The organism is Natronomonas marina (assembly GCF_024298905.1).
GTDB lineage: Archaea > Halobacteriota > Halobacteria > Halobacteriales > Haloarculaceae > Natronomonas > Natronomonas marina.
The window spans coordinates 2,301,923-2,522,909 of record NZ_CP101154.1 but is presented as its reverse complement, the minus strand read 5'-3'; the positions used below and the strand labels follow the sequence as shown (position 1 = coordinate 2,522,909).

The following is a 220,987-nucleotide window of genomic DNA, read 5'->3' as shown; positions in this document are numbered from 1 at the left end:
GCCGACGCGGTCCGCCTGCTGTCGAAGGAACTCATCGTCCCGGAGGGCGTCGACCGCCCCGCCTGGGACATCGCGCCGCTCCTGCTCGCGTGGTCGGCGCTGCTGGGCTTCGCCGTCATCCCGATGGGCAACGGCATCCACCTCGCCGACCCCGAAATCGGTCTGGTCTACGTCTTCGCCGTCGCCTCCATCGCCTCGCTGGCGCTGGTGATGGCCGGCTACGGCTCGAACAACAAGTTCTCGATGCTCGGCGGCCTGCGAGCGGTCGCCCAGAACCTCGCCTACGAGATTCCGCTGGTGCTCATCGCGGCGTCCGTCGTGCTGTTCTCCGGGTCGCTGCAGATGAGCGAAATCGTGGCCGCCCAGAGCGAGGCGCTCGTCAGCGTCGCCGGCCTCACGATTCCGTCGTGGTACGCCTTCGTCAACCCCTTCGCGTTCGCGCTGTTCATGATCGCGAACCTGATGGAGGTCGGCCGCAATCCCTTCGACATCCCCGAGGCGCCGACCGAGATCGTCGCGGGCTACCAGACCGAGTACTCCAGCGTCTACTTCGTGTTGATCTACCTCGGCGAGTTCATCCACATCTTCCTCGGCGGCGCCATCATCGCCACGCTGTTCCTCGGCGGCCCCGCCGGGCCGGTCCTGCCCGGAATCCTCTGGTTCATCATCAAGATCTGGGGGGTCTTCCTGTTCACCCAGTGGGCCCGCTCGGCGCTGCCGCGGCTCCGTATCGACCAGCTCATCCAGATCGGCTGGAAGGGGATGCTGGTGCTGTCGCTCGCGAACCTGATCCTCACGGCCGTCATCGTGGGGGTGATCGCCTGACCATGATTGGAATGCTCAAATCGATGGCAACGACGATGAAACACGCTCTGGACGGCGAGAAGTTCACCGTCCAGTACCCCGAGGAGACGCCCGACGTCTCCCCGCGGTTCCGCGGCGTCCACAAGTTCTCACAGGAACGGTGCATCTGGTGTCGGCAGTGCGAGAACGTCTGCCCGAACGACACCATCCAGATCGTCACCGACGAACAGCGCAACGGCGAGCAGTACAACCTCCACATCGGGCAGTGCATCTACTGCCGGCTCTGCGAGGAGGTCTGCCCCGTCGACGCCATCCTCCTGACCCAGAACTTCGAGTTCACCGGCGACACCAAGGACGATCTGGCCTACAACATGGAGGAACTGAAGAACGTCCCCTGGTACAAGGACATCGACCCGCTCGCCTCGCGCGAACCCGACCGCGGCGCCTGGATCGGCGAGGGCGAGGGCGAAGTGGACTACCAATAGACACCCACTTTTTACACGACCCCCTTCGGGGGTCGGCAAAAACGTGGGGAAAATATGCGCGCGCTCCTCCAGCCGCGCTCTCACTTCGTTCGAGCGCGTTAGTCGTCGCGCGCTACGGCGGCTCGGCGACCTCCGTCGCCTCGCCGCCGCGAACCGCCTCGGTCGCTTCGCTCCCTCGGCGGATGCTCCGGTGGTTCGTCGTTCCTGTCGCAGTGTCCCACCTCCGACACCAAAATTTACTCCGTGTGCCGCACATCCACCGTTCGCCATGGAGAAGGTAGCAATCGACGACCTGGAGAACGACCCGCGCGTCGCGGACGTACAGAAACACGCCACGGGCCCGCTTGGGCTGTCGGACATGGCGCTGAACTACTACGAACTCGAACCCGGCGACTCCTTCTCCGGCGGGATTCACACCCACATGGATCAGGAGGAGGTCTTCTACGTGATGGAGGGGACGGCGACCTTCGAGACGCCGGAGGACACCCACGAGGTCGGCCCCGACGAGGTCGTCCGGTTCGCCCCCGGCGAGTACCAGGAGGGCAGAAACGACGGCGACGACCGCGTCCGTGCGCTGGCGATGGGCGCCCCGCAGGGGATGGGCGAGACGCGCACGAAGTTGCCCTGCCGGGCGTGCGGTGCGGACTACCACGTCACCGACGTCGACGGCGAAGACGTGACGCTGACCTGTCCCGACTGCGGCAACGTCGTCGAGGTGTAGCCGGTCCGGACGCCACGAACCGCGGCGGTTTTCACGGAGGCGACCCCACTCGGGGCCATGACCAGCGCCGACGACGCCGAGGGCCTGCCGGACATCCCGGTCGTCTGCACCGAGTGTGACACGCGCACGAAGGTCCCGCGCTCCTCCCGGTCGTCCGGTGTGATTTGAACGATGTCGCAGACATCGTTCGTCATGTCGAAACAGCCTACGGCGTTCTTTCGAGCAAACCGCTAGACCCTCTTCGTCCGCTTGCGGGTTCTTCCCGCTGTATCAGTCGTTTCAGCTTGGTGGTTGCCGAGTGGAAGAGTATTCAACCACCCGCGAACGCCGTTCATTATCGGTATCTCCGACCAGTCGGTATCGATCAGGATGCGATTCGTTTTTCGAGCCACCCGCCAGCCTTACCGCAGATGAGTCCTCCAACCGCTTGGAACGTAAGAATCGCTACCATCAGGACACCGAAGACGAGGAACACCCAGGGAGCCGAGTCCGTAATGAGTCCACCCGCCATCTGAATCGCGCTATCGTACATCAAATACAGGATTGGGAACGTCCCAACGAGTGCTGCGCCGACGCCGACCCGTTGGGGGTTTCTCTCGCCTCTTGCGGCGAGGAACCCGGCGACAGCGCTCCCGATAAGGCTGATCGATACGTAGACCGAGCTCCCCGAGCCATATACCGCGTTATAAGAATAGATTGCTACCCATCCGAGTACTCCACCGGCGGCTATGTAAATGAGCTCTTGCCGATTTACCATCGTATAGTTAAGCGGATGTTTTGTTGGCATTTTCGTCACATTACTTCCTAACTGAGTTTGGTTTTTGGGTATTCCGTGCAGTACCACTGGAGATTGGAGTAGTAGCAGAAGTCGGCTTGTACAGACACATCGGTGACGCTATCGAAGTAGAATGTCAGATCAACTCTCTGAAATATACCGGGGGCCCCCGGAACTGCGCCTTGCCAGCTAGTGGTGTGTTTATATACATCTCCATCGAACGAATAGTTCCCCACTAAGACTCCTAATAGCGAAACGGAAACCTCAAAATCACCATCGTTCGGACATACTTCAACACCAATACGGGCTATTTGACCACCAAGGCACCTCGAATTCACTTTCGAGACACGCGTAGATGAGGAAACCGGACCGTCAGAACTGACCATGTTGTCGTCCGGCCATTCGACCTCTTCAGGTGGGATATAGACCACATTGGACTCTTCGACAGACGGAACGTCCTTTTGTTTCATCTGTTTCTCGTTTCCACCTGTGGTGCCCGAATTAGAATCCGCGACTGTATTGCCGGTCAGAAATGCAGTTCCTAACCCAAGGTTGCCGAGTGCTTTTATACTTTTTCGACGGGTCACTTGACTAACGATGGACACAGACCCAGACTTGTCATTTCTGTCGGTCTCCTTCGGAATATCTTCATCTGCCATATCTGTATAATCTTATTTTATATACTTAAATTTAATTCCTAATTAATAGATGCGGAGTAACATAAACTATCATCGTTCTTTCCGAGAGGTTTCATTGATTTCAGAGCAACTGCGCCACACCCAAGACTTACCGATGTTTCTGTAAGAAGGCAGACCCGCAGTGCGAGCTCCGTCTGTGGCTTGGGGGAGCTCTGGTCTTGCCGTCAACTGGGTTCGGACCGTCTTCATACTGACTGCCGACGACGGGTGTACCAATCATAGACCTTGGTTTTACAGCGGTAGCGAAGCGAAAGCCCACCCGTTCACGGGTAGGGATGAAGCCGACAACTGGGAATCTATCCACGAGGGTGCGCAGCCCCGGAGTTTTATAGTTGAGTAGGGCGTAAAAAGGCCGTACCGAGGCGGTCGAGCCGCCCGAATAAACGGATAATATCGGGATTCGGGCCACACTACGTCTGAATCTGAAGGAATCCCCTTCGGGGCCGCTGGCTGTGGATTCCGACACACGGTACCTCTGAATCCCATGCCGGGATAGGAGTAACGGCGGCTTGGCCCCGCCAGCAGTCCCGTCATGCCGACGAGACTGCAAACCTGAAACTCCCAACGTGGGAATCCCACGGCGTTAGTCATTCGGGGAAGTTATTGAGGAAAACCGTCTTTTCGATGTAATGACTGGCCGTGAGAAAGAAGTTGTACGCCACCTGAGCGAGGAAGACCTGGATAGACTGCTCACGGAAACTGACGACGTGAAGCAACACGAACGGCTCGTGTTCATCAAACGGCTATACAAGGGAGCGACGCTCGCTGAAGCCGCTGATGACGTTGGGCGATCAGAGGGGACAGCTGACAACTGGGTCGAACGCTGGAATGAAGGAGGACTGGGCAAACTCACGCCGAACTTCGGGGGCGGCAGGCCCCCGAAGCTCGGCGAGGCCGAACAGCAGCGACTGATCGAGCGACTCCGTGAGGGCCAGCCCTGGAAAAAACAGGAGATTCAGCATCTCCTCAACGAGGAATTCAATATCGAGTATCATCCACACTATCTACCGACGTTTCTGGACAACCTCGGCCTCTCGTACGCTATTCCACGGACGAAACGTCCTGATCGACCAGACGACGCCGAAGGGATTCTCGACGAACGCGTCGAGTACGCGTTCGACGAGGATGCCGACGATCAGCCTCACAACAAACGAGAGAAAGATCAAGACGACGAAGACTGGGACCGTGACGAGGATATTCGAACAGATGGTGGCACAGTCATCGGGTTTTTCGACCTGTCACATCCACAGCCGTGGGACAATTCTCAGCGGATGTACACAGTTGATGACCCACACATCACCCGGCCGCTGGTGAAAATCGACACACCAGCGGCCGGGTTCTATGCACTCAACGGTGAGAGTGTACTGTCGTTTCCGCCGAACCAGGAGAAAGAACAGATCTGTGAGTGCTTCGAGACGATCCGCGAGCAGAATCCGCGTACCCGGATTCTGCTCGTTTTAGATAACTTCTCATCTCACATTTGCAAGTACACTCGCAAGCGTGCCCACGAACTAGGAATTGATCTCGTATTCCTTCCGGTTGGATCGCCGCATCTCAATCCAATCGAGCCAGTCTGGAAAAGTCTCAAGTGGGAGTCATCACCGCTGATTGTCGAAGATGAAGACGAGTACCGAACACTCCTTGACGATCTGTTCGAAGAACTGACCGAGCAACTGAGCTTCGCTGCATCGTGGATTGACAATCACCTCAGTGGATTCCTCAATAAGATCCGCTAATCACTACAGCCGTGGGAGGAGGTCAACCCCTCCTACCGTTACTTGAGGATCACGAGACCGTTTGGCCGGATACGTCGACCGCACCGGTTTTTACAACGGCCGCCACAGGTCGAGGCATGACTGACACCGACGACGACGAGGGCCTGCCGGACATCCCGGTCGTCTGCAGCGAGTGTGACACGCGCACGAAGGTCCCGTTTTCGGATGTCGAGGACGCCGTCGCGCGGCACAACGAGCAACTCCACGACGGCGAGGCGGTCGCGGAGGTCGACCCCGCGGTGATGGACCAAATCGCGGACTTCGTCGCCGAGGACCTGGGACTGCTCGAGTAGCCACACCCAACGATTTACTGGTCGGCGTCGTAGGGGGAGTATGCTGACTCCCACGGCGTGTCGGGCCGAGATAACGGGCCTCCACGAGTTCTTCGTCGAGTGGTTCGCCGGGGCGGCCCCGCGGAGCGATCTCTCCCGCCTCGAGCGGGCGCTCGCCCCCGAGTTCGAGATGGTCACGACGGCCGGCGAGCGGGTCGACCACGAGGCGCTCGTCGACGGGATCGCGGAGTCGCACGGCCGCACCGCCGGCGAGGACTTCGACATCGACGTCCGGGAGATAGAGACGGTCGCGCTGCTGGACGACCACGCCGTGGTGCGGTACGAGGAGCGGCAGTCGACGGCGGCGGGCGAGACGGGCCGGGTCAGTACGGCGTTGTTCCGGGCCGACGAGGCCGCACCCGAGGGAGTCGTCTGGGTCACGCTGCAGGAGACGGGCCTGGAGTCCTGAAGCGGGGCTGGCCCGGCCTGCTGGCGTCGCCGGCGTGGAACGCAAAGGAAATCTTCAAAGGGAACCCGGATGCAGAGGTAAACAATGGCTGTAGTACCGTACCAGTTACTGGCGTTCCTGCTGTTCGCCCTCGTGACCGTCGGGGCGAGCCTGGGCGTCGTCTTGGCCCGTGACGTGTGGCACTCGGCGCTACTCTTGGGCGTGGCGCTGCTGTCCGTCGCGGTCCACTACGTGATGTTGAGCGCCGAGTTTCTGGCCGCGATGCAGGTACTCGTGTACGTCGGCGGGGTACTGATCCTCATCACCTTCGCGGTCATGCTGGTCCGCCGCGAGAGCGGGCCGGAGACGGAGGTGGCGCCGTGACGACCCGTCCGCGCCTCTACGGGGGGAGCAAGCTCACGGGGATCCTCGCTGTGGGACTTTTCGGTTTCCTCGCGGCCGTCTTCCTGACCTCGGGGTTCGGCACTGCCGAGGGGTTCGCCGACGGCTCGGTGACACGCTCTATCGGCTACGCGATGTTCAACCTCGACGCCGGTGACATCGCCAGCGAGGGCTTCCTCGTGGCCTTCATCACCATCGCCGTCGTGCTCGACGCCGCACTTGACGGCGCGGTCATGCTCGCAAAGAAGGACGAGGAGGGGGATGGCTGATGGTTCTCGGAACCGTCCCCGCCGAGTACTATCTCGTCCTCTCGGCGGCGGTGTTCTGTATCGGTGTCTTCGGCATCCTGACCCGGGAGAACGCCCTGATGTTCCTGATGAGCGTCGAGTTGATGCTGAACGCCGCGAACATCAACCTCGTCGCCTTCGCGTTCTACTGGGGGAACATCACCGGCCAGGTGTTCACGCTGTTCACGATGGCGCTGGCCGCGGCGGAGGTCGCCATCGGCATCGGTATCATCCTGGTGCTGTACCGTAACTTCGACGACGTGGACGTGACCGAAGCGACGACACTGAGGTGGTAATCATGGCAGGAATATACGCATACGCGCCGGCTATCGCGCTGCTGCCGTTCGTCTCGTTCCTGGTCGCACTCCTGGCCGGGAAGTGGCTCCCGAAGAAGGGCGCGCTCGCGGGCATCCTGGCGACGGCCGGGTCGCTCGGCCTCTCGGCGGCGATGCTCGCCAACGTCGTCCTCACGGGCGAGGGCTACGACGAGACGCTGTACACCTTCGTCGACGCGACCGAGACGTTCGACCTGACGTTCGGCCTCCTCGTCGACCCGCTGTCGGCCGCAATGTTGGTCATCGTCTCGCTCATCGCCTTCCTCGTGCACGTCTTCTCGCTCGGCTACATGAACGACGAGGGTGAACCGGGGCTGCCGCGCTACTACGCCGGTCTCGGACTGTTCTCGGCGAGCATGCTCGCGTTCGTCTTCTCGGCGAACCTGCTGATGGCCTTCTTCTTCTTCGAGCTGGTGGGCCTCTGTTCGTACCTGCTCATCGGCCACTGGTTCCGGGAGGACGCCCCGCCCTCCGCGGCGAAGAAGGCGTTCCTGGTCACCCGCTTCGGTGACTACTTCTTCCTGATCGGCGTCGTGGGCGTCCTGACGACGTTCGGCACCGCGGGCTTCGCCGGCGAGGACGGCTTCCCTGCGCTCGCGGAGGCGGTTCTGGCCGGCGAGGCGTCGGTCAACACCTTCGGCTTCGCGCCCGAGACGTGGTTCGCGGTGCTCGGCCTGCTCGTCCTCGGCGGCGTGCTCGGCAAATCCGCACAGTTCCCCTTCCATACGTGGCTGCCGGACGCCATGGAGGGTCCGACGCCCGTGTCGGCGCTCATCCACGCCGCGACGATGGTTGCCGCCGGCGTCTTCCTGGTCGCCCGGATGTACGGCTTCTACGCGCTGCTGCCGACGGTGCTGGCCATTATCGCGTTCACGGGCGGCTTCACGGCGCTGTTCGCGGCGTCGATGGGCGTCGTCAAAAACGAGATCAAGCAGGTGCTCGCCTACTCGACCATCAGCCAGTACGGCTACATGATGCTCGCGCTGGGCGCGGGCGGCTACGTCGCCGCGTTCTTCCATCTGACGACCCACGCGGTATTCAAGGCGCTACTGTTCCTCGGCGCCGGGTCAGTCATCATCGCCATGCACCACGAGGAGGACATGTGGCTGATGGGCGGGCTGAAAGACGAGATGCGGGTCACCTACCTCACGTTCCTCGCGGGGTCGCTCGCGCTCGCGGGCATCTTCCCGTTCGCCGGCTTCTGGTCGAAGGACGAGGTGCTGTTCGAGACGCTGGTCCACGGTCTCGGCGAGAGTCCGCTGCTGCTCGGCGGCTACCTGATGGGACTCGCGGCCGTGTTCGTGACCGGCTTCTACACCATCCGGATGGTGATGCTGACGTTCCACGGCGAGCCACGGACGGACACTGCCGAGGACCCCCACGGCGTCCGCTGGAACGTCAAGTTCCCGCTGTCGGTGCTGGGAGTGCTTGCGGTCGTCGCCGGCTTCCTCAACCCCGTCCCCATCAAGAAGCTCACCGGCGCGGAGGTGGACTTCCTGCATGCGTATCTCGACAACCCCGCCAGCGAGGAACTGCTGACGAGCGCCCACCACTACGGCGAGTTGACCCACGACTACGCCGGCTACACCACGGGCACAATCGCGGGCGGCGAGGTCGGAACGATGCTCGTCGGCGCGGGGCTGAGCCTCGGGCTGGCGCTTGCCGGTGCCGGCGCCGCGTTCTCGCTGTACCGCGGCGCCGACCCCGAACGGCACACGGAGAAACTCGGCGGTCTTCGGACGGTTCTCATGCACAACTACTACCAGGACGAGTACCAGGTGTGGCTCGCGGAGGGGCTGACGGTCCGCGTAGCGAGCGCGGCCGACACCTTCGATCAGGGCGTCATCGACGGCGCGGTCAATGCCGTTTCCAGCGTCAGCCTCTTCTCGGGCGACCGCCTGCGTCGGCTCCAGACGGGTATCGTCACCAACTACGCGGCGCTCATCACGCTCAGCGTGCTGGCGCTGCTGGCTGTCTTCGCCGTCATCGGGGGGTGGTTCTAGATGCTGATAGAGGCCCTCATCGCGGTCTGTCTGCTCGGTGCCGGCGCCGTCATGGTCGCGCCCGACCGCTACGCGGGGAAACTCGCCTTCGGCATCTCCGCGCTGCCCGTCGTCGGCTCGCTGTACATGTACTTCGGCTTCGACGGCAGCGGCAACGCCCTGCTCGGCGGCGACATCGCCTACGAGACGTTCTTCGAGTGGCTCTCGGTCGGTCCCTACACGGTCAACTACCACATGGGGCTGGACGGCATCTCGCTGCCGCTGGTCGTGCTGTCGACGGTGCTGACGATGCTGGCTATCCTGAGCGCGTGGACGCCCATCGACGAGCGGCAGAGCCAGTTCTACGGCCTGATGCTGTTCATGGAGGCCGCGCTCATCGGCGTGTTCGCGGCGCTCGACTTCCTGCTCTGGTTCGTCTTCTGGGAGGCCGTGCTGGTCCCGATGTACTTCCTCATCGGCGTCTGGGGCGGCCCGCGCCGGAAGTACGCCGCCATCAAGTTCTTCGTCTACACCAACATCGCGTCGCTGGTGATGTTCATCGGCTTCTTCGCCCTGGTGTTCGGTCTCGGGGACGCCGTCTCCTCGACGGGGCTGCCCGAGATCGCCCAGGCGCTGCGGGCCGGCCAGTTGAGCGCGCTCGGCCCCGTCCCGGCCAGCACGCTCGCGCTCGCCGCCTTCGTCGCCATGTTCGTCGGCTTCGCGGTGAAGGTGCCGGCCGTCCCGTTCCATACGTGGCTGCCGGACGCCCACGTCGAGGCGCCGACGCCGGCGTCGGTCATGCTGGCGGGCGTCCTCCTGAAGATGGGGACCTACGCGCTGTTGCGGTTCAACTTCACGATGCTGCCCGAGCAGGCGGCGACGCTCGCGGTGCCCATCGCCGCCCTCGCCGTCGTCTCCATCATCTACGGCGCACTGCTCGCGCTGGCCCAGTCCGATCTGAAGCGCATCGTCGCCTACTCGTCGGTCTCCTCGATGGGCTACGTCATCCTGGGGCTCATCGCCTACACCGTCTACGGCGTGGGCGGGGCGACCTTCCAGATGGTCGCCCACGGCCTCATCTCCGGGCTGCTGTTCATGACCGTCGGCGTCTTCTACAACGCCACCCACACCCGGATGGTCGGCGACATGTCCGGGATGGCCGACCGGATGCCCGTCACCGCGGGCGTCTTCGTCGCCGGCGCCTTCGCCTACATGGGCCTGCCGCTGATGGCCGGCTTCGCCGCCGAGCTGTTCATCTTCATTGGCGCCTTCCAGTCGACGGTTATCCCGGCCGCGCCGCTGTTCACGGCGCTTGCGATGTTCGGCATCGTCATCGTCGCCGGCTACCTGCTGTGGGCCATGCAGCGGTCGCTGTTCGGCCCCTTCCGGCTGGAGACCGACTACGAGATCACGCGGGCGCCCGTCCACGACGTGGTCCCCATCGTCACGCTCGTCCTGCTCATCGTCCTGCTCGGGACCGTCCCGGAACTGTTCTGGGGGATGATACAGGACGCGTCCGCCGCAGTCATCGACGTCGGAGGTGACCTGTAATGAGCAACCACTGGCTACTGCTCTCGCCGGCCGGCGCGTTCCTCCTCGCCGCGCTGGCGCTGTTCGTCATCGACTCGATCGACCCCGACAGCACGAACGGCCCGCTGCTGTCGGCCGTCGCCACCGTCGGCGGCCTGGTCGCGGCCGTCGCCTCCGGGGCGCTCCTGCTGTCGGGAGCCATCGACCTCCCGGCGCAGTTCTTCGAGGGCCAACTCGTCGTCGACGGGATGAGCCTCATCTTCACGTTCATATTCGGTAGCGTGACAGCGCTGGTCTCGCTGGCGTCGCTGGACTACGTCCGCGAGTTACCCTACAAGGCCGAGTACTACCTGCTCGTGCTGCTGGCGGCGACGGGGATGTCGCTGATGGCGTCGGCCAACAGCCTCGCGGTCGTCTTCGTCGCGCTGGAACTCTCCAGTCTCCCCTCCTACGCCCTGGTGGCGTACCTGAAGACCAACCGCGGCTCCGTCGAGGCCGGCCTGAAGTACTTCCTCGTCGGCGCGCTGTCGTCGAGCATCCTCGTGTACGGCATCTCGCTGGTGTACGCCGCCACCGGGAGCCTGCTGCTGGAGGACGTCGCGGCCGGCGCCAGCGAGGCCGCCGCCACCTACCCCGGCGTCCTCGGGGTCGGCATCCTCATGGTGCTGGGCGGCTTCGCGTTCAAGACCGCCTCGGTGCCGTTCCACTTCTGGGCGCCGGACGCCTACGAGGGCGCGCCCGCACCCGTCGCGGCGTTCATCTCCTCGGCCTCGAAGGCCGCCGGCTTCGTCGTCGCCTTCCGGGTGTTCACCGTCGCCTTCCCCATCGGCGACGTCGCCAGCTCCGTCGACTGGGTGCTCGCGTTCACGATACTGGCCGTCGTCACGATGACGGTCGGCAACTTCGCGGCGGCGACCCAGGAGAACGTCAAGCGCATGCTGGCGTACTCCTCGATCGGTCACGCCGGCTACGTCCTCATCGGGCTGGCCGCGCTGACCGGTGCCGGGGGCGTCGGCGCCGAGACGACGGCGCTGGGGGCAAGCATGCTCCATCTCCTCGTCTACGGCTTCATGAACACCGGCGCGTTCCTCTTCATCGCCCTGGGCGAACACTGGGAACTCGGTCGGACATTCGAGGACTACAACGGCCTCGCCAGGGAGGCGCCGGTCGCCTGCGTCGCCATGACGGTGTTCATGTTCTCGCTGGCCGGCCTGCCGGTCGGCGGGGGCTTCCTCTCGAAGTACTTCCTCATCGTCGGCGCGGTCGGCGCCGGCGTCTGGTGGCTCGGCGCGGTGCTGGCGGTCAACAGCGCCCTGAGCCTCTTCTACTACAGCCGGGTCGTCAAGGCGATGTGGATCGAAGAGCCCGAGGAGGGCCGCGAGATAGAGAGCTACCCGACGGCGCTGTACGCCGCCATCGTCGGGGCCGCGGTCGTGACGGTCCTGCTGTTGCCGGGACTTGCGGTGTTCGATGTGGCGGCCTTCGACGCCGCCGGCGCGCTGCTGTAGGCGCCCACGCCGGTCCCGTATGGGGTCCAGCACGTTTTAGACGGTCCCCGCCCACCGACCGCTATGGACCGACTGGTGCTCGGGTCCGGGGCCGTCGGCTCCGCGCTCCTCGAGCGACTGGCCGGGCGGCCCGGGTCGCTCGTCGTCCTGATCGAGGACGACCAGCAGATCGAGTCGCTCCGCGAGGAAGGCGTCGACGCCCGCAGCGTCGACGTGACCGACCCGACCGCGATCAGGACCGTCGCGGGCCCGGTCGAGTCGGTCGTCGTGTTTCCGGGCACCCTCGAGGACGGGCCGGCGCTCGCCGAGAGCGCCCGGAGCGCCTATGCCGACGCGTTCGTTCTGGCGTGTCTCGGCGCCGACACCGACGCGACCGACCGGCGCGTCGTCGCCGAGTTCGCCGACCGCGTCGTCGACGTGACCGGCGAGACCGCCTCGTACCTGCTGGAGCGGGCCGGCGACCCCGGCGTCCGTCCCCGGCGCCTCCAGCGGACCATCCGCGAAATCGACGGGACGCTCGGCGTGTTCGCCCACAACGACCCCGACCCGGACGCCATCGCGTCGGCGGTCTGTCTCCGTCGCATCGCCGAACGGGCCGGCACCGACGCGAAGGTCTGCTACTACGGCGACATCGACCACCAGGAGAACCGCGCGCTGGTGAACCTACTGGAGTACGACCTCCGGAACCTCGACCCCGACGCCGACCTGACGGGGTTCGACGGGTTCGCCCTGGTCGATCACTCCCGCCCCGGTATCAACAGCGGGCTGCCCGAGGGGACGCCAATCGACATCGTGATCGACCACCACCCGCCGCGAGCGCCGGTCGAGGCCCGGTTCGTCGACCTCCGAAGCGACGTGGGCGCGACGTGTACGCTCCTGACCGACTACCTGCGGCAACTGGACATCGAACCGGGGACGGACCTCGCCACGGGGCTGCTGTACGGCCTCCGGACGGACACGAAGGACTTCAGCCGGGAGGTGTCCACGGCGGACTTCGAGGCGGCCGCGATGCTGGTCGAACACGCCGACAGCAGCGCACTCCAGCGGATCGAGTCGCCGAGCGTCGCTGGCGAGACGCTGGACACCGTCGCCGAGGCGGTCCGGAACCGTCGCGTCGAGGGCGACGTGATGACGACCTGCGTCGGCGAGGTGACCGACCGCGACGCCCTCGCGCAGGCGGCCGACCGACTCCTCGAGATGGAGGGCGTCTCGACGACGCTCGTGTTCGGCTACACCGACGAGGTGGTGTTCGTCTCGGCCCGCTCGCGGGCGGGCGGGCTCGATCTGGGCGAGACGCTCCGGGAGGCGTTCGGCCAGATCGGCAGCGCCGGCGGCCACGCGGACATGGCCGGCGCCCAGATACCGGTCGGGATGTTGCTGGAGGGGACTGACGACGCCGACCGCGGGCAGGTCATCGAAGACGTCGTCGTCGAGCGATTCTTCGAAGCCGTCGGCGTCGAGGCCGACCGCGCGTCGGCGGTCGCCTACGGTCGCTTCCTCGGGCCCGACAGTCCCGGCGACGGCCAGTGAGCTTTTTGCGGCGTCGGCCCCTTCGATTCGACGATGGTCGATGACCCCGATACGACGATCTACGAGGACAAACCCCGGGTGAAAGACTACATGACCCGCGACGTCGTGACGGTCTCGCCGGAGGACACCGTCGGTGACGTCGCCGAGCGCATCGCCGACAGCGATGCCCACAGCGGCTTTCCGGTCTGTGACGGCCGCCGCGTCGAGGGGTTCATCAGCGCACGCGATCTGCTGTTGGCCGACGACCAGGACCCCATCTTCACGGTGATGACCAAGGACATCATCGTCGCCCACCCGGACATGAAGATAACCGACGCCGCCCGCGTCATCCTGCGGTCGGGCATCCAGCGGCTCCCGGTCGTCGACGACGCCGGCAACCTGGCGGGCATCATCTCCAACGCCGACGTCATCCGCTCGCAGATAGAGCGTGCGACGCCGGAGAAGGTCGGCAAACTCAAGCGGACCCTCGAGAGCATCCACGGCGCCGACGCCACCGAGGAGCACCGCACGGTCGAGCTGTCGGTGCTGACGCCGACCCAGACGAAGGTCTACACCGACGAACTCGAGGGCCGCAGCTACGAACTCGAAAACGGGCTGGCCGAACCGCTCGTGGTCATCGACAACGCGGGCGAACTGCTGCTGGCCGACGGCCACCACCGCGTGAAGGCCGCCGCACGCCTCGGCATCGAGGAGATGGATGCCTACGTGATCGTTCTCGACGAACGGGTCGAGTTGGGGATGGCCGAGACCGCCCGACAGGCCGATCTGGAGTCGATCGACGACATTCAGGAGGTCGACTACGCCCACCATCCGCTCGTCGAGACGACGAAGCGACTCCAGGACCACGAGTAGCGGTGGATTCGTTCCGCGTTGGCGGCGGTGAGAACCACGCCAACCTTCATAGTTGCACCATCCCAATCGGGCTTTATGTTCGACGAAGAGGACCTCGCGGAGATACGGTCCGAGCGCGAACAGTGGGAGGAGGAGACGCTCGAACGGTTCCTCGAGCGCGGGGAACGCAAAGACGATTTCGTGACCGTCTCGAACCACGAGGTCGACCGGCTGTACACACCGGAGGACGTCGCCGATGTCGACTACGACGAGGACCTCGGCTACCCGGGCGAACCGCCGTACACCCGGGGGCCCTACCCGACGATGTACCGGGGACGTACCTGGACGATGCGGCAGTTCGCCGGCTTCGGCACCGCCGAGGAGACCAACGAGCGGTTCCACTACCTCATCGAGAACGGCCAGACGGGGCTGTCGACGGCCTTCGACATGCCGACGCTGATGGGCATCGATTCGGACCACCGGATGAGCGAGGGCGAGGTCGGCAAGGAGGGCGTCGCGGTCGACACGCTGGCCGACATGGAGATACTGTTCGACGGCATCGACATCGGCGACATCTCCACCTCCTTTACGATCAACCCCTCGGCGCCGGTCATCTACGCGATGTACATCGCCCTGGCGGACCAGCAGGGCGTCCCCCGCGAGGAGGTCCGCGGCACGCTGCAGAACGACATGCTCAAGGAGTTCATCGCCCAGAAGGAGTGGGTCATCCCGCCGGAACCCTCGCTGGACGTCGTCACCGACACCATCGAGTTCGCCGTCGAGGAGACGCCGAAGTTCCACCCCGTCTCCATCTCGGGCTATCACATCCGCGAGGCCGGCTCGACCGCGGCCCAGGAGGCCGCCTTCACGCTCGCCGACGGCTTCGCCTACGTGGAGGACTGCCTGGAGCGCGGTCTCGAAGTCGACGATTTCGGTCCGCTCCTGTCCTTCTTCTTCAACTCCCACAACTCGATGTTCGAGGAGGTGGCGAAGTTCCGCGCCTCCCGGCGCATCTACGCCCGCGTCATGGACGAGTGGTACGACGCCGACGCCGACGAGTCGAAGCGGCTGAAGTTCCACACCCAGACCGCGGGGCAGTCGCTGACCGCCCAGCAGCCGCTGAACAACATCGTCCGGGTGACGGTGCAGGCGATGGCGGCCGTGCTGGGCGGCACGCAGTCGCTGCACACCAACAGCTACGACGAGGCCCTGGCGCTGCCGAGCGAGGAGGCCGTCCGGGTCGCGCTGCGCACCCAGCAGATACTGGCCGAGGAGTCCGGCGTCGCCGACATCGTCGACCCGATGGGCGGGAGCTTCGCCGTCGAGAAGCTGACCGACGAGATGGAGGCCGAGATCATGGCCTACATCGAGGAGATACGGGAGATGGGCGACGGCTCCGTCCGCGACGGCGTGCTCGAAGGGATCGAGCAGGGGTACTTCCACCGCGAGATCCAGGAGGCTTCCTACGAGTACCAGAAGCGCGTCGATGCCGGCGAGGAGGTCGTCGTCGGCGTCAACGAGTACACCATCGACGAGGAGACCGACCCCGACATCCTGAAGGTCGACCCGGAGACCCGCGACCGACAGCTCGGCCGCCTCGAACGGGTCAAGGCCGAGCGCGACGACGACGAGGTCGCGGCGGCGCTGGAGTCGGTCGGTGAAGCCATCGAGAGCGGCGACAACGTGATGCCGCCGATCATCGACGCGGTGAAGGCCTACGCCACGATGGGCGAGATAATGGAGGTCTTCGAGGACCACCACGGCGCCTACCAGGAGAAGGTCGGGCTGGCCTGACTAGGTTCGCGGCTCGCGGCTCTCGAGGTCGCCGGCGACGACGACCGGTACCTCCGCCCGGAGGAGGACCTCCTGTGCGCCCGGCTTCAGCTGTAGCTTCCCGGCCGGCGAGCGGCGGCGCCCGCCGATACAGATGGCGTCGACATCGAGGTCGGCGGCGGTGTCCAGCAACCCGCGGGTGGCGTCGTCGTCCCTGACGCCCGTCGCCGTCGCCTCGATGCCGACCGTCCCGAGGTGGTCGAGCGCCTCGGCGACCGCGGGAACGTCCTCGACGAAACCGTCCCCCTCGTGGACGTGGACGACCGTTACCCGGACCGCGTCGGCCGCCTCGGGCAGCGCCGCGACGGCGTCGAGTTTGTCCCCCAGGTGTTCGTCGTCGGACTGGACGGCGAGCGCGAGGTGGTACATATCCGTCACGTTGGTGACGCGTCGAAAAGAAGCTTCGTCTCCGCCCGAGTCGGTTCCGTCAGGCGTACCGCCGGGAGACGAAAACGACGAGGACGAGCAGGACTCCGAGGAAGGTTCCGATGGTCGAGACGCCGAAGGCCGCGAGGCCGAGCGGCGTGGGCTGGAAGGTCACCAGTCCCAGAAAGGAGACGGCTTCGAGGTCCCGCAGTCCCATGCTGCCGATGACGGCGCCCATCAGCCCCGCGATGGCGACGACGACGGCGTACAGCGTCAGGATGATCCGACTTCCGCCGAAGCCCGAGGCCCGTTCTGTCTCGGTCACGCCCGTCCGTACGACCTCGTCGGCGATGAGCGTTTCCCAATCGACTCGGCGCCGAAACCGCGCGCCTTTTGTCCCGCCGCTTCCAACGCGCCGTATGGCCGAGGCCACCCGGGAGTTCACGGAGAAGGAGTACTTCCTGCTCGTGTTGGTCGGCGTCGCAGTTCTCATGGCGGCAACCGGGCTGATTCTCGTGTTGACCGCGGTTTGATGTAGTTCCTCCCGGCCAGCGTCGGCCGTCGACGGACCGGTTCGCGGCGACGGGGGCGTGGTACGGCCGGGGGCGCCCGTACGAAAGCCGGGTCACAGCACGAACGCGTAGACGAAAATGAACCCGAAGTAGACGACGAGCAGGGCCCCCAGTGCCTTCAGCCGGAAGAGCCGCAGTTCGTCCCGTTCGTCGGCGCGGGCCTCGCGGTAGGCCGCTCGCTCGTCGTCGGTGAGGCGCCCGGAGTGGGTCAGCCCGCGGTGCAGCGCCAACAGCCGTGTATCGACGAATCGGTCCCCGCAGTACGCACAGACCGCCGGCTCCGACGGCGCCTCGGCGGGCGGGGCGTCCCTGTCGCCGGCCGGCCGCGATCCATCGCCGGTCATGAGACGTAGGGAGGAACCGAGTACGGTTGTGAGACGATCCAGAGGCTGGCCATCGTGTAGCAGACCATCGCAGCGGTGATCCCGTACTGGCTGCGGACGGCCTGTAGCTTGCCGGGGAACACCTCGTAGGCGGCGGCGTGGGCGACCCAGATGGCCAGCAGGTGCCCGAGGACGACCGCGCCGAGTTCGACGCCGCCGAACCAGCCGGGCAACACGAGCGCGACGGGGGCCGGCGGGCCGAGCGGCGCCACAATCGCGCCGAGGAGCGCCGGCGACAGCTCGAGGAAGTACCCCAGGAAGTGCGCGAGGTGGTAGCCGGCGGCGATGGCCAGGAGTGGCGGCGCGAACCGGCGAGCGAGCGCGTCCGCCGGGAGGTAGGTCCGGGCGGTCCGCTTGCTGTAGCGGACCGCGAGCGCGTAGACGCCGAGGACGAGGAGGTAGCCGACGACCAGGGCCGCGGGGTACAGGAGCGCCGGCGGGACGCCGGCCTCGACGGCGGCGACGGCGGCCCCGCGCCACAGCGGCGTCGCCACGAGGCCGTCGTAGGTCGTCACCCACAGGACCGCGACGACGAAGGCCACCTCGGCCCGCGAGGTGACGAGTTTCGGCGCGTCGAGACCGACGCCGGGCAGCCGGACGCGGACGCCCCCGTCGTAGTACAGCGGCGCGAGCCGGCCGAAGTACCGGAAGACGCGGGCGATTGGGTCGACCCGCCGAAACCAGGTGTCGGCGCCGAAGGCGACGGCGCCGGCCAGCGTCACGGCGGTGTAGACGGCGACGACGCCGGCCAGGAACCGGGGGCGGTCGGCGACGGGGCTGACCACCTCCAGCCAGACGAGTCCGAGGAGGCCGGCGACGCTGGGCCAGGCGTCCAGTCGCTCGGGGTAGCGCCACCCCAGCGACGGCAGCGCCGACGCCACCGTGCGCCAGGGGTTCAGGGCGGGCCAGGTGTTGCCGACGAGGTAGGTGCTCATCGTGTAGCCGGACCACCAGCCGACCCACACGACCAGCACGGCGGCGTTGCGGGTCGGCGTCGGCGGGCCGAAGAACCCGACCGCCAGCACGAACAGCAGGCCGGCGACGCCGAACAGGCGCAGCCCCGAGCGGACGAGCCCTTCGAGGGGGGGGCTGCTGCCGCGGCGCCAGCCGTGAACCCGGCGGACGAACGATCGGTCGGTGACGAACGACGCGAGCAGGAAGGAGGCGCCGACGACGCCGCCGCCGGTCGTCAGGAAGAGCCAGGTCGGGACGTCGAGCGAGCGGGTCGACGCCCCCGCGAGGCCGGCCCCGTGGGCGGCCGCGGGCGTGGCGACGGCGATCAGGACCCCTAGGGTGGCGAGCGCGAGACGACGGCGGCGGCTCATCACCGATGGTAGGCACCTGTCGTTGGTGAGGGTTGCGGAATCGGCCGTGCCGTTCGACTATCGTGCCACAACTGCGGGCGCCACAGGAGCACGCGCGCATATTTTCCCCACGTTTTTGCCGCGGGCGGCGGCCACAGGCCGCCGCCGAATGGTCGTGGCGGCCATGCCGCCACGCAACCCCCTCGCGCAGCGAGGGGGTCGTGTAAAAAGTGGGTGTTCAGACGATGGCGCCGGCGTACAGCACGACGACGAGGAAGACCCAGACGACGTCGACGAAGTGCCAGTACATCGAGACGGTGCTGACGGAGGTGTGTTTCTCGGCGGAGTACTGGCCGTACAGCGCCCGGACGAAGACGATGGCGAGCAGGACGGCCCCGAGGCTGACGTGGAGGCCGTGGAGGCCCGTCAGCCCGTAGAAGGCCGACCCGTAGGCGCCCTCGGTGATGGTGAAGCCCTCGTGGACGATGAACTCGTAGTACTCGTAGACCTGCCCGAGCAGGAAGACGAACCCGAGAAGCAGCGTCACGCCGAGCAGGCGGACGAACCGGGTTCGGTCGTCCTTCAGCAGCGCGTGGTGGGCGTAGTGCATCGTGAACGAACTCGCGATCAGGATGAGCGTGTTCACGACGACGAGCGAACTGAGGATGTCCCCGGAGACGACGAGTTCGGGCAGCGCCTCCTCGCTCCAGACGCTGGAGCCGCGGACGAAGAAGTAGTACATGAAGCCGGCGCCGAAGGTGGCCACCTCGGTGGCGAGAAACAGCAGCATCGTCAGTTTCAGCGGGAAGCCGTAATCCTCGGCCTCGCCCTCCCAGAAGTTCACGATGAAGGCGTGGTAGAGCCAGCCGTACAGCCCGACGAGGAAGGCGACGGAGCTGAGGATGAACACGCCTGCGCCGACGGCGGGGCTGAGAATGTCGTTCTGTCCGAGCACGAACAGCGCCGCACCGATGTAGAAGCCGCTGCCGCCCAGTGCCGTGATGAACGGCCACCAGGAGGCCTCACCGAACCCCTTCGGCCAGTCCTCGACCGCGGGCAGGTGGTGGTCGTGGCCCCCGTGGCCCTCGTCGTGGTCAACGCTCATACCGGGACCATTCGAGTGAAGCGATAAAAACCCTCTCAAAGCCGACCGACGGCGGCCGGAAGGGGACCGTCACCGGGCGCCTCAGGCGGCCGGCGTCGGGGTCGGCGTCGGGGTGGCTTCGGTGCCGTTGGTCGCGTTGCCGCTGCCCTGGCCGCCGGACTCGGCGGCCTCCTGCTGGTCGGCCAGCCACTGGTCGTACTCCTCGCCGCCCATCACGATGAACTCGCCGTTCATCTGGGAGTGGCCGACGCCGCAGTACTCGGTGCAGTAGAACTGGTGGTTGCCCTCCTCGTTGGCGACCGTCTTGATGGTGTTGTACTCGCCGGGGAAGGCGCTCTGCTTGAGACCGAGGTCGGGCGCCGACAGCATGTGGAGCCAGTCCTCGGAGATGACGTGGATGTAGACCGGTCGGTCGGTCGGGATCCGTATCTCGTTGTTCGTCGTGACCTCGGTACCCTCGTAGATGGCCTCCCAGCCGTAGCGGAACGCGCGAAGCTCGATTTCGACGGCGTCGTCCTCGGACTCGTAGGGGCCGGCGGCGCCCTCGAGGTCCTCGGAGACGGTCGGCTCGACCCGCTCCTCGTCGCCGGGGATGGGGTTGCCGACGACCTCGACGGCCAGCACCTGATAGGAGGCGAAGCCGACGAACAGCAGGACGATGGCGGTCGCGACCGTCCAGGTAATCTCGAGGCGGCGGTTCTCGCGCGTCGGGTCCGGGTCGTCGTTGTTCCGGAACTTGACGACGGCGTAGATGAGGATGGCCTCGACGAGGATGGTGATGGGGATAGCGGCGTACAGAAGCGTCAGGTTCAGGTCGCTGATCAACTCGATGTTCTTCGTCTGGGCGGCGACCGGTGTCGACGCCACGACGAGAAGCGCGACCCCGAGTGCCGCATGGACGAGACGCGTCGCTCTCATTGACGGCAGCTATGGAACACCGAAGTAAATAGTTGCTGACTTCCCCCGAGCGCGTTCGGAAACACGGGGTCTAAGTGCGCGCAGAATAAGGACGACTTATGGACCGCCAGCCCTCGGCGACGGCGCTTCTCGCGGCGGCGACCGTCGGCGTCTACGTGCTGGTCGTGGTGGGGGCGACCGCGGCGCTGGCCGACGCCGCCGCGGCCTGTTCCGGCTGGCCGGCCTGCGGCGGCGACGTCTCCTCGCCGGCCGTCGCGGTCGTACTCGCTCACCGCCTGGCCGCCGCCATCGTCGGCCTGCTGGTCGCCGTCACCGCCGTTTTCGCGTGGTCGGACCTCGGCGGTCGGAGCCGTGCCGCCCTCGGTACCGCGGTCGTACTCTATCCCGTGCAGGCGGGCTTCGGTGCGCTGGTCGCGTCCGGCGGCGGCGTCGCCGGTCTCCACCTCGCCGTGGCGATGGCCATCTTCGCGGCGCTCGTGCTCGCTTTGGCCTGGCACCTCGAAGCCGAGACCGGGACCGACGACGCCCCCGCGAGGACGCCCGACCCGGACCCGGCCCTCGACGAGCCCGTGCCGGAACCGGCGCCGCTGTCGGACCTCGACGGGCTCCGGCGGGTCAGGGCGACCGCGTGGGCGTACTTCCAGTTGATGAAGCCCCGGCTGATGTGGCTGCTCTGTCTGGTCGCGGGGGCCGGCATGGCGCTGGCCGGGACGCCGACGGTGCGGACCGTCCTCGCAACGCTGGGCGGCGGCATCCTCGCCATCGGCGCCTCGGGTACCTTCAACCACGTCCTCGAGCGGGACATCGACCGCCGGATGGAGCGGACCGCCGACCGGCCGGTGGCGACCCACGTCGTCCCCGTCCGGAACGCCTTCGCGTTCGGCGGCCTGTTGACCGTCGCCGCGCTGGGGGCGTTCCTCTCGGTGAACCTGCTGGTCGCCGCGCTCGGCCTGGCCGCCATCGCCTTCTACAGCGTCGTCTACACGCTGATGCTGAAGCCCAACACCGTCCAGAACACCGTCATCGGCGGTGCGGCGGGCGCGCTGCCGGCCCTCATCGGCTACGCGGCCGTCGCGGGGACGCTCGGCGTCACCGGGGTCGTGCTGGCCGGCGTCATCTTCCTGTGGACGCCGGCGCACTTCTACAACCTCGCGCTGGCGTACAAGGACGACTACGAGCGCGGCGGCTTCCCGATGATGCCCGTCGTTCGCGGCGAGACGGAGACCCGAAAGCACATCCTGCTGTACCTCGGGGCGACGCTGCTCGCCGCCAGTGCGCTGTCGGCGCTGTCGGGGCTCGGGTGGCTCTACGCGGCCGTGACGGTCACGCTCGGCGGGGTCTTCCTGTGGGCGGTCGTGAGACTCCACCGCGAACGGACCGAGTCGGCTGCGTTCCGTGCTTTCCACGCATCGAACGCCTACCTCGGCCTGCTCCTGGTCGCGGTCGTCGTCGACGCGCTCGCGGTGTGATGTCCCGCCTCGAGGCCCTCGTGGACGACCGGCAGACGCTCCTCTACACCGCCGTCGTCGCCAACACGCTCGTCCTCCTGCTGTTGCTGTACGCGCTGTTGGCCGGCCGGACGCCGACGTACTACTGGGCGGTCCCGGTCGTCTGGCTCACCGTCGGCGCGTGGGCACTGTTGCGGACGCCGCGGCCGCCCGCCTCCGACCGGACCCGACTCGCCGCCGGGTCCGTCGCGGCCGTCTACTTCGGTGTCCTGGCGGTGGTCGGCGGGCTGGCCGGGCCGGGCGGTGCCCCGGCGACCGGGCTGTCGGTCCAGGTCACCCAACTGCCGCCGGGGTGGAACCCCGCGCTGCTGTACGGCGGGCGGACGGTGCGGGTCGCAGTCGTCCCCTTCACGGCGTTCGGCTACGCCGTGCTGTCGTATCTGGTCTACCTGACGGCCATCGAGGCGAAGGGGGTCCTGGCCGGCGGTCTCCTCGGACTCCTCTCGTGTGTCTCCTGTACGCTGCCGGTCGTCGCGTCCGTGCTGGGCGGCTTCCTGGGCGGCGGCGCGGCGCTGGCGGCGGCGGCCTCTGCACAGACCTACGCCGTCGGCACCGTCGTCTTCGTCGTCACCGTGGTCCTGCTGTCGGTCCGCCCCGGCGTTCCGGGCCGGTAGTGATAACACCCGAGAGGACCGTACCCGGTGTATGGCCGACGTCGAGATAGAGTACTGCGTCCCATGTGGTTTCCTGAACCGCGCGAGCGACCTCGCCGAGGCGCTCTTGTCGACGTTCGGCGAGGACGTCGACCGCGTCTCACTCGTGACGGGCGCCCACGGCGTCTTCGAGGTACGCGTCGACGACGCCGTCGTCTTCGACAAGGAGTCCGACGAGTACGACGTCGACGAGATAACGCGTCGCGTCCGGGCGGAACTGTAGTCAGGGGATTCCGAACATCAGATTCGCCGCGATGAGGAGGATACCAGCGCCGCCGACGAGAAAGAGCCCGGTGGCGACGCCGTGGGCCTGACCCAGGCCGTGCTGTCTGGCCAGCACGTAGCTCCCCGCAAAGAGGAACCCGACGAGGAGGAGTCCGAAGAGCCCCACGATGGCACCGAACAGGCTAGGGGCGAGGCTCTCGGAGGTTCCCATCCCGCCGACGACGCCAACCGATAGCGCGCCGACGAGGAGCGCAATCGCCAGGAAGACGGCGCCGAGGCGCATCGGCGACTCCGACTCGGCCGTCCCCGTGACGCCCGTGTACGGCTCGATCCCCTCCTCGCCGCCGTCCGTCGATTCCGCGATGCCGATTCGGGACAGCGCCAGGAATATCGCGCCGAACACCAGTCCCATCAACACCGTACTGCCGAGCAGATGCGTACTCATGGCTTCTTGGGGTGTGGTCCGTGGGCACGTACAAATACCTTGGTGTGTCCTCTCACCCCGTGGCACCCGTCGGCCCGAAAGGTGATCGTTCGCCGCCGTTCGGCCTCCGATCGTTCTTCGTCGGCGATCGCCGTTCGACGCTTCGATCCCAGCACTTAAAACCACCGGTGGGCGAGAGGGTGTCGCCGCATCTTCGGGACGCAAAAGCTAAGTACATCTCGCCGCCAGCGTGTACCACGTCACCGACTATCATGTTAGATTCCCTCGCATTGGCACACCAGGTCCCGGAGGATTGGCGGGCGCAGGCGGAGGTGTTCAACGAGCTGTTCTTCGTCTTCCTCGTCGTGGGCACGCTCGTCGGCGTCGTGGTCGTCTCGTACACGCTGTACAACGCATACAAGAACCGCGACGACGGCCAGGGCCGAGAGGAGTTCGACGCGCCACAGCTCGGCGAACTGCCGACCGGACAGGAGGGCGGCAAGAGCAGCAAGCTCTTTTTGTCGTTCGGGCTCAGCGCCATCATCGTCATCAGTCTCGTGGTCTACTCCTACGGGCTGTTGCTCTACGTCGAGCAGGGACCGAGCGGCGACGTGGCCGACGAACAGAACATGGAGGTCGACGTGACGGGCATCCAGTTCATCTGGCAGTACGAGTACCCCAACGGCGTGGAGACGACGGGGACGATGCGGGTCCCGAGGGGGGAACTGATACGCCTGGCGGTGACCTCCGGCGACGTCTGGCACAACTTCGGCGTCCCGGATCTCCGCGTCAAGACCGACGCGATTCCGGGGGAGTACTCCCACACCTGGTTCATCGCAAACGAGACGGGCAGCTACACGATAAAGTGCTACGAACTGTGCGGCAGCGGCCATTCCGATATGACCGGTGAGATAGTCGTCATGGAGCAAGAGGAGTTCGACGAGTGGTACGAATCGGCAGGCGCGAACGTGACCGAGGAATCGACGCCGACCCCGACGCCGGGCGGCCACGGCGAGGCCAGCGTCTCGACCGTGGGTGACGGGTCGGCCAGCGCCCACCGTGCGGGGGTGGCGGCCCGATGAGCGGACTCCCGCCGACGTCGTCGGTCAAGCGCTGGCTCGTCACGACCAACCACAAGGACGTCGGCATCCTCTACATCGTCACGTCGCTTTTCTTCCTGCTTTTCGGCGGCGTACTGGCACTTCTGATCCGGCTGCAACTCGTCCAGCCGGGCACACAGATTCTGGCCGACGCGGCGTACTACGAGACGGTCACCGCCCACGGTCTCCTCATGGTGTTTTGGTTCCTCTCGCCCTTCGCGTTCGGCTTTGCGAACTACCTCGTCCCGCTGCAGATCGGGGCCGACGACCTCGCGTTCCCGCGATTGAACGCGCTGTCGTACTGGATGTACCTCCTGTCTGGGCTCCTGTTCGGCGTCTCGTTCTTCCAGAGCGAGACGCTGAGCACGGGCTGGACGATATACGCCCCGCTGAACGTGCCGGCGTACACTCCGACTCCAGGGGCGACCGCGGCGGTGCTCGCACTGGGTATGTTCGTCGTCGCGGTCACCGCCTCGACGATCAACTTCCTGACGACCATCCACCACGCCCGCGCCGAGGGGATGGGCCTGATGGACATGCCGATGTTTACGTGGTCCATCCTCGCGACGGTGTGGATGATGCTCTTCGCCTTCGCCGCGCTGCTCGGCGCCGTGCTCATCCTCGCCTCCGACCGGGTCGTCGGCAGCCTCTACTTCTCGGCGACCGAGGGCGGGGCGCTCCTGTGGGGCCACCTGTTTTGGTTCTTCGGCCACCCCGAGGTCTACATCGTCTTCTTCCCCGCCCTCGGCGTCATGCTGGAACTGTTCCAGTCCTTCTCGGGCAACCGGCTGGTCGGCCGCAAGTGGACCATCATCGCCATCGTCCTCATCGCGGTGCAGTCGTTCCTCGTGTGGATGCACCACATGTTCCTGACGACGATCAACCTCGAGATCAAGACGCTGATGATGGCGAGCACCATCGGCATCTCCCTGCCCTTCGACCTGCTCGTCTTCGCGCTGATCTACACGCTCATCAAGGGGCGGATCAAGTTCAAGACGCCGTTCCTCTTCGCGTTCGGCGCGTTGCTCCTCTTCATCCTGGGAGGCATCACGGGCGTCTTCCTCGGCGCCATCGTGCTCGACTACGAGTTCCGCGGGACCTACTGGGTCGTCGCGCACTTCCACTACGTGATGTTTGGCGGCGCGACGGCGCTCATCGGCGGCGCCTACTACTGGTTCCCGAAGATTACCGGCCGGATGTACGACGAACTCCTCGGGAAGATCCACTTCGTGATCTTCTTCGTCTCGTTCAACATGGTCTACTTCTCGATGTTCATGGCCTGGGAGACGCCACGGCGCGTCTTCCAGTACAGCCAGGACTACGTCGAGATCCACCAGTTCGGGACCATCGGCGGGTTCCTGCTCGGCTTCTCGTTCCTCATCATGTTCTACAACTTCGCAAAGAGCTACGTCTCCGGCGAGGTGGCCGGCGACAACCCCTGGGAGTTCACCCGCACCGCGGAGTGGGCGGTGCCATCGCCGCCGCCGCTGGAGAACTGGGACGGCCGGCCCTCGTACGCGACCGGACGACTGGAGTTCCTCGAACGGGGCCACGCGGCCGACGGCGGCGAACCGGCCGCGGCGGACGGCGGTGAGCCCGGAGGGCAAGCCTCGTCGGACAGGGCGGTGTCCGACGGTGGCCACGCCCACGGCGACGAGGCCGGCGACTACGTGCTGGGCGACAAGCACCACTCACACGCCAGCATCTGGCCGTTCGCGTTGAGCCTGGCGACGTTCGTCGCGCTGCTCGGCGCCTCGGGCGTCCAGCAGTCGATGTCGTTCGTCGGCGGTCCGAACTCGATCACCGGCGTCGACGTCGTCGTCTCGAATCCGTTCTACCCCGCGTTGATGCTCGTCGGCGCCGCCGCGATGCTGTACTCCGGCGTCCAGTGGGGGCTGGAGGACTTCTACGCGCCGCCCGCGGAGGTCGCCAGCCGGTGGCCCTTCGACGGTATCGAGAAGAACAAACTCGGGATGTGGTTCTTCCTGGCGTCGGACGTCATCGTCTTCGGCGCGTTCATCTCGGCGGCGGTGTTCATCCGGGTCAACGCCGGCTGGATGAGCTGGGATCCGCTCCCCGCCGAGATTCCGGGGCTCATCAACACGTACGTCCTGCTGACCTCCTCCTTTACGGTCATCCTGGCGCTGGTCTACTCGAAGCGCCAGGAGCGGACGAAGATGATGGCCAGCCTGGCGGCGACCATCGGCCTCGGGCTGACGTTCCTCTCCATCAAGGGCTGGGAGTGGCACCACGAGATATACGACAAGGGAATCACGCTGACGCAGAACCCCCACGGCCCGCCCATCCAGTCGACGATGTACTACGTGACGACGGGGCTGCACGGCATCCACGTCATCCTCGGACTGATCGTGGCGACGTTCCTGCTCGTCCGGGCCTACCAGGGCCACTACATGCACGACCACCGGCCGATAGAGTACTTCGGCCTCTACTGGCACTTCGTCGACATCGTCTGGGTGTTCCTCTTCCCGCTGTTCTACCTCGTCTAGTCCGCCTTCCCTTCCCGTTCGACGTTCGAACCGAACCACTGACGGGTCCCCCAACGTTACCCGACCGCATGGACGCCGAGGAAGTCGCCCGACTCCGGGTCGTCGCGGCGGTGCTGGCGGCGGTCGTCGCCGCCATCCACCTGTTGCACCCCTCCCAGGGCGGGGTCGCGCTCCTCGTGTTCGCCAGGGTCGGCTACCTCGGCGACCCCCGGCCGCTGCTGTTTACGCTCGGCGGCTTCGCTCTGGTGTTCGGGATAATCGCCGGCTACCAGGGCCTCGACCGTCGCCCGCTCTACGCGGGCGGCATCGTCGTCACCCTCTCGTTTCTCGTCGGATTCGCCCTCTGGCACACCGCCCTCGACCACGGCGGCTTCTGGCCGTATCTGGAGGCCAACGAACACCCCGACCGGAACGCGCTGCTCGTGGCGCTGGACCACCTCCGGGCCGACGGCCTGCTTTTGGCCTCGAAAATCGCCGAACTCGGCCTGCTCGCCGCACTCGTCGTCCTCTATCGGGTCGACCGCTGACCCGGCGGTAGGTATATGTGGGTCGATCCGTCGGTTCTACACATGGTGTTCGACGCCTTCGGCGGATTTCCGATCGTCCGCGGACTGCTCTTTGCGCTGGCCGGCGTGGGCTTTTGGGTCGGCGGCCTCCTCGGAGTCAACTGGCTGTGGAAGCACTACCGGGGCGAGGCCTCCGATTGACGCCGCTGTCGGAAGGTCTAAATAGAACCGTGCCAATTGCTCGCACGAACCAACAATGGCGAGCGATTCGTTACGCTTCTACGGCCTGATTTACGTGGCGCTGGTCGTGCTGGCCACGCTGAAGGTGGTGTTCGAGCGGCAATTCGACTACTGGATCGCCGTCGGCGGCATTCTGGTCTTCGCCTCGATAAAGACGCTGCTCATCGTCGGCTACTTCCAGCACCTCCGCTGGGAGCGGCGGTCGCTCTCGGGACTGATGGCGCTTGCGCTTGCGCTTTTCGTCCTGTTGATGGTGGCCGCTAGCTTCTCGGTTACGTGACGCCGCGCTGGCCGTCCTCTCGCGGCCCGTCCCTGCCGTCGGTCGAGCGCCTCGCCGAGGCCGTTCCCTCCCGCCGCCGGCTGGCGACCGTCGCCCTCCTCGTCAACCTCCAGGCCGTCGGCGTCGTGCTGTACTACGCCTTCAGCAGCGCGACGCTCACCGCGCCGCGGTACGTCGTCTACGGGCTCCTGTGGGTGAACGTCGGTCTGCTGGCGGTCGCTACTGCCGACCGCCCCGACGACATCGGGTTCCGGCGCCGTCGGCGCGCGCTGGCCGTGGCGGCGGCGTACTTCGGGTTGCTCGCGGTCTTCGGCGGCCTGGTCGGGACCGGCCTCGGGGCCGACGCGACCGGTCTCCGGGTCGCCTGGCTGACGCCCGGGTGGGGCCCCGCCCTCGTCTACGGCGGCCACACCGTCTCGTTCGTGCTGATGCCCGCCTACGTGGTCGGCTACCTCGCGCTGTCGTACCTGCTGTACGTGACGGTACTGGACGCGGCGGTCTCGGCGGTCGGCGGCGTCCTCGGGCTGGTCTCGTGTGTCTCCTGTACGTGGCCCGTGCTTGCGACCGTCGGGTCGGCGCTGTTCGGCGGCGCCGGCGTCCTCGCTACATCGGTCACCGAGGTGCCCTACGACGTCTCGACCGTGGTGTTCCTCCTGACCGTGGCGCTGCTGTACTGGCGACCCGGCTTCCGGTAGGTCAGGCGCGCTTCAGGCCGCTGTCGAGGCCGACCAGCGCCGCACCGCTCCCGCCGAGAAGCGCCGTCAGATAGGCGCCGGCGGGCCGGCCGGAGAGTACCGCCAGTCCGAGAAACGACGCTACGATGACGGCGGAGCCGACGGCGGTGTAATCGACCTCGGGCAGGCCCGGATCCGCGAGTCCGACGGCGAAACCGGCTGTGGCGCTTCCGAGCACGGCGGCCGCGGCGGCCAGAAGCGCCGCCTCCAGCGGCCGCGGGACGGCGACGAACAGCCAGCCGGCGCCGGCCAGACAGCCGACGGCGGCGACAGCGAACGGTTCCGGGCGCACGCCCCGGCTTCGTCGCCGGCCGACAAAAACGCTCGCCCGCGAACGGCAGCCTTTACCGTCGGCCCCGCCGCGTTCCCGACATGGTCATCCGTGCGGAGTCGGTGCGTCGCCGCTACGGGTCGACGGTGGCGCTCGACGGCGTCTCCTTCGCCGTCGAGTCCGGCGAGGTGTTCGCCCTCGTCGGCCCGAACGGCGCCGGCAAGACGACGCTGATACGCGCCCTGACGGGCACGACGAAGGCCGACGGCGACGTCGAGGTGTTCGGCGGGCCGCCCGCTGCGGTGTCGGGCGAACGGCTCGGCCTCCTCCCCCAGGAGTTCTCGCCGGCCGGCCGGCTGACGGCCCGCGAACTCGTCGCCTACTACGGCGGTCTCTACGACGAATCCCGGAGTCCCGACGCCGTCCTCGAGGACGTCGGGGTCGACGACGCCGCCGACACCCACTACGAGAACCTCTCCGGCGGCCAGAAGCGCCGCGTCTGCGTCGGGACCGCCCTGGTCAACGACCCCGAGTTGCTCGTGCTGGACGAGCCGACGACCGGCATCGACCCCGCCGGTCGACGGGAGATGTGGGACCTGATCGAGGGACTTGCCGACAGCGGGACGACCGTCCTGCTGACGACCCACTACATGGCGGAGGCCGAGCGGCTGGCCGACCGGGTCGGCCTGCTCGCCGACGGCCGACTGGTCGCGCTCGGCACGCCCGCGGAACTGATCGACCGCCACGGCGGCGCCGACCGCCTCGTCGTCGACGTCGGCGACGAGGGCGACGCCGCCCGGGCCCTGGAGAGGGCGGGCTACCGGGTGCTGCCCGACGAGCGACACCTCGCGGTCGGCGTCGGCCCCGGGGAGATTCCGGCCGTCGTCGAGACGCTCGACGAGGCCGGCGTCGACTACGAGCGGCTCACCTGGCGCCAGCCTGACCTCGAGGACGTCTACCTCGCCGTGACAGGTGCCGAGGTAGACGCCGAGACGGTCGAACGGGAGGCGGTGGGCCGATGAGCCGCCTCGGACGAGTCGCCGCCGAGACGCGGGCCGCGTGGTACGCTTTCACCCGACGCCGGACGGCGGTCTTCTTCACGTTCTTCTTCCCGGTCATCCTCATCCTCATCTTCGGCGTCCTGGTGCGGACGGACCCGACGAGTGGCGGCCTGTTCACCGAGCCGGCGGGCTACTACGTCGCGGGCTACATCGCCGTCGTCGTCCTCTTCACCCCGCTGTCGCGGGTCGGCAGCGAGGTGGCTCGCCACCGCGAGGGCAACCGCTTCGAGAAACTGGCGACGACGCCTTTGTCCCGCGCCGAGTGGCTCCTGGCCCAGACGCTCGTCAACGTCGCCGTCATCGGGCTGGCGGCGGTTCTCATCCTCGGGCTGGTGCTCGCCGTCACCGACGCCGCCTTCTCGCCGTCGCCGCTCGTCGTGCCCTACGTCGCCGTCGGCGTCGCGCTGTTCTGCGGGCTCGGGGCGATACTCGGCCGCGTCGCCGACTCACAGGACGGCGTCGTCGCCGCCTCCAACGGCGTCGCCCTCCCCCTCCTCTTCCTCTCGCGGACGTTCGTCCCGCCCGCCCTGCTGCCCGCGTGGTTCCGGCCGCTGATGGAACTGTCGCCGCTGACCTACTTCGCCCGCGGGCTCCGGGCGGCCACGTTCCCCTCGGCGGCCGCCGACAACGCCGGCCTCGTCGGCACCGACCCGTACCTCAACCTCGCGGTGTTGGCCGTCCTCGCGGTGGCCTTCTTCGCGGCCGGCGCCGTCGCCCTGCCGCGAACGGACTAGCGGAGTCGGGCCAGCACCGGGATTTCCGCGATTCGCTCCTCGTCGAGGGCGTCCCAGTCGATACCGGCCGGTTTCTCGGCCGGTGCGTCGGTCCGAAACGACCGTTCGGGCGTGAACACCCGGTCCATCGGGACGTCCCGTGGCGTCGTGGGCACCGCTTCGTCGAGAACCTGCATCTCGTGGACCGTCGTGACGGTCGTCGTCCCGTCGTCGACGAGACCGAACTCCCGGAGCAGGGCGAACTCGAGGTCGCTGTACCCCTCGCCCTTGCCGACGCGGGCGCCCGCCCCGGTCACCGCGACGCTGCCCGATACTATCAGGTCGACCGGCTCCATCCCGTCGGGGCCGACGGCCTCGCCGGCCGTCTCGATCCCGCCGACCGTCGTCGCCTCGTCGACATCTTCGATCTCGGCGGGGTCGAGTCGCAGAAAGCACGCCTCGTCCCGGAGTCGCGGGACGGCAACGTAGAGGGTCTTGCCCGCCCGCAGCGCCGCCCGCCGGACGGGTAACTGCGGCGCGTCCGGGTTGGCCTTGAGAACGTCGGCTTCCTCCCAGGCGTCCGAGGCCGCGAGCCGTTCGGCGGCCGCGTCGGCGCCCGCGAAGTTCGAAATCCGGCCGTGTGGCGGAAACGGGAAGCGGGCCTCGCCGCTGTCGTCCAGTTCGTCCCAGACGCGCTGCCGGATGGCCTCCTTGTCGGCCATCTCAGGCGACGCCGGTGACGTACTCGATCTGTTCGGGGCCGTAGAAGAACGCCAGCATGAGGTAGGCGGCGACGCCGAGGACGAGGCTGACGAGCCACGCCGAGACGGCGAGGCGACCGACCGTCGCGTGGGCCGTCTCCCGGAGTTCGGCCGGCGTGTGGGTCGTCCCCAGCGTGATGGCGTACAGCACGAGCGGCACCGACAGCACCGACAGCACGATGTGGACGCCGAGCATGCCGAGATAGAAGCTCCGCAGCGGCGCGCCCTCGACTATCTCCTTGCGGCCGCCGCCGCCCGTCTTCAGCAGGTAGAGCACGAGGAAGATCAGGATGAGCGTGAACGCCGCCGTCATCGCCGCCCGGTGTTTCCGCACCTCGCCGTTGCGGATCCAGTACCAGCCGGCGACCAGCGAGCAGATTGTCAGCGCGTTGATGACCGTGATGGCGGCCGCCAGGAGGTCGACGGTCGCTTCCGAGATCTCGGGATAGATACCCACGTCGCCGTACAGCGTCCCCACGACGACGACGTAGCCGACGACCGTCAGGACGGCCGTCAGCGCCCGGGGGTGCTCGCGGGCGAACGCCGGTCCACGAACTGTCGACATACGACGCCGTTCGGCTTCGGTCCCAATGGTCGCTTCGCTTTCCGGACCGCCGTGCCGGTTCCCGGCGGCGGCGCCGACTCGTCCCGGTGGCGACCGGGCACCTATAAATACCGACCACACCCAGTCCCGGAGGAGTGCGCGTCCTGAACTACCTCGAACTCGAATCGCGACTCGACCGCAGCGGCATCGGGACGGCGGCCCGCCACCAGCGGAAGGCGCTGGCCGACACCGACGTCGAACTCGTCACGTCGCCGTGGAACGGCGGGAGTCTCGGCAAGGCGGCCGCAAAGCGGGCCGTCGGCGACCCGCTCTTCGAGTCCTACGACCTGGCTCACTGCAACCTCATCGGCCCGGGTAGCGTCGCGGTCGCCCGCCACGCGAAACGCAACGGGATTCCGCTCGTGTTGCACGCTCACGTCACCCGCGAGGACTTCGCCGAGAGCTTCCGGGGGTCGACGGCGGTCGCGCCCGCCCTCGGTCGGTACCTCCGGTGGTTCTACTCGCAGGCCGACCTCGTACTCTGTCCCAGCGAGTACACCCGCGCGACGCTCGAATCGTACCCCGTCGAGGCGCCGATCCGTCCCGTCACGAACGGCGTCGACCTCGACTCGCTTTCGGGCTTCGAGTCCCTCCGGGAGCCGTACCGCGAACGGTACGACCTCGAGGGGACCGTCGTCTTCGCGGTCGGCAACGTCTTCGAGCGGAAGGGTCTCACCACGTTCTGTCGGCTGGCGACCGAGACCGACCACGAGTTCGCGTGGTTCGGCACCTACGATACGGGACCGCAGGCCTCCGAGACGGTCCGCGAGTGGGTCACGGACCCGCCCGAGAACGTCACATTCACCGGATGGGTCGAGGACAAGCGCGGCGCCTTCGCCGCCGGCGACGTGTTCTGCTTCCCCGCGAAGGTCGAGAATCAGGGCCTGGTCGTCCTGGAGGCCATGGCTTGCGGAAAGCCGGTCGTCCTCCGTGACATCCCGGTCTTCCGGGAGTTCTACGAGGACGGCCACGACTGCCTGCTCTGTGAGACGCGGGCGGAGTTCCGCGAGGCGCTCAACCGGCTGGCCGGTGATTCCGGTCTCCGGGAACGGCTGGGCGAGAACGCCCGCGAGACGGCCCGCGAGCACGGCCTCGACCGGGTCGCCGACGGGTTACGGGACGCCTACGCCGCTGCCCGCGAGAACGCCGATACCGAAGCCGCAACCGATTAATCCCCCGTGTTCGAACCGGGCGACATGCAGACCGTCGCGGCCTTCACGGACACCTACCTGCCGACGGTCAACGGCGTGACCTACACGGTCCGGACGTGGCGGGACCGCTGGGAACGCCGCGGGGGTCGGATGGGGGTCGTCTATCCCGGCGACGACGACTACGACCCCGACGCCCGGGAGTTCCCCGTCTCCAGCGTCGCCTTTCCCTTCTACCCGGGATTCCGGTTCGGGCTGCCGGACGTCCCCGAGGCGGCCCGCGAGATGCGCCCCGACGTCGTCCACGCCCACACCCCGTTCACGCTCGGACTCGGCGCACGGCGCCTCGCCCGCGAGCACGAGCTCCCGCTCGTCGTCTCGTATCACACGCCGGCCCGCGAGTACGCCGGCTACATCAGCGACGCCTTCGCGGGTGCCATCAGCCGCGTCGCCGACCGCTACGAGCGGTGGTTCTTCGGGCAGGCCGACGCCGTCGTCGTTCCCTCGGAGACGGCGGCCCAGGGCATCGAAACTGCCGGCACGCCGACGCACGTCGTCTCCAACGGCGTCGACACCGAGCGGTTCGGACCCGCCGACGAGGGGCACCTCGCGGCCTTCCGGGAGCGGCACGACCTTCCCGACGGCCCGCTCGTCGGCTACACCGGTCGGCACGGCTACGAGAAGTGCCTCGACGACCTGCTCTCGGCGACGGTCGGTCTCGACGCCGGCGTCGTCCTCGCCGGCGACGGACCCGCCCGCCCCGAACTGCAGCGGCGGGCGGCCGCCCGCGACGACGTCAGGTTCCTCGGCTTCCTCGACCGCGAGGAACTGCCGACCTTCTACTCGGTGCTGGACGCCTTCGCGTTCCCTAGCCCCGTCGAGACCCAGGGGCTCGTGGCGCTGGAGGCCATCGCCTGCGGGACGCCGGTCGTCGCCGTCGACAGCGGCGCGCTCTCGGAGTCGGTCACCGACGGCGAGACCGGCTATCACTTCCAGCCGGACGACGTCGAGGGCTTCCGGGCGTCGATTCGGCGAACTCTCGAGGAGAACGCGACCCTCTCGGCGCGGTGTCTGGACGCACGACCCGAGTTGAGCGTCGAGCGGTCCATCGAGCGGCTATCGGCCGTCTACGACGACCTCCGGTGATCAGCAGCGCCGCTCGCAGACGCGGTCGATGATACGGCCCGTCGACAGCAGTCGGCCCTCGTCCTCCCGGCCGGAGGCGCGAGCCACCTCGCACTCGATGCCCTCCTCGGCGAGCATCGCCGAAAGCGTCTCCTCGTCGTGGTGCTGGTCGTGGCCCAGGACGATGACGTCTGGGTCGATGTCGCGGACGGGGACGAAGAAGTCCTCGGCGTGCCCGAGCCGGGCCTCGTCGACCGGGTCCAGCGCGGCGACCATCTCCCGGCGCTGGTCGTCCGGCACGACCGGCGCCGGCTTGTGGGTGACGTTGGCGCCCCGGGCCACGATGACGTGCAACCGATCGCCCATCGAGGCCGCCTCCTCGAGGTAGTGGAGGTGGCCGGGGTGCAGGATGTCGAACGTGCCCTGGGCGACGACGCGTCTCATCGCAACTCCCGGTCGATGTCCGCCTGTGTGAAGTCGAAGAACGCCTCGTCGGGCAACTCGACGTCCAGCACCTCGAGGTCGAACGCTTCGCCGTTTCGGTCGAAGGCCTGCCAGTCGGTCCGGCCGTAGGGCGCTCCGACGATGATGTGGACGTCGCCACGCGAGAACGTCGCCAGGTCGGCGTCGCTCGGCCGCAACACGCCGTTGGGGTGTGAGTGGATCGATCCGACGCTCTTGAGGTCGTTCGGCATGTAGCTCGGGTTGAACTCCGCGCTGACGGGGTTGGACTTCGTCCCCGGCGCGATGAGAACGTCGGTGACGACCGTCCCCTCGCGGTCGAGGCCGAGCTTCGTCGCGTCCTCGCCCCGAAGCTGTCCCATGTACTCGTTGGGGTGGGAGTCCTCCGAGGCCTCCAGCGCGAACTCGAGGGCGTCCTCGGCGATGCCGAGGATCTCGCTGGACCGGAACAGCGACGGCGTCCACGACCCGAGCAATCCCATAGACGCAGGTCGGGTTGCCCGACAACTAAGCCTTCCGGTGGCGGTCCGACCGTCCCGCGAGCCGACAACAACACTCTTAAACGCTGCCGGAGCCGAAATTCACCAATGACTCAGTCCGCTGCCGGCGACGCCGGCACCGCCACCGACGACGGGGTGGTGTACGACCTCGGCCCGGAGTGTACCCTCGAGGACGTCGAGGAGGGCCACCGATATCTCGCCACGGTCAACGGCATCGTCGAGTACGGCGTCTTCGTCGACGTCTCCGAGAACGTCTCCGGGCTCGTCCACGAGACGAACCTCGACAGCGACCCGGCGGTCGGCGACGACCTCGTCGTCACGCTCGCCGAAATCCGTGAGAACGGCGACCTCGGGTTCGGCGAGGCCGCCGTCGATCCCGAGGAGGCCGACACGGCCGACGTCGTCCACGGCGACGAGGTCGGCGTCGGCGACCTCACCGACCGCGTCGGCGACACCGTCCACCTCGAGGGCGACGTCGTCCAGATCAAACAGACCGCCGGCCCGACGATCTTCTCCGTCCGTGACGGCGCCGGCGTCGTCCCCTGTGCCGCTTTCGAGGAGGCCGGCGTCCGGGCCTACCCCGAGATCGACCTCGACGACGTCGTCCGGGTGACCGGCACCGTCGAGACCCGCGAGGACGCCCTCCAGATCGAGGTCGACAACCTCGTCCGACTCCGCGGCGAGGCCGAGACCGAGGTCCGCGAACGAGTCGACGCCGCCCTCGACGAGCGGGCCGCTCCCGAGGACGTCGAACCGCTCATCGAGTGGCCGGCCTTCGAGAAGCTCCACGAGGATCTCGCCGCCGTCGCCCGGCGCCTGCGGCGGTCGGTGCTGGAGGCCCGCCCCATCCGGCTCCGACACCACGCCGACGGCGACGGGATGTGCGCGTCGCTGCCGGTCCAGCTCGCGCTGGAGAACTTCGTCGGCGAGGTCCACGAGGACCCCGACGCGCCCCGCCACCTGTTCAAGCGACTCCCCTCGAAGGCGCCCTTCTACGAGATGGAGGACGTCACCCGCGACCTCAACTTCGCGCTGGAGGACCGCGAGCGGCACGGTCAGCGGCTCCCGCTTCTCTTCATGGTCGACAACGGCTCGACCGAGGAGGACGTCCCGGCGTACCGCGCGCTGGACCAGTACGACATCCCCATCCTCGTCGTCGACCACCACCACCCCGACCCCGAAGCGGTCGGCCCGCTCGTCGAGGAGCACGTCAACCCCTACCTCCACGACGAGGACTACCGCATCACGACCGGCATGATGTGCGTCGAGTTGGCGCGGATGATAGATCCCTCCATCACCGACGACCTAGAACACGTTCCGGCTGTCGCGGGGCTGTCGGACCGCTCGAAGGCCGACGCTATGGACGAGTACCTCGCACTGGCCGAGGAGGCGGGCTACTCCGAGGCCGACCTCCAGGACATCGGCGAGGCGCTGGACTACGCCGCCCACTGGCTCCGCTACAACTCCGGCGGCAGCCTCATCGACGACGTGCTCAACGTCGACTGCGACGACCAGACGCGGCACGCCGAACTCGTCGAGTTCCTCTCCTCGCGGGCCCGCCGCGACGTCGAGGAGCAACTCGAGGACGCCGACCCCCACGTCGAACACGAGCGACTCGACAACGACGCCCACCTGTACCGGCTGGACGTCGAGAACCACGCCCGCCGCTTCACCTACCCCGCGCCGGGCAAGACCACCGGCGAACTCCACGACCGGAAGGTCCGGGAGACGGGCGACCCCGTCATCACCATCGGCTACGGACCCGACTTCGCCGTCCTCCGCTCGGACGGCGTCCGACTGGACATCCCGAACATGGTGACGGAACTGCAGGACGAAATCGAGGGCGCCGGCGTCTCCGGCGGCGGCCACCTCGTCGTCGGCTCCATCAAGTTCGTCCCCGGGATGCGCGAGACGGTCGTCGACGCCCTCGTCGAGAAGATGGCCGACGCCGAACTCGACGAGGAACTGCGGAGCACGCTCGTCCGCGACGAGTAACTACGGCTGCCAGCCCACCACCCCGTCGCGGCCGCCGAACTCGATTCTGCGCGCCACGAGCGCCGCCACGGCGACGGCGACGGCCGCCAGGCTGACGAGCGCCGTCGGCACCGACCGCGAGGTCGTCTCCGCCCAGTCGGATTCGAACACCGACGCGTAGTAGTCGGCCGCTTCCTCGCTCTCGAGGGCGACGACCACCTCGCGGTTCTCGGTCTGCGGCGTCGGGCCCCAGTTGAGGCTACCGACCAGCGCCGCATCGTCGATGACGACCCCCTTCGAGTGGAGCTTCCGGTAGCCGCTCGGCTCGTCGACGCGGGCCTCGAGGTCCCAGCCCTCGGCGTCGGCCCGACGGTTCAGCCACGCCGACAGCGCCGCGTTGTCCTCCTCGGCGTACCAGCCGCTCGAGAGCAGGATTCGGACCTCGACGCCGCGGTCGGCGGCCCGCAACGCCGCCCGGAGGAGGCGGTTGTCCCGACTGTCGATGGAGACCTGCTGGACCAGGATGCGGTCCTCGGCGGCCTCGAACCGCTCGACGACGCCGTCGGCGGCGTTGTCCGGCGCCACCAGCACCGTCGTCGACGCGACGGACACCCGCTCGGGCGGGTGTCGCGTGGGGTAGTCCCCGAGCGCCGGCTCCGCGGGCTCGAAGCTCCGCCCCTCGCGGTACGTCCGCCAGGGCGTGGCCGCCCGCGCGGTCCGGTCGGTCTCGTGGAGCGCGGCCAGGGCGTCGGCTGCCCCGGCGTCCTCGAGGACGACGCCCCATCCGCGGCTCGACATACCGCCCGTGCCCGCGGGCTTGAAGTTCTCCGTCAGCACGAGCGCCCGGTCGTCGACGACCGCGTACTTCGGGTGGTGATGGGCGTACCGGACGTACGGCCCGGCGAACACCCGGACCTCGACGCCTGCCTCGGTCAGGCGGTCCAGTTGCCGCGCCTGGCGGTCGGTCATGCCGCCGACGGGCGAGCCGTCGAGCAGGACCCGGACGGTGACGCCGCGGTCGTGTGCGGCCACGAGCGCCTCCGTGACCCGCCGGGACGTGAGCGTGTAGCCGCCGAGCAGCAGGCGCTCGTCGGCCGTCCGGAGTGTCTCGACGGTCAGATTCGGGGCGTCTGGCAGGACGAACGCCGTCGCCTCGCCGCCGCTGGTCCGGACGGGGTCGCGGTCGGTCGCGCCGAGCGGGCGCCACGCCCCCGCCTCGAACCGGCGCAGTTCCGCCTCCGGTGCGTCCCGGTATCGGGCCGAACCGACGGTCCGGTTGCCGGCCCGGAGCCGCAGTCGCTCGCCGCCGTTCGCCAGCCCCAAGCTACCGTCGAGAGCCACGACCGGATGGTCGGTCCTCGCCGCGGTCGCGTTCGGCGTGCTCGTCACCGCGACGGTCCCCGAGAGGGTCCGGTTCGGGAGTTCGACCGCCGAGGTCCCGTCGGTCAGCGTCCAGCCGGTGGTGTTCGTGGCCGTCGGGAAGCGAACGACGACGAACTCGCCGGCGTCGCCGTCCGCGACGGGATTGGGGTAGGCGGCGACCAGCGTCGCGTTCGAATCGGACGGCCCGGAGGAGGTGGCTGCCGTCGGCGCGACGGCGCCGCTCGCGAGGACGACGAGCGCGACGGTGGCGAGGGCGAGTAGGTGGGGTCGGGACCGCACGCGGGGGTCTGGTCCCGTCCCGGTACAAAAACCGTGGGGTCAGGCGGCGGCGTCGCGGGCCTTCTCGGCCTCGATCTGGACGGTGTAGGCGCGGTCGTCGTCGTACTCGGCGGCGGCTTCGAGCGCGCGCTCGGTGCCGATCTGGACGAGCGCCCAGGCGGCGGCCGCCCGGACGTCCGTCTCCTCCTCGCCGTCGCCGAGGGTGTCGGCCAGCGGCTCGATGGCGCGCGTGTCACCGATGAGACCGAGCGCGCGGGCGGCCTGCGAGCGGACGACCGATTCGTCGTCGGCCAGGGCGTCGGCGACGGCCTGGGTGGCCTCCCGGCTCCCGATCTCGCCCAGCGCCCGCAGCGTCACCTTCTGCAGCGGCGGGTTGTCGCTGTCGACGAACTCCACGAGCGTGTCGACGGCCCGCTCGTCGCCGATCTTGCCCAGCACCTCGATCTCCGGGCGGCCGCGCTTCTGGGCGGCCTCGTGCATCGGCTCGAAGGCCTCCTCGGGGGCCATCCGCCGGAGGGCGTCGATGCAGTTCTCCTGCATGAAGTCCGATTCGAGCTTCTCCAGCGCCATGAGAACCCGCTCGGGGTCGTTCTCGGCCTCGGCGATGCGGACGACGTTGAGTTCCGGCGGGAAGTCCTTCCGGTTCTCGCCGGTCACCCGGTCGTAGAAGCCCCGTGCGCGAAGCTGTTCGACGACGGTCAGGTCGGCCCACTCCTCGGCGTCCTCGATGGCCTCTTCGAGCGTCTCGGCGGCCTCGAGCAGTGCCGCGATGGTCTTCTCGTCGTCGTCGGCGTCGAGACCGGCCTCGACCGTCGCCTCGCCGACCGTCTCCAGCACCGCCGCGTGATCGTCGAGGTCGTCGCCCGACGCGGGGAACTCGTCGTCGAGTTCCTCCTCGGCGGCGTCGAGGAACGTCGAGACGGCGGCCCGGACGTCGGGTTCGCCGTCCTCCGTCCAGCGGGTGTCCCGGACGGTCGCCGCGGCCTCATCGAGGATGGCCTGGACGTCCTCGGCGTACGGCCCGCGGGCCGCCTCGAGTTCCTCCCGGAGGTCGTCGATGCGTGTCTGTAGCTCCTCGGCGGGGTCCTCGGCTTCTTCGTCCTCGTTCTCGTCGGGCGCCTCGAGGTCGGCGTCCTCCAGATCGGATGCGATGGCGTCCAGGCTGGCCTCGACGTCGTCGAGGTCGGCCTCGGTCTCGGCGTTCTCCAGGGCCGCCTCGGCGTCGTCGAGTCGCTCGCCGAGCGACTCGGCTGTCACCGCCGTCGCGGGCACCTCGGATGCGTCCTCGGCGTCCGTCCCGTCCGCCGACTCCTCGGGCGCGTCCGCGCTCTCGTCGTCCCCGTTGCTCATACACGGGTATCCGGCAGAACGGGGCAAGAGCGTTTCCCTTCACCTCGGCCGCGGCGCCGGACGCTGCCGTCCCCGGAGTTCCGGGAGTTTGTGTGTGTCTCACACGACCGCTCAACGGTTAACCGTGGCTTCGCCCTATTCAAGACGTATGCGAACGGCAACTCGTCGACGGCTCCTCGCTGCGACCGGGGGCGGGCTGGCGGCGCTGGCGGGGTGCAGTCGACGCCGCGGTCCGTCGGGATCGCTCGACGGGTCCGAAGGCGGCGACGGCGGGGGCGACAGCGGCGGCGGTGAAAACGGCAGCGACGGTGCACGCCCGCCGACGGCCGACGAACGGCTCCCGCTGTCGATGTCGCCGTCGGCGTTGCGCGAAGCGGCCCGGTCCGGCGGCCCGCCGAAGGACGGTATCCCGTCGATAGACCACCCGTCGTTCGTCGATCCGAGCGACGCCGGATTCCTGAACGGCGGCGACCCGGTCTTCGGCGTCGTCCGCGACGGCGTCTCGAAGACCTATCCCCAGAAGATACTGGTCCAACACGAGATCGTAAACGACGTGCTCGCCGGCGACCCCGTCGCCGTCACGTACTGCCCGCTCACCGGCACGGTACAGGGATTCGAGCGCGGCGGCACCACCTTCGGCGTCTCCGGCCGACTCATCAACAACAACCTCGTCATGTACGACCGGGAGACGGAGACGTGGTGGCCACAGATTCTCGCCACGTCCATTCCCGGGCCGTGGAACGAGGACCCCGAAATCGCGTCGCTTCGGGAGTTCCGGCTCGTCTGGACGACCTGGGAACGGTGGCGGGGCCACCGCCCCGACACGCGGGTCCTGTCGACGGACACCGGCCACGCGAAGAACTACGGACGGGACCCCTACGGTTCGTACAATCCCCAGGGCGGCTACTACGGGAACGATTCGCTGCTGTTCCCGGCGCTGTCGAACGACGACACCTTCGGGCGGAAGCGCGTCGTGATGGGCGCCAGGACCCCGGCGGGGGCGGCGGCCTTCCTGAAGGATGCCCTCCGCGAACGGGAGGTGATTTCGGGTCGCATCGGCGACACTCCGGTCGTGGCGGCCTACGACGACCGCCTGGATACGGCCTACGCCTACCTGAACCCCGAGGAGGCGACCGTGGAGTCGACCGACGGGACCGCCGTCCGGGTGGACGGCGAGCGTCACACGCCGGCGGACCTGCCGCTGGAGGAGGTCCACACGTTCGACGCGATGTGGTTCGCCTGGGCGGGCTACTACCCGGACACGAACGTCTATGAGTGAGCCACGACCGCTGGGACGGTTCCGGACGGCGCTCGGACGGACCCGAACGGCGTCGGCGCTGGTGTTCCGCCGGTGGGACGGTCGCGCCGTCTTCGGTACCGTGACCGCCGTCTATCTGGTGGCGTACCTGTGGGCGGTCGGCCACCTCGCGGGCGGTCTCGGCGGCTTCGGCGTGACCGTCGTCGCCGACCCGCTCGGGACGTTCTTCCGGCCGGAACTCGGTCCGTTCACGTTCACTCCCGTCGCCCGCGTCGACGTCGGCCCGGTCACGTACCTGCTCTCGTTCAACACGGTACTCGGCCTGGCGCTTGCGGCCCTCGTGGGGCTGAACCTCGCGCTGTCGTACCTGGCCTGGCGACAGCCGAAGGCCTGTGGCATCGGCGAACGGTCGACGGGGCTGCTCGCGTCGATCCCGGCGCTTCTGTCCGGGACGGCCTGCTGTGGCCCGGTCGTGCTCCTCGTCGTCGGCGTGCAGGCCTCGGGCGTCCTGCTGACGGCGTTTCAGTTCCTGCTGCCCGCCGCGGCGGTACTGTTGGTCGGGAGCCTCGTACTGGTCGGCCGGCAGGTGAATCCTGCGGCCGTCCGGCGTTCGCCGGAGGCGGGGCAGCCCTCCCGCCAGTAGCCGGCGTCAGGCGTCCCGCCAGTAAACGAACGGCGCCAGCACGAGGTACGCGACGGCGAAGAGGAGCAACGACCGAGGAAACACCCGGCTGACGGCGGTCGGAAACAGCACCGTGAGCGCCTGTAACCCGCCCAGTACCAGGGCGTCTCTCGCGTACAGTTCGGGATACGTGACCGGCGCGACCATCAGGTAGACGAAGACGGCGGTGACGCCGAGCAGGACGAGCGGGTCGGTGAGGCCGGCCAGGTACGCCACCGCGAGGATGGTGGCCGCCAGCGTCGTCTGGACGCCCTCCGTCTCGGCGCCGTCGCGGTCCTCGAGCATGTAGAATCCGAGGCGGACGACCGCCATCGCCACGAACAGCGCCGGAATCCCGAAGAGGGCGACCGTCTCGACGGTCGAGTCGCCCAGGCCGCCGCGGGCGACGCCGTAGACGAACACGGCGGGCGCGACGCCGAAGGAGGCGACGTCGGCCAGCGAGTCGAGGTGGTCGCCGACGGGGGTGCCGCCGCGGGTCCGGGCGATGACCCCGTCGAGACCGTCGGCGATGGCCGCGAGGAGGACGAGGCGGGCGGCCAGCGCCGGGTCGGAGACGGCGACGGCGGCGGCGACGAACCCGACGGCCGCGTTGGCGACAGTCACGGCGTCGGCCAGCCCCAACTGTCCCAGGAAACGCGGCTGCATGGCTCTGTTTCGTCGGTCGGCAACGCCCGCCTTAGTAGGTTCGCTTCCGTCCGCAACCGGGTTGCATATTGGCGAGCAGGTCCCAGCGCCTACATGGACCGACGCGCGTATCTCGCGACCGCGGGCGCGGCGCTTCTGCCCCCGGTCGCCGGCTGTCTCGCCGGCGGGCTCTCGGAGTCGGAGTACGACGTGGGGATGACGGCGAACGCGTTCGTGCCCGACCGCCTCGAGATCGGGGTCGGCGACACCGTCGTCTGGGGCAACAACGGTTCGCGGAGCCACACCGTCACCGCCTACGACGGCGGCCTCCCCGACGGCGCCGACTTCTTCGCCTCCGGCGGCTTCGAGAACACCGAGTCCGCCCGCGACGCCTGGAACTCCGGCGGTGGCGGGGACATCGTCCCTGGCGAGACGTACGAACACACGTTCGAGACTCCCGGCGAGCACAACTACTTCTGTATCCCCCACGAGCGCGACGGGATGGTCGGTGTCGTCGTCGTCACGGAGTAGCCGGACGGTGGTGACGGGCCCCTCGCGGGCCGACAGGCGACGGCGCCGCCGCTGGCCGGCGCGATAAAACGAAAAGCGGTCCGGTTCAGGCCTCGTCTTCGACGTCGACGTCCTCCTCGTCGACGTCGACCGTGGCCTCTTCCTCGGCGGCGACTTCCTCGGGGTGGGCCTGCAGTCGCGTCTTCTGGACCTCGACGCGCCGCAGCGGGTAGATGGTCTTGGCCTCGTTGTAGATGGCCGACGAGAGCCGCCCCTCGACGATGCTGTCGATGAGGCCCTCGAAGGTGCGCTCGGCGGCCGCCTCCTCGACGAGGTCGACCATCGTCTCGCGGATGGCCTGCTCTTGGCTCCGGTCGGCGTTCTTCGTGGTGTAGGCGACCGGCTGGACCTGCAGGCGGTAGTCGTCCGTCGAAAGCACCGTGACGAAGGCGTCGACCTTCGAGGTGCCGCGGCGGGTGAGGCTCCGCAGGTAGTCACGGGTGAGTTCGTGCTGGACGAACTCGGTGTAGGCGGCGTCGCTGCCGACGTCCGTGATCTGGAATGTCAGTTTCGTGTTGTTCTCGCTGGGGTCGTCGTCGAGTTCGCCCAGCGTCGTCTCTATCGTCCGGTCGTAGACCTGCTCGGGTTCGTCCGCAGGCGTCTCACCGAGTTCGACCCGGTCGAAGATCTCCGGGGCCATCACGGTGTACCATCGCTTCTCCTGTTTCTGCTTGGATACTGAACGTTCGCTCATGATTGTGTCGTTGTGTCGGTTAGTCGCTGTGCAACCGTGAGGTTACTCACGTAGTCGTCGACGGTCGTCCGGAGACCGCCGGCCGAGTCGCGCTCGATTGTCGTCACGACGGCGTCGTCCTCGACTCGGGTGGCCATCTCCGGCGTGTTGTCCGGCCGGAGCGCGGCCGCGACGACTTCGGGCCGGTCGTGGGTCGTCCGGATGGTCGCGGTCCGCTTCATTGTGCCTCCCTGAACGCGACGAGGTAGTCGTCGGCCGTGCCGTCGAAGGTCGCCGTCCCGCGGCCGTCGCGGGCGACCGCTCGCCCGTCGAGGGCCGCGGCCGCCTCGCCGAGCGGGGCCTCGATGGCCGTCCCGTTTCCGGCGACGACGGCGGCCTCGCCGTCCGTGACGGCGAGTGCGACCGGCTCCGGCGAGCGGTACTGCGAGCAGAGCCGCGCGACGGTTCCGAGCGGGGCCTTGCCGCCGACGCGGGCGACGAACAGCCCGTCGTAGCGGCCGGTGTCGGCCGCCCGGAGCGCGGCGTGGGCACGCCGGCCGTGCTCGCGCCACGTCTCGAGTGCGGTCGGTTCGACGTCCCGGCCGAGCGCCAGCGCGATGCCGACGCCGGGCCGGTCGCGGGCGACTGCGCCGAGGACGTCGGCGTAACCGCCGAGCGTCTCGAAGCGGTCGCACTCGTGGGGACGCAGCGCCCGCTGGACCGATTCGGCGGCGCGCGGGACGGCGTCCTCGACGGCCGCCAGCGCGACGAGGGAGGCCAGTTCGCGGCCGTCCTCGTCGTCCAGTCCGTCGAGCATCCCCGCTGCGGTCTCCTCGTCGCCGGAGAAGCCGGCGTGGACGAGCGTCGACCCCGCGAGACCGGTGGCCCGGTCCTCGGTCGGGAGTGCGACGCCCGGCCGTCGGTCGAGGTTCGCCGCCTCCAGCAGCCGACCCGAGGGCTCGGCGCCGGCACAGAACGCGCCGGCCAGCGCGAGCGTCGGGTCGACGGCGTCGGCGGCGAGTTCGCGGGCGACGTCGGCGGCGGCGACCGAGAGCGGCGTCTCCCGGAGTGCGGCGTCGGCGCCGCCCGACTCGTGGCCGACGGCGACCGTGCAGTCGGCGTCGGTCGCCGGCGGCTCGGGGACGGCCGCGAGGCTGGTCTGGTACGGCGTGTCCGTCGCCTCGAGCGCGCGGGCCAGCAGGCCCGTCGCGGTCACGGCGTCGCCGTCGGCCGTCCCGACGAGGCGCACGAACCCGGCCTCTCGCATGGCCGCGGCTGTGCGGCCGGGGGCGTCCTCGTTCGGTCGGCCGGCGGCGGACATCGGTTACGCTACTCCAGCAGTTCCTTCGCCTCGTCGTACTCGTAGGTGAACGCCTCGTCGAGTTCGTCGCCGCGGTAGTAGTCCACGAGGCGGCGAATCTTCGACTCGGTGTTCTGCAGGGCGCGCTTGTTCTGGGCGTCGCCCGGGTTCTCGGCCATGTGGTCCCGGAGGCGAACGGCCCGCTCCATCAGGTTCCGGAGGTCCTCCGGCAGGTCGGGCTCGGCGTCGTTCTCCTCGAGGATCTCGGTGACCTTCTTGCCCGTGGCGAGCTTGACGTCCGGGACCGGCGTGCCCTGGACGCCCTCGTCGCGCAGCTTCAGCCCGATCTGGCTGGGGTCGTGGCCGGCCTCGGCCAGTTCGACGACGCGCTCCTCGATTGCATCTTCGTCTACGTCGCTCCACTCCGGCGGCTCGTCTGCCGTGGGGCGGTCCGAACCGGACGACCCGCGACGGCGTGAGTGCATTCGTGCCATTGTCTGTATTGGAACTGCACGGACCGCTGTAGTCGGCGCGGCTGCCCGCGGCCGGCACCGTCGCCGGCGGTGGCGTGACGCCAGCACTACCGCAATCCCGAGCCGACCAATCGGCCGGCGAGTCAGATTTGCGGTCGTGCGGTTCCCGGTCGGAAGTGGTGGCTTCGCGCACAAAACGGTTTCTACTCGCCAGTGCCGCCGGGTCGAGGTACGGAGTGTCTCAGTCCGCCCGCTCGCCGGCGAGTCCTCCGGTCTCGGCCTCGACGGGCACCGTCGAGACGAGGAGGGCCGCCGCGACCAGCAGGAACCCGACGCCGAGCGCGCCGACGGTCACGACCGGGGCGGTGGCGTCCGCGAGCAGCCCCGCTAGCGGTTTCAGCGGCGCGCGGACGAACGCGTAGACCATCGACGCGGCGCTCAGCACCGTCGCCCGCCCCGCCTCGTCCGTCCGGTCGTTGAGGTACTGGCCGACGAGCGGCCGCGAGAGGTCGTTGGCCCCCTTCATGACGAAGAACACGGGGACGGCGGCGAGTGGAACGGCCAGCGGGGCGACGAACAGCGCCGCCGTGAGCACCGGGAGGACCAGGAGCGCCCGTCGGAGGCCGAGCCACGCCCGGACCGTCTCGGCGTGGTAACTGGCGACGGCGGCGACGAGAGCGAACCCGGCGTACATCACGCCGAGCGTGACCGGCGGCGGGACCGCCGTCCCCCTCGTCGCGCTCGCCAGCGCCGACGGGGGCGAGACGGACCCCAGCACCTCGACCGTTATCGGCTGGACGTACGTGTCCGCGACGGAGACGATGGCGAAGAACAGCGCGACGTACGGGAGGAAGACCCGCAGGGAGGCGTCGGCGAGTTGCGAGCGGACGACGCCGACCGCCTCGCGGAATCCGACGACGTCGTCCTCTACGGCCGCGTTCCGCGGCATCGTGAGGACGACCCCGGCGCCGACGGCGTTGAGAACCGCCGAGGCGACGAAGGGGTACGTCGGGTGGGCGACGTACAGGAGGCCGCCGGCGACCATCGTGCCGACGGAGACGAGTTGGTGGACGGCGCCGCCGCGGCCCCGAATCCGGGTGAACGCCTCGGCGTCGGTCCGCTCCCGGAGCGTGGCGTAGAGCCACGCGTCGGCGGTGCCGTGCTGCAGCGCCATCGAGAGCGCCCAGAGGACGTAGAGACCGACGAACGCCGCGAACGTCCCCGCGACGACGAACCCGGCCGTCGACAGCGCCATGGCGACCATCCCAAGCGAGAGGACGTTCCGGCGGCCGAATCGGTCGGCGAGGTGGCCCGTCGGCACCTCGAAGACGACCACGAGAACCGCAGAAATCGCACTCAGCGTGCCTATCTGCGTGTAACTGAGGTCGTTCCACAGCAAAAACAGCGTGAAGACCGGCCAGATGAAACCGACGGAGTCGGCCGCCTGGTACAGGTAGTACTTCGCCACCGCCGGGGATGGTCCGTCCATCGTCTCTATCACGAAACACTCGCCCGAGGCCCTAATACGCTCGCTAACGCGAGTTTTAGTAACTCCACTGATGGCGGAACTGGTTTTCCGGTCGACGCCCACGTCCGGGTATGGCACCGGACGGCGAGAGCGGCGACGGTGACGGGACGGGCGACGTGCCGGACGACGGCGAGCCGGCGGGACTCTCGGCGGCGGAGGCGTTCGCACTGGTCGGCCACGAGCACCGCGTCGCAATCCTCCGGGCGCTTTTGGCCGAGAGCCGGGCGGGAGAGTCGCCGACGACCTTCTCGGCGCTCCGAAAGCGGGCCGGCATCGACGTCAGCGCGCAGTTCAGCTACCACCTCGAGGAGCTGACCGGCCAGTTCGTCCGCCGGACCGACGACGGGTACGAACTCCGGTACGCCGGCTGGGAGGTCGCCACCGCCATCCTGGCGGGGACGTACAACGAGCGGGCGGCCTTCGGGCCGACGGGAATCGCGGGCCGCTGCCCGCGGTGCGGCGAGGCGGAACTGGCGGCCGCCTACCGCGAGGAGTGGTTCAGCGTCCGGTGTGAGGCCTGCGAGCGCCGGCACGCCCGGTACCCGCTGCCGCCGGGCGCCATCGAACCGCGGTCGCTGCCGGCAGTGCTGTCGGCGTTCGACCGCTACGTCCGGACGCAACTCGACCTGGCCCGCGAGAACGTCTGCCCGGGCTGTTTCGGCGTGATGGACGTCCGGACCCACGACGGGGACGGCGAGTCGCCGTTCCCCGCCGACCGGGTCGCCGTCTACGACTGCCGGCGGTGCGGCAACCGCCTGTACCCGCCGCTGGGACTGTTCGTCCTGGGGACCGACCCCGTTCGGCGGTTCCTCCGGGACCGCGGCGCCGACCCCGCCGAGACGCCCTTCTGGGAGTTCGCCTTCTGCGTGGGCGACGAGGCCGTCACGGTCGAGGGGGACGACCCCTGGAGAGCGACGATCGGCGTCCGGGCGGGCGAGGACCGCCTCGTGGTCACCGTCGACGACGATCTGCGGGTCGTCTCCACTGTCGTCGAGTGACCGGCCGACCGCGGTCGGTATGACGGAACGCCTAAGCGCCGCCGGCCAGAAGCCGCGCCTGTGAACGTCGCGGCCGAACGCATCGAGCGACTGGCGGACCTCGCACGGGCGGCGGCCCGTGAGGGCGACGACGACCTCGCCCGGCGGTACGTCCGCCGGGCCCGCCGGGTCGCGGAGCGGAACCGCCTCCCGTTGCCGACCCGGTTCAAGCGGTTCACCTGCGACGCGTGTGACGCGTACCTCGTCGTCGGCCGCAACGCCCGCGTCCGCACGAAGTCAGGCCACGTCGTCGTCACCTGCGACTGCGGCCACCAGGCGCGGTACCCCTACTGACCGGCACCTATTGTGCTACTCTTTTAACGCCCGCCCCCAAACGGGTGGCCATGCCGGAACGGACGCTACGAGAGCGGGCCCACGACGTCGAGGTGACGGTGTGGGTCGGGAAGGCGGGCATCGACGCCGTCGTCGAGGAGCTGTCGGACCAGCTCGACGACCGCGAACTGGTGAAGGCGAAGTTCCTCCGGGCGGCCCGGGGCGGGACGACGACCGAGGAACTGGCCGACGAACTCGCTGGCCGGGTCGGCGCCGACGTCGTCGAGACGCGCGGCCACACTGCGGTGTTCAACCGATGATCCCGCTGCAGGCCACCAACTTCGTGGGCGAGTTCCTCAACGAGACGTTCGGGATTCCGGTCGCCTACGCCGACCCCATCGGCTACGCCGCGCTCGGCATCGTGGTGTTCGTCGCGGTCTACGTCGTCGGTCGGGCGGTCGTCGTCCCCCTGGCCGACCGGGCGATGAACCGCCGGGGTCTCGACGCCCACGCGAAAAAGCCCCTGCGGAAGGTCGTGATGATAGCCGTCGTCTTCGTCGCCTTCGCCGCCGGGTTCGCGGCCGCCGGCCGGGGCAGCATCCTCACCGCGCTGGCGACCATCGCCGCCGCGGCGACGCTGGCCATCGGGTTCGCGCTGCAGGACGTCCTGCAGAACTTCGTCGCCGGCGTGTTCATCTTCGCCGAGAAGCCGTTCCGCATCGGCGACTGGATCCAGTGGGACGACGAGGAGGGCGTCGTCGAGGACATCAGCCTCCGAGTCACCCGCGTGCGCTCGTTCGACAACGAACTGATGACGGTGCCGAACTCCCAGTTGACCGACGGCGTGCTGACCAACCCCGTCGACGCCGACAAACTCCGCCTGAAGTTCGTCTTCGGCATCGGCTACGACGACGACATCGAGAAGGCCACCGACATCATCATCGAGGAGGCAGCAGCCCACGAGGAAATCATGGACGACCCCGCACCCTCGGTCCGGCTGACGGAACTGGGCGACTCCTCGGTCGGCCTGCAGTCCCGCATCTGGATCGCCGACCCCTCCAGGGCCGACTTCGTGAAGACCCGCGGCGAGTACGTCACCGCGGTCAAGGAACGGTTCGACGAGGCGGGCATCGACATCCCCTACCCGCACCGCGCGCTCACCGGCGGCCTGGAGTTCGCCGAGGGGCCCGTCGCCACGGCCGAGTGAGGCTCCTGTCGACCGGGGGCGACCGACGACTACCGAGACGAAAAGCCCATAAGGGGCAGTCGTCAAGGTTGGAGTGGACTAGGTCGGGCGGTTAGGCCCCGCTCGATACCCGTGAGATAGTCTTCAGCGGGGGCCGAATCCGGGGTTCGTCTGGCCCGACCAGTACGGGCCCCGCAAGCCAACGTCGAAGCCTCGTCCTGCGAGGGCAGCGGTCCCCGTCCCGGCGTCTGCAGGGACGCCCGGTCGGGGTTAACCGCGGGTAATCCGTCAGGCACGGAAGTGAGCAGCGGGCCCGCGGACAGCTGTCGCCCGCAGGGTCGCGGGGTGGAGGAGGCAAGCGGGACTCCCCGTGGTGGAACGGCCAGGCAACCCCCGGCGTCCACTCATTCATCCCGAACTTTTTGAACGGGGAGCCTGACGGCTCCCCGGCAAAAACTTCGATGAAAAATAGCCCCTCGCTCCCGTCGCGCGCCTGCGGCGCGCGGTGGTCGCTCGTCACTACCGGACGCTCACTTCGTTCGCGTCCGGAGAACCGATCGTTCGCGCTCTCCGAGCGCTCACTCGTGGATGCAATACACCGCCAGTACGACGACCACTCGGATGCACGACCGCCGCGCTCGATGGCGTTCCTCAGCATACGCCGAGCGGGATCGTTCGAGCGAGCGGCGTTCTCCGGTGATGCGGAAGGACGCCAGCGATGTCTTTCGAATCACGAGACGGTCTCACCCGCAGGCGGAGCTCGCGGAACCGAGGCCGGACCAGAGAGGGCTGCCGTGTCGTTTTCCTCGAAGTGGCTCGGGAGGTGCCATCGCCGCCGCTCGCCGTCCCGCGAATCGCCGCAGGTGATTCGCGTTGGTTTTTGTCGGGGCCGAAGGCTTCCGTGCAAAAAATCGCTCAGAACAGCCGCAGCGTCTTCGCGTACCACGCGCCGGCGGCGGGGACGAGCGCCGCCGTCGCCGCCAGCACCCAGCGGTGGTACTCGAGCACGGTTCCGGTCGTGAGTGGGCCGACCAGCGGTTCGTCCGTCGTCAACTGCAGCGGCACCTCCGCCGGCACCGTCACCGCCCACACCGCCGCGACGACGAAGGCCGCGAGTCCCAGACCGACGCCGATTCCGGCTGCGGTTTCGGGTTCGGTTCGCTCCTCCCGGCCGGCCGCGAAGACGACGACAGCGACCAGCGCGAGCAGGCCGCCGACCCACGGCGACAGGAGGCCCGAACCATAGTAGTTGCCGACGGCAGTTCCGTCGACGACCGCGTAGGGAACGAGAAGCAGCCCAACTACCGAAAGCGAGGCGACGATGCCGAGCGTCGGGGCGAGTCGGCGACTCTCCATATCCGGGGCTCCGTCCGGGGGCGTCTTAACGGGGGCGGATTCGCCCGGCAGCCACCGCAAGGCACACGACCCCCGGTACCGAAGCCGTCGGTATGCCACTGGGAGGCGCGACGAAGAAGATACAGAAGATCCTCGATACGGCCGAGGAACTCTACAACCGGATCGTCGAGCTCCGCGAACAGGTGATGGAGGTCCGCGAGACGGTCCAGGACACCAACGCCCGGGTTGCGACCCTCGAGAACAAACTCGACCAGCAGGGAGCCATCCTCGAGGCGCTCGCGGAACACGAGGGCATCGACGTCGACGAACTCGTGACCGAGGTCGCCATCGAGGAGGCCGAACCCGAAGACGGAGAGGGCAACGCCGCGAGCCACGACGGATCGGCCGACGGCGACGGCTCTATCCCCGACGCCGAAACCGGCGACGGCTCCGCGGGCTGACTACATCAACCGCTGGTACTCGACCTTCAGACAGCGGTCCTCGACGTACCGCTTGCCTGCGGCCTCGACGCGCTCGCCGGCCTCGGGGTCTCGGACGCCGAGCTGGGTCCAGACAACGTCGATGTCCTCGCGGTCGAGCGCCTCGTCGACGATTCCCGCTACCTCCTCGCTGGGCCGAAAGACGTCTACGATGTCGATCTCCTCGTCGACCTCGGCCAGCGAATCGTACGGCTCCATCCCGAATATCTCGTCGGCGTAGGGGTTGACCGGGACGATCTCGTAGCCCCGCTCGCGCATGAAATTCGGGATGTCGTGGGCGGCCTTCCCCGGCGTCGCCGAGCAGCCGACGACGGCAATGGTGTCTAGCTGGAGTATCTCGCGGAGTTCGTCGTCGTTTTCGACCGGCATACCCCGGACTACGCTGCGCCGGATGAAAAGTCCCCCGCGGACCGGCGCTCGCTACGCGACGACGGCCGCACGGCCGGCGACGAACGCGACCGCGGCGGCGAACATCGCGACCTTGAGCCACCGCTGGCCGGTCGCCGGTGCCTCGAAGGAGCGGTACGTCCCCGCGAGCATGCCGGCCAGCGCCGGCGCCAGCACCACCAGATACGGCAGACCGAAGGTCCCCCGGACGTACGGAATCGGGCTCGCAACGACGGCAGCGACGACGAACGCCGCCGCGATGCCGAGCGCCCGTCGGCGACCGACGACGATGGGGAGCGTCCGGAGTCCCTCCTCACGGTCGCCGGCGACGTCCTCGACGTCCTTGACGATCTCGCGGGCCATCGTCGCGCTCGCGGCCAGCGCGAACAGCGCCACGACCGGCGTCAGGTCACCCTCGACGGCCGCACCGCCGAAGAGGAACGTACTGCCGGTCAGGTATGCGACCAGGGCGTTCCCGACACCCGGCAGCCCCTTGAACACCTCCGTGTAGGCGACCAGCGCGACGAGGTTGACGAACGCGATGGCGATGGACAGAAGCGGGAGCAACAGCGTCAACCCGACGGCGCCGACGAAAAGCAGGACGCTGAAGGCCAGTGCCGCCCGCGCCGACACCGCACCGCGCGGAATCGGCCGCTCGGGCTGGTTGATGGCGTCGATTTCCCGGTCGAAGTAGTCGTTGATGGCGTTGCCACCGCCGGTTGCGAGCACGGTCGCCACGACGGCGATGGCCGCCGGCAGCGGGGCCGACAGCCCACGGGCGACGAACGCCCCGACGAACGTCAGCCCACCCGCCGCGACGGCGTTACCCGGCCGGGTCAACTCGACGAACCCGCGTGCCCGCTCCATACCGCCGGGTCCTCCGCCCGCCGCTTGAAGCCTCCGGAACCTGCCCGAATGGACAGCGTTAAAAGCGCCACTCCAGTTAGATACGGCCGAGGGCGCTTAGCTCAGTCTGGACAGAGTGCTTGGCTTCGGACCAAGTTGCCGCGGGTTCAAATCCTGCAGCGCCCATTCTCTTGCAATTAACTCGGAATCCACAGTACGGCGTGGGGATTCCGGGGTTGCCTTTTCCGTGCAAAGGGGTCTCGGTGTCGAGAGTCCATTCCGGCACGTGTTACGACCCTTCGCCATCACGCGGTATTGACTGCCATCCGAGCGGAGATACATAAAGTTCGGCCGGCGAGAAGCATCATTGACCCTCCCCTCCCCGGCGACCGTCCCACCTCCCCTCCCACCGAACAGGCACGATGCGCGGATCACCCTCCCCGGATGTGGGGGTGGTTCGGGGCGCGTCCCACGCCTCCCATCGCGGGACGCACTTCCCTCTGGGGAGAGGTTCGGTCTTGAATGCCGGCGCGGCTGGCTGCTCGGTGAACCCCTCGGGCGAGTGTCACTTTTCCGAGACGAGCGGTTAGCGTCGCGCGTGCAGTTCGACAGGCGAATCAACCGAATTGGAACTCTGATGATCGCGATGCTGCTCGTCCTCTCGCCGCTCACCGGCGTCATCGGCGGCGGGTTCGTCGGGACGGTGAGTGCCGAGGAACTCGGCTCCAGTGACCTTGACTGGGAACACAACCTCCACAGTGACAACGTGTACGACGTTGAGTACGTGGAACAGGAGGGGGTAGTGTTCTCGGCTGGGGCTGACGGTGTAAGAGCGTACGATTACGAGACTGGAAACGAGATTTGGTCGGATACATCTGCGGGCTATCGTACGGTGACGTACGAGAATGGGACGGTGTACGCCGGAGATTCTTCATCGACGGTGTACGCGTTCAACCCGTCTGATGGGACGCAACAGTGGTCGCATCAGCACAGCGATGCTGCCACGAGCAACCAAGTCTGGGGTGTCACCGAGGTTGACGGTATCGTCTATTACATCACGACTGAATCCGGGGCGAATAACGTCGTCGCGTACAACCCATCCACCGGATCCGAGGAGTGGGTGACGGGTGTGAGCGGGATGCCGCTCGGAATGGCTGTTGACGAGTCTAACGGGACGATCTACATCGGTGTCACTGACAGTAACCGCGTATCTGAGGTATCTATGTCGGATGGGGCTGCGTCGACGCTCTACACTGTCCCATCGGGATACCCCGGACACGTTGAGTACCACAATGGGGTGGTGTACTCCAGCACGTATGACGGATATGCGACCTCCTATGACGTCTCTGCAGGAGAGAAGAAGTGGGAACTCGACAAGACAAGCAGTACTGTCGAGCTGTACGGTCTCGCCTACTCGGAGGCGCGTAATGCACTGTACACGGGTACTGGCAGTGGTGAGGCCCTCGTCCTCGACCCTGCTGACGGTTCAACGATACACTCCCACTCGCTTCACACCGATGGGGTCTTCGGAGTGGAGGCGAGTGGCAACGGTGACATCATTACCGGATCGTTCGACACGAGCGTGAAGGCGGTCTCTGTCCCCACTTCGTCGTACACGTTCTCGGGCACGGTGACGAACGCCCAAACAGACACGACTATCTCAGGCGCTGACGTGACCCTCGTGGACGCGTCCAGCGGCGAAGTCGTGTCCACAGTGACGACCGCATCCTCGGGGCAGTACTCGTTCGACGTCACCGAGAAGGGCGACTACACCGTGCGCGTCGAAGCGGGCGGGTACGAGTCCGACGAGCAGACGGTGACGGTGGACTCCGCGACGACGCACGACGTGAGCCTCGCCGTCAAGGCCGTCAGCGGATCCGTGACCGCCGGCGGTTCGGGCGTCGGTGACGCGACGGTGGAACTCCAGAGCGACGGTACGGTGATCGACTCTGCGACGACCGCCAGCGACGGGTCGTACACGCTCCAGCCGGACACGGCGGGCACGTACACCGTGTCGGTGTCGGCGAGCGGGTACGACGACGACTCGGCCACAGTCGACACCACGTCGCAGACAACGCTCAACTTCGGCTTGAACGCCACCACGCACGCCTTCTCGGGCACGGTAATCGACGCGCGTAGCAGTGAAGCGGTGGAGAACGCGACGGTGGAACTCCAGAGCGACGGTACGGTGATCGACTCTGCGACGACCGCCAGCGACGGCCAGTACGACCTCGGCAATCACGAAGAGGGTTCCTACACCCTTCGTGTCGAGGGTGACGGGTACGTCGGCGACACCTACGACGTGACGGTCGCTGGCCCGCTCGACAAGCCGATCGCGCTCCATCCGTCGAACACGTGGACGTACGACCTCTCGGGCAACGGCGACTCGATGTGGGCTGTCTATGAAGCGTCCGGCACGGTCGACGTGACCGTCGAGGCGTACGACGAGGACGCGGGCGAGTGGGTCGTCGTCCACGAGCAGACGTACACGACGAACGGCACGAGTACCGAGCAGGACGTGCTGGAGATCAACGCCACCGAGGACGGCTACACCGAGTACCGCGTGACGATGCAGGGCGAGGTGAAGCCGAGTGCGGTCGGCGTCACGTCCGTCACGCCCATCTTCGGTGTCGCCGAGACCATCAGCGAGGTCAGCGGGCTGTCGAGCGGGATCGTGGTTGGCGCGCTGGTCACTGGCATCGTCTGGATGGTCTTGCGCGCCCGGGAATAGTCGCGCGCGGCCACCCCTCTAGCGAGTATCACTTATCTGATTTGACTGGTTAGCCTCTCGCGTGCAGTTCGGAAAGCACATCAAGCCGTTCGCCGCTCTGATGATGGTTCTGATGCTCGGCGTCGGCGGTATCACTGGTATCGCCGCCGCGACGAGTGACGCTACAGGTACAGTAACCGACTCCAACGGTAACGCGGTCGCTGACGCGACTGTGGAGGCCGTGAACAGTAGTGGTACGGTCGTCGCGTCCGCGACGACCTCCTCTGACGGGAGCTACTCTCTGACCGGTCTCTCGGACTCGACGGACTACACCCTGCAGGTGTCCGCGACCGGCTACACGGACGCCAGCAAGTCCTTCTCGACCGGTTCTGGCACGTCTGAAACGGTCGATGTCACCCTGACCCCGCAGACCTACACGGTCGACGGGACGGTGACTGACAGCGATGGCAACCCCGTCGAGAACATCACCGTGACCGTCACCGACGCTGACGGTGTGGAGATCGGTACGGCCACGACCGACTCGAAGGGTCAGTACAGCATCGCCGGCGTCCCGCACGGGACGAACTACACCGTTGAAGCCTCTGCTGACGGGCTCGACACGGCGAGTAAGACCGTCGACGTGACCAGCGCGTCCACCGTCGACTTCTCGCTCTCGCTGTCCGACAGCGGTGGTGGCGTGATCGGCATCGGCGGTTCCGGGGGCGGGAGTTCCGCACTTCTCGCCGTCGGCGTCGCGGCTGGCGCGTACCTCCTGCTCCGCGACTAGTTCTCTAACCGTTCTTCGACGGTTCCATTCTTTCGATGACCCCTACCCATCGGGGCGTGTAACTTTTCCTACGTGACAACCAACTGTCACTCGTAGGTATGTCAGTGCTAGACCTACCCGAATCGGTTTCGATCAACGACGCGGTGGGCTTCCCGCTTGCCGCGATCGGCGCAGTAGTCGCCACCGACATTGGTATCGGTGGCCTGTACGGTTTCGACTTCAGCTCGGCAATCTCCCCGGAGTTCGGGGTCTCGATTGCCGCCGTGATGTACGTGATCTCTTTCGTGATCGCGTGGATCACCAACGATCGCTCGCTTGACGACTTCTCGACGGGCGGTGACGACACGGATCCCGAGCGACTGCTCGTCCTCGGCGCTCCTGTGCTGATGATCGTTCACGAGCTCGTACCCGCGCTCAGCGACCTCGTGACCAGTAACACGTACGTGGCGACCGGTGTCGCGCTGGTCTTCATCGGCGCGTACGGCCTCGTCGCGCACTACTGAGCAGTTCGCTTTCACCCATCTTTCAGAACAATGTCTGAACACAACCCCGATGAGTTCGACGACCACGACGGTACTCCCGACGACTACGACGAGGCACAGCTCTACGAAACGACCGGCCCTACCACCAGCCGCCGCGGCTTCTTGAAGGCCGCTGGGGCCGCTGCCGGGGCTGCCGCAACGGGATCCTACTACGGATCTCCCGTACAACAGGCCGAGGCCATCGGCTTCACCACACCCGATGACATCCGCAACTCGGCTGCGGCTAATGCCATAGGCGCGGTTATGGGCAAGGTTTCCGAATACGGCGGCTTCGACCTCGCGTTCTGGACGGACGACGCGAGCAAGGTTGAGGAGCAAACAGCCGACCTCGTCCACCAGAACGCGTACCGGAGCGTCGTCAACGCCGTCGATATGCAGAGAATCTTCATCGACACCCTCCGCGACGAGACCGGTGTCAGTGCCGACCGGCCGAAGGCCGGCGGACTCGGCGCCATCGCGTGGTCGAAGATCCGTGCCGAAACGTTCCGGGGTCGGAAGGATGGTAAGACGGTCGCAGAGACGACTTCGAACGTTCAGAGCGAACTTAACGAGTACATCTCGACCGTCCTCAAGGACTTCTACGCGCGGTGGAACGAGTTCGCATCGCAGATCGAACAGAATCGCTATATGGTGTGGCGTGCCGCTGCCAGTAACGACTCGCTCTCGGAGACAGACATCTGGAGCGCAAATCCGAGCGATTCAGCGTATAATCCCGCGTGGGATGGTAATAGCACGTACTCATTTGGCGCTCCGGGAAGCGAACCGCCGGCGTTCAGCGACACTCGCTCGCTCTACAGCGAGGAACTCCCTAATGGGGATACTGTAGACATCCGGGTGATGCACTCGGCGTTCGCAACCGATAGTAACGCCTATTCACCGTACGTCTACTGGCCGGGAGCCCCGGCGCACTTCGACGACGCATCGAATCCCATCGGCGGTCTGAAACGGTTTGGCCCGCAAGTGACGAATAGCGACTTCAACAGTTCGAATTTCAATCTCTGGAGTTCCGAAGATTCGATTGTAGTCGCGCCGTCCAGCGATGGAGAGAATGTCACGCTGTACGACCAGTCCACGTGGAATGACATCCGGAGTGCCATCCTCGACTTCTACACCCGTGTCTCCGGTGAGATTCAGTCGTACGTCCAGACGGTGTTCGACAACTACACCGCAGATAACGTCGGTGAGATCCTCACCGGTCAGGACATCCGCCGCGAGTTCGCCGACGACGAGATGGGCGCGGCGGTCGCCGAGTACATCGCGATGGGGTACGCCGGCGACGACGTCGACCTCGGCACGACCGTGCGCGTCTCGGCGGACACGTCGAACACCGAGGACGGTGTGACCGAGGAAGTCGAAGGTGTGATGCTGATGGACATCCCCGAGGACACGCTTGCCACGTGGGAGTTCAGCATCAAATCCAGCACACTGACGATCAACGACGCCAGCCTCCGCGACGAGTACCGATCCGAGGGTGACGACCGGACGTACACCGTGGTCTACGACGACGGTTCCGGTGGCGAGGCGACGGAGCAAGTGACGGCTGGCTCCGACTTCGCCGAGGGAGACTCGGTGGAGCTGTCGAACGCTACCCAGTCCACGCTGATCCGCGTCGAACGCGACACGGAGAACTGGGACGGTGACATCGCCACCGCAATCTCCGAGGGTACGACCATCTCCGCCAGCGACTACCGGAACGCGCGGATGGTCTACACCGACGAGAACGACAGGGTTCAGCGCATCGAACTCGGTGGCGACATCGATCTCCTCGAAGTCGTCGAGGAGAACCGCTCCGAGGTGGTCTACACCGCGTGGGTCAACGTCACGTCGGATCCCACCATCTCCAAGCAGGAGATGAACAAACTCCTCGACGCCCAGCAGGAGATTATTGAAGAACTCTCGGAGGAGAACAACAGTGGCGGCATCGCCGGGTTCTTCGACGGTACTGGCAGCATCCCGCTTTGGGCTCCCGGGGGAATCATCGCCGCGGCCATCGCGTACGCGTTGACCGACGACGACTGACGCCCTGACCCCTTCTCGCGTGGGGATTATCCTTCTTGACAACTTTGCGATAAGTAGATGCTGCCGCTACTGCTCGGGCCGATTCTCGGCCTCGTGCGAACAGCCATCGACCTCGTGCTGGACTTTGCCGCTCCGCTGGCCGTGCTCGCCAGTGCCGTGTACATCGCCGACCGACTCGGCGTCATCGACGTGACCGCACTGCTGACTGACCTGCTGCCGTCCCCGACTGACCTGATCCCTCTCGTGGGGGTGGTACTATGACCCGGATGCGGGCCGGGGTCGCGGCCCTCGTCGTCGCGGTGGGCGTGGCCCTGCTCGCCGGCGTCGCGCCGGCCGTCGCGCAAGAGGCGGATCCGGGCAACGAGACGGCGACCGAGGACGGTGACGCGTCCACCGAGACGGGAGAAGACGACCCCGTTCTGGAACTCCAACAGTCAGATGACGCGCACATCGACACCATCGAACGGTACGACGGGTACGCGATAGTCACAATCGACGCGAGCGAACCCGTCACCGTCTCGTACCCGACGCAGACGCGGGACGAGATCGAGGCCAACTCGGCACGCGAGATTATCGCGCAGAAGGAGACGATTGCCGAGGGCGAGACGGAGATCCGCGTGGCTCTCACTGGAGGCAGCGTGTTCTTCGCTGTCGACGGAGCGACCGTTCAGGTCAGCGGCGACAAGTCCGTCGACACCGAGGTTGTGACCACGCTAAGCCCGACTCCTGCGCTCGTGACTGGAGCGGCAGCTGCCGCGCTTGCGATGGGTTACGTCGCGTACAGCAACCGCAAGGAAGAACTCGAGGAACCAATCCGCGCACACGAAGTGTGGGATCGACTATGACCAAGGACGAACAGAACGAGAACGACTCTCTGGAATCGCTGAAGCAACTAGTGCCGAACAACAGCGGCGTCGTCGCCCTGATCGTCGGCGGGCTGACCGCGGGCGTGATGAGCGGCCAGCTGGACGTCCCCGCGTGGCTCATCGACGTGGTTCGCGGCGCGGCGGTCGCCGGCATCATCGGATACATCGCTGGCGGCAAGCTCGCCGATCTGCTGTCCGAGCCGCCAAAGACCGTCGAAGTCGTCGAGGTGGACGCCGAACGCGACTACGCCCAGACGTGGTTCGTTCCACCCGAATGGTGGGAGGAACGCGTCGAGGAGGACGGTTCCCCGTGGTTCCGCGAGGGATCCGCGAACTGGGGCGTCCGTGAGATGGACTACGACACCGACGAGGAACACGTCGTCATCGAGGAGGGCGCGCTCGAAGCGGAACTCAACGACGACGAGCTGGCCACGTGGCGGTCGGCGGTCTACGAGTGTCGCGGCCGACTTCGGACGTGGGCTCATCGCGGACGCGTGTTGCGGCAACGGCTCAACGCGGTCGTGGAGGCCGTCGAGAGCCGGTACTGGGACACGATGGCCAACGACGAACTCGACCGCAAGGCCGCGCATCCGGACGTGGTTCACGACGAACTTGACCGGGAACTCGGCGACATTCGGGAGCAGACCCAGCCGATGAGCGACGACGACGTGCTGGAGCAGACCGTGAAGGAGATCGTCCGCGACCACGGCGACGTGGACGCCGAGGAGTTCGACCGGCTGGACGAACCGGACTTCGACCTCGACGAGCCTCAGCGCGGGCGTGATGGCGAATGACGGGGAGCAGCGACTACTCCGGATACAGCTTCTCGGAACTCCGGGAACAGCTGGAGAACGCCGAACTGCCCGCGCTGAGGGAGGCTGGACTGCTCGACGAGGACACGATCCGCCATCTTGAGTCGTTCCGGCAGCACTACGATCCCGAGAGTCGGCCGCACTACGAGACCGGCGAACCGGCGTGGTTCTACTACAACACGGAGTACTACGTTGAGGTGGTTCGCCGAGAGGTCGGTCGGAACCTCCGGCGTGCCGTCAAGAACGGCAACATCGCGGTTGTGGAACACGCAACCGGTCTCGCCGGCGGTGGTGGGAGTGCGATGGATTTCGTCGACTACGAGCATCTCGGCCAGCTCATCGAACGCCCCAGCCTCCTGCTCCTGCTGTTCGGCGACACGGGTTCGGGGAAGACGATGACCGGCGTTCGGCTCGCCGAGCTGTGGAAGCTCCGCGTCGGCGGCACGATTCTGACCAACGTCCGCTCCCTCGCGGAGGCGAACGACGGCGTGGAGTACGTCGAGGCGTACCCGGATCTGCTCCACTACTGCGTGGAGAACCCGCAGGAACGGAAGCTCCTCGTCGCCGACGAGCTGTCGAGCCTGATGTCGGGGTACGCGGCCGACCGCGCGAAGGTCGAGGAGCTGATGCGGCCCCTCGTGCGGAAGATGCGCAAGAAGCCGTTCCGCCTGTCGATCATCGGAATCGGCCACCGCCCCGGCGACATTCACCCGACGATGCGGAACGGCGAACTAGCGTATCCGTCCTTCAAGCGCGACAAGAAGACGATGGAGGTGTACGAGTCGCTCGCCAGCGACGAAACGGGAGAGGACGAGATCTGCACGGTGACGGGGATCGACCTCCCGGACTACACCGTGGACACGAACGACTCCGGGAACTGGGGCTGGGGCACGGACGACGAGGTTCTCGACGCCGCCCGCGAGCTTCGTGACGCCGGGTACGGCGATATGCTGGAGCTGATCCGCCAGTTGGAGGACGACGACGGTGGGGACGAGAACGAAGACGAGGAGGCCGAACTCCCGCGTCGGAAGTGCCGGGGTCACAACCGTCACGGTGATGGATGTGGCCAGCGCACGAGGCACGTCAGCGGGTACTGCGAGGCCCATCGTGAGGAGTGGGACGGTGACCCCGACCCACGACTCGACGACGACTGACGCCGTGTGCGCGTCGCACGCGTGCTGGCACGGGCGCGTTTACGACGGGGTGTTGCCCCCTCCCCCGGATCCTTGACACGATAAATCTGACTCTAGAACGCAACCTGTAAGATCGCCGGATCCACAGCCTCGCGTGTATGTCGGACACTGTGGAAGTGCCGCGAGAAGAACTGGAGCTAGTCTTGGAGCGCGCAGAGATGGATGCACAGTCGCTTTCGCAGAACCCTGACGTCGATGAGGAGACGGTAGACGAGGTTGAGGCGGCCATCGAGGTCGTTGACGACGCCATCGAGCGGTAGTCGCGCCCCGTTCTCGCCCGCGGCTTTTCTTGTTCCACGTCTGACAAACGAGTGTGATCGGATCGATTGCACAGATCGGTATCCCCGGAGGCGTCGAGATGCTGGTAGTCCTGCTGATTGCCGTGCTGCTGTTCGGCGCGAACAAGATCCCGAAGCTGGCCCGTGCGGCGGGACAGTCGATTGGCGAGTTCCAGCGCGGTCGCGAGGAACTCGAGGACGAACTGAAGGGAGACGGTAGTGACGAGGACGTTGAGACGCCGGACTAACGACTAGTTCTCTAGTTCTTTGAGGAGAGACAGCGAAAGCGAAAGAGGGGAACGACCCCACGAGAGCGCGCGGGACAGCAGGCCCGCGCGGGACGCAGACCGTGTTCGTGACACCGACAGCGTGATTGACTGACGAGTCGATACGAGTTCGACCGTCCCGGCAAACATCTGGGACGGCACTCTGTTGTTGTCGAGGGAGCGACATAAGCCTCTCGCGGGAGCGGGCCGGCGTTTATCCGACAGTAGTGACGTCGACAGTTCGAGATGGAAGCAGAAGACGAACTCAAGGCGAAACTGGCGATGTTCTCGGACGGCGCGGCGTCGTGGGTCGAACGGGCGCGAGAACAGGACTTCGACCCGGAGGTGGTGGAACACGTCGAAGAAGCACAAGAACACGTCCGCGAGGCGATGGAGATCCTCGACGACTGACGGCTACCACTGCCAGCCGACGTCCGACGCGTCCAGCTCCTCGATGGGGTCGAGCATCTCGGCGGTCATCGTCCAGTTCTCGCGGTTCCACTGCGGCGGCCCCTCGACCCAGCCCTCGTTGAGGAGGCGTTCCTGCGTCGTCCAGCCGTGCACGATCGCCCACTCGCTGTCCCACACTTGGCACTTGATGTAGGCGTCCGCGGGCCCTTCCTCGGCCTTCTCGCGCTCCACGAGGAGCTGCGGTGGACTCCCCGTCGGCGTCCCCCAGTAGGTCTTGATGTCGATGCTCGTCTGGTTCCACGGCCCGTCGCGGACGACGAGGTCGACGCCGTCGTCACCCTTCGCGCTCACCGTGAGGTCGAGCGTCTCCAGCACGGGGATGTCCAGCGCGAGGCCTGTGGCCACCTCGCCGGCGACGCCGGTGACGTGCTTCTGCTCGGTGTCGGGATCGCCGAGCAACACGTCGGTCGTCTCGTCCTCCTCGTACGAGGTGGAACGGGCGGCGGCCACGAGGTCGATGATCTCCCACGCGTCCCCATCGAGGTGGACTAGTTCGTAGTCGTGCGTCCAACCGGGCACGGACGGCTTGTCGTTGCGAGTCTCCGTGGCGGGCCGTTGCGTACTCATCGTCGATCACCGTCCTGTTCGGCCGCAAGTAGGTCGAAGTCGTCTCGAACCACGTCCGACACCCAACATTCTGCGAGTCTGACGACCGCATCTTCTGCGTCCACAATTGATCCGTAGTACGCGGTGTCGCGGCGGTCAGTCTCGGATGGGTAATCGACGATGACCACTGCACCACCTTCACGTCGTCGGAGGGCGACGTGCGAATTGCCCACCGCGACGACAGTCTCCGTCTGGCTGACGCGGGCGGCGTCATCAGCGAGACGAGGGATTTCTTCGAGTCTATCCGTGTCGAGCAGTTCTTCGATGTTGTCGTTGTCGTCGTACATTGTCTTGCGTTGAGTCGGCCTGTGTCGGGATCACCTCCATCGGGGCCTCGGTCTCGTCAGGCGGGCGGGGGCCAATCCGCGCCGCGACCGGGCGCGACGCCCGGTTTCGACCATTAGGGGAGTGGGTGAGTCAGTCGTCGTCGCCCATCTCCCGTCGCTCAAGTTCACGAAGGACGTCCGCAATCGGCGGCACGTCGGGGCCGGCGTCACTCATCGTCATCACCCGCCTCGTCGGCGGCATCGTCGGCGGGACGGAGATCCGCGCCGAGACCACCCTCCTCCGGGGTATCACCGATCGACGGCGGCGAGCAGTCGCGGCAGTACTGACCGTCAGTACCGATATGGCGTCCACATCCGTCGCACGAAATCGTTGTCCGGTAGCGCGGTGGGTCGCGGCTGCTACTACCGGAGAGGTCGCGGCCGTCCTCCATCAGCGGGTGTTCGTCGTTGTCGCCCTGCTCGGCGGCGTTCGTGAATCCTTCGTAGTCGTCGGTGTGCTCGTCGGGAGTGGGGACGACGAGCGGGTAGCCAGCGAGGTAGTCAGTGTCGCTGTCGTCCATCTGCTCGTAGACGTCGAGGACGGGGAGCGGTGTCTCGGTCGTCACGGCGTCGCTGACGTGCGCGACGAGGTAGTCGTCGGTCTCGTGGACGATGGGGCGCTGGCCGGTGATCTCGTCGGACATCTCGAGGTTGCGCTCGAGGTCGCGGCGGAGGGCGACGCGGAGGGCGTCGGGGGTGACGTCGTGGTCGTCGGCGGCCTGCTGGATAGCTCGCGCGGGAACGATACTGTCCACGTCCACGGTGGACGCGGAGTCGTGATGACGGTCTGCTGTCATCACCAGTCCGTAAGAGATGGGGGTTAATAAGACTTGTCGGAGAAACGGTACTTCGACAAATCAAGGACACTCCCACTAAACCCAAAGTACCAATATACCACCCCAACACGCGCGTACACACCCGTTCGGGCGAGTGGACTAAGTACCGGAACAACGTACCAGATAACGTAGAGGTGAGCGAAAACACCACTACCCGAGACGAAGTGATCGACGTTCTGCGCGAGGGTCGCGCGACCCCGCGCCTCATCCGCGAGGAGACGAGCATCGACACCAAGCAAGCCGCCCAGTACCACCTCCGACAGCTCCGCGCCGAGCGCCGCGTGCGCAAGGTGACGCGCGGGCTGTACGAGCTAGATCCCTCCGCCGACGAGGCGGGTGATTCCAATGACTGACGAGACCCCGCTCGCTCCCAGCGAGTTCGCCACCGCAGTCCGCGACTACGCCGACTCCGTCGAAGACGAGACGTTCCTGCGGAAGTGCTACGCGGGCCAGCTCGTCGCCACGGATCACCACGGACGCGAGCCGCTCTCGCCCGTCGAGTTCTCCTCGGCGCTGGTCGCGCACGCCGGCGTCAGTCTCGACGACGCGGGTCGCGAGCGCGTCGAGTACGCGTATCTGCGGCAACTCGAGATCGCGCGAGACCGCGCGGGTGATGGGTGTGACTGACGTGCTGACCATCGCCGCCGGCGTCGCCCTCGGTATCATCGTCGCCGTGTTCGCCCTCATCGTCCTCGCAGTCGCCGTCCCGGCGGCAATCGTGGCCGTCTGCGAGTGGCGAGAACCAGACGACGTGACCACCGTACACGAGATAGATCCGGTTGATGGCCACGCCCAGACCTACTTCATCGACGAAGACCGCGACACGCGGGTGATGGAGCGATGACGGGCGACGATCGTGCGGCTGCGAAGTACGGATGGGGACTGGGTGTCTGGTCTGTATCCACACTGATCGTCGCGACACTCGCCGCCTCGACCCACGTCGGCGATGCAGCCGGCGTCGTCGTTTTCGGAACCGGCGTCGTCGCCCTCGCGCTCCTCGAAGACCGCGCGGATGACGTGGCCGAGTGGCTGGCACAGACGCTTGAGGCCGACGACACCCAGCAACGAGAACTGGAGCGCACGCTGATGAAGCAGATGATCGCCAACGACGCCCAGTCCGACGTTGAGGACGCCCGCGAGGCCTACCTTGACGGCGAGATCGATGAAGAGGAGCTAGAGGAGCGCGTCGGTGACGCACTTGACGACTTCAGCCGGTTGAACGATGCCACCGACGAGTTCTACGACCGCCTCGACGAGGACGAACGCGACCGCGACACGCGGGTGATGGAGCGATGATTCCGCCAGAAGTCGTACTCGTCGTCAAACTGTCCGCCATCCTAGTCACGACGATCATCGGGCTAGTCGTCGTGTGGTACGGAGTTCCGCTACTAGTCTACGGGATCGCAGCGGCTTACTTCGAGTGGCGTGCGCCCGACGACGCCACCGTTTTCCACGAACCCGACCCCACCGAGGGCACTGTGACGACCCACGCGGTCGAAGGCGAGTGGGAGTTCGACGTTGGCGACCACATCCAAGACCCGATCACTGGCAACGAGAAGGTCATCATCGGGCGCGTGTACGACGTTGACGATGACGAGTGTCAGTACGTGTACCGCTCGGATGACCGCGAGTACTGGGTACAGTCACGCGGTTGGGGAGAACACGACCACGAACTCACGAACGATGACGAGTGACCGCGCCCTTCTATCCATCGCCGCCGGCGTCGGCTTCGCCAGCCTGTGGGACTTCGTACTCTGGAGCGCGCCCTACGCGATGATCGGGATGCAGCTCCTCGCGGGACTGATGCCCGTTGGCGTGGCCGCCGGCACGGGCTCGATGCATCCAGTGGTGGATGGTGGCGACCGCCTCGTCACGGACGCCGGGATCGGCGACACCGAGCGCGGGGACGTCATCCAGTACGACGCCCCGGGCAGCCCGACGACGGCCCACCGCGCGATGTTCCACGTCGACGCGGGTGAGAACTGGTACGACCGCGCGGATCCACGCTTCCTCGGCGACGCCGACTCGTGCGAAGAGCTGAGGAACTGCCCCGCCCCGCATCCGGGGTGGATCACACGCGGGGACGCCAACCCCGAGTACGATCAGGCGAGCGGGCGGAACCCACCCGTGAAGTCGGAGTGGGTTGAGGGACGCGTGTGGGTCGTCGTCGATGACGAGACGTGGGAGATCACGCTGCTATCCACGTGAGCAGCCCGCCCACGCCGGCTCTTTTACACTACCCTCGACTCAAACGTCGTGCAATGACGGTGGCCAAGACCACGTGCGAGTCGTGCGGCGAACGCGTGTCGTTCGTGACCGACGAGGACGCCGACTTCCTCTCCTGCCCGGAGTGCGGTCGGGAACACTGCGTGACGCCTCACGGCGCGTCGCCGACCGGGCAGATTCCCGACGAGAAGCAGGAGCGGTTCGCCGACCTCCGGGAGTGGGACGAGGAGGTGTTGGGGTGATGGCGGTCGTCTCGGCCACCTGTCCGCGACGGGAGCGCGGCGGCAAGGTGACGTTCACCGGTGTCGCCGAGGACGGGGAGTTGCGCGACTGCCCGGACTGCGGCGGACGCGTCGCGGTGGATCCCGATGCTGACGAGGTTCTTCACGTCGAGGCTGGGTGAAAAACGGGGAGAAAGCGCGGGGTTAGTCGGCCTTGCGGACGACCGTCGTCCACTCGACCGGACGCGGGTCGACGAACTGCGAGGCCTCGTGGGGAACCGGCGGCTTGGCCCACGAGACCGGTTCGAGTTCGATGCTGCCGAGCGCCTCGTGGCGAGCCTCGTAGAACTCGCGTTCGAGGTCGCCGACGACGTCCGGCTTGTTCATCGGGTCGTGGATGACGAGCGGGTCGAGTTCCTTGACCGCTTCCTCGGGCCAGTGCGCGAGGACGCGCTGGTGGGCGCGCATCAACTTCTTGTCAGCCAGTTCTCGGCTGTCGCTGTCGTGGGTGTCGTATCCCACGTGTATCCGTAGGGCCGAGACTCAGAAAAGGGCACTGTCTCGGGGGTCTACGGGCCGTACTTGGTACTTGGGCTTTGGTGGGCAGAGTCCGCGAAAAAGTTCGTCAGTTCTCCGTGACGGTCAGCTTGTACGTCGTCCCGCCCTCGACGTAGTGCGGGCCTCGCGTCTCCTGCTTGGCCTGCAGCATCCCGTTCACGTGCGCCTTCGCCGCTGCCTTCGTCTCGTAGGACACGAGCCGGGTCGTGTTTCCTGTCTTGCTGTCCGTCCTGATGACCGTGTATGCCATTGCACTCTAACCTATACTTTGTCTGACAGATAAGTGTTTACGGAAAACTACCTTAGTGTAAGCACACCCCCACCCATCACGCCAGACCCCGCGAAAATCGGTGGTTCAGAACAACCCACCCCTGCTGGGCCGGCACTCAAGTTTACGGAACGACAATAATCGAGCGCAAACGTGCGAGTCGAATCCACCAAAGGCGAAAACCAGTACAAGTGCTGGCTCACTCCCGACGAGGTCGACGCTCTCATCGAAGCCGCTGAACAGCTGTCGCATCGACACAAGGTCGTCGTTCTCCTCGGCACGAAGGTCGGTCTCCGTGCCAAGGAGTACACGCGCATCCGTCCGAATGACGTGTTCCGCGAGGCGGGGAAGTATCGCATCACCGTCCGTGGGAAGGACACCAGCGGCGAACTCGGCGACGAAGGCAAGCGACGCGACGCCTACCTCCCCGAGCGCGTCGAACGCGAGCTGCTTGAACTCCAGTACGACGAGGACATCGCCGACGACGGGCCGTACTTCCCCGTCACCAAGACACGGATCCGCCAGATGGTTCACGAGGCCGCCCGTGAGGCCGCGCGGATGGGTGTCGGTCGTCGAGAGGACTGGGAGAAGGTCAGCAGCCACGACTTGCGGCGCTACTACGCGCACAACCTCCTCGTGCGCCAGCGGGTCAACCCGAGAGTCGTGATGAAGAACGGCGGCTGGGAGACCTACTCCGCGATCGAACCCTACCTCAACGAGCCGACGCCGGAGAACGTCAACGAGGAGATGGCCCGCGCCGGCCTCGACTGACCCCTACTCTCCGCCGGCGTCGTCGCGCGGCTCCTCACCGAGCAGTTCGACCGCTTCCTCTTCGTGGTCGCGCCACAGACGGAGCGCCTCTTCAGCGTCCTCTACCCCGGCGAGCGCGGCGGCAGCGTGTCGCTTCGCCTCGATCTCGTCATCGCTCTCTCCCGGTGTGGAGAGGATCTCCTCCATCGCGTCGCGTAGCTCGGCGGCGGCCTCTGCGGCCTCGCGTCGCTTGTTCGTGTCGTCAGTCATTCTGACCACTGTTGATACGAATGCAGGTACGTCCCCTCGTCAGTCGCACAGATACGATGTGTGCCGATAGTGTCGAGTTCTTCGCACTCGCCCGGCTCGAGATGCTGATACGCTGGCTGGCCGCATCGGGAGCACGTGAGTTCGTCGGTCATAGTCGTCGAAGAAGGGTGGATGACTCCACCTAGCCCGTCTGAACCTCTGTCCCCCAGAACCGTAAAACCACCGTAGAGGCCGCGAAAACGCCCTAAACAAGCCATACAGGAAAACACATACACGGTGGGAGAACCAACACGCGTGTATGACCACGAACACGAACTGGCCGGCGGGCTGGACGGCGCGGGAGCGCGTCGAGACCGTCGCACTCGACCGGCGCACGATGGACGCCGAGGTCGTCGCTGACGAGGCTGGCGTCGACGTCGACACGGCGCGGGACGTACTCGCCGAGCTGGCCGAGGACTACTCCGACACGCGATGGGACGATGACTGACGCCACCGACGACGACGAGATGACGGAGCGCGAGCGCGAGGTCATCGACTCCCGCATCAAGGAACTCGAGGACGAGAGCCGCCGGTACTCAACGCGCGAGGTCGCCGAGGATCTCGCTGTCGAGGACATCGACGCGCTGATCGATGACCTGCCGGGCGAGGAGTAGGCCGAGCCACACCGGGCCACCCGTGTTCCGAGGAACAGGGTGGAAACCCCACCCGCCTCCGGACAGGGCCGCAACCCGGACTGTTCACTGGCGGTGTTCATGTTCACTCTCGCCCTACACCGAGGATCTCGGTGTTCACCGAGGAACGGAACCCCACCCTGTCCGCGTAATCGCGGAACCCCACCTCTTCGCGTGGAGAACCAGAACCCCACCTCTGCGAGGAGAGGGAACCCCCGCGGGAGAGGACACCTTCTCTCCCCTACTCGCGGTGGGCCACGCGGCCCGGGAGCGTTACTGCGCTCGACTCGACCTATTTCCTGACGACGCCCCCTGTCGTCTAAGAATCGCCCTCAGATCTGACGAAAACCTTGAAAGAAACGAATGGAGTTAATTTTTTGTCAGGTGTTTTACGGGTTGCTGGCCTACCCCTGAATGACGATGCACGACGACATCGAACTGCCCGACCGAACCATCGAAGTGCTGGAGCTCATCGACGAGTACGGCCGTCCCACGGCCACCACGCTCCGAGAGGCCATCTACTGGGCCGACAAGAACCAGCACATCCACTACCGACTTGACCAGCTCGCGTCGAAGGGGTTGGTCGAGACGTGGAAGGACGAGGACGCCGGCGGACGCGGGGCACTCTCGCCCCGACGCGCGACGACGACCGACGAAGGCGAGGAGTTCCTCGAACTCCTCAACGAAGAGGACACCATCCCCGACACGGTGGAAGAGCGTCTCGAACGGCTGGAGAGGCATCTGAGCCCGATGCGAGAAACATACGGGGAAATTAAGAAGCGCGTCAAGGAACTGGAAGATGAAGTCGAGGAGCACGACGAGGATCTCGACGATCTCGCCGAGGACGTGCGCGACATCCGCCGCTTCCTCGACGACTGACCCCAACTACCCACTTGATACTTTTTCTTTTCACTTTCACTACACTTGGCTCGGCTTCTTGGGGTGAGCGCCCCACGCCCCTATCGGATGCAGCGAGACGCTGACTTGCCGCCCCGCGATTCGACGCCCGGCAGAGGCGAAGGCGCGGGGTCGTGGCTTGAGGAACAGACGGTAGAGGCACTCCAAGACTGGGGCTGGGACGCCGCGCGTGGCGGCGTGGTATGGGGGTTTCGAGGTTGACGTGTTCGGCGTCCGCGACGGCTACCGCGTGCTGTGCCAGTGCAAGGACTGGCGTCCGGAACATCCCATCACACCCGCCGCAGTCTGGCGACTCGTCGCCGTCGCGTACACCGTTGAAGCGCGGCCAGTCCTCGTCACCACGTCGGAACTGACCCGACGCGCCCGCCAGATCGCGCGTCGCTGGGAGGTCGCGGTCGTCAGGCCCGTGGATCTCGAGCGTGAGCCGGGGCTGCCCACGCCCGGCCACCGCCTCGGACTGCCGCGTGAGCGTCGGTGGGGTTCGCGGCTGGATGACGATGGGGAGATGCGGGAGTTGCTCTTGCGCGGCGGGATCCACCCGCGCCGCGAGTCGAGGCCGTCCTACTGACGCGAACGTGTCGCGTGTGAGGCTGGTCGGGGTCGGTCGGCGAGAGGGTGTCGAGGGTGGTTGAACGGGAAACCGAAGGTATGACGTGGGGAGAAACACCCCTTGCCTGCGACACCCCCCAAAATCGGCGGTGAAAAATCGCCAGATGGCACGGCCGTAGCAGGCGTCGCAGGGAGATCCCAGAATCGAAGGAAACCAAACCGGGTGACCTCCCCGGTACCTGATCTTGCGATCCCAGAGTCCCCCTGCGACGCTTGCGACACCTCGCCCTCCCGTGGTTTTGACGCGGCTCAGACGGGGTGTCGCAGGCAAGGGGTGTTTCTCCCCTAATAATACGTTTGCTTGGGTTGCCGTCGGGTGGTTCTGTCTCAAGGTTGGCGACAAACGGCGAGTTGGAACTGATGCTCGCCGAGAAGAGAAGGGCGTGGCTACGCGATCTGAATCCGTAGTGGTTGGCAGTTCTCCCACGTCACATGACAGTCCATGCAGACGGTGATGAGATTCTCCAGTCGGTTGGCCTTCTCGTAGTCAACGTCACCGTCGCCATCCTCGAACTCTCGTAGGGGGACGATGTGGTGGACGTGAAGACCAACACCGTGCTGTTCCTCGTGTTCACTCATACACATCCCGCACCGTTGACAGACCGGTTCAGAACCGTTGTTCGGCGTGTCTCTCTGGAGTGCTTTCCTCCTCTGTTCGTTCCAGTTGGGGCCGTAGTATCTGTAGTCACCAATATCTTCTTTCCGTGCAGGGTGGTTCTCGTCACTGACCTCTTCCCACGGCGCGAATCCCCTCGGTTCGATGCCGTGGCGTCTCATCCACTTGTAGATCGTCTTGCGGCAACAACCCCACAGTGAGGCGAGATCGTTCGTCGACAGCCCCTCTTCAACGTACTTCTCTCGCATCTTCTCTTCATCGTGCCACGGTTGATCGTATCCGACGTGGTTCAGTTGATCTCCCCGTTCGATGTCGTGACGATCCATCCATCGTCGGATGGTGGCCTCACTGACACCGAGGACGTCGCCGATCTCTCTCAGGGAGAGCCCTTCGGAGTGGTAGAGTCGTTCCAGAATCTCTCCGTCTTGGTGGGGCGTCTCGGACTCGAAGGTGTAGTTACTCATCGTCATAGTAGTCAGTCCAGTCAGAGTTGTCGAGGAGTTGGTTGAGTGCCTCATCGTACGTGTCCGCTCCAACCGCTACCTTGTAGCGGCGAACTCGGTCACGCGTGTTTTCTTTGAGTGAGACGGTTGTGGTGTCGTCTCCCATCTAGCAACTGGTAATAGTTTCTATAATTTTATATAACTTTCCCGACAGTAGTGGTCTGCCGAGTGCCGGGGGAGAAGTCACTGTCCGGTCGAACTCACGTCAGAAGGCGTGGGGTGGGAGCCAACCAGCCCCTGCGTGAGGATGTAAGTTTTTCTGATACTTAATGGTGTTGTCCCTGAGCGTGGGAACCACCGATTGAAGTGTTTCATCTGTTCTTTGACTATTTCAATTCTTCCCCACCACCCGTTGAAGTGTTCCAAGAATTGAAGTAGTGGAACCTACCACCCGGTGAAGTGTACGAAGTGTTTCATCCGTTATACAATCTTAAGTGGGTGAAGTGACCCCCGATTGAAGTGTTATATATCCTTATGTGTCACCGGGAGTATAGATACGGATGCAAAATGGGAGCCAACAACCCCATCCTGACAGACGACGAGTTCGACGTTCGCGAGAAGGACTACAGCATCGAAACCGAGGAAGACATCAACAACGTGGTCAGCGAACTCGACCGCGAGTTCGACGTGGTGAGCAAGTACGCTCGCCGAGACGGCGAGGAAGACGGCTGGAAGCACGACGCCGTACTCGCCGCGATGCTGACCCCGTGGCTTGAGTACGAGTGGGAGAACGTCGACACGGCGCTGAAGCGGCTGCCGGTCGGGTACGCCAGCGGCGACTACGAGTACCAGAAGCGCGTCGAGAAGACGGCGGAGTACATCACTCCTGAACGGGAGTGGGAGACGCCTTCCGACGCCGCTGACACCGCCCGCGACGCCGTGAGTCTCGTCGAGGAAGAGGACATCTCCTCGGTCGACCCGCAGGGGAAGATCAGGGAGGAAGTGCTGAAAGAGTGGCATCCTCGCGAGTTCGGCATCTATCCCGAGGACGACGGTGTTGAGATCGACCCTATCGACAAACGCGAGGCCCTCCAGCGGACGGCCAACATCTTCGACGAGGTTTGGGACTACCTGTACCCGGAGACGGACGTACGCGGCTGGCAGAACACGCTGTACGTCTACGACAACGAGAAGGGCATCTATCGTCCGCGCGGTAGCAACCAGATTCGGCTGCAGGCCGAGTCCCTCCTCGGCAAGTACGCCGACAACAACTTCGTCAACGAGCTGGAGAGCAAGCTGAAGCGGCGGAACAAGGTCGATTCGTGGGATATGCGCGATGCGCGGCCGGAACCCCACCGGATCGTCGTCGGGAACGGCGTCCTCGACCTCCGTAAGGGCGAACTCGACGGCTACACTGCGGACGAGTACCACCGGACGCGCATCGACGTTGACTACGACCCGGATGCGGAGTGTGCGGAGATCGACGACTTCTTCCACGACATCGTGGACGAGGACGACGTTCCGACGCTCTACCGCGCCGTCGCGCACACGCTCGCCAAGGAGTACATCGACGAGAAGGCCGTGATGCTCGTCGGTGACGGGAACAACGGCAAGTCGTCCTTCCTCAATCTGCTGGAGGAGTTCCTCGGCGAACGCAACATCAGCGGCCGGAGCCTACAGGAGCTGAACGAGGACAAGTGGGCGCCCGCCGACCTGCACGGCAGCCTCGCCAACCTCAGCGGGGATATGAGCGAGCAGGAGGCGGACGACCTCTCCACGTTCAAGCAGCTCACCGGCGGCGACACGCTGACGGCGGACATCAAGTTCGAGCAACCCGTTCGATTCGAGAACAGTGCCAGCCTGATCTTCGCCAGCAACGGTGTTCCGGACTTCCCGGACAACGATATGGCGGTCTGGCAGCGGTGGTGTTACATCAACTTCCCCCACCGGTTCGGCGAGGACGGCAACAAGGAAGCAGAGCCGATGCGCGTCCTGATGGATCGCATCACCGCCGACGAGGAACTCCGTGGCCTGCTCGCCCGCTGCGTCGAGGAGTATCAGGCGTACTACGACGGTCGCGACTTCTTCGCGGACGTGGGAGATGCGCACGAAGTGCGCAAGCGGATGAAGAAGGCCGCCGAGCCCGTGTTCCGCTTTGCCGAGGAGATGCTGGAAAACGTCGACGTGGAGGAAGTCGAGGACATCGAGGACTACGCCGTGCTGACCGACCGCGTTCGCGAGGCGTACAAGGAGTACGCCCGGGAAGAGGGTCTGCCCATCATCGACGACGCCCAGTTCGGCAGCAAGCTGACGAACCTACGGGACTACGACATCGAACACGTCGAGCAGCGTCCCATCGGCCCCGACAAGCGGAACTACGTCTACAAGGGCATCCAGCTCACCGACGAAGCCGAAGAGCTCCTTGACGAGGACGGCGACGGGGACGGTGACGATGACGACGGCGGGAACGCCGAACTTGGGGACGACTTCAACGACGACGATGATGACGAGGACGGCACGAGCCACACGCTCACCGAGAACAAGCGGCGGAGCGTGCGGGCGATGGCGACCGAGACGGACGAGTCACCCGAGGAGATCCGCGAGACGCTCCAACTCCCTGACGAGGCCTCCGACCGGGTGGCCGAACTAGTCACGGAAGTACGGTCGGAGGGTCTGGGCGAGACGCTTTCCCAGACGGGAGGTGATGACCAATGAACGACACCGAGTACGACAGCTACGCGGAGTACGTTCGGGGCCGGTTGGATGCCGGCGACTTGGCGCGCTACTCTGGCCGTGGTCTGACGGTCTGGATGTACGCGCGTGATGGAGCGTACTACCAGCTGCGCGTCACGGAGAGCCGGTTCACAGCCGACGAGCGAGAGGTCAGCGAGGAGAAGGTCGAACGGGTCGTCGAACACAACTATCCCGTAGAAACGGCTGCTGCGGACTCCGTGCCGAACACCGTTCGTGCGTGGGCCGACATTGGCGTCGAGGGTGTTGCACGCGAGTGGTTCATCGACGCGCGGATGATGCTCAGCCGCTTCGAGGACGTGAGCAACGAGGACGCGTCGGAGATGATGCGGGACGGACTCCGGTTGGCCGGGCGCATCGACGACACGGAGCGCGCGGAGAAACTGCGCGAACGCGTCCAAGAGATCGGCGCCCGACGCGACGGGTAACCGTTCTCCCGTCTCGTTTCAGGCGAGTCTCGCGCCCCGATTTGATTGGTGACTTTTTACTGGGGCGACCGCCTGCCGTCAACCGATTATGGTGTCGCGGAAGCCGGAACTCGAGATTGTCGCTAATGCAGAGGAATCGGGAATCAAGGTGACGTACACCGGCGGTCACACGGTGACGGTCGCACAAGACGAGGTGGTGGCGGACTCCGAACCCGAACTTCTCGAACACGAAGATGGGCCGGATGTTTGGGACGAGGGGCGGCTAGTCGTCGACTGCTACGCCCCGGATCCACCGGGGTCGTGGGCGACCGGGTACTGCTGGCTGGAGACGAGTACGGAGGAGGGCGAGTGGGATCGTGTGGAGTTGCACGTCGGTGATCCGGATGCCAACGGTCATCCGATTGAACGGACGTCGACGTCGTACAACGTGGCGCGGTTGAACGCGGTCGAGCGGCCGGAGGAGGCCGAGGACTGACCGCGACGACTAGTTCCCTTCTGCGATTTGACCGGATTTTTGTGAGTCGACCGCTATCCGGCGATTATGGATGAGGTAGCCGATGAGTACGAAGTTGGAGATGTCGTGGAAATTGAATTCGGTGGCGACTACGGCGTGCATCGTGGCGAAGTCGTCGGACTGCATCCCGGCGTCGGTTCCGAGGACGAGTACGAGATTGACGTGCAGCTCGCGGACGCGGGCGCCTCGTCGGCAGCGCCGGCGGAGGAACACTTCCTGATCGACCTCGTTGGAGTCCAGTGGGTGGGGGAAGGGCGCCCCAACGCGGTCGGGGAGACGGTCAACGGGTACACCGAGGAGATGGGGACGGTGGAGCGCATCAAGGTGGTTGGAGAGGTGGCCGAGGCGTGACCGAACACGAACTGTACGACGCGATCGATGATGGGGACGGGATCTGGCTCCACATCGCTGGCATCGACCCGACGACCGTGTTCCGCGACGGCGAGACGCGCACGGTGACTGGGGTTGTCGAACGCGAGATTTTCGTCGACCTCGACCGCCGCCTCCGCGGTTGGCCAGAAGCCCGAATCGACTACTGGGATGCTGCGGATGGCGGCGAAGCGCCCGTCCTCGTGGGGCTGGACATCGACGAGGACGAGGGGCCAGAACCGCTCGGCGAGATCGTGGACTGGGAGTTGACAGGATGACACTGACGCGCAGCGACTTGGCGCGCGGCGATAGGGTGGTGGTGACGTGTTCCGACGCGGATGGGGAGAGTGAGGAGTACGTCGGTGAGGTGACCGCCCTCGACGACCACCAGATCCGCATCGATCTCGCGTCGTCGATCGCCACCCGGATGCGGGTGGGGGTTGACTCTGAGGGGCGGCCGCGGGGAGCGGAGATTGTGACCAGTCACCGGGAGCTGACGCGGGAGGTTGTGGGACTCGAGTTCGAGGAGTGACAGTGGCTAGTGTCGGCGTTCACCGCCACGCTGTCCCGCCCTATTCTCCCAATCGGAACACATACGGATCCGGCAGTGACAGATGGTGGTATGTCAGATGAGTCTGAGGTCGGGTTCGACTACGACCTTACGCGGGAGCAGCTCAAGCGGGCGTTGAAGGAGTTCGGGTTACAGGAAAGCGACATCAACAACACGATGCTGACCGTGTTGCAGGCGGTCACATCCCGTGAATACTACGAATCCATCGAACTCCGATACGACGATCTTCCCGACTACGCCATCCAGACCACGAACCTCGTCGACTTCCTCCCGAACTACACCGCGGAGAACTCCCGCGAGCCGGTAAGGAAGGACGCCCTGAAGCCACTTCGTGACAAGGCGGGGGTACTTGGATACGAGGAACCCGCCCCGAACAGCCCGAAGACGCACTACTGGGTAGCACAGGAGTTCCGGGAGTACCTCGACAACGCGAATCTCGAGGAGGTCATCAGCGAACCTGACCCGGTAGAAGGGGAAGAGCGGACGGTCGAACTCCCGTACCACGACGAGGTACTGCCTCGAGCCGCCGGCGAACACACGGAGTTGATCGGCGACGGGCTCCGTGAACTCGTCCCGGATCTCGCCGAGTCACCTGTACTCGTCCACGAAGGGCTGACCAAGGACGAGCGGGAGGCGGTGGAGGCCAAGTTGCTGCCCATCGAGTTCGACGGTGTGCGGTTCCAGTTGTCCGTGTACCCGGACGCGATCGCGTTTGACGAGGAAGAGCGGACGTTGATTCTCTTGGAAGCGGTGACGAGTCTCGGCCCGTTCACCGACCAACGCATCGAGACTCTGCTGGAAGACCTTAGTCAGCCAGAGGAGCCGATTGAGGACTTCTCTGCCGTGTTCGTGACTATGTTCCCCGACGTTGGCCGCTACCGCCAACACCTGATGGATGTCGGGGCAGACTCGCACGTCTGGCTGTCTGACCATCCCCGCGACCTGCGCTCGCACGGCAACATCCGGCTGGACGAGGGACAGCCGAGGGAAGCGGGCGTATTGTACGAGTACGAGATCGAACCCTAGTCCTTGTTCACGGACTCCTCGATGGCGAGTTCGAGGGCATCCTGAATCTCCTGTCGCTCCTCATCAGTGTACCCGAGGATCGTGTACACCGCCTCATCGAGGACGCCACGGTCGGCTGTTTCCGCGAACTCGTCGAACGCCGTGGTCAGGCGGTCGCGTTCCGCATCGGTCAGCGCATCGAGGTCGAGCGTCTGGATGGTCTTTGATGAGGAGACGTTGAGGTCACACACGCCACCACCGTACACCTGTCCGGCGAGTCGGAGGTTCAGCTCGCCGAGCTGCGAGTTCAGGTACGCGAGGAGTGGCTTGACGTCTTCATCGCGTTCGACGGTGGTAGCGAGGAAGTTCTCGTTGGGCACGACCGCATCCGGGTTCCATACGGCGGTGTAGTTCTCGTAGACCCGGCGGGGGAGCAGGATCTGGGAGGGAAGGCGACGTTCCGCCTCGTCAGTGAGGTCATACCACGGCTCGCGGTTGGCCTTCCGAATCCGAGTCTTGTTGTGGAGACCGTCGTACGTCTCGTCGCTGTACCGCTTCTCAATCGTGCGATTTTCTGCGGCCTCGATGTACTCAAGGGCACGCGTTCCTTCCAACTCGTCTTTCGGCTGCGAACACCAGAAGACGTGGTACTTGCAGTCCGAAGGTCGGATGGTGGGGTCTTGGTGGTCGCGCGACGAGTATGCGATGGGGCGGAGGAATTCGTCCTCAATCTCGTCGACTTCTGGTTCGGAGTCAGACAGGATGTAGAAGTCCTTGTGAAGGGTCTGGACGCCGATTGAAGGCGTTGCGAAGTCGCTGAGTGCGGTGAAGTCGTCGCTGTTCTTGATGGACTCGAAGACGAGGGGCGCACGGAGCCAGATGTCCCAGTAGTCGCCGGCGTCGAGGGCACGCTGTGGGACACGTGCGGACTGGATTGCGGCGTCCGCGAGTTCGTCAAGCGACTTCTCGCCGCCGTTGAAGATGTCCTCGCTCTCCGCTTGGATGAACCGAACGTCGTTCTTCGCCGGCATCCGGATCGTGTTTGGCCGTTTCTCAGCGATGATGCAGACGCTGTTGGCGAGATCGTCAAACACCCGCTCTTGGAAGCCGATGAGGGCGTGAATGTGGAATTCGTTGAGGAGGAACTCCTTGAACTCCTCACCGTACTTCCGCTTCATCCACGAGTTGGAGACGATCATCGCCATCCGACCGCCGGGTTTGAGGAATTGGGTCGCCTGAAGCAGGAAGTAGACGTAGAGGTCGCTCTGATCGGAGAAATCGTACTCTGAGAACCGTTCGATGATCTCCTCGGCGTCCTCGAAGCGGTGGCGGATGACGTATGGTGGATTGCCGATGAGTGCGTCCACCTCGGGGAAGTCCGAGTCAAACAGGTTGCCAGCCGAGACGTTGGGGAATTCGCCCCCGAACTCTTCGCGTGCCCGCTGCTGAAGCGTGTCGACGGCATCAGCGTCAATATCGAGCCCGTGGATCTGGTTCCGAGTCTCCTTGCTCTCGGCCCCCAGTTCCTCGAGTCTGTGGTAGGCATCGAAGACGAACCGACCCTCACCGACCGAGGGCTCCAACACCGAGTCATCGGCGGATTGGATCGCCCAACGTGAGAGTGCCCTCGAGATCGGCTCAGGGGTATAGGTTTGTCCGTGGCGTTTCTGGTCAGAGGCCATCTACGGTGTTATTGCCCGACCAATCATATATAAGCTCCATTCCCCTCGTCGTTTATGAGTAGGCCAGTATGAGCGAGTACGATACCGGCGACCGCGTCCGAATCGACATTCCGGACACGAGCGACCCTGACCACGACCGCTTGCACGGCCAGCACGCCGAGGTGGTCAGGGTGATTGCCGACGACGCCGGTGACGAGACTGGCGACCCGCGTGACTCGCGGCTGTACCGCGTCCGGCTGGTAGATGGCGGCGACACTGAGGACGTCCGGTGGCGGGACTTGCGGCCACCGATCGACGAGGAGTAGGGCGCCGCGCGGGGGCGTGGATCCGTGCCCGGGTGGCTACTCGTCAGTGAGGTCGTCGGGGAGTTGTGAGCTGCGCACGTCGGCTTGTTCGCGGTCTGTGAGCGTGGAGTAGTTGCGGTCGATGATCTCCGGTGACACGTCTGCGCGGTCGCTCACGACCGGCTTCGGCGTCTCATTCCGCAAGGCCCACGAGATGCTGCCGCGGCGGATGGCGTGGCTGGACTCCGACGACGGGCACTTCGATGCGTCGTTCATCGTCTGCGCCGCCTCGCAGTCGGCGGGGTCGCGGTCGTGCGGACAGCCCTGACCGTGTGCGCACGGCCTCGTGATGGCGTAGACGCGGTTCCTGAGCGTGTTCACGTGCGGACGGCCCTCGCATCCCTCGACGGTGAACAACGGCTCGCGACCGTGTTCGTCGGTCGCGTCGACGCGGTTCTGTTCGATGTAGTCCGCGAGGATCTGACAGGTCTGGGGCCGCAGGTGGATCGTGCGTTCCGACCCCTCGTCGTTCTTCAACGGCGTGTCCTCGGAGGGGTCGTGGCTGAACTCCGCGTACCCCTCTTCGAGGTCGAGATCGTCGACGTCCAGCGAGCGGGCGGCGCCGACGCGGATCATCGCGTGCCACAGGAGATGGACGAGCGCGTGTTCGACCGACGCGTAGTGGTAGCGGTCAAGGTAGTCGAGCATCGCCTCGGCGCGGTCGGAGGTGATCTCGTTGCTCCGCTGGCCGTTCGGACGGTTCGGCGACTTGACCTTCGGCGGGATCTCGGGGTCAAGGGCGTCGATCCCGGCGCAGAACCGGAGGAAGACGCGGAGCGTGTCGAGGTGGGTCGCGACCGTGTGGATGGAGTTGTCGTCGTCGAAGCGCCAGAGTTTGAACTTCCGGACGTCCAGCCCCGAGAGTTCGGCGAGTGAGTCGTAGTCGGTCTCCTCGTTGAACCACGTCACGAAGTGGCCGAGTCGGGATCGGTGGCTCCGGATCGTCGCGGAGGCTGCACCGTCCCGTTCCTTGTCAGCGATGTAGAGGTCGAGTGCTTCTTGCGGTTCGACTTGTTCGAGTTCGTCGTTTGCGGACATAGTTGGAATCCCTGTCCGCGCGATCACGTGGGGTCTGCCACCGCCGGTGAGACTCGGTGTCGGAGGCCCGCCGTGGTTCCGTGTTACCGAGGCGGTCTCTTCCGAACCCGTGAAAACGACTGCCGGAACGGCCCCGTGGGCCGCACGCCCGCAGGTTATTTTCACGGATGAGGGGAGCGGGTTCAAATCCTGCAGCGCCCATACTTTGTGACCTAATAATCGACCGACAGCGTAGCAATTGTCGATCGAATAGGGTGGGCGGGTGCTTTCGTTCGATAGTCGAATGAATCTAATCGAGGGGGTCCGGTCCTGGGATTCGCGTATATCCGAGCTGGTTGCAACGGAGAAAATCAATCACCCATCGAACCGCTGGTGATTTATTCGTCTTCGAGGGCGTCGTAGACGTCCCGGTTCGCCTCCCGGTCCTGTGCCGCGACCCGCCGAACCAGTTCCCGACGGATGTCTTCCATCACTTCGTCGAGCTGAGGGGTCGTTTCCGTCCCTTCCTCGGTAGCCATATCCGAATGCACGCCTCCAATGCGGTTAATCGTTCGGGTCCGCCGAACCGCCGGTCAACTGGTCTATCCCGTACTGGACGAACTCATCCCGCCACTCGTCGATTTCGCGTGCCAGATTCAGATCTTCGGTGTGGGATCGGAGATACTCGACGGTTTCTTCCGCATCGACGGCCGCTTCGTCGGTACCGAACCCTTTCAAGATCGTCCTGATTTCGTCGTCGTAGTCGAACCGATACCCGTTGAGGAAGTAGAAGACGACCACCGTGTTGAGCGCGGTGCGCTTGTTCGCATCGACGAAGGGATGATTGGCGACGAGGAGCCGGAGGAGGTGATACGCCTTCTCGTGGATCGTCTCCGGTGCCGAACCAAAGCTGCCCTCCTCGATGTAGTTCAGCGCGAATTCGATGTCGCCTCGATTCTGGACACCAGACGGCGTATCAGAATACTCCGAAACGATATCGTCGTGGATAGCAACCACATTCTCGACAGATGGATACCACAACGAGTCAGCCATTCAGTCCCACGTCGATGCCGGAGGAGTGTAGACTTTGCTGTGGATCAGACTGATGAACGAGGTCGAGATAATCCGTTCTCATTCCCTCGGTTTCGGCCGCCTCACGCCTGAAAGGACAAAGCCGTTCGATAGTCGAACTGAAGCCTGCAGCGCCCATAGCCGATTTTCGGGGTTGAAACCGTAGTACGGCGGCGGGACGAACCGCTGCACGAACGCAAGGCCGTTGCTTTCGTTCGATGGTCGAATGAGATGGTGTTCATCAAGGGATTCGCGTACAGCCAGATAGGTTGAGAAGGAGAAAATCAATCGCCGATTGATGCAGCGGCCGCTGCTCCGGTAGGGGTCCCCGGGTCGGAAACTACCTACGGTCTGTCAGTAGAACCGTGCCAGATACAGAGTATAAGTTCAGCACGAGAGCATCGTTACGTTCTCCGAGTAAATCCAGCATTGTCCGATAGAATCGTTCCTGAACCGCTATTCCGGTGACCGGAGTCGAAGCCGTACGGTCTTTTAATAGTAATATAGCATATATTTATTATCTCATAGGTCGTTAGTACATTGATGACTTCTGCTACTCAAGCAACAACTGTATCCTCTTCGGAGACGGTGACATTCGGGCGTACGCTCGTCGGTGGAGAACCGACCGACGACGGACTAACGTTCCCTGTGGACAGTCCGACGGTGGAGTTGTTAGCCAAGGCGACGAGTCCGCTCATCTCGAATCCGATGCTCGGGGAATACGGCGCGGCGCTCGTGGAAGCCGAAGACGTGGACGGTGCATACCTGCGAGCACTCGCAATCACGCCACCGGGAGCCGCCGGGCCAGCTGAGCACTATCACCCGGACTACGCCGAGTCGTTCGAGGTTGTTGAGGGCGAGTTCGTCTTCGAAGTCGAGGGCGAACCACGGACACTGAGCCCCGGCGAGTCGGTGACCGTCGAGGCCGGGACGCCACACACATTCCGGAACGAGTCCGACTCCTACGCAACCTGTATCGTCGAGACGCGCCCCGCCGGACAGCTCACCGAGGTTGTCCAGTTGTTGTTCGGGCTGGCCCACGATGGGAAACTCCCGGACTCGGGGCGACCCTCGTTCCTGCAGGCGATGGTGATGGCCGACGAGATGGGCGACGATACGATATTCACCTCGCCACGACCCGCAATCCAGCGGCTCCTGGCTGCCTTGGTTGCCCCGGTGGGGCGAGTCGCAGGCTACCGGGCCCACTATCCGGCATACGCTGAGGACTCGTTCTGGACAGAGCGTGTCGAACAGCTCCCTGCGCAATAACAACACCCGTTTCCCTTGCTCTGCGCTCTGCGTCTCCTTACACACCGACCGTCAGTAACCGATTCGCGCCCTCTATGCAGCACGGCCCGTGAAACCTACCCCGAGGCTGTCAGGAACCTCGTGCTGGATATAGAGCATGAGTTCAGCACCGATAGTGTCTTATGTCGTTCCTTACCGACTGAACTTCCCGATTATACCGGTCGACGTAACTTTTGATACGTCTCAGCCGGACGTTCACGGCTGAACGTATCAGGGCTTACGTCGACCGATATCGTACCCGCGTCTACTCTGCGGCGCAAAGCGGTTCCGTCGATCCGTCCGCTACGATCACCGCGAAGGTTCAGGCACGGAAGCGGGTAGGAGAGTGAGCCACCCTTTCCACCGTACCTTCCGACTCAGGCTGACACCACGCTTTTTGCCCTGGCAACGAGTGCTCCTTGTATCCCGTGTCTGCACCCGAGCTAATCCAGTGCCCGACGTGTGGATGGACAGGGAAGAAGTCTGAACTTGACAGTGGACCTTCCGGGGCGGTCTGTCCCGCGTGTGGCGATCCTGTTGTGGTCGAGTAGCCGCTTCGAAATCGTGTTCGAACTCGGATGACTCCGGCGAGCTGGAAACATCAGATGGCGTCCAACCGTCTCTCCGAAGGGGCAAATCTTGGCAAAGCGATCGGCGATACAACGTGCATATTTGGAACGACAGGCCGATACGTTCTTGTCGGGGGAACTTACTGACTGAAACCTATCGCAACTGTCGTTAGCAGGCTCAAATCGACCGCATCACAATACATTCAGTCTCTGTATCGACAGATTAGGATACCTGCAAACCACGATTCCATTGGTGTGAGTAACGCGCATTCAATTCAGCACGGACGATGAGAGTTGATGGATGTTAGACCGGTTTCATCGGTGATGGACTTGCCGAAGAGCGTCAGCCGTGGCTCGTTCGGGAGATGCGGATGTACTTCTGCGCTGTGGCCAAGTCGCTCCACCCCATGACCGCTTGGAGTAGAACCGGCGCAACCCCTTGGTAGGCGTGGTAGCTGGCAGCAGTCGCACGGAGACAATGCGGATAGACCCGGCAATCAATGTCCGCTGCCTCGGCGGCAGTTGTCACTCTTCTATTGACAGTAGTACGGGACCGAGGGAACGAGTCGTACTGGTCAGTGAACCGCTCCAAACACAACTCCAACCGGAGCGACAGATCAATCGGTATCGACCGGGCGGAAGCAACCGTCTTCGGGTGCCAGCGAGTTTCTATCGCTTCTTCATGTGTGAGTTGCTCGTTGTGAGTCGTCTCTTGTGCTGCTTGCCGACGACAATAGCCGCACTCACGGGGTTCGTGTTGTGAAGTGCGAAGCAGCATCCGATCCCAATCGAGCCAGTCTGCCCGGAAGTGTGCGATCTCGCCAGCCCGGAGCCCGAGTCGGCCACCAGCTAGACACACGAATCGTGCCTGCAAGTCTCGCGGTTCCGGCAGTGAACTACACGCTTCCAAGAGGAGTTCGAACTCCCGGTCCGTGAGGACATCCTCGTGAGTGTGCCGCGTCGTCAGGGATTGTCGATGCTGCTGAGCCCATTCATTCGACTGCTGATAGTTGTCCGTCATCCATCATAAGAACGCTGTTCCCCGATTTCAAAGTCGGCATATCAGTGACAAGTCAACAGAGTGCCCGCTGAATTAGAGGCAAGAGGCTGGCGGCTACATCGGGAGTCATACGACCTCAGAAGCCCCTATTCAATTACCTCGAAGTGTTGGCCTGATGGTACAGTGAAACCGCTACCTGAACATGTCTGTGTTCGCTAATCGAGTATGTCGGGGTCGTCTTGATCAAGTGGGTCTTCGACCTCACCAATAATGGTCTCCAGCAGGTCGGTGACAGTCACCTGCCCGACCACATCGCCCTCCTCGATGACGAGCGCGAGTTCCTGCCCTTCCGTCTGGAACTGATCGATCGCATCACTCACGTCGGTATCGGGTGAGAGCGTCATCGGCGGTGCTGCCAGTTCAGTGAACTCGCGGTCACCGGCGAACAGTTCTTCACGGTGGTTGAACAGCGCCGGACTGTAGACGACTCCACGGAAGTCGGTCAGGTTCTCACCAATCAGCGGATACCGCGTATGTGGGTGCTCTTCGAGTTTCCCGAAGTTCGATTCGAGATCGTCTTCAGTAGACAGTGCCACGATATCCTCGGGCGGAATCATGACCTCTTCCACCGATTGTTCGCCGATGGTCAAGGCGTTCATCACTTCCTCACGGCGGTCCTCAGCCACCTCGCCCTCTTTGAGTACCGATCCAAGCTGGTTCCGGAGGTCTGCACGGGTTTTGATGACTTCCTCACCGGTTTCTGTCCATGATTGGGTCATCTCGATGCCGAACAGGCCGAGTGTTGCCTTTGCAACCGAGTCACCGACCCAGATGGCCGGAGCGAGTATTTTCGCAAACCAGTACAGTGGTCGTGCTCCATACTGGGCGACCTGTTTGGAGCGTTCAACGCCGAGGTACGTCGGTGTCTGTTCGCCGTGGGTGAGATGGAGTAGGTTGATGAGAAGAAATCCGAGGAGCGAACCAGCCCCGATCGATGCCAGGGTCGTGTTTTCGAACAGCGGTTCGAACAGGGCTGCGAGTCCGGGTTCGGCGATAATCCCCAGTGCAATACTGGTCCCGGAGATCCAGACCTGACACGTCGTCAGGTAAAACTCCAGGTCGTTAGTCATCTCCCATGCGAGTTCGAGTCCGGGTGTGTTGAGCTCCGATTTGGGGTACTGCCTGAGACGGGTCAGGGCGAATTCGATTGCAACAAAGTAGGCGTTCACCCCGATAAGAACGATTCCACCGAAAATCCGTAGTCCGACCTCGAGCGGTTCCATCATCGGACCGTACTGACAGTAGACAGAAAATAGTGTTCACATCAGGGTATAATGGAGGCACAAAAGGCACGGTACACAGGCACAACTAATCCACGAGATGCGCGCCCTCTATTCAGCAGATTCCCTATTTTGTGCTAAAGTGGTGAGGGGAATCTCCTTGATGATTGGCTGTCGGTCGAGAATGGATGGATCATCAGCAATCATCAAACAATGGGTGGGCCGATCGGCACCGGAAGGCGTTGACCACCCGCCACTCCCACGAGGATGTGTTGAACGATCGGGAGTTCGAACTCCTCCTGGAAGCCTGTGGCGAGCTGCCAGCACCGAGGGATTTCGAGGCGCGAGTCATCTGCCTGCTCGGTGGCCGGCTCGGGCTGCGTGCCGGCGAAATTGCCCACCTTCAGACCGACTGGATCGACTGGAACCGCAACCTCCTCCAGATTCCAAAGCACGAACCCTGCGAGTGTGGGTACTGTAAGCGGCAGGCCAGCCAGGAAGCCGCCCACAACGACGAGCTGTCGGAGGCTGACGCCGTCGCGGCCCGTTGGCACCCAAAGACGGTTGCGTCCGCCCGGTCGCTGCCGTTCGACCCCTCGTTGCGCATCGAACTCTGTCTTGAACGGTTCGCCGACCGCTACGACGAATTCCCCAAGTCACGTTCGACCATCAACCGCCGCGTCCAGGCCGCCGCTGAGGGAGCCGGCCTCTCGGGCCGCGTGGATCCGCACTGTCTGCGGGCGACTGCAGCTAGCCACCACGCCTACAAAGGCGTTGCACCCGTCCCGCTACAGGCGTTGATGGGCTGGAGCGACCTCGCCACCGCCCAGAAGTACATCCGTATCTCCGGCACCGCCACCGCCGACGCCCTGCGACGCGTCCACCACCGATAACCTGACTATCCAGACTTCTGGCAAATCACCGACTCCTGAATAGAGAGCGTTGGCCTTGTTTAGACGCGGTGTAGATCGTCCTTCCCGTCTGTTCTCGAAGCCCCAGACGTGAGCGGAGAGGCGCTCACCGGCTGATTCTGTTCACCTGACGTAACTACTAACTGACGTCCTCGGGAGCGTCTAAACAAGGCTGAGAGCGTTTATTAAGCGTCGGCGGCGCATCGAATCCCTGAGTTCGGGCCCTCGGCCTGGCGATGGCTGTTTATTCGTTCTCAGCACGGGGCAGACAGAGCGTAATGCGTGTTCCGTCGGGATCACTTATGTTGACTTGGAGGTCGCCGCCCGAATGGGTGAGCATCCAGTCGACGAACCAGAGTCCGAGGCCGTTCGAGTGTGACACTTGGGACAGTTCCCCGTCTCGTCTGGCCCGGATTGCTTCGATTTCCTGTTGTGGCAAGCCCGGCCCGTTATCCGTGATGTGGATGGAGACCATCCCAGGAGGGCCATCCTCAGGGGCAACGTCGATGTCGATGGCCGGATTGTCGGTGGTGTTGTGCTGAATAGCGTTGGTGAGTACCTCATCGATGCCCTCCCGCAGCATCTGGTTGCATTCGATGGCGATCTCCGCTGGGCTTGATACTGATACCGCAACATCCTCGGTGATATCGGGGTGGGCCCCCAGGACCGAGTAAATCGCATCCGGTATCGTAACCGTCGTGATGTCGGGACTCGATTCTGCGATCTGTCGGATTTGTCGAAGCCGTTCCAGGTTCGCTTCCATTTCTACGAGTTTATCGTATGCGGTCTGGTGGGGGTCTGTTGTCTCGGCCGGCGTCCCGTCCGTGGTGAAAAGATCCAAACACCCGTAGAGGACGTTGATGTCGTTGCGGAGGTTGTGCCGCACGACCCGATGCAGCAGCTGCAGCTCGTCGCGCTGCTGTTCTATCGTCGAGGTCACCTGATTCATTTGCCGTTCACGAGTCCGTGTGAGGACAAAAATCAGTCCGCCAGTGAGTAAGACTTCGACGGTGCCCTTGAGGGCCTGCACCTGCGCCAAAATCGGGTCAGACAACGGGCCGACGAGGAGGTAATCTGAGACGATGAGTGCGCCCATACCAAGCACCGTGTAGATCAGCGTGATTCGGGCTGCGTTCAGCTCAAGCGGGGGCGGTGCCCACCGGCCACGCCCGCTGCGCCAGGGGACACCTTGATTCCTGGAGAAACGATGATTATAATCCATAGCCAATACTTTCGCTGTCGACGCATTAATTCTACTGGTCGTTTCTTCACCCTTCACCACTCGAAGAATCGGTGCTACGCAATCCTGCTCCCACAGAATCAAGCTTCCATCGGGAGCCAGCTCTGAGAAACTACCAAACGTTAGTGACGCCAACCAAGTGACCGATGCGCGCTCTGTATTCAGCAGAGTCCTACGAACACATACAGAATGTGTCAGATATGCCGATTTCAAACGGCCAAATTTGGCCGTCTCACGCCTCAAAGGACGATTCGTTCGATAATCGGGCGAGAGCCTGCAGCGCCCATCCTTCTGCGTGACAGGCATCATTTGGCAGACGGCGGTACGGCGTTTATAAAGGAACCCCTGTTCGGCCGATCTGATTTCATCACGCTGCGTGATGTGGGTCGCCGGTGTCATGCGATTCGCCAACATTTAATCGACAGTTTGGATACATAAATCTGTGGTTTGTTGTACAACTGGCGGCGCGCGCAGTGGTTTTGGCGTCAAAAATCGCGTCTCAGTTCGTCGAAAACTCCCTGCCACTGTTCAGGCATATCGTGTTTCCCATACACGCCGTCATTTGCTAACTCCAACAATCGAACAGCCTCGTCGTCACCAAGCGTATCGAGATCAAGTTCATCCACCGTCATCCGTCGTGCCCGATCAGTACTCATCGGCCGGTCTCGATCGATCGCGGAATAGAAATGAAACCAAAACATAAGGCTCCCCTCTGATGGGAGAGTTGGCGGATGGGCTGGATCGAATCGGTCGGGAATTACTGGAAGTGCCGAGACTGTCGGGAGAGCACTAAGAAACGACCGTCGAAACATACCGTCGACAAAGTGACATTCCTTCTAAAATCTACCCCCATCCCAGTGTATGTTCTCGTGTACGTACTCACGGACATACGTGGGTACACGCGCGAATGCCTTCGTAGTGCTGTAGGCTGGTCGGTGAGTAGTGTCTATCCGGGATCGTTCAGTTCCGAATTAAAAGCTCGTTCTTCGGGCGATACTGCGAGTAATCCGCTACTCCGAATCAACGTCGGACTTGTCGCTTGCTTCGAGGATTTCGGCCGCTACATCCTTCACGTGTTGCTGATGTGTCGCCGAGGTCTGTACGCTTTGGGCCGCATCGAGTTGGTCGTTGACGACCGCGTTCTGCTGCGGTCCCCACGTCTCTGGTGGCTCTGATTTGATGTACTTGACCCAGCGCTTGATGCCCTCGATGCGGTGCTCACGGTTTCGTTCGTGCTTCGCATCGAGGTGCTCAGGCGTGTTTGAGTCGCTCATATTCGTCTTCGACGTCGAGTCGCGTTACCCACTCTTCGAGACGGGGCACACTAAGACTTTCCTCGAAGAGCGTGTAGAGGTGAACCGCGTCCTCGATGTCCTTCTGTGCGTTAAGGTGGAGCTTGTATGCGATCTGGAGTTCTAACGGCCCAATCGAGATCGCCTCATCACCAATCCTGGCTGTGATCGCGTTTTGGAGGGATGCGCGGTCGAACTCGTCACGCGCGAACTTCACTTCGAGATGCGGCGTAATCTGGTCTTCCGGGGCAACCCAGATGTTGTCGCCGTTATCGAGCATCTCGTACATCGAAGTGAGCGGCATCGCCGGGCCCCAGTACCCTTTCTCGTCAAGCGTCTCTGCGAGTTCGACTGCAGCCTCCTCGTCGATTCGTTCGATGAGGACGTCAACGTCTTCGGTAGAGCGCGCTCGCCCAGCGAGAATAGAGACGTAGCCCGCGATGTAGACGTGCTTGATGTCGAACTGATCGAGAATCTCGGAGAATCGGATCGCCAGCTCGTCGAGCTGATTCGGCTCGCGTTCGACGACGAGTGTTCCATTCCGGAGCTCGATACCGCCCATAGATGTTCCTCAGCAGGTGACCGCATAAATCGTCGGGAATAGCGGTGTCTGAGTCAGTTCATCCGCTCTGCTTAATTGACTCAAGACCAGGAACCTCGGCAAGCCGTCTCTTCACCTCTGCATCAGTCATTGTCGTGATCCAATGAATGGTGATGCCGATGGTGATGGCCGTTGCCGAAAGCTTCGGAGCGATACCGTACAGATCGTCAACCGTGACGGTATCGATGTCCTCGGCCCGTAAGAGGCGATCTTCGGCGTCGGTGACGAGATCGCTGTCTGTGCCACTTGGGATCCGGATCGTGACGACAGCAGTCGTCGTCGGTTCGGGGTCGTTGTCACTAGTGATTGCCATAGTGTCACCTCTGTTGAAGAGCGTCGCTCGGGCTGTCTGATCCACGAGCTGCGCTCCGAATGCGCGAGGGACGATTCGAACGCCCGTCTCGGTCGTGGCACGACCGCGTGATACCGAACTACACGACTCGCGCTCGACGAAGAGAGATGAGAAGATCGCGCTATGCACGCTCGAAGGCCTCGATTTCATCGATGACCTGCTTCGGGTTTTCGGCGTGTTCGATGAACGAGAGGACGTTCTCCGACCAGCCGGAGATGTTGTAGACGTTCTCGTAGCCTTCCGGGGTTACGAGGTCGCCGTAGGATGCAAGATCGACGAGATACAGGGAGGTGTCCGTGGAGACCTCGTCCCGATACGCGTCGAACGCTGCCTTGACTGTCTGGGTATCGCGCGCCGTGAATGGCGTGCTGTCCCAGATCTGCATGTCGGTGAAGACGACGACTCGCTCCACGGGTTCGCCTCGGTCGCGGAGATACTCCAGTGCCTTCCAGCCGTTCGTCGAGTTCCCGACGTCCTCGTCGATGGCCAGCACCGCATCTTGGCGCTGCAGTACTGGCGTGTCGACGTGCATCGGAACGGTCTGGAAGTCGTCACCGAACCCGCCGACCTCGGCACCTTGGTCGGCCAGGATCGCACCGAACAACGCACCGATCTCCTTCAGCCTGAGCGTGCTGTTCTTGGACAGCGCCATGTCCATCGATCCCGAGAGGTCCACGGCGACGAATGTATCTCCGAGTCCGTCGGGCACCGTCTCGACAGCGACGTCAATTGCGTCCTCCAGCCACCGATCAACCGCCGGTGCTTGGACGTCCGCATTCTGGAGCGCGGTGTACGCCTGGTAGTACCGGAATGGGTACAGCGGCGCGTACCGGACTGCTGCCAGGTCAAGGTGTTCCACGATGGTATCCTCGTCGACGCCGGCTTCGAGCATGTTCCGGAGGTTCCGGATTGACGCGAAGATCGGCAGCGAGTACTCCTCGCCCTCGATGAGCGTCTCCCACGCGTCTCGGGTGTTGCCACGTTCGGAGATGACTGTCTCCCAGGTGTTGGGCGACGGCAACGGTTCGACGTCCGGATAGTCGTCGAGATCGCCGCGCATGAATCGCTCGAACAGCACCTCTTGGTCGGTGTCGATGGGCGTGGGGTGGACGCGGTTGAACACGTCGTGCAGCGTCACCTCACGCCGCGACAGTTCGTACTTGCCCAGCGTGTAGGCGTCGGCCATCGAGACGAGTGCGTCTTCGATGCCGCGTCGAAGCGGCCACGGGGCAGTCCCGCCGAAGAGTTGGTCGTGGATAGCGAGGCTGGTTGCCGTCTCGTCCATCCGCTGGACGATATCCGGAGCCCACTCGCGGATGAGCGACTCGGGGGAGTTGTCCTTGAATCGGTCGTCGTTGGCTGCCAGTACGAGCAGGACCTGTGGGATGTCCCGCAGGTAGAGTTCCTGGCGCGCGTACGCGGCGAGCTTCAGGACGAACTCCGGATCCTCGTCGGCCGCGGCGTCGAACCGTCGGACGACAGCAGCGAGTTGCTCGTCATCGGTTTCGTAGAACGACCCCTCCAGCAGCTCGTTGATAGTGCGCTTGTACAGTGCGAGTCGAGGGTCGGAAGGCTCGAACGCTTCTCCACCCTCGTAGTTGGTGGTTCGCGTCGCCTCTGCGACCGTTTGCTTTGGCTTGTTGAATTCCATGCTTTCACTCGGAGCCGCAACAGGCGACTCCGATACCGGTGCTGCTCACACGGAGTGCAAGCAGCGAACGTCTCCGGCACGATTCGAACGTGCGACACTCGGCTTCGAAGGCCGGTGCTCTGTCCTGCCTGAGCTACGGAGACAAAGACGTGGCCGGGAAACCGCTGGAGCCGGAACAGCGTGCTACCTGGTTACACTACGGTGGAACAGTGGGATTCCACCGCCGGGATTCGAACCCGAACTTCCGGCTCCTGAGGCGAAGGATGACTCCAACTCGACGGCCACGAGATGAGTGATGGCGACCGAAAAACTGTCGGGGCGGGACCGGTGTCGAGAGCACCCTCGTGCTCTCTTTGTGGTCGCGTTAAGTTAGAGGATGAGGCGGACGAGTTCTGAGTGCTTATAGCAGAATTCGACCGCCTCAACGGATGTATCGAGTGGATTGACTTGTCGTTTGTGGAGCGGCGGCGGACTCCCGAGTGGGCGATTCAAGTGGGCATCCGGTGTCATCTCGCCGGTATGTCAACGAGAGATGCCAGTCAATTTCTCGATGAATTGGGAGTCAATCGTAGTCACGTCGCGATTCACAACTGGGTGCACAAGGCCGATCTACAGCCGATGTCAACGGTGAGTGCGGATCAACTTGCGGTTGACGAGAAAGTGATCCGCATCAATGGCGACGACTACTGGCTGTACGGGGCCGTCGATCCCCAAACGAACGAAATCTTGCAGTTTAGGCTGTTTCCAGCTACTACGAAACAGACGACGCGGTGGTTTCTGGCCGAGCTGCATCGGCAATATCGGTTAGATGGCGTCGAATTTCTTGTCGATGACGCCGATTATCTAGTGAACGTCCTCGACGAAGACGGGTACCGATTCCAGATGATGTCACACGGGAATCGGAATGCCATCGAACGTGTCTTTTGGGAAATAGAACGACGAACATCTTCGTTTGCAAATAGTTTCACCCATGTCGAGCCGTCGACAGCAGAATCATGGCTCCAAGCCCTCGCCGTCCGGCACAACTCACGCCAAAGTTAACGCGACCAGGGATGGTCGGGATCTCGAATTGGGAGAGGTTCGAGCTGAGAATGCTGACATGGTTGCCAACGCAAACCGGGATCACCCGGACATTCACGAGTATGACGAGTTATTCCTCGGTGATCGACGAACCATCGCGCAATACGAAGCCGACGAGAAAAGCCTCTACGAGTTTTTGTGGGAGTCATCGCTTCCGCCGGAGTTTCCGATCATCGTCGAGAACGGCGAGATGGAATTCGACATCACTGCGACGCAGGAACAGTTCGAAGCCTTCGGTGAGGCGCTTGATGAGACTGGACGCCAGTACGACCTCCTGACACTCATCCATACTGACGAACAAGAGACCGTGCTGACTGACCGCCAGCGAGGGTGCTTGACTGTCGCGCAACGCCGCGGCTACTTTGCGGTGCCACGGGAGTGTACGCTGGCGGACTTGGCTAACGTGCTCGATGTCGATAAATCGACTCCAGCGAAACGATCCGACGAGGAACTGCTCGTATCGTCGAACAGTTCCTCGTCAATCGAGACTGACGGTCAATTTCGCGCGCGAAAGAAGACCATCTCTTCCGTTACCAAGAAATCATTGCAGATCGCGGTGAGAGACTGGTGATGTCGCGCGGAATCTCCAGATGGACACCGAAGGTGGGCAGTGTGTGGCGGTCACTTTGTTGGATTGATGTCTGAGAGGTAGGGATTCAAACCCTATCTCCCCGATTTGGTCGTGCTGTGAGTCCGCGGAAAGTGCTGTCAATACGGTTCTGAAGGCTTGTATTGCCAATTCTCGCTAAGCGTTTTCCCGCTAGGGTGGTTAGTAGAGAATAATGCAACTGAGTCCGTTTGAATCACGAATAACCGAAGACAGCTGGCCGTACAAGGCGCAGCTCTATGGAAGGCCTGGATTGCCAGATCCCCGCGGTCGCTGTACATTCGAAGTGTTCCCTGCATGGCCTGACGAGAATGTGAGCGACTATCAGTGGATCCCGAGAGATGATGAGCAGTATGACGAGGGATCGATTGGCTTCGATATCACGGACGCGGAGTCTGGAACAGAGTATGTGTTGATGACAGAAGCGGGTGAGCGACCGACTCTCAAGTGGTATTCACAAAAGCAGTTCAGGAGGCGGTTCGGATACAATCCCTTGAACCCGCCTTGTCCAAGTGAAGTCCGATCCGAGAAATGGGAACAGTTTGCTGAGGAGCAAGTGAGAGGAAAAACCGAATCGACAGTTCGGCTTGATACAGACCGAATAACGTTACTGAAACGAATCGCCGATCTGTGGAATGGCGAAGTCGTCTGCGGAGTGCATCTCCTTGCGGACCAGTGCCCAACCATCAGACAGATCGCGTCCGACTTGGACGAAGAATCTCTCAATCGCCTCTACTACAATACGAATCTCGATCGAGATGTTATTGTCGCGTTCGGTGATGCTGACTGGTTTGAGACTGCGAGTGGGTTCTTGAAATCGACGAGTGTGTTTCGAAAGCAAGCGTGGTATGATCTGAACGAGAAGGGTCGCTTGTTGATTAATAACCGTAGTGAGTTCTCCACCCTCACAGGAGATCCGTATGAAGGGCTCGTTCACAGAATTACGGTCGGGCTGGTAACACTCTTTGACAAGCTCCCCGGTTGGGATCTCCGTTCGTATTATAACTTCGACAACTACACCCTCGATGTCTATGGAATAGATAGTGATCATCAGGCTCACGCGTACGAAATTCTCACAGAACATCACAACTGGAAGCTGTATCGGAAGACGTACCGGAAAATGGAGTCGCTGAACAAACGTGGAATCGAACCGATCGCGGTCTTTGATTCCCGGGAGACCGCCTATATGGTTTTCAACCACTGGCACAGGGAGGGGCTCGGAGAACTTCCAAACGGAGCGTTCGAATCGGTGTATAGTGTGAAAAACGGCCGGAAGCAAATCATAGGCGCATACCAGAGCGATAGTTACGATTGGGCAGTGGCTGACTGGACGACGACGTGGAAACTCAAAGAGAGAATTTTCGGGCCAGACGGCCCGGAGTTCCACCGAGATCAAATAGTATCGCTTGACTGGTAGGACAACCTTCCGCAGTATTCTCCTCTCATCCCTAAATGGGGCACCATACACTAATTATACTGGTCTATATCGAAGCGCTAATTTAGCCGTTTACGAGGGGTTCACCAGCTTCCGGAGTTGTTTTTCGCTTGGGAACAGGAACAGCGTCTGTTTCCTATGACAAGATACAGATACATTGGTTTGTGATATTGGCTGTTTGAAACCACCAGACAACGGCGAGGTATGGGCTAATTGAATGTTGCAACGACATATGTGAAGTTCAGGGAGAGGAGTGCCATGATTTTGACCGGCCAGAATACCAAAATTTCATACGAATATTCGAGAATAATATGTTATCAATTGAAAATCGCAATGGCTGCTTCAAAATCGCAATACGGCACCCTAATTGATTATTGAGATGGTCTCTTCAAAACTGATAGACTAGAGTGGAGCCGTAGAACGTCTCGATCTTAGTCTTCTCGGTAGCGATAGCCCCATCCTCGAAGTTCGTCAGCCAGTTCATCGACGTGGTTTGCACCGACACGAATGAGGGCTTCACGGATGTCGGTTAGGTAGACATCAGTCCCGAGTTCCTGTTCGACAGCATGTTGGACATCGGATTCAAGATTCATCGTTTCGTCACGCAAAAAATATTGAACCATTTTCCGGTCAGTTTTGACTGTGTTCCGTCCGAGAATATATGGTATATCCCCTTCATCAGTGTGGTCTGATGACCCGGAGTTCCCTGAACGATCTGCTGATGAGTGACCGTCTGCCTCCGATTCGGACTCCGAGTTGTCCTGTGTTGTCGTCTCTTGAGTAGTTCTGTCACTAGTCTCCGGGGACTCTTCTTTGTTGTCGGAGTCGTCAGCAAATGGGTCGCTTCCTGCCCCTGATTTCATACTGTCCGTCATTGATCTCCTACCTCCTGGATATGGGCCGCAAGATCACGTATTTTGTCCAATGTTTCGACTTCGTAGTCTCGTCGTCGAGTGCGGTGGTAGCCGACGTAGTAGAACGCCGTACACCGTTGGTCCCAGCAGCCTTCGAACAGCGCTGACCGATCCCCGAACACGACTGGAGCATTGTAGCCGAGCTCTCGAATTTGTTCAAGATACTGCTCCTGGTTTGTTGTCTGTCCGACGCCGTTTGGAACGATGGCCAGTACACCGATATCGGCCTCCAACGCGGTTTCAAGATTCACGACCATATCCTGAATTCCTTCGACTGACTGGATTCCCTTTCCGGTTGGTTCGACGGGTAAGACGAGCGAGCGCGTCGCTGACACGGCATTATACAGGTGGGGGCCAGCTGTCGCTGGCGGGTCAATGATGATCGTATCGTATTTGTCGGGAACATTCGCATCTGCCAGAACTTGTCGGAGGCGGTCGTTCGTGTTGAATGATTCTCCCAAATCTTCGGCCATCTCTTCGGCCTGCGTTAGGAGGCTCGGCAGTCTTTCAAGCATATTATGCGAAGGAATGATGTCGAAATCATACGGCGTCTCGTGAACGAGATCTGTGAAACTGCCTTTCGGTCGGTTGATAAGATGGCGAGCGATGTTGTCAGCTTCTCCATCGTCACGAGGGACAGTGATCCCCAGTAAGTACGTCAGGGAGCCCTGTTGAGGGTCTAAGTCAATGACCAGTACGTCGCGTCCTTGCTGGGCGTGCGCGTCAGCGAGATTCGCGGCGAGGGTGCTTTTCCCGACGCCCCCAGCCTCAGAGTATGTTGTGTACGTGAGCATGTATACTGATAAGTTATGCTTACGTAAAAAGGTAATTAGACTAAATAGTTAGACTAACTAGTTATACTATACTGTTAGACTGACTGAGAAGGGGAAGACGTCGTTATTGCGTCGCCGAATATCGACGCGAATGCTATACCCAGGATGGGTACCGTTCACGAGGTGTTGCCGGTCGTGATCAGGTCGGACAGATCGAATAGGCGGACGTCATCGCGCCTGTCAGCGGCGTGTTCAAGATCGTCAGTATACCCGGACCGGCTAAACAAGACGTACAACGTCTCTCCATCTGCCGGCCCTTCTGACCATCGTACTTCCGACGTTGTTCGTTCGAGGTCGGCGAGGACACCTTCGCTCACGGGTCGAGAGGTGAACTTACACTCTCCAGCGACGAGTCCTTCGTCTGTGAGGCCGAGGACGTCCAGTTCGTGTTCCTTGAACCACCATTGCCCGACATCGCGGAATCGGCGGTCTACAAGATCCCAGAGGGCTTGCTGGCAGAGGCGTTCGAACAACGGGCTCACATAATCCGCCAGTTCGGGTGCGACGATTTCATCGTATGCGTCGTCGCCGAGCATTCGAAGCTGGTCCTGATTCCCGTATACGAACCGGAACCAGAATCGGAACAGGGGTGCGGCGATGCGATATCGACCGCGTTTCGAGGCTCTCGGTGATTCAGTCACGGGGATATGGCGTTCGACGAGGCGGAGTCGGCGAAGCTTCTGGAGGTACGTGCTGAGCGATCCCGAATCCACACCGGCCATACCCGCGATCTCATTCGGGGTGCGACGCCCGTGAGCGAGCGCGCGGAGAATACTGAAGTACGTATTCGGCTGCCGGAGTTCGGTACGAAGTAGGAACTCGGGCTCAGAGTACAGGAGCCCGCGTTCTGACAAGATCGTCTGCTGGACGTTCGTTCCTAAAGGCTGGTCGGAGTCGATGGTCTGGAGATAGTACGGAGTACCTCCGTAGATCGACCACGCAGTGATGGCGGTCTCCGGATCGTACTCTGGGAAGAACTGACGTGCGTCGCCCACGTCGAGGGGTTTAAGATCGATCGTCGCTGTTCGCCGACCGTACAACGGTGCGCTACCGGAGAGCACCTTGTCCTCCATCACGCTGATCGACGAACCGACGAGCACGAGCGTCATTCCCGTCTCCTGTAGTTCCATGTCCCAAACGCGTTGTATCCGGGACGGGAGCGACTCGTCTTCCTCGATGAGGAACGGGAACTCGTCGATGACGACGACGGCATCTTCCTCACCAAGTGCTTCGAGAAGTACCTCCCAGTCGCGGCGGACATTGCTCAGCGAGGGGAACTGCGTAGTGGCGGTGTCGACGAACTGTTCGAGTTGGTTCGGTGCCGTGGACTCGACCGCCTGGTAGTAGACGGCATCGTCCCGATCAGCGGTGGACTGGCGGACGAGTTCGCTTTTCCCGAGACGACGGCGACCGTAGATCACGACGAAATCTGCCCCCTCAGACTCGTAGCAGTCCGTGAGTTGATCGAGTTCGATATCCCGATCAACGAATTGCTCCATACTGTCGGCACTATCCCCAAACAAATAGAACTCTCGATTTTGGAAACTGCGATTTCAGAAATCGTGGTTTCTTTATCTTCATTCCCAGGATAGTGGGGACTGTTTCTACCTCCATCGCCGCGCATAACAACGGATTTTGTGTAATCAAGATACGGGCCCCCCTCTCGAAAGATATTCTCCGGTCGAAACCACCGTCTCTTGCGTCGTTTTGATGCCGATACGGCATTAATCGCGTTAACTCTCAATGCTGTCTTTGTAATCGACAGACTGCAAAGCGATCAGGACCGTTCATCTGGCCATCCATCGAGTAAAATCACCCCTGAGTACCCCCCATATGTTGCCGGTATATCCGCTGAAGGCTAAGTGCATTAAGTGGGTGGTTATTTTGCTGAGTTGATGACAGACCGGCGCGACGACGTAGAGTTCATGAAAGAACGCCTCTCTGAGGATCCGACAGAGGAGCTCTTGGAGCAGATAGCCTCCACTGTCGTGAACCAGATGGAGGATTCGTTTCCTGAACTCTCGCTAAAATCGCGCCCAATGGATGAGGTTCTTGAAGACTTTCGGGATGATAAACTGGAAGAGGTGGATTCGACGGGACAGTACGAACGGAAATTGAACTACCTCCAGACATACCTGGAAGATGAAGCACGTGTCGAAACGAGCGATGATCTGACCAGCGAGGACGTTGAGCGATACGAGAAGTGGCGGAAGTATGAGTCACTGTCCCGCGATAAACCGTTAGCGGGTACTACGCTTCAGGACGATATGTATCTCTTCCGTGAATTCATCCACTACCTGATTGAACACGGGATGGCTCCGGCTCGCTTCGAAAAGCGGATTGAAATCCCCGAAGTAGATTACCGGAACGGAGAGGGCGTTGACGAGAAGAAACTTGATCCAGAGATAGCGAAAGCAGCGCTGGACTACCTTCGGAAATACGAGTATGCCGATGTCGAGCACATTTCGATGGAGTTGATGTGCCAGTCTGGGCCGCGAAAAGGTGGGTTGATCGGGCGTGATGTGTCTGACTTCGACTATGAGGAGCGTGTTCTACAGTACGAGACTCTAGAGACAACACCGCTGAAAAATGACGAAGGAAGCGATCGAGAAGTCACTCTCTACGGGGAGATTCCTGAGATGATTCAGGATTATCTCGATGATCAGCGACCGGCGGAGACTGATGAAGAGGGGAGAGAACCATTGCTCACCAAAGGTGACGGGAGAATTAGCCCGTCAATGTTACAGAAGATCGCCTATATGTGGACTCGTCCATGCGAGGTGGGGTTGGGCTGCCCTCACGATCGTGACCCTGACGACTGCGAAGCGGCGCAAAAGAACAATTCCGCTTACAAGTGCCCGAGTAGTCGAGCCCCTCATCACATACGAACAGGATATATTACAGACCAGAAGAACCGAGGTGTCTCAGCAGACGGGATTCAACAACGCTGTGACGTCTCGCCACGTGTTCAGGATTTACACTACGATCTCCCAGATGACACTGAAGAACGCGAGCGGTTTGAAGAAGAGTTCCGAAATGCCGACGACGACCCTGACTCTGGATTCAACCACGACTAATCATTCGTTCTGGTGAAGAGTTCACTCGGGTAAGGATCCATACTGCTGACGGATCTCATCAGGTGTAGGTTCTCGATGTCGGCAGGTAGAACACCAGCGAAGCGGTAACTCTCCAAATTCACCGGCAGGTACTTTTGGAGGTTTCTCACCCTCTGGGTTGAATCGCGTGTCCCCAAGCTGTCCTAAATGGGAACAGTCGATGTGAGTATGCACTACAGGAGCGTTTTCCAACTTTGGTGAACCCACGGGTGCGTGGACACCTGGTACAGATGTCGGACCGCGCTCTCGGCCGTGGTCGTCCTTCTCTTCGTTCCGGATGTCTTCGAGAAGACTGTTTGGCCAATAGTCCGCGACACGCTCTCCACTATCGGTATCCTGAATTTCAATCCACAGATCGTTGCTTGGCCAGATTCTCAGTCGATAGGTATTGTCCTTTGACCATTGGTCATCCCGATAGTCTCGATCATCGGTCAACGTCGGAATTGTCTCCCCTGTCTCCACATAGAGATCTGCGCCACGCCCGTGGAATGTTTTGACACTCTCCTTGAGATTGACAATCCGATACTCCTCTTCATCAAAATGCTCTTCCAGAACCTCGAATACCGCATCCGAATCGATAGCCTCGAATTTCGTTTTGAGCAGTTCCCGAAACCGCTCCTCCCGCCCATACGTTCGGAGGAACGCTGCATCTCCCATCCCCGTTTTCGATGCCAAACTGAGTTGATAGCCGTTCTCGTGCGGTCGAACCTGGATTAGGTACTCACCATCGTAGATATTCGCTTTGAATCCAGAGTCCTCATCTTCTGAAACCTTAACTTCGGGCGTGCGTGGCTGTTTCGAGACCATCTATAACCTGCAGTGGTTCGAGAATCAGCAAAACAATTTGCCCCTAACGCTGTGAGAAGGTGGGCAGAGATATTGTCTCAATTAGCGCAACATATTTATAAATGAGTTGCGTGTTTTGAGACAGAGTGCTTTCAGAGTCGGAATTCGCCGTCCTCTCACATCTGAGCACGCAAGCGGATGAGAGCTTGGTACAGCGGGAGTTAGCTGACGAACTCGGTTGGGATCCCGGTCATACGTCTCGTGTCGTGACAAGGCTCGCAGAAACCGGGTTGGTCATCAGGGAGCAGCAGCAGGGAAAGTATCGGCTTGCACTGTCGAACGCCGAGCCGACCCAACGGTTCGCCGATATCGCACGCGAGTTCCCCCACGTCGATTTTCCAGATCTCCTTGCTGGATCCTCGATTCAGCTCCTGTATTATTTGGATACTGGGCGAACCGCATCGGAGCTCACAGAATGGACTGAGGTGAGTCGAGCGACGGTTTACCGCCGGCTCAAGCGGTTACGGAACGTCGGGATCGTCACGAAACGCGACGCCCGGTTTGCTCTGACAGAGCAGTTCGAAGAATTGGCAGCGTTTGCGCGGTCACTTATCCATCACGTACATCGAGAGGAAGCGAGTGATCATGCTACTGGCGTTCGGCTCATCTGGACAGATGTAGACGAGTATCTGTTCAGTTGCCGGACAGACGTGACTGCATCACTGTTTCAGCAGACTGGCCCGGGTGCGCTTGATCAGTACGGAATCGAACTGTTAACGCGTGAAGAGCAGTATTATTTCCGCTCCGAGGAGCGAACGGAACTCACTCCTGACAACCTCGTGTGTCACTTGCTGCTGATCGATGACGGCGCTCGGTATCGATCGTACTGCCTGTTACTGATTGCTGCCTGTGAGATTGACGCAGACACACTCACGCGGACAGCCGAACGGTACGATCGAGAAGCCGAGATTGATCTCAGTAAAATCGTCCAAGAGCTCTGTGCGTATCTCGACTCTGATGGCACGGTGTCCGGAGAGAAGCTTCCTGAATGGGACACGTTCAAATCGACAGCCGCTGACTACGACATATCCGTATGACGCCTCGCCCACAATTCGATGCCACGTATATCGAGGCGGAACTACAGGAACTCGGAGCTACGCTACACGCCGAAGTCACAGCATTTCTGATCGGTGGTGGGGCGATGGCGTTTCGAGGGCTGAAGGACACGACCAAGGACATTGATCTGGTGGTCACAACCGAGACGGCCTTCGACCGGTTGCTTGCCGCGTTGGATGACCAAGGATACGAGGAAGTCTCCGAACTTGATGAGACGTATCAACAGTTGGGAGCCAGACTGTGTGTCGAAAATGACGATGGGTGTCGGATCGACGTATTCAACCGACAGGTCGCCAACAAACTCATCTTCAGCGACGGAATGCGAGAACGAAGCGAAGCGCACCTCACATCCAACCCGCTGTCTGTCCAGTTAACCGCGCTAGAAGATATTTTCCTGTTCAAATCAGTCGCCAAGCGTCCGGACGACATTGACGATATGAATACGCTGGTGCAGACGAGTCTGGACTTCGAAGCAATTGAGCGTGAAATCGCAGCGCAAATCGAGTTATTAGATGGAAAGCAATTCACGACGCACATCCGCGAATCGCTCGATACTTTGTACGACCAATACGAGGTACAAACACCGCTCGAAGGCGTTGTCGATGAGTACTACGCGCAGTATATGGACGAGTTGGAAGTCAGACTCGTGTTGAGTGAGGACGAGCCGATGTCGGTCGAGGCGATTGCCGAAGAGCGCGGTCTCGATCGGAGTCACGTTGTAGAGCAGTTAGAGCAACTCGAAACGTACGGGTACGTCGAACAGACCGACTCAGGGTTCATTGATACGGGGAAGCGCGATGCGTTTAACGAATAAATTCAGGAATTACGGGCCGTTTCCCGCTCCTGGAGAAGTTCTCGAAGGTAGGCGGTTGCTGCGACACCAACGTTGATTCCCCAGACATAGTCCTCCTCACCGAAGGCAGCCGTGCCTGCCATTCGGTGCGTATAGCCGTCAACAAGGGTAAGACGGATACAGTTGACCACGTCCTCTTCACCAAATCGGTCGAGAGCATCCCTGATGTACCGATCGAAATGACCGTTTGGATGATCGGTCGGTCGCGGATCAGCAGCTCGTTCTAACGCCCGACTGATGACCGTATCAACCGATGGGTGAGCTGGAACCTCCGTATTCTCTTGAACACGATACTCCTTGGCAGAATCCATACCGGGACGTACGAGCGCACAGTCTAAATATTAGCGACTGGCCAAAATGAGTGCCACAGCTACCAATTCCCGACGTCGTTTTCAACCGTGTATCTCTTCCAGTAGGCTTTCTCAACGGTCCGGAGGTCGTAGCCTCCTGGGTTTCGATCCTGTAATGCCTGGAGGATCTTTGGGTAGTCGGCAATGCCCATTGTTCGGTCTCTATCAAGAAACTCGTCCATGAGATATCGGTCTCCGACTGCGTAATTCTCCGGATCGTAGAACGTGAGGATGGCACTCGCGGTTGCAGCCCCGACGCCCGGAATGGAGTTAAGAGTGCTAGCTTGTACCTTCGGATCCTCCACGAGTAGTGCCGTTTCGGTCACCTTTTCGACAAACGCTTCCGGAAGCTTGCGGACTTTTTCGATATTCCCACTCCGGCGACCGCCTTGGGCGTGTGAACTACCCCTGCCTACTCACTCACGGCTATGCCGTTCGTTCCTTGAGGCAGGGGCTTCCTGTTTCCACGACGGAACTTGCAGACACTTCATGGATGGCATCCGTGTCCACAGCGGTTCCAGTCTCCGCAGGCGTTGCTTCGGAGTGAACCACTCCTAGCTTCCGCAAGCCCCGTTCCCAGACGTTCAACGCGGCATTATAGTCACGGTCGGTTTCAAAACCGCAACTCGGGCATGAGTGTTCCCGGACCCACAACGGCTTCTCGGTTTTCACACCACACTGATTGCATTCTTTCGTCGTGTCTTCCGGGTCAACTTCCACGACGTGACACCCACGCTTGTTACCGTGGTGTTTGAGAATAGTGATGAAGGCTCGCCATCCAATTTCGTGGGTGTTCCGACCGTTCTTGTCGTCTTCAAGCAGTGACTTCACGTTGAGGTCTTCCACAAACACAGCGTCGAACTCGCTGGTGTAGAACGCCGCAACCTTATGCTTGAAGTCCAGTTTCTTCTGCCGCATCCGCTTATGCACTTCAGCCACCGTCTGTCGCTGTTTTTCCCAGTTGTTCGACCGGTGTTCTTTCCGGGAGAGCTTCCGTTGTTCCCGCTCCAAGCGTTCACGGTCACTGGATAAGTCGAGACGACTGATTTGGCGTCCATCAGAGTCATGGATGAAGTTCGTGATGCCGAGGTCCAACCCGACAGTATCCTCGGTGTCAATCTCGTCGGGGGCCGGTTTCTCAGGTGCGCCTTCTTCAATGTTGAGGCAGGCATACCATGCACCCGTCTGGTCTTTTTTGACCGTGACGTGTTTCACGTCAACGTCGTCTGGGAGTGGTCGATGGAGCCGTATCGGAACGTCGATGGTGTCGCCGTTGACTTTCTTGAGTGTCAGGAGTCCACGTCCATTGGGGCCACTCTTCTCATCGAGTTCGAAACCCCGTTGGCGATACGTGAAACTCCGATACTCCTGTGGCGCTTTCCAGTTTAACGACCCAACCGAGTAGCCTTTCTGCTTGAGTTTCCCGAGGTTTTCGATGTTGGTGGCAATCTGCTCAACAGCCTGTTGAAGGACTGTCGAGTAGATGTTCGTCAGATCAGTCCACCAGTCTTTCAAATCGGGGATCTCATCTCTGACCTGTGTGACGCGCTGTTTGACAGTGCCCTCGGTTTCGGGTATCCGGTTGTAGCGGTACAGACTGTGGTTGTAGAGTTGTCGCACGGTGTCACGCACCCAGTCCAGTTGCTCCCGCTGCTGACTGTCAGGAAACAACCGATACTTGAGTGCGTAATCCATGCGCCGTACCTCGATTATCCACCTGTAGAAACTTAAAGATAAGCATCCCTCGCAGGGCGATTCATCCCCACCCTACTCGCTCCCATCCGGTCGCTCCTTGAGGGTGGGGGCTTCTCGCCCAATCTGCTAATTTCCATCGGATAGCATCTACAACTTCGTCTTGAGTCAAATAGCCTCGATCATAGAGCGCAGAAGAGAGGTCATCCTGGATGGCCTGTAGTCGTTGTTCATATTCGTCATCGTACCGTTTGCTCCACTTCTCAATGTCGTCTTTGTCCATACGCCCCACATGCATTCTGTCCGATAATAGTATCTTACATCGTGATGTCGAAGCCGATCACTGCTCGTGGGTTCCAATGAAGACGACCGTCAAATAATATTAAAAAGAGTTCTTCAGCCGATTCTACGATGGTTCTGTGGAGACGGATTACAGATTGTCCAAGTAATCCCTCCGTTGTTCCATCCGTTCCTGCTCAGTACGGCGGTCGTAGTGCTGCTCAATAACCTTCGGGCTGACATTTGCCCGGTCGCTAACGACCTTGTCTGGCATGTCGCTGTTCAGGCTGTGCGTGATGCTTCCACGACGGATGGCGTGCGGGCTCACACTCGATGGACACTTCGAAGCGGCATCCCGCGTGTTTGCCTCGCAGTCATCCGGGTCGCGGTCGTGCGGACACTCGTCCCCATAGGAACAGGGACGCGTCCACCGGTACACGTACATTCGGAGCGTCGTCTTCTGTAGTCGTCCTTCACGAGAGGCCAGTAACGGCTCTCTGCCGTGATCGTCGGTCACATCGGGTCGCTTGTTGGTTATCCAGTCGTTGAGCAGCTCGCAGATGTCGTCCGAGAGGGCGACGAGTCGCTCACCATCGCCCTTGTTCTTGATCGGCGTGTCGGTGTCCGGCCGATGCCGAACTTTCACGTACTGCTCGTCTGCGTTGTAGTCGTCGACATCCATCGCGTGAACGCCACCAACTCGCATCATCGTGTGCCACATCAACGTGAGCGCGACGTGCTGTGGACCAGCGTACTCGTACTTCTCTAGGTGGGAGAGCACCGAGGACGCGTGGTCGCTATCGAGCATCACGTCCCGGGAGTTCTCGTCCGCAGTGATCGTCGGGGACAACACCTTCTCGCTGAGATCCTGTTCGACGCCGTCCACGGCTTCTAACCAGCGGACGAACGAGCGAAGGGAGTCCATCTGCGTCTTCTCGCTGACCTTGTTCAGGTCACCGTCGTCACGCCGCCAGAGCCGGTACTCGTGGAGCTGCCGGCCGGTGAGCGTGTTGAGATTCTCGATGCCTTGCTCGTGGCACCAGCGGACGAAGTGCCGAAGCCGGTAGTCGTGCCCCTTGATCGAGGCATCTGCAAGCTCAGCCTCCTTGTCTTTGAGAAACAGTTCAAGCGCTGCTTCCGGTTCGATTGGTTCGAGACTCATAGTTGGTCTTCTCCGAGTCAGCGAACCCCATGAGTCCCGGTTACTGCCTATCACAGATCTTCGACTACAGCAACTCAATCGGCCAAAATGAAGGGTTATCACGCCTAATGACTGAGGCCTGCAGCGCCCATGTCGGGGTTTCGGGGCCAAATCCGAATGAGTGCGGCGGGTCAGAGCCCCGGTCGAACGCAAGATTCATCCTTTCGTTCGATGGATGAACGGGCGCTGGGGCACTCCCGTCGTGACCGACAGTGGCGATTGCGGTAGTATAGACGTCTCGCCTTCGGTCGTTCTGTTAGTTGCGATAAACGTTCTTCGTAGCGTGTGAATACACGGCGGGGAACGGACAGGAGTTCGAGATGTCGAGACGCCACACGGGGTGGTCGGCCCGGCGCACCGGACGGATAGTACCGCCCAAATCGTCAACAGAATGGGGGAAGTGAGGGAGAAAATCCGGTCTTCAATCTACAGGTTGAACACCCGTCACGGTGTATCAAAAAACCCCTGTAGTAACATTAAAATACCAGTTTTAATGATAGTACCGCATGACAGACTATGCGGAACCGACATCTCGTCGCCGCACACCGACCGGTCCCGGACGACCGGAGCGGTCTCGGCACCGACCGGTCACAGGTCCCAACGGAGCGACCCGGGCCGGAAACCGGGTCGGTCGACGGATGCTGCTCGCTGCGGTCACGGTCGCGGTCGCGGCAGCACTCCTCTTGGGGGTCGGTGGTACCGCGGCGGCCGCCGACGGGGACTCGACCGAAATCACCTCCTGTACGCAACTCAACGTCTCGGGGAGCTACCACCTCGGCGGGGACATCGAACCGGAGGAGCCGGGAGAGTGGGAGATTTTCGACGCCTGCATCGTCATCAACGCCAGCAGCGTGACCCTCGATGGGATGGGACACACCATCGACGGGACCAGCGTTTCGGGCGTCGCCAACACCCGGGGGGTTCTGGTCCGCAACGAGACGCAGGTCACCGCGACCGACGACCCCGACAACTGGCTGGACAACGTCACCGTACGAAACGTCGACACGAGGGGCTGGTCGAATGCCGTCAGTCTTCGGGGCGCCGAGGACGTCGTCGTCCGGGATATCGACCTGCAGAACACCACCGGCGGCGCGGACGTATCCTACGAGAGCGGTGCGAACGCCCGGGTCACCGGAGTGACGGCGACCGACGAGGCCAGCGACGTCGTCGTGTCGGTCCGGGAAGTCGAGGCCGCGGTCGTCGCCGACATCGACATCGAGCGTTCCGACGGGACGCGACAGGCGATTTCGGTTCGGGACGCCCCGGGCGTGGAGATCACGAACAACACGGTCGACGACCGGAACAACACCGAGGAAGCCGGAGAGTTCGACACGCCGATGGGAATCCTGGTTCGGAACACCACCGGTGCGGTCGTCACGAACAACACCGTCCTCGGGGTCGACGGGGAGGGGATCCGACTCTCGCGAACCGACCTCGGCACGCCGAACGCGCTCGTCGCCGACAACGAGATACGGAAGACCGGCGACGCCGGGGTCGTCCTTCGGGGGGACGCCGACGGTTCGACCGTGCGAGACAACCACCTCGACCGGACGGACGGGATTCGGGTAGTCGACTCCGCGGCCGTCGCGGTCCGGAACAACCGGCTGTTCACCGAGAGCAACGACGGCAAGATCCACATCGAGGGGGCGACCGGGACGGCCGTGGTCGGGAACGAAATCGACGCCTCGTTCAGAGCCATCGAGATCGTCGACGCCGACCCGGAGCGGCTGGCCGACAACACCGTCCGGGCCGGCGCCCGGGCGGTCGAAATCCAGGGCGAATCCGGGGAAACGTACGACGGCTTCTCGATGACCAACAACACCGTGGCCGGGGACGTGCTGGTTCGCTCCTACCAGAACCTCTCGATTTCGGCGCTGACGCTCGAGAACGGCACCGTCCGGATCGAACGCGGCTTCGACGACCGGCCGCGGAACGTCACCGTCTCGGACGCCGAGATAACGGACAACGACGCGGCGGCCTCGGTGTCGGCGGCCGAATCCGACGACGTCACGATAGACAACGTCACCGCGGTCGGTGGCCAGGACGGCGCGCTCGTGCTCGACGACGTCAGCGAGGCCACCGTCAGAGGGGTCACGGTCACGGGCCACGACGATTCCGACGAGGAGTCGTCCATCCGCGTGATACGGTTGACCGGCGTCGACAACGCGTCAGTCAGCGAACTGGAAATCGTCGACAATCCGATGGACGGCGACGACGCCAGCAGCTTCATCGACGGTCGGGTCGTCGCAGTCGACCTGCGGAACACGCGGGACACGACGGTCGACAACGTCACCATCCTGAACAACACCCACGGAGCCGACTCCGCCGTCACCGTCCGCGGGGACAGCGCGAACGTGAGCCTCGAGTCGGTGCGGGTCTCCGGGACCGAAACCGGGGCCATCGAGGTCGAGGCGTCGACGACGAACGTCACTGCCTCGGCGTTCACGGTCGGGGCCGGAACGTCGACGAACGCGACGCTGTCGTTCGAGGCCAGCGGGGTCGTCGTCGACGAGATGTCGGCGCCGCCGAACAACCCCGACGCGGCGAGCATCGGCCGGTACTTCGACGCCCGGAACACATCCACCGGCGCGTTCCTCGACGTCGACCTCCACTACGAGGGGGCCGACGCCACGGGCGTCGACGAGGAAACGCTGACGCTGTGGCGCTACGACGGGGGCGCCTGGAGCGAACTCTCCGCCTCGAGCGTCGACACCACCGACCGGAGCATCAGCGCCAATATCACGACGTTCTCGACGTTCGGCGCGTTCGCCGAGGGATCCGCCGACGCGTCGATCGAAGACTACGCCGACAACGAGAATATCGTTCGCACTGAGGGCCTCCGGGATGCAATCGACGACTGGCGGGCCGGCGACATCGACACGGGCCTGCTGCGGGACGTGATCGACGCCTGGCGGGTCGGCGACCCGGTCGGGTAGCGGTCGGTCCGTCTCTTTTCGGGGACCGGTAGTACGGCCGGCGGTCAGTACGCAGGTACACCGTGCTCCTGATTGCGGACGTCCTGCTCGCGGGAATCGACCTCCTCGCGTTCGCCACCCGTTTCCCGTCACCGGGGCGCTGTACTGCGACCCGGCAGTCTCACGGACCCGATTTCGGTGTCCGTGCGAAGCGAACACGGGTCGCGGATACGGACGCTCCGTACTCCCTTTCGGCCGTCACGGCTCCGTCGGCCGCCGGGCAGTCCGGAGTGATACCGATCCCTCGACCGCTTCGCTCGCGTCACCGAGAGACGACGCTCCCCGTCGTCGCGGGCAACCGGGAGGTCCCGCTGCTCTCAGCCGGTCTCCGAGGGGGCCGAGGCGGTGACAGCGGCCTACCGGGCGGCGGGGTACGACCTCGGGGGCGAGGTCACGAAAGCCGCGATACGGGCCTCGAAGGGGAGGAGAGTGGGGTTACAGCTCGCCCAGCTTCCGGAGGACCTGTCCCTCGTACTCGGCGTCGGCGCGAGTGCCCTTCAGTTCGAGGACGTTCCGTTCGAGTTTGTCGACGGCGACGTGGAAGGCGGTCTCGGCGCCGTAGCCCTCGCCGGTGCCGCCGACCTGTCCGCGGTTCGTCCGGAGGCGGATCTGACACTGGATGAGCGGCGTCCCGCGGAGCTTCTCCTTGTGCTCGTGGAACCGGACGTGGGCGTGTTGGACCTGCATGTCGCGGTACTTGTCGGTGACCTCCGTGATGGCGTCGTAGATGTCCTGCCGGGAGATGGTGTCCAGGTGGTTGATGTTCGTGATCTGGACGTCCATACTCTCCTTTTCGGTGTAGGTCAGCGCGCGCAGCACGTCGGTCTTGGTCAGGATGCCGGCAATCGCGGCGTCGTCGTGCTCGGGCGTGACGACGAGGCCGGCGTAGTCGCTGTCGAGCATCCGCTCGACGGCCGCCCGGACGCTCTCCTCGCGGTCGACGGTCTGGACCGGGCTGTTCATCAGGTCGTAGACGGGCAGGTCCAACATTCGGTCGGCTTCGCCGGAGCGGTCGCCCTTCTGCTGGCGCTCCATGGTGCGGACGGCGAAGTCCGCGATGTCGTGGGTCGTCACCATCCCCGTCAGCTTGCCGTTCTCGTTGACGACCGGGAGCCGCGAGATGCCGTGCTCGCGGAGGTGGTTGATGGCCTTGCCCAGGCTGTCGTCCTCCGTGAGCGTGATGACCTCCTCGGTGTAGATCTGTTCGACGGTCAGAACGTCCAGGTTCTCGATGACGGACTCGAGGATGGCGTCCTCGGTGACGATGCCCCACAGCTCGTCGCCCTCCATCACCGGTGCTATCTTGGTCCCGCCCTCGACCAGCATTCGGGCGACCTCGCGGACGCCGTTGGTTCGCTCGACGGTCGGGACGTTGTTCCGGACCATCACCTGCACCTTCGCGTCGTCTTCGATATGTGACTGGAGGAGCTGTCGTTCGGTCACGATCCCCTCGTAGTCACCATCGTCCGTCACGACGATTCCCTTCGGGTTCTCGCGCTCGAAGAGGGACCGAACCTTGCCGAGCCGCTCGTCGATGTCCACCTGGATGTACTCCCGGGTGGCGATGTCTGCAATATTCATCTCTCTTCCCGCTTCGAGTTCGCCGCGCCGGGCCTTCAAAGTACTCCCCACATACTAACGTGTGGGACGCGTGGGCGTGGGTATGCGACCCGACATCACGGTGTTCGGTCGGTACACGTATCTCGTGACGGAGCTGTTCTGGGGTGCCGTCGCGCTGGCGTTGCTCCGGCGGACGAACTCCACCCGGAAGGCGCTGCGCGTCTCCCTGGTCCTGTACCCCTTCGCGTACGCGTGGGACCGCTACACCCTCGAGGTCGGCGTCTTCGACATCCCCATGCGGACGGGCATCGAGATAGCGGGCATCCCGCTGGAGGAACACCTCTTCATGTTCGTCGTCCCCTCGATGGTGGTGGGAACGGCGGAGGCACTCGAGGAGTGCCGTGCCTCCCGGGAGGAGTAATCGACGTACGTGGCGGCCGACTATACCTGGTGCTTCTTACTGCGACAATTTAAACGACCGGTCACTATCCACTCTTAAAACGCCGAAAATAGACGGAGTAAAGCCCAACAGACACTCCGACGGATACTGTGATGCGATGTCACGCAAACACGCCAGGGTGGTCCTGACGGCGGTATTGGCTTTCGGACTTATTAGCATGTTCGCACTGCCGGCGGCGGCACAGGAAGTGCCCGAACCGGACCCGAACGAGGGCATCGAGATCAGCGGTGACGCCAGCGCCCAAGAGCAGTCGGCTAGCCTGTTGGCGGACGTCTTCGGCGTCACGCTGCTGGAGATCGACTGTGAGTTCTCCGCCGAGAACCCCACCGAGGCCTGCGAACTGACCGTGCTGGACCAGGAAGTCCCGCCGGAGGGCGGCGAGCTGCCGACCCCCTAACGACGGTTCCGAACGGCCGATAATTACGTTTCTTTTCGGGAGACACTCCATCTATGGATAGGTTTTCGACGGTCCACGTCCTCGTCGCAGCCTGGCTTCTCGTCGGCCTTGCCGTCGTGCCCGGTGCCGTCACGGCGAACCACGACCACGAGTACACCGACTTCGAGACGACGCCCGACGACCGCTCGCCGGGCGCCGACGGCGTCGACTACCGTTTCGCCGTCGAGGTAACCGACGAGTTCGAGGGATACGAGCGTATCGAGTCCCCGGAACAGATCATCTTCGCGGTCGACGGGGCGAACCTCGAACCCTGTAGCGGCGGTGGCGAGGCATTCGCCGACCTTCCGCACTCGCTGTACGTCGAAGGTCCCGACGGCGACCGGACCTCGCTGAACGTCGACGCCGTCGTCTGGGACGGCGAGGCGGCGCTCGTCGGACTGGGCGACGGAGACCAGCCCGCCATCGGCGTCGGGGACACCCTCGTCTTCGAACTGGGTGGCTGCGTCGTCAACCCGGCGGAATCGGGCTGGTACCGGGGGCTCGTCAACGCCGAGGGCGAGACGCCGTCCGGCGAGACGGCGAACATCACGGCCTTCTCGCACTACTTCGGCGTCTGTGAGGGCTGTGCGTCCGACGAGGACGCACGGGCGGAACTCGGCCCCCCACCCTCCGGGCCGGTCGCCACGCCGACGCCGACAGCGACACCGACACCGACGCCCACGGCGACGCCCACGCCGACCCCGACTGCCACGGCGACGCCGACGGCGACCCCCACGCCGACGGCGACTCCCACGTCGACCTCGACTCCGACCGCCACGGCGACGCCGACGCCGACGGCGGCGTCGACCGGGAACGCAGGCGGCGGAACGGCGACTTCCGGGACGGGAGCGACGCCCTCGGTCAGTGACGGGGCGGGCTTTGCGCCGCTGTCGGCACTGGTGGCGCTCGCTGTCGCTGGGCTCTACCGCCGCCGTCGGTGACCGCGTTCTCGCGGGAACCGCGTAATAAATACCGCTCCGTTCCGTACGCGGAGACGACATGTTCGGTTCCGAGGCGGACCCGGAGACGAAGGCTGGCATCGAGGACGTCGACCTTTCGGGGCGGACCGCCCTGGTGACCGGTTCGACAAGCGGCCTCGGGCGTGAGGCCGCACTGTCGCTGGGGCGACTCGGCGCCGACATCGTCGTCCACGGACGCGACCGCGACGCTGGCCAGCGGGTCGTCGACGACCTCGAGGCCGTCGGCGCCGACGCACGGTTCGTCGCCGCGGACTTCGAGCGGCCCGAGGAGGTGTCGGCGCTGGCCGAGACCGTCCGCGAGGAGGTCGGGGAACTCGCCGTGCTCTGCAACAACGCCGGCGGACTGTTTCAGGACAACTCCGAGACCGACCTCGGCGTCGAGCGGACCTTCCACATCAACCACCTCTCGCCGTACCAGCTGACCGCGGAGCTGCTGCCGGCGCTATCGCCGGGCGCACGCGTGATCACGACGGCGTCGGTCGGCCACCGCATCGCGACGCTGAACCTCGATCGGCTTGCGGCCCTGACCGGCCTCTCGCCGTGGGCCGCCTACTGCCGCTCGAAGCTCGCCAACATCCTCTTTGCGAACGAACTGGCCCGCCGACTGGTCGCCGCCGGCCGCAACGTCACCTCGAACTCGCTGCACCCCGGCATCGTCCCGGGCAGCGAGTTCTCGCGGGCGCTGCCCGCCCCGGCGCCCCAGATCGGCGAACTCGTCGGCGAGTTCCCGACGACCGACTCCGTCGAGGACGGCGCCGCCACCATCGTCTATCTGGCGGCCTCTGAGGCCGTCGAGGGCGTCACAGGCAAGTACTTCGCGCGGTGCCGCGAGCGACGTCCCGCTCCCGACGCCGTCGACGCCGAAGCCCAGCGGAAGCTCTGGACCCGCAGCGCCGAACTGCTGGGCATCGAGGAGCCGCTCGCCGACGCCGTCGAGGGCTGATACGGCCCGCCGTACGATCTACAAAGCTCCGCACGAGGCGTCGGTTTCCGGCGCCCCGGTCCGTACCGCGCTGCAGTCCGGGTCCGACTCGGTGTCGGCTAGTGCCGGTCGACGAACTCGACGATCTGCTCGGCGCACGCCTCACCGGCGTCCTCCTGCAGGAAGTGACCAGCGTCCTCGATCCACACGTCGGGCTCGTCGTCGGCCGTCGGTACCAGCTCGCGGAACAGGTCCCGGTACTGCTCGGTCATCGGGTCGCTGTCCGAGAACAGCACGAAGAACGGCTTCTCCCACTCTCGGAGATCTTCGCGCAGTCGTGCGTGGCGGTCGGCCCCCGGCATGTCGGGGTCCTGTGGCACCATCGGGGGCCACGCGTAGGCGCCGGCCTTCGAGGCATCGTCGGGGAACGGCGCGCTGTATCCCGCCTTTGCCGCCGCCGAGAGATCCGAGACGCAGCCACCGTCGATCACCCGCGCGATGTCGAGATCGTCCGCGTTGACGACCATCTCCTTGAACCGGTGCCACGTCTCGATGAGTTCGGTCTCGCCGTCGGTCAAGAGCGCGTTCATCGCCACAATGCGGTCGAACCGCTCGGGGGCCTCCGAGACCGCGTACGGGAGCCCGAGGATGCTGCCCCAGTCCTGACAGACCAGGGTGACTCCCTCGAGGTCCAGCGCCTCGACGAACCGCTGGAGCGTCTCGTAGTGGGTCTCGAAGCCGTAGGCGTCGATGTCGGTGTACTTGTCCGACCGGCCGAAGCCGACGAAGTCGGGGACGACCACGCGACCGCGCGTGCGGAGGTCGGGTATCATCTTCCGGTAGAGAAACCCCCAGGTCGGTTCGCCGTGCAGACAGAGGAACGTCTCCTCGCCGCTTCCGTCGACATCGACGTAGGCCATCTCGGCGCCGTCGTCGGTGACCGTCACGCTGTCGTGAGGGTAGTCGTACTCCTGCAGGTCCTCGAACCGTTCGGCCGGCGTGCTGACGAGTGCCATACCATCCCAAGGTCGAACGGCTACTCAAAGGTATGGTTCCGAACAACAGTGGATTCCCCGGCTATCTGCCGGGCGTCGGAAAACGGGAGAGTGGGTTCGGGCAGATTTGAACTGCCGACCTCCTCCATGTCAAGGAGGTGTCATAACCGACCTAGACCACGAACCCGCACTCGTTTTCGGCTGCACTCGTGGGTAGCCCGGTGACGTAATTGAACCTTTCGGAATATCCGTCGTGTCGGTCGGCCGCACCACCACATCGGCGAGGAGAGGCGCTGTGTGTGGCTATATCACACGGACACGGCAGTTTCTGCTCGTTTCGTATAAACCCCCGTGGATGCCGGGCGCAAGCGTAATCCCCCAACACGGGAACGTGGAAGTAACGATGGTCGAACAGAGCACGATCAGAACGACCGCGTCCTGCCTCGTCGCCGTGATGATGGTTGTCGGATTCACTGCCGCCCCGGCAGCGGCTCTCACCCAGGATTCCATCCTCGACGACGACGTCGTCGACGACATCGTCGACACCGGCGAGCTCGACGCTGGGACGTCCGACTCCAGCAGTGAAACGCAGGGAGTCGAAGTGCGCATAGTCGAGACGAACAGCCCGGTTCAGACCGGCGAACCGCTCAACGTCACCGTCGCCGTCCAGTCCAACGAGGGGGGCACCGCGGAACTCCTCATCGACGGCGAGTCCGTCGACCAGGAGGGCTTCGCGCCCGGCCAGGAGGACACGGTGAACTTCACCTGGGAGACCTCCTTCCAGGACGCCGGCAACCACACCGCTACCGTCCAGAGCGGTGCCGACAACGACAGCACGACGGTCCGGGTCGAGCCCGGTATGTCGGCGCCCGAGGCCGCCTGCACCGACGTTCCGGGGCGGGTCAACGAGAACGTCCCCTACGAGATGGTTCCGTCCCCGCAGGAGGAACTCCCCGAGCAGGTTCCGAACCCGGTCCCGCCGTTCATTGGGCCCAAGAGCGCCGCCAACATCGTCCTCGGTGTGGTGCCCAACCAGTGTGAGATCCAGGACCCGAACGATCCCTCGATCGATCCGACCGACCCGCCGAGCGACCCCGACACCACGGTCAGCGTCATCAGGGCCGGCCCCTACCAGGACGGCGGCGTCCTGCGGGTCTACTACGAGGCGACGCTCGGCGAATCCGGGCCGAGCGTCTCCGGTTTCGCCGGCGGTATCGCCACCACCAGCGGCGTCGGAGCCGACCCCTCGGTGAACCTCGACGACGGCGCCCAGACCTACACCGTCGATCCGATGGTCCGGGGCGACACCTCGACGGCCGACGCGGCGACCGACGTGGACGCGCCGTTCGGTGCGGCGGGCGCAAACGCCGACTGTTCGGCCGGCGAGTGCCAGCCCGGAACCTCCGGCATCCCCACCTTCACCGAGTACCCCGCCGTCCCGCAGCCGATCTGGACCGGCGAGTAACTGCTGCGGTTCCTCTCCTTTCGGTTTCCTCCCTCCGTTCCGACGACCCACCAGCCGCGGCCGTAGCGACAGCCTTATGCTGATGTACTGTTTTGTACATCGTAACACAGTATTGGACATTGGTGTTCAGCATGAGTATGACGGAGTACATCGAACGGGTGGCCGACGGCGAGGACCTCTCCATCGAGGAGGCGCGCACGGCGTCGTCGCTCGTCTTCGAGGAGGCGACGGAGGCACAGATCGGCGCGCTGCTGTCGGCGCTGCGCGCGAAGGGCGAGACCGAAGCCGAGATAGCCGGCTTCGCACAGGGAATGGCCGACGCGGCCCGGACCATCGACCCGAATCGTAGCCCGCTCGTCGACACCTGCGGGACCGGCGGCGACGGTCACGACACCATCAACGTCTCGACGACGAGCGCCTTCGTCGTCAGCGGGAGCGGCGTCCCCGTCGCCAAGCACGGCAACTACTCGGTGTCCTCCTCGTCGGGCAGCGCGGATGTCCTCGAGGAACTGGGCGTCACCATCGACGCCGAACCTCCGGTAGTCGAGCGGTGCATCGAGGAGCGCGACATGGGGTTCATGCTCGCGCCCGTCTTCCACCCGGCGATGAAGGCCGTCATCGGCCCCCGGAAGGAACTGGGGATGCGCACCATCTTCAACGTGCTCGGGCCGCTGACGAACCCCGCGGGCGCCGACGCACAGGTCGTCGGCGTCTACGACGCGGACCTCGTTCCCGTGCTCGCGGACGCGCTCTCGAAGATGGCCGTCGAACGGGCGCTCGTCGTCCACGGCGACGGCCTCGACGAGATCGGCGTCCACGGCGAGTCGACCGTCGCCGAGGTCGACGACGATTCGGTCACCCAGTACACGGTCACCCCGGAGGACCTCGGCGTCGGTACCTACGACCTCGGCGCGGTCGCCGGCGGTTCGCCGACCGAGAACGCCGCCGACATGCGCGGCATCCTCGAGGGCGACGTCGACGGCGCAAAGCGCGACATCGTGCTGGCGAACGCGGGCGCGGCCATCTACGTCGCCGGCGAGACCGACAGCCTCGCCGGGGGCGTCGACGCCGCACGCGAGTCCATCGACTCCGGCGCCGCCGCCGCCCGCCTGGAGGCGCTCCGCGAGTTCGACCCATGACCCGCGTGAAGGTCTGTGGTATCACCACCGACGAGGACCTCGAGACGGCGGTCGAGGCCGGGGCCGACGCGGTCGGCATCGTCGCCGACGTCTCGACCGACACGCCGCGAGCTGTCCAGCCGGACCGGGCGGTCGAACTGTCGCGTGCGGCCCCGCCGTTCGTGACGACCGTCCTCGTGACGATGCCGGGACAGCCGGACCGGGCGGTCGACCTCGCCGGGCGCGTCCAGCCCGACGTCGTCCAGGTGCACGGCGACCTCACGCCGGGCGATCTGGCCTACCTGTCGGCGAACGTCAGCGGCGACGTGATGCGGGCCGTCACGCCGGATGAGGCGCCCGCTCACGACACCGTCGCTGACGGTCTGGTCGTCGACTCGCTGGACGAGTCGGGCGCCGGCGGCACGGGCGAGACCCACGACTGGGAACGGAGCCGGGAACTCGTCGAGTCGCTGTCCTCGCCGGTCGTGCTGGCCGGGGGACTGACGCCGGACAACGTCGCCGAGGCCGTCGAGACGGTCCGGCCCTTCGCGGTCGACGTCGCCAGCGGCGTCGAGGCCGACCCGGGCCGGAAGGACCCCGAGGCCGTCGCGGCGTTCGTCCGGGCGGCGGGAGGCCGACCATGATCTCCCGCGAGCGGTTCGTCGAGGCGGCCGAGGACGGCCCGGCGGTCGTCCGTGCCGTCGCCGAACTGTCGGCCGACCCCGAGCCACTCTCGGCGTACGCGGCGCTGACCGGCCGGACGACCGACGCGACCGACGACGAGTACGCCTTCCTCCTGGAGAGCGCCGAGAAGGTCGCCTCCAGCGACCCCGACGGCGCCTTCACCGCCGGCCGCGGCGCCGACAGACACGCCCGCTACTCCTTCGTCGGCTACGACCCCGCCGCCGTCGTCACTGTCGACGACGGCGCCACCGTCGACGTGCTCGACGACCGCTACGAGGGCCTGCTCGAACCGAACGGCGGCGACAGCCTCGACACGCTCCGGGCGGCGCTGCCCGACGCCGAGTTGCGCAACTTCCCCGAGACCGAACGCCAGCGATTGCAGGGCGGACTCGTGGGATTTCTCGCCTACGACGCGGTCTACGACCTCTGGCTCGAGGAGGTCGGCCGGCAGCGGCCTGACTCGCGGTTCCCGGACGCGCAGTTCGTCCTCTCGACGAAGACGCTCGTCTTCGACGACGCCGCCGGGACCGTCTCGCTCGTCTTCACGCCGCTCGTCCGCGACGGCGACGACGCCGGCGCGGTCTACGACCGACTGGCCGCCGAGCGCGACCGGGTCGAGGACCTGCTCTCGGGGGCCGAGGCGCCGACGACCGGCGGATTCCGCCCGGTCGAGGAGCGGGCCGGCCCGAGGGACGACTACGAGGCGGCGGTCCGCCGGGCCAAGGAGCACGTCCTCGACGGCGACATCTACCAGGGCGTCGTCTCCCGTACCCGGGAACTGGACGGCGACGTCGACCCGCTTGCGCTGTACGAGGCGCTTCGGGAGGTCAACCCCTCGCCGTACATGTACGTGCTGGACTACGACGACCTCGTCGTCGTCGGCGCCTCGCCGGAGACGCTGGTCTCCGTCCGCGGCCGGGAGGTGATGAGCAACCCCATCGCCGGCACCTGCGACCGCGGCACCAGCCCTGTCGAGGACCGGCGGCTGGCCGGCGAGATGCTGGCCGACGGGAAGGAACGCGCCGAGCACACGATGCTGGTCGACCTCGCGCGCAACGACGTGAGGCGGGTCGGCGAGGCCGGCAGCGTCCGCGTCGAGGAGTTCATGAACGTCCTGAAGTACAGCCACGTCCAGCACATCGAGTCGACGGTCACCGGCCGTCTGCGCCCGGAGTGTGACGCCTTCGACGCGACGCGTGCGGCCTTCCCCGCCGGCACCTTGTCGGGAGCGCCGAAGATACGGGCCATGGAAATCATCGACGACCTGGAGGCCGAACCGCGCGGCGTCTACGGCGGCGGCGTCGGCTACTACTCGTGGAGCGGCGACGCCGACTTCGCCATCGTCATCCGGACCGCCACGGTCGAGCGCGGCCGCGGCGTCGACGGCACCGACCGGGTGACCGTCCGCGCGGGGGCGGGCATCGTCGCCGACTCGAATCCCGCCGCCGAGTACGACGAGACGGAGAAGAAGATGGACGGCGTGCTCGCGGCGCTGGACCGCATCGAAACCGCTCCGGGGGAGGCGACCCGATGACCCGCGTCCTGTTCGTCGACAACTACGACTCCTTCACGTACAACCTCGTCGAGTACGTCAGCCAGCACGACGACACCGAGACCGAGGTGCTGCGGAACACGGCCTCGCTGGCCGACGTCGAGGCGGTCGACCCCGACGCCGTCGTCATCTCTCCGGGACCGGGCCATCCGAAGAACGACCGCGACGTCGGCGTGACGATGGACGTCCTCCGGGAGACGAGTCCCGACGTGCCGACGCTGGGCGTCTGTCTCGGCCTGGAGGCCGCCGTCTACGAGTACGGCGGCACCGTCGACCGGGCGCCCGAGCCGATCCACGGCAAGGCGTTCCCCGTCGATCACGACGGCCGCGGCGTCTTCGACGGTCTCGAACAGGGCTTTCAGGGCGGCCGCTATCACTCGCTGGTCGCCCTCGACGTTCCGGACGTCTTCGAAGTGACGGCGACGACGACCCACGGCGACGAGCGGCTGGTGATGGGCGTCCGACACCGCGAGCACCCTATCGAGTGTGTCCAGTTCCATCCCGAATCGGTGCTGACCGGCGTCGGCCACGAGATAATCGGGAACTTCCTCAAGGCAGTTTAACCGGGCGGTCCCACGACGGCGAGAGGCGTCGACGGTGGGGCGCTGCTCGTCGCTACGCTAGTATCAAAAAGGATAGGGTTCCGGGCGATACCGCCGCCGTCTCGGACGCGAACCGTGAACGACTGCCGGCCACGGTGACCGCGTCGTGCGGGTCGGAGAACGGACCCATCGAGGGGCCGGTTCCTCGCGCTGTTTTCAGGCCGCCAACCCCCGCTAATTTCCAATGGAAACGCCGCTCCTGTATTGCGGTTAGGTGGGTTCTATTTTCACTTTCACTTCGGTCTGCCCACACTTATACGACTCCGACCGAATCCAACAGTTCGTACGCGCAGGGGCACGCGCACATTCATCGGACCTGGCTCGAAAAACGACCAGTGCCCCCGTACTGTATCGGAATTCGGACAAGACGCCCGCTGATGTCGAAGGGTTAATCGGCATCGCCGCACACGGACCCGTCGTCACAGATGACCCACGTCTCACGTCTCACTCGCGCACGCATCGCAGGGCAACCAACCGCTCGGACCCGGAGGGCCGAGTAATGTCAGGGGGTGACCTCTCCGCGGGCGAACTCACCCTTCCGGTAAAGCGAACCGAGGGCGACACGCTGGAGGACCGTCTCACCGGCAACGCCTACCACAACATCCTCCCCGCCCGGTACCTCCGCAAGGACGCCGACGGTGACCTGATCGAAGAACAGGAGGACCTCTTCGAGCGGGTCGCAAAGAACATCGCGCTGGCCGAGGCGGTCTTCGAGGCCGACAAACGCGGCCACGAGATCACGGTCACGCCCGACCAGCTCAAGCCCGACCACCCCCGCCGGGACGAACTGGCCGCCGAGGTGTTCGGCGCCGGCGTCACCGCCGACGACGACGCCGAGACGACTCTCTCGATATACAACGTCAACAAGTTCGCCTACGAGACGCTGGTCCCCGAACTGCCCGACGAGGTCCGCGAACACGTCGAAGAGAAGGCCGCCGAGTTCCAGGCGCAGATGGAGAACCTCTCCTTCATGCCGAACTCGCCGACGCTGATGAACGCCGGCGACGAACTCCAGCAGCTGTCGGCCTGCTTCGTCGACTCCCCCGAGGACGACATCGACGACATCCACCAGACCGCGAAGGAGGCCGCCCAGGTCTTCCAGAGCGGCGGCGGCATGGGCTATGCCTTCTGGCGGCTGCGTCCGTACGGCGACGCCGTCGGCTCGACCGGTGGCATCGCGTCGGGCCCCATCACCTTTATGCGGACCTACGATCAGATGTGCTTCCCGCCGGAAACCAGAGTGCTGACGCCGAGCGGACAACGCCCCATTGAAGACCTCGAAGTCGGGGATGTTGTCGTCGACGAGAACGGTGACGAACAGCCCGTCACCGAGACGATGGAGCGGTCCGTAGACGAAGCACTCGTCGAGGTGACGCCTGAGCGGCTCAATCGGTCTATCCGCGCGACCGGCGAACATCCGTTCAAAGTAGTGCGGGGAGACGGCTTCGAGTGGGTCGACGCCGCGGATCTGCAGGAAGGCGACCTGCTCGTACTCGGACAGTCCGCCGAAACGAACGACCTCGAACTCAACCAGCGCGTCGCGCTTGATGAGATTGCGAGCGGACCGCTCGTGTTCGCTGACGGCGGCGTGACCGTCAACCGGGACTACTACGGCGCCTCGAAGGGCGCGTCCCCCCAGGCATTCGCCGACGAGGTGTCCGTCGATGCCTTCGCAACGATGGCCGGCTGGTACCTGGCAGAGGGATGTGTCGTCTATCGGCGCGGGATGCCGAATGAGGTCACGTTCACCCTCAACAGCAATGAACGCGATGCGGCCGACGAAATCCAGCGTGCCCTTGAGGCGTTCGGGGTCGACACCCGAATTCAGCTCGTCGAGGAGCGCAACACCCTGCATGTCCACGCCGAACATTCGAGCTTCGCACAGTTCGTCGAGAGCCTGTTCGGAACTGGTGCCAGCGAAAAGCGAGTTCCCGACGTACTGTGGAACGCTCCGCCGGAGACGCAGGCACGCGTTCTGGAGGGGCTCTTTGCGGGGGACGGGCGACTGGAAAAGCGCGGCAAGAGCCAGCGGGCCAAACTGAAACTCGCCAACGAGAACGTCGTTGACTTCGCCTTCCAAGTTGGACTCCGCTGTGGAGTGCAGTTTTCGCGACACGACAGGGAACCGGACGACCGACAGCCGACCTACGAGGTCGCCGCAAGCGTCAGCACGGCACTCGGCACCCCCCTCGAACGTCTCTTTGATGACGTTCCCGCTGACTTTGCCCCCCGCGACCGATCGAAGCAGGCCAACGGACGGGAGGTCGTCGCCATCGATTCCGTCGACCGGGTCGACTACGAGGGCCCGGTCTACAACGCCGAGGTTGCGGACACCCACACCTATGTCGCCGAAGATGTGGTCGTCCATAACTGTGAGACCATCGCCCAGGGCGGCGCGAGACGGGGCGCCCAGATGGGCGTCATGCGGGTCTCTCACCCCGACGTCATCCAGTTCATCCACGCCAAGAACAAGGACGTCTCGCTGGCCGAGACGCTGCGGCTCAACGACCCCGACGACTTCACCCACAACTCCTTCTCCGAGGCGCTGGAGGAGGCCCGCGAACTCGTCGACGACGACGGCAAGGTCCCCGAGCACCTCCGGAACGCCGTCGAGGGCCACCTCTCGAACTTCAACATCTCCGTGGGCATCACCGACGGCTTCATGGAGGCGGTGAAAGCGGACGAGGAGTTCACGTTCACCAACCCCCGGACGGGCGAGGCCCACGTCGCCACCCCCGAGACGAAGGAACTGTACGATATGTTCGGTCTCGGCGAGCACGTCGAGGTGGGCGAGGAACTGTCCATCCCCGCCCGCGAACTGTGGGACGACATCGTCGAGGGCGCCCACGAGAACGGCGAACCCGGCGTCATCTATCTCGAACGAGTGAACAAGGAACACTCCTTCGACGTCGAGAAACACCCCGACCACCGAATCCTGGCGACGAACCCGTGTGTCACCGGCGACACGCTCGTTAGCACCGAGGACGGCCTCGTCCCGGCGGAGGAACTGTACGAGCAGGGCGTCGCCCGCGACGTCGTCGTGGACGGTCGCCTGAGCGAGGACACGCTCAAGGAGGCAAGCAGCGTCTTCAAGACCGGCGAGAAGGACGTCTACAAACTCGAAACCGAGGAGGGATACGAACTCCGTCTGACTGCCGACCACCGCGTGATGACCGACGACGGCTGGGTCGAAGCGGGGGACCTCGACGCCGGCGACACCGTCCACATCCAGAACCGGAAGGGCGAGTTCGGCCGGCACGGAAGCGCCGAGGAAGGGCGAGTACTCGGGTGGCTCGTCGGTGACGGCCACCTCAAGGAGGGCGAGGAGCGTGCCGTCCTGAACTTCTACGACGAGGACGCGGACGTCTCGGCGCAGTTCGCCGAGGACGTCAACGAGGTCGTCCGCGACCCACTCGGAAACGGCGATTACGAGGTCGGCGTCAACGAAATCAGCCGGAGCGACGAGTACCGGGGTGCCCAGGCGGTCGAACAGCGGATTCGGTCCGCTCGACTCTACGAGTACGCCGAGGAGGCCGGTCTCGTCGACGAGAAACTGCAGGTCCCCGACGCCGTCATGCGCGGAAGCGAGGAGATGGCCCGCGGGTTCCTGCAGGCGTTGTTCACCGCCGACGGGAGTGTTCAGGGAAGCAGTAGAAACGGACGCAGCATCAGACTTGCGAGTTCGGAGCTCGGTCTGCTCAAGGAGACACAGCAACTCCTCCTCAATTTTGGTATCGCGAGTCGCATCTACGAGAACCGTCGTCCTGCACAGACACGAGAACTCCCAGATGGGAACGGAGGAACGAAAGAGTACGAGACGAAGGCTCAACACGAACTGGCGATAACCAAAGACAATCAGCAACGATTTGCCGAGGAAATCGGGTTCCTTCGCGAGGACAAAGCCGAACAGCTTCGAGAGAACCTCGACTCGTATACGTACAGTCCACAGAACGAGGCATTCACTGCGACGGTCGAAGCTGTCACGCCTGATGGACACGAAAGCGTGTACGATCTGACCGAGCCGGAAACCCACTCGTTCGTCGCTAGCGGTCTTGTAACGCATAATTGCGGGGAACAACCGTTAGAAGAATATGAGGCCTGCAACCTCGGCCACATCAACCTCTCGACGCTCGCCGCGGAGGACTCCCCGGACTGGCGCGTCTGGCAGGAGGCCCACGGCGACGAGTACGACGACCTGGAGGCCGCCGTCTCCGCGTTCCTCGAGGAGGCGGTCGACTTCGAGGAGTTCGACCGCCGCATCGAACTCGGGACGCGGTTCCTCGAGAACGTCGTCACGATGTCGGACTTCCCCGTCCCCGAAATCGAAGAGAAGGTCCGGGAGATGCGGAAGATCGGCCTGGGCGTGATGGGGCTGGCACAGCTGTACATCCAGCTCGGCATCGAGTACGGCTCAGAGGAGGGCAACGAACTCGCTCGGCAGGTGATGCGGCACATCAACCACGGCTCGAAGTGGGCGAGCCACGAACTCGCCGAGGAGCGCGGCGCCTTCGGCGAGTGGGAGAAATCGAAGTACGCGAACCCGACGGAGTACCGCGAGTGGTTCGAAAAGCAGACCGGTCTCGACGCCGACGAGTGGGCCGACGGCTTCGCCATCCGCAACCACAACACCACCACCATCGCGCCGACGGGCACCACCTCGATGGTCGGCAACACCACCGGCGGCTGTGAGCCCATCTACAACGTCGCCTACTACAAGAACGTCTCCGACGACGTCCAGGGCGACGAGATGCTCGTGGAGTTCGACGACTACTTCCTCCGGGTACTGGAGGAGAACGGCCTCGACGTCGAGGCCGTCAAGGAGGAGGCCCAGGCGCAGATGGCCGAGAACCGCTTCGACGGCATCGACGGCCTCGAGACGGTGCCGGACGCCATCGGCGAACTGTTCGTGACGACGGGCGCCCTCTCGGCGAAGCAGCACGCCGGCGTCCAGGTCGCCTGCCAGGAGGGCGTCGACTCGGCCATCTCGAAGACGGTTAACGCGCCCAACGACTCCACCGTCGAGGACGCCAAGGACGTCTTCGAGTACATCTACGAGCACGGCGGCAAGGGCGTCACCTACTACCGCGACGGCACCCGCTCGAAGCAGGTGCTCACCACCCGCGCCCAGAACACGGAGTTCGCCGACATGGACGAGGCCGAGGCCGCCGAGGCCATCGTCGAGAACATCGAGGAGATATTCGGCGGCATCGACGGCTTCCTCGAGAGCGAGGAGGTCGAGGCCGCCCTCGAGACGGACGTCGAGGAACTCCTCGGGCTGGAGGTCGAGTTGGGCCGCAAGCAGCCCCGGCCGGACGTGTTGCACGGCGTCACCCAGCGCATCGACACCGGCTACGGGAAGCTCTACGTCAACATCAACGAGGACCCCGAGACGGGCCGACCGTTCGAACTGTTCGCCAACATCGGCAACTCCGGCGGCTTCACGGCCTCCTTCACGGAGGCGCTGGCCAAGACCATCTCGACGGCGCTGCGCTCGGGCGTCGACCCCGCCGAGATAGCCGACGAACTCCAGGGCATCCGGTCGCCGAAGGTCGCCTGGGACAAGGGCGAGCAGATCAACTCCATCCCGGACGCCATCGGCACCGCGATGCGCCGCTACCTCGACGGCGAGGTCGACAAGGCCTACCCCGACCAGGCCACGCTCGACCAGACCGCCCAGCAGGCCGACGACGGTGAACACGAAGAGCGGGAGGTCGCCTCCCGCGAGACCGACGGCGGCGAGACGTCGGCCGTCTCGCCCGGCGCCGAGGCCGGTGCGTCCCCGAACGACGACACCGGCGACACCCAGTCGCTCATCGACTCCGGGGAATCGCCCGAGTGCCCCGAGTGCTCCAGCATGACGCTGTACTACTCGGAGGGCTGCAAGACCTGCGAGTCCTGCGGCTGGTCGGAGTGCTGACGTAGCGGAACCGAGGCTTTTTGATGCGGTCGCCCCCCGGTGCGGTATGGACGAGACGGGCGGCCGGCCGTGCCCGCGATGTGAGGAACCGCTGTTCGAGCGGCACTGCAAGTACGTCTGCCCGAACCACGGCGTCGTCTACGACTGCGCCGACACCTTCTACTGAACCGGTCGCGCTCCCGCCGGCTATCGGGACGCTCGACGACCACCAGGGGAGTCGTCGGTAGCCGGAACGGCGGGATCGAGTCCGTCTCCGCCGTCGCTCAGACCTCGTCCAGTTCGCCGGCGACCCGGCGGTAGGCCGGTCCCGAGAGCGCCAGCAGGGCAGCGAGTGCGGCGGCCGTCACGACGAGGAGGGGGTCGGCGGCGGTGCCGGCAGCCGTCAACTCGCCGGCGGAGGCGCCGAGCAGGACGCCGGCGACGACCCAGGGAGCCTCGCCGAGGGCGGTGCCGGCGACGTAGGGGCGAAGCGGAACCTCGGCGAGACCGGCGGCGTACGAGACGGGGTCGGTCGGCAGCGGCGCCAGGCGGACGGCGACGACGCCGCGGAGGTCGCCGGTCGTCCGGCGGACGACGCCGCCGGCGTCGCCGACGCGGGCCAGCAGTCCGGCGTCGTGGCCGAGGTACCGTGCCGTCCCGTAGGCCGGCAGGGCCGTCACGACGGCGCCGGCCAGCGCGACGGGAACGGCGACCGGCCCGAGGACGTACCCGAGCAGTATCGAGAGGGCGCTGATGGGCCACGCCAACAGCGGCCGGACGAGGTAGACACAGAGGAGGACGGCGGCGAACAGCGCCGGCCGTTCGGCGAGCCGCTCGGCGTGGGCGAAGAGCGCCTCCGGGGAGGCCGTCAGGGCGGCGACGCCGGCGACCGCGAGGACGACCGCGATTCCGGCGAGCTGTCGGAGCGACGCGCGCTTCACGGTCGGGAATGTCCCTCGGGTGGCAAACGCCTTGTGGTCCCACGGGTGCGGGTCGCGTGCCGTCCCGCCCGGTGGCTTTTAGCTCGGGTGCGCCGAGTCCCGCGTGTGGACCGCGAGACCGATCCCGTCGAGTTGGGCGTGCAACTGCTGGCCCGCCTCGAGGACGGCGAACTCCCGCTGCCCGCGGTCATCGACCGCATCGAGACGATCACGACCCACCCGGAGACGACGCGGGCCATCCTGGAGGAAGCCGAGAAGCGCGGCCACATCGTCCGCGACGGCGAGACTGTAAAGCCCGCCGGCGGCCGGTTTCTCAGTTTCGAGAGCGAGGTCGTCTCCAGGGACGGCGACTTCGAGTGCCGGCGCTGCGGGGCCGCCATCTCGACGGGCTACTTCATGAAACTGGAGGCCGGCGAACACGGCCCGTTCGGCTCCTCGTGCATCCGGAAGGTGACCGGCCGGGAGTGAGCCGTCCTCTCGTACGCCGGTCCCGTGGGGTCCCCGAAAGCTGTTTGTCCGTCGCCCGAGTGGGCCCGTCCATGAACGCCGCCCTCCGAACGGTCGAGTCCTACCTCCGGGCCACGATTGACGTCGGACTCGTACTCCTCGTGCTCGCGGCGGTCTGGTACCCGACGCTCGCGCTCGGCAACGAACTCGTCGGCGCGCCGCTGGAGCCGTCGACGCTGCGTCTCCTCGTCGGCGTGGCCGCGCTCGGCAGCACCTACGCCGTCTTCGCCGGCGAACGCTCGCTCGGCGCCCTCGGGGAGTTCGTCTTCGCGCTGGCGGCGGCACTGATCGGGTGGGGACTCCTCGGCGCGGTGCTGGTCGTCGCGTCCGGACTCGAACTCTCGGGCGCCGACCCCCGCCCGCAGGCGTTGCTGTGGCTGGTCGCCAACGTCACCGCGCTCGTGGTCGTCCGGACATCGTCGCCGCTCTTCGAGTGACGCCCGGCGTCACCGCCCGCGACGGAGCTCCTCGACGAGCTGCTCGATGGCGGCTTTCTGCTCTTCGAGCAGTTCGTTCTGCCGTTCCAGTTGCGCCTCGAGGTCGTCGACCCGGTCCGCGAGGCGAGCCACCGCCGGGTCCGCGTCGCCGGCGTCGTCGCCGGTCGCTTCGGCGGTCGACCCCGCTTCGGATGTCCCGGCCTCGGCGCTCGTGTCGCGGCCGGTCCCGCCGCGGGGACCGGTGACGTCCTGGTCGGCCGGCGGCGACCAGTCGGTTCCCGAGAGGGCGTCCGAGTCGGTCGATTCGGCAGCGGGTTCGGTGACGCCCGGGTCGGGGTCCGGTTCCGTCCCCGACTCCGTCTCGTCGCCCTCGACGTCGACGGCGTCCCGGAGGCCGCCCAGCGAGGAGACGCCGTGGTAGTCGAAGACGGCGCTCTGGACTTCCCGGCGGACGCGTCCGGCCTGCTCGTTCGGCACCTTCACCCGGTGCTGGCGGCCCCCGACGCCGAGGACGACCTGCGTGGCGACGCTGCCCTCCTCGAAAGCGAGGTCGGTGAGGCTCTCGTAGTCGAACATCTCGAAGTCCTCGTTCCACACCGAGGGGCCGACGTGCTTGAACAGTGTCGTGTCGGTGACGACGAGCGTGAGGTCGCTGAACCGGAACTGCGCCTCGACGGTCTCGTCGGGGTCGACGACGCCGGTGGTCCGGAGGATCCCCTCCAGCACCGCCTCGACGACGGCGTCGGCGACCTTGGCGGGGACGGTGAAGCTCCGCTCGCCGTCGATGGACTCGAGTGTCAGAGAGCACTTCCGGCGGCCCGTCTCGACGGCGAGCCGCGTCACGTCGTGGTGGAACGACTCGACGCTCTCGTCGGAGAGCAGCCCCTCCGAACGGTAGAGGTGGGTCCGGGCAGGCGTGACGACGAGCGCGTCGCCGCCGCCGATGTCGACGGTTCCGATGACCGGGTCGTCGCCGGCCGCCTCGCGGAGCCGGTCCGGGAGTTCGTCCATGCGTGTGCTGTGCCCGCAGTCTGACATAAAATAGGGTGGTCGTGCGGTTCGGTAGCGGGCCGTATCGAGGGAGGGAGATAGGAACCTTGAAGGGTGCGAGCGGGCAACCGACAGGTGAGCCCGGGTGGCTTAGCTGGACATAGCGCCGCACTCATAGGGTCACGAGGCGGCACCCGCGATGTCCCGAGGCCTCGCCTACGCCTCGTTCCTGGGACATGCGGAGATCGAGGGTTCGGAGCCCTCCCCGGGCACTCAGATTTCTGCACGAAGAGCGACGCCACGAGCGAGGCGTCCGGAATCAACACGGCCGTCGTGGTCCCGAATCGGGCGAGTCCCGCGCGGCCATGGTCGCCCGGTCCTTTCGAGCATTTCGGACCGGACGCGGGAGGAACCCACCCGCGACGCCCGTCGGCGGCCGGAACACACATTGGTGACACCCGAGTACACGGTCGGGAATGCGGATACGTCCCCATCTCTCACAGCACGAGGCTGCCGAGGCGCTGCCCCTCGTCACCGACGCCGCCGTCGTGACGGACGTTTCGGCGATGGACAAAAACCGGACCGACGAGGTACTCCGCGAACTCCGCGCGACGCTGGACGCCCACGGGACCGACGACTGGCGCCGCGACCGGCCCGCAACCGACGCGGCGTGCGAGGACTTCCTGGCCGACCGCCTCGATGCCGTCGATCACGTCGCGGGCGACGCGCCGCTCGCCGACTACCTCCCGGCCGACGACCGGGAGGCTGCAGTCGGGGAGAAGGTCGCCGCGCTCCAGGGACGGTACCTCCAGCCGTACCCCTCGCTTCTGGGCATCACCGTCGAGACGGACGACCCGGTCGAGTTCGCCGCCGGCCAGTACCTCGCGGTCCGCTTTCGGGACACGCCGCGCGTGTACTCCGTCGCGTCCTCGCCGACCCGCGGGGAGATCGAGTTCTGCGTCCGGCGGGTGCCCGGCGGCGAACTCACCTCGGACCTTGCGGTCCACCTCGAGGCGGGCGACACGGTGACGCTCCGCGGCCCGTACGGTGACCTGCTCCTCGAGGACCCCTCGTCCCGGGACCTGGTGTTCCTCGCCACCGGGACGGGCGTGGCGCCGTTCAGGAGCATGATAGAGTACCTCTTCGAGACCGGCCGCGACCGATTCGCGGGCCACGAGCGGGACGTCTGGTTGATACTGGGTGCCGGCTGGCGGGACCAGGTGCCCTACCACGGGGCGTTCCGGGCGCTGGCCGACGAGCGGGCGAACTTCCACTACGTGCCGACGCTGAGCCGCGAGTCGTACCTGTCCGACTGGGACGGCGAAACCGCCTACGTCCAGTACGTGCTGACGAAGTACCTGGACGAGACGGCCCTCGATTCGGCGTCGCTTCCCGGGGCGTTCGCGCGGTATCGGGAGTCCCCACCGCGCGGGTCGATTTCCCAGCGACTGCGGCCGGACGAGATGGAGGTGTACGCCTGCGGGCTGAACGCGATGGTCTCCAGTCTCGTCGACGCCGTCGAGACGCTCGGCGTGCCGCCCGAACACACGCAGTTCGAGGGGTTCGGGTGATAGCTGGACGGAGGCGGTCCGGCGACGGTCAGACGAGGAACTGCCAGTAGTACAGTTCCCAGACGACGACGAGCGCGACCAGCGCCAGGAGCGTGTAGTGAAGGCGGGTGCCGAGACCCCACTCGCGGTCCCGCCAGGCGAGTCCCGCGACCCCGACGACGCCGAGGGTCAGGAGGGCCGCGACCCAGGGGAGCGCCAGCGTGACGTCGAGGAGCGTCGACCCGCCGGCGAAGACGGCGTACGGGTCGCTCGAGACGCTCGCGAGTCCGGCGAGAAACGCCGCCAGGAGTCCGCCGAGGGCCGCGACGAGACCCCGTGCGGCCCAGGTGCGACGCGACCACGCCGTCATACCGGTCCGCCACCGATACGCCGCGAGCACCAGCCAGAGGAGCGCGGCCGAGAGCAGCAGGGCGAGACTCCCGAGCGCGACCGTGAGCGTCACGTCCGCCGTCTCCCACCACGCGACGCGGCCGAAGGCCGCCGCGGGGTTGCTCCCGAAGAACAGGTGCATCCCGCCCGGCCCGTCGTCGTCGAACACCATCGTGTCGTCGCCGCCGACCTCCCGGTAGACCATCGGCTCGACTTCGACCCACCGCGTCGACCCGATGCCGAACTGTTCGCCGGCAGGGAACGAGGTGACGAGGTCGCCCTCCGGCGTCGCCCGGACCGAAACCGTCTGGGCCAGTCCGGCGAACTTCCACCACGAGGTGTACGGAACGCGCGTCGAGCGGTACTCGCCCGTCAGGTCGGTGGCGCGCTCGGCAGCGCCCTCGGGCGTCTGCAGGGCGGGCGCCTCCGCGCCGGGGTAGTAGCGGTCGAGGAAGCTCTCGACGAACCGGGGACCGGCGACGGCGCCGCCGGGCGCGTTGTAGGAGACGAACAGGCCGACGTCGTGCTCGGGCAACAGGATCATCTGGGTGTGGAACAGTTCGGTCGCGCCGTCGTGGCCGAGAATCCGCTCGCCGTTCCGGTCCCGCTCGGCGAACCCGTAGGCCATCCCGTTGAGCCGGGGGTCGTGGCTGAACTGGCGACTGTGCATCGTCTCGACCGTGGAGGCGTTCAGGATGCGGCCCTCCGCAGTCGCCCCGTCCTGGAGGTGGGCGTTCATGAAGCGGGCCATGTCCGTCGCGGTGGCGCCCATCGACCCCGCCGGCGGGATGCCGACGTACTCGAAGCGGCCGGCCTCGTAGGCGCCGTTCCGGTACCGGTAGCCGGTCGCCATGTCGTCCGCGAGGCGGTCCGGCGTGGGCTGGCGGAACGTCGAGCGCTCCATGCCGAGCGGCTCGAAGACGTTGGTCTCGACGTACTCGTCGTAGGCGGTGTCGGTCTCCTCGGCGACGACGTGGCCGGCGAGGGCAGCGCCCCAGTTGGAGTAGGCGGCGTAGGTACCCGGCGGCCGGACGCGGGCGGGCCGGGAGTCGGCCAGCGCCGCCTCGAGCGGCTGGAGGTCGGACTGCTCGTAGAGGAACAGCCCCTCGTAGGTGTCCTCGAAGCCGGCCGTGTGGGTGCCGAGGTGCCGGAGCGTGACCGGCTCCTCGTAGGTGGCGGGGACCGTCACCTCGGAGTCAGCCAGATACCGGTTCACGTCGGTGTCCAGGTCGAGTCGCCCGTCCTCGACGCCCTGCATCACGGCGGTGTAGGTGACGAGCTTCGAGACCGACCCGACGCGGAACAGCGTCCGGTTCGCCCGGACGGGCGTCCGCTCCTCGACGTCGGCGTAGCCGTAGCCCTTCGAGAAGAACAGCTCGCCGTCCTTCACGACGGCCACCGTGGCGCCCGGGATGCGGTGGCTCTCCATGTGGCTGGCCATCACGCCGTCGACGTACGATTCGAACTCGGCCGGGTCGGAGAGTTCGCGCGTCGGCGGCTCCCGGGCGGTCGCCGCGACCGGTGTGGCCGCCTGGACCACGACGAGGACGACGAGCAGGGCGACGAGCGCCGGCGCCCGCAGTTGGGAGGTCATACGCACCCCTAGATCGGCGACGACGTATATCGGGCCGCAGGTTCCCACGGGCTTGGAAGCCCGGGGACGGTCGAACCTCGGCGAGAGGGGCGCCTCCCGGTGCGGTCAGGCGTCGACCGCCGACCCGGCGGATTCGAGCGGTTCCTCGACGTCGAGAACGTCGGCGCTGAACTCCCAGAGGCGTCGCGCCGCCTCGGGGTCCCGGGCGGCGCTGGAGGGCGTCGTGGGTTGCCGGTTCGAGAAGTAGCGACCCGAGACGTCGGCAGTCCGGGGCGAGACGGCCGCGAACAGCAGCTCCGCGGCGCCGTCGGCGACGGTGGTGACGCCGGGCACCGCCTCCAGCACCTGCACGAGTCGGGGGAGCGGGCCGGGAAGGAACCGGCTGAACCCGCTGCCCGGAATCGCGCCGGGGTGGAGACTGTTGGAGGTGACGTCGCGGTCGGCGGCATCGAGTCGCCGCGCCAGTTCCGACGCGAAGAGGACGTTTGCCAGTTTCGAGCGGGCGTACGCGCGGGTCGCCGAGTAGTCGTCGACGTCACGGACGCCCTCGAGGTCCAGCGACGCCCCCTGGTGGGCCCCCGACGCGGTGGTGACGACCCGGGCACCCGCCCGGAGGTGGTCCAGCAGGTCGGCCGTCAGCAGGTACGGTGAGAGGTGGTTGACGTGGAAGGTGTACTCGACGCCGAGGTCGGTCAGCCTACCCTCCCGGAAGAACCCGCCGGCGTTGTTGACGAGGAGGTCCAGCCCGTCGGTCTCGGCCCGGACGCCCGCCGCGAGGTCACGGACCGCTCCGACGTCGGCGAAGTCCGCCGCGATGAACGTTCCGTCGACGCCGATCCCTTCGAGTTCGTCGACGACGGCGTCGCCGGCCGCCGGGTCCCGCCCGTGGACGACGACGTCGGCCCCGAGCTGACCCAGCGCGAGCGCGGCCGCCCGGCCGATGCCGCTGGTCGACCCGGTGACGAGTGCCTGTTTGCCGCGACAGTCCACGTCCGCGACGCCCGCCAGCGCCTCCGGGGACTCGCTCATTGTCGGTCGGAGGGCCCCCACGAACAAAACGGCCACTGTCCCGGACGTTCTGGGACGCGACCGAACCGGGAGCTACGGCGTCTCGACGGCGCCCGAGAGGATACAGTCACGGTCCCGTCCCGGCACGAGGAGGTGAACGCCACGGGTTCGCCCGCCGTGCCGCATCGGGTGGTCCCTGTCGGCGTTCTCACGGTGTGAAGCTACTGTCAGGGAGTTACGACGACACGGGTCGTAGTGAGCGTATGAACGACGGCGTCAGTGCCTTTCATCAGGCCGCAATCATGGGTTTTACCGGGCTGGTCGTGGCGCTCGTTTTGCTGGTCCTGTTCTTCGTGTTCGCCGGCCTCTGAGGGGAGTCGACTGCGGCCGCGGTGTGACCCGTCTACGGGACGGACTCGGGTCGGCGCTGCGGTAGCCGAGAACGGCGCGAGGGCGCCGACACGCTCTTTGTGGCGGCCGACCGAGTCGGACCGTGGAATCCGACGACCCGACCGTCGTTCGCTCGCTCGTGGTGACCGACGACGACGTGGTGGCGGCTCTGGAGGCGAACCGTCGGCGGTCGGCGGGAGCCGTCCTCCGCGTGACGCCGCCGTTCAGCGGCCGGATGCGCGCTCGACTCCACCGCTCGGGTACGGCGTCGGACTACGGGAGTCCCGAACCGCTGCACGTCCCGCCGGAGCGGTTCGTGACCTCGCCGCCGCCGGTCCCGACGCCCGACGGAACCGAGGACGAAATCCGGGCCGACCCGACCGTCGAGTACGACGCCGAGACCCATCGTCGGCGCCACGAGACCGCACTCGAGGAGTGGCGGGCGTCGGTGCGGGACTCCTTCGTCGACCGAACGACCGTGGAGACGCCGGCCGGTCCCCACGGGGTCGACGTCTCGGTGCTGGAGTGATCTTCGCCCCGGGTCTCGTCTCACGGACTGACGTTCGCCGATAAAACGTTTCAGTATATTTTGACCGGTAATAAAACGTTCCGACCGACGTTATAGGCAGCGTAAAATAGGTGAAACGAACTGAATACTCGGCCCGTTATTAGTGGATGCCGGCGGACGTGAAACCAAGGATGAGCACCTCCACGTCCCGAGGGAGCGTTCCGACGTCGAGTGGACTGTCGACGGTGCTGTGGCCCGTCAGAGCCGCAGCGTTCTGGGCCGCCATCGTGTTGCCGTTCCTCTCTGTGGCGCTGGTTTCGATGGGGTTCGTCACGGATTCGCCGACGCTCGGGTCGCTGCTGGCCGCGAACGTCGCCGCACTCGTCGTCGGGCACGGCTACGGACGGTAGCGCCCCGACCCGTACAGCCATACGTCGGGCCGCCCTACGCCGGCGTATGGATTCGGTCCACCTCGGCTCGACGGGCCTGCGCGTCTCCGAGATAGCCCTCGGGACCTGGCGGTTCGGCCGCGAGGACGCCACTGGAACCCCGGAAATCGACGAGCAACGGGCGTTCGAACTGCTGGACACCTACGCCGACAGCGGGGGGCGCTTCATCGACACCGCCGACATGTACGGCGACGGTCTCGCCGAGCAGTGGATCGGCGAGTGGCTCGACACCCGCGACCGCGAGGAGTTCGTCGTCGCCTCGAAGGTCTACTGGCCGACCCGCGAGGACGCCAACGGCCGGGGGCTGGGCCGCAAGCACCTGCGGTGGTCCCTGGACGGCATCCTCGACCGCCTCGGCACCGACTACGTCGACGTTCTCTACACCCACCGGTGGGACGACGACACGCCGGCCGAGGAGGTCATGCGGACGCTGGACGGCTTCGTCGAGGACGGCCGCGTCCACTACCTCGGTACCTCCACCTTCGAGCCGAACGCCTGGAAGGTCGCCCGCGCCAACGAGATCGCCGAGCGCCGCGGCTACGAACCGTTCACCGTCGTCCAGCCGCGGTACAACCTCGTCGACCGGGAAATCGCCGGCAACTACCTCGACATGTGCGACCACTACGGGCTGGGCGTCTGTCCGTGGTCGCCGCTGGCGGGCGGCTTCCTCACCGGCAAGTACGACCGCGAGCGGACGATTCCCGAGAACTCGCGGGCGGCCCGCAGCGACGAGTTCGCCGACCGCTACTTCACGGAGGCGAACTTCCGGGTACTGGACGCCCTGCGGGAGGTGGCCTCGGAGGTCGACGCCCCGCCCGTCGCCGTCGCCCTGGCGTGGCTCCGCGAGCAGGGAGCCGTCCCCATCGTCGGCGCCCGGACGCCGGCACAACTGGAGACGAATCTCGGGGCCGTCGACGTCGCGCTCACGGACAGTCAGTACCGGCGACTGACGGAAGCGGGCTAGCGCCGGGCCAGTTCCTCGCGGATGGCGCGCCGCTTGAGGAGGACGAACCCGACGACGATGACCAGAAAGCCGACCAGCGTCGGGAGGTCGATGACCTCGTCCAGAAAGAGAAAACCGCTGATGGCGGCGAAGACCGGCGCGACGTAGGAGACGAGGTTGATCTCGATGGGGCCGAGCCGGTCCAGCAAATCGAAGTAGATGAGGAAGCCCCCGGCGCTGGCGGCGAGGGCCAGATACGCCAGGGCGACCGTCTCGGTGGCCGGCGGCGCCCCGTCGACGGACTCGCCCAGCGCGACGCTGAGGGCGTGCATGAGGACGGCACCGCCGAGCATCGACCACGCCTCCATCGTCTCGATGGGCAGTGCCGTCTCGATCCGTTGGGTGAGGACGCTCCCGAGGGCGAAGGCGACGGCGGCGCCGAACACCAGCGCCTCGAACCGGGAGCCGACGAGGTTCGCCGGGTCCGGGCGGGCGAGGACGGCGACCCCGAGCAGGCCGAGCGCCATCCCGACCAGTCCGACCGCCGTCAGCCGCTCGTCGGGGAGAAAGGCCCGCGCGAAGGCGGTCGTCAGCACGGGCGACAGCGAGATAATGACGGCCGCGGCCGCGCTCGTGGTGCCGCGCTCGCCGACGAACAAGAGCGCGTGATAGCCCGCGATGAGGAATACGGCGCCGACGGCGACGAGCAGCCACTCCTCGCGGCCGCGCGGCCGCCAGCGGTCGGTCGCCCACGCGCCGTAGCCGAGCATGACGACGCCGGCGACGTCGAACCGGGCCGCCGCGAAGAGGACGGGCGCCTCGTAGAAGTACGCCGGCGAATCGGGCGTGCCCAGGCCGGCCTTGATGGCCATGAACGCCGACCCCCACACCGCCGCCAGCACGCAGAACAGCAGGGTGTTCCGGTAGCGCACGTCGGAACGGGGACTGGCGGGCGCCTCAACCTTTCGAAAGCGGTCCCGTCGGGTGGCCGACGGGTCAGCCGTGCCACACGAGAACGAAGAGGACGGCCAGAAGGACGATGCCGACGGCGCCCAGCGCCGGCGAGTCGGTCTCGACGGCGACGACCAGCGCAGTCAGCGGGACGAGGGCGGCGACGGCGAGGCCCGAGAGCGTGATGAGACGGGTGACTCGGCGCCGGCGCTCGTCCGGTTCCATCAGGCGTTCCGTTCGTCCCTGAGCGCCCGGAGCAGGTCCTGCCGGGCGACGATTCCCAGAAGCGCCCTGGCCTCGTCGACGACCGGCAGTCGGTTTATGTCCCGTTCGTCGTCCGCCAAAAGCGACAGCATCTCGTCGATGTCTGCCTTCGGGCCGACCGTCACCACGTCGGTCGTCATCACCGCCTCGATGGGTCGGCCGGCGTTGCGGGCCAGATCGAGTCCGACGTCGAATTCGTCCCACGAGAGGTCGATGGCGTAGGTAAGCGACTCCAGGAAGGGCGGGAAACCGACCGGAATCCACAGCGTCCGGTCGGAGGGCTGAAACAGGTCGACCAGGTCCCCCTGCGTGACGATACCGACCACGAGGCCGTCCTCGGTCACGGGAAAGCCGTTGAAGTCGGCGCGGGCCAGCCGCGTGAGCACCTCGCTGACGTCGTCGTCCGGCGAGACCGTCTCCACGTCGCGGGTCATGATGTCCCTGGCGGTTACCATACCGGGCGCTTGGCCGCGGGCACCCGTAGGCGTTCGGGTCTCCGGCCGGCCCGTGGCCGCACCCGACGCGCGTCCGACGTTCCGCCCGTGGATTTATATATCGCGGCTGCCGAACGTCACGTATGGCCGCCTACCGTCGGCCGGTCTTGCGGAACCTGTTCGACGATTCACCCACCCCCCACATCGCGCATCCGCCGCGCACCCACCGCCGCGATTTCTACGTCGCGACCGACGGTTCCTACCGCGACGACGACCGCGGCGGCCTGGGGGTCGTCATCCAGACCCGCGGCGGCGAACGCGTCGCCCGCCTGTCGGTGCCGCACTCGGCGCCGGACAACAACGTCGCCGAGTACCGGGCACTGCACCTCGGACTGGACGTGCTGGCGGCGCGTGCGCCGGACGGTGCCCGGGTCGGGGTCTGCATCGACCACGACGACCTCGCGGCGAACGTCAACCGCGCGATGCTGGCCACGCAGGCCCCCGACACGCGGCCGCCGCACCCCTACGACATCCCCCGGGGGACCGCCCGCCACTGGCGGGGCATCCGCGCCCGCGTCGCCGGCTTCGGCGAACTGCGCGCTGCCCGCATCGACAGCGGCGACAACCCCGCCCACCCGCTCGCCAACACGCCCGACCAGTACGCCCACGTCAACCGTGAACCCGACCGGTGTGTGCTGCCCCGCGACGAACGCTGGCGGGCGCCCGACGACGACCGGTACCCGCCGCCCTCCCGGGCCGAACGCGACCGCACCAGCGGCCTGGCCGGCAGCGAACCCGCCTCCGATTAACAACCACTTTTTACACGACCCCCTCGCTACGCGAGGGGGCCGGCAAAAACGTGGGGAAAATATGCGCGCGTGCTCCTTTCGCTCGCTTCGCTCGCTCCAGTCCGCGCGCGCTACGGCGCCTCCCTGCGGTCGGCGCCGCGAACCGCCTCGGGGGCCTTCTCCGAAGGCCCCGCTCGGCGGATGCTGGTCCCCGTGGTTCAGGTAAATTCGTTTCAGTTTACAAAGAGTGAATCAGCCGCTCGATTCGCAGGCCGGCTCTCCTATCCGTTCCAGCCCGACTCCGAGCGAAGAAACCACAGCACTAACCACCGCTACTCCGTCCGCTCGTAGGTCATCCTGACCATCTCCTCGCGGCCGCCCTCGGGGACCGCCATCTCCCGCTCGAACCGCTCGAAGCCGACCGACTCGTAGAAGGGAACGAGCCCCTCCCGACACAGCAGCGAGACGCCGGGGGTCCCCCGGAGGTCGGGGTGGTCGACGACGGCGCTCATCAACTCGGCACCGAGGTCCTCCCCGCGGCGATCCGCGGCGACGATCACGTCGAAGACCGTCGCGTAGTAGACGTAGTCCGTGAGGACCCGCGCGGCGGCGACGAGATTGCCCTCGGCCTCGACGCCGACGGCCACCTCCGTTCCGTCCAGCGCCGCGCGGACGTCGGCCTCGCTCCGGTCGCTCCACCACTCGTAGTCGGCGTACAGCTCCGTCAATGCCGCGGCGTCGTCGGGCGAGAGGTCCCTGACGGTCGTCACGGTTCGTCCTGCGAGCGGCGACGTCAAAACCGTTTCCGGGGCGCGTTCCCTCAGTCCTCCTCGGTTTGCAACTGCTCGAGGACGGCGGGGGGCATCTGCTGGCGCATCTCCTCGGGAAGCGAGTCGGGGCCGTCGGGGAGCGTCGAGATGTCGGTCGGGGTCGGTTCCAGGTCGGGACCGAACAGCTGGAGGGCGGTGTTGATCGTGGACCAGTCGTCGTTCTCGGCGGCATCCCGGAGTCCCCGGGTCGGTGCCGAGAGCAACTGACCGACCAGGGCGTCCGCCATCGACTCCAGCACCTCGCGCTCGTGGTCGGTGACGCCGTCGCCCTCGGATTCGAGCTTCGAGATGGCGGTGCGGAGTTCCCGGCCCTTGATTCGTTCGGCGCCCTCGTACATCGCGGCGATGACCTCGTCGGCGCGCTTCCGCTTGTACTGCTCCAGCAGGCGGTCGAACTCCTCGTCGATCATCGCCTCGACCGTCTCGGCGGCCCGTCGGCGCTGTCGCCGGGTCTCGTCGGTGACCGACTCCAGGGCGTCGAGGTCGCGGACCGCAACGTCGTCGAGGCTCTCGGCGTCGGGGGCCACGTCTCGCGGTTGAGCGAGGTCGACGACGAACGTCTCGCCGGCCGTCGAGAGTGCCTCGCGGTCGACGATGTGTTCGTCACTGCCGGTGGCGGTGATGAGGATGTCGGCCTCCGCGGCGGCGACCGGGACGGCGTCGATGCCGACGGCGGCGCCCTCGCAGTCGAGTTCGTTGACGACGTGTTCGGCGTGCGGAATCGTCCGATTGGCGACGACGACGCGGTCGGCCGGATCGGCCACCGACCGGGCGGCCAGCGTCGCTATCTCGCCGGCGCCGACCACGAGTACCGTCGCGCCCTCGAGGTCGCGTTCGGCTTCGGCCAGCCGGACGGCTGCCGAACCCAAAGAGAGGACACCCTCGTTTATCTCGGTCTCGTCGCGGGCCCGCTCGCCGACGTGCAGCGCCTTGAGGACGGCGTCGTCGAGCGTCGGGCCGATGCCGCCGGCTGCGCGGGCCTCCTCGTAGGCCTCCCGGACCTGCCCGATTATCTGGTCCTCGCCGAGGACGAGCGACTCGAGTCCGCACGCGACCCGCATCAGGTGCTGCAGGCTGGCCTCGTGGCCCAGCTCCCGCAGCGCATCGTCCCCGACCGCCTCGAAGTGCGAATCGAGCGTCCTCTTGGCCGTCGCCTCGTCGTCGGCGACGACGTAGGCCTCCGCACGGTTGCACGTCTGGAGGACGAACGCCTCAGAGACCCGCGGTTCCTCGAGGAGTTTCGAGACGGCCGCCCGCTGGCTCGCGGCGCAGGCCGCCTCTATGTCGGCGACGCCGGCGTGGCTGTGAGAGACGCTTACACCGGCGATTATCTCTGATCCCGTAGTCACTCGGTCTCACCTAGCGTCGAATCGGCGACGTCGTCTACCGTTCGCCCGACCTTGGACCCTCCCGTACCTAAATCCTTCCAAACCCTCGGCGATCCCACGGCCGCCCGCACGGCTTCCCGCCGGCGCTCCGGGGCGACCCCGCGGGCTTTCAACTCCGCCCGCAGGTCCGCAGTGGCGGCGGCGAGTTCGCCCGCACCCTCGATTTCGGTCTCGATGCGCTTCCGTAGCTCCCGGGCCAGCGCCGGACTCGCCCCGCCCGTCGAGATAGAGACCGTCACGTCGCCGTCCCGGACCGTCGCGGGCACGACGACGCTGCCCGCGTCGCGCCCGCCCGCCCGGTCGGCCCGGTTGACGAGGACACCGCGCTCCCTGGCGGCCGCCTCGACGGCCTCGTTGACCGCCTCGTCGTCGGTCGCCGCGACCGCGAGCGCCGGGTCGGTCCGGTCGAACCAGCCGGCGACGTCGCCCGGATTCGGCGCCGCCCGCACCGTCTCGGCACCGCCGTAGTCGTCGGCCGGAAACTCCGGGCCGACGACGACGACCGACGCCTCGCGGACGAACCGGCGGGCCTTCCGTGCGCCGACCGGCCCGCCGCCGAACACCAGCACCGTCTCGTCCGTGAAATCGTGGTACAGCGGTATCACGACGACTCACTCCGTGTTCGCGTCGGCTCGCTCGGCCATCCTGATGCCGGTCTTCTTGAGGATTCGCGTCGAGAACAGCGTGTCCCAGTCGTCGGCGCCGACGTCCCAGTACTCGTCCATCGTCGATTTGACCTCCCGGATGCGCTGGTCGCTTTCGGCCTCCGAGCGGCCGTGCGTCATCGCGAAGAAGTTGTACGGCCACACGCCCTCGTGGCGTGGCCGCCGGTAGCAGTGCGTGACGAAATCCAGGGAGGCGACCGCCGGCCCCACCTCCTCGACGAGGCCGTCGGGCACGTCCCAGACGGTCATCCCGTTTTCGGTGTAGCCCAGCGCGTAGTGGTTCGGGACGACACCGACCCGCCGGACCTTCCCCTCGGCGTCGAACCGCTTTATCGTCCGCCGGACCCACGCCGGGTCGGCGCCCAGTTCGTCGGCCACGTCGGCGTACGGCGTCGGCGTGACCGGCAGGCCGTCCTGAATGGCGACGACGAGGTCCCGTTCCTCGGGCGTCAGCGTCTCTCGGTCGACCGGTTCGACGTCCGGCCCCAGCCCCGAGAGGTCGACGCCGCCCTCCGGGACCGGTCCGTCCAGCAGGAACTTCGCCTCGACCCGGAACTCCTCCCGTTTCGGGAGGTTGTACGTTTCCTGGCCCGTCTCCGCCTCGATGTCGGCGAGGACGCGCTTGACGGCGTCGGGATCGGCCACCGAGACGACGAACCACATGTTCAGGTGGGGGTGTTCCCGCTCGTAGTTGTGTGCGACCTCCCGGTGGGCGTTGACCTGCTCGGCCACCGCCTCGAAGCGCTCCTCGGGGGCGTGCATCGCCACGAGCGTCGCCGCGCCGCCGATCTCCTGGGCGTCGATGAGGGCGCCGAACCGCGTGAGGACGCCCTCCTCGTCCAGTTCGCGGACCCGTTCGAGGAGTTCCTCGGCAGTCACGTCGACGCCGCGGTCCCGCAGCGCCGCGGCCGCAGGTTCGAACGGCGACTCGACGACCGGAAACCCGCCCTGGAAGGCGTTGAGGACGGCCCGGTCGAGACGGTCAAGTCCCGCAGTCTCGGTCATTGTCGGCGGTTCGGGTTTCCCGGCAATAAGATGCCCGTTCGCGGCGGCTTCGACCGGGCGACAGCCGGCGCCGGTGTCAGTCCCCGCGGACGCCGGTGGCGTCGAAGCCGAGTTCTTCGACGCCCTCGACGATGGCCGTCTGGTCGGCGTCGGCCTCGTAGTAGAACACCACGTCGTAGGTGCCGTCCCGCATGAGTTGCTGGCACTCCCAGACGAACTCCTCCTCTTCGAGCGTGCGGCCCTGGTGCTGGTTGACGCCGAAGCGCTCGTCGTCGTTGCCCGAGTAAACGTACGTTTCGCCCGGGTCGATGCCCGCGGCCTCGCTGATGACGTCGCCGACGTCCAGCGTCGCCTGGTGGAGTGTCGGCTCCTCGTCGCCGGACAGCCCCGTGCGGACGATGACGCCGTTCAGCCGGATGTCGCCGGGTTCCAGGAGCGCCTCCGTCCGCCGGTAGAGGTCGTCGTCGATAGCGTCGCTCATACCTACGGGTCGCTACCGAGAGTAATACAGGTCACGGTCCGCGACGATCGTCGAGCCGTCCGCACCGTACCCGTTCGTCCACGCTGCCGTTCTCGCCGGGTTACAGCCGTTCGAGGTTCGTCGCTCGGGGACCCTTTTCGGCCTGTTCGATGTCGAACTCGACCTCCTGGCCCTCCTCGAGATCCGGTCCGCCGACGTCCTCCATGTGGAAGAAGACGTCCTCGTCGGATTCGTCAGTCTCGATGAAGCCGTAACCGCCCGTGTCGTTGAAGAAGTCAACCACGCCTTTCGCCATTGCAGGTGAGGGGTGGACGTGCCCGAATAAAAACCCTGCGGCTACATGACGGCAGAACGACGGGTCTCGGCGTCGAAATGCCGGTGTTCCCCGATCTGTGGCCCGGAACGCGGCATCCGGCTGGGACTCGGGGTTCCGCCGGGGGGTGCGGGGCGGTCGGTGGACGGTCGGTGCTGCGGTCCACCAGCACACTGATTTAGCTGGGGTGTTACGTGCCTGATAGATGGTTCGAGGAGTCCAGCGGCGACTGGAGGGCGTCTACGAACGCCTGCTGGAACGGGAGATCTCCGGTGCGCCGACCCACGTCGCGGTCATTCAGGACGGCAACCGCCGGTACGCCCGAAAGCAGGGCGAAGAGAAGACCGAGGGCCACCGGGCCGGCGCCGACACGACCGAGCAGGTGCTGCGGTGGTGCGGCGACCTCGGTATCGAGGAACTCACCCTCTATGCGTTCTCCACGGAGAACTTCGAGCGCCCGCCCGACGAGCAGGAGGCGCTGTTCGACCTCATCACCGAGAAGCTACGGACCTTCGCCGACGGCGAGGAGGTCCACGACCGGGAGGTCCGCATCCAGGCCATCGGCGAGACCCACCGGCTCCCCGACCGGGTCCGCGACGCCGTCGAGTACGCCGAGCGCCGGACGGCCGACTACGACGAACTCTACCTGAACGTCGCCCTGGCCTACGGCGGCCGCGCCGAACTGCTCGGCGTCGCCCGCGATGTCGCAAGCGAGGCCGCCGCCGGCGACATCGCGCCCGAGTCCGTCGATGTCGCCGAGATAGAGCGGCGCCTGACCACTGGCCCGGCGCGGGCCGTCGACCTCATCATCCGCACCGGCGGCGCCGAACGGACCTCGAACTTCCTCCCGTGGCAGGCTAACGGCAACGAGGCCGCCGTCTACTTCTGTACGCCCTACTGGCCGGAGTTCTCCCGTGTGGACTTCCTGCGGGCGCTGCGGACCTACCAGGCCCGACAGGAGTCGTGGCGACGGACCCGCGCCCGCCGAGCCGCCGCCCTGCTGCGGGCCGTCGGCGACGTCGAACTCGAGGAGGCACGCCGCGTCGTCGGCCGGTTCCGGGACCGCTCCGAGGACGACGAGTCGGCCGACCTCCTCGATGTCGAGACCGCGGACTGACACCGCCCTCTTTCGTCGGGGTTCCTCGCGCCGTGTGCTTCGGCCTAACGGAGGGTGTCGTAGAACTATTCCCAGGGGGTTACTTTCACTCTCACCTCAGAGAGGTAGCCGAACGAACGTGGCTGCTTAATGGTCGTCATCCACTTCTCGTTTTAACTCTTGTACTTCCTGTTCCAGTTCCTCGATTCGTTCGTCGCTATCATCTTCGGTGTAGAGACCAAGTACTCCCACAAGGAATGCGATGAATAGTCCGATGAAACCCCCTATTGGGCCCCCAAGCACTAAACCGAAAATACCGGCTGCCCCTGGTAGAACGCCGAGACCGATGAAATCGTTCATATCAATCACACCATCTGTTGATATTTAAACCTTGAGGGGAGTGGGTTCGCTTCTCTGCAGGGGCCCCCTCTATCGAACGGTTCACGGCCAGTCGGACTGGGTATGTGAACCATTTTATCACACTCTACCTACCGGCCGAACTACTGGGAGACTCGCCTCGCTCGTCTCCCGACGTTCGGCCTACCGGCCGAACCGCCGCTGCCGTTCCTGGTAGTCCCGGACCGCCCGCAGGAAGTCCCGGCGGCGGAAGTCCCGCCAGTTGACGTCGGTGAAGTACAGTTCCGAGTAGACCGACTGCCAGATGAGGAAATCCGAGAGCCGTTCGGCGCCCGTCTTGATGACCAGGTCCGGCGGCGTCTGGAAGACGAGACGGCGCTCGATTTCGGCCTCGTCGACGGCCTCGGAGTCGAGGTCGCCCGCCGCGGCGTCCTCGGCTATCTGCCGGACGGCGCTGGCGAACTCCTCGCGGCCGCCGAGACCGATGGAGACCTGCACCGGCGCGTCGGCGGCGTCGTCGGCGTCGGGCCCGCGAACCGCCACCTCGCGGGGACTCTCCAGGTCCGACAGCGTGTTCCGGAGCGTCGGGACGGCGGCCTGATCGAGGACGCTCACGTAGATGAGCACGCGCTCGGCATCGGCCTCGAAGGCCCACTCGAGAAACGACGACAGCGTCTCGTAGGCGCCCTGTTCGAGCAGGTCCTGTTCGGTGATGACCAGCGCGATTCGCTCGGGGACGGTGGCGTCGCTCCACCGAACCCGGGCGGCCAGATAGCGGTCGTACAGGCCCACGTCCGGAGGTCCACCTCGAGCGGCCTCAACGTGTCGGTCCGCGGCCACGCCTTCGGGAAGGTTAAGTGGGCGACGACGGAATCTCGGGCCGTGACTGGCGACGTACGTCGGGCCGTCGGCTTCTTCCTCGTCGGGGCCATCGGCCTGATCGCGCCGCTGCTCGACGGCCACGCCGACGAGACGCTCGCGGCCGTCGGCACCGTCGCGCCCTTCGTACTCGTCGCCGTCGTCGCCCTGGTCTCCCGGGAAGGGCGGCTCTTCGAGACCTTCGCCCACGAGGGTGACCGGGAGGAGGGCCGGCTCTACGGGCTGGCGTCGTTCGCGCTCGCGGTGGCCGGACTCGCCATCCTCACCGTCGGGTTCGATCTCCCGACGACCGGCTTCGTCGCCGCCGTGTTCGTCTTCACGACCGGCAACCTCGCACAGGATTTGCTAGCCCGACGAATCCCGGGAGCGGTGGCAGGGACGACCGCCTTCGCCGCCGTCGGGACCCTCGGCGGCGTCGCCTCGATGTCCGTCGCCGGCCTCCTGGGGGCGGCGACCCCCTCGCCGCCGCTCGCCGTCTTCGTCGCGGCCAGCGGCGCCCTCTTGGGGGCGCTCATCCGCTCGGCGCTGTACATCCGGGACGACTCGCTCGTCCTGCTGTCCGGGGGGCTGGTCATCTGGCTGTTGATAGAACTGGAGGCCGGAACGCCGGGGCCCTCGCTGGGCCGCGTCGCGGCCGGCCTCGCGCTCACCGTCGCGCTCGGCTACGTCGCCTACGCCCTGGGAACGGCGTCGATCACCGGCATGCTGACCGGCGTCCTGCTGGCGTTCTTCGCCGTGGTCCTGGGCGGCTACGGCTGGTTCGTTCTGCTGGTGACGTTCTTCGGGCTGGGCGGGCTGGCCTCGAAGTACCGCTACGACGAGAAGCTCGAGCGCGGCATCGCCCAGGAGAACGAAGGCGCTCGCGGCAGCGGCAACGTCCTGGCGAACTCGGCGGTGGCGCTCGTCGCGGTGATCGCCTACGCCGCCAGCGACCACGTCGGCATGGACGCCTCGCTGTTCCGCGTCGCCTTCGCCGGGGCCGTGGCTGCCGCCCTGGCCGACACCTTCTCCAGCGAGTTCGGCGGGCTCTTCGATTCGCCGCGGCTGATAACGACCTTCGAACGGGTCGCCCCCGGAACCGACGGCGGCGTCACCTGGCAGGGAGCGGTCGCCGGGCTGGCTGGCGCGGCCGTAATCGGCGGGTTGGGTGGCATCTTCTTCGGATTCACGCTCGTAGCGATCGCGCTCGTTGCGCTCGCCGGCTTCGCCGGCATGACCGTCGACAGCGTCCTCGGCGCGACGCTGGAAGGGGGCCGCCTCGACAACCAGAGCGTGAACCTGCTGGCGACGCTGTCGGCGGGGCTGATCGCGGCCGCCGGCGGTGCACTGCTGTGACCGTCCGGGCGCCAACGACCGGCGAGACGCCGGCGATACGCTCGCTGCAGGCGCTCCTGACGCATGCCGACCCCGAGTTGATCGACGCCGCACTCGAGGGGCCGTTCCACTGTCGCGTCGCCGTCGAGTCGGGAGACATCGTCGGCTACGCCATCGCACTCCCCGGCGACGAGACGACCGTCTCGGAGCTAGTCGTTGCCCCCGAGCACCGCCGGGAGGGACACGGCCGCGACCTCCTGGACGCGGTGGCGGCGGCCGCCGACGCCGACCGACTCGTCGTGACGACGCCCGCGAGCGACGACGATGCAGTCGCGTTCTACCGGGCGCTGGACTTCGAGAAGGAGGCGCGACTCGAGGGTTTCTACGGCGACGGCGACGCGCTACGCCTCGTTCGCCGCGAGTAGCTGGTCGGCCGTCCGGACGCGGACGCTCGTCGGCTGCTTGACGAACTCGCCCGTCGAGGCGGCGACGACCTGGCCGACGCCGCGCTGTGCGGCCACGTCGAGGACCCGCTGGTCGAGTTCGCCGTCGAGGACGACCGCCGCGGGCGTCTCCTCGGCGTCGGCCACGAGGTCGAACGCCTCCCCGGCGTCGCCCTCCGCCAGCGTCCCGAAATCGGCGTCGAGCAGCCGGACGCGGCCCGTTTCCGCCTCGACGACCTCCCGGACGTGCCCTGGGAGGGTCTCCGGGTCGGTCGTCCCGTCCGTGTCGGCCGTCGAACCGTCGGCATCGGCATCCGCGGACGCACCGTCGACCTCGGACGCTTCGGGCGCCGCCTCCGGTTCCTCGGCGTCCTCGTGGGTCGGGTCGTCGTCGGCCCCGTCGTCGACTGAGGCATCGGTCTCGCCGGCCGAATCGCCCCTCGTGGGTCCGGTCGGCGAGTCCGTTGCCGGGGCTGCTGCCCCGGAAGCTTCCGAGGAAGCGCCGTCCGGGCCAGCGGGCACGGCACCGGCGGCGGCCACCTCGCTCGGACTCTCCAGTTCGGCGGCCCGGTCGTAGGGCACCTTCTCCCGGAGGGCGGCCATCACCTCCCGGCGGGCGAGGTCCTCGACGGAGCGGCCCTCCGGGGCGAAGGCGACGTAGTCGACGTCGCCGACCTGGGCCAGTTCCTTCAGGATGAGTTCGCCGCCTCGGTCGCCGTCGAGGAAGGCGGTGACGGTCCGCGCTTCGGTGAGGTCCGCGATAGCCTCGGGGACGTCGGTGCCCTCGACCGCGACGGCGTTCTTGATGCCGTAGCGGAGCAGCGTCAGCACGTCGGCCCGACCCTCGACGACGACGATGGCGTCCGAATCGACGACGTTCGGGCCGGCGGGCAGCCCCTCGTACTCGCTTATGTCTTCGACGCGCACCGCCTCCCGGACCTCCTCGACGAGGTCGCGGCTGGAGCGCATCGACTCGTCGAAGGCGTCCGTCAGCAGCGTCTTGGCGCGCTCGACGACCTCACGGCGCTTCGCCGCGCGGACGTCCTCGATGCGGCGGACCTCGATGGTCGACCGGCAGGGTCCGACCCGGTCGATGGTCTCCAGGGCCGCCCCGAGGATGGCCGTCTCGACCTGGTCGAGGCTGGTCGCGATGGTGATGCGGCCGAACGACTGGCCGTTCTCCGAGTCGATTTCGACGTCGATGCGGCCCACCTTCGAGGAGTCCTGCAGCTCCCGGAGGTCCAGTTCGTCGCCGAGCAAGCCCTCGGTCTGCCCGAAGACCGCGCCGACGACGTCCGACCGCTCGACCACTCCGTTCGCCGTGATGTCCGCGTGAACGAGGTATTTGGCTGTGTCTTGCATTGGTGAACTGCCCGTCACCGGGCGTGAATCGTGATGGTGAATCCATGAGTGACCCCATGGGCATCTTAAATACGTCGAGCGCGACACATAAACCATGCGACCTGTTGACGGGCCGTTTATCTCGGCGGGCGCCGACCGCCGGGTATGGGAATCGAACTCGACGATGTCGACCCCGCAACCTTCCTCGAGGACGTCGAGATGCGGGTCGGCGAGGTGACGAGTGCCGAACCGTTCCCCGAAGCGCGGAAGGACCTCTACAAACTGACCGTCGACTTCGAGAGCGAGACGCGACGGTCGGCGGCGGGCCTGACCGACAACTACGACCCCGACGACCTCGTGGGCCAGCAGGTCGTCGCCGTCGTCAACCTCGGAACCGTCACCGTCGCCGGCTTCGAAAGCGAGTGTCTCGTCACCGGCGTTGATGACGGCGACGGCGGCGTCGTCCACCTCCAGCCCGAACGCGAGGTGCCCAACGGGACCCGCGTCTACTGACTCTGAAGAGGATTGTTCTTCGACCGCGGCGATTGTGGAATGTTTAGCAAGACTTAGGCCGATACGGACGAAAAACGTCGCCACAGATGGTTTCGAGAGCCGAACGGTACGGGTGGGCGCTCGTGGCGGCGGTGCTGGTCGCGCTCGCGGTGCCGTGGTTCCTCTGGGGCGACGGCAGGACGGCGCTGGGACTCCCGCTGTGGCTTTGGTGGCACGTCGGCTGGATGGTGCTCGCCTCGGCCCTCTTTTGGCTGTTCACGGAACGCGCCTGGGGGCTCGGCGTCGGGGAGGTGGCGTAGATGGTGGCCGTGGAACTCCTCGTCATCGTCGGCTACCTCCTCGTGGCGCTCGCGGTCGGGCTGGTCGCCTACCGGCTGACCGAGAACACCGCCGAGGACTACTACCTGGCCTCCCGCTCGCTGGGCACCGTCGTCCTGCTGTTTACCACGTTCGCCACGCTGCTGTCGGCGTTCACGTTCTTCGGCGGGCCGAACCTGGCGTACGGCAACGGTCCCGAGTGGATACTCGTGATGGGGCTGATGGACGGGATTCTCTTCGCGCTGCTGTGGTACCTCGTCGGCTACAAGCAGTGGCTCGTCGGGAAACGCGAGGGCTACGTCACGCTGGGAGAGATGCTCGGCGACCGGTTCGGCTCGACGGGCCTTCGGGTACTCGTGGCCGCCGTCTCGCTGTTCTGGCTGCTGCCGTACGTGATGCTCCAGCAGAAGGGCGCCGGCCAGGCGGTCGTCGGCCTCACTGACGGCGCGGTCCCGTTCTGGGTCGGCGCCGGCGGCATCACGCTGTTCATGATAGCCTACGTCGTCGCCAGCGGCATGCGCGGCGTCGCCTGGACGGACACCCTCCAGGGGGTGTTCATGCTCGTCCTCGTGTGGGGCGCGCTGGCGTGGATACTCGCAGTCGTCGGCGGCCCGACGGCCGCCACCGAGGCGCTCGCCGAGAGCAACCCCGAGTTCCTCGCGCTGGGCGGCGGCCTCTACTCGCCGCAGTTCGTCGTCGGCACCGCCGTCTACATCGCCTTCGGCGTCACGATGTTCCCGCAGATCAACCAGCGGTTCTTCGCCGCCGGTTCCGAGACGGTGCTCAAGCGGACGTTCACGCTGTGGCCCGTCCTCGTCCTCCTGCTCTTCGTCCCGGCGTTCCTGCTGGGAACGTGGGCGGCCGGCCTCGGCGTCGCCGTCCCCGAGGGGAGCAACGTCGTCCCCCTCCTGCTCCGGGAGTTCACGCCGGCCTGGTTCGCGGCGCTGGTCATCGCCGGCGCGCTGGCGGCGATGATGTCCTCCAGCGACTCGATGCTGCTGTCGGGGTCGTCGTACTTCACCCGCGACGTCTACGGACCCATCGCCGGCGAACCCGACCGCGAGGCGCTGCTCGGCCGCGCCGTCGTCGTCGTCTTCGCGCTGGCCGGCTTCGTCCTGTCGCTGTCGGCGCCCGGCACCATCGTCGAGATCGGCAACACCGCCTTCGGCGGGTTCGCACAGCTGGCCGTGCCGGTCATCGCGGCACTGTACTGGACCCGGACCACCCGGACCGGCATGGTCGTCGCCATCGCCGGCTCGCAGCTGTTCTACCTCGGCAACCTCGCGGCCGTCGTCTTCTTCGGCGTCGCCGACAGCATGGCCGCCCTCGGCGCAGCTTACTACCTCGGGTGGCACCCCGGGATTCCCGGCATAGCGCTGTCGCTGTTGCTCGTGGTCGGGGTCTCCGCGCTCACCGCCCGCGCACCGGGCGAGGACGTCGACCGGTTCGCCGTCCAGCGGGCCGATTGAGGCCATCCCTTCGGGGTGACGCTACCTTCTTGCCGGTGGAGGCCCTCTGCTGAACCCGTGTCCGAAAACGACCGTGCCGGGAACCCCTCCCGGGGGCTCGAGCGGGTCGGTCTCGGCGACGTCCACCCCTGGGTGTTCGCCGCCCACGCCGTCGTCGCCGTCGGCGCGTTCGCCCTCGGCGGTATCGGCCTCCTCGAGGGGGCCGGCCTGGGGGCGGTCCCCGTCATCGGCGTCGGCGTCCTGATACTCGTCCTCGGCCGGTCGGTCGGCCGTCTCGCGGCGCGTCGATGAACGGTCCCACCGAACGACGAACTGACGAACCATGACCGGAATCGCCTCGGAGGACTGGCCGCCGCTCGTCGCCGCCTCGCTGGTGCTGGTCCTCGGCAACGTCGTCGGCTTCCTCAACGGCTGGACTGTCCACCTGACCATCCTGTTCGCGCCGCTGGCCGTCGTCGCCTTCGGCGTCGTCCGCTACGCCCTCCACGGGAGCCCGCTGCCCGACGCACTGCGGGACACCTGAACGATGGCCCGACGCACCCGTGCCGTCGTCACCGTCGCGGATTCCGAGCGGTCGCTGGAACTGGCGGCCGACGTCGCCGCCTCCCTCGACGTCGAGGCGGGCGAGGCGGTTCGCGTCCTCGACGGGGTCGGCGGGTCGACCGTCCGGCGAGCCGGCACCGACGACGCACTCGAGGCCGGGACGGTACGGCTGGCCCCCGGAATCGCTGACGACCTCGGCGTCGAGTCGGGCGCCACGGCGCTGCTGGAGCCGACCTCCCCGGTCCCGGCGGAGACCGTCGAGGTGGCGCCGGTACCCGGCCTCTCGCTTTCGGGCGGCGAGGGAGCGGTCCGGGAGGCGGTCGGCAGGCGTCCCCTCGCCCCCGAGGACGAACTCGAGGTGTCGTTCCTCGACGGGACGCTGTCGGTCCCGCTGCGGGTGACCGAGACGCGGCCCGACGGCCTGGTCGTCGTCGACGAGACGACGACCGTCGAGTTGACGGACGGGCCCGCCCCCACCGCGGCCAGGCGGCGCGTCGAACCGGTCGGTCCCGACGCCGTCGGCGGCTACGAGTCGACCATCGAGGAACTCGACGCCGCTGTCGTCGCGCCGCTGACCGACGACGAGCGGTTCGCCGCCCTCGGCGGCACGGGACGGGCGGGCGTCCTGCTCGTCGGCCCGGGCGGCGTCGGCAAGACCCACCTCCTCGGGCACGCGGTCTGGCGGGCGAACGCGACCGTCCATTCGGTGGACGCGCGGGCCCTGCCGCCGGGCGACCCAGACGCCGTCGACGAGAGGCTCCGCGCGGCCGGCGCGGCCGTGTCGGGATACGGTCCCGGCGTCGTCCACCTCGACGGCCTGGACGACTTCCTGGCCGACGTCGCCGACAGCGCGGGCGCCGCCCGGTTGCGGGAGTGGCTCCGCGGCGTCGCCGACGAACCCGGCGTAGTCGTCGTGGGCGAGGCGCGAACGGCCGACGATGTGCCGGCGTCGTTCCTGCGCGGCGACCTCCTCGCCCGGACGGTTCGGGTCGGCCGGCCGACAGACGACGACCGGGCCGCGATCCTCGCGGTCGCCACCCGGGACACGCCGGTCGACCCGTCGGTCGACGTCGGTTCGGTCGGGCGCCGGGCGTTCGGCTACGTCGCCGCCGACCTGCTGGTGCTGCGGTCCCGGGCGGTCGAGGCGGCGGCCGACCGTGCGGCCGACGGCCGGCCAACGGTCACCGCTGCGGACTTCGAGACGGCGCTTTCGGCGACGGGACCGCGGGAACTCGAGGGGACGCGTCGGCAGGTACCGACGACGGCCTTCGAGGATGTCGGCGGTCTCGACGCCGCGAAGCGCGAGCTCCGTCGGGCCGTCGAGTGGCCGCTGCGGTACCCCGAGGCCTTCGAGTCCGTCGGCATCGACCCGGGCGGGGGCGTCCTGCTGTACGGGCCGCCCGGCACCGGCAAGACGATGCTGGCGCGGGCGGTGGCCTCGACGACCGACGCGAACTTCGTCTCCGTCAGCGGTCCCGAACTGATGAACAAGTACGTCGGCGAGAGCGAGCGGGCCGTCCGGACGGTCTTCGAGCAGGCGCGGGCCAGCGCCCCGACGGTGATCTTCTTCGACGAGGTGGACGGCCTCGGGTCGGCCCGCTCGACGGACGGCGACGGCTCGGCGCCCGAGCGGGTCGTCTCGCAGCTGCTCACCGAGATGGACGGGATCGGCGGGCCCGACGGCGTCACGGTCGTCGGCGCGACGAACCGCCCCGACCGGCTCGACGACGCGCTGCTGCGGCCGGGACGCTTCGACCGCCTCGTCGAGGTGCCGATTCCCGACGAGACCGGCCGGGCCGAGATATTCCGCGTCCACACCCGGGACCGGCCGGTCGAGGACCTCGACTACGGGGCGCTCGCGGCCCGAACCGAGGGCTACACCGGCAGCGACATCGAGGCGGTCGTCCGGGAGGCCGGTCTGTTCGCCATCGAGGAGGACATTGAGGACCCGGCGGCGGGCGGCGAGGACGACCTCGTCGTTCGCCGCCGGCACTTCGAGCGGGCACTGGAGGCCGTCGAGCCGTCCGTTTCGGCCGACGAGCGGGCCTACTACGAGTCGCTGGACGACCGCCTCGGTCACTCGAAGGACCGTTCCTCGTGAAGTCGTAGCACCGAGACGGCGACGCCGAGGAAGGCGAGGAACTCGACGGCCAGCAGCGACCAGAACGCGACCCAGAAGCTCAGCCCGAACGACCGCAGCGCCGGCAGCGCGAACAGCCCCACCAGCGCGACGGCGACGGAGGCGACGAGTCCGACGACCGCACGGACGTTCAGTTCCTCGACGGCCAGTTCCTCCTCGCCGTTGGTCATGCGTGTGACTCCCTCGTTGGCACCCGAAAAAACGGGTTCGGTTGGCGGGCGTCGCTCCTCAGTCCGCGGCCGCTTCCTCACTGGACGGGGTCGGAGCCGACTCCTCGCCGACGATGGCGCGACTGCGGAGCAGGATGAAGCCGAAGCCGACCTTGGCGGTCACGTCCAGTACCATGAACAGCAGCGTCTCGGTGAAGAGGCCGACCGCGGCGACCCCTTCGGTCCCCACCAGCCACACGATGGGGTACAGCGCCCACGTCACCAGTATCAGGTTCCGGAGGACGTTGAACGTCGACTTCGAGTCCTCGTCGAGGTCCGAGGCTGCCTCCGAGAACACCACGAACAGGAAGTACAGCAGGAACAGCATCGCGATGGTGCTGATGGTCCAGAAGGCGTACCGCGCGATGGGGACCTTCATCAGCGTCGCGGCCAGCCCCGTGACGATCATGAACGCGTCGAGACCGACGAGGGCCCCGATGTCGCGGTTGCTGGCGCCCGCCAGCAGCCCGATGTCGAGCAACAGCAGCGGCGTCGTGAACAGCCAGTCGGCGTACCGGGCCCAGTAGACGTCGACGACCCGCCCGTTCGTGAGCGGGACCTCCGTCAGGCCGAACCCGAAGAACATCGACAGGTACGACGCCGCCGCGATGCCCGGAATCAGGATGGTGATGATGTAGAACTCCTTCTGCCGGGGGTCCTGCACGCCCCAGCCCTGCGCGATGAAGTACACCATCCCGAGCAGCATCAGCACCGTTCCGAGGGCCAGCCAGACGCCCTCGCCTTCTACGCCCAGTTCCCCTGCCGCTTGCATCACCTGGAACATACATGTTGCAATAGTTGCGCCATTGCTAAGAGAATACTACCAAACCTGTTGGGCTCGAACTGTCAGCGGTTCCGAAAACGGACACGCACTTCCCTTACCAGTAGATTGATTCGAGAAAAGGCCGTACATTTCCGTATGGCGGACGACAGCCCGGCCGACGAGGAAGAACTCGACGTCGAGACCGAGGCGTCCATCGAGGCCAGCGAGACGGAATCGACGTCCGAGGCGGTCCTGGACGTCGAGGCCGTCGAACAGCGCCAGCGGAGTCTCGAGGACCTGCAGGAGACCGTCGCCGAACAGAACGAGCGCATCGAGGACCTGGAGGGGCTCCTACTGGACCTCTCGACCCGCGTGGCCGACGGCGACGGCACCGGCGTCTGCCCGGACTGTCACGGGCCGGTCGTCAAGCGGAACCCCTGGTTCCGCAGCGCGCGAATCGAGTGCGCGAGTTGCGAGCGCGTGTTCCACGAGTACTGAGGACCGCGGAAACCGCCCGGTCGGCCGCGCTCAGTCGTCCGCGGCGGCCACCGCGTCGCCGTGGCTCACCTCGTCGCCCAGCAGGTCCATGAAGCCGGCCAGCCACTCGGGGTGGTCCGGCCACGCCTGGCCGGTGACGAGGTTGCCGTCCGTCACGACGCCGTCGACCCACGAACAGCCCGCCGCCTCGCACTCCGGTCGAACGGCCGGGTACGACGTCATCTCGTAGCCGTCCAGCACGCCCGCGGCCGCGAGTATCTGTGGGCCGTGACACAGCGCCGCCACCGGCTTGTCCGCCTCGAAGAAGTGCTGGACCGCCTCGATGACCGGTTCGTGGGTCCGGAGGTACTCCGGCGCGCGCCCGCCCGGCACGCAGAGCGCGTCGTAGTCCGCGGGGTCGACATCGGCCATCGTCGCGTTCAACTCGAAGTCGTGGCCCCGCTCCTCCAGGTAGGTCTGGTCGCCCCGGAAGTCGTGAATCGCCGTCTTGATCGTCTCGCCGGCCTCCTTCTCCGGACAGACCGCGTCGACATCGTGGCCGACCGTCTGCAGCGTCTGGAACGGCACCATTATCTCGTAGTCCTCGCCGAAGTCGCCGACTATCATCAGGATGTCCTTGCTCATTGGTACCACCATCCTAGACGTAGGGCGCGCTGGCGGATAAAACCGCAGGTGCCCGTGGCCCCCACGGAGGTAGCTTTACGCCGGGCGTCCGATTCGGGGCGACCGGCGCGAGAGCCACCTGCGCCCTCAGAGCGCGTCCGCTCGCTCGGGACCCACCCACGGAAAGGCGTAGACCGAGCGGCCTCGCCGGAGGCTCCCGCCGGGACCTCACAGACGGGCTTTCGCCCGCTCGATCCCGCTTCTGACGATCCGTACCGCCCCGTACAGTGTGAGAAGAGCGGCTCCGACCACCATCCCGGTGCGTGCGGGTTCCAGCATCGGAAACGAACTGTATCGACCGACCATGTGCAGGACTACCGCGACGAGCCAGAGGACGTACGCGCCGATAGCGACCCGGCGGAGGGAACTGCGGAGCTGTGACGTCTTCATGCGACCCCGTGTGAGACGGCGCGCTCTCGTTTCTGAAGTGCGCTACGATGTACTTCCACCGCCGGGAGAGGCGCCGCGTATCGACACCGGTGCCCCCGGATCGGGTCCGGGTCACGACCCGGTTCGGCCACCCGTCCGATTTCACCGCCGAGGGCCTCTCCGGTCGCCCCCCGTTCGGCTCGCCACGGCAGACCGAAGTCGTTAATCCCCCGGTCGGCACATACACGCTCAATGGTGCGCCGAGCCACCACGCCCGTTCTCGTACCCGTAGGGGCCTCCACGCCCCACTAACAGTATCCCTTGACGCCCGTACCGTTTCCGACCGACCGCGACCCGACAGATATGAGCGACACACAGGACACAGCGACCGACGAACCGGACGCCGACCGACAGCTACCGGCGGAGTACGACCCCGAGGAGATAGAGCCCGACTGGCAACGACAGTGGGTAACCGACGGTACCTACGCCTATCGGGAAGACGCCGACACCCGCTTTACGATCGACACGCCGCCGCCGACGGTGTCGGGAAACCTCCACATGGGCCACCTCTATCAGTTCACCCTCCAGGACATCGTCGCCCGGTATCACCGGATGGCCGACGATACGGTCTACTTCCCCTTCGGATACGACGACAACGGCATCGCCTCCGAGCGTCTGACCGAGCGGGAACTGGGGATCCGCCATCAGGACTTCTCCCGGCGTGAGTTTCAGGAGAAGTGCCGGGACGTGTGCACCAGCTACGAGGAGGAGTTCACCGAGGACGTCCAGTCGCTCGCCATCTCCGTCGACTGGGACAACACCTACAAGACCATCGAGCCACGCGTCCAGCGGATCTCTCAACTCTCCTTTCTGGACCTCTACGAGCAGGGACGGGAGTACCGCAAGCGCGCGCCGACCATCTGGTGTCCGGACTGCGAGACGGCCATCTCGCAGGTCGAACAGGAAGACGAGGACAAGGCCACGACGTTCAACGACATCGCCTTCGACCTGGTCGCCGACGTCGACGGCCCGGTGTCCGGCGAGGAGCGTTTCACCATCTCCACGACGCGCCCGGAGTTGCTCCCGGCGTGTGTCTCCGTCTTCGTCCACCCCGAGGACGACGAGAACCGGCACCTCGTCGGCGGGACCGCCCGCGTGCCCCTGTTCGAGCAGGAGGTTCCCATCATGGCCGACGACCGCGTCGACACGGAGACGGGCTCCGGGGTAGTGATGTGCTGTACGTTCGGCGACCGAAACGACATCGAGTGGTACCAGGCCCACGACCTCGACCTCCGTCTCGCTATCGACGAGTCGGCGACGATGACCGAAATCGCCGGCGACTACGAGGGTATGTCCACGACGGAGGCCCGCCAGGCCATCGTCGAGGACCTCGATTCGGCGGGCTATCTGCTCGAATCCCGGCCCCACGACCACACCGTGCAGGTCCACGAACGCTGTGGCGTCGAGGTCGAGTATCTCGTCACCGAGCAGTGGTACATCGAACTGCTCGACCGGAAAGACGAGTACCTCCAGGCGGGCCGGGAGATGGACTGGTACCCCGAGAAGATGTTCAGTCGTTACAAACACTGGATCGACGGCCTGGAGTGGGACTGGTGTATCTCCCGCCAGCGCGACTCGGGCATCCCGATCCCGGTCTGGTACTGTGCGGACTGTGGCGACCCGGTCGTGGCCGACCGCGAGTCCCTCCCCGTCGACCCGCTCTCGGCGGACCCGCCGGTCGATAGCTGTCCGACCTGTGGCCACGACGACTTCGTTCCCGAGGAGGACGTCTTCGATACGTGGGCGACGTCGTCGCTGACGCCGCTGATCAACGCCGGGTGGGACTGGGACGCCGACCGGCAGGACTTCGTCATGGAGATGCCGGAACTCTACCCGTTCGACCTCCGGCCGCAGGGCCACGACATCATCTCCTTTTGGCTGTTCCACACCGTCGTCAAGTGTTACGAGCACACCGGCGAGGTGCCCTTCGAGAACGTGATGATAAACGGGATGGTGCTGGACGAGAACCGCGAGGCGATGTCCAAATCCAAGGGCAACGTCATCCCGCCCGGCGAGGTGCTGGAGAACTTCCCGGTCGACGCCGCCCGCTACTGGGCCGCCGGCACCTCCATCGGTGACGACTTCCCCTACAAGGAGGGCGACCTCGAAGCCGGCGAACGGCTGCTACAGAAGCTCTGGAACGCCTCCCGGCTGGTCGACCAGTTGACGCCCGCCGACGCGCCCGACGAGCCGGCCGACCTCTCGGCGGTGGACCGCTGGCTGCTGGCCGAACTCGACGCCACCGTCGAGTCCGTCACGGCGAAGTTCGACGACTACGCTTTCTCGAAGGCCCGCAACGAACTCCGGTCGTTCTTCTGGAACACGTTCTGTGACGACTATCTGGAGATCGCAAAGCAGCGACTTTCGGCGGGCGGCGACACCTCGACGGAGTTCACGCTCGTTCGTGCCCACCGGACGTTCCTGAAGCTGTTTGCACCCTTCCTCCCGCACGTCACGGAGGAGCTGTGGCGCCGACTGTACGACGCCGACCGGTCCGTCCACACGACCGACTGGCCCACCGCTGGCGGCTACGACGCGGATCTGGTGGCCGGCGAGACGGCCATGGAGGTCGTCTCCGCGCTCCGGCGATACAAGACCGAGCGCGGCCTGCCGCTGAACGCCGACCTCGAACACGTCGAGGTCTACGGTCACCTCGGGGGCCTGGCCGAGGCCGTCGCGGAGACGATGCACGTCGAGCGACTAGACACCTACGACGAGGCTCCCGACGTCACGACCGAGATCAGCGACATCGACCTCGATTACTCCGTCGTCGGGCCGGAGTTCGGCAGCGACGTCGGCGCCATCGACGACGCCATCGCGTCTGGCGAGTACGAGATCGACGGCGACACCCTCGTCGTCGCCGGCGAGTTCGAACTCGGCCCGGACCTGTTCGAAATCGAGGAGTCCCGGAGCTACTCCGGTGAGGGCGAGATGACGGAAACCGAAAACGCCGTCGTCGTCGTCCGATCCGACGAGGGGTGATGGCCGACCCCCTCCTCGTCGCCGCCGCCGGGTTCGTCGGCCTGCAGTTTCCGGCTGCCGTCCTCGTCTGGCTCGACGCCAGACGCCTGAACCTCGAACGACCGGGGCGGTACCCCGTCGCTATCGCCACCGTCCTGCTGTTCGGCTGGCTGGTACTCGCCGCCTACATCGAGCGGCGCGACGAGTTGCCCCGCGCCGACGAACGGGAGACGGTCGAGCCGCCCGCCACGGAGGGGTGGACCGCGGACGACCGGCTCGTCTACGCCGTCGAACTCGGGGGAGTCACGCGGTTCCCGCGTCGCCTGCGGTACTGGGTCGCCGGTCTGAGCCGCCCGGTCTGGTGGGGCTGGTTCGTGGTGGTGCCGGCAGTACTGCTCTGTGCGATACTGCTCGGTTTTCGACGCCTCACCCTGCTTTACATCTGGTTTACGCTGCTGTCGTGGGTCTCCGTCTGGCAGCTCTCGGGCTGGGGGACGGACGCCCTGGTGACGGTAGACCCCGATGCTGCCGTGCTCTGTATCGTCCCGCTCGGTGGCGACCCCACCGACGAGCGATCGGAGTACGGTCTGGCGGAACTGGACTCGGCGCGGTTCGTCGACGCTGGCGAGTACGTGACCATCGACTGCCGCTACGAGACGTGGTTCCTGCTTCGGCCCGGCACGCTCTTCGTCCCGGCGCTGCTGGCCGACGAACTCGGGGCCGCTCTGCGAGCCTGCGGCGTGACCGTCCACGGAGCGGTCGGAGACGGCGAGACGCGGGCCCTCTCCACGCTGACCGATTCGACCGTCGCCTGGTTTCGCTCGGTGACGACGCTTTCGGCGCTCGTGGCGGGTCCGCTCGTGGCGCTACTCCTCTGAGCGCCGCCGGGGTGCCGAAACTGGTGGTTTTTATGAATACCACCCCGACGTACCGGGTATGCAGACCCACATCGTCCCGGTCGGGTTCGATTACGACCGGCTCATCGCGCCGCTGGTCAGGGACCAGCTAGATGTCGACCGGGTCGTCCTCCTGGAGGGCGCCGTCGGCAGCGAGGCCAACGTCGAGTACTCCCGGCGGCTGGCGGAGAAACTGGACCAGGATTTCACGAACCTGCTGGGCGCCGAGACCGAGCGGGTCGTCGTCGAGGACGTCTACGACTACGACGCGGCCTTCGAGCAGGCCTACGACCTCGTCAACACGGAACTGGACCGCGGCGGCGGCGTCTGGGTCAACGTCTCGGCGATGCCGCGGACCGTCTCCTTCGCCTTCGCCACGGCGGCCCACTCCATCATGGTCGAACGGGAGGGCGACCGCGACCGCATCCACACCTACTACACGGTCCCCGAGAAGTACCTCGAGACCGAACTCGCCGAGGAACTGCGCGCCCAGACCGAACTGCTCGCCGACCTCCTCGAGGGCGACGTCAACGACGACCGCGTCGCCGAGCACCTGGAGGTCGCCCGCGAACTCCTCGCGGAGTTCGACGAGCGCGGCACCACCATCGGCGCAAAGAAGTTCGGCGACAGCCACGTCATCGAACTCCCGGTGGCCTCCTTCTCGAACGTCAAGCCCTTCGAGGAACTCATCCTGTTCACGCTGGGCGACCACGGCGAGTTCGAGTCCGTCTCGGAACTCGCACAGACGCTGGCACGCGAGCTGGGCGAGGAGTACACCGACTCCTTCCGCTCGAAGGTCATCTACAACGTCGACCGCCTCGGACCGGGCGGGAAGGGCTACATCGAACAGGAGGAACACGGCAAGTCCTATCGGACGCGGCTGTCCCGCATCGGCGAACTGTGGGTTCGCTCCCACGCCGACCAGTCGGAGTTGTAAGAACGTCGGGCGATTCGACCCGGCCCTCCGGAGAATCGTCCACCGATCGTTCCTCCGCCGATGCAGGTGATCGTCCGAATCGACGGAGTGCGCGGAGGCGAACCTGCTATACGTTCCCCCAGTCGGTGACGTGGGTGACGGTCCTGTTTGTCAGATCGACTCCGACGGAGTATTGCGCCTCTTCGCTGTCGGCAGGGCTAATCCGGACGACCGCCCGGTCGGCGACGTGGGACGGCTCCCGCTCTACCGTGACGGAATCGTCGGATTCCTCGACCGTGACGTTCCCGACCAGAACGGAATCTCCGGTGTGGTTCAGCTCATCGACATCGAACTCGACTGTGGTCGTCCGCATCTCCTCAGCGTCGATCCTCTCGACGGGGTCGACGGTGAAATCCGGATCATCGACCGTTTCGAGGTGTGAGGCGACCGTCTCGTTGTTCCGGGCGATTTCGATTGCGCGCTCCCGTTCGCGCTGTGTCAACGGGTCCGATTCGTGCTCCGTGACCGTGATTTCCGTTCGGTTTTTGACAATCTCGATATCGCTCGTCTCCGAGACGTTCTCCATCAGCACGACGTCGTTCCCGCCGTCGGAGACTGTTAGGTTGGTCCTCGCGACGCTGACCTCTGCTATCCGGTCGTCGTCCGTGTTGCTGTTCCCGATCCCGAGCGCGACCCCTACTCCCGCCAGCGTGATGCCGACCGCCGCTAGGACTCCGAGCAGGAGGATGCGTGTCCGCTTGCCTCGCATGTTACACTGTTCGGTGAAAGGCCTCATCACCGCTGTGATGAAACTCGTTCGAAACGTGTTTCAAAGGCGTTTCAAGCCGTTTCACGACGGATTTGTCGACTCAATATCGACGCACATTAGGAGGCGGATCCGGAACGTCGACCCATGGTCCTGCGGGCCCTCCACAGCAAGTCGCTCCTCGCTGCGGCCGTCTTCGTTGCCGCCACGCTCGTCCTCGCGGTACAGTTGATCACGCCGACGCCGGTCGTGGTATCTGTCGGCGAGAACGGAACAGAAGTCGCGGAAATCGGCGGATACTTCCAGTACAGCGACGTGGCAGTCATCGTCGTTGCGGCGGTCCTGCTCGGAGCGAGCGGGACGTACCTGACCACCACAGACTGGGGGGACGCCGACACCGAATCGCCTCCGACAGATCGGCTGTCGTCCGACGGCTACGGCGCCCCCGGCCGTGCGGACGGGACTGACGGTTCGACCCCGAGCGACGAACTCCTCGAAGCCCGCCGTCAGGAGTGGGAGGAGACGGCCCAGCGTCTGGCCAACAACGAGCGCGAGGTCTACGAGATAATCCTCGACGCGGACGGCGTGATAGCCCAAAGTGACATCGTCGACGCGACGGACAGCTCGAAGGCGACCGTCAGTCGGACGCTCGACAGCCTAGAGACGAAGGAGCTCGTCGAACGCAAGCGCCGCGGGATGGGGAACATAGTCATGCTCCTGTAAGTGAAACCCGACCTCCGATTCCGCGAAACAGTTTCCTCCCTCCTTTCGAACGCTTCCTCAACGGGTATCTAAGGGGGTTTTCTCACAAGCCCCGGCCGGAGCGATTCCCCGAGAGGGCCGCTCCGATACGCGATGCGCAGGAAACTGTTCGCGCTCGCACTCGCCGCGATGCTCGCCATAACTGGTGGCATCGCCGCGGCAGGTGCGGGTTCCGGAAGCTCAGCAGTAGAACAGCCCCCCGACGACTACACCGTCGACGTGACCGCTCCGTTCGGCGATATATCGTCGGATGAAGTCGACGAAGCTATCCAGACGGCCTGGTCGAACGAGCGGGTGCAGAGATACATCGACGACGATAACGTTCACTTCGATGTCGTCAAAGGCACCGAGCAGGTCGAGGTTCACATCGCGCCCTCCCCCGACGCCGAAGAACAGGTCGTCGCCGAAATCGGCCCCGACGGTACCGTGACGGAGGTCTTCGAGCCGACACTGACCCGCGAGGCCTCTGAAGAGTACGACGTCACCAGTGAGGGCAACCTATCTGAAGATAACGTCGTGCGTGTCGAGACGGAGGAGGACGACGAGACCCTCACGGCAGACGAAGCCATCGAAGTCAACCTATCGGAGGATAATATCGAGGGTAACCTATCGGAAGACAACACCGTGCAGGTGTTCGTGTGACGACCGGCGAGTAAGGCGCGCTGCCTGACGATTCGCATCCACACTTTCCCCTGTCCGCCGTCATTTTTTAACGGCTTCTTAGATCGGCCAACAGTACTTCCGAATTTCGACCTCGTCGCCCGTACTCCTAAGGATATCTCCGATGGGCGCCGCTCGACAAGCCGAGAAAGCGCTACTGCGGCGTGACCCGGAACTCGACGGTGCCGACGCCCGGGAGCGAAAACGCCCGGACGCGGCCGCGGTTGCGGGCGACCAGCGCCGCCAGGCCGTACTGGAGGACCCGCGCCCCGACGAGGGCGCCGACGGCGACCGAGAGGGCGTACAGGGGGTAGCTGAGAGCGACGAAGAACGCGACCAACAGAATCGGGACCGCGAGTGCGGTCCGGACCGGCGGGGCGTCCGTGAGCGGTATCGGCTCGATGTCGAGGTTCGTGTATTTCATATCGGTTGGGGAGGGACTCGGTTTCCGCACTGTTCCGTTCGGTTCACCGTAGTACCTCCCTGCGTAAATAACCTAATATTTCCGATAGAAATTGAGAAGAGTTAGCATATATCAATGGCTATTTCCCGCTTTCGCGGTATGTTTCGGGGTGTAAGAAGTGTCATGGTACACTCTCTGTAAATATATCGAACGTTATATTTGTCCACGAAATGCAGCGGTCGGGCGACTCAGGTACCCAGCGACTCCGAAGAGCGGCTGGCGCGCCGTTTCTCGACGTGCGTGAGCATCGCGAGGTACACCGAGACGACGAGAAGCAGGAAGGCGCCGGCCCCTGCCACGCTGAGGGCGTCCGCGCCGAGTCCGACGGTCGTGTCGCGCTGGAGCGGAATCAGGGTGTGGTGGGGGTCGCCGAGGACGGGGACGAAGTAGTCGACGGTCGCGTTGACCGTGTACCACAGCGTCGCCACGCCGACGGCCCACGGCCGGAAGTCGCCGATGCGGTGCAGGAGGAACGCTTGGACGACCATCGCGGCGTGACTCCAGATGAGGAACTGCCGCATCGCGGGGTGGAGGTAGCCGAACTGCGGCCAGAACGCCAGGTGGACGTACACCGTCCACCCGCCGAGGATGACGTTCCCGTAGAAGGCCAGCGCGGTGAGCCACTCCTGCTGGCGGTCCAGTTTCCAGGCGGCCAGCGCCGCGGCGATGAGCAGCGTCGCCAGCGGGCTGTCGGGCACGAACGGCCACATCGCGGCGGGGGTGCGGAAAAACTGGGGCAGGTAGTAGTAGAACCCGAAGGCGGTGCCGGCGAGGTTGATGGCGACGACCAGCCACGCGAGGTTGAGCCCCAGGTTCTCCAGTGGTTCCGGCAGCGGCGCGACGTACCACGGCAGGTCATCGCGGGGGACGTCGGACTCCAGCAGCCGGCGCCCCCGTTCGGCGACGGCCCCGGCGCGGCCTCGGATGCTCATATCCCCAACTCCGGGCGCGCCACCAAAACACCCACGGCGACGGGCGACAGCCGGAAACCACCGGGGCGAACGACACGGGTTAAGTGGGTCCAACCCCTTCGTTCGTCCATGACCGAAACGGACCTCGAGGACCTCCGTCGCGGGACGGACCTCGTCAAGCGCGGCTTCGCCAAGATGCAGAAGGGCGGCGTCATCATGGACGTCGTCACCCGCGAGCAGGCCCGTATCGCCGAGGACGCCGGCGCCGTCGCCGTCATGTCGCTGGAGGCCGTCCCCGCGGACATCCGGAAGCGCGGCGGCGTCGCCCGGATGGCCGACCCCGCCGCCCTGGAGGAGATCATCGACGAGGTCTCCATCCCCGTGATGGGCAAGTGTCGCATCGGGCACACGGCCGAGGCACAGATCCTGGAGGCGACCGGCGCCGACATGGTCGACGAGTCGGAGGTGCTGACGACGGCCGACGAGCGCTACCACATCGACAAACGCGGGTTCACGGCGCCGTTCGTCTGCGGCGCCCGGAACCTCGGGGAGGCGCTGCGGCGCATCGACGAGGGCGCGGCCATGATCCGCACGAAGGGCGAGGCGGGCACCGGCGACGTCAACCAGGCCGTCACCCACCAGCGGACCATCAAGCGGTCCATCCGGAAGCTCTCGGGGATGAACTACGAGGAGCGCGACGAGTGGGCCCGCGAGAACGAGGCGCCGCGCGAACTCGTCCACGAGACGGCCGAGATGGGCCGGCTGCCGGTCGTCAACTTCGCCGCGGGCGGCATCGCCACGCCCGCCGACGCCGCGCTGATGATGCAGCTGGGCTGTGACGGCATCTTCGTGGGCAGCGGCATCTTCGGCGCCGAGGACCCCACCGCGATGGGCACCGCCATCGTCGAGGCGGTCAACAACTACGACGACCCCGAGCGGCTCCGGGACATCGCCAAGGGCATCGGCCGCGGCATGAAGGGCCAGGCCAACGAGACGATGTCCGAAGAGGAGAAGCTCCAGGGTCGCGGCGTCTGACCCGGTCCGTCCGTTCTCAGCTGTCCGTCCGGTCCACCGCCTCGGGGTTCATCTCGATTCGGAACCCGTCGTCGAGTTCGACGAGGATCAGGTCCGTCTCCGTGACGAACGTCTCGTAGTGGTCGCCGTCCGGATCGATGGTGGTCCGGCTCGTGATGAGCCCGGCCTGTCGCAGGGCGTTGAGCCGGCGGTACACCGTCGTCCGGGAGTAGCCCGTCGCCCCGGCCAGTTCCCTCGCGCTCTTGGGTGCGTTCTGGAGCTCGTAGAAGCAGCGTCTCGCCTTCGGGTCCCCGAGCGCGTCCAGTGTCGGATCGTCTATCCCGGCTGGGAGCCGCTCGGAGAGCTCCTCGAGCAGTTCGGCCAGTTCCGACCGCTCGACCGGCTTGACGAGGTACTCGTCGAAGCCCATCTCGACGATGTCGGCCTCGGGTTCGACGGCGGTCACCATCGCCACCGAACAGTCGTGTCCCTCTCCGCGTATCCGGTCGAGTATCTCTCCGCCCTGCATCTCGGGCAGCCGGCGGTCGAGGAGCGCGATGTCTACCTCCTCGTCCAGCTGTTCCAGCGCGGATGCGCCGTCGTAGGCCGTCCGGGTCCGGTAGCCCGACATCTCGACCCACTCGGCGTAGAGGTCGGCTAGGTCGTGCTCGTCTTCGACTATCAACACCGTCGTTCGTTCCGACGACATCGGCTTCCCGGCAGTTCGTTCATCCGGGGGACGGTTAACGGTTGCTCCCCGTCGGTGCGGCCGAGAGTGTGGCGGTGTGAATCGACGGGCTGCGGAAAAACGGAATGGCTCGGCGCCGACTCAGACGTAGCCTTCGTCCTCGAGACCGTCCATCAGGTCGTCGACGAGCTCGTCGACGCTGTCGTAGGGGTAGTCGCCCTGCCCGGAGGCTTCCTGGTTCAACTCCATCGCGGTGATGGTCTCGTCGCCGATGTCGAAGGTCGTTCCGGGGCCCTGCGGGAGCGCCGGCACGAGATCCATCGGACTGTTGACGGGGTAGTCGGCTCCCCCGAACGCTTCCTCGAACTGCTCGCGGACTGCCTCTCGGTCTGCCATGGTACGACCCCAACGTACACGTCGTCGGTGTTGTGTGTATCGCCTCTCAATACCGGTCAATTAAAAACACGGGGTCAGTACTCGTAGTCGGTCTCTATCTCCCGGCCGGTCTCGGTCATCGCCACGGCAGCCTCGCTGTACTGGAGTACCTTCTGCATGTCGCCGTCGATGTCGAAGACGCCGGACATCATCCCGTCTATCGGGCCGATGTCGCCGTCGTTGAGCGCGATCCAGTCCGAGTAGTCACCCCGGTAGACGAACCCGGCGTCGACGTCCGCCGGGTCGTCGATCTCGCGGGCCTCGGTACACTTGCCGTCCTCCAGGGCGATGAAGAAGTAGTGGTCCTCGGGGAGCCGGTCGTCGGCGCGGACGTGGAAGACGAAGTCGCCGTTGAAGCCGACGCCCCACCCCTGGCCCTTCTCGGCGTAGGCCTCGTTTTCGTTCAGTCGGTCGCGCCACTCTCGGATCCACTCGTCCGACGGGAACGGTGTCGCCATCGTGTCGTGTCACCCTGTCACACGTAGGCCGACCGTCTCTTAAACGATTCGGCGACCCGTCGCGGGGCAATATAAAAACCCGGCTACGACCCCCGCAACGCTTTATTGGGTAGGCAGGCCAGGGGGAGTACAGAACCGTGACTCCCGGAGAGCACACCAGTCGACCGGCGGTGAGCGTCGGCGGGACGGCCGCCCGGACGGCGCCCGGGGGGTCGCCGGCCGGCTGGTTGACCGCACGAACTGAACCGTTCCGCAATCTCACACGCCGTGGTTCCGTCGCACCGCCCGGGGGTGTCGCCGCGTGAGCGACGCCGAAACCGGCTCGGTCGGCCGGGCGACGCTTCTGGCGTCGGTGCTTGCCGGCGCCCTGTCGGGGGGATTCGTCTACACGCTCCAGCCACTCTACATGCGGTATCTCGGTGCCGCCGTCGGCAACGGCTCTCCGGAGATCGGGCTGGCCGCCTGGATCGGCACGACGATCGTCCTCGGTGTCATCTTCGGTAGCCTCGCCATGAACCACGCAAAGCGGGGCAACAGCACCACCGGCTATGGGCTCGTGTACGGAATCGTGCTGGCAGTCTTCGCCGGCCTGCTGGCGATTCCGGAGGCGGTCACCGCGACCACGCAGTGGGAGTTCCCCTACACCCAGGTCGGCGTCAGTACGCTCGTCGGCTTCGCCATCTACGGTGTCGTCCTCGGGTCGCTGTTCGGGAAGTCCATCAACCGTCGGCCGCTCCGACCGCTGTTCCTCGTGGGCCGGACCGGGTCGACGTTGCTGGCGTCGCTCGTCGCCGGCATCGTCACCGGGGCCGTCATGGTCGTCGCGGCGCCGCATCACCTGGTGTACTTCGCGCTCGTCGCCGGTGCTGGCGGCTCGGTGCCGGCCGGCTTCGCCGTCTTCCTCCTGTTTGCGCTCCTGCTCGGCGCCGGCTTTGCGGTCTTTCCCGCCCGCCGGGTCGAACGGCAGGACCTCCCCGGACAGAGCGGCTTCAAACTGGGGGCGATCTACGGGATGGTGCTGCTCCTCCTGGGCGGCGTGGTTCTCGTCCCGCAGTTCCTGGGTTCGGCGACGGCGTTCGACCCGCCGCGGCCGGGCGTCGCCGTACTCGCGGCCTACCTCCTGTTCGGGATCGTCCACGGGATCAGCTACGGCGTCATCGAGGGGCAGGGCGGCGCTGCCCCGGCGTTCCTGCAGGGACGCGTCGTTCCGGTCCTCGGTGGCACCGTCCTCGGCGGCGCCGCGGGCGCGGCGTTCATCTCCCTCGTCAATCCGCAGCCCATCTACTTCCTGGGGCTGAGCTATCTCGGGGTCTCCCCCTCCTGGCAGATCGGCGTCGGCATCTGGTTCGGGCTCGTCTTCCTCCTCGGCGTGGCGTTCGTCCCGCTGGCCGCCCGGGCCGTCGAGTCCCGCATCGGCGTCGGCCGGGGCGTCCTCGTCGGGACCGTCTACGGGGTCGTCCTCACCGCGCTCGTGGGGGCGTTCCTCGTGCCGTCGCTCGTCCAGTCGCGGGGCTTCCCAATCGACTCGCCGAACACCCAGACGACGATTTTCGCGTACCTGGTGTTCGGGCTGGTCTTCGGGGGCGTCTACGCGGCGCTACGGAAGCGCCGTCTCGCCCGCGAGGAGCTTCCGACCTCTCCGTCGATCGGCACGAAGGGCCAGCGCGCCATCGTCTTCGGCTCGCTGTTCGGCGGGGCCGCGGGCGGCCTGCTGGCGTACCACATGGTCGGCCCGGTCACGATGCTGTTCATGGGGTCGCTCGTCGGGCGGGCCGGCAGTCTCGGCGTCGGCTGGCTCGTCTGGCTCGGACTCTCCGTGGTCCTCGGGATGGTGTTCGCGGTCGCGGTTGGCCCGCGACTCTCCGACTACACCCGCTCCATCGACGAGTTCGCCGAGCGCGAGGAGGACGTAAACGAGACGCTCGGCGACTACCTCGAGGACGCTCCCGTCACGACGACGGCGACCATGGCCGGCTTCGTCTACGGCGTCGTCGTCGCGGTCGCCGTCGGCGCCATCGCCATCCCCATCGCGGTCAACACCGTCTCGACCCACGGCATGCCCGTCCCCATCCTGCAGCCGTACTTCCTGCTGGCGTTCGTCGTCTACGGTCTCATCATGGGGCTGGGCTACGGCGTCGTCAAGGAGTTCTGAGGCCGGGTCCGGTTCGCGCGCCGGCACGCTGCGTTTTTGTGTTTGCCGCCGAACCGTCGGCGTATGCCCGCCGAACTCGAAGAGAAGACCGACCGCTACGAGTCGCTTCTGGCCGAGGCCCTCGAGACCGCCGAAATCGCCCCGCCGGAGGGGACGCCGCTGCACGAGGTCGCGGCCGACTACGAGGAGATGGCCGCCTCGTACCTCGAGGACGGCCGACACTTCCGGGCTGACGGTGACCTCGTGAACGCGCTGGCGTCCTTCTCGTACGGCCACGGCTGGATGGACGCCGGCGCGAGGCTGGGCGTTTTCGAGGTACCAACGGACGGACACCTCTTTACGGTGTGACCGTCGTCGGAACCCCCTCTTTTACGTCGGTCGGGTGTGTCCGGTCGGGTGATGGAGGCGGCTCTGTGGTACGTGCTGTCGGGAACGCGCGGCGGCGCGAACCGCGCCAGAATCCTCCGCGCGCTGAACGAACGGCCCCGGAACGCGAACCAGCTCGCCGAGGATCTCGACCTCGACTACAAGACCGTCCGACACCACCTCGATGTCCTTCAGGAGAACAACGTCATCACGGACAGTGGCGACGATTACGGGAAGATTTACCTGCCGAGCGAGGCGACTCGGGTCCACTGGGAGACCGTCGAGGAGATAATCGACGAGGTGGCCTAACTATGGAGGAATTTGGGAAAGCGTATATGTGGACGAACGGGGAAGGTGATGTATAGTGTTCGTTAGAATCGTGCAGGTCTTCGCGATCCTGAACATCTTGCTGTTGGCCGGCCTGTTGTACATCTGGGGCTCCAACTGGTGGCAACTCCGGTCGAAGCACACGCTCGGGCTGGTCCTCTTCGGGGGGTTCCTGCTGGCGGAGAACGCGGCCGCGGCGTACCTGTTCATCATGGACCCGACGCTGTCGGCGTGGATCAGCAACGCCGAGCAGGTGCCGCGCCCGGCGCAGATAACTCTCGCTGGACTCCGACTCATGGAGTTCGGCGGCCTCGCCTTCCTGACCTGGGTCAGCTGGGACTGACCCGCCTTTCTTCCCGCCGTTCTGTCTGTGAATTCATATACGTTTTTTAACACCATCCCCGGCCACGCTTGCCGGAAAAGATGTTCGGAGAACAGACTTTCTTCCGTGGGTTTTCCCAGTCTGGGACGAAATTGGGTAAGACTTCGGAGAATCCTCTTTAAGTAGTTCTCCCACGTCCGGAGTATGCATCGTAGCATAGGCGTTGTCCTCATGACGCTGCTCATGGTCTCCGTCGCGGGGGCCGCTGGAGCGGGCGTCGTGGGGGCGAGCCACGTAGCATCGACATCCATATCGGAACAGACGAGCGGCGGCCACACGGTCGTCGTCGACGACGTGTATCTCCCGGAGGGCGGCTTCGTGGCCATCCACGACGCCAGCCTGAACAACGGCGGCGAGGACGTCCTCACGAGCGTCCGCGGTACCTCCGCGTACCTGGAGGCGGGCAACCACTCGAACGTGACGGTCACGCTCGACGACCCCCTCACCGAGGACGCGACGCTCGTCGCCATGCCCCACAGGGACACGAACGGGGACCGCGTCTACTCGTTCGTCTCCAGCGGCGGTGAGGTCGACGGTCCCTCGACGACCGAGGGCGGCGACATCGTCGTCGACAGCGCGAACGTCACGGTCAGCGCGACGGTGAGCATGTCCAACCAGTCGACCGGCGGCTCGTCGGTGCTGGTCGACCGCGTCGAACTCTCGGAGGGCGGCTTCGTCGCGATGCACGATAGCTCGCTGCTCGACGGTGCGACCTTCGACAGCGTCGTCGGCGTCAGCGGCTACCTCGGTGCGGGCGTCCACGAGAACGTTCGCGTGGAACTCGACGAGAATCAGACCGAGCAGGACACGCTGATCCCGATGCCGCACAAGGACACCAACGACAACCAGCAGTACGACTTCGTCACGAGCGAGGGCGAAGCCGACGGTCCCTTCCTCGACAACAACGGCGAGATCGTACTCGACACCGCGACGGTGACGCCGAGCGACCAGGCGACCGTCAGCATGAACGACACCACGACGGGTGGGCACTTCGTCTCCGTCGACGAGGCCTACCTGCCCGACGGCGGGTTCGTCACCATCCACGACTCGACGGTGCTCGACGGCGCCGTCTTCGACAGCATCCGCGGCACGAGCGACTACCTCGCGCCGGGTACCCACGAGAACATCCACATCACGCTGGACGAGCCGCTCAACGAGAGCGACACGCTCGTCCCGATGGCGCACCGCGACACCAACGACAACCAGCAGTACGACTTCCCCGAGTCGGAAGGCGAGGAGGACGGCCCCTACACGACCGAGGGCGGCGACCCGGTGGTCGACACCGCACAGGCCAACGTCTCGGCGAAGGTCTCGACCGGTGACTTCGAGACCAACGGTAACACCGTGACGGTCCACCACGTCGACCTCTCGGAGGGCGGCTTCGTCACCATCCACGACGCGTCGCTGTTCGGTGGTGCGGTCCTCGACAGCGTCCGCGGCACCTCGGCGTACCTCGAACCCGGTTTCCACTCCGACGTCAACATCACGCTCGACGACCCGCTGAAGACGTCGCAGGTCGTCGTGCCGATGGCGCACAAGGACACCAACGACAACCAGGAGTACGACTTCGTCACGAGCGAGGGCAGCGCCGACGGCCCGTACGCGACCGAAGCGGGCAACCCGGTCGTCGACACCGCGCGAGCGAGCGTGCTCGCACAGGTGACCTTCGACGGCGAGGAAGGCGCCGGTGACAGCGTCACCGTCGACAGCGTGACGCTGCACGACGGCGGCTTCGTGACGCTGCACGACTCGACGCTGCTCGACGGCGCGGTCCTCGAGAGCGTCCGTGGCACGAGCGAGTACCTCGGTCCCGGCACCCACGAGAACGTCTCCATCGACATCGACGAGGTGCCCGGCGGCGAGGACACCTTCGTCGCGATGCCGCACCGCGACACCAACGACAACCAGGAGTACGACTTCGTCACGAGCGAGGGCAGCGCCGACGGTCCCTACCTCGTGGCCGGCTCCGCGAACGTCGTGCCGGCGACGGTGACCGCCGAGGCAACCGCCAGCGTCTCCGTCTCCGACCAGACAACCGACGGCAGCACCGTCACGGTCGACAGCGCCACCCTCTCGCGGGGCGGCTTCGTCACCATCCACGACGGCACGCTGCTCGACGGCGCGGTCATCGACAGCGTCCGCGGCACGAGCGACTACCTCGAGGCCGGCGAGCACTCCGACATCGAGATCTCGCTCGACACCCCCTACGAGGAGGACGGCACGGTCGTCGCCATGCCGCACCTGGACACCAACGACAACCAGGAGTACGACTTCGTCACCAGCGGTGGCGAGGCTGACGGTCCCTACACGACCGACGACGGCCCCGTCATCGCGGACGCCTCCCTGACCGTCGAGTCCGGCGACATGGGTGACGGTGACATGAACGAGACGGACGGCTCCAGCGGCGACGAGATGACCGACACCGGTGGCTCCAGCGGCGACGGTGCCGGCTTCGGCGCGGTCGTCGCGCTGGTCGCCGTCGTCGCGTCGGTGCTCGCCGCCCGCCGCCTGAACTGAGAGTACCGGCAGCCGAACGGTTTTTTATGCGGTCGTAGCAGCCGCCCAGCTGTGGGTTCGTAACGCTTAACAACAAGAGGTGGCCGTCACTGTCTAGCACACGGTACTGCCTCCCACACGATTCTGCCTGAAACGGCCGAAATCGGAGTTTCGAGCGGGAAACCTGCCGAAAGGTTTAAGAGCCTTTCGGACTAACGTACTGTTAGCAAGCCGGTTCCGGATTTCTTGGGTTTTCCTCCTCCGGAGCCCGGAGTAACCCATCATGAGCGATACCAGCATCAGAACGTTCACGGAAGAGAACCGTACCGAATCGACCGAACGAGCCGCCGAGGAGAGCGAAGACGAGACCGTCTGCCCCGAGTGTGGCGCCCGCCTGGAGTCGGACACCGAGCGCGGGGAGACGGTCTGCAGCGAGTGCGGGCTCGTCGTCGAGGAAGACGAGATCGACCGCGGGCCGGAGTGGCGGGCCTTCGACTCCGCCGAGAAGGACGAGAAGTCCCGCGTCGGCGCCCCGACCACGAAGATGATGCACGACAAGGGGCTGTCGACGAACATCGGCTGGCAGGACAAGGACGCCTACGGCAACTCCCTGTCGAGCCGCCAGCGCCAGAAGATGCAGCGACTCCGCACCTGGAACGAGCGGTTCCGGACACGGGACTCGAAAGAGCGCAACCTCAAGCAGGCGCTCGGCGAAATCGACCGCATGGCGTCGGCGCTCGGCCTGCCCGAGAACGTCCGCGAAACCGCCAGCGTCATCTACCGCCGCGCCCTCGACGAGGACCTCCTCCCCGGCCGCTCCATCGAGGGTGTGGCGACGGCGTCGCTGTACGCCGCCGCTCGACAGGCGGGCGTCCCGCGCAGCCTCGACGAGGTCGAGCGCGTCTCCCGCGTCGAGAAGATGGAGCTGACTCGGACGTACCGCTACATCATCCGGGAGCTGAACCTCGAGGTCAAGCCCGCCGACCCCGAGAGCTACGTGCCCCGGTTCGCGAGCGACCTCGACCTCTCCGACGAGGTCGAGCGCCGCGCCCGCGAACTCATCGAGGCGGCCCGCCAGGACGGCATCCTGTCGGGCAAGTCGCCGGTCGGACTCGCGGCCGCGTCGGTGTATGCCGCCGCCCTGCTGTGCAACGAGAAGGTGACCCAGAGCGAGGTCAGCGAGGTCGCGGACATCTCCGAGGTCACCATCCGCAACCGGTACAAGGAACTGCTCGAGGCCGGCGAAGTCGTCACGGCCTGAGGCCGCTTTCCGACGCAGCCTCCCGGCGCCGGGCGTCGTACTGCGACGAAAATCGTGACAAAGGTTTTCAACCCTCCCAGCCGTGACCCTGCGTATGGAAACGTACGTCCGACTGCTGTGTCCGGAGTGTGGAAAGAGCTGGCAGGACTCCCCGAAGGAGTTGCCGTCGCCCGCTCGGACGTTCCACTGTCCCGGCTGTCACGCGAGCCGTCCGCTCTCGGAGTTCGCACGGACCGAACACGACCTGCAGAACCTCAAGCAGTTCTGAGACGGGGAATCTCCCCGGGCGGTCGGGGAGCCACCGCAGTTCCCGTCGGACCGCGCCGCTACTGGATGTAGCTCGGGTCCTCGGAGTCGCAGTTTTCCTCGTGCTGTCTGGCGTCCGTCTGGTCGTCGAACAGCATCCCGCACTTCTCGCACTCGTACCACGTCGTCCCGTCCCGCTCGGTGGTGGCGACCATGTGTGCTACTGTGCCACGGTGACGTATATTCGTTTCTCCGGCGGGCGGAACGGGACGCCGGGGGCGGAACGGTAAAGCCGGCGGCGGCCCGAGTGAACCCATATGGACCGGCGGGTTACGCTGACGGTGAAGGGCGCCGAAAAGCGGGACGCGGGACGGGGCGTCGCGCGGCTGCCGGAGTCCGCACGCCGTGCGCTCGGCGTCCTGAGCGGCGACACCGTCGTCATCGAGGGCGAGCGGCCGACCGTCTCGAAGGTCTGGCCCGCCAGCGGCGAGGAGGGCATCGTCCGCATCGACGCCGAGACCCGCGCCAACGCCGGCGTGAACGTCGGCGAAACGGTGCGAGTCGAGCAGATATCGGTCGCCGAGGCCGAACGGGTACTCGTCGAGTTGCCGGCGGTCGGCGACGACGATCTGGCGGAGACGGTCGCGGCCGACCTCCGGGACCGGCCGTTGCAGGCCGGCGAACAGGTGCGGCTGGAGCGTCCCGGCGTCCGGGCGACGGTCGTCGAGACGACCCCCGACGGGACCGTCCGGGTCACCGACCGGACGACCGTCCGGGTTCGTCAGGTGGCCGACCCGCCGACGGGGGCGTCCGACTCGCCGACGGGAGTCGAGGAGGGCGCGTCCGACGACGCCGGGACCGCACCGGAGCCGGCGACCGACGCGACCTACGAGGACATCGGCGGTCTCGACGAGGAACTGGAGCAGGTCAGGGAGATGATCGAACTGCCGCTGTCGGAGCCGGAGCTGTTCCGGAAGCTCGGTATCGACCCGCCCTCGGGAGTGCTGTTGTACGGCCCGCCGGGGACCGGCAAGACGCTCATCGCCAAGGCCGTCGCCAACGAGGTCGACGCGCGTTTCGAGGTCATCGACGGCCCGGAGATCGTCTCGAAGTACAAGGGCGAAAGCGAGGAGAAGCTCCGGGAGATCTTCGAACGGGCGGTCGAGGCCGCGCCCGCCGTCGTCTTCATCGACGAAATCGACTCCATCGCCGGCGCCCGCGACGACGACGCCGACATGGAGAACCGCGTCGTCGCGCAACTACTGACCCTGATGGACGGGCTGGACGCCCGCGAACAGGTCATCGTCATCGGCGCGACCAACCGGGTCGACACCATCGACCCTGCGCTGCGGCGGGGCGGTCGCTTCGACCGCGAGATCGAGATCGGCGTCCCCGACGAGGCCGGCCGCCGGGAGATACTCGACGTCCACGCCCGGGGGATGCCGCTCGCCGACGACGTCGACCTCGACGACCTCGCGGCCCGGACCTACGGCTTCGTCGGTGCCGACATCCACTCGCTGTCGACGGAGGCCGCCATGCGGGCGCTCCGTGACCGCGAGGACCGCGAGGAACTGCTCGTCCGGCGGTCGGACTTCGAGGCGGCCCTCGCGGCCGTCGATCCTTCGGCGATGCGGGAGTACGTCGCCGAGACGCCGGAGGTCTCCTTCGAGGACGTCGGCGGTCTGGAGGAAGCCAAGCAGGTGCTGACCGAGGCCGTCGAGTGGCCGCTGGCCTACGGCCCGCTGTTCGAGACGACCAACACCGAACCGCCCTCGGGGGTGCTTTTGTACGGCCCGCCGGGGACCGGCAAGACGCTGCTTGCGCGGGCGCTAGCCGGCGAGAGCGACGTCAACTTCGTCAGCGTCGCCGGGCCCGAACTGCTGGACAAGTACGTCGGCGAGTCCGAGAAGGCCGTCCGGGAGGTGTTCGACCGCGCCCGGCAGGCCGCGCCGGCCATCGTCTTCTTCGACGAGATAGACGCCATCGCCGGCGTCCGGGGCGAGGCCAGCGAGGCCAGCGAACGGGTCGTCTCCCAGCTCCTGACCGAACTCGACGGGCTGGCGGAGAACCCGAACCTGGTCGTGCTGGCGGCGACGAACCGCCGGGAGTCGCTGGACCCCGCGCTGTTGCGGCCGGGCCGGCTCGAGTCCCACGTCGAGGTGCCCGCCCCCGACCGGGCGGCCCGCCGGGAAATCCTCGAGGTCCACGCCCGGGGGAAGCCGCTGGCCGACGACGTCGACCTCGCTGCACTGGCCGACGACACCGAGGGGCTCTCCGGTGCACAACTGGAGGCGTTGCTCCGGGAGGCGTCGATGCGGGCGATACGGGAACTGGCGACGGACCTCGGCCCGGCGGCGGCCGCCGACCGTGCCGACGAGGTCGAGATACGAGCCGAGCACGTCGCGGCTGCCCTCGAGAGCGTCCGGGAGTAGGCCGCCGGCTCCGGGATCGACCCACCCCGAACCGTCGTGTGTTACCTTTTGACACGAATTTGGGGTGCTTAATCAACTAACGACGATTCAAATATCGATAATCGTGATTGCTTTTTAATGTATGCAATTCGTGAATCGAATGGATGGAACGAAGCAGGGCACAGACCAGCCCGCTCGCCATCGTCATCCTCGTCGGCATCGTCGTCACGGGTGCGACGACCGTCGTGCTGTTCGGCGGTGGGCTGATCGAGAGCCTATCGACTACCGCCGACACCGAGCGGGCCGGACAGGAGATGAGCCACCTGGCCTCCGAGTCCGCCGCGGTCGCACTCGGCGGGAGTCGGCAGCGCCGAGTCACCTTCGACGCCTCCGGCGGGAAACTCACCGTCGACGACGAGGCCTCCTGGATATGCGTCCGCAACGGGACGACGTCCGACCGGGAGTTCATACTGCCCGAAAGCGGCGCCGCCGACGAGAACTGCGGCGAAGCCAAGACGCATATGGGAACGGTGTTCTACGAGACGGACGCCGGGACGGTCGCCTACGAGGGCGGCGGCGTCTGGACTCGCGAGGGCGACGGGGGCAGCCGGATGGTGTCCCCCCCGGAGTTCCACTACCGGGAGAGTACCCTGACGCTGCCCGTCGTCACCGTCGAGGGCGAGTTGAACACGGGCGGTTCCGAGGTGGAGTTGCTCGCGGAGGCGGGCGAGACCGAGCGGGTCGAAGACATAAACAACCCGCTGAACGGCTCCAGCGGGCGCGTCTACGTGACCGTCCACAGCAACTACTACGAGGCGTGGGGCGAGTTCGTCGCCGAGCGGACCGACGGCGAGGTCGTCGAGTTGGACCACGACGACCGGACCGTGACCGTCGAACTGGTCGTCCCGTCGCCGCCGACCGTCGAGAACGCCATCTACGCCAGCAGCGACGGCGGCAACGCGGCCACCGTCGACAGCGGTCTCGTCGACAGCTACGACTCCAGCGACCCGCCGCCGAGGTACCAGCCCCCGAACCACGCCGGCTCCTCGGGCTCGGTCGTGACGGACGGGGGTATCAGCCTCGAGGACACCGTCCGGGGGAACGTCTACAGCGTCCGGCAGGGCGGCAAGATCTCGGTCGACAGCGGCACCGTCGAGGGCGACGTCCACGGTCAGCGGCGGGTGAAACTCGACGGTAGCGAGGTCACCGGGAGCGTCTACGCCGACGAGAACGTCACCCTCGACAGCAGCAGCGTCGACGGCGACATACACACTCAGGACGCCGTCGACCTCGACACCGTGGACGTCGACGGCGACATCTACGCCGACGACGGTCTCGTCCTCGACGACGACGACGGCGCCGTCGACGTCGCCGGCGAGGTCCACACCGACGGGTCGGCAGTCATCGACTCGGCCAGGTTCGGCGACACCGTGTACGTCGAGGGGAACGTGACCGCCGACGAGGCCCGTTTCGAGGAGGAGGTCCACGTCACCGGCACGCTCAAACAGGCCGACGAGAGCAGTTTCGACGACGACGTCTACGTCGACGGCGACGTGGGGAAAATCGCGGGTAGCGACGGCGACCCCACTGACGTCGAGGGGTCGGTCCACGTCACCGGTGACGCCGAAATAAGCGAGTTGACCATCACCGGCGACCTCCACGTCGGGGGAAAGCTCATCTGTGACGGCGAATCGGAGATACAGGGCGACCTCTACGTCGACGACGCGCAGATGACCAGCGAGTGCCCCCCGAGCGACGGCGCGCCGAACCCCGTCGCGCCCGACGACTCCGACGCCCCGGACGCGACCGAGACGCCCGAGGAACCGGTCGTCGACCCGCCGGCCGTCGAGTTGCCGCCCGAAGAGGAGTTCGAGGAGCTGCCCGACGACTGCCACGCGAACGGGAACCCGGACAACGAGGCCATCATCATCGACGACGGCAGGACGTGCGAACTCGACCCCGGCGAGTACGACGTCTCGCAGGTCTCGGTCGACAGCGGGACACTCGACATCAGCACGGAAGGCGCCGGGAAAAAGGTCGAACTGTACGTCGGCGGCGACGTCTCGATCAGCGAGAGCGCGAACGTCGAGACCGGCGACTCGGGCCACCAGAACGCCACCGAGTTCGAGATGAACGTCTACGACGAGGAGGCGTCGGTCTCGCTGTCCTCGAACGTGACCGGCGTCGTCAACGCGCCGGGGACGAAGGTGGACATCGACGACGGCGCCAACGTCTTCGGGGCGGTCATCGCCGACAAGGTCCAGACCGACGGCGGCGGGGGCGTCCACTACGACGAGGCCCTCTCCGGGCGGACCGTCGGCGACGGCCAGGGCGATGTCCCGACGGTCAGGTACCTCCACGTCACGACGAACGAGATCGAGTTCGAGAGATAGGTCCGGAAGTGCCCCCGGCGTTCGGGGGCTAGTCCCAGAACGACTTGGTCTTCGCGTAGTTGCGCTCCCGTTCGAGGATGTCCCGGTAGAAGTCGGTCTCGTCCTCGCGGTGGTTGTTGATGATGTAGGCGGCGTTGCGCGGGCCGACCCCCCGGGCGGCCAGGGCGATGACGGCCTTCCTGCCGTGGCTCTGGACGAGGCTGGCGGCCCGGTAGGCGCGTTCGGTCCGCTTTTCGGCCTCCTCGTCGCGCTCGTCGGCCCGGACCGCCGCGAGCACCTCGTCGGCCCAGGGGTTCAGCGCCGCGATTCTGGTCGACCCGCACTTGGGACACTCCGGCTGGTCGGCGACGCGGCGGACCTGCTGGCGGCGGTCCCACTCCCGGCAGTGCAGGCAGGCGAGCAGGACGCGGTCCTCCTGGATGCGCTCCTTGACCGTCTCGACGACCGAGGCGTCGGCGTTCTCGGGCGCGAGCAGTTCCCGGCCCGAGGAGCGCCCGCCGCGGCCGACGGGGGTGCGCTCGCCGACCGTCTCCAGGGCGAGGTCGCCCGACTGGATGCGGGCCAGGGCCCGGCTGGCGCCCTCGACGTCCAGTTGCTCGTGGAGGACGACCCGGACCGCCTCGTCGTAGATGGGGCTGTCCTCCAGGGCGTCGAGCAGGCGGTCCTTCCCGAAGCGACTGCTGCCCGAGCCCTTGCCCTTCCAGCGCTTCAGGGCACCGAACTTGGCGGCGACCTGTGCCAGCGTGAACTTCAGCGAGTCGGAGTTCTTGAGGCTCAACTCGACGAGGTCGGCGACGTGGTCGGGGTCGGTCTCCTCGAGCAACTCCCGGACGTCGCCCAGCGTCGTCCCGCCGGGCACCTCCAGTTCGATGCGGTAGGGGTCGGTCTCGAGGGCGACCGACGACCCCGTCCGCTGGCCGACGAGCGCCGACAGCAGGCGACCGAGCGTCTCGTTTATCGTGTGGCCGAAGGCGGCGTCGACGACGACGTTGCGGCCGTACCCCTCGACGACGACCCGCTCGTCGGTCGGCATCGGCGCCTCCTGGCGCTCCAGCGGTTCCAGGGCCTCGTTCACGGTGTGGTCGTCGGTCGGGAACCGGTCGGCGAGTTCTCCCGCGACCGTGGCCCGGTCGGCGCCCGCCCGGAACCGCTCGTCGGCCGTGCCGCGGATTCGTCCGACGCGCCGGGCCACGTCGTGGGGGACCGGTATCTCCTGGCCGACCCAGGAGGGCACCTCCCCTGTCGGGTCCTCGATGGGGGTGACCAGCACCTCCTCCTCCTCGTCGTCGACCTCGGTGATGCGCCACATGTCGCCGCCCTGGACGAACGTCTCGCCGGGACCGGCGAAGGTGACGACGAACCGCTCGGCGAGCGTGCCGACGGTCCGGCCGGAGGCCATGTCCGTCACCGTGTAGTTGGCCTCGTCGGGTATCATCGAGAGGTTCGCGTAGAAGTACTGCCAGGTGCCGCCGGACTTCTCGATGCGGTCCTCGTCTGCCTCCAGCCAGAGGATACGGTTCTCCGACAGTTCCCGGACGACGGCCTTGAAGTCGCTCTCGGGGAGGTTTCGGAACGGGTAGGCCCGCGTCACGATGTCGTAGGCGCGGGCGGCCGACAGGTCGCCGAAGCCCATCAGCAGGCCCGCCACCTGGTTGGCGACGGTGTCGAGGCTGGCGTGGTGGATGCCCGCCCGTTCGACGGCGCCGCGCTCGGCGCGGTCGACGATGGCCAGCGCCTCAAAGGTGTCGTCGGGGTGGGTCGTGATGACCGTCCCCGCGGAAACCTCGTCGCGGCGGTGGCCGGCGCGGCCGACCCGCTGGAGGAGTCGCCGAACCTCGCGGGGACTCGAGTACTGGACGACGTGGTCGATGCGGCCGACGTCGATGCCGAGTTCCATCGAGGAGGTACACAGCAGGGCGTCCAGGTCGCCATCCTTGAAGCGGTCCTCGACGTCGATGCGGGCGGTCTTCGACAGCGAGCCGTGGTGGATGCCGACGTCGGTGCCGTGGGCCTTCAGCCGCGAGCCGAGCCCCTCGGCGGTCTGGCGGGTGTTGACGAACACGAGCGTCGACTCGTTGGCCGCGACGATCTCGTCGATACAGCGGACGTGGCTGGCGACCGAGGGGTCGGTCATCAGTTCGCTCGCCGTCTCGTGGTCCTCCGGTCGCACCGCCGGGTTTCGCACCTCGACCGCGAGGTTCGAGCCGGCCTCGATTTCGACGACGTGACAGCCCCGGTCCCCGGTGAGAAAGCGGCCGACCTCCGCGGGGTCGCCGACCGTCGCCGACAGCCCGATTCGCTGGAAGGGGCCGGCGTGCTCCCGGAGGTGTTCGAGACCGACCGTCAGCTGTGCGCCCCGCTTGGACTCGGCGAGTTCGTGGACCTCGTCGACGACGACGTGGTCGACGTCGGCGAGCGCCCGGCGGAGTTTCTCGCCGGTGAACATCGCCTGCATCGTCTCCGGCGTCGTCACCAGCACGTCCGGCGGGTCCTCGGTCTGTTGCTGGCGGCGGTAGTCGGTCGTGTCGCCGTGCCTGACGTCGATGTCGACGTCGAGCGTCTCGCCCCACCACTCCAGCCGCTCGCGCATGTCGCGGTTCAGCGCCCGAAGCGGCGTCACGTACAGCGCCTGCACCCCGAAGCGGTGCTCCCGGTCGCGGATGGCCGAGAGGACGGGCAGCACGGCCGTCTCGGTCTTGCCCGACCCGGTCGGCGCGACGACGAGACCGTCCTCGCCGTCGGCGAGGGCCGGAATCGCCGCCCGCTGTGGCTCGGTCGGCGTCGTGAAGCCGCGCTCGGACAGCGCCGCCCGGACCTCGGGGTGCAGGTGGGCGAAGGCGTCCATGCCGGCGGCCGTGCCGTCGCTCATCGGACCCGGGTACGGACGCGAGCGGATTAAGGGGCCCGCTCTCGGCGTGGCTACCCATCGGGTTCGCTGACGGTGCCGTCCTCGAAGAGCAACTGGATGAGCTTCTGTTCGGCGGTCCGGAGGTGTTCGGTGTAGGTCGGCGTGGCGACGTCGAGTCGGTCGGCCAGTTCCTGGCAGGTTATCTGGCGGGGCCACTCGTAGTAGCCGGCCTCGTGGGCGGCCTGTAGTGCCTCGCGCTGGCGGTCGGTGAGCGCCTCCTCGATGGCCTCCTCGAACTCCCGGTGGCTGAAAAGCGGCGTGAAGTACGACTGCTGGCGCTGGGCGAGCAGCCGCGAGTCCTCGTAGGCGTCGGTGAACGCCTCGATCGCCGCCGAGGCGTCGTGCGAGGAGGGGACCTCCGCGGCGATGGTCATGTCGCCGTCCTCGACCGTGACCCGCCGTGGAAGCGCGCCGTTCTCCGCGAGCAGCATCGCCGGGCTGTCGCCGGAGACGAGCACCTCCAGCAGGCCGGCATCCTCGCGCCGACTGAGGAGGTCCGCCTCCCGGGCCTCGTGTTCGGCGACCATCTCCGCGACGGCCCCCGGATCGCCGCCGACGACGCTGTAGTACTCGACGTGGTTGTCGTCGCCACGGGGGATGAACTCCTCGAGTTCGAACCGGCAGCCCTCTGCCTCGGAGGCGGCGATGGCGGGGACCGTCTCGTCCGACAGCAGGAGCTCTATCTCTACGACCGGGTCGGAGGTCGACTCCTGCCGTCGGATAGACATGTCGTTGGTCGTTGGTGGTGCAACGAGTATTTATTGCTGTCGGTACCGACCGTTAATATTTGAATATTGATACTGATTCGGACTCCCGGAGGACGCTCCGGAGTGGATTTAATTCGTGTGATGCGGTTTTGTATCTATTTGAGCAGGTCTGCGAGGTAGTAGTCCGTCTCCCTACCGTTACACATATTTCTATTTATGATATTTTGCTGGTGGGTTCCGGGCGATGGCGGCGCCCCGAACTGTCCATCGGTCGCCTGTCGGTGGTTCGGCGGTCGGGAACGGCCGACGCGCCTCCTCTCAGACCGTCCGGTACGGCCCGAGGCGGGTCCCGTCGAGCAGGTACGCCTGGCCGTCTGCCAGCCCGTCCGGGAGGAACGGCGAGAGGAAGTCGTCGCCCTCGTTGACGAACGTTCCGCCCGAGAGGTCGTTGAAGGCGGGACAGACCACCAGACGGTCGCCGACGTGGTCGTACTCGGGGAAGCCCTCGGGGTCGAGGCGGCCGCGCAGCCAGACCCGCTCGGTCCGGCGGCCGCCCACCTCGTCTTCCAGCGCCACGAGGGGATGCTCGTGGGCCGTACAGACGGTCGGTGCCGAAAGGACCGTCTCGGCGGGCCAGGTGTGGCCGTGACAGAAGCCGACGTCGCCGACCCGCGCCCCCTCGCCGTCGACGACCGCGACGTCCTCGAAGCCGTCGGTCACCGACTCGACGCCGCCGTCGTGGTTCCCCTTCGTCACCGTGACGGGGACGCGGTCGGTCACGACGTCCAGGAGATCCCGGAGTTCGACCCGTTCCTCGCCGGTCGGTTCGCCGATGGCGTTTGCGAGGTCGCCGAGGAAGACGACCCGGTCGACCCCAGTCTCGGTCACCAGCCCCAGCAGGCTCTCGCGGCGCTCGTCGGCGTGGCTCCGTATCTCGACGCCCTCGGCGCGGAGGCCGACCTCCAGGCCCGCGTGGTAGTCGGCGACGACCAGCGCCCGTTCCGGCCCGCAGTCGGCGACCGCGGCGGGCTCGCCGGGGACCGGTTCGAGCATTCAGATGGCCTTCAGCGTCCCGTCGGCGGGCTCGTAACACCGGCCGCTCATCAGCGCCTCCTGGATGGCGTCCTCGACGGCCTCGGGGTCGACGCCGTGCTCGTCGACGACCGCGGCGACCAGTTCCTCGCGGTCGGCGCCCTCGTCGTCCCCGACCCGCTCCATGGCCGCCATCACCGCGTCCTCCAGGTCGACCTCGCCGGCCGATTCCTCGCCCGACTCCTCGGCCGCCTCGCCGTCGGCTGGTTCCGGTTCGGGCTCCGATTCGGGCTCGGCCGCGGCGTCCGTCTCGGCGTCGACGGCCTCCGGGTCCGATTCGGGGTCCGGCGTCTCGATGTCTGCCTCCTCGACCTCGTCGGCCGTCGAGAACTCCGTCCCGTACTCCTCTTCGACCTCCCGTCTCGTCTCCTCGTCGAGGTCGAACTCGCCCGGTTCGAACTCGCCGGGCTCTTCGCCCTCGTCGGGCGCCGACTCCGCCGTCGGCTCGCTCTCCGATTCGGGCTCCGTGGACGCCGTCTCCGGCGAACCATCACCCGCGTCGCTTTCGGAGAACTCCGGCTCCGCGGTCGTCTCGGTCTCCGCTGCCGTCGCCGTTTCCGGCTCCCCGGTCGCTTCGGTCTCCGCCGCCGCTTCCGGCTCCGTCGCCGTGTCCGCCCCGGTCGCTGGCTCCGATGTCTCGCCGGTCGACCCGGCCTCGACGTCCCGGTCGGGTTCGGAGACCTCCATGGATTCGCCTCCGTCGTCCGGGTCCGTTCCCGCATCCGTATCCGAGGACTCGCCGGCGTCGGCGGCCGCGGCAGCCGTCGCCGGCGACGGCGCACCGGAGAGGTCAAGCGTCGCCAGTTCGGCCGCCGTCGCGGCCTCCGGTCCCCCGACCTCGTCCGGCGCGGCGTCGAGCCGTCCGACCTCGTCCAGTTCGCCGGCGACGACGCGGGCGGCGTCCAGCGCCGTCTCCCGGAGTGCGCCGAGGTAGGCGGGCGTCGTGTCGTAGAAATCCTGCGCCAGGGCGACGCCGTCGGCGAGGCGGTCATCGACGCCCGCCTCGGTCAGCGCGACCCGTAGCTGGTCGCCGGCCAGATCGGCCTCGATGGCCGAGGCGACGACGCCGACCCGCTCGACGGTCCGATCGGCGGCGGTGACGACCCAGCGGTCCCGCGTCTCTGCGTCGACCTCGTTCACCGACTCCGGTCGGACCGACGAGTAGACGACGTCGTCGTCGTCGGGCTCGAAGGTCCGGGCCTTTCCCGACAGCGCGACGAAGGTCGGGGGGTCGGCCCGCTCGAGGAACGCCAGGGCGTCCGGCTGGTACTGGCCAGCGTAGGTGACGAACGCCCCCGTCGGGTCGACGACGCGGCCGCGGACCATCTCCGGGTTGACGTCGTCGACCTCCGTGAGGACGCCGACGGCGAAGAGGCGGTTGACGCGGGCGCCGGTCGGCGTGACGACGTAGTTCGGCGCCCGCTCCTCGTCGCTCTCGCTGTAGGAGAACTCCGCGTCGTCGAACTCGGCGGCGAACAGCCGGTAGGCGACCTCGCGGCGGCCGGGCGCGGAGCCGCTCATGCGTCCACCTCCGCGTCGGCGAGGAACTCCCGGGCGCGCGCCTCGGGGTCGTCGGCGCTCTCCTCGAAGGCCTCGCAGTCGAGGTTGGCGCCGTACTCGTCGACCGACAGCGAGCCGCGGACGCGGAACTCGCCGCCGACGAGGTCCTCCGCGATGGCGTCGGCGACGACGTCCCGGTCCATCGCGTCGCGGGCGTCCTCGAGGGCGTCCTCCAGCGTCCCGCCGTAAATCGCCTCGGTCAGCTCCCGGCCCAGGATGGCGGTGACCGTGTCGGTGCCGTCGTCGAGGATGGCCTTCACCCGGAGGTCGTCCTCGGGGTCGACCTCGCCGTGGCTCCGGCACTGGTCGTTCTGGACGACGCGGCCACAGTCCGGACACCGCTGGATGAGCCCCGAGCCGTCCCGGACCTCGAGGACGTTGCCGACCACCTCGACGTCGAAGACGCCGCCGGCGGCGACGGCCTCGCCGACCGTCATCCGGGTCGCCGCGTCGCTAACGTCGACCTCGCCGACCGGCTCGACCGTCGAGAACTCCGTGACGTTGACCGACGGCACGCCGCGGAACTCCCGGACGTAGACGTCCCCGATTCGGACCGACTCGCCGGCCGCGATTGCCTCGTGGGGGTCCCAGTCGGTGAAGGGCAGTCGCGCCGTCTCGTCGCCGACGACGCCGCTCAGGATGTCGGTCTCGCCGTCCCGGCCGTCGATGGTCTTGGACTCGACTTCGAGTACCTGGACCTCGACGGTCCGGCCGCGGTCGCCCGGCCGCAACTCGATGAGGTCCCGCTCGCCGCCGACCTCCTGGGGGACCTCCAGCGGTTCGTCGTGCAGCGTCACGGTCGTCGACTCCCCGAGGTTCAGTTCCGGTTCGCCCTCCCACTCGCGGACGCCGGCGTTGCCCGCGGTGATGGTGTCGCCGGGCGACAGCGAGAAGTCCGTCCAGGCGGTGTAGGAGATGGTCCCCGTCCCGTCGGCAACCTCGCCCTCGAAGATGGTCTGGTCTTCGCCCTCGTAGCGGATGGAGCGCTTGCCGACGGTCAATACGCGGGCCGTGACGGTGACGTTGCCCATGTCGGGTTCGACGTCGGCGACGTCCGTCTCCGGGGGGCTGTCGGTCCCGCCGCCACCGCCGGAGTCGCCGTACTCCCGCCGGATGCTCTGCTTGGCTTCCTCGATGGGGACGGAGTACGACTGCAGGGTCTCTAGCTTCTCTTTGACCTCCTGTTTGTCCGCGCCGAGGTCGGAGGCGAGCTCCTCGGCGGCGTCGTCGAGACTCATATTCGCTTCGGGGTTCGTCGGCCGGCGTCAAAAGGGTTCGCGCCGGCCGCTCACAGCTCCCCGCGCCGGGCCATCGCCCGCACTGCCTCGGCTCGCTCCCGTATCGCCGCCAGTTCCTCGTCGTCCTTGTCGTCCAGGTGCGAGTAGACCAGCCCCATCCGGTGGTTCGACCGTAACTCCTCGGCGTTGCGGTCCAGGAAGTCCCAGTACAGCGCGTTGAACGGGCAGGCGTCCTCGCCGGTCGTCTTCGTCTTGGCGTACGGACAGCCCGAACAGTAGTCGGACATCCGGTCGACGTAGTTCGCCGAGGCGGCGTACGGCTTGGTGGCGAAGACGCCGGCGCCGTACGACCCCATCTCGACGACGTTGGGCGTCGTCACCCAGTGGTAGGCGTCCACGTAGGCGGCGTGGAACCACTCGTTCAACTGGCGCGGTTCGACGCCGTAGATGAGCGCGAAGTTCGCGAGAATCATCAGCCGCTCGATGTGGTGTGAGTAGCCCCGCTTGCGGACGCCGTCGACGACGTCCGAGAGGCAGGCGGCGTCGACGTCGCCCGTCCAGTAGAACGCCGGCAGCGCCTCGGTCTGGTCGAGCTGGTTCGCGTCGGCCAGTTCCGGCATCGCCTCGCGGTAGACGTGGCGGGTGAACTCCCGCCAGCCGAGCACCTGGCGGACGAACCCCTCGACGGAGTTCAGCGGCACGTCCGGGTCGCTCTTCGCCGCCTCGAGGACCGTCTCGAGGACCTCGCGGGGGTGCAACAGGCCGAGGTTCATCGCGCCGGACAAGAGCGCGTGGTTCATCGCGGGCTCGTCGGCGAGCATGGCGTCCTGGTAGGGACCGAACTCGACGAGTCGCTCGTCGACGAAGCGGTCGAGGGCGTCGACGGCCGCCTCGCGGGTGACGGGCCAGCCGAACGGCTCGGGGTCGGCCCACCCGACGCCCGGCGGGTCGTCGTCGTAGTCACCGGCGAACGTCTCGTGGACCCACTCGCGGGTCTGCTGGGTGAGCGCGTCCGGTTCGTACCGCGGCGGCTCCGGCGGGTCGTAGTCGGCGCCGGGGAACTGCCGGTTCTCGTCGTCGTAGTTCCACTCGCCGCCGAGTGGCTCCTCGCCGTCCATCAGGTAGCCCGTCGCCCGGCGGGCCTCGCGGTAGAACGTCTCCTGCCGATACGGGGGGTCGCGGTCGCCCATCCACGCCTCCCACTGGTCGGGCGTCGTCACGAACAGTTCGTCGTCGATGACCGAGAGGCTGCCGCCGCGGGCCTCGACCAGCTCGGTCAGCCGGTCCACGGCGCCGTGGCCGGGCGGGTGCATCACCGTCAACTCGTCGCCGGGGTGGGTCTCGAAGTGGGCGTCCAGCCCCTCGGCGAACGTCTCACAGCGGTGGTACTCGACCGTTCGGCCCGCGGCCCGGAGTTCGTCGCGGAAGTGCCGCATCGCCGAGAAGACGAGCGTCAGCTTGTGGGGGTGGTACGGCCTGCGGCGGGCGAAGGCCGTCGCCTCTATCAACAGGACCCGCTCGCCGTCGTCGGTCCGCGAGAGCGGCCCGTGCTCGCGGGAGAGCTGGTCGCCGAGGACCCAGACGGTCATACCGAAACGAGGGCCCACAGCACAATGAAAGCTCACGAGGCGGCCATCCGCGGCGGCAAATCGTGTTAACGAATGACAAACTTGGACGGTTTTGTCAGAACGGCTTTTGTAGGATAGTGAATCGAGGATGGTAGACCATGTCAGGTTCCTCTGAACTGTCCGGGACGACGCGGCGTGCGGTGCTGAAGGCGGTCGGGGCCTCGGTCGCGGTCGGGGCGGCGGGGACGGCGAGCGCCCACGAGAAGTGGGACTCCCATCCCAACGACAGCGAAATCGAGGGCGGAAGCCCCTCCGCGCTGGACTCGCCCGGCAACACGGTCGGCGCACAGGTGATGGGCTACCACAGCCTCGGCAGCGTCGGCTCCGAGACCACGAACGGTTCGCGGAACCCCCACTACGGGGCCCAGACGGAAATCCGGACGCGGGGCGACTACGCCTACGTCTCCTTCTTCTCCTCGGACGCCCCGACGCCCGGCCGCGGGATGGCCATCGTCGACATCAGTTCCTACAACGACGCCGAGACGGACGCCGAGGCCGAGGCGGCCAACATGTCCGTGCTGTCGTTCGTCCGCAACAACAGCACGGGAACGGCCGTGATGGACCTGAAGGTGAGCGACGACGGCGACTACGTCTTCCTCGGCACCCAGCCGCTCACGGCGCTCTTCACCACCGGGCCGAACGGTGAGGCGACCGACCCGACGCCGAACCTCGACGGCAACTCCTTCACCGAGGCGCCCGGCGCGGTCGTGGCCGTCGACGTCTCCGACAAGGGCAACCCCGAGACGGTCGGCGCCTTCCAGGTCAGCGGCCTGGGCGTTCACAACCTCTTCCACCACCGCATCGGCCAGGAGGAGTACGTCTTCGCCATCCACGACCAGCCGGACGGCACCGGGATGTACGTCCTGCGGTTCGACCGCACCACGGGCCAGCTGGAGCCGGTCAACCTCTGGACGCTCGCGGGCGACGCCCGACAGGGCGAGTACGCCGGCGACACGGCCTACATCCACGACGTCGAGGTCCAGGACGACCCCGTCACCGGCACGCCGACCGCCTACCTCGGCTACTGGGGGCAGGGCCTGCAGGTGCTCGACGTGTCAAACCCCGAGGACATCACCCAGATCGGCCAGTTCGACATGAGCGCGTGTCACTTCACCTCGCCGGCACCGACGCTGTACGAGACGCCCGGCGGCGAGACCAAACGGGTCGCCGTCGCCAGCCAGGAGATAGGCAGCAACGGCACGCGGACGGGCCGCATCCACCTCGTCGACGTCTCCGGCATCTACGAGGCGGACGCCGAGGTCATGGACGTGCCCGACGACCTGACCGTCGAGAACGGCGTCGCACAGCTGGAGACCTTCGACACCTGGGAGTGGCAGAACCTCGAGGAGGACACCGACACCCCGGACGCCGAGGAGATCCAGTTCGGCAACTTCCAGCTGTCGCCGCACAACTCCGACGTCGTCATCGACCAGGACGGCGAACTGTGGATCCACCAGTCCCACTACCACGGCGGCATCCGCTACCTCAAGGGCGTCGAGGAGGACGACGGCACGCTCGGCCTCACGCAGGAGGGCTTCTCCCGGCCGGTCTACGACACGCCGAAGGCGTCCCGGATGCAGGGACTCAGCGAGGTCGTCCCGAACTGCTGGGCGGCCGTCGAGTCCAACGGCGTCACCTTCGCCTCCGACATCAACCAGGGCGTCCACGCGGTGAAGGCCGACGGCATCGAGTACGGCGGCGGTCCCGCGGTCGTCGACGCCGTGCGCTCGGACGACGGGAGCCTCTTCACCGGCGGCCAGACCGACCGCATCGACATCGACGTCCGGTTCGTCGAGCGCTACGACGAGGTGCTGGTCCGGGACCGTCTGCCCGCCTCGTGGGACGCCTACGACGACGACGCCTACGAGACCTACGAGGAGGGCGCCGCGACCTACGTCGAGTTCGACGCCGCCGCCAGCGGCGGCGACACGCTGTCGTACTTCGCCGACGTGGGCGGGGGAAGCGACGCCGCTCGGGTCGGTCCCGTCGAGGTGAGCACCGACGGCGGCGAGACCTGGCAGGCCCTCCCCGGCACGTTCGACACCAACTTCGTGGTGGGCGCCCCCACGAATCTCGTGGCCGGCACCGCGGCCGCCACCGTCGGCATGGCGGCCCACCAGCGGGACCGGATCGTCGAGGGCGCCCGCGACCTGCTCGGCCGCGAGGAGTAGCGGCGCGGGCGCGAGACCGGGCAGGTCGGGGCGGTCCAGGTCGCGGCCGAAACCCCGCCCGAACGGTCCCGATCCGGTGTCCTGTTCACACGTCTCAAACTGCGTTTATGTGTTCGCGGCTCCAAAATCGAGGTGTATGAGCGAGTTCAGTCGACGACGGTTCGTTCGGGGCACCGGCGCCGCACTCGCGGTCGGCGCGCTGGCCGGCTGTACCGGCAACGGCGGCAACGGTGGGGGCAACGGCGACGGCAGTAGCGACGTCCCGCAGGCCATCGACGACCACCTCTCCGGCGCCAACGGCTACGACGGCACCATCGCCGACATGACCGGCGAGAGCGGGGTCACCGTCATGGTCGGCGCCGGCGACGGACTGGCGTTCGACCCGGCCGCGGTCCGCATCAGTTCCAGCACGACGGTTACCTGGGAGTGGACCGGCGCGGGCGGCGGACACAACGTCGCAAGCGTCGAGGGCTCGGAATCGGACTTCAGGAGCGGCGATGACTTCGTCAGCGAGGAGGGTCACACCTACGAACAGTCCTTCGACAACACCGGCGTCCAGCTGTACGTCTGTGAACCCCACGAATCCCAGGGGATGAAGGGCGCTATCGACGTCGTCGAGGAGTAACGCGCGGCGCTTTTCTACGGTGGCGACCTATCGAGAGCCGTGAAGCGAGTGACGGACCGCACGTCGAACCCCTTCGGTATGCGGGCGCCGGGCGAGCCGGCGGTCTACGGCTACGGGGACGCCAACGCCGACTTCCACGTCGTCGGCGCCGACGCCGAGGCCCACGGCGGCGCCGAGACCGGGGTGCCGTTCACCGGGTCGGTTGCCGGCCGCCGGCTGCAGGCAGTTCTGCACGCGGTCGGCTTCGCGGCCGAACCGTACAGCGACGAGCCCGACCTCTCGAACTGCTATCTGTCGTACCTGCGGCTGTCGCCCGGCGACCCCGCCGACCTCGAGCGGTACCTCGACGCCGAACTCCGGGCCATCAACGCCCATATCCTGCTGGCCGTCGGCGACGAGGCGCTGTCGTACGTCCTGGAGGAGTTCACGACGCGGGCCCGCAAGCTACCGCACGACGCCGACCGGCTGCACGCCACCGAGATTCGGGGCCGTGGCTTCCTTGTCGTGCCGGTCAAGGAGCCGGCCCGCTGGAGCGACGGCGACGAGGCGGCGCTCGTCGAGACGCTGGAGGGTATTCTCGACGGCGACTACCGACAGACGAAGGGCGTCGCCACGCGGGTGGGCTAGGTCCGGTCGACGAAGGCGACTATCTCCTCGGCTATCTCCTCGCCCGCGTCCTCCTGCAGGAAGTGCATCGCGCCCTCGATCCAGGTGTCGGGCTGCTCTTTGGCGGTCGGGATGAGCTCCCGCAGCGGGTCGCGGGCGTTGCCCGTGATGGGGTCCGAGTCCGAAAACAGGACGAACGCGGGCTTGTCCCACTCGGCGAGCCGTTCCTTCGCGGCCCGCATCGTCGCCGCGCCCTCGTCGTCGGGCGACTGCGGGATGAGGAAGGGAAGCACGCGGGCGCAGGCCTTCGATTCCTCGGTCGGGAACGGGGCGCTGTAGGCGGCCAGTTCCTCGTCGGTCAGGTCCGTCGCCGTCGCGTTCTCGACGAGCATCTCGATGGGCAACTCCTCGACGCTCTCGACGAAGTCCGCGAACTGGTGCCAGGCGTCGGACATCTCCTGGGTGCCGTCCGGGACGCCGGTGTTCATCGGCACGAGACGGGCGAACCGCTCGGGGTGGTGGCCCGCCAGCGCCAGCCCCAGGATGCCGCCCCAGTCCTGACACACCAGCGTTACGTCGGTGAGGTCCAGTTCGTCGAACAGCAGCGTCTCGAAGCTCTCGTAGTGGAGGTCGAAACTGTAGGCGTCGGGGTCGGTGTACTTGTCCGAGCGGCCGAGGCCGAGCATGTCGGGCACGATGACACGGCCGCGCTCGGCGAGGGTTGGAATCAGTTTCCGGTAGAGGACGCCCCACGTCGGTTCGCCGTGCATCAACAGGAACGTCTCCTCGCCGCTGCCCGCAACATCGACGTAGGCCATCTCGGCGCCGTCGTCGGTCACGGGGACCCGTTCGTGAGGGTAGTCGTAGTCCGGGACGTCCTCGAACCGTTCCTCGGGCGTGGTGACGATGGACACGGCCCACCTTCCGCGCGGCGAGTTATAACTGTTAGGCGAACGCTCGCCGTCGGGTAACATTGCTCAGAGAAGCCTACTTGAGTTCTCGGCCCGTACGGCGGGCATGGAGCACACCCCCGAGCACGACGTCACCGCCGAAGCGCCCGACAGCCCGGTCCACACGGTCGGCACCGACCACATGACCGTGATGGGCGGCGACGCCGCAAGCACCATCGCCTTCTACCGCGACCTGCTCGGCATGCCGCTCGTTCTCGAACAGCCCAACCTCGACGCGCCGGAGCTGACCCACCTCTTCTTCGACACCGGCGACGGCCGCATCCTCACCTTCTTCGTCGGCACCGACCGACCGACCCGCCCCCACCGCGGACCGGGCAACGTCCACCACCTGGCCTTCTCCATCGCCCCCGGGGAGTTCGACGCCACGAAGGAGGCGCTGAACGACGCCGGCTACGGCTTCAACGAGTTCGACCGCGGCGCCTTCCACTCGCTGTACACCCAGGACCCCGCCGGCCTCGTCGTCGAACTGGTCGTCGAGAAGTACGCCATCCCCGACGACCGGCGCGGCGAGGTGCTGGCGCTGGCCCACGAGAAGCGCGTCGATGCCGGCGCCGGCTTCGTCGACGACGAACACATGCAGGCCGCCCTGGAGGAACTGGGCCTGGACTCGACGCCCAAGTTCGAGGGCGAGGCGCCGACCGGGGCCGGCGTCTGAGGGCGGCGAGCGGCTTCCGGGAGACGATTCGCCCGACCGCTCCGTCCGTAACGTCGTCCGCGAGTTCGACCGACACCCGTTCGTGACGGCATCCCAGGGCGTGACAAGACCTATTACGCCCACCGTCGGAGCTACCGCCGTCCGCCGATGACCGACCCCCGACGGGAGAACCAGGACCTCTGGAACGAGTGGAGCGACGACTTCCAGGCGCTGTGGAACGCCGACACCGCCGAGGGCGGCCCGCCGCCGGCCCCCTCGCCGTTCGACCCCGAGGCGCCCGGCGGCCGCCAGCCGGAGGTGCTCGACTCCCTCGAGGACAAGGCGTACGTCGAGTTGGGCTGTGGCGGCGGCCAGGGCAGCGTCGGCACCGCCGAACTCGGCGCCGAGCCGGTCGTCGGGGTCGACTTCTCCGGCGAACAGCTACGGCACGCCCGGCGGTTGCGGGACCACTACGGCGTCGACGCACGCTTCCTCCAGGGCGACGTGACGGACCTGCCGTTCCCCGACGACGCCTTCGACGTGGCCTCCTCGGAGGCGGTCTACCAGATGATAGCAGACCTCGAGGGAGCGTTCCGCGAGGCCCGGCGGGTGCTCCGAGACGGCGGCGTCTTCGTCGTCAGCGTGCCACATCCCATCTACGAGATTCTCGACGTCGAGACGGGGACCTTCGAGCGGGACTACCTCGGTCCCGACCGGCGAACGATAACGATAGACGAGTCCTACGACGCCGAGATGGTGGTCTTCGACCGGACGGTCGGGGACCTCCACGACGCGCTCGTGGGGGCCGGCTTCGAGGTCCGACGGCTGCTGGAGACCAGACACCACCGCGCCGAGCACGGCGACCCCGACGACGAGGCGTTGCCCGACCTGCTGTGGAAGGTGCCGGGCAGCGTCCGCTTTTGCGCGGTCGCCGCCTGAGAGGGACACCGCACGGTCGGGACATCAAAAAGGATGCTCTCTCGACAGGGTGGGGTCGACTGGCTCGTGGCGCCGGCGTCTCGCCGCGAACGAAAGGTTTTGAGCCCGGGGGTACCCACGACAGGTATGCGAATCGATTCGCGGTTCCACGCGAGGTTCGGGGATGTCGTCGGGGGGCGGTCTGTCGTCGATGCGTTCGAAGCAAGGGCGTTCGTCGGGAGATGCCGGGGCGCCGTAGCCACGTTCGGGGAACGAACGCTCTCGCCCGGAAACGCCGGCGGAGGAGCCGAATGACCGATCCCGGTCTCGGGTTCGATCTCGGAATCGTCTCGCTGGACAACCGGGCCTTCGAGGGGAACAACAACAGCTACGTGCTCGGCACCGAGTCGGGAGCGACGACGACGCTCGTCGACACCGGCGTCGCCACCCCGTCGACCCGCGAGCAACTCCGGGACGGGCTGGCCGATCACGGCGTCGAGTTCGCCGACATCGAACAGGTGCTTTTGACCCACCACCATCCCGACCACACCGGACTGGCCGGCGAGATTCAGGCCGAAAGCGGCTGTGAGGTCTACGTCCACACCGCCGACGCGCCGCTCGTCGCACAGACGGACGAAGCGATGGTGGCCGCCGAGGAGCGCCTCAGGAGCGTCATCGACGAGTGGGGGATGCCGGAGGACAAACAAGAGGAACTGCTGTCGTTCGTCGGCGGTACCGCCGGTGTCGACGGCGATCCGCCCGAGGTGACGACCTTCGAGGACGGCGAGACGTTCGACCTCGGCAGCGTCGTACTCGAGGCAGTGCACATGCCGGGCCACGCCGCGGGCATGACGGGTTTCGCGTTCGACGGCCGCGACGGCGAGGAACTGTTCAGCGGGGACGCCATTCTCCCGTACTACACGCCGAACGTCGGCGGCGCCGATACACGGGTCGAGGACGCCCTAGCGAAGTACCTCGACACTCTCGCCGCCGCCGTCGAGCGCGGATACACCCGCGCGTGGCCGGGCCACCGCGGCCCGATCGTCGACCCGCCAGGGCGGGCGGCCGACATCGTCGTCCACCACCGCGAGCGAACCGAGCGCGTCGTCGACGTCCTCGTCGACGGCCCGGCGACGCCCTGGGAGGTCAGCGCCGAGTTGTTCGGGTCGCTGTCGGCCATCCACGTCCTCCACGGTCCCGGAGAGTCGTTCGCTCACCTCGAGCACCTCGAAGCGGCCGGCATCGTCGCCCGCGACGGCCGTCGGTTCGAACTGCTCGAGTCCGACCCGGAACTGGCGTCGCTGTTTCCCGACGTGTCGGCTGCGCTGTCACCGACGGCACAGCCCGGACGGTAGTTCCAGCTCCGCCTGTGCGCGCGCCGTACACGACCGACCGAGGGTTAAGCGACCGCCGCCGTTGGATACGGGTATGAACGACCCCGAGGCCGCGGTGGCGGATCTGCCTCCGAGCGCGAAGCTGGTCTACAAGACCCTGGAGTACGAGGGCTCGCTGACGCAATCACAGCTGGCCGAGGAGTCGCTGCTGCCCCAGCGAACCGTCCGGCACGCCCTCGGCAAGCTGCAGGACGCGGGGGTCGTCGAGGAGTCCGCCTACCTCATGGACGCCCGCAAGTCGATGTACACGGCGGTGTCGGCCGATGCCGACCCCGCCTCGGCGGCCGCGTGAACGGCGGCCCTTCTCCCGCCGTCTTCTTCGCTACTCCGCTTCGAGCGTCGAGAGTCGTGTAACCCGCCCCACCAGCGTCCCGTCGGACAGGTAGGCCTGCAGGACCCCGTCGCGTTCGCGCTCCCGGAGCCGGACCGTCCCGAACCGGTCGGCTCCCCCCTCCTCGATGCGAAGGCCGACGCCGTCGTCGTCGACGACGACGGTCCCGACCAGCCGCTGGTTCTCCCGCGGCTTCGGAACGACGAGCCGGACCCGCCGGCCCGCGAGTGTCCGTACGTCAGCCAGGTTCGGCCGTCCCATGGTCGCCGGCTCGGTTCGCGAGAGCAAAAGGGCGCCGCTCGGCCGGTGTCGTTCGGTTCGTCGAGCCGGACTGGTGGCTCGCTGTGCCCACTGTTCACTTCGCCGAGGCAGACTCACGACTCGCTTCGCTCGCCGTTCGTCCTTTCGAGGCGCTCACTCCGTTCGCGCCTCGAAGGGCATGGCGGGACCGAGCGAACCCGCAGGGTTCGCGAGGGTCGAGAGACGCCGTGGGCGTCTCTCGGGATTCGAGCCGGAGCAAGACGGTCGCCTCGCTCCACTCGGCGCTGCGTCTTGCAGGGTTCGAATCCCGTTCCGCTTCACTCGTCGCTTCGCTCCTCGTTGCACGGGCATGGCGGGACCGAGCGAACCCGCAGGGTTCGCGAGGGTCGCCATGCGCGCGAGCCGAACGAAGTGAGGCGAGCGGGCATGGCGGGATTCGAACCCGCGGTCTAGAGGTTAGGAACCTCTCGCCCTGTCCACTAGGCCACATGCCCAGCGATGGCTGTAGAAGTGGGGAACCGGCCGGTCGGTCCGTTCAGTTCTGTTCGGTTTCCTCGGACGTCTCGGCGTCGGAGATCTCGAACTCCTGGTCGGCCTCGGTGCCGGCGTCGGTCGTGGTTCCGGTGTCGACGCTCGTCCCCGAGTCGGTCGAGGGGCCTTCCTTCATCTCCTGAAGCTCCTGTTCGACCTCCTCGCGGCCCTTCTGGAACTCGCCCATCGCCTCGCCGGTCGAGCGGGCCAGTTTCGGTATCTTGTTCGCGCCGAACAGGAGCACCGCGATCAGCAGAATGACCAGCAGCTCCGGTCCGCCGGGGATGCCCAACTGCAGTGGGAGTGGGTCTACCATCGTACCCGTGGCTAGCCCACTGTCGATTATAGGCTTTTTCCTCCCCCGGGAATCAAAAAAGGCGGCAGTACCTGGGTCAGGCGTTGGAGCCTTCCGCTTCCGTCTCCGTGGTGACCTCTTCGCCGTCACTCGGTTCCTCCTGCATGCTCTCGAGTTCCTCCTCGACCTCCTGGCGGCCCTTCTTGAACTCGCCGGTGGCCGACCCCATCGACCGGGCGAGTTCCGGCAGCTTACTTGCGCCGAAGAGCAGTATCAACACGAGCGCGATGGCCCCCAACTCCAGCGGACCGAGCCCGCCGATGAACAGTGGCAGTGTCATACCTCTCCGTTCGCGCGGCTACTTGTAGGCCTTTCGCCGTCCACCGGTTGCCGACTCCCCGCTGGCGTCGGAAACGGCCAGTTTCAAACCGGCGGAACCGCACGTACCGATATGGTCGAAAAAGGCGACGACGCACCCGACTTTACCGCCCCGGCAGCGAAACCGAACGGCGACATCGAGGCCGTCTCCCTCTCGGAGACGCTCGCGGACGGGCCGACCGTCCTCGCCTTCTTCCCCGGTGCGTTCACGAGCGTCTGTACCGGCGAGATGGTGACGTTCCGCGACCGCCTGGACGAACTGGAGGCTGCGGGCGCCGACCTCTACGGCGTCAGCATCGACTCGCCCTTCTCGCTACAGGAGTTCGCCGACCAGCACGACCTGAACTTCCCGCTCGTCGGCGACACCGAGAAGGAACTCCTCGACGCCTACGATGTCCGGATGGACTTCGAGGCGCTGGACATCGAGGGCGTCGCCGAGCGCGCCGTCTTCGTCGTCGACGAAGACGGGACCGTCACCTACGCGTGGGTCGGCGACGACCCCGGCGTCGAACCCGACTACGACGAGGTCGTCGAGGCCGCGGCCGACGCCTGACCGCGGTGGGGCCGGACGTTTTTTCTCCGTGCCCGGCGTCCGACGGGTATGAGCGACGCCGACAGAACCGAAAGCGTCGACGGGTCGTGGGTCTACGACCCCGACGCGGAACACGCCTTCCCCGACGAACGGCTCAACGCCGTCCTCGAGACCATCCGGTCGGACACCGAGATCGCCGCGTACCTCGACGCCCAGAACGTCAACCCGGTCACCCGGAAGGGGTACAACGACCACGGCACGAAGCACATCGAGATCGTCCGCAACCGGGCGCTGCGGCTCTACGAACTGCTCAAGCGCGGCGGCGTCGAGTTCAACGGCGCACACGACCAGGGCCTCGACGAGGCCGACGAACCCGTCATCGTCGCGCTCGCGGCGACGCTGCACGACATCGGCCACGTCGTCCACCGCGACGACCACCCCTACTACTCGATCCCGCTGGCCGCGGACATCCTCGACCGGATACTTCCCGAACTCGGCTTCTACGACATCGGCGAGACGGTCCGCCTGAAGGGGGAGGTGCTGCACGCCATCCTCTGTCACCACACCCCCGAGAAGCCGCTCACCCACGAGGCCGGCGTCGTCCGCGTCGCCGACGCGCTGGACATGGAGCGGGGCCGCTCCCGCATCCCCTACGAGAAGGGCGGCCGCGGCATCAACACCATCTCGAGTCAGGCCATCCGGAACGTGACGTTACAGCCCGGCGACGGGACGCCGGTGCTGGTCGAGATCGAGATGGTCGACGCCGCCGGCGTCTTCCAGGTCGACGAACTCCTGAAGGCGAAGCTCCGGGACTCCCGTATCGAGGAGGCGGTCCGAATCGTCGCGGTCAACACCCACAGCGACGACGAGGACCTCGTCGAACGCATCGAGATGTAACCGGGTTCGCGTACCGGATCACTGGGTGAACCCGGTCCCGCGCAGCGAGGTCAGCCCCTCGTCGGCGGCCTCCGCCTCGGCGTCGAACACCGCACGGATGGTGTTGTAGGCCTTCTCGTCGTGCATCCCGGGATCCATCGTGAACACGCCGAACATATCGCCCGAGCTGATCCGGGCCGTGAAGACGTGCAGGAACCGAAACAGCGTCTGCTGTTCGGTGTACATCAGCGCCGTCGAGACCGAGGCGAACCCGACCCGGACCGAGCCGGGATCGTCCGCCTCGTCCAGCAGCTTTGCGAACTCCAGGCTGATGCCGGTCAGATCGCCCGGCGAGCTCAACTGCCGAACGCGGGCCTCCTCGACCTCCGATTCACGGCTCGTACAGTCGATGATTCCGAGCTGGTCGGGATCGGCACCGCGGTCCAGCAGTTCCTCGACCACCTGGGCGGCGCCCGTGTTCGTCGTGATGAGGATGGTCGATTCCCCGTCGTCGGGCGCGATCGCGTCGAAGAGCCGACCGTCGGTCAGCGCGGACGTCCCCGTCAGGAGGAGGCTCGTCCCCGGGTCGAAGGACACGGGTCCGTCGAAGCCTTCGACGCGGTAGCTCACTCTCGACCCTCCTCTCCCTCGTCCGGTCGGTCACCGCCCTTCCCTTCGAGGTCCCGGACCATAGCGACGAACTCGTCGCTCTCCATGTCCGGCAGTGCCTCGTCGAGACTGGCCCGAATCCCGGCGATGCGTTCTTCGAGTTCGGCGAACTCCTCGCTGTCTTCGAGCTCCTCTTCGGGCTTGGAGGACTGCAACACCGCCTGCTTCGAGACCAGCGCGTACAGCTCCTGTTCGAGGTCGGCGTACTCCGTCCGCGAGAGCAACCGACGGATGGTCTCCAGGAGCGTCTCCTGCTCGACGGGCTTGGTCAGGTAGTCGTCGAACCCCATCGTGATCACGTCGAAGTCGGGTTCGACCGCGGTCACCATCGCCACCTTACAATCCGTCGAGCGACTCCTGACCTCCTCGAGGACCTCGTCGCCGCTCATCCCCGGCATCAGCCGGTCGAGCAGCACGACGTCGACCGCCTCGTCGAACTGCTCGAGGGCCTCCTCACCCCCCTTGGCCGTTCGGACGTCGTACTCGTCGTCGAGCCACCGGACGTACAGCTCGATGAGAGCCTGCTCGTCCTCGACGACGAGGACCGTCGGTTGATCCGATTCCGTCATCTACTACCGGCCTTTTTGTGGGGAGGAACGTATAGTTTGGCTTCGGATTGTGCGATACGGTCGTCGGAGACGGATCCGTCCCGGACGGATCGTCCGTGTTCACTGACGTGAAACGCTCGGGAACTGCCGCTACAGGTCCTCCGACTCGCTGACTCGGTTCCCGTTCCGGTCGTAGACGGTGATGTTGACCGCGGCCGGTTCCCCATCGAGGTCGTGTCGGATCTGCGGGGTGAAGAACGTCCCGCTGTCGGAGCTACCCTGGAGCTGGTGGGTCTTGTTCAGGAGGACGGTACTGGAGTCGTTGACCCCCAGTTCGATGTAGTCGAGTCCCGACCCGCCGGTGTCACTCGCCTTGTAGTTCACGGATATCGTGGTGGCGTCACTGGTGAGCGTACAGGACAGGATCGTATCCGAGATGACGGGGATGTTGACGTCCCCGAACGTCGTACAGACGTCGTAGGTGTTGCTGGTGACGGTCACGTTATCGAGGGTCGGCTTCTCGTCGTCCAGCCGTGGATCGAACGTCACCAGCATGTTGATGTCTTCGGGGTCGTTCTCGGGATCGAAGTCGTAGGAGGGGTCGGCGGGGTCGCCCTCGTAGCTGGCGTTGACCTCGACGACGCCCTGCGGGCCACCGAAGTAGCTGACGGCCGGCCGGCCGTCGTCGGTCGTGTTGGCTTCCACCGATTGCGTGCCGGTGCTGTTGAAGCTACCCGAGTCGACGGTGATGTTGACCGACTCACCGCTCACCGGGTTGTTGTACCTGTCCCGGACCTCGACCGGGAGGATGTTCGCCTGGTCGATCTGTAGTTGCCGGTTCGACGAGCGCGTCACGTAGGTGGCGTTCGGATCGGGGACACCGTTCCCGACCCCGACCTGTGGCACCCGGAGGTTGTACGCCTTGGTTCCGTTGAGCCGCACCTCGACGCGACTCCCGTTCTGGACGACGCCCCGGACGTTGTCCGCGTCGGCGAGCATCTCCTCCCACTGGGAGGCGTTGAGCCTTGTGGGGACGTTGATCGTGATGTTTTGGCCGCTCTGGTCGGGTTCGATGGTGACCGTTCGGGCCGGCGCGCTCGTCGCCTGGGCTTCCAGCGACAGCGCGGTCGACTGCCCCTGCGAGAGGTTCCCGTTGAGCAGCATCAGCGAGATGGTGTTTCCTCGGACCAGATTGGTCTCGTCGTCGACGATGGTCGTGTTACCGAAGTCCCGATAGACAGTCCCGTACTCCAGCACCGTCACCGGGGCCTCGTCGTACTCGTTGTACGTCGGGTCGTACTCGAGCCGTCGGCTCGTCAGGTTCGTCATCGAGCCGTTGACGTAGTCCCTGGTGTGCTCGTCGGTTGCGTTGATGTTGTAGATGCTGACGGAGCCGTTCCCTGCCGAACGTATCTCGCCGCCGGGTGGATCGGGATTGAAGAACAGCAGTCGGGAGGGATAGGTCGTCCCCATCTGGATCTTCACCGACTTGGGCGTGCCCGTTACGGCGACCTCCGACATCGCGGTGTTGAAGTTGACGAAGTCGCTCTGCAGTTCCTGGTTGTGGTTGAACTCGACTTTCTGGTTTGCAGCGGGGATCGCCTGCGTCTGTAGGATCGCAAGTAGTGTAATCAGGATACCGAACACCAGAATGGCCCCGATTACTTCCGATACACCTCTCTCGTCCGCACGAAGTCGTTCTATCATATCAAATCACCAGGAAGACGATGGCCGTGATCGTCACGAGGCCGATGCTGTACTTCAGCCCCGCGAGGACGTTGTTCTCCGCGAGTTTGCCGGCCAACAGTCCGCTACCGATGCCCTGAATGAGCGCCGAGTGGAGGAACACCGCCCGGTAGACGCCGACCGGCACGTCGCCGACGCTTGCGACGCCGGCGACGCCGCCGGGGGCAGCCTCACCGCCGACCTCGCCGGTCGTCCCCGAGAGGTTACTTATCGGCGTCAGGTAGCTCGTGTCGAGCATGACGATGACCGCCAGGAACACGAGGAAGCCGATGACGACGATGGCAGTGTAGGCGCCCATCTCGCTGCGGCGCTTGCGCTCTATCTGGTAGCGGTTGCGGGTGTCCTCCGCCGCGATGGAGATGATCTGTGAGAGGTTGCTCGACGAGCGGTTGCCCTTGGCGATGAGCTTCATCGTCCGGGTCACCTGCGGGACGCGCAGGCGGTTTGCGAACTCCAAGAGCGCTCGCTCGACGTCCTCGTTCCAGGCGATGTCGTTGCGCACCTTCCGGAGTTCGTCGGCCAGGGCGCCCTCGGACCACCGCGAGACGAGGTTCAGCGCCTCGACGAGCCGGATGCCCATCTGGTTGGCGCTGGAGAGGATGTTCAGCGTGTCGGGGAACCGCTTTGCAATGGAGCGCTTGCGCCGCCGCTGGGACTCGTACAGCCCCGCGAGCGGGACCGTGACGACGAGGAACGGAACCACGAACAGGCCGAGCGTTCCCTGGACGGGCGCGTCGAACAGCCCCTCCAGCGATGTCGGGACCGCACCGCTGACGACGAGCCCACCGAGACACAGCAGCGCCACCGGGACGGTCAGCGCCAGCGAGAGGAGCGGGTTCCGCTCGCGGATCTGCTGGATCGGGTTCTCCAGTTTCGCACGGCGCTCGTCCCGCTTCTTTCTGTCCTCGTACTCCTCGTAGTCCGGGTCGGCCTGCACCTGATTGCTCCACTCGGTCCGGAACTCCGAGCGCTCGATCTCGAGGGTCTCGGTCGACTCCGCGTACGGCTTTGCGAGAATGTCGACCGCGGCCAGGAAGCCCAGCATCCCCAGCGGGAGCCCGACGTAGACGAGGAAGAACGCCTGCAGCAGTGCGTCGCCGCCCAGCAGCGTGATGACCATCAGCGTGACGATGAGAAACAGCGGCGCGGCGACGAAGGCGACGATGAATATCTCCGAGAGGATCGACAGCGTGTCGAGAAAGCCCTCTTGTTCGTCGCGGGCCTGGTCCATGTAGGTGCCGGCCTCGTCCTCGAGGAACGTCGAGAAGTCGCTGCCGGAGTCGAGCACGGAGATCATGTCGTCGATGAACTGTTCGAGGTTCTCGGAGGGCGTCACGGAGCGGGCGTCCCGCAGCGCCGAAAAGAGGTCGTTGCCGAACAGTTCGACGTCGCGGACGACCACGTCGAACTCCTGGGCGACCTCGCCGTAGACGTCCTCGGCCTCCGCCAGTTCCTTCAGCACCTCGAAGGAGTTCATCCCGCCGTGGCTCAGCGCGTACATGTAGACGATGGCGTGCGGAAGCAGGATATCGATCTGGCGCTCGCGGGTGCTGGCACGCATCAGCGGGTAGTAGTAGCCGGTCACGAAGGCGCCGCCGGCGAACAGCCCGACGGAAACGAGAATGAGCAGGACGGTCAGCCCGCCCTGCAGCGCCACCGACGAGACGCCGAGGCTCTGCCAGCCGCCGAAGATGAAAAGCTGGAGGCTCAACGCGGTCCCGAGAATCAGGCCGACGGCGGCCGCGATGAGAGTGTAGCCGACGATCCGCTCGAGGTAGATGTCGTAGGTGTACCCCATGCGGGCCTGGTTGAGCCAGCGCTGGAGGTCCTTGAACCCCGAGGGGTTCAGGAGGAAGTACGTCCGTATCCGGCCGTGTTCGTCCCGGAGGCGCTCGCGGTCGTCCTCGGAGAGGTCGTGCCGTTCCGGGAACCGCTGTTCCAGTTCGTAGTCCGGAATCGGGGTCGCGTCCTCGATGTTACCCTGGCTCATTCCTCTTGGAAGTCCCCCGGTTCGAGGGTGCCCTCGTCGACCTTCTCGAGCAGCCGTTCCTGGTTGTTACCGAACATGTGGATGGCGGAGGTGACGTCGTGGTAGTCGGAGATGTCGTTGTCGACGAGGTACTGCAGGAACTCGCGGCGCTTCCGCAGTTCCTCGGCGAGTTCGCGGCCGCTCCAGCCGCGGTCGTCGGCGATGTCCTGCAGGACCTGGGAGTTGTTCACCCGCTGGATGGTGTCCTCGTCGGCGTCCCGGGCGAAGATGTCGATGGCACGGATCGAATCCTCGGCGTCGCCGCCGGGCAGGATCTCCGTGACGCCGTCGTTCCGTCGGACCCGGTCGCCGTCCATGAACGTCTGCTTCTGGATGGAGATGATGTCCAGTTCCAGCACCATCTGGGTCGGGACGTTCAGCGGCTGGTTCTCCAGGCGGTTGAGGACGCCTTCGACGCTCTCGGCGTGGATGGTGGTGTAGGCCGTGTGGCCCGTCCCGATGGCCTGGAAGAAGGTGAACGCGACGTTCTGCTGGGTCCGTATCTCCCCGACGAGCAGGTACTCGGGGCGCTGCCGCAGCGCCGCCTGCAGGAGTTCGTACATCGAGACCTCGCCGCGGCCCTCGGAGGTGATGGACTCGCGGGTGAGGCTCTGGATCCAGTTGTCGTGCGGGAGCGTGATCTCGCGGGTGTCCTCGATGGAGACGACCTTGGCGTCCTCCGGCACGAACATCGAGACCGCGTTCATCGAGGTGGTCTTGCCCGACCCGGTACCGCCCGAGAAGATGAGAGAGCGGTTGTTCTCGATGGCCAGCCAGAAGTACGCCATCTGCTCGGTGCTGAACGTGCCGCGCTGGATGAGGTCGACCGGCGTGAAGGGGATGGTGGCGAACTTCCGGATGGTGAAGTTCGATCCCCGGGTCGCCACGTCAGAGCCGAACGTGAGCTGGACGCGGGAGCCGTCCGGGAGCGTCCCGTCCATCAGCGGCTCCGAAACCGACACCTGCTCGCCGGCCCGCTGGGCCAACCGTAGCGCGAAGGAGGACAACTGCTGTTTCTCGAAGGTGATGTTCGTCGGCATGTCCCGGTGTTCGGTGTGGTAGACGTAGACCGGGATGCCGACGCCGTCACAGGAGACGTCCTCGATGTTGGGGTCCCGCATGATCGGCTCGATGGGACCCAGGTGGACGAAGTCACGGAGCAGGTAGTACTTCAGCTTCAGCAGCGAGCCGTCTTCGATGGTCGCCGCGGCGTGGTCGGAGATGATCTCCTTTGCCTTCTCCTCAAAGATGGCCTCGCGGTCGTCGCCCTCCTCTAAGTCCTGGTACATGAGGCTGTTGCGCAGTATCTTCACCAGGTCTTCGCGGACGTACTCCTCGAACTCCGAGAGGTGTGGTTCGTGGACCCGATACCGGAGCTTGTCCTCGCCGTCACGACGGAGGATGGAGACGTAGGCGTACGGCTTGTCGACCCAGAGCCGCTCTACCTCCTCGTGGTTGTCGAGATACGAGAAGTCGAAGAACCGCCCCTTGATGAACTCGGTGTCGGGGCGACTCGCAAACGTCTCGTCGATGTCGGTCTCTCGGAAGTAGTCGTGGACTTCCCGGAGTATCTCTCCCTTTATCGGGTGGTCGGAGACGAGCTTTCGTTGATCTCCCGTCGCAGCCTCGGTGGCCGAGGAACCCCCCGATTCGGCGTCCGTACTGGCCTCCCGGTCCGACCCGTCGGGACCCTCTCGCTCCTGGTCCGAATCCTGCCACTCGAACTCCTCGTCTCCCTCGGCGGTCTCGCTGTCGCTGCTCATGAGAATCCTCCCCGTCGGAAAGCGTGGGTCCGTTGCATCTTCCACAGCCGTACTATATATCGGTTTGATGACATTATCGTTGATACCACCTGTTTTTTACGCTCGCTTAGACCTCTGGCGCATGTCGCCACATCTGTCGGAGGATGAGGGAGGACATGCCTGATAATTCGTTACTATATGCGGAGCCTAATATTGTTGGCGAATAAAACCATCCGTGAATCCACCAAAAGTTCACACGTCCGTTTTATAAAACGCGATCCCGGCTCGGGTGGTCCACTCGGGCTCCGAATCGCCGTGACTCGAACGCCGCGACGTGTCGGGTGCATCTCCACCTTCTCGACGGAATCCCCCGGATTGATCGACGACGCGTACCGATAAATATCGTTCGAGCGATTTCTATTCCTGATAATACCTTGCTGGAGGAACCGGTCGACCCCGAGACCGCCTCGCCGACCGGAACTCGCGTGGGGACGACGGGAAATCAAAGCGGCAAACGACCGCAGGGAGTGCGTTCACGGGTCGCTTCGCTCCCCGTTCACGTCTTCGAGACCTCACTCTGTTCGGTCTCGCAATGCGCCGACCGGGATTTGAACCCGGGCCATGAGCTTGGAAGGCTCAGGTCCTACCACTAGACCATCGGCGCGCTCGTCACACCGTTCCTCGCGCCCCGGGGTTCGTGATTCCTTCGGAATCACTCACCATCGGCGCTCACTTCGTTCCTCGCGCCGTGACTCGCGGTTCCTTCGGAACCGCTCACCATCGGCGCTTGTCGGTAGTAACACACCGCCCACTAAGGGCCTTTCCGTTCCCCGTCGCTGGGGGTAACGACCGCATAGCAGTTGCCGCTGGAGCGCCACGACCGAACGACCGTCAGGTCGCTGGCGGCGAGGTCGGCGTCGAACTCCGGGGGCGCGTAGATGTGATAGAAGCGGGGGACTGTCTCGCCGTCCGGGAGCGTCCAGTCGACGTGCGTGTCGAAGCCGACCTCGGCGTCGGCCGGGGCGTCGAAGCGGTCGTGGGTCGTGCTCCAGGCACTGACGAGCGCCTCGCCGCCCGGCGAAAGCACCCGGGCCAGTTCGTCGAGGCTCCGCCGTCGGAGTCCCCGCTCGGGGAGGTGATGCAGCGTCGCAACGTAGACCGCCAGGTCGACGGCGTCGTCAACCAGCGGGAGCCGCGAGGCGTCGCCCTGGAGGAAACTCCCTTCGGGAACCCGCTCGCGGGCCAGCGCCAGGAGGTTCCGGCTCGCGTCCACCCCGACGACGCGTTCGGCGTGCTCGACGAGCACCTCCGCGTTCCGGCCGTTGCCACAGCCGACGTCGAGGGCGGTGCCGACCTGCCGGTCCGCACAGAACGTCTCGGTCTCCGGCCACGGGTACGCCCGAGTCCGTGCGAAGTGCTCGGCGATGGCGTCGTAGGTCTCCCGGACCGTCCGGCGGTCGTCGGCCATGCCCGACGTTCCGGCGGCGGCCCCAAGAACGGCGCGGTTCATCACCCGAGAAGGGTCAGGACGACGTACGTGATCGTCAGCATGACCGTCGCGTGCTTGACGCCGTCCTTGATCGAGCCGCCGCCCATCATCCCGCCGACCAGCCCGGAGAGCAGCGACTGGATGAGCGCCGCGTGGAAGAAGACGAGCCGGAACGGCGGGACGTCCCCGCCCTCGATGCCACCGATGACGCCGGGCGCCTGCGCCAGCGAGTCGCTGTCGATCCCGCTGGTGTCCGGCAGGTTCGGTATCAGGACGTAGTCGATTGCCACGATGACGACCAGGAAGACGAGAAAGGAGATGTAGATGACGACGAGGTACGTGAGCATCTCCTGGCGACGCTGCCGGCGGAGCCGCTGGTCGGCGCGGGCCTGCTCGGCAGCGATGCGCAGCACGGGCCCGATCTCGTTGGAGGCCCGCATCGCGTTGGTGATGAGCGTCACGACGCGGGTGACCGAGGAGGTCTGGACGCGGCTCTCGAAGCGGTCCAGCGCCTGCTCGACGGTCGCTCCCCACTGGATGTCTCGCCAGATGCGCTCGACCTCCTCGTCGAGGGGGCCGAGGTCGCTCTGCCGGACCCGATCGAACGAGGAGACGACCGCAGTCCCCGCCTCGTTGAGGCTCGCAAGCCGGTCCAGCAGATCCGGGACCGACCCCTCGAGACGCCTGAGCCGGCGCTTGCTCACCTCGTAGACGAGCGTGAACGTCGCCATCAGAAAGAGGACGGCCTGGATGACGAGGTCGTCGGCGACGCGGACGTCGAAGCCGCCGGCCGAAAGCGCCGTCGGCAGTCGATAGAGTGTGACGCCGACGGCGATCGGAACGGTGACGTAGAGGACGAGGATCGGCCGCTCTACCATCGACTGCAGCGGGGACGCGACCGTATCCCGGAGCGACCGGATTCGCTGGTGGGCATGCAGGCGGCCGTGGTTGACCCGGGAGTTCGGCCGGAGGTAGCCGCCGTCCGACCGGACCCCGCGCAGCGAGTTGCCGCCGTCCTCGCCGCCGATCAGCACTCGCCCGCTGTCCCGGGAGATCCGCAGCGGCTGGGTGACGTCCGCGAGGTAGGCGACGAAGATCAGGTTCACCGCCGGCAGGACGACGTAGGTGATGACCTGGAGGGAAAACAGCGTGTTGCCGGCGACGACGCCGATGATGAACAGTATCGTTATCAGAAAGAGCATGCCGGCGACGACGACGGTGACGTACACTTCTGCCGTCGTCGCCAGCAAATCGAGTATCTCTCGCTGTTGTTCCTCGGCCTCCTCGCGGTAGCGTTCGTACTGGTTCCGGAGGAACTCCGAGATGTTCCCGCCGCTCTGGAGGACGCTCCCGAGGTTCTCGCTGAACTGTTCGAACTGGTTCGAGGGTGTCCGGCGGGAGGTCTCCCGGATAGCGGTCACGAGGTCGACGCTGAAGAGGTCGATGCTCCGGACGGCGACGCCGATCTCGGTCGCGCTCTCGCCGAAGACGCCCTCGTTGCGCGACAGCGCCCGCATCACGTCGGGAAACGACATTCCGCCCCGGGTCAGCGCGTAGACGAACGCGACCATCCGCGGCATCCCGGCGTCGATCTGTCGCCGCCGGGTGTCGGCCCGTACCGACGGGAGGTTCCACCGAACGAGGTAGGCGGCGGCACCGCCGATCGCGCCGAAGAGCGCCGCCGAAAAGAACACCGCGATTGCGACCCCCGCCTGCACGCCGACGACGGCGGCAGCCCCGTTCAGGACGGCCTCGATGCGTTCGGGCCTGGGCGCGTTCGAGAAGACCCCCAGCCGCGGGAGCCGGAACGTCAGGCTCTCGGTCAGCCCCGCCTGCTCGATGACGAGGAACGCGAGGTAGGCGCCGACGACCGTGCTCGCGATCGCCGACCCGAGGATGTACAGGCGGGTTCGTGTGGCGTACTCCCGGTACGGCGTCCCGATAGCCGCCGTCCGGAGGAGTCGCTCCCGCCGGCTCTCGGGTTCGACCTCGATGCCGGAGAAGAGCGCGAACGACAGCCTGGCGACGACCCGATCGAGCAGCTCGCTGTACGGAACCAGCACGAACAGACAGATGACCGAAAGCGCCGCCAGCAGTGGGAGATAGACCAGCAGCATCTACTGGTCCGCCGCGTCGATGGCCATGGCCCCCACGTTGCCCTCCAGTTCGCCGATCCGGTCCATCACTTCGCCCGGCCTGGCGTAGTAGCGGTTCACCATCGCCGTGAAGTCCTGATACTGGTCGATCCCTTCGTCCCAGAGGTACTTGAGGAACTTCCGGCGGCGCTGCATCTCCCGCAGCAGTTCCGACTGGGCCCACCCGCGCTCCTCGCGTATCTCGTCCAGCAGCTTCTTGTTGCCCTCCCGGAAGCTGTCGTCGGCCGACCGCCACTCGTAGGCGTTCGTGTAGTCGAGTTCGCCGGTCCGCTGGTCGATGCCCTCGATTTCGGCGATGGCGTCGGCCCGGCGGACCCGCTCGCCGCCGAACCGGGCCAGCGTCTGCACGCAGAGGACGTCCAGCGACTGGACCATCGGCCGGGGAACGTTGATCGGCTCGTTCTCCAGACGGTTGATGACGGTCTGGACCGAGTCGGCGTGCATCGTCGACAGCGTCGTGTGGCCGGTGTTCATCGCCTGGAACAGCGTGATGGCCTCCTCACCGCGGACCTCGCCGACGATGATGTACTCGGGGCGGTGCCGCAGCGCCGACCGGAGCAGGTCGTACATCGTGACGTTCGACCCCTCGTCGAGCCGTTCGCGGGTGACACTGGAGAGCCAGTTCTCGTGGTGCAGCGCCAGCTCGCGGGTGTCCTCGATGGTGATGAGCTTCGAGCGCGGCGGGATGAACATCGAGATGGCGTTCATCGAGGTGGTCTTCCCGGAGGCCGTCCCGCCGGCGAAGATGATGTTCTTGTTGTGCTCGATGGCCATCCAGAGGTAGGCCATCTGCTCCAGCGAGTAGGTGCCGAACTCCAGGAGGTCGATGGGGGTGAACGGCTCCTCGCTGTACTTCCGGATGGTGAACGCCGAGCCGTGCGGGGTCACCTCCTCGCCCAGCGCCAGTTCGGCTCGGGAACCGTCCTCCAGGGTCGTCTCGACGATCGGGTTGCCGACGGAGATGTGTCGGCCCGCCTGCTGGGCCATCCGGACGATGTAGCTGTCGAGTTCCTCCTGCTGGAAGGAGACGTTCGTCTCGATGTCCTGGTAGTCGTCGTGGTAGGCGTACAGCGGGACCTCGTAGCCGTCACAGGAGATGTCCTCGATGTTCGGGTCGTGCATCAGCGGGTCGATGCGCCCGAAGCCACGGAACCGACGGTAGAGGTAGTAGTAGAGCCGATAGAACCCGGCGACGTCGGTGTCGACGCCGTACTTCTCGAGGCGGGTCTTGAGCTCCCGCCTGAGGGCGTCTTCGGGGTCGTCGTGCGAGTCGCCTTCGCCGTACAGAAGCGGGGTCCGGACGTCGTCGTACAGCGCGTCGATGAGTTCGGTCTCGAAGGGGTCCAGCGACGGTTCGATGGCCCGGTAGAGGTGCTTGTCCGCCCGGTCGTCGTACGTGACCACCACGTACGCGAAGGGGGGGTTCAGCCAGTAGCGGTCGACAACGCGGTCCTCGAACTCGACATCCTCGACGATCGGCCCGTGGTCGTTCGGTCGGTACTGCTCGTCCGGGACGCTCGACCCCCGGAGTATCTCGGCGGTCCGCGACAGCCGCTCACGAACGGTCGACAGAGTGCTGTTTCCTTGAGTGCGTGCCATCGATCGGGGCCTCCGACAGCGGTCCGTGGGTGTCTGTCGCGCTATACTTCCTCTGCCCGTATAAATCCCGCTGGCGACTCGACGCCTGACCCGTTAGGCGGACCGTACTCCGCCGCCCGCGGCGGCTCCGGGGGGCTGGCCGTCAGCAGTGCGTGCCACGAGGACCCGTCTCACGCCCTGTCGACGATCAGGAGGAGCCCCCCGAACACGTACATGAACACGACGCCGACGGGGACCGTGACGCCGGAGAACCCGACGGAGACGTAGTAGGTCGCGGCGGTAAGCGGCAGGGCCGTCGCCAGGAGTAACCCGCCCATTACCCGGACGGGATCCAGCGGCGACCGTTCGGCCAGCCGTTCGTCGAAGGCGTAGTAGAGGACGCTCCAGGCCAGCGCGAGCGCGAAGACGGCCGCCGCGGCCAGCCACAGTCGGTACCCCATCGCCACGCTCGACCCCTGCGGGAATCCGGGAGCGTCGTGGACGAAGACGAACGGGTCGGCCGCCTCGCCGAGGTCGATGCCGGACAGGAACTGGACGAAGGCGGGGAGAAAGTGGATGCGGAACAGCCGGAGATCGCCGAGGCTCGTATACGAGACGCTCCAGGGCAGCAGCGCACACAGCCACGCCGACAGCACGGCCAGTTCGCCGGCGTACTCCGAACGGACCCACATACCCGTCCGGGTGTCCGAGAGGGGATAAAAGCTACCGAACGACACCCACTCGGAGTCGGATCGGTGCGGCGGCCGATGCGGCCGGGTCTGACGGTGGCGTTACGTTCATGCCGTCGGCCCTCGTAGAACCGTTAGCAACAAGGGATGCGGCGTGATTACTTCACTCTGGCTGTCGACGGCGTCGGCGACGAGGCGAACCGACGGCCGGTGGTCACCATCGGCTACGATGGCCCGGCCGACCAGCTAGAAACGCGGATGACGAAAGGCGGATCGCTGCTCGGGGAGTCGGAGGTAGACGTCGGTTACCGGCTCCAGGGGGCCGAGGACGACGGCGCCGGCGTGCTCGCTATCGCCGACCGCGTCACCGGCGAGTACGTCCTCGAACTCAACGCCGGGGCCGAGGACGTCTTCGCGCTCGTCGAGGCCGCACGGGAGTTCGGCCAGGCGACCGACACCGAGGACCGCTACCGGATCGTCGTCGAGTCCGGCGGCGACCACCTGGCGACGTACGACAAGTCCACGCTTCTCGTCTACGACCACGAGGGCGAACTCCTCCGGAGTCGGAGTCTCATCCCCAGCGGCGTCGAACTGTAACCCGGTCTCGACGACCCCTCACCGACGGCCCTCGACGTTCGAGACGGCCGAAAATCGAGTCTCCCGAATTAGCGTATGAGGCCCGTGACGACGCGCGATTCGGCCTTCCGGAGGTGTTCGTCGACGGTCGAGGGCGCACACCCGAGGTTCTCGGCGATGTCCTTGTGGGTTGCCTTCCGCGGCACGTCGTAGTAACCCTCCTGTACGGCCGTCTCGAAGACCTCCAGTTGGCGGTCCGTCAGCGGCGAGAGCAGGTCCTCGTTGCCGGGGATGTACGTGCCGGCATCGTTGACCGAGAACTCGAGGGTGTCGGGGATGGTCCCCAGCGCCGCCCGGAGGTTGTCGTGGGTGCCGACGAGCGTCGCTCGCAGTCCGTCCTCGGCGAACTCGAGCGGCGTATCGACGATGAGCGTGTGCTCGTGGGCGACGTCCAGCAGCGTTCCGCCTTCCTCGGCGGCCTTCGCCTGTACGAACGCGTGGTAGCCGTCCCCTGCGAGGTCGACCACCTCGTGATCGAAGACTGCCGGCTGTCCGTCGAGGGCGTCGTCGAACGCCTCCCCGTTGCCGGTCACGCGGTAGAGCAGCACCGTCGTCCCGTCGGCCCGGGCGTCGACGTGCAGCAGCGCTTCCCGCGTTATCGCGCCGTGGTCCGCGAGGAACCGGTCGATGGGGTGGATCGCCCGCTCCGTCGGTGAGAGACTGAGTTTCAGGTACCTCATGGGTTCTGCGGTCTACCCCACACCGGGGTAGGACGGGGATTTAAGGTTCTGACAAAACCTTCCAAACGTTGCCAGCCTTTCACAGGATCCGGGAGCGGAAACGCTTTGAAGGCGGCTCACCCACCTCCGATATGGACTGGCCGCACGACCCCGACGGCGAGGAGGGTTCGGAGGGGATGCGCAAGTACGGACAGGCGATACTCGCAAAGAAGCTCGACGAGGACGAGGACTTCCCGCTGGAGAAAGCCGAGTTCGTCGAGGCGCACGGCGACGAACCGGTCCGGCTCAACCACGAGCGGGTCGTCAGCGTCGCCGACATCTTCGAGAACGTCGAGGAGACGGAGTTCGAGGACATCGTCGCCTTCCACAAGGCCGTCGGCCGGGCGATGCGCGGGGCGGGGATGTGGGAGATAGACGTCGAAAAACACGCCTGAGGACCCGGCCGGTCGGCCGTCGGACCGTTGGCCCGGGACGCCCGCGGTCGAGCGCCGCGGATGGCAAGGCAAATACCGGACCGCGCCGAACCTGCGGGCGTGACGAACACGCAGTTGACGCTCATCCAGATAGACAACTACGGTCCCTGGACCGTGACGCCGGAGCCCCGCCGGGAGGTGGACCTCCAGACGATGCAGTCGCGGCTCTACGCGGACCTCTCACAGCTGTTCGGCAACCGCGAGGGGTACGTCTTCTTCACCCGATTCGACAACATGGTCGCGGTGACCAACGGCCTCGACGTCGACGACCACGCGCTGATTCAGGAGTCCATCGCCAACCGCTACCCGGTGACGGTCAGCCTGTCGATCGCGGTCGACCCCTCGCCGGCCGAGGCACTCGGCGTCGCCACCAGCCAGCTTCAGGATGCCGGCAGCGCACAGGACCGGGGCCGGACCGAGATACTGAAGGGGACGCCGCTGGCCGACACCGAGCGGGCCGGCACCGATGTCCAGATCGCCCACTTCGACGTCAACGACGCCACCGGCAAGTACACCGACCGCCTCAACGAGTTCGACTCCTTCATCAACATCGAGCAGGGGTACGCCGAGTTGATGCGGTACATGCGGCGGGCCCACGACTCGCTGTCGTTCTTCGTCGGCGGCGACAACATCATCGCGGTCTGTGAGGCGATCGACCAGGAGGGCTACGCCGACGCCGTGGAACACGTCCACGAGTCGGTCGGCGTCGACCTGAAGGTCGGCGTCGGGCGCGCGGAAACCGCCCAGGAAGCCGGCATGGCCGCCAAACACGCCCTCGAGACCTGCCGGGAGGAGACCACCGACGTCGAGTTCGCCGAGTGAACGGCCCCCCGGCGGCCCGACCCCGGAAAACGACCCGTTTGGTCGGTAGCCACCGATTAATATCGGCGTTTGTGAACGTAACCTGGGCATTCCTTGGTCTTTTTATCTCGGTGAACCCCATCCACGAGGCTTAATTTTATATGCCAACGGTTGCTGGGGATGGGTATGTCACGCGACGTGCAACGACGAGACATGCTGAAGGGTGTAGGAATTGCGGGGATTTCGTTCGGCCTCGCCGGATGTACCGGCAACGGCAACGGCAACGGCAATGGGAACGGGAACGGCAATGGGAACGGCAACGGCAACGGCAACGGCAACGGCAACGGCAACGGTGACATGGGCCGGACCCTCAAGCAGGGCATCCTCCTGCCGCTGACCGGTGACCTCGGGTCGCTGGGCAAGCCCATCCGTGATGGCGCAATCCTGCCGAAGGCTCAACTCGAGGGCAATATCGACTTCACCATCGACCTCCAGCAGGAGGACACCGAGACCAACCCGCAAGCCGGAATTCAGGGTGCAAACACCCTCGTCAACAACGGCTATCCGGCTGTGACGGGGACCGCCTCCTCCGGGGTGAACCTGCAGGTGACCCGGCAGGCGCTGATCCCGAACCAGACCGTCGGCTGCTCACCCTCGTCGACGTCGCCCGCCGTGACGGACCTAGACGACGACGACTTCATCTTCCGGACGGCGCCCTCAGACGCGCTCCAGGGCCAAGTCATTGCGCAAGTCGTCTCCGAGAACCTCGGCAACGACACGGCAGCGACGATGTACGTGAACAACTCCTACGGGCAGTCGCTGTCGCAGTCGTTCGCGTCCTCGTTCTCCGGCACCACGCAGACGCAGGTCGGGTTCCAGAAGGAGCAGTCCTCGTACAGCTCCCAGCTGGAGACCGCACTGGCAGACGAGCCGGATTCGCTCATCGTCATCGGGTACCCGGCCTCGGGCGTCCAGCTGTTCCGTGACTACTACGCGGACTTCGCCTCCGGCGAGGACATCGTCGTCACGGACGGCCTCATCGCCAACGACCTGCCGGACGACGTCGACAACGACATGGCGAACGTCACCGGGACGGCCCCGAAGGCCGCCGGCCCCGGCCGCGAGGCGTTCGACTCGCTGTACCAGGACGAGTACGGCCGCGCACCCGGCGTGTTCAACGCGCAGGCCTACGACGCGACGGCCATCTGTCTGCTCGCAAACGTCTACGCCGGCGAGAACGCCGGCCCCGCCGTTCGGGACAACATGCGTCGCGCCGCGAACCCCGAAGGCGAGACGTTCGGGCCCGACAGCCTGGCGGACGCGTTCGAGGCGGCCGCCGCTGGCGACGACATCAACTACCAGGGCGCATCCTCCGCGTGTAACTTCAACGATGCCGGCGACATGGTCGCGGTCTCCTACGGCATCTTCGAGGTCGAGGACCGCGACTTCGCCGAGACGGGCTCCGTCCAGTTCGGCCAGTAAACCACCCACGCAATTCTTTCGGCCGCCGCCCCTCGGAGCGGCGGCACTCCTCTGATAGCACAGTCGAACCCGGTCCGTCGATGCCGACGCCTGGGAGGCATCGACCCGCTGGCAGACGGCGTGGGATGGCGGCTGGTCGAGTCACTACCGGCTGGGTGTGAACGCTCGAGTCATTTGGTCGCCCGTCCGTCGGTTCAGGCACCGTCCCGGAGCGGCGACGGTGCGCGGGAGAGAGTGTCGCTGGCTTGTGGACTCGAACGTGAGAAGACTGGGGCGGGGCGTCGACGTCAGCCGCCGAGGAAGTCCTGCCGGACCTGCTCGTCGTCCAGGAGGGCGTCACCCGCGTCCATGTAGCGGTTCCCGCCCTGGACGAGGACGTAGCCACGGTCGCAGCGCCGAAGCGCCTCCTTGGCGTTCTGTTCGACCATGAGGACGGCGGTGCCGGACTCGTTGATGCGGTCGATGCGGTCGAACATCTCCTCGACGAGGTCGGGCGCCAGCCCCGCGGAGGGTTCGTCGAGCATCAGGAGGTCGGGGTCGAGCATCAGTGCGCGGCCCATCGCGACCATCTGCTGTTGGCCGCCCGACATCGACCCAACGTTCTGGCCGGTGCGCTCCTCAAGCACGGGGAAGTACTCGTAGACCTCCTGGATGCGGTCCTCGGGGACGGAATCGAGAATGTACGCGCCCATCTCGAGGTTCTCGCGGACCGAGAGTTTCCCGAAGATGTTCTCGTTTTGCGGGACGTAGCCGATTCCCTTGTGGATGATCTCCTCGGGCTTCTGGCCGGCGATCGCCTCGTCGTTGAACACGATGTTGCCGCCCATGTAGTTCGTCAGCCCGAAGACGCTCTTCATCAGCGTCGACTTGCCGGCGCCGTTCGGGCCGACGATTGTGACGTACTCGCCGTCGTCGACGTCGAGGTCGACATCGTCGAGGATCTGGAGGTCGCCGTAGCCGGCATCGAGGTCGCGGACCTCGAGGATGCCGTCCTTCAGCGTCACAGGGTGTCGGTTCTCGGTCTCGGCGCTCATATGTCCTCACCCAGGTAGGCCTCGACGACCTGTTCGTTTCCACGGATGTCGTCGGCGGTGCCCTCCGCCAGGACATCGCCCTGGTGCATGACGATGATATGTTCGCAGTGCTCCATGATGAGGTCCATGTCGTGTTCAACCAGCAGGAACGTATAGCCCCGTTCGGTGAGTTCGTGGATCCGGTCGAGTAGCTTCTCCTCGAGCGTCGGGTTGACACCGGCGAAGGGCTCGTCCAGCATCAACATCGCTGGGTCGGTCATGATGGCGCGTGCCATCTCGAGGAGCTTCCGCTGGCCACCCGAGAGGTTGCCGGCGTACTCCTCGGCGAGGTGGTCGATCTCGAACAGTTCGAGCGTCTCCCAGACCTCCTCGCGGATCGCCTCCTCGTCGCGCTTGACGCTTTTGCGGAGCCCCGGCGTGACCGCGTACGTGAGGCGCTCGCCCTTCTGGCCCTGCGGGGCGAGCATCAGGTTCTCGAGGACGGTCATCTCCTCGAGTTCCCGGGCGATCTGGAAGGTTCTGACGAGTCCGCGGTTGGCGACATCATACGGTTTCAGGCCGGTGATGTCTTCGCCCTGGAAGAGCACCGTACCGCCATCGGGCTCGTGGATGCCGGTGATGCAATTGAACGTCGTTGACTTCCCGGCGCCGTTCGGGCCGATGAGGCCGGTGAGCGATCCTTCCTCGACCTCGAAGCTTGCGCCATCTATCGCGGTGATGCCGCCGAACCGTTTCTGGAGGTTCTGGACGCGGAGTGGGAGCCCACGGGGCATCTCTTTGGCCTCCTCCTCGACGCTGGAGTCGCCGGCTTCGGGGTCGACCTCGACGTCGTCCGGAACGTTCGTCTGGACCGGCGCGTCGCCACCGTCGACGGGCGGGTCGTCCGATTCACTCATCGGAGTCACCTCCGTCATCGGTGGGCATGCGCCCGCCGTCGGTCGTGTCGGGCCGGTCGGAGAGATCGATGCTGGAGGCGATATCCTTCCGATGGCCCATCAACCCCTCGGGCCGGTTCTGCATCAGGTAGACGATAACGACGCCGACCACGAGGAACTTCAACGTGGAGCTCTCGGAGACGATGAATCCGAGATACATGATCGGGTCCAGCGAACTCGCGGCCACCCAGAAGTCCGACGGGGTCGGGAGTCCGCCGAAGGCGCCGTTGATCAGGCCCGCCACTCGGCGCGGCCCGTTCAACAGCAGTGAGGTGAACGCGATGGCTCCGATCACGCTCCCAGTGTTCGACCCGGCGCCGCCAATGATGAGTGCCGTGAACACGTAGAAGGTGATGAGCGGCCTGAACGCCGGCGGGTTGATGTAGCCGGCGCGACCACGCCAGAGGATACCGGCGAGGCCCATCATCGCAGCACCGAGCATGAACACCTTGATCTTGAACCAGCGGGTGTCCTTCCCGAGCGATTGGGCGACGGTTTCGTCCTCCCGGATCGCCTTCAAGACGCGACCGAACGGCGAGTTCCCGAGTCGCTGGGAGACCACGTAGTAGGTCGTGAGGAAGAAAAGCAAGAGGAACACGACATAGACGAGCCCCTTTACGACGGTGGTCCCGATCCCGAACTGACTGGTAATGTCCAAGAGCGGTTGGGCTGGCGGTGGTGAGCCCTCGAAGAGCGGGTCGGTCACGGGGCCGATCGGCGAGCTTATGCCACGACCGCCGCCGGTCCCGAACTTGAACCCGAGGATGTTGACGACGTTGTAGGTGTCGAGGTTCGGGTCCTGGACGGTCCCGGAGAAGGTGCTCGCCTGGATGCTCAACCGCACGATCTCCGAAAAGCCCACCGTGACGATCGCGAAGTAGTCCGCGTCGAGCTGGAGCGCGGGGAGCGCAACGATGCCGCCCACGAGCCCGGCGGCGATAACACCGCCGAGGATGGCGACCGGCACCGGGAGACCGAGGCCCGGAGCGGGTCGGCCGCCTGGCGGTGCGGCCAGGATGTACGCGGTGTAGGTCCCGACTGCCATGAACCCGGCGACACCGATGTTGAACAGGCCGGTGTATCCCCAGTGGAGGTTCAACGCGAGCGTGAGGAGGGCGTAGGCGGTCGCCGTCAGGAGGATGAACCGCATCGAGTTCGCCATCGCGTTCGCCAGTTCGGACTGGTCGGCGAGGAACGCCTGCAGGCCGCCGGTGAGCATGTACCCGATCGACACCACGACCAGGATGGCGACGATGAGTCGGGTGTCGTCCTCCCGGATCGCCGACGGGATCGCTTGCCAGAGGGCCTGACCGATGCTCATGCGGTTGTCACCCCCCCGAAGAGGCCGGATGGCCGGAACAGCAACACGAGGATCATGACCATGAATGCGGCGACGCGGGCGAACTCGGAGGGGATCCAGACGAGCGCCATCCGGGAGGCGATCCCGATGATGATCCCGCCGCCGATGGCGCCGTACACCGACCCGATGCCGCCGAGAATGACGCCGGAGAAGATGAATAGCAGGAGCCGCCAGCCGAAGTTAAACGAGAGGACGCCACGATTGAGGATGATGAGGAACCCGGCCATGCCGGCGAGGCCGCCGCCGATGATCCAGGTCGCCCGCACGACGCGCTCGGTGGGGATACCCGTCACCTGGGCGAGGGCCTTGTTATCGGCCATCGCGCGCATGGCCTTCCCGAGCTTGGTGAACTGCAGGAGGATGTGCACCCCAAGCATGAGTGCGACCGCGGCGACGACCATCGTGATCTCGTGGAGGTTGAGTGTGTATGTCCCGTCCACGATAGGGATCGAAAACGACGGGAGGGAATCCGCGCCGACGGCGGTGACGCCGCGGGTACTCGTGCCCCAGACGAACACGATGCTGTACCGGAGGAACAGGGCGACCCCGATGGACGCGATGAGGAGTGGGATGCCGCCGCGGTTACGCATCGGTTTGTACACGACGCGGTCCAGCGCCAGCGCCAGACCGACCGCGAAGGCGGCCGAGACCGCGAGTCCGACGACCACGGCCAGCGGTGACTTGGCGATGGACACGACGGATGGGACGTCAAGGAGGAACAGCCGACCGAACGGCTGCTCGAGGCCGAGGGTGACCAGCGCGACGATGTAGGCGGCGGTCCATCCGGAGAAGGCCCCGACGGTGAGGTAGTCGCCGTGGGCGAAGTTTGCGAAGTTCAGGATGCTGTACGTCATAGAGAGCCCGACTCCGGCCAGCCCGATTATCAGCCCGAGGATCAGGCCGTTGGCGATGAACTTGAACACGGACGAGACGGCGATGTGACCGCCGAGCAGGAAGACCCCGCCGGGGTCGACGGTCACGCCGGCGAGCTTGGCCACCAGGTCGACGAGGAGGTAGCCAAGTGCGGCCGCCATGACGAACGGCGCCAGCGCTCGAAGTTGCCTAGTTACACCCATGGTTCTGAGTCACGGACGATAGCGGGGCGCGTTCCGTAAAAGAACTATCGCTCTTTTCCGGTTCATCGTGTTTGAACGCCCCGGCATTGCCGGTTTTTCGAACGTGCATCGGCGATCGGTTTGACCCTGGTGGGACCCACAGCGAACGGAACGAGTCGGTCGACCACGGTGGGGACTGCCGGGGCGACGGGGAACGTAACGCCTTTGCCCCAGCCGGGGGACCTCAGAGTATGATCCGGACCCTCGACGACCTGGACGCCGAGGGGGCCGCACTCGGCGTGCGCGTCGACATCAACAGCCCGCTGGGCAGGGACGGGCTGGCGGACGACGCACGGCTCCGGGCGCACGTCGATACGATCGACGAGTGCTGCGGACTCGGGGCGCGTGTGGCGCTGCTCGCCCACCAGGGCCGCCCCGGCGGCGACGAGTTCAGCGACCTCTCGGCGCACGCCGATCGGCTCGACGACCTGCTGGACGCGCCGGTCGGCTACTGTGATGCGACCTTCACTGCGGCGGCCCGCGATAGCGTGGCCGCACTCGAGGACGGCGAGGCGGTCCTCCTGGAGAACACCCGCTTTTACTCGGAGGAGTACATGTCCTTCGAACCCGACGTGGCCGCCGAGACGTTCCTCGTCTCGCGGCTCGCGCCCGCCCTGGACGCCTACGTCAACGACGCCTTCGCCGCCGCCCACCGGAGCCAGCCCTCTATCGTCGGCTTCCCGACGGCGCTGGACGCCTACGCCGGCCGCGTCATGGAGCGGGAACTGGACGTCCTCGGAAACATCGAGGAGAGCCCGGAACCGCGCGTGTACGTCCTCGGCGGCGCGAAGGTCGAAGACTCAATCGACGTCGCCCGGTCGGTGCTGGAGCGCGGGCTGGCGGATTCGGTGCTGACGGCGGGCATCGTCGGCAACGCCTTCCTGCTCGCCGACGGCGTCTCGCTGGGGGCGGCCTCCGCCGGCGTCGTCAACGAGCGGAGCCACAAGGCGGTCAAG

At 65.8% G+C, this 220,987-nt stretch carries 244 protein-coding genes, 7 tRNA genes, 1 other RNA gene and 2 pseudogenes (2 of these 254 cut by a window edge); 142 read left to right on the top strand and 112 right to left on the bottom strand.

Annotated features, from left to right (window positions below; genetic code table 11):
* From NLF94_RS13530 to NLF94_RS21150, 4 genes are all read left to right on the top strand, one after another.
* Positions 1-825, top strand: partial view of a complex I subunit 1/NuoH family protein gene (locus NLF94_RS13530; RefSeq protein WP_254838150.1) — the 3' portion only. It extends 237 nt beyond the left edge of the window; 825 of the gene's 1,062 nt are visible here — the last part of the coding sequence; the start codon falls outside the window, past its left edge; the stop codon is at positions 823-825.
* 2 nt (positions 826-827) lie between these two features.
* A complete protein-coding gene (locus NLF94_RS13525) occupies positions 828-1,289 on the top strand; it encodes a NuoI/complex I 23 kDa subunit family protein (RefSeq protein ID WP_254838149.1) in 462 nt (153 codons plus the stop codon).
* Positions 1,290-1,557: 268 nt separating this feature from the next.
* Positions 1,558-2,010 carry a cupin domain-containing protein gene (locus tag NLF94_RS13520; RefSeq protein WP_254838148.1) on the top strand — a complete coding sequence of 151 codons (453 nt, stop codon included), beginning with the start codon at positions 1,558-1,560 and terminating at the stop codon, positions 2,008-2,010.
* A gap of 57 nt (positions 2,011-2,067) precedes the next feature.
* Positions 2,068-2,178 carry a DUF8149 family protein gene (locus NLF94_RS21150; RefSeq protein WP_491562641.1) on the top strand — a complete coding sequence of 37 codons (111 nt, stop codon included), beginning with the start codon at positions 2,068-2,070 and terminating at the stop codon, positions 2,176-2,178.
* Between the two features lie 196 nt (positions 2,179-2,374).
* Here NLF94_RS21150 and NLF94_RS13515 read toward each other — a convergent pair whose 3' ends face one another.
* Both NLF94_RS13515 and NLF94_RS13510 read right to left on the bottom strand, forming a co-directional pair.
* Positions 2,375-2,797 (bottom strand): DUF5518 domain-containing protein, encoded by a 423-nt coding sequence (locus NLF94_RS13515; protein ID WP_254841429.1) that lies wholly within the window; start codon positions 2,795-2,797, stop codon positions 2,375-2,377.
* A gap of 17 nt (positions 2,798-2,814) precedes the next feature.
* Positions 2,815-3,444, bottom strand: a complete 630-nt coding sequence (locus tag NLF94_RS13510; protein WP_254838147.1) for a hypothetical protein — start codon at positions 3,442-3,444, stop codon at positions 2,815-2,817.
* Between the two features lie 668 nt (positions 3,445-4,112).
* Between NLF94_RS13510 and NLF94_RS13505 the strand changes: the two genes are divergently transcribed.
* The 12 genes from NLF94_RS13505 to NLF94_RS13450 all read left to right on the top strand — a co-directional run bounded on the left by NLF94_RS13505 (position 4,113) and on the right by NLF94_RS13450 (position 16,177).
* Positions 4,113-5,219: an IS630 family transposase gene (locus NLF94_RS13505; RefSeq protein WP_254837548.1), complete on the top strand. Its 1,107-nt coding sequence runs from the start codon at positions 4,113-4,115 to the stop codon at positions 5,217-5,219.
* Positions 5,220-5,335: 116 nt separating this feature from the next.
* Positions 5,336-5,551 (top strand): DUF8149 family protein, encoded by a 216-nt coding sequence (locus NLF94_RS13500; protein WP_254838146.1) that lies wholly within the window; start codon positions 5,336-5,338, stop codon positions 5,549-5,551.
* A gap of 40 nt (positions 5,552-5,591) precedes the next feature.
* Positions 5,592-5,999, top strand: a complete 408-nt coding sequence (locus NLF94_RS13495; protein ID WP_254838145.1) for a DUF4440 domain-containing protein — start codon at positions 5,592-5,594, stop codon at positions 5,997-5,999.
* Between the two features lie 84 nt (positions 6,000-6,083).
* On the top strand, positions 6,084-6,362 hold the full coding sequence (locus NLF94_RS13490; RefSeq protein WP_254838144.1) for an NADH-quinone oxidoreductase subunit J: 279 nt from the start codon (positions 6,084-6,086) through the stop codon (positions 6,360-6,362).
* Positions 6,359-6,649 (top strand): hypothetical protein, encoded by a 291-nt coding sequence (locus NLF94_RS13485; RefSeq protein WP_254838143.1) that lies wholly within the window; start codon positions 6,359-6,361, stop codon positions 6,647-6,649. The genes NLF94_RS13490 and NLF94_RS13485 overlap by 4 nt, the downstream gene beginning before the upstream one ends.
* Positions 6,649-6,963 (top strand): NADH-quinone oxidoreductase subunit NuoK, encoded by a 315-nt coding sequence (gene nuoK, locus NLF94_RS13480; protein WP_254838142.1) that lies wholly within the window; start codon positions 6,649-6,651, stop codon positions 6,961-6,963. The genes NLF94_RS13485 and nuoK overlap by 1 nt, the downstream gene beginning before the upstream one ends.
* Before the next feature lie 2 nt (positions 6,964-6,965).
* Complete coding sequence (gene nuoL, locus NLF94_RS13475; protein WP_254838141.1) at positions 6,966-9,005, top strand: NADH-quinone oxidoreductase subunit L; 2,040 nt, start codon at positions 6,966-6,968, stop codon at positions 9,003-9,005.
* Complete coding sequence (locus NLF94_RS13470; RefSeq protein WP_254838140.1) at positions 9,006-10,535, top strand: complex I subunit 4 family protein; 1,530 nt, start codon at positions 9,006-9,008, stop codon at positions 10,533-10,535.
* Positions 10,535-12,022, top strand: a complete 1,488-nt coding sequence (locus tag NLF94_RS13465; protein WP_254838139.1) for an NADH-quinone oxidoreductase subunit N — start codon at positions 10,535-10,537, stop codon at positions 12,020-12,022. The genes NLF94_RS13470 and NLF94_RS13465 overlap by 1 nt, the downstream gene beginning before the upstream one ends.
* A gap of 63 nt (positions 12,023-12,085) precedes the next feature.
* Positions 12,086-13,552, top strand: coding sequence for a DHH family phosphoesterase (locus NLF94_RS13460; RefSeq protein ID WP_254838138.1), 1,467 nt, complete (start codon positions 12,086-12,088; stop codon positions 13,550-13,552).
* Between the two features lie 33 nt (positions 13,553-13,585).
* Positions 13,586-14,404: a CBS pair associated ParBc domain-containing protein gene (locus NLF94_RS13455; protein WP_254838137.1), complete on the top strand. Its 819-nt coding sequence runs from the start codon at positions 13,586-13,588 to the stop codon at positions 14,402-14,404.
* A gap of 75 nt (positions 14,405-14,479) precedes the next feature.
* Positions 14,480-16,177 (top strand): acyl-CoA mutase large subunit family protein, encoded by a 1,698-nt coding sequence (locus tag NLF94_RS13450; RefSeq protein WP_254838136.1) that lies wholly within the window; start codon positions 14,480-14,482, stop codon positions 16,175-16,177.
* On the opposite strand, the gene NLF94_RS13445 is transcribed toward NLF94_RS13450, so the two are convergent.
* From NLF94_RS13445 to coxB (NLF94_RS13420), 6 genes are all read right to left on the bottom strand, one after another.
* Positions 16,178-16,585, bottom strand: coding sequence for a universal stress protein (locus NLF94_RS13445; RefSeq protein ID WP_254838135.1), 408 nt, complete (start codon positions 16,583-16,585; stop codon positions 16,178-16,180).
* Between the two features lie 58 nt (positions 16,586-16,643).
* Positions 16,644-16,907, bottom strand: coding sequence for a DUF7520 family protein (locus NLF94_RS13440; RefSeq protein ID WP_254838134.1), 264 nt, complete (start codon positions 16,905-16,907; stop codon positions 16,644-16,646).
* Positions 16,908-17,207: 300 nt separating this feature from the next.
* Complete coding sequence (locus tag NLF94_RS13435) at positions 17,208-17,498, bottom strand: DUF7410 domain-containing protein (protein ID WP_254838133.1); 291 nt, start codon at positions 17,496-17,498, stop codon at positions 17,208-17,210.
* Positions 17,495-18,862: a hypothetical protein gene (locus NLF94_RS13430; protein WP_254838132.1), complete on the bottom strand. Its 1,368-nt coding sequence runs from the start codon at positions 18,860-18,862 to the stop codon at positions 17,495-17,497. The genes NLF94_RS13435 and NLF94_RS13430 overlap by 4 nt, the downstream gene beginning before the upstream one ends.
* A 217-nt stretch (positions 18,863-19,079) precedes the next feature.
* Positions 19,080-19,946: a cytochrome c oxidase subunit 3 gene (locus tag NLF94_RS13425; RefSeq protein ID WP_254838131.1), complete on the bottom strand. Its 867-nt coding sequence runs from the start codon at positions 19,944-19,946 to the stop codon at positions 19,080-19,082.
* A gap of 81 nt (positions 19,947-20,027) precedes the next feature.
* Positions 20,028-20,864 (bottom strand): cytochrome c oxidase subunit II, encoded by an 837-nt coding sequence (gene coxB, locus NLF94_RS13420; RefSeq protein ID WP_254838130.1) that lies wholly within the window; start codon positions 20,862-20,864, stop codon positions 20,028-20,030.
* A gap of 98 nt (positions 20,865-20,962) precedes the next feature.
* Here coxB (NLF94_RS13420) and cyoE point away from each other — a divergent pair, with 98 nt between their 5' ends.
* From cyoE to NLF94_RS13405, 3 genes are read left to right on the top strand one after another with little or no spacing between them, the layout of a single operon-like run.
* Entirely contained in the window at positions 20,963-22,333 is a 1,371-nt protein-coding gene (gene cyoE / locus NLF94_RS13415) for a heme o synthase (RefSeq protein WP_254838129.1), read from the top strand.
* Positions 22,333-22,986, top strand: coding sequence for a DUF7546 family protein (locus tag NLF94_RS13410; protein ID WP_254838128.1), 654 nt, complete (start codon positions 22,333-22,335; stop codon positions 22,984-22,986). Before cyoE ends, NLF94_RS13410 begins: the two co-directional genes overlap by 1 nt.
* A gap of 31 nt (positions 22,987-23,017) precedes the next feature.
* The gene (locus tag NLF94_RS13405) at positions 23,018-23,248 is read left to right on the top strand and encodes an Rdx family protein (RefSeq protein WP_254838127.1); all 231 of its coding nucleotides are present in this window, start codon (positions 23,018-23,020) and stop codon (positions 23,246-23,248) included.
* On the opposite strand, the gene NLF94_RS13400 is transcribed toward NLF94_RS13405, so the two are convergent.
* The gene (locus tag NLF94_RS13400; RefSeq protein ID WP_254838126.1) at positions 23,249-23,695 is read right to left on the bottom strand and encodes a hypothetical protein; all 447 of its coding nucleotides are present in this window, start codon (positions 23,693-23,695) and stop codon (positions 23,249-23,251) included. It lies immediately after the preceding gene.
* 251 nt (positions 23,696-23,946) lie between these two features.
* On the opposite strand from NLF94_RS13400, the gene coxB (NLF94_RS13395) reads away from it, so the two are divergent.
* The 6 genes from coxB (NLF94_RS13395) (at position 23,947) to NLF94_RS13370 (ending at position 29,002) form a co-directional block, all read left to right on the top strand.
* Entirely contained in the window at positions 23,947-24,756 is an 810-nt protein-coding gene (gene coxB / locus NLF94_RS13395) for a cytochrome c oxidase subunit II (RefSeq protein ID WP_254838125.1), read from the top strand.
* Positions 24,753-27,281, top strand: a complete 2,529-nt coding sequence (locus NLF94_RS13390; protein WP_254838124.1) for a cbb3-type cytochrome c oxidase subunit I — start codon at positions 24,753-24,755, stop codon at positions 27,279-27,281. The genes coxB (NLF94_RS13395) and NLF94_RS13390 overlap by 4 nt, the downstream gene beginning before the upstream one ends.
* Before the next feature lie 68 nt (positions 27,282-27,349).
* Positions 27,350-27,808 (top strand): hypothetical protein, encoded by a 459-nt coding sequence (locus NLF94_RS13385; protein WP_254838123.1) that lies wholly within the window; start codon positions 27,350-27,352, stop codon positions 27,806-27,808.
* Between the two features lie 42 nt (positions 27,809-27,850).
* Positions 27,851-27,988 carry a hypothetical protein gene (locus NLF94_RS13380; protein WP_254838122.1) on the top strand — a complete coding sequence of 46 codons (138 nt, stop codon included), beginning with the start codon at positions 27,851-27,853 and terminating at the stop codon, positions 27,986-27,988.
* A 55-nt stretch (positions 27,989-28,043) separates the two neighbouring features.
* Positions 28,044-28,307: a cytochrome C oxidase subunit IV family protein gene (locus tag NLF94_RS13375; protein WP_254838121.1), complete on the top strand. Its 264-nt coding sequence runs from the start codon at positions 28,044-28,046 to the stop codon at positions 28,305-28,307.
* A gap of 32 nt (positions 28,308-28,339) precedes the next feature.
* On the top strand, positions 28,340-29,002 hold the full coding sequence (locus NLF94_RS13370) for a DUF7546 family protein (protein ID WP_434085399.1): 663 nt from the start codon (positions 28,340-28,342) through the stop codon (positions 29,000-29,002).
* A 1-nt stretch (position 29,003) separates the two neighbouring features.
* Here NLF94_RS13370 and NLF94_RS13365 read toward each other — a convergent pair whose 3' ends face one another.
* On the bottom strand, positions 29,004-29,333 hold the full coding sequence (locus tag NLF94_RS13365) for a hypothetical protein (protein ID WP_254838119.1): 330 nt from the start codon (positions 29,331-29,333) through the stop codon (positions 29,004-29,006).
* A gap of 80 nt (positions 29,334-29,413) precedes the next feature.
* Between NLF94_RS13365 and NLF94_RS13360 the strand changes: the two genes are divergently transcribed.
* Both NLF94_RS13360 and NLF94_RS13355 read left to right on the top strand, forming a co-directional pair.
* The gene (locus NLF94_RS13360; protein ID WP_254838118.1) at positions 29,414-30,334 is read left to right on the top strand and encodes an ABC transporter ATP-binding protein; all 921 of its coding nucleotides are present in this window, start codon (positions 29,414-29,416) and stop codon (positions 30,332-30,334) included.
* Positions 30,331-31,107, top strand: coding sequence for an ABC transporter permease (locus NLF94_RS13355; protein WP_254838117.1), 777 nt, complete (start codon positions 30,331-30,333; stop codon positions 31,105-31,107). Before NLF94_RS13360 ends, NLF94_RS13355 begins: the two co-directional genes overlap by 4 nt.
* Here NLF94_RS13355 and NLF94_RS13350 read toward each other — a convergent pair.
* On the bottom strand, positions 31,104-31,808 hold the full coding sequence (locus NLF94_RS13350; protein ID WP_254838116.1) for a 5-formyltetrahydrofolate cyclo-ligase: 705 nt from the start codon (positions 31,806-31,808) through the stop codon (positions 31,104-31,106). The genes NLF94_RS13355 and NLF94_RS13350 overlap by 4 nt on opposite strands.
* Before the next feature lies 1 nt (position 31,809).
* Entirely contained in the window at positions 31,810-32,412 is a 603-nt protein-coding gene (locus NLF94_RS13345; RefSeq protein WP_254838115.1) for a DUF420 domain-containing protein, read from the bottom strand.
* Between the two features lie 134 nt (positions 32,413-32,546).
* Here NLF94_RS13345 and NLF94_RS13340 point away from each other — a divergent pair, with 134 nt between their 5' ends.
* The gene (locus tag NLF94_RS13340) at positions 32,547-33,623 is read left to right on the top strand and encodes a glycosyltransferase family 4 protein (protein ID WP_254838114.1); all 1,077 of its coding nucleotides are present in this window, start codon (positions 32,547-32,549) and stop codon (positions 33,621-33,623) included.
* A 24-nt stretch (positions 33,624-33,647) separates the two neighbouring features.
* Positions 33,648-34,745 (top strand): glycosyltransferase, encoded by a 1,098-nt coding sequence (locus NLF94_RS13335; protein ID WP_254838113.1) that lies wholly within the window; start codon positions 33,648-33,650, stop codon positions 34,743-34,745.
* Here the strand turns inward: NLF94_RS13335 and NLF94_RS13330 are convergent, their stop codons facing one another.
* Together NLF94_RS13330 and NLF94_RS13325 are read right to left on the bottom strand one after the other, a co-directional pair.
* Positions 34,746-35,168, bottom strand: a complete 423-nt coding sequence (locus NLF94_RS13330) for an FAD synthase family protein (RefSeq protein WP_254838112.1) — start codon at positions 35,166-35,168, stop codon at positions 34,746-34,748.
* Entirely contained in the window at positions 35,165-35,668 is a 504-nt protein-coding gene (locus NLF94_RS13325; RefSeq protein ID WP_254838111.1) for a JAB/MPN domain protein-containing protein, read from the bottom strand. The genes NLF94_RS13330 and NLF94_RS13325 overlap by 4 nt, the downstream gene beginning before the upstream one ends.
* A gap of 105 nt (positions 35,669-35,773) precedes the next feature.
* Between NLF94_RS13325 and han the strand changes: the two genes are divergently transcribed.
* Entirely contained in the window at positions 35,774-37,681 is a 1,908-nt protein-coding gene (gene han, locus NLF94_RS13320; protein ID WP_254838110.1) for a Hef-associated nuclease, read from the top strand.
* On the opposite strand, the gene NLF94_RS13315 is transcribed toward han, so the two are convergent.
* Positions 37,682-39,322 carry a phospholipase D-like domain-containing protein gene (locus NLF94_RS13315; RefSeq protein ID WP_254838109.1) on the bottom strand — a complete coding sequence of 547 codons (1,641 nt, stop codon included), beginning with the start codon at positions 39,320-39,322 and terminating at the stop codon, positions 37,682-37,684.
* Positions 39,323-39,361: 39 nt separating this feature from the next.
* Positions 39,362-40,672 (bottom strand): HEAT repeat domain-containing protein, encoded by a 1,311-nt coding sequence (locus NLF94_RS13310; protein ID WP_254838108.1) that lies wholly within the window; start codon positions 40,670-40,672, stop codon positions 39,362-39,364.
* A gap of 148 nt (positions 40,673-40,820) precedes the next feature.
* Between NLF94_RS13310 and NLF94_RS13305 the strand changes: the two genes are divergently transcribed.
* Complete coding sequence (locus tag NLF94_RS13305) at positions 40,821-41,951, top strand: DUF3179 domain-containing protein (RefSeq protein WP_254838107.1); 1,131 nt, start codon at positions 40,821-40,823, stop codon at positions 41,949-41,951.
* Positions 41,944-42,573 (top strand): hypothetical protein, encoded by a 630-nt coding sequence (locus NLF94_RS13300; protein ID WP_254838106.1) that lies wholly within the window; start codon positions 41,944-41,946, stop codon positions 42,571-42,573. Before NLF94_RS13305 ends, NLF94_RS13300 begins: the two co-directional genes overlap by 8 nt.
* 6 nt (positions 42,574-42,579) lie before the next feature.
* On the opposite strand, the gene NLF94_RS13295 is transcribed toward NLF94_RS13300, so the two are convergent.
* Positions 42,580-43,257: a protein sorting system archaetidylserine synthase gene (locus tag NLF94_RS13295; RefSeq protein ID WP_254838105.1), complete on the bottom strand. Its 678-nt coding sequence runs from the start codon at positions 43,255-43,257 to the stop codon at positions 42,580-42,582.
* A 93-nt stretch (positions 43,258-43,350) separates the two neighbouring features.
* Between NLF94_RS13295 and NLF94_RS13290 the strand changes: the two genes are divergently transcribed.
* Positions 43,351-43,767, top strand: coding sequence for a cupredoxin domain-containing protein (locus NLF94_RS13290; RefSeq protein WP_254838104.1), 417 nt, complete (start codon positions 43,351-43,353; stop codon positions 43,765-43,767).
* Between the two features lie 85 nt (positions 43,768-43,852).
* On the opposite strand, the gene NLF94_RS13285 is transcribed toward NLF94_RS13290, so the two are convergent.
* From NLF94_RS13285 to NLF94_RS13265, 5 genes are all read right to left on the bottom strand, one after another.
* Entirely contained in the window at positions 43,853-44,500 is a 648-nt protein-coding gene (locus NLF94_RS13285; protein WP_254838103.1) for a 30S ribosomal protein S3ae, read from the bottom strand.
* A complete protein-coding gene (locus NLF94_RS13280) occupies positions 44,497-44,721 on the bottom strand; it encodes a KEOPS complex subunit Pcc1 (protein ID WP_254838102.1) in 225 nt (74 codons plus the stop codon). Before NLF94_RS13280 ends, NLF94_RS13285 begins: the two co-directional genes overlap by 4 nt.
* Positions 44,718-45,800, bottom strand: a complete 1,083-nt coding sequence (locus NLF94_RS13275) for a hypothetical protein (RefSeq protein ID WP_254838101.1) — start codon at positions 45,798-45,800, stop codon at positions 44,718-44,720. Before NLF94_RS13275 ends, NLF94_RS13280 begins: the two co-directional genes overlap by 4 nt.
* Before the next feature lie 8 nt (positions 45,801-45,808).
* A complete protein-coding gene (locus NLF94_RS13270) occupies positions 45,809-46,273 on the bottom strand; it encodes a 30S ribosomal protein S15 (protein WP_254838100.1) in 465 nt (154 codons plus the stop codon).
* Positions 46,274-46,493: 220 nt separating this feature from the next.
* Entirely contained in the window at positions 46,494-47,741 is a 1,248-nt protein-coding gene (locus tag NLF94_RS13265) for an MFS transporter (protein ID WP_254838099.1), read from the bottom strand.
* A gap of 110 nt (positions 47,742-47,851) precedes the next feature.
* Between NLF94_RS13265 and NLF94_RS13260 the strand changes: the two genes are divergently transcribed.
* From NLF94_RS13260 to ffs, 5 genes are all read left to right on the top strand, one after another.
* A complete protein-coding gene (locus NLF94_RS13260; protein WP_254838098.1) occupies positions 47,852-48,778 on the top strand; it encodes a winged helix-turn-helix domain-containing protein in 927 nt (308 codons plus the stop codon).
* Between the two features lie 60 nt (positions 48,779-48,838).
* A complete protein-coding gene (locus NLF94_RS13255; protein WP_254838097.1) occupies positions 48,839-49,111 on the top strand; it encodes a ribonuclease P protein component 4 in 273 nt (90 codons plus the stop codon).
* Positions 49,112-49,161: 50 nt separating this feature from the next.
* Positions 49,162-49,410 (top strand): YhbY family RNA-binding protein, encoded by a 249-nt coding sequence (locus tag NLF94_RS13250; RefSeq protein ID WP_254838096.1) that lies wholly within the window; start codon positions 49,162-49,164, stop codon positions 49,408-49,410.
* On the top strand, positions 49,407-50,297 hold the full coding sequence (locus tag NLF94_RS13245; RefSeq protein WP_254838095.1) for a mechanosensitive ion channel family protein: 891 nt from the start codon (positions 49,407-49,409) through the stop codon (positions 50,295-50,297). Before NLF94_RS13250 ends, NLF94_RS13245 begins: the two co-directional genes overlap by 4 nt.
* A 71-nt stretch (positions 50,298-50,368) precedes the next feature.
* An RNA gene (ffs, locus tag NLF94_RS13240) (signal recognition particle sRNA) lies at positions 50,369-50,682 on the top strand.
* Between the two features lie 509 nt (positions 50,683-51,191).
* Here ffs and NLF94_RS13235 read toward each other — a convergent pair.
* Entirely contained in the window at positions 51,192-51,632 is a 441-nt protein-coding gene (locus tag NLF94_RS13235) for a DUF7548 family protein (protein WP_254838094.1), read from the bottom strand.
* A gap of 92 nt (positions 51,633-51,724) precedes the next feature.
* Between NLF94_RS13235 and NLF94_RS13230 the strand changes: the two genes are divergently transcribed.
* Positions 51,725-52,072 carry a DUF5798 family protein gene (locus NLF94_RS13230; protein ID WP_254838093.1) on the top strand — a complete coding sequence of 116 codons (348 nt, stop codon included), beginning with the start codon at positions 51,725-51,727 and terminating at the stop codon, positions 52,070-52,072.
* On the opposite strand, the gene NLF94_RS13225 is transcribed toward NLF94_RS13230, so the two are convergent.
* Both NLF94_RS13225 and NLF94_RS13220 read right to left on the bottom strand, forming a co-directional pair.
* Positions 52,073-52,480, bottom strand: coding sequence for a CoA-binding protein (locus tag NLF94_RS13225; RefSeq protein ID WP_254838092.1), 408 nt, complete (start codon positions 52,478-52,480; stop codon positions 52,073-52,075). It abuts the gene before it with no gap.
* A 51-nt stretch (positions 52,481-52,531) separates the two neighbouring features.
* A complete protein-coding gene (locus NLF94_RS13220) occupies positions 52,532-53,365 on the bottom strand; it encodes a geranylgeranylglycerol-phosphate geranylgeranyltransferase (RefSeq protein ID WP_254838091.1) in 834 nt (277 codons plus the stop codon).
* Between the two features lie 90 nt (positions 53,366-53,455).
* Here NLF94_RS13220 and NLF94_RS13215 point away from each other — a divergent pair.
* The 12 genes from NLF94_RS13215 (at position 53,456) to NLF94_RS13160 (ending at position 63,228) form a co-directional block, all read left to right on the top strand.
* Positions 53,456-53,530, top strand: a tRNA-Arg gene (locus NLF94_RS13215).
* A 412-nt stretch (positions 53,531-53,942) separates the two neighbouring features.
* Positions 53,943-56,075: a carboxypeptidase regulatory-like domain-containing protein gene (locus tag NLF94_RS13210; RefSeq protein WP_254838090.1), complete on the top strand. Its 2,133-nt coding sequence runs from the start codon at positions 53,943-53,945 to the stop codon at positions 56,073-56,075.
* Positions 56,076-56,136: 61 nt separating this feature from the next.
* Complete coding sequence (locus NLF94_RS13205; protein ID WP_254838089.1) at positions 56,137-56,841, top strand: carboxypeptidase-like regulatory domain-containing protein; 705 nt, start codon at positions 56,137-56,139, stop codon at positions 56,839-56,841.
* A 98-nt stretch (positions 56,842-56,939) separates the two neighbouring features.
* The gene (locus tag NLF94_RS13200; protein WP_254838088.1) at positions 56,940-57,344 is read left to right on the top strand and encodes a DUF8023 family protein; all 405 of its coding nucleotides are present in this window, start codon (positions 56,940-56,942) and stop codon (positions 57,342-57,344) included.
* Positions 57,345-57,374: 30 nt separating this feature from the next.
* Complete coding sequence (locus NLF94_RS13195) at positions 57,375-59,402, top strand: Env/VP5 family phage fusion protein (protein WP_254838087.1); 2,028 nt, start codon at positions 57,375-57,377, stop codon at positions 59,400-59,402.
* Between the two features lie 57 nt (positions 59,403-59,459).
* The gene (locus NLF94_RS13190; protein ID WP_153552823.1) at positions 59,460-59,663 is read left to right on the top strand and encodes a hypothetical protein; all 204 of its coding nucleotides are present in this window, start codon (positions 59,460-59,462) and stop codon (positions 59,661-59,663) included.
* Positions 59,660-60,247, top strand: coding sequence for a DUF8063 family protein (locus NLF94_RS13185; RefSeq protein WP_254838086.1), 588 nt, complete (start codon positions 59,660-59,662; stop codon positions 60,245-60,247). The genes NLF94_RS13190 and NLF94_RS13185 overlap by 4 nt, the downstream gene beginning before the upstream one ends.
* On the top strand, positions 60,244-61,062 hold the full coding sequence (locus tag NLF94_RS13180; protein ID WP_254838085.1) for a DUF8125 domain-containing protein: 819 nt from the start codon (positions 60,244-60,246) through the stop codon (positions 61,060-61,062). The genes NLF94_RS13185 and NLF94_RS13180 overlap by 4 nt, the downstream gene beginning before the upstream one ends.
* Positions 61,059-62,234, top strand: a complete 1,176-nt coding sequence (locus NLF94_RS13175; RefSeq protein WP_254838084.1) for an ATP-binding protein — start codon at positions 61,059-61,061, stop codon at positions 62,232-62,234. Before NLF94_RS13180 ends, NLF94_RS13175 begins: the two co-directional genes overlap by 4 nt.
* A gap of 137 nt (positions 62,235-62,371) precedes the next feature.
* Positions 62,372-62,533 (top strand): hypothetical protein, encoded by a 162-nt coding sequence (locus NLF94_RS13170; RefSeq protein WP_153552819.1) that lies wholly within the window; start codon positions 62,372-62,374, stop codon positions 62,531-62,533.
* 53 nt (positions 62,534-62,586) lie between these two features.
* Positions 62,587-62,799, top strand: a complete 213-nt coding sequence (locus NLF94_RS13165) for a Sec-independent protein translocase subunit TatA/TatB (protein WP_434085362.1) — start codon at positions 62,587-62,589, stop codon at positions 62,797-62,799.
* A gap of 264 nt (positions 62,800-63,063) precedes the next feature.
* Positions 63,064-63,228 carry a hypothetical protein gene (locus NLF94_RS13160; protein WP_254838083.1) on the top strand — a complete coding sequence of 55 codons (165 nt, stop codon included), beginning with the start codon at positions 63,064-63,066 and terminating at the stop codon, positions 63,226-63,228.
* Between the two features lie 3 nt (positions 63,229-63,231).
* Here the strand turns inward: NLF94_RS13160 and NLF94_RS13155 are convergent, their stop codons facing one another.
* The 3 genes from NLF94_RS13155 to NLF94_RS13145 form a co-directional block, all read right to left on the bottom strand.
* Complete coding sequence (locus NLF94_RS13155; RefSeq protein ID WP_254838082.1) at positions 63,232-63,855, bottom strand: hypothetical protein; 624 nt, start codon at positions 63,853-63,855, stop codon at positions 63,232-63,234.
* Complete coding sequence (locus NLF94_RS13150) at positions 63,852-64,181, bottom strand: hypothetical protein (protein ID WP_254838081.1); 330 nt, start codon at positions 64,179-64,181, stop codon at positions 63,852-63,854. The genes NLF94_RS13155 and NLF94_RS13150 overlap by 4 nt, the downstream gene beginning before the upstream one ends.
* Positions 64,182-64,387: 206 nt before the next feature.
* A complete protein-coding gene (locus NLF94_RS13145) occupies positions 64,388-65,017 on the bottom strand; it encodes a hypothetical protein (protein ID WP_254838080.1) in 630 nt (209 codons plus the stop codon).
* 203 nt (positions 65,018-65,220) lie between these two features.
* Here NLF94_RS13145 and NLF94_RS13140 point away from each other — a divergent pair, with 203 nt between their 5' ends.
* Genes NLF94_RS13140 through NLF94_RS13105 form a run of 8 tightly spaced genes read left to right on the top strand, consistent with a single transcriptional unit; the run spans position 65,221 to position 67,685 of the window.
* Positions 65,221-65,409, top strand: a complete 189-nt coding sequence (locus tag NLF94_RS13140) for a hypothetical protein (RefSeq protein ID WP_254838079.1) — start codon at positions 65,221-65,223, stop codon at positions 65,407-65,409.
* Complete coding sequence (locus NLF94_RS13135; RefSeq protein ID WP_254838078.1) at positions 65,402-65,683, top strand: hypothetical protein; 282 nt, start codon at positions 65,402-65,404, stop codon at positions 65,681-65,683. The genes NLF94_RS13140 and NLF94_RS13135 overlap by 8 nt, the downstream gene beginning before the upstream one ends.
* Positions 65,676-65,900: a hypothetical protein gene (locus tag NLF94_RS13130; protein ID WP_254838077.1), complete on the top strand. Its 225-nt coding sequence runs from the start codon at positions 65,676-65,678 to the stop codon at positions 65,898-65,900. Before NLF94_RS13135 ends, NLF94_RS13130 begins: the two co-directional genes overlap by 8 nt.
* Positions 65,897-66,352 (top strand): hypothetical protein, encoded by a 456-nt coding sequence (locus tag NLF94_RS13125; RefSeq protein WP_254838076.1) that lies wholly within the window; start codon positions 65,897-65,899, stop codon positions 66,350-66,352. The genes NLF94_RS13130 and NLF94_RS13125 overlap by 4 nt, the downstream gene beginning before the upstream one ends.
* On the top strand, positions 66,349-66,750 hold the full coding sequence (locus tag NLF94_RS13120) for a hypothetical protein (RefSeq protein ID WP_254838075.1): 402 nt from the start codon (positions 66,349-66,351) through the stop codon (positions 66,748-66,750). The genes NLF94_RS13125 and NLF94_RS13120 overlap by 4 nt, the downstream gene beginning before the upstream one ends.
* On the top strand, positions 66,740-67,264 hold the full coding sequence (locus tag NLF94_RS13115; RefSeq protein WP_254838074.1) for a S26 family signal peptidase: 525 nt from the start codon (positions 66,740-66,742) through the stop codon (positions 67,262-67,264). The genes NLF94_RS13120 and NLF94_RS13115 overlap by 11 nt, the downstream gene beginning before the upstream one ends.
* A gap of 59 nt (positions 67,265-67,323) precedes the next feature.
* Entirely contained in the window at positions 67,324-67,524 is a 201-nt protein-coding gene (locus NLF94_RS13110) for a hypothetical protein (protein WP_254838073.1), read from the top strand.
* Positions 67,524-67,685 (top strand): hypothetical protein, encoded by a 162-nt coding sequence (locus NLF94_RS13105; RefSeq protein WP_254838072.1) that lies wholly within the window; start codon positions 67,524-67,526, stop codon positions 67,683-67,685. The genes NLF94_RS13110 and NLF94_RS13105 overlap by 1 nt, the downstream gene beginning before the upstream one ends.
* 22 nt (positions 67,686-67,707) lie before the next feature.
* Here the strand turns inward: NLF94_RS13105 and NLF94_RS13100 are convergent, their stop codons facing one another.
* Together NLF94_RS13100 and NLF94_RS13095 are read right to left on the bottom strand one after the other, a co-directional pair.
* Positions 67,708-68,025: a hypothetical protein gene (locus NLF94_RS13100; protein WP_254838071.1), complete on the bottom strand. Its 318-nt coding sequence runs from the start codon at positions 68,023-68,025 to the stop codon at positions 67,708-67,710.
* A 103-nt stretch (positions 68,026-68,128) separates the two neighbouring features.
* The gene (locus NLF94_RS13095) at positions 68,129-68,311 is read right to left on the bottom strand and encodes a hypothetical protein (RefSeq protein ID WP_254838070.1); all 183 of its coding nucleotides are present in this window, start codon (positions 68,309-68,311) and stop codon (positions 68,129-68,131) included.
* A 171-nt stretch (positions 68,312-68,482) separates the two neighbouring features.
* On the opposite strand from NLF94_RS13095, the gene NLF94_RS13090 reads away from it, so the two are divergent.
* Entirely contained in the window at positions 68,483-69,100 is a 618-nt protein-coding gene (locus NLF94_RS13090; RefSeq protein WP_254838069.1) for a tyrosine-type recombinase/integrase, read from the top strand.
* Between the two features lie 3 nt (positions 69,101-69,103).
* Here the strand turns inward: NLF94_RS13090 and NLF94_RS13085 are convergent, their stop codons facing one another.
* Positions 69,104-69,349 carry a hypothetical protein gene (locus NLF94_RS13085; RefSeq protein WP_254838068.1) on the bottom strand — a complete coding sequence of 82 codons (246 nt, stop codon included), beginning with the start codon at positions 69,347-69,349 and terminating at the stop codon, positions 69,104-69,106.
* 298 nt (positions 69,350-69,647) lie between these two features.
* On the opposite strand from NLF94_RS13085, the gene NLF94_RS13080 reads away from it, so the two are divergent.
* The 4 genes from NLF94_RS13080 to NLF94_RS13065 all read left to right on the top strand — a co-directional run bounded on the left by NLF94_RS13080 (position 69,648) and on the right by NLF94_RS13065 (position 71,506).
* On the top strand, positions 69,648-69,836 hold the full coding sequence (locus tag NLF94_RS13080; protein WP_254838067.1) for a hypothetical protein: 189 nt from the start codon (positions 69,648-69,650) through the stop codon (positions 69,834-69,836).
* Positions 69,829-70,002 (top strand): hypothetical protein, encoded by a 174-nt coding sequence (locus tag NLF94_RS13075; protein ID WP_254838066.1) that lies wholly within the window; start codon positions 69,829-69,831, stop codon positions 70,000-70,002. The genes NLF94_RS13080 and NLF94_RS13075 overlap by 8 nt, the downstream gene beginning before the upstream one ends.
* A 438-nt stretch (positions 70,003-70,440) precedes the next feature.
* Entirely contained in the window at positions 70,441-70,899 is a 459-nt protein-coding gene (locus NLF94_RS13070) for a hypothetical protein (protein WP_254838065.1), read from the top strand.
* A 208-nt stretch (positions 70,900-71,107) separates the two neighbouring features.
* Positions 71,108-71,506, top strand: coding sequence for a restriction endonuclease (locus NLF94_RS13065; RefSeq protein ID WP_256558619.1), 399 nt, complete (start codon positions 71,108-71,110; stop codon positions 71,504-71,506).
* 428 nt (positions 71,507-71,934) lie between these two features.
* On the opposite strand, the gene NLF94_RS13060 is transcribed toward NLF94_RS13065, so the two are convergent.
* Together NLF94_RS13060 and NLF94_RS13055 are read right to left on the bottom strand one after the other, a co-directional pair.
* Positions 71,935-72,627, bottom strand: a complete 693-nt coding sequence (locus tag NLF94_RS13060; RefSeq protein WP_254838063.1) for a helix-turn-helix domain-containing protein — start codon at positions 72,625-72,627, stop codon at positions 71,935-71,937.
* Complete coding sequence (locus NLF94_RS13055; RefSeq protein WP_254838062.1) at positions 72,620-72,772, bottom strand: hypothetical protein; 153 nt, start codon at positions 72,770-72,772, stop codon at positions 72,620-72,622. The genes NLF94_RS13060 and NLF94_RS13055 overlap by 8 nt, the downstream gene beginning before the upstream one ends.
* Positions 72,773-73,173: 401 nt before the next feature.
* Here NLF94_RS13055 and NLF94_RS13050 point away from each other — a divergent pair, with 401 nt between their 5' ends.
* From NLF94_RS13050 to NLF94_RS13020, 7 genes are all read left to right on the top strand, one after another.
* Positions 73,174-75,321 (top strand): DNA primase family protein, encoded by a 2,148-nt coding sequence (locus NLF94_RS13050; RefSeq protein WP_254838061.1) that lies wholly within the window; start codon positions 73,174-73,176, stop codon positions 75,319-75,321.
* Complete coding sequence (locus NLF94_RS13045) at positions 75,318-75,785, top strand: hypothetical protein (protein WP_254838060.1); 468 nt, start codon at positions 75,318-75,320, stop codon at positions 75,783-75,785. The genes NLF94_RS13050 and NLF94_RS13045 overlap by 4 nt, the downstream gene beginning before the upstream one ends.
* Positions 75,786-75,873: 88 nt before the next feature.
* Complete coding sequence (locus NLF94_RS13040) at positions 75,874-76,260, top strand: hypothetical protein (RefSeq protein ID WP_254838059.1); 387 nt, start codon at positions 75,874-75,876, stop codon at positions 76,258-76,260.
* Between the two features lie 66 nt (positions 76,261-76,326).
* Complete coding sequence (locus tag NLF94_RS13035; RefSeq protein WP_254838058.1) at positions 76,327-76,650, top strand: hypothetical protein; 324 nt, start codon at positions 76,327-76,329, stop codon at positions 76,648-76,650.
* Positions 76,647-76,946 carry a hypothetical protein gene (locus NLF94_RS13030; RefSeq protein WP_254838057.1) on the top strand — a complete coding sequence of 100 codons (300 nt, stop codon included), beginning with the start codon at positions 76,647-76,649 and terminating at the stop codon, positions 76,944-76,946. Before NLF94_RS13035 ends, NLF94_RS13030 begins: the two co-directional genes overlap by 4 nt.
* On the top strand, positions 76,943-77,200 hold the full coding sequence (locus NLF94_RS13025; protein ID WP_254838056.1) for a hypothetical protein: 258 nt from the start codon (positions 76,943-76,945) through the stop codon (positions 77,198-77,200). Before NLF94_RS13030 ends, NLF94_RS13025 begins: the two co-directional genes overlap by 4 nt.
* Positions 77,201-77,290: 90 nt before the next feature.
* Positions 77,291-78,265 (top strand): BsuBI/PstI family type II restriction endonuclease, encoded by a 975-nt coding sequence (locus NLF94_RS13020; RefSeq protein WP_254838055.1) that lies wholly within the window; start codon positions 77,291-77,293, stop codon positions 78,263-78,265.
* On the opposite strand, the gene NLF94_RS13015 is transcribed toward NLF94_RS13020, so the two are convergent.
* A complete protein-coding gene (locus tag NLF94_RS13015) occupies positions 78,262-79,926 on the bottom strand; it encodes an Eco57I restriction-modification methylase domain-containing protein (RefSeq protein WP_254838054.1) in 1,665 nt (554 codons plus the stop codon). The two genes, NLF94_RS13020 and NLF94_RS13015, sit on opposite strands and share 4 nt — an antisense overlap.
* 68 nt (positions 79,927-79,994) lie before the next feature.
* On the opposite strand from NLF94_RS13015, the gene NLF94_RS13010 reads away from it, so the two are divergent.
* Positions 79,995-80,231 carry a DUF8139 family protein gene (locus NLF94_RS13010; protein WP_254838053.1) on the top strand — a complete coding sequence of 79 codons (237 nt, stop codon included), beginning with the start codon at positions 79,995-79,997 and terminating at the stop codon, positions 80,229-80,231.
* Between the two features lie 36 nt (positions 80,232-80,267).
* On the opposite strand, the gene NLF94_RS13005 is transcribed toward NLF94_RS13010, so the two are convergent.
* The 3 genes from NLF94_RS13005 to NLF94_RS12995 all read right to left on the bottom strand — a co-directional run bounded on the left by NLF94_RS13005 (position 80,268) and on the right by NLF94_RS12995 (position 82,340).
* Positions 80,268-81,308, bottom strand: coding sequence for a tyrosine-type recombinase/integrase (locus NLF94_RS13005; protein WP_254838052.1), 1,041 nt, complete (start codon positions 81,306-81,308; stop codon positions 80,268-80,270).
* Between the two features lie 377 nt (positions 81,309-81,685).
* Complete coding sequence (locus NLF94_RS13000) at positions 81,686-81,826, bottom strand: hypothetical protein (protein ID WP_254838051.1); 141 nt, start codon at positions 81,824-81,826, stop codon at positions 81,686-81,688.
* A 25-nt stretch (positions 81,827-81,851) separates the two neighbouring features.
* Positions 81,852-82,340, bottom strand: coding sequence for a type II toxin-antitoxin system death-on-curing family toxin (locus NLF94_RS12995; protein ID WP_254838050.1), 489 nt, complete (start codon positions 82,338-82,340; stop codon positions 81,852-81,854).
* A 561-nt stretch (positions 82,341-82,901) separates the two neighbouring features.
* Here NLF94_RS12995 and NLF94_RS12990 point away from each other — a divergent pair.
* The gene (locus NLF94_RS12990; protein WP_254838049.1) at positions 82,902-83,627 is read left to right on the top strand and encodes a cupin domain-containing protein; all 726 of its coding nucleotides are present in this window, start codon (positions 82,902-82,904) and stop codon (positions 83,625-83,627) included.
* A gap of 930 nt (positions 83,628-84,557) precedes the next feature.
* Here NLF94_RS12990 and NLF94_RS12985 read toward each other — a convergent pair.
* On the bottom strand, positions 84,558-85,235 hold the full coding sequence (locus NLF94_RS12985) for a tyrosine-type recombinase/integrase (protein ID WP_254838048.1): 678 nt from the start codon (positions 85,233-85,235) through the stop codon (positions 84,558-84,560).
* 194 nt (positions 85,236-85,429) lie between these two features.
* Complete coding sequence (locus NLF94_RS12980) at positions 85,430-86,497, bottom strand: CNNM domain-containing protein (RefSeq protein ID WP_254841427.1); 1,068 nt, start codon at positions 86,495-86,497, stop codon at positions 85,430-85,432.
* Between the two features lie 185 nt (positions 86,498-86,682).
* Here NLF94_RS12980 and NLF94_RS12975 point away from each other — a divergent pair, with 185 nt between their 5' ends.
* Positions 86,683-87,387, top strand: a complete 705-nt coding sequence (locus NLF94_RS12975; protein WP_254838047.1) for a tyrosine-type recombinase/integrase — start codon at positions 86,683-86,685, stop codon at positions 87,385-87,387.
* Between the two features lie 262 nt (positions 87,388-87,649).
* Here NLF94_RS12975 and NLF94_RS12970 read toward each other — a convergent pair whose 3' ends face one another.
* The 8 genes from NLF94_RS12970 to NLF94_RS12935 form a co-directional block, all read right to left on the bottom strand.
* Complete coding sequence (locus NLF94_RS12970; protein ID WP_254838046.1) at positions 87,650-88,684, bottom strand: sensor histidine kinase; 1,035 nt, start codon at positions 88,682-88,684, stop codon at positions 87,650-87,652.
* A 446-nt stretch (positions 88,685-89,130) separates the two neighbouring features.
* Positions 89,131-89,271, bottom strand: a complete 141-nt coding sequence (locus NLF94_RS12965) for a hypothetical protein (RefSeq protein WP_254838045.1) — start codon at positions 89,269-89,271, stop codon at positions 89,131-89,133.
* A gap of 384 nt (positions 89,272-89,655) precedes the next feature.
* Positions 89,656-89,919 (bottom strand): DUF8150 family protein, encoded by a 264-nt coding sequence (locus tag NLF94_RS12960; RefSeq protein ID WP_254838044.1) that lies wholly within the window; start codon positions 89,917-89,919, stop codon positions 89,656-89,658.
* Positions 89,897-90,499 (bottom strand): hypothetical protein, encoded by a 603-nt coding sequence (locus tag NLF94_RS12955; RefSeq protein ID WP_254838043.1) that lies wholly within the window; start codon positions 90,497-90,499, stop codon positions 89,897-89,899. Before NLF94_RS12955 ends, NLF94_RS12960 begins: the two co-directional genes overlap by 23 nt.
* Positions 90,500-90,557: 58 nt before the next feature.
* Complete coding sequence (locus NLF94_RS12950) at positions 90,558-90,851, bottom strand: hypothetical protein (protein WP_254838042.1); 294 nt, start codon at positions 90,849-90,851, stop codon at positions 90,558-90,560.
* Between the two features lie 60 nt (positions 90,852-90,911).
* Positions 90,912-90,984, bottom strand: a tRNA-Gly gene (locus NLF94_RS12945).
* A gap of 27 nt (positions 90,985-91,011) precedes the next feature.
* Positions 91,012-92,541 (bottom strand): TROVE domain-containing protein, encoded by a 1,530-nt coding sequence (locus NLF94_RS12940; protein ID WP_254838041.1) that lies wholly within the window; start codon positions 92,539-92,541, stop codon positions 91,012-91,014.
* A 68-nt stretch (positions 92,542-92,609) separates the two neighbouring features.
* Positions 92,610-92,684 (bottom strand) — tRNA-Arg (locus NLF94_RS12935).
* Between the two features lie 259 nt (positions 92,685-92,943).
* Between NLF94_RS12935 and NLF94_RS12930 the strand changes: the two genes are divergently transcribed.
* The 3 genes from NLF94_RS12930 to NLF94_RS12920 all read left to right on the top strand — a co-directional run bounded on the left by NLF94_RS12930 (position 92,944) and on the right by NLF94_RS12920 (position 95,645).
* Positions 92,944-93,582: an IS6 family transposase gene (locus NLF94_RS12930; protein WP_254839689.1), complete on the top strand. Its 639-nt coding sequence runs from the start codon at positions 92,944-92,946 to the stop codon at positions 93,580-93,582.
* Positions 93,583-93,640: 58 nt separating this feature from the next.
* The gene (locus NLF94_RS12925; RefSeq protein ID WP_254838040.1) at positions 93,641-94,192 is read left to right on the top strand and encodes a helix-turn-helix domain-containing protein; all 552 of its coding nucleotides are present in this window, start codon (positions 93,641-93,643) and stop codon (positions 94,190-94,192) included.
* A 211-nt stretch (positions 94,193-94,403) separates the two neighbouring features.
* Positions 94,404-95,645 carry a hypothetical protein gene (locus NLF94_RS12920; RefSeq protein WP_254838039.1) on the top strand — a complete coding sequence of 414 codons (1,242 nt, stop codon included), beginning with the start codon at positions 94,404-94,406 and terminating at the stop codon, positions 95,643-95,645.
* A gap of 449 nt (positions 95,646-96,094) precedes the next feature.
* On the opposite strand, the gene NLF94_RS12915 is transcribed toward NLF94_RS12920, so the two are convergent.
* The 3 genes from NLF94_RS12915 to NLF94_RS12905 form a co-directional block, all read right to left on the bottom strand.
* Positions 96,095-96,538: a DUF7970 domain-containing protein gene (locus tag NLF94_RS12915; protein WP_254838038.1), complete on the bottom strand. Its 444-nt coding sequence runs from the start codon at positions 96,536-96,538 to the stop codon at positions 96,095-96,097.
* Positions 96,535-97,371, bottom strand: a complete 837-nt coding sequence (locus NLF94_RS12910; RefSeq protein ID WP_254838037.1) for a ParA family protein — start codon at positions 97,369-97,371, stop codon at positions 96,535-96,537. The genes NLF94_RS12915 and NLF94_RS12910 overlap by 4 nt, the downstream gene beginning before the upstream one ends.
* Before the next feature lie 155 nt (positions 97,372-97,526).
* Positions 97,527-98,909: an ATP-binding protein gene (locus tag NLF94_RS12905; RefSeq protein ID WP_254838036.1), complete on the bottom strand. Its 1,383-nt coding sequence runs from the start codon at positions 98,907-98,909 to the stop codon at positions 97,527-97,529.
* Positions 98,910-99,305: 396 nt separating this feature from the next.
* On the opposite strand from NLF94_RS12905, the gene NLF94_RS12900 reads away from it, so the two are divergent.
* Positions 99,306-100,487, top strand: a complete 1,182-nt coding sequence (locus NLF94_RS12900) for a tyrosine-type recombinase/integrase (protein ID WP_254838035.1) — start codon at positions 99,306-99,308, stop codon at positions 100,485-100,487.
* A gap of 21 nt (positions 100,488-100,508) precedes the next feature.
* On the opposite strand, the gene NLF94_RS12895 is transcribed toward NLF94_RS12900, so the two are convergent.
* The gene (locus NLF94_RS12895) at positions 100,509-101,333 is read right to left on the bottom strand and encodes a hypothetical protein (RefSeq protein ID WP_254838034.1); all 825 of its coding nucleotides are present in this window, start codon (positions 101,331-101,333) and stop codon (positions 100,509-100,511) included.
* 125 nt (positions 101,334-101,458) lie between these two features.
* Here NLF94_RS12895 and NLF94_RS12890 point away from each other — a divergent pair, with 125 nt between their 5' ends.
* Positions 101,459-102,409 carry a MarR family transcriptional regulator gene (locus NLF94_RS12890; protein WP_254838033.1) on the top strand — a complete coding sequence of 317 codons (951 nt, stop codon included), beginning with the start codon at positions 101,459-101,461 and terminating at the stop codon, positions 102,407-102,409.
* Positions 102,406-103,242: a helix-turn-helix domain-containing protein gene (locus NLF94_RS12885; protein ID WP_254838032.1), complete on the top strand. Its 837-nt coding sequence runs from the start codon at positions 102,406-102,408 to the stop codon at positions 103,240-103,242. The genes NLF94_RS12890 and NLF94_RS12885 overlap by 4 nt, the downstream gene beginning before the upstream one ends.
* Before the next feature lie 2 nt (positions 103,243-103,244).
* On the opposite strand, the gene NLF94_RS12880 is transcribed toward NLF94_RS12885, so the two are convergent.
* From NLF94_RS12880 to NLF94_RS12860, 5 genes are all read right to left on the bottom strand, one after another.
* The gene (locus NLF94_RS12880) at positions 103,245-103,592 is read right to left on the bottom strand and encodes a DUF8158 family protein (protein ID WP_254838031.1); all 348 of its coding nucleotides are present in this window, start codon (positions 103,590-103,592) and stop codon (positions 103,245-103,247) included.
* Between the two features lie 59 nt (positions 103,593-103,651).
* Positions 103,652-103,957 carry a hypothetical protein gene (locus NLF94_RS12875; protein ID WP_254838030.1) on the bottom strand — a complete coding sequence of 102 codons (306 nt, stop codon included), beginning with the start codon at positions 103,955-103,957 and terminating at the stop codon, positions 103,652-103,654.
* 100 nt (positions 103,958-104,057) lie between these two features.
* Positions 104,058-105,326, bottom strand: coding sequence for an RNA-guided endonuclease InsQ/TnpB family protein (locus tag NLF94_RS12870; RefSeq protein WP_254838029.1), 1,269 nt, complete (start codon positions 105,324-105,326; stop codon positions 104,058-104,060).
* 61 nt (positions 105,327-105,387) lie between these two features.
* Positions 105,388-105,606, bottom strand: a complete 219-nt coding sequence (locus tag NLF94_RS12865) for a hypothetical protein (protein ID WP_254838028.1) — start codon at positions 105,604-105,606, stop codon at positions 105,388-105,390.
* Positions 105,607-105,753: 147 nt separating this feature from the next.
* On the bottom strand, positions 105,754-106,764 hold the full coding sequence (locus NLF94_RS12860; RefSeq protein WP_254838027.1) for a tyrosine-type recombinase/integrase: 1,011 nt from the start codon (positions 106,762-106,764) through the stop codon (positions 105,754-105,756).
* Between the two features lie 677 nt (positions 106,765-107,441).
* Here NLF94_RS12860 and NLF94_RS12855 point away from each other — a divergent pair.
* Positions 107,442-109,739, top strand: coding sequence for a right-handed parallel beta-helix repeat-containing protein (locus NLF94_RS12855; protein ID WP_254838026.1), 2,298 nt, complete (start codon positions 107,442-107,444; stop codon positions 109,737-109,739).
* Positions 109,740-110,213: 474 nt separating this feature from the next.
* On the opposite strand, the gene NLF94_RS12850 is transcribed toward NLF94_RS12855, so the two are convergent.
* Positions 110,214-111,359: a CBS domain-containing protein gene (locus NLF94_RS12850; RefSeq protein WP_254838025.1), complete on the bottom strand. Its 1,146-nt coding sequence runs from the start codon at positions 111,357-111,359 to the stop codon at positions 110,214-110,216.
* 82 nt (positions 111,360-111,441) lie between these two features.
* Here NLF94_RS12850 and NLF94_RS12845 point away from each other — a divergent pair, with 82 nt between their 5' ends.
* The 4 genes from NLF94_RS12845 (at position 111,442) to NLF94_RS12830 (ending at position 114,157) form a co-directional block, all read left to right on the top strand.
* Positions 111,442-111,759 (top strand): lycopene cyclase domain-containing protein, encoded by a 318-nt coding sequence (locus tag NLF94_RS12845; protein ID WP_254838024.1) that lies wholly within the window; start codon positions 111,442-111,444, stop codon positions 111,757-111,759.
* Between the two features lie 196 nt (positions 111,760-111,955).
* The gene (locus NLF94_RS12840) at positions 111,956-112,195 is read left to right on the top strand and encodes a hypothetical protein (protein WP_254838023.1); all 240 of its coding nucleotides are present in this window, start codon (positions 111,956-111,958) and stop codon (positions 112,193-112,195) included.
* 53 nt (positions 112,196-112,248) lie between these two features.
* Positions 112,249-113,175: a hypothetical protein gene (locus NLF94_RS12835; protein WP_254838022.1), complete on the top strand. Its 927-nt coding sequence runs from the start codon at positions 112,249-112,251 to the stop codon at positions 113,173-113,175.
* 58 nt (positions 113,176-113,233) lie between these two features.
* Entirely contained in the window at positions 113,234-114,157 is a 924-nt protein-coding gene (locus NLF94_RS12830; protein ID WP_254838021.1) for an SDR family NAD(P)-dependent oxidoreductase, read from the top strand.
* Between the two features lie 98 nt (positions 114,158-114,255).
* Here the strand turns inward: NLF94_RS12830 and NLF94_RS12825 are convergent, their stop codons facing one another.
* Together NLF94_RS12825 and NLF94_RS12820 are read right to left on the bottom strand one after the other, a co-directional pair.
* Positions 114,256-115,152, bottom strand: coding sequence for a haloalkane dehalogenase (locus tag NLF94_RS12825; RefSeq protein WP_254838020.1), 897 nt, complete (start codon positions 115,150-115,152; stop codon positions 114,256-114,258).
* A gap of 91 nt (positions 115,153-115,243) precedes the next feature.
* A tRNA-Val gene (locus NLF94_RS12820) sits at positions 115,244-115,318 on the bottom strand.
* A 216-nt stretch (positions 115,319-115,534) separates the two neighbouring features.
* Here NLF94_RS12820 and NLF94_RS12815 point away from each other — a divergent pair.
* From NLF94_RS12815 to NLF94_RS20990, 9 genes and pseudogenes are all read left to right on the top strand, one after another.
* Positions 115,535-116,596, top strand: coding sequence for a hypothetical protein (locus tag NLF94_RS12815; protein WP_254838019.1), 1,062 nt, complete (start codon positions 115,535-115,537; stop codon positions 116,594-116,596).
* 137 nt (positions 116,597-116,733) lie between these two features.
* Positions 116,734-117,735, top strand: a complete 1,002-nt coding sequence (gene trpD, locus NLF94_RS12810; RefSeq protein ID WP_254838018.1) for an anthranilate phosphoribosyltransferase — start codon at positions 116,734-116,736, stop codon at positions 117,733-117,735.
* Positions 117,732-118,358: a phosphoribosylanthranilate isomerase gene (locus NLF94_RS12805; RefSeq protein WP_254838017.1), complete on the top strand. Its 627-nt coding sequence runs from the start codon at positions 117,732-117,734 to the stop codon at positions 118,356-118,358. Before trpD ends, NLF94_RS12805 begins: the two co-directional genes overlap by 4 nt.
* Entirely contained in the window at positions 118,355-119,932 is a 1,578-nt protein-coding gene (gene trpE / locus NLF94_RS12800) for an anthranilate synthase component I (protein WP_254838016.1), read from the top strand. The genes NLF94_RS12805 and trpE overlap by 4 nt, the downstream gene beginning before the upstream one ends.
* Positions 119,929-120,513: an anthranilate synthase component II gene (gene trpG, locus NLF94_RS12795; RefSeq protein ID WP_254838015.1), complete on the top strand. Its 585-nt coding sequence runs from the start codon at positions 119,929-119,931 to the stop codon at positions 120,511-120,513. The genes trpE and trpG overlap by 4 nt, the downstream gene beginning before the upstream one ends.
* Before the next feature lie 538 nt (positions 120,514-121,051).
* Positions 121,052-121,774, top strand: a pseudogene (locus NLF94_RS21000) (ribonucleotide reductase barrel domain-containing protein); the annotation flags it as partial.
* Positions 121,751-122,911: pseudogene (locus tag NLF94_RS20995) on the top strand (LAGLIDADG family homing endonuclease); the annotation flags it as partial. The pseudogenes NLF94_RS21000 and NLF94_RS20995, both read left to right, overlap by 24 nt.
* Before the next feature lie 54 nt (positions 122,912-122,965).
* On the top strand, positions 122,966-126,469 hold the full coding sequence (locus NLF94_RS12790; RefSeq protein ID WP_434085398.1) for a ribonucleotide reductase barrel domain-containing protein: 3,504 nt from the start codon (positions 122,966-122,968) through the stop codon (positions 126,467-126,469).
* Positions 126,470-126,515: 46 nt separating this feature from the next.
* Complete coding sequence (locus NLF94_RS20990; protein WP_350355826.1) at positions 126,516-126,635, top strand: HVO_2523 family zinc finger protein; 120 nt, start codon at positions 126,516-126,518, stop codon at positions 126,633-126,635.
* A 97-nt stretch (positions 126,636-126,732) separates the two neighbouring features.
* Here NLF94_RS20990 and NLF94_RS12785 read toward each other — a convergent pair whose 3' ends face one another.
* Positions 126,733-127,389, bottom strand: a complete 657-nt coding sequence (locus NLF94_RS12785) for a TVP38/TMEM64 family protein (RefSeq protein ID WP_254838013.1) — start codon at positions 127,387-127,389, stop codon at positions 126,733-126,735.
* A 105-nt stretch (positions 127,390-127,494) separates the two neighbouring features.
* On the opposite strand from NLF94_RS12785, the gene NLF94_RS12780 reads away from it, so the two are divergent.
* Together NLF94_RS12780 and NLF94_RS12775 are read left to right on the top strand one after the other, a co-directional pair.
* The gene (locus tag NLF94_RS12780; protein WP_254838012.1) at positions 127,495-127,857 is read left to right on the top strand and encodes a DUF5830 family protein; all 363 of its coding nucleotides are present in this window, start codon (positions 127,495-127,497) and stop codon (positions 127,855-127,857) included.
* Positions 127,858-127,928: 71 nt separating this feature from the next.
* A complete protein-coding gene (locus NLF94_RS12775; RefSeq protein WP_254838011.1) occupies positions 127,929-128,333 on the top strand; it encodes a hypothetical protein in 405 nt (134 codons plus the stop codon).
* 9 nt (positions 128,334-128,342) lie between these two features.
* Here NLF94_RS12775 and NLF94_RS12770 read toward each other — a convergent pair whose 3' ends face one another.
* The gene (locus NLF94_RS12770) at positions 128,343-129,344 is read right to left on the bottom strand and encodes a DUF7115 domain-containing protein (protein ID WP_254838010.1); all 1,002 of its coding nucleotides are present in this window, start codon (positions 129,342-129,344) and stop codon (positions 128,343-128,345) included.
* Between the two features lie 118 nt (positions 129,345-129,462).
* Here NLF94_RS12770 and NLF94_RS12765 point away from each other — a divergent pair.
* A tRNA-Met gene (locus NLF94_RS12765) sits at positions 129,463-129,595 on the top strand.
* Between the two features lie 204 nt (positions 129,596-129,799).
* On the top strand, positions 129,800-130,894 hold the full coding sequence (locus NLF94_RS12760; RefSeq protein ID WP_254838009.1) for an FAD-binding oxidoreductase: 1,095 nt from the start codon (positions 129,800-129,802) through the stop codon (positions 130,892-130,894).
* 28 nt (positions 130,895-130,922) lie between these two features.
* Here the strand turns inward: NLF94_RS12760 and NLF94_RS12755 are convergent, their stop codons facing one another.
* Positions 130,923-132,857 carry a serine hydrolase domain-containing protein gene (locus tag NLF94_RS12755; protein WP_254838008.1) on the bottom strand — a complete coding sequence of 645 codons (1,935 nt, stop codon included), beginning with the start codon at positions 132,855-132,857 and terminating at the stop codon, positions 130,923-130,925.
* Positions 132,858-132,962: 105 nt separating this feature from the next.
* Positions 132,963-133,886, bottom strand: a complete 924-nt coding sequence (locus NLF94_RS12750; RefSeq protein WP_254838007.1) for an SDR family NAD(P)-dependent oxidoreductase — start codon at positions 133,884-133,886, stop codon at positions 132,963-132,965.
* A gap of 472 nt (positions 133,887-134,358) precedes the next feature.
* On the opposite strand from NLF94_RS12750, the gene NLF94_RS12745 reads away from it, so the two are divergent.
* The 3 genes from NLF94_RS12745 to NLF94_RS12735 all read left to right on the top strand — a co-directional run bounded on the left by NLF94_RS12745 (position 134,359) and on the right by NLF94_RS12735 (position 136,176).
* Complete coding sequence (locus NLF94_RS12745) at positions 134,359-134,784, top strand: DUF8009 family protein (RefSeq protein ID WP_254838006.1); 426 nt, start codon at positions 134,359-134,361, stop codon at positions 134,782-134,784.
* A 170-nt stretch (positions 134,785-134,954) separates the two neighbouring features.
* The gene (locus NLF94_RS12740) at positions 134,955-135,173 is read left to right on the top strand and encodes a DUF8028 family protein (protein WP_254838005.1); all 219 of its coding nucleotides are present in this window, start codon (positions 134,955-134,957) and stop codon (positions 135,171-135,173) included.
* Between the two features lie 46 nt (positions 135,174-135,219).
* Complete coding sequence (locus NLF94_RS12735) at positions 135,220-136,176, top strand: aldo/keto reductase (RefSeq protein WP_254838004.1); 957 nt, start codon at positions 135,220-135,222, stop codon at positions 136,174-136,176.
* On the opposite strand, the gene NLF94_RS12730 is transcribed toward NLF94_RS12735, so the two are convergent.
* The 3 genes from NLF94_RS12730 to NLF94_RS12720 form a co-directional block, all read right to left on the bottom strand.
* Positions 136,173-137,087, bottom strand: a complete 915-nt coding sequence (locus tag NLF94_RS12730; protein ID WP_254838003.1) for a DMT family transporter — start codon at positions 137,085-137,087, stop codon at positions 136,173-136,175. The genes NLF94_RS12735 and NLF94_RS12730 overlap by 4 nt on opposite strands.
* Before the next feature lie 64 nt (positions 137,088-137,151).
* The gene (locus tag NLF94_RS12725) at positions 137,152-137,331 is read right to left on the bottom strand and encodes a hypothetical protein (protein WP_254838002.1); all 180 of its coding nucleotides are present in this window, start codon (positions 137,329-137,331) and stop codon (positions 137,152-137,154) included.
* Positions 137,331-137,825: a CBS domain-containing protein gene (locus tag NLF94_RS12720; RefSeq protein WP_254838001.1), complete on the bottom strand. Its 495-nt coding sequence runs from the start codon at positions 137,823-137,825 to the stop codon at positions 137,331-137,333. Before NLF94_RS12720 ends, NLF94_RS12725 begins: the two co-directional genes overlap by 1 nt.
* Positions 137,826-137,947: 122 nt before the next feature.
* On the opposite strand from NLF94_RS12720, the gene NLF94_RS12715 reads away from it, so the two are divergent.
* The gene (locus NLF94_RS12715) at positions 137,948-138,613 is read left to right on the top strand and encodes a ribonuclease H family protein (protein WP_254838000.1); all 666 of its coding nucleotides are present in this window, start codon (positions 137,948-137,950) and stop codon (positions 138,611-138,613) included.
* Between the two features lie 311 nt (positions 138,614-138,924).
* Here NLF94_RS12715 and NLF94_RS12710 read toward each other — a convergent pair whose 3' ends face one another.
* From NLF94_RS12710 to NLF94_RS12685, 6 genes are all read right to left on the bottom strand, one after another.
* Positions 138,925-139,362, bottom strand: a complete 438-nt coding sequence (locus NLF94_RS12710) for a GNAT family N-acetyltransferase (protein ID WP_254837999.1) — start codon at positions 139,360-139,362, stop codon at positions 138,925-138,927.
* 50 nt (positions 139,363-139,412) lie between these two features.
* Positions 139,413-140,771 carry a glutamyl-tRNA reductase gene (gene hemA, locus NLF94_RS12705; RefSeq protein WP_254837998.1) on the bottom strand — a complete coding sequence of 453 codons (1,359 nt, stop codon included), beginning with the start codon at positions 140,769-140,771 and terminating at the stop codon, positions 139,413-139,415.
* On the bottom strand, positions 140,768-141,415 hold the full coding sequence (locus NLF94_RS12700) for a precorrin-2 dehydrogenase/sirohydrochlorin ferrochelatase family protein (RefSeq protein ID WP_254837997.1): 648 nt from the start codon (positions 141,413-141,415) through the stop codon (positions 140,768-140,770). Before NLF94_RS12700 ends, hemA begins: the two co-directional genes overlap by 4 nt.
* Before the next feature lie 6 nt (positions 141,416-141,421).
* Positions 141,422-142,480: a siroheme decarboxylase subunit beta gene (ahbB, locus tag NLF94_RS12695; RefSeq protein ID WP_254837996.1), complete on the bottom strand. Its 1,059-nt coding sequence runs from the start codon at positions 142,478-142,480 to the stop codon at positions 141,422-141,424.
* A gap of 76 nt (positions 142,481-142,556) precedes the next feature.
* A complete protein-coding gene (locus tag NLF94_RS12690) occupies positions 142,557-142,961 on the bottom strand; it encodes a DUF5778 family protein (RefSeq protein ID WP_254837995.1) in 405 nt (134 codons plus the stop codon).
* Positions 142,962-143,061: 100 nt separating this feature from the next.
* Positions 143,062-143,256, bottom strand: a complete 195-nt coding sequence (locus tag NLF94_RS12685) for a cold-shock protein (RefSeq protein ID WP_254837994.1) — start codon at positions 143,254-143,256, stop codon at positions 143,062-143,064.
* Between the two features lie 223 nt (positions 143,257-143,479).
* Here NLF94_RS12685 and uppS point away from each other — a divergent pair, with 223 nt between their 5' ends.
* Positions 143,480-144,391 carry a polyprenyl diphosphate synthase gene (gene uppS / locus NLF94_RS12680; protein ID WP_254837993.1) on the top strand — a complete coding sequence of 304 codons (912 nt, stop codon included), beginning with the start codon at positions 143,480-143,482 and terminating at the stop codon, positions 144,389-144,391.
* Positions 144,392-144,517: 126 nt separating this feature from the next.
* Here the strand turns inward: uppS and NLF94_RS12675 are convergent, their stop codons facing one another.
* Together NLF94_RS12675 and NLF94_RS12670 are read right to left on the bottom strand one after the other, a co-directional pair.
* Positions 144,518-144,730, bottom strand: a complete 213-nt coding sequence (locus tag NLF94_RS12675; protein ID WP_254837992.1) for a hypothetical protein — start codon at positions 144,728-144,730, stop codon at positions 144,518-144,520.
* Positions 144,731-144,910: 180 nt separating this feature from the next.
* Positions 144,911-145,519 carry an undecaprenyl diphosphate synthase family protein gene (locus NLF94_RS12670; protein WP_254837991.1) on the bottom strand — a complete coding sequence of 203 codons (609 nt, stop codon included), beginning with the start codon at positions 145,517-145,519 and terminating at the stop codon, positions 144,911-144,913.
* 90 nt (positions 145,520-145,609) lie between these two features.
* Here NLF94_RS12670 and NLF94_RS12665 point away from each other — a divergent pair, with 90 nt between their 5' ends.
* Positions 145,610-146,941 carry a DUF92 domain-containing protein gene (locus NLF94_RS12665; protein ID WP_254837990.1) on the top strand — a complete coding sequence of 444 codons (1,332 nt, stop codon included), beginning with the start codon at positions 145,610-145,612 and terminating at the stop codon, positions 146,939-146,941.
* Positions 146,938-147,345 carry a GNAT family N-acetyltransferase gene (locus tag NLF94_RS12660; RefSeq protein WP_254837989.1) on the top strand — a complete coding sequence of 136 codons (408 nt, stop codon included), beginning with the start codon at positions 146,938-146,940 and terminating at the stop codon, positions 147,343-147,345. The genes NLF94_RS12665 and NLF94_RS12660 overlap by 4 nt, the downstream gene beginning before the upstream one ends.
* Here NLF94_RS12660 and dnaG read toward each other — a convergent pair.
* Complete coding sequence (gene dnaG / locus NLF94_RS12655; RefSeq protein WP_254837988.1) at positions 147,322-148,725, bottom strand: DNA primase DnaG; 1,404 nt, start codon at positions 148,723-148,725, stop codon at positions 147,322-147,324. The genes NLF94_RS12660 and dnaG overlap by 24 nt on opposite strands.
* Before the next feature lie 144 nt (positions 148,726-148,869).
* On the opposite strand from dnaG, the gene NLF94_RS12650 reads away from it, so the two are divergent.
* The 6 genes from NLF94_RS12650 (at position 148,870) to NLF94_RS12625 (ending at position 153,648) form a co-directional block, all read left to right on the top strand.
* Positions 148,870-149,217 carry a tRNA-binding protein gene (locus tag NLF94_RS12650; RefSeq protein WP_254837987.1) on the top strand — a complete coding sequence of 116 codons (348 nt, stop codon included), beginning with the start codon at positions 148,870-148,872 and terminating at the stop codon, positions 149,215-149,217.
* 86 nt (positions 149,218-149,303) lie between these two features.
* Complete coding sequence (locus NLF94_RS12645; RefSeq protein WP_254837986.1) at positions 149,304-149,516, top strand: DUF3311 domain-containing protein; 213 nt, start codon at positions 149,304-149,306, stop codon at positions 149,514-149,516.
* Complete coding sequence (locus NLF94_RS12640; RefSeq protein WP_254837985.1) at positions 149,517-151,004, top strand: sodium:solute symporter family protein; 1,488 nt, start codon at positions 149,517-149,519, stop codon at positions 151,002-151,004.
* Between the two features lie 57 nt (positions 151,005-151,061).
* Positions 151,062-151,295, top strand: coding sequence for a hypothetical protein (locus NLF94_RS12635; RefSeq protein ID WP_254837984.1), 234 nt, complete (start codon positions 151,062-151,064; stop codon positions 151,293-151,295).
* Positions 151,296-151,326: 31 nt separating this feature from the next.
* Positions 151,327-151,527: a hypothetical protein gene (locus NLF94_RS12630; RefSeq protein WP_254837983.1), complete on the top strand. Its 201-nt coding sequence runs from the start codon at positions 151,327-151,329 to the stop codon at positions 151,525-151,527.
* A 3-nt stretch (positions 151,528-151,530) separates the two neighbouring features.
* Complete coding sequence (locus tag NLF94_RS12625; protein ID WP_254837982.1) at positions 151,531-153,648, top strand: AAA family ATPase; 2,118 nt, start codon at positions 151,531-151,533, stop codon at positions 153,646-153,648.
* Here NLF94_RS12625 and NLF94_RS12620 read toward each other — a convergent pair.
* Together NLF94_RS12620 and NLF94_RS12615 are read right to left on the bottom strand one after the other, a co-directional pair.
* Complete coding sequence (locus tag NLF94_RS12620; RefSeq protein ID WP_254837981.1) at positions 153,624-153,857, bottom strand: hypothetical protein; 234 nt, start codon at positions 153,855-153,857, stop codon at positions 153,624-153,626. The genes NLF94_RS12625 and NLF94_RS12620 overlap by 25 nt on opposite strands.
* A gap of 58 nt (positions 153,858-153,915) precedes the next feature.
* The gene (locus NLF94_RS12615; protein ID WP_434085361.1) at positions 153,916-154,668 is read right to left on the bottom strand and encodes a bacteriorhodopsin; all 753 of its coding nucleotides are present in this window, start codon (positions 154,666-154,668) and stop codon (positions 153,916-153,918) included.
* 147 nt (positions 154,669-154,815) lie between these two features.
* Between NLF94_RS12615 and NLF94_RS12610 the strand changes: the two genes are divergently transcribed.
* Positions 154,816-155,157, top strand: coding sequence for a hypothetical protein (locus tag NLF94_RS12610; protein ID WP_254837979.1), 342 nt, complete (start codon positions 154,816-154,818; stop codon positions 155,155-155,157).
* Between the two features lie 30 nt (positions 155,158-155,187).
* Here NLF94_RS12610 and NLF94_RS12605 read toward each other — a convergent pair whose 3' ends face one another.
* A complete protein-coding gene (locus NLF94_RS12605) occupies positions 155,188-155,781 on the bottom strand; it encodes a DJ-1/PfpI family protein (protein ID WP_254837978.1) in 594 nt (197 codons plus the stop codon).
* Positions 155,782-155,988: 207 nt separating this feature from the next.
* Positions 155,989-156,210 carry a hypothetical protein gene (locus NLF94_RS12600; protein ID WP_254837977.1) on the bottom strand — a complete coding sequence of 74 codons (222 nt, stop codon included), beginning with the start codon at positions 156,208-156,210 and terminating at the stop codon, positions 155,989-155,991.
* Positions 156,211-156,552: 342 nt separating this feature from the next.
* On the opposite strand from NLF94_RS12600, the gene NLF94_RS12595 reads away from it, so the two are divergent.
* Genes NLF94_RS12595 through NLF94_RS12585 form a run of 3 tightly spaced genes read left to right on the top strand, consistent with a single transcriptional unit; the run spans position 156,553 to position 161,043 of the window.
* Positions 156,553-159,231 (top strand): valine--tRNA ligase, encoded by a 2,679-nt coding sequence (locus tag NLF94_RS12595; RefSeq protein ID WP_254837976.1) that lies wholly within the window; start codon positions 156,553-156,555, stop codon positions 159,229-159,231.
* The gene (locus NLF94_RS12590; RefSeq protein WP_254837975.1) at positions 159,231-160,088 is read left to right on the top strand and encodes a hypothetical protein; all 858 of its coding nucleotides are present in this window, start codon (positions 159,231-159,233) and stop codon (positions 160,086-160,088) included. The genes NLF94_RS12595 and NLF94_RS12590 overlap by 1 nt, the downstream gene beginning before the upstream one ends.
* Before the next feature lie 58 nt (positions 160,089-160,146).
* A complete protein-coding gene (locus NLF94_RS12585; protein WP_254837974.1) occupies positions 160,147-161,043 on the top strand; it encodes an HFX_2341 family transcriptional regulator in 897 nt (298 codons plus the stop codon).
* A gap of 106 nt (positions 161,044-161,149) precedes the next feature.
* Here the strand turns inward: NLF94_RS12585 and NLF94_RS12580 are convergent, their stop codons facing one another.
* Complete coding sequence (locus tag NLF94_RS12580; RefSeq protein WP_254837973.1) at positions 161,150-161,791, bottom strand: hypothetical protein; 642 nt, start codon at positions 161,789-161,791, stop codon at positions 161,150-161,152.
* Positions 161,792-161,935: 144 nt separating this feature from the next.
* On the opposite strand from NLF94_RS12580, the gene NLF94_RS12575 reads away from it, so the two are divergent.
* Both NLF94_RS12575 and NLF94_RS12570 read left to right on the top strand, forming a co-directional pair.
* Positions 161,936-162,511 carry a helix-turn-helix transcriptional regulator gene (locus tag NLF94_RS12575; protein WP_254837972.1) on the top strand — a complete coding sequence of 192 codons (576 nt, stop codon included), beginning with the start codon at positions 161,936-161,938 and terminating at the stop codon, positions 162,509-162,511.
* Between the two features lie 132 nt (positions 162,512-162,643).
* Positions 162,644-163,192 (top strand): hypothetical protein, encoded by a 549-nt coding sequence (locus NLF94_RS12570; protein ID WP_254837971.1) that lies wholly within the window; start codon positions 162,644-162,646, stop codon positions 163,190-163,192.
* Positions 163,193-163,364: 172 nt separating this feature from the next.
* Here NLF94_RS12570 and NLF94_RS12565 read toward each other — a convergent pair whose 3' ends face one another.
* Both NLF94_RS12565 and NLF94_RS12560 read right to left on the bottom strand, forming a co-directional pair.
* Positions 163,365-163,634, bottom strand: coding sequence for a hypothetical protein (locus tag NLF94_RS12565; RefSeq protein WP_254837970.1), 270 nt, complete (start codon positions 163,632-163,634; stop codon positions 163,365-163,367).
* 227 nt (positions 163,635-163,861) lie between these two features.
* Complete coding sequence (locus tag NLF94_RS12560) at positions 163,862-164,605, bottom strand: DUF1405 domain-containing protein (protein WP_254837969.1); 744 nt, start codon at positions 164,603-164,605, stop codon at positions 163,862-163,864.
* Positions 164,606-164,713: 108 nt separating this feature from the next.
* Between NLF94_RS12560 and pdxS the strand changes: the two genes are divergently transcribed.
* Positions 164,714-165,619: a pyridoxal 5'-phosphate synthase lyase subunit PdxS gene (pdxS, locus tag NLF94_RS12555; RefSeq protein ID WP_254837968.1), complete on the top strand. Its 906-nt coding sequence runs from the start codon at positions 164,714-164,716 to the stop codon at positions 165,617-165,619.
* A gap of 16 nt (positions 165,620-165,635) precedes the next feature.
* Here pdxS and NLF94_RS12550 read toward each other — a convergent pair whose 3' ends face one another.
* From NLF94_RS12550 to NLF94_RS12540, 3 genes are all read right to left on the bottom strand, one after another.
* On the bottom strand, positions 165,636-166,307 hold the full coding sequence (locus NLF94_RS12550; RefSeq protein ID WP_254837967.1) for a response regulator: 672 nt from the start codon (positions 166,305-166,307) through the stop codon (positions 165,636-165,638).
* Between the two features lie 120 nt (positions 166,308-166,427).
* Positions 166,428-166,682: an MTH865 family protein gene (locus NLF94_RS12545; protein ID WP_254837966.1), complete on the bottom strand. Its 255-nt coding sequence runs from the start codon at positions 166,680-166,682 to the stop codon at positions 166,428-166,430.
* A 74-nt stretch (positions 166,683-166,756) separates the two neighbouring features.
* Positions 166,757-167,179, bottom strand: coding sequence for an SCP2 sterol-binding domain-containing protein (locus NLF94_RS12540; RefSeq protein WP_254837965.1), 423 nt, complete (start codon positions 167,177-167,179; stop codon positions 166,757-166,759).
* Between the two features lie 301 nt (positions 167,180-167,480).
* Here NLF94_RS12540 and NLF94_RS12535 point away from each other — a divergent pair, with 301 nt between their 5' ends.
* From NLF94_RS12535 to NLF94_RS12505, 7 genes are all read left to right on the top strand, one after another.
* A complete protein-coding gene (locus NLF94_RS12535) occupies positions 167,481-169,331 on the top strand; it encodes a hypothetical protein (RefSeq protein WP_254837964.1) in 1,851 nt (616 codons plus the stop codon).
* 63 nt (positions 169,332-169,394) lie between these two features.
* Positions 169,395-169,679, top strand: coding sequence for a DUF357 domain-containing protein (locus NLF94_RS12530; protein WP_254837963.1), 285 nt, complete (start codon positions 169,395-169,397; stop codon positions 169,677-169,679).
* A gap of 51 nt (positions 169,680-169,730) precedes the next feature.
* A complete protein-coding gene (locus NLF94_RS12525; protein ID WP_254837962.1) occupies positions 169,731-170,006 on the top strand; it encodes an ArsR/SmtB family transcription factor in 276 nt (91 codons plus the stop codon).
* Positions 170,007-170,061: 55 nt separating this feature from the next.
* Positions 170,062-170,367 (top strand): DUF8036 family membrane protein, encoded by a 306-nt coding sequence (locus tag NLF94_RS12520; RefSeq protein ID WP_254837961.1) that lies wholly within the window; start codon positions 170,062-170,064, stop codon positions 170,365-170,367.
* A 183-nt stretch (positions 170,368-170,550) separates the two neighbouring features.
* Positions 170,551-172,923, top strand: coding sequence for a DUF7282 domain-containing protein (locus NLF94_RS12515; protein WP_254837960.1), 2,373 nt, complete (start codon positions 170,551-170,553; stop codon positions 172,921-172,923).
* A gap of 262 nt (positions 172,924-173,185) precedes the next feature.
* Complete coding sequence (locus tag NLF94_RS12510; RefSeq protein ID WP_254837959.1) at positions 173,186-174,163, top strand: transcription initiation factor IIB; 978 nt, start codon at positions 173,186-173,188, stop codon at positions 174,161-174,163.
* 94 nt (positions 174,164-174,257) lie between these two features.
* Positions 174,258-174,431 (top strand): DUF7836 family putative zinc-binding protein, encoded by a 174-nt coding sequence (locus NLF94_RS12505; RefSeq protein WP_254837958.1) that lies wholly within the window; start codon positions 174,258-174,260, stop codon positions 174,429-174,431.
* 58 nt (positions 174,432-174,489) lie between these two features.
* Here the strand turns inward: NLF94_RS12505 and NLF94_RS20800 are convergent, their stop codons facing one another.
* Complete coding sequence (locus NLF94_RS20800) at positions 174,490-174,624, bottom strand: DUF7128 family protein (RefSeq protein WP_256558615.1); 135 nt, start codon at positions 174,622-174,624, stop codon at positions 174,490-174,492.
* Positions 174,625-174,726: 102 nt separating this feature from the next.
* Between NLF94_RS20800 and NLF94_RS12500 the strand changes: the two genes are divergently transcribed.
* Both NLF94_RS12500 and NLF94_RS12495 read left to right on the top strand, forming a co-directional pair.
* Positions 174,727-176,841 carry an AAA family ATPase gene (locus NLF94_RS12500; protein ID WP_254837957.1) on the top strand — a complete coding sequence of 705 codons (2,115 nt, stop codon included), beginning with the start codon at positions 174,727-174,729 and terminating at the stop codon, positions 176,839-176,841.
* Between the two features lie 143 nt (positions 176,842-176,984).
* Positions 176,985-179,213 carry a polymer-forming cytoskeletal protein gene (locus NLF94_RS12495; protein WP_254837956.1) on the top strand — a complete coding sequence of 743 codons (2,229 nt, stop codon included), beginning with the start codon at positions 176,985-176,987 and terminating at the stop codon, positions 179,211-179,213.
* A gap of 28 nt (positions 179,214-179,241) precedes the next feature.
* Here NLF94_RS12495 and NLF94_RS12490 read toward each other — a convergent pair whose 3' ends face one another.
* The 6 genes from NLF94_RS12490 to NLF94_RS12465 form a co-directional block, all read right to left on the bottom strand.
* Positions 179,242-182,082, bottom strand: coding sequence for a DEAD/DEAH box helicase (locus NLF94_RS12490; protein WP_254837955.1), 2,841 nt, complete (start codon positions 182,080-182,082; stop codon positions 179,242-179,244).
* Between the two features lie 50 nt (positions 182,083-182,132).
* Entirely contained in the window at positions 182,133-182,849 is a 717-nt protein-coding gene (locus NLF94_RS12485) for a bacterio-opsin activator domain-containing protein (RefSeq protein WP_254837954.1), read from the bottom strand.
* Positions 182,850-183,146: 297 nt separating this feature from the next.
* On the bottom strand, positions 183,147-183,881 hold the full coding sequence (locus tag NLF94_RS12480; RefSeq protein WP_254837953.1) for a metallophosphoesterase: 735 nt from the start codon (positions 183,879-183,881) through the stop codon (positions 183,147-183,149).
* The gene (locus tag NLF94_RS12475; protein WP_254837952.1) at positions 183,882-185,441 is read right to left on the bottom strand and encodes an RPA family protein; all 1,560 of its coding nucleotides are present in this window, start codon (positions 185,439-185,441) and stop codon (positions 183,882-183,884) included.
* Positions 185,438-186,718 (bottom strand): Single-stranded DNA binding protein, encoded by a 1,281-nt coding sequence (locus NLF94_RS12470; RefSeq protein WP_254837951.1) that lies wholly within the window; start codon positions 186,716-186,718, stop codon positions 185,438-185,440. Before NLF94_RS12470 ends, NLF94_RS12475 begins: the two co-directional genes overlap by 4 nt.
* Positions 186,719-186,768: 50 nt before the next feature.
* Entirely contained in the window at positions 186,769-188,307 is a 1,539-nt protein-coding gene (locus NLF94_RS12465) for a cryptochrome/photolyase family protein (RefSeq protein WP_254837950.1), read from the bottom strand.
* Between the two features lie 137 nt (positions 188,308-188,444).
* Here NLF94_RS12465 and NLF94_RS12460 point away from each other — a divergent pair, with 137 nt between their 5' ends.
* From NLF94_RS12460 to NLF94_RS12450, 3 genes are all read left to right on the top strand, one after another.
* Positions 188,445-190,517, top strand: coding sequence for an LVIVD repeat-containing protein (locus NLF94_RS12460; protein WP_254837949.1), 2,073 nt, complete (start codon positions 188,445-188,447; stop codon positions 190,515-190,517).
* Positions 190,518-190,653: 136 nt separating this feature from the next.
* A complete protein-coding gene (locus NLF94_RS12455; protein WP_254837948.1) occupies positions 190,654-191,142 on the top strand; it encodes a halocyanin domain-containing protein in 489 nt (162 codons plus the stop codon).
* A gap of 39 nt (positions 191,143-191,181) precedes the next feature.
* Positions 191,182-191,769 carry a uracil-DNA glycosylase family protein gene (locus tag NLF94_RS12450; RefSeq protein WP_254837947.1) on the top strand — a complete coding sequence of 196 codons (588 nt, stop codon included), beginning with the start codon at positions 191,182-191,184 and terminating at the stop codon, positions 191,767-191,769.
* Here the strand turns inward: NLF94_RS12450 and NLF94_RS12445 are convergent.
* Positions 191,766-192,662: a haloalkane dehalogenase gene (locus tag NLF94_RS12445; protein WP_254837946.1), complete on the bottom strand. Its 897-nt coding sequence runs from the start codon at positions 192,660-192,662 to the stop codon at positions 191,766-191,768. The two genes, NLF94_RS12450 and NLF94_RS12445, sit on opposite strands and share 4 nt — an antisense overlap.
* Positions 192,663-192,765: 103 nt before the next feature.
* Between NLF94_RS12445 and NLF94_RS12440 the strand changes: the two genes are divergently transcribed.
* From NLF94_RS12440 to NLF94_RS12420, 5 genes are all read left to right on the top strand, one after another.
* Positions 192,766-193,374 carry a VOC family protein gene (locus tag NLF94_RS12440; RefSeq protein WP_254837945.1) on the top strand — a complete coding sequence of 203 codons (609 nt, stop codon included), beginning with the start codon at positions 192,766-192,768 and terminating at the stop codon, positions 193,372-193,374.
* A gap of 147 nt (positions 193,375-193,521) precedes the next feature.
* Entirely contained in the window at positions 193,522-194,292 is a 771-nt protein-coding gene (locus tag NLF94_RS12435) for a class I SAM-dependent methyltransferase (RefSeq protein ID WP_254837944.1), read from the top strand.
* Between the two features lie 126 nt (positions 194,293-194,418).
* Positions 194,419-194,586 (top strand): hypothetical protein, encoded by a 168-nt coding sequence (locus NLF94_RS12430; protein WP_254837943.1) that lies wholly within the window; start codon positions 194,419-194,421, stop codon positions 194,584-194,586.
* Positions 194,583-195,626 carry an MBL fold metallo-hydrolase gene (locus NLF94_RS12425; RefSeq protein WP_254837942.1) on the top strand — a complete coding sequence of 348 codons (1,044 nt, stop codon included), beginning with the start codon at positions 194,583-194,585 and terminating at the stop codon, positions 195,624-195,626. The genes NLF94_RS12430 and NLF94_RS12425 overlap by 4 nt, the downstream gene beginning before the upstream one ends.
* A 73-nt stretch (positions 195,627-195,699) precedes the next feature.
* Positions 195,700-195,957, top strand: a complete 258-nt coding sequence (locus NLF94_RS12420) for a winged helix-turn-helix domain-containing protein (RefSeq protein WP_254837941.1) — start codon at positions 195,700-195,702, stop codon at positions 195,955-195,957.
* A gap of 30 nt (positions 195,958-195,987) precedes the next feature.
* Here the strand turns inward: NLF94_RS12420 and NLF94_RS12415 are convergent, their stop codons facing one another.
* From NLF94_RS12415 to NLF94_RS12400, 4 genes are all read right to left on the bottom strand, one after another.
* Positions 195,988-196,257, bottom strand: a complete 270-nt coding sequence (locus NLF94_RS12415; protein WP_254837940.1) for a hypothetical protein — start codon at positions 196,255-196,257, stop codon at positions 195,988-195,990.
* Between the two features lie 421 nt (positions 196,258-196,678).
* Positions 196,679-196,751: transfer RNA gene (locus NLF94_RS12410), tRNA-Arg, on the bottom strand.
* A 41-nt stretch (positions 196,752-196,792) separates the two neighbouring features.
* The gene (locus NLF94_RS12405) at positions 196,793-197,104 is read right to left on the bottom strand and encodes a twin-arginine translocase TatA/TatE family subunit (RefSeq protein WP_254837939.1); all 312 of its coding nucleotides are present in this window, start codon (positions 197,102-197,104) and stop codon (positions 196,793-196,795) included.
* Between the two features lie 76 nt (positions 197,105-197,180).
* Positions 197,181-197,423, bottom strand: a complete 243-nt coding sequence (locus NLF94_RS12400; RefSeq protein ID WP_254837938.1) for a Sec-independent protein translocase subunit TatA/TatB — start codon at positions 197,421-197,423, stop codon at positions 197,181-197,183.
* 111 nt (positions 197,424-197,534) lie between these two features.
* On the opposite strand from NLF94_RS12400, the gene NLF94_RS12395 reads away from it, so the two are divergent.
* On the top strand, positions 197,535-198,014 hold the full coding sequence (locus tag NLF94_RS12395; protein ID WP_254837937.1) for a redoxin domain-containing protein: 480 nt from the start codon (positions 197,535-197,537) through the stop codon (positions 198,012-198,014).
* A gap of 48 nt (positions 198,015-198,062) precedes the next feature.
* Entirely contained in the window at positions 198,063-198,890 is an 828-nt protein-coding gene (locus tag NLF94_RS12390) for an HD domain-containing protein (RefSeq protein ID WP_254837936.1), read from the top strand.
* 18 nt (positions 198,891-198,908) lie between these two features.
* Here the strand turns inward: NLF94_RS12390 and NLF94_RS12385 are convergent, their stop codons facing one another.
* The 10 genes from NLF94_RS12385 to NLF94_RS12340 all read right to left on the bottom strand — a co-directional run bounded on the left by NLF94_RS12385 (position 198,909) and on the right by NLF94_RS12340 (position 211,518).
* Positions 198,909-199,499 carry a DUF7504 family protein gene (locus NLF94_RS12385; RefSeq protein ID WP_254837935.1) on the bottom strand — a complete coding sequence of 197 codons (591 nt, stop codon included), beginning with the start codon at positions 199,497-199,499 and terminating at the stop codon, positions 198,909-198,911.
* Positions 199,496-200,107: a HalX domain-containing protein gene (locus NLF94_RS12380; protein ID WP_254837934.1), complete on the bottom strand. Its 612-nt coding sequence runs from the start codon at positions 200,105-200,107 to the stop codon at positions 199,496-199,498. The genes NLF94_RS12385 and NLF94_RS12380 overlap by 4 nt, the downstream gene beginning before the upstream one ends.
* 129 nt (positions 200,108-200,236) lie before the next feature.
* Positions 200,237-201,793, bottom strand: coding sequence for an Ig-like domain-containing protein (locus NLF94_RS12375; protein WP_254837933.1), 1,557 nt, complete (start codon positions 201,791-201,793; stop codon positions 200,237-200,239).
* A 1-nt stretch (position 201,794) separates the two neighbouring features.
* Positions 201,795-203,822: a type II secretion system F family protein gene (locus tag NLF94_RS12370; protein ID WP_254837932.1), complete on the bottom strand. Its 2,028-nt coding sequence runs from the start codon at positions 203,820-203,822 to the stop codon at positions 201,795-201,797.
* Positions 203,819-205,624: an ATPase, T2SS/T4P/T4SS family gene (locus tag NLF94_RS12365; RefSeq protein WP_254837931.1), complete on the bottom strand. Its 1,806-nt coding sequence runs from the start codon at positions 205,622-205,624 to the stop codon at positions 203,819-203,821. Before NLF94_RS12365 ends, NLF94_RS12370 begins: the two co-directional genes overlap by 4 nt.
* Positions 205,625-206,196: 572 nt before the next feature.
* Positions 206,197-206,267 (bottom strand) — tRNA-Gly (locus tag NLF94_RS12360).
* A 147-nt stretch (positions 206,268-206,414) separates the two neighbouring features.
* The gene (locus NLF94_RS12355) at positions 206,415-207,071 is read right to left on the bottom strand and encodes a class I SAM-dependent methyltransferase (RefSeq protein WP_254837930.1); all 657 of its coding nucleotides are present in this window, start codon (positions 207,069-207,071) and stop codon (positions 206,415-206,417) included.
* 41 nt (positions 207,072-207,112) lie between these two features.
* Positions 207,113-209,209 (bottom strand): type II secretion system F family protein, encoded by a 2,097-nt coding sequence (locus tag NLF94_RS12350; RefSeq protein ID WP_254837929.1) that lies wholly within the window; start codon positions 209,207-209,209, stop codon positions 207,113-207,115.
* A complete protein-coding gene (locus NLF94_RS12345) occupies positions 209,210-210,847 on the bottom strand; it encodes a type II/IV secretion system ATPase subunit (RefSeq protein WP_254837928.1) in 1,638 nt (545 codons plus the stop codon).
* A gap of 170 nt (positions 210,848-211,017) precedes the next feature.
* Positions 211,018-211,518, bottom strand: coding sequence for a DUF7549 family protein (locus NLF94_RS12340; protein ID WP_254837927.1), 501 nt, complete (start codon positions 211,516-211,518; stop codon positions 211,018-211,020).
* Between the two features lie 144 nt (positions 211,519-211,662).
* Between NLF94_RS12340 and NLF94_RS12335 the strand changes: the two genes are divergently transcribed.
* Positions 211,663-212,112 carry a DUF5793 family protein gene (locus tag NLF94_RS12335; protein WP_254837926.1) on the top strand — a complete coding sequence of 150 codons (450 nt, stop codon included), beginning with the start codon at positions 211,663-211,665 and terminating at the stop codon, positions 212,110-212,112.
* Between the two features lie 68 nt (positions 212,113-212,180).
* Here the strand turns inward: NLF94_RS12335 and NLF94_RS12330 are convergent, their stop codons facing one another.
* Positions 212,181-212,831: a helix-turn-helix domain-containing protein gene (locus NLF94_RS12330; protein ID WP_254837925.1), complete on the bottom strand. Its 651-nt coding sequence runs from the start codon at positions 212,829-212,831 to the stop codon at positions 212,181-212,183.
* Between the two features lie 131 nt (positions 212,832-212,962).
* Here NLF94_RS12330 and NLF94_RS12325 point away from each other — a divergent pair, with 131 nt between their 5' ends.
* The 3 genes from NLF94_RS12325 (at position 212,963) to NLF94_RS12315 (ending at position 215,587) form a co-directional block, all read left to right on the top strand.
* Positions 212,963-213,265 (top strand): DUF5785 family protein, encoded by a 303-nt coding sequence (locus NLF94_RS12325; RefSeq protein WP_254837924.1) that lies wholly within the window; start codon positions 212,963-212,965, stop codon positions 213,263-213,265.
* 99 nt (positions 213,266-213,364) lie between these two features.
* Positions 213,365-214,126 (top strand): GTP cyclohydrolase III, encoded by a 762-nt coding sequence (locus NLF94_RS12320; protein ID WP_254841426.1) that lies wholly within the window; start codon positions 213,365-213,367, stop codon positions 214,124-214,126.
* A gap of 165 nt (positions 214,127-214,291) precedes the next feature.
* On the top strand, positions 214,292-215,587 hold the full coding sequence (locus NLF94_RS12315) for an ABC transporter substrate-binding protein (protein WP_254837923.1): 1,296 nt from the start codon (positions 214,292-214,294) through the stop codon (positions 215,585-215,587).
* Between the two features lie 287 nt (positions 215,588-215,874).
* Here NLF94_RS12315 and NLF94_RS12310 read toward each other — a convergent pair whose 3' ends face one another.
* From NLF94_RS12310 to NLF94_RS12295, 4 genes are read right to left on the bottom strand one after another with little or no spacing between them, the layout of a single operon-like run.
* Positions 215,875-216,621 (bottom strand): ABC transporter ATP-binding protein, encoded by a 747-nt coding sequence (locus NLF94_RS12310; RefSeq protein ID WP_254837922.1) that lies wholly within the window; start codon positions 216,619-216,621, stop codon positions 215,875-215,877.
* Positions 216,618-217,517, bottom strand: a complete 900-nt coding sequence (locus NLF94_RS12305; protein ID WP_350355825.1) for an ABC transporter ATP-binding protein — start codon at positions 217,515-217,517, stop codon at positions 216,618-216,620. The genes NLF94_RS12310 and NLF94_RS12305 overlap by 4 nt, the downstream gene beginning before the upstream one ends.
* The gene (locus NLF94_RS12300; RefSeq protein WP_254837921.1) at positions 217,510-218,877 is read right to left on the bottom strand and encodes a branched-chain amino acid ABC transporter permease; all 1,368 of its coding nucleotides are present in this window, start codon (positions 218,875-218,877) and stop codon (positions 217,510-217,512) included. The genes NLF94_RS12305 and NLF94_RS12300 overlap by 8 nt, the downstream gene beginning before the upstream one ends.
* The gene (locus tag NLF94_RS12295) at positions 218,874-219,992 is read right to left on the bottom strand and encodes a branched-chain amino acid ABC transporter permease (protein ID WP_254837920.1); all 1,119 of its coding nucleotides are present in this window, start codon (positions 219,990-219,992) and stop codon (positions 218,874-218,876) included. Before NLF94_RS12295 ends, NLF94_RS12300 begins: the two co-directional genes overlap by 4 nt.
* Before the next feature lie 230 nt (positions 219,993-220,222).
* Here NLF94_RS12295 and NLF94_RS12290 point away from each other — a divergent pair, with 230 nt between their 5' ends.
* Positions 220,223-220,987 carry the 5' portion of a phosphoglycerate kinase gene (locus NLF94_RS12290; protein WP_254837919.1) on the top strand. 420 nt of this gene lie beyond the right edge of the window, so 765 of the gene's 1,185 nt are visible here — the first part of the coding sequence; it begins with the start codon at positions 220,223-220,225; the stop codon falls past the right edge of the window.

Coding starts and splice junctions, on each gene's coding strand:
- NLF94_RS13520 (WP_254838148.1), top strand. CDS start 1,558: ATGGAGAAGGTAGCAATCGACGACCTGGAGAACGACCCGCGCGTCGCG.
- NLF94_RS13085 (WP_254838068.1), bottom strand. CDS start 69,349: ATGACTGACGACACGAACAAGCGACGCGAGGCCGCAGAGGCCGCCGCC.
- NLF94_RS13525 (WP_254838149.1), top strand. CDS start 828: ATGATTGGAATGCTCAAATCGATGGCAACGACGATGAAACACGCTCTG.
- NLF94_RS12770 (WP_254838010.1), bottom strand. CDS start 129,344: ATGGACGAACTCCCGGACCGGCTCCGCGAGGCGGCCGGCGACGACCCG.
- NLF94_RS12390 (WP_254837936.1), top strand. CDS start 198,063: ATGAGCGACGCCGACAGAACCGAAAGCGTCGACGGGTCGTGGGTCTAC.
- NLF94_RS13500 (WP_254838146.1), top strand. CDS start 5,336: ATGACTGACACCGACGACGACGAGGGCCTGCCGGACATCCCGGTCGTC.
- NLF94_RS12955 (WP_254838043.1), bottom strand. CDS start 90,499: ATGGGCGGTATCGAGCTCCGGAATGGAACACTCGTCGTCGAACGCGAG.
- NLF94_RS13045 (WP_254838060.1), top strand. CDS start 75,318: ATGAACGACACCGAGTACGACAGCTACGCGGAGTACGTTCGGGGCCGG.
- NLF94_RS13515 (WP_254841429.1), bottom strand. CDS start 2,797: ATGCCAACAAAACATCCGCTTAACTATACGATGGTAAATCGGCAAGAG.
- NLF94_RS12515 (WP_254837960.1), top strand. CDS start 170,551: ATGCATCGTAGCATAGGCGTTGTCCTCATGACGCTGCTCATGGTCTCC.
- uppS (WP_254837993.1), top strand. CDS start 143,480: ATGGTTCGAGGAGTCCAGCGGCGACTGGAGGGCGTCTACGAACGCCTG.
- NLF94_RS12585 (WP_254837974.1), top strand. CDS start 160,147: ATGCAGACCCACATCGTCCCGGTCGGGTTCGATTACGACCGGCTCATC.
- NLF94_RS12885 (WP_254838032.1), top strand. CDS start 102,406: ATGACGCCTCGCCCACAATTCGATGCCACGTATATCGAGGCGGAACTA.
- NLF94_RS12295 (WP_254837920.1), bottom strand. CDS start 219,992: ATGGGTGTAACTAGGCAACTTCGAGCGCTGGCGCCGTTCGTCATGGCG.
- NLF94_RS13120 (WP_254838075.1), top strand. CDS start 66,349: ATGATTCCGCCAGAAGTCGTACTCGTCGTCAAACTGTCCGCCATCCTA.
- NLF94_RS13410 (WP_254838128.1), top strand. CDS start 22,333: ATGTCCCGCCTCGAGGCCCTCGTGGACGACCGGCAGACGCTCCTCTAC.
- NLF94_RS12805 (WP_254838017.1), top strand. CDS start 117,732: ATGACCCGCGTGAAGGTCTGTGGTATCACCACCGACGAGGACCTCGAG.
- NLF94_RS13405 (WP_254838127.1), top strand. CDS start 23,018: ATGGCCGACGTCGAGATAGAGTACTGCGTCCCATGTGGTTTCCTGAAC.
- NLF94_RS13465 (WP_254838139.1), top strand. CDS start 10,535: ATGAGCAACCACTGGCTACTGCTCTCGCCGGCCGGCGCGTTCCTCCTC.
- NLF94_RS12415 (WP_254837940.1), bottom strand. CDS start 196,257: ATGGGACGGCCGAACCTGGCTGACGTACGGACACTCGCGGGCCGGCGG.
- NLF94_RS12425 (WP_254837942.1), top strand. CDS start 194,583: ATGACCGATCCCGGTCTCGGGTTCGATCTCGGAATCGTCTCGCTGGAC.
- NLF94_RS13175 (WP_254838084.1), top strand. CDS start 61,059: ATGACGGGGAGCAGCGACTACTCCGGATACAGCTTCTCGGAACTCCGG.
- NLF94_RS12350 (WP_254837929.1), bottom strand. CDS start 209,209: ATGCTGCTGGTCTATCTCCCACTGCTGGCGGCGCTTTCGGTCATCTGT.
- NLF94_RS12895 (WP_254838034.1), bottom strand. CDS start 101,333: ATGGTCTCGAAACAGCCACGCACGCCCGAAGTTAAGGTTTCAGAAGAT.
- NLF94_RS12860 (WP_254838027.1), bottom strand. CDS start 106,764: ATGAGTCTCGAACCAATCGAACCGGAAGCAGCGCTTGAACTGTTTCTC.
- NLF94_RS12610 (WP_254837979.1), top strand. CDS start 154,816: ATGGCGGACGACAGCCCGGCCGACGAGGAAGAACTCGACGTCGAGACC.
- NLF94_RS13430 (WP_254838132.1), bottom strand. CDS start 18,862: ATGAGCCGCCGCCGTCGTCTCGCGCTCGCCACCCTAGGGGTCCTGATC.
- cyoE (WP_254838129.1), top strand. CDS start 20,963: ATGGACCGCCAGCCCTCGGCGACGGCGCTTCTCGCGGCGGCGACCGTC.
- NLF94_RS12580 (WP_254837973.1), bottom strand. CDS start 161,791: ATGCGAGGCAAGCGGACACGCATCCTCCTGCTCGGAGTCCTAGCGGCG.
- NLF94_RS12940 (WP_254838041.1), bottom strand. CDS start 92,541: ATGGAATTCAACAAGCCAAAGCAAACGGTCGCAGAGGCGACGCGAACC.
- NLF94_RS13455 (WP_254838137.1), top strand. CDS start 13,586: ATGGTCGATGACCCCGATACGACGATCTACGAGGACAAACCCCGGGTG.
- NLF94_RS12525 (WP_254837962.1), top strand. CDS start 169,731: ATGGAGGCGGCTCTGTGGTACGTGCTGTCGGGAACGCGCGGCGGCGCG.
- NLF94_RS12615 (WP_434085361.1), bottom strand. CDS start 154,668: ATGCAAGCGGCAGGGGAACTGGGCGTAGAAGGCGAGGGCGTCTGGCTG.
- NLF94_RS12715 (WP_254838000.1), top strand. CDS start 137,948: ATGGCCGCCTACCGTCGGCCGGTCTTGCGGAACCTGTTCGACGATTCA.
- NLF94_RS12675 (WP_254837992.1), bottom strand. CDS start 144,730: ATGAACGATTTCATCGGTCTCGGCGTTCTACCAGGGGCAGCCGGTATT.
- ahbB (WP_254837996.1), bottom strand. CDS start 142,480: ATGACCGAGACTGCGGGACTTGACCGTCTCGACCGGGCCGTCCTCAAC.
- NLF94_RS12740 (WP_254838005.1), top strand. CDS start 134,955: ATGAGCACCTCCACGTCCCGAGGGAGCGTTCCGACGTCGAGTGGACTG.
- NLF94_RS13490 (WP_254838144.1), top strand. CDS start 6,084: ATGGCTGTAGTACCGTACCAGTTACTGGCGTTCCTGCTGTTCGCCCTC.
- NLF94_RS12685 (WP_254837994.1), bottom strand. CDS start 143,256: ATGGCGAAAGGCGTGGTTGACTTCTTCAACGACACGGGCGGTTACGGC.
- NLF94_RS13115 (WP_254838074.1), top strand. CDS start 66,740: ATGACGAGTGACCGCGCCCTTCTATCCATCGCCGCCGGCGTCGGCTTC.
- NLF94_RS12595 (WP_254837976.1), top strand. CDS start 156,553: ATGAGCGACACACAGGACACAGCGACCGACGAACCGGACGCCGACCGA.
- NLF94_RS12725 (WP_254838002.1), bottom strand. CDS start 137,331: ATGGAACCGGACGAGCGCCGGCGCCGAGTCACCCGTCTCATCACGCTC.
- NLF94_RS13305 (WP_254838107.1), top strand. CDS start 40,821: ATGCGAACGGCAACTCGTCGACGGCTCCTCGCTGCGACCGGGGGCGGG.
- NLF94_RS13150 (WP_254838081.1), bottom strand. CDS start 64,181: ATGTACGACGACAACGACAACATCGAAGAACTGCTCGACACGGATAGA.
- NLF94_RS12465 (WP_254837950.1), bottom strand. CDS start 188,307: ATGACCGTCTGGGTCCTCGGCGACCAGCTCTCCCGCGAGCACGGGCCG.
- NLF94_RS12825 (WP_254838020.1), bottom strand. CDS start 115,152: ATGGCACTCGTCAGCACGCCGGCCGAACGGTTCGAGGACCTGCAGGAG.
- NLF94_RS12960 (WP_254838044.1), bottom strand. CDS start 89,919: ATGAGCGACTCAAACACGCCTGAGCACCTCGATGCGAAGCACGAACGA.
- NLF94_RS12645 (WP_254837986.1), top strand. CDS start 149,304: ATGGTTTCGAGAGCCGAACGGTACGGGTGGGCGCTCGTGGCGGCGGTG.
- NLF94_RS12865 (WP_254838028.1), bottom strand. CDS start 105,606: ATGGACAAAGACGACATTGAGAAGTGGAGCAAACGGTACGATGACGAA.
- NLF94_RS13095 (WP_254838070.1), bottom strand. CDS start 68,311: ATGGCATACACGGTCATCAGGACGGACAGCAAGACAGGAAACACGACC.
- NLF94_RS13180 (WP_254838085.1), top strand. CDS start 60,244: ATGACCAAGGACGAACAGAACGAGAACGACTCTCTGGAATCGCTGAAG.
- NLF94_RS13435 (WP_254838133.1), bottom strand. CDS start 17,498: ATGACCGGCGATGGATCGCGGCCGGCCGGCGACAGGGACGCCCCGCCC.
- NLF94_RS12575 (WP_254837972.1), top strand. CDS start 161,936: ATGGTCCTGCGGGCCCTCCACAGCAAGTCGCTCCTCGCTGCGGCCGTC.
- NLF94_RS12950 (WP_254838042.1), bottom strand. CDS start 90,851: ATGGCAATCACTAGTGACAACGACCCCGAACCGACGACGACTGCTGTC.
- NLF94_RS21150 (WP_491562641.1), top strand. CDS start 2,068: ATGACCAGCGCCGACGACGCCGAGGGCCTGCCGGACATCCCGGTCGTC.
- NLF94_RS12500 (WP_254837957.1), top strand. CDS start 174,727: ATGGACCGGCGGGTTACGCTGACGGTGAAGGGCGCCGAAAAGCGGGAC.
- NLF94_RS13310 (WP_254838108.1), bottom strand. CDS start 40,672: ATGAGCAACGGGGACGACGAGAGCGCGGACGCGCCCGAGGAGTCGGCG.
- NLF94_RS13325 (WP_254838111.1), bottom strand. CDS start 35,668: ATGGGATTGCTCGGGTCGTGGACGCCGTCGCTGTTCCGGTCCAGCGAG.
- NLF94_RS12880 (WP_254838031.1), bottom strand. CDS start 103,592: ATGGATTCTGCCAAGGAGTATCGTGTTCAAGAGAATACGGAGGTTCCA.
- NLF94_RS13260 (WP_254838098.1), top strand. CDS start 47,852: ATGGCACCGGACGGCGAGAGCGGCGACGGTGACGGGACGGGCGACGTG.
- NLF94_RS13185 (WP_254838086.1), top strand. CDS start 59,660: ATGACCCGGATGCGGGCCGGGGTCGCGGCCCTCGTCGTCGCGGTGGGC.
- nuoL (WP_254838141.1), top strand. CDS start 6,966: ATGGCAGGAATATACGCATACGCGCCGGCTATCGCGCTGCTGCCGTTC.
- NLF94_RS13425 (WP_254838131.1), bottom strand. CDS start 19,946: ATGAGCGTTGACCACGACGAGGGCCACGGGGGCCACGACCACCACCTG.
- NLF94_RS12900 (WP_254838035.1), top strand. CDS start 99,306: ATGACAGACCGGCGCGACGACGTAGAGTTCATGAAAGAACGCCTCTCT.
- NLF94_RS13080 (WP_254838067.1), top strand. CDS start 69,648: ATGACCACGAACACGAACTGGCCGGCGGGCTGGACGGCGCGGGAGCGC.
- NLF94_RS12605 (WP_254837978.1), bottom strand. CDS start 155,781: ATGAGCAAGGACATCCTGATGATAGTCGGCGACTTCGGCGAGGACTAC.
- NLF94_RS12760 (WP_254838009.1), top strand. CDS start 129,800: ATGCGGATACGTCCCCATCTCTCACAGCACGAGGCTGCCGAGGCGCTG.
- NLF94_RS13400 (WP_254838126.1), bottom strand. CDS start 23,695: ATGAGTACGCATCTGCTCGGCAGTACGGTGTTGATGGGACTGGTGTTC.
- NLF94_RS13075 (WP_254838066.1), top strand. CDS start 69,829: ATGACTGACGCCACCGACGACGACGAGATGACGGAGCGCGAGCGCGAG.
- NLF94_RS13025 (WP_254838056.1), top strand. CDS start 76,943: ATGACACTGACGCGCAGCGACTTGGCGCGCGGCGATAGGGTGGTGGTG.
- NLF94_RS12985 (WP_254838048.1), bottom strand. CDS start 85,235: ATGACGGACAACTATCAGCAGTCGAATGAATGGGCTCAGCAGCATCGA.
- NLF94_RS12365 (WP_254837931.1), bottom strand. CDS start 205,624: ATGAGCAGCGACAGCGAGACCGCCGAGGGAGACGAGGAGTTCGAGTGG.
- NLF94_RS12370 (WP_254837932.1), bottom strand. CDS start 203,822: ATGAGCCAGGGTAACATCGAGGACGCGACCCCGATTCCGGACTACGAA.
- dnaG (WP_254837988.1), bottom strand. CDS start 148,725: ATGCAAGACACAGCCAAATACCTCGTTCACGCGGACATCACGGCGAAC.
- NLF94_RS13170 (WP_153552819.1), top strand. CDS start 62,372: ATGTCGGACACTGTGGAAGTGCCGCGAGAAGAACTGGAGCTAGTCTTG.
- NLF94_RS12720 (WP_254838001.1), bottom strand. CDS start 137,825: ATGGTAACCGCCAGGGACATCATGACCCGCGACGTGGAGACGGTCTCG.
- NLF94_RS13505 (WP_254837548.1), top strand. CDS start 4,113: ATGACTGGCCGTGAGAAAGAAGTTGTACGCCACCTGAGCGAGGAAGAC.
- NLF94_RS13250 (WP_254838096.1), top strand. CDS start 49,162: ATGCCGGAACGGACGCTACGAGAGCGGGCCCACGACGTCGAGGTGACG.
- NLF94_RS12830 (WP_254838021.1), top strand. CDS start 113,234: ATGTTCGGTTCCGAGGCGGACCCGGAGACGAAGGCTGGCATCGAGGAC.
- NLF94_RS12375 (WP_254837933.1), bottom strand. CDS start 201,793: ATGATAGAACGACTTCGTGCGGACGAGAGAGGTGTATCGGAAGTAATC.
- NLF94_RS20990 (WP_350355826.1), top strand. CDS start 126,516: ATGGACGAGACGGGCGGCCGGCCGTGCCCGCGATGTGAGGAACCGCTG.
- NLF94_RS13105 (WP_254838072.1), top strand. CDS start 67,524: ATGGCGGTCGTCTCGGCCACCTGTCCGCGACGGGAGCGCGGCGGCAAG.
- NLF94_RS12405 (WP_254837939.1), bottom strand. CDS start 197,104: ATGGTAGACCCACTCCCACTGCAGTTGGGCATCCCCGGCGGACCGGAG.
- NLF94_RS13125 (WP_254838076.1), top strand. CDS start 65,897: ATGACGGGCGACGATCGTGCGGCTGCGAAGTACGGATGGGGACTGGGT.
- NLF94_RS13225 (WP_254838092.1), bottom strand. CDS start 52,480: ATGCCGGTCGAAAACGACGACGAACTCCGCGAGATACTCCAGCTAGAC.
- NLF94_RS12345 (WP_254837928.1), bottom strand. CDS start 210,847: ATGGCACGCACTCAAGGAAACAGCACTCTGTCGACCGTTCGTGAGCGG.
- NLF94_RS13000 (WP_254838051.1), bottom strand. CDS start 81,826: ATGGCTACCGAGGAAGGGACGGAAACGACCCCTCAGCTCGACGAAGTG.
- NLF94_RS12475 (WP_254837952.1), bottom strand. CDS start 185,441: ATGAGCGGCTCCGCGCCCGGCCGCCGCGAGGTCGCCTACCGGCTGTTC.
- NLF94_RS13060 (WP_254838063.1), bottom strand. CDS start 72,627: ATGAGTAACTACACCTTCGAGTCCGAGACGCCCCACCAAGACGGAGAG.
- NLF94_RS13050 (WP_254838061.1), top strand. CDS start 73,174: ATGGGAGCCAACAACCCCATCCTGACAGACGACGAGTTCGACGTTCGC.
- NLF94_RS13245 (WP_254838095.1), top strand. CDS start 49,407: ATGATCCCGCTGCAGGCCACCAACTTCGTGGGCGAGTTCCTCAACGAG.
- NLF94_RS12335 (WP_254837926.1), top strand. CDS start 211,663: ATGCGGCGTGATTACTTCACTCTGGCTGTCGACGGCGTCGGCGACGAG.
- NLF94_RS13380 (WP_254838122.1), top strand. CDS start 27,851: ATGGTGTTCGACGCCTTCGGCGGATTTCCGATCGTCCGCGGACTGCTC.
- NLF94_RS13015 (WP_254838054.1), bottom strand. CDS start 79,926: ATGGCCTCTGACCAGAAACGCCACGGACAAACCTATACCCCTGAGCCG.
- NLF94_RS12310 (WP_254837922.1), bottom strand. CDS start 216,621: ATGAGCGCCGAGACCGAGAACCGACACCCTGTGACGCTGAAGGACGGC.
- NLF94_RS12305 (WP_350355825.1), bottom strand. CDS start 217,517: ATGAGTGAATCGGACGACCCGCCCGTCGACGGTGGCGACGCGCCGGTC.
- NLF94_RS12550 (WP_254837967.1), bottom strand. CDS start 166,307: ATGTCGTCGGAACGAACGACGGTGTTGATAGTCGAAGACGAGCACGAC.
- NLF94_RS12420 (WP_254837941.1), top strand. CDS start 195,700: ATGAACGACCCCGAGGCCGCGGTGGCGGATCTGCCTCCGAGCGCGAAG.
- NLF94_RS12480 (WP_254837953.1), bottom strand. CDS start 183,881: ATGCTCGAACCGGTCCCCGGCGAGCCCGCCGCGGTCGCCGACTGCGGG.
- NLF94_RS12755 (WP_254838008.1), bottom strand. CDS start 132,857: ATGACCTCCCAACTGCGGGCGCCGGCGCTCGTCGCCCTGCTCGTCGTC.
- NLF94_RS12430 (WP_254837943.1), top strand. CDS start 194,419: ATGCGAATCGATTCGCGGTTCCACGCGAGGTTCGGGGATGTCGTCGGG.
- NLF94_RS13190 (WP_153552823.1), top strand. CDS start 59,460: ATGCTGCCGCTACTGCTCGGGCCGATTCTCGGCCTCGTGCGAACAGCC.
- NLF94_RS13335 (WP_254838113.1), top strand. CDS start 33,648: ATGCAGACCGTCGCGGCCTTCACGGACACCTACCTGCCGACGGTCAAC.
- NLF94_RS12485 (WP_254837954.1), bottom strand. CDS start 182,849: ATGTCTATCCGACGGCAGGAGTCGACCTCCGACCCGGTCGTAGAGATA.
- NLF94_RS12395 (WP_254837937.1), top strand. CDS start 197,535: ATGGTCGAAAAAGGCGACGACGCACCCGACTTTACCGCCCCGGCAGCG.
- NLF94_RS12905 (WP_254838036.1), bottom strand. CDS start 98,909: ATGGAGCAATTCGTTGATCGGGATATCGAACTCGATCAACTCACGGAC.
- NLF94_RS12340 (WP_254837927.1), bottom strand. CDS start 211,518: ATGTGGGTCCGTTCGGAGTACGCCGGCGAACTGGCCGTGCTGTCGGCG.
- NLF94_RS13285 (WP_254838103.1), bottom strand. CDS start 44,500: ATGAGCGAACGTTCAGTATCCAAGCAGAAACAGGAGAAGCGATGGTAC.
- NLF94_RS12495 (WP_254837956.1), top strand. CDS start 176,985: ATGGAACGAAGCAGGGCACAGACCAGCCCGCTCGCCATCGTCATCCTC.
- NLF94_RS12380 (WP_254837934.1), bottom strand. CDS start 200,107: ATGACGGAATCGGATCAACCGACGGTCCTCGTCGTCGAGGACGAGCAG.
- trpG (WP_254838015.1), top strand. CDS start 119,929: ATGACCCGCGTCCTGTTCGTCGACAACTACGACTCCTTCACGTACAAC.
- NLF94_RS13235 (WP_254838094.1), bottom strand. CDS start 51,632: ATGGAGAGTCGCCGACTCGCCCCGACGCTCGGCATCGTCGCCTCGCTT.
- NLF94_RS12505 (WP_254837958.1), top strand. CDS start 174,258: ATGGAAACGTACGTCCGACTGCTGTGTCCGGAGTGTGGAAAGAGCTGG.
- NLF94_RS12750 (WP_254838007.1), bottom strand. CDS start 133,886: ATGAGCGAGTCCCCGGAGGCGCTGGCGGGCGTCGCGGACGTGGACTGT.
- NLF94_RS13010 (WP_254838053.1), top strand. CDS start 79,995: ATGAGCGAGTACGATACCGGCGACCGCGTCCGAATCGACATTCCGGAC.
- NLF94_RS12640 (WP_254837985.1), top strand. CDS start 149,517: ATGGTGGCCGTGGAACTCCTCGTCATCGTCGGCTACCTCCTCGTGGCG.
- NLF94_RS13230 (WP_254838093.1), top strand. CDS start 51,725: ATGCCACTGGGAGGCGCGACGAAGAAGATACAGAAGATCCTCGATACG.
- NLF94_RS13355 (WP_254838117.1), top strand. CDS start 30,331: ATGAGCCGCCTCGGACGAGTCGCCGCCGAGACGCGGGCCGCGTGGTAC.
- NLF94_RS12620 (WP_254837981.1), bottom strand. CDS start 153,857: ATGACCAACGGCGAGGAGGAACTGGCCGTCGAGGAACTGAACGTCCGT.
- NLF94_RS13195 (WP_254838087.1), top strand. CDS start 57,375: ATGTCTGAACACAACCCCGATGAGTTCGACGACCACGACGGTACTCCC.
- NLF94_RS12600 (WP_254837977.1), bottom strand. CDS start 156,210: ATGAAGACGTCACAGCTCCGCAGTTCCCTCCGCCGGGTCGCTATCGGC.
- NLF94_RS12325 (WP_254837924.1), top strand. CDS start 212,963: ATGGACTGGCCGCACGACCCCGACGGCGAGGAGGGTTCGGAGGGGATG.
- NLF94_RS12850 (WP_254838025.1), bottom strand. CDS start 111,359: ATGAATATTGCAGACATCGCCACCCGGGAGTACATCCAGGTGGACATC.
- NLF94_RS12840 (WP_254838023.1), top strand. CDS start 111,956: ATGTTCGCACTGCCGGCGGCGGCACAGGAAGTGCCCGAACCGGACCCG.
- NLF94_RS13265 (WP_254838099.1), bottom strand. CDS start 47,741: ATGGACGGACCATCCCCGGCGGTGGCGAAGTACTACCTGTACCAGGCG.
- NLF94_RS12330 (WP_254837925.1), bottom strand. CDS start 212,831: ATGAGGTACCTGAAACTCAGTCTCTCACCGACGGAGCGGGCGATCCAC.
- NLF94_RS12975 (WP_254838047.1), top strand. CDS start 86,683: ATGGATCATCAGCAATCATCAAACAATGGGTGGGCCGATCGGCACCGG.
- NLF94_RS12565 (WP_254837970.1), bottom strand. CDS start 163,634: ATGAAATACACGAACCTCGACATCGAGCCGATACCGCTCACGGACGCC.
- NLF94_RS13300 (WP_254838106.1), top strand. CDS start 41,944: ATGAGTGAGCCACGACCGCTGGGACGGTTCCGGACGGCGCTCGGACGG.
- NLF94_RS13450 (WP_254838136.1), top strand. CDS start 14,480: ATGTTCGACGAAGAGGACCTCGCGGAGATACGGTCCGAGCGCGAACAG.
- NLF94_RS13375 (WP_254838121.1), top strand. CDS start 28,044: ATGGCGAGCGATTCGTTACGCTTCTACGGCCTGATTTACGTGGCGCTG.
- NLF94_RS13330 (WP_254838112.1), bottom strand. CDS start 35,168: ATGAGACGCGTCGTCGCCCAGGGCACGTTCGACATCCTGCACCCCGGC.
- NLF94_RS13145 (WP_254838080.1), bottom strand. CDS start 65,017: ATGACAGCAGACCGTCATCACGACTCCGCGTCCACCGTGGACGTGGAC.
- NLF94_RS12470 (WP_254837951.1), bottom strand. CDS start 186,718: ATGAGTCTCGACGACGCCGCCGAGGAGCTCGCCTCCGACCTCGGCGCG.
- NLF94_RS12925 (WP_254838040.1), top strand. CDS start 93,641: ATGGTTGCCAACGCAAACCGGGATCACCCGGACATTCACGAGTATGAC.
- NLF94_RS13295 (WP_254838105.1), bottom strand. CDS start 43,257: ATGCAGCCGCGTTTCCTGGGACAGTTGGGGCTGGCCGACGCCGTGACT.
- NLF94_RS13275 (WP_254838101.1), bottom strand. CDS start 45,800: ATGTCCGCCGCCGGCCGACCGAACGAGGACGCCCCCGGCCGCACAGCC.
- trpE (WP_254838016.1), top strand. CDS start 118,355: ATGATCTCCCGCGAGCGGTTCGTCGAGGCGGCCGAGGACGGCCCGGCG.
- NLF94_RS12540 (WP_254837965.1), bottom strand. CDS start 167,179: ATGGCGACACCGTTCCCGTCGGACGAGTGGATCCGAGAGTGGCGCGAC.
- NLF94_RS12815 (WP_254838019.1), top strand. CDS start 115,535: ATGGTCGAACAGAGCACGATCAGAACGACCGCGTCCTGCCTCGTCGCC.
- NLF94_RS12910 (WP_254838037.1), bottom strand. CDS start 97,371: ATGCTCACGTACACAACATACTCTGAGGCTGGGGGCGTCGGGAAAAGC.
- NLF94_RS13360 (WP_254838118.1), top strand. CDS start 29,414: ATGGTCATCCGTGCGGAGTCGGTGCGTCGCCGCTACGGGTCGACGGTG.
- NLF94_RS13510 (WP_254838147.1), bottom strand. CDS start 3,444: ATGGCAGATGAAGATATTCCGAAGGAGACCGACAGAAATGACAAGTCT.
- NLF94_RS12690 (WP_254837995.1), bottom strand. CDS start 142,961: ATGAGCGACGCTATCGACGACGACCTCTACCGGCGGACGGAGGCGCTC.
- NLF94_RS12980 (WP_254841427.1), bottom strand. CDS start 86,497: ATGGAACCGCTCGAGGTCGGACTACGGATTTTCGGTGGAATCGTTCTT.
- NLF94_RS12775 (WP_254838011.1), top strand. CDS start 127,929: ATGAACGCCGCCCTCCGAACGGTCGAGTCCTACCTCCGGGCCACGATT.
- NLF94_RS13385 (WP_254838123.1), top strand. CDS start 27,350: ATGGACGCCGAGGAAGTCGCCCGACTCCGGGTCGTCGCGGCGGTGCTG.
- NLF94_RS12630 (WP_254837983.1), top strand. CDS start 151,327: ATGACCGGAATCGCCTCGGAGGACTGGCCGCCGCTCGTCGCCGCCTCG.
- NLF94_RS13135 (WP_254838078.1), top strand. CDS start 65,402: ATGACTGACGAGACCCCGCTCGCTCCCAGCGAGTTCGCCACCGCAGTC.
- NLF94_RS13055 (WP_254838062.1), bottom strand. CDS start 72,772: ATGGGAGACGACACCACAACCGTCTCACTCAAAGAAAACACGCGTGAC.
- NLF94_RS12510 (WP_254837959.1), top strand. CDS start 173,186: ATGAGCGATACCAGCATCAGAACGTTCACGGAAGAGAACCGTACCGAA.
- han (WP_254838110.1), top strand. CDS start 35,774: ATGACTCAGTCCGCTGCCGGCGACGCCGGCACCGCCACCGACGACGGG.
- NLF94_RS12545 (WP_254837966.1), bottom strand. CDS start 166,682: ATGGCAGACCGAGAGGCAGTCCGCGAGCAGTTCGAGGAAGCGTTCGGG.
- NLF94_RS13390 (WP_254838124.1), top strand. CDS start 24,753: ATGAGCGGACTCCCGCCGACGTCGTCGGTCAAGCGCTGGCTCGTCACG.
- NLF94_RS13155 (WP_254838082.1), bottom strand. CDS start 63,855: ATGAGTACGCAACGGCCCGCCACGGAGACTCGCAACGACAAGCCGTCC.
- NLF94_RS13345 (WP_254838115.1), bottom strand. CDS start 32,412: ATGTCGACAGTTCGTGGACCGGCGTTCGCCCGCGAGCACCCCCGGGCG.
- NLF94_RS12530 (WP_254837963.1), top strand. CDS start 169,395: ATGCCCGCCGAACTCGAAGAGAAGACCGACCGCTACGAGTCGCTTCTG.
- NLF94_RS13350 (WP_254838116.1), bottom strand. CDS start 31,808: ATGGCCGACAAGGAGGCCATCCGGCAGCGCGTCTGGGACGAACTGGAC.
- NLF94_RS13470 (WP_254838140.1), top strand. CDS start 9,006: ATGCTGATAGAGGCCCTCATCGCGGTCTGTCTGCTCGGTGCCGGCGCC.
- NLF94_RS13070 (WP_254838065.1), top strand. CDS start 70,441: ATGCACGACGACATCGAACTGCCCGACCGAACCATCGAAGTGCTGGAG.
- coxB (WP_254838130.1), bottom strand. CDS start 20,864: ATGAGAGCGACGCGTCTCGTCCATGCGGCACTCGGGGTCGCGCTTCTC.
- NLF94_RS12435 (WP_254837944.1), top strand. CDS start 193,522: ATGACCGACCCCCGACGGGAGAACCAGGACCTCTGGAACGAGTGGAGC.
- NLF94_RS13445 (WP_254838135.1), bottom strand. CDS start 16,585: ATGTACCACCTCGCGCTCGCCGTCCAGTCCGACGACGAACACCTGGGG.
- NLF94_RS13035 (WP_254838058.1), top strand. CDS start 76,327: ATGGATGAGGTAGCCGATGAGTACGAAGTTGGAGATGTCGTGGAAATT.
- trpD (WP_254838018.1), top strand. CDS start 116,734: ATGACGGAGTACATCGAACGGGTGGCCGACGGCGAGGACCTCTCCATC.
- NLF94_RS12845 (WP_254838024.1), top strand. CDS start 111,442: ATGCGACCCGACATCACGGTGTTCGGTCGGTACACGTATCTCGTGACG.
- NLF94_RS12790 (WP_434085398.1), top strand. CDS start 122,966: ATGGGCGTCATGCGGGTCTCTCACCCCGACGTCATCCAGTTCATCCAC.
- NLF94_RS13160 (WP_254838083.1), top strand. CDS start 63,064: ATGGAAGCAGAAGACGAACTCAAGGCGAAACTGGCGATGTTCTCGGAC.
- NLF94_RS12870 (WP_254838029.1), bottom strand. CDS start 105,326: ATGGATTACGCACTCAAGTATCGGTTGTTTCCTGACAGTCAGCAGCGG.
- NLF94_RS12835 (WP_254838022.1), top strand. CDS start 112,249: ATGGATAGGTTTTCGACGGTCCACGTCCTCGTCGCAGCCTGGCTTCTC.
- NLF94_RS12855 (WP_254838026.1), top strand. CDS start 107,442: ATGCTGCTCGCTGCGGTCACGGTCGCGGTCGCGGCAGCACTCCTCTTG.
- pdxS (WP_254837968.1), top strand. CDS start 164,714: ATGACCGAAACGGACCTCGAGGACCTCCGTCGCGGGACGGACCTCGTC.
- NLF94_RS12490 (WP_254837955.1), bottom strand. CDS start 182,082: ATGAGCGACGGCACGGCCGCCGGCATGGACGCCTTCGCCCACCTGCAC.
- NLF94_RS12315 (WP_254837923.1), top strand. CDS start 214,292: ATGTCACGCGACGTGCAACGACGAGACATGCTGAAGGGTGTAGGAATT.
- NLF94_RS13005 (WP_254838052.1), bottom strand. CDS start 81,308: ATGTCCGCAAACGACGAACTCGAACAAGTCGAACCGCAAGAAGCACTC.
- NLF94_RS12355 (WP_254837930.1), bottom strand. CDS start 207,071: ATGGCCGACGACCGCCGGACGGTCCGGGAGACCTACGACGCCATCGCC.
- NLF94_RS12400 (WP_254837938.1), bottom strand. CDS start 197,423: ATGACACTGCCACTGTTCATCGGCGGGCTCGGTCCGCTGGAGTTGGGG.
- NLF94_RS13020 (WP_254838055.1), top strand. CDS start 77,291: ATGTCAGATGAGTCTGAGGTCGGGTTCGACTACGACCTTACGCGGGAG.
- NLF94_RS12995 (WP_254838050.1), bottom strand. CDS start 82,340: ATGGCTGACTCGTTGTGGTATCCATCTGTCGAGAATGTGGTTGCTATC.
- NLF94_RS12590 (WP_254837975.1), top strand. CDS start 159,231: ATGGCCGACCCCCTCCTCGTCGCCGCCGCCGGGTTCGTCGGCCTGCAG.
- nuoK (WP_254838142.1), top strand. CDS start 6,649: ATGGTTCTCGGAACCGTCCCCGCCGAGTACTATCTCGTCCTCTCGGCG.
- NLF94_RS12460 (WP_254837949.1), top strand. CDS start 188,445: ATGTCAGGTTCCTCTGAACTGTCCGGGACGACGCGGCGTGCGGTGCTG.
- NLF94_RS13040 (WP_254838059.1), top strand. CDS start 75,874: ATGGTGTCGCGGAAGCCGGAACTCGAGATTGTCGCTAATGCAGAGGAA.
- NLF94_RS12650 (WP_254837987.1), top strand. CDS start 148,870: ATGGGAATCGAACTCGACGATGTCGACCCCGCAACCTTCCTCGAGGAC.
- NLF94_RS12625 (WP_254837982.1), top strand. CDS start 151,531: ATGGCCCGACGCACCCGTGCCGTCGTCACCGTCGCGGATTCCGAGCGG.
- NLF94_RS12560 (WP_254837969.1), bottom strand. CDS start 164,605: ATGAGCATCCGAGGCCGCGCCGGGGCCGTCGCCGAACGGGGGCGCCGG.
- coxB (WP_254838125.1), top strand. CDS start 23,947: ATGTTAGATTCCCTCGCATTGGCACACCAGGTCCCGGAGGATTGGCGG.
- NLF94_RS12570 (WP_254837971.1), top strand. CDS start 162,644: ATGCGCAGGAAACTGTTCGCGCTCGCACTCGCCGCGATGCTCGCCATA.
- NLF94_RS12440 (WP_254837945.1), top strand. CDS start 192,766: ATGGAGCACACCCCCGAGCACGACGTCACCGCCGAAGCGCCCGACAGC.
- NLF94_RS12920 (WP_254838039.1), top strand. CDS start 94,404: ATGCAACTGAGTCCGTTTGAATCACGAATAACCGAAGACAGCTGGCCG.
- NLF94_RS12455 (WP_254837948.1), top strand. CDS start 190,654: ATGAGCGAGTTCAGTCGACGACGGTTCGTTCGGGGCACCGGCGCCGCA.
- NLF94_RS12300 (WP_254837921.1), bottom strand. CDS start 218,877: ATGAGCATCGGTCAGGCCCTCTGGCAAGCGATCCCGTCGGCGATCCGG.
- NLF94_RS13280 (WP_254838102.1), bottom strand. CDS start 44,721: ATGAAGCGGACCGCGACCATCCGGACGACCCACGACCGGCCCGAAGTC.
- NLF94_RS13495 (WP_254838145.1), top strand. CDS start 5,592: ATGCTGACTCCCACGGCGTGTCGGGCCGAGATAACGGGCCTCCACGAG.
- NLF94_RS20800 (WP_256558615.1), bottom strand. CDS start 174,624: ATGGTCGCCACCACCGAGCGGGACGGGACGACGTGGTACGAGTGCGAG.
- NLF94_RS13270 (WP_254838100.1), bottom strand. CDS start 46,273: ATGGCACGAATGCACTCACGCCGTCGCGGGTCGTCCGGTTCGGACCGC.
- NLF94_RS13460 (WP_254838138.1), top strand. CDS start 12,086: ATGGACCGACTGGTGCTCGGGTCCGGGGCCGTCGGCTCCGCGCTCCTC.
- NLF94_RS13290 (WP_254838104.1), top strand. CDS start 43,351: ATGGACCGACGCGCGTATCTCGCGACCGCGGGCGCGGCGCTTCTGCCC.
- NLF94_RS13200 (WP_254838088.1), top strand. CDS start 56,940: ATGTCAGTGCTAGACCTACCCGAATCGGTTTCGATCAACGACGCGGTG.
- NLF94_RS12735 (WP_254838004.1), top strand. CDS start 135,220: ATGGATTCGGTCCACCTCGGCTCGACGGGCCTGCGCGTCTCCGAGATA.
- NLF94_RS13220 (WP_254838091.1), bottom strand. CDS start 53,365: ATGGAGCGGGCACGCGGGTTCGTCGAGTTGACCCGGCCGGGTAACGCC.
- NLF94_RS12915 (WP_254838038.1), bottom strand. CDS start 96,538: ATGACGGACAGTATGAAATCAGGGGCAGGAAGCGACCCATTTGCTGAC.
- NLF94_RS12990 (WP_254838049.1), top strand. CDS start 82,902: ATGACTTCTGCTACTCAAGCAACAACTGTATCCTCTTCGGAGACGGTG.